The sequence below is a fragment of the Caulobacter sp. X genome, assembly GCF_002742635.1.
Taxonomy (GTDB): Bacteria; Pseudomonadota; Alphaproteobacteria; order Caulobacterales; family Caulobacteraceae; genus Caulobacter.
Genome location: NZ_PEGF01000002.1, coordinates 553855 through 781040, shown reverse-complemented (window position 1 = coordinate 781040; position 227186 = coordinate 553855). Strand labels below are relative to the sequence as shown.

Annotated in this window: 193 protein-coding genes, 2 tRNA genes and 11 pseudogenes (2 of these 206 only partly in view); 86 read left to right on the top strand and 120 right to left on the bottom strand. The window is 68.6% G+C overall.

All coding sequences use genetic code 11. From position 1 onward, the window contains the following. Positions 1–115: the final stretch of a hypothetical protein gene (locus tag CSW60_RS15940; RefSeq protein WP_143324200.1), read on the top strand. It extends 395 nt beyond the left edge of the window; the window shows 115 of its 510 coding nt (coding positions 396–510); its start codon lies beyond the left edge, outside the window; it ends in the stop codon at positions 113–115. Here CSW60_RS15940 and CSW60_RS15935 read toward each other — a convergent pair. Then, positions 112–1050, bottom strand: coding sequence for a DMT family transporter (locus tag CSW60_RS15935; protein WP_099538291.1), 939 nt, complete (start codon positions 1048–1050; stop codon positions 112–114). The genes CSW60_RS15940 and CSW60_RS15935 overlap by 4 nt on opposite strands. Positions 1051–1181: 131 nt before the next feature. Between CSW60_RS15935 and CSW60_RS15930 the strand changes: the two genes are divergently transcribed. Continuing rightward, positions 1182–1844 (top strand): HNH endonuclease, encoded by a 663-nt coding sequence (locus CSW60_RS15930; protein ID WP_099539157.1) that lies wholly within the window; start codon positions 1182–1184, stop codon positions 1842–1844. 1 nt (position 1845) lies between these two features. Here CSW60_RS15930 and CSW60_RS15925 read toward each other — a convergent pair whose 3' ends face one another. The 4 genes and pseudogenes from CSW60_RS15925 to CSW60_RS15910 all read right to left on the bottom strand — a co-directional run bounded on the left by CSW60_RS15925 (position 1846) and on the right by CSW60_RS15910 (position 4539). Further along, entirely contained in the window at positions 1846–2577 is a 732-nt protein-coding gene (locus CSW60_RS15925) for an AraC family transcriptional regulator (protein ID WP_099538290.1), read from the bottom strand. An 18-nt stretch (positions 2578–2595) separates the two neighbouring features. Beyond that, positions 2596–3060, bottom strand: coding sequence for a hypothetical protein (locus CSW60_RS15920; protein ID WP_099538289.1), 465 nt, complete (start codon positions 3058–3060; stop codon positions 2596–2598). A 60-nt stretch (positions 3061–3120) separates the two neighbouring features. Next, a pseudogene (locus CSW60_RS24405) lies at positions 3121–3282 on the bottom strand (hypothetical protein); the annotation flags it as partial. Between the two features lie 9 nt (positions 3283–3291). Continuing rightward, positions 3292–4539 carry an aspartate kinase gene (locus CSW60_RS15910; RefSeq protein ID WP_099538287.1) on the bottom strand — a complete coding sequence of 416 codons (1248 nt, stop codon included), beginning with the start codon at positions 4537–4539 and terminating at the stop codon, positions 3292–3294. A 169-nt stretch (positions 4540–4708) separates the two neighbouring features. Between CSW60_RS15910 and ubiG the strand changes: the two genes are divergently transcribed. The 5 genes from ubiG (at position 4709) to CSW60_RS15885 (ending at position 8087) form a co-directional block, all read left to right on the top strand. After that, positions 4709–5467, top strand: a complete 759-nt coding sequence (gene ubiG / locus CSW60_RS15905) for a bifunctional 2-polyprenyl-6-hydroxyphenol methylase/3-demethylubiquinol 3-O-methyltransferase UbiG (protein WP_099538286.1) — start codon at positions 4709–4711, stop codon at positions 5465–5467. Positions 5468–5504: 37 nt separating this feature from the next. After that, a complete protein-coding gene (locus CSW60_RS15900) occupies positions 5505–5891 on the top strand; it encodes a hypothetical protein (RefSeq protein ID WP_099538285.1) in 387 nt (128 codons plus the stop codon). Between the two features lie 119 nt (positions 5892–6010). Beyond that, a complete protein-coding gene (locus CSW60_RS15895) occupies positions 6011–7018 on the top strand; it encodes a glycine zipper domain-containing protein (RefSeq protein ID WP_099538284.1) in 1008 nt (335 codons plus the stop codon). A gap of 112 nt (positions 7019–7130) precedes the next feature. Next, the gene (locus tag CSW60_RS15890) at positions 7131–7448 is read left to right on the top strand and encodes a glycine zipper 2TM domain-containing protein (RefSeq protein ID WP_099538283.1); all 318 of its coding nucleotides are present in this window, start codon (positions 7131–7133) and stop codon (positions 7446–7448) included. A 153-nt stretch (positions 7449–7601) separates the two neighbouring features. Next, a complete protein-coding gene (locus CSW60_RS15885) occupies positions 7602–8087 on the top strand; it encodes a lipocalin family protein (RefSeq protein ID WP_099539156.1) in 486 nt (161 codons plus the stop codon). Positions 8088–8244: 157 nt separating this feature from the next. Here the strand turns inward: CSW60_RS15885 and CSW60_RS15880 are convergent, their stop codons facing one another. The 4 genes from CSW60_RS15880 to CSW60_RS15865 are packed head-to-tail and all read right to left on the bottom strand — an operon-like array spanning position 8245 to position 10607. Then, on the bottom strand, positions 8245–8679 hold the full coding sequence (locus tag CSW60_RS15880) for a DUF1178 family protein (protein ID WP_099538282.1): 435 nt from the start codon (positions 8677–8679) through the stop codon (positions 8245–8247). A gap of 19 nt (positions 8680–8698) precedes the next feature. Further along, entirely contained in the window at positions 8699–9517 is an 819-nt protein-coding gene (locus tag CSW60_RS15875) for a carbon-nitrogen hydrolase family protein (protein WP_099539155.1), read from the bottom strand. Between the two features lie 14 nt (positions 9518–9531). Then, the gene (gene grxC, locus CSW60_RS15870) at positions 9532–9786 is read right to left on the bottom strand and encodes a glutaredoxin 3 (RefSeq protein ID WP_099538281.1); all 255 of its coding nucleotides are present in this window, start codon (positions 9784–9786) and stop codon (positions 9532–9534) included. A 29-nt stretch (positions 9787–9815) separates the two neighbouring features. Further along, positions 9816–10607, bottom strand: a complete 792-nt coding sequence (locus tag CSW60_RS15865) for a ComF family protein (protein ID WP_099538280.1) — start codon at positions 10605–10607, stop codon at positions 9816–9818. Here CSW60_RS15865 and CSW60_RS15860 point away from each other — a divergent pair. Further along, positions 10606–11520, top strand: a complete 915-nt coding sequence (locus tag CSW60_RS15860) for a methyltransferase domain-containing protein (RefSeq protein WP_099538279.1) — start codon at positions 10606–10608, stop codon at positions 11518–11520. The two genes, CSW60_RS15865 and CSW60_RS15860, sit on opposite strands and share 2 nt — an antisense overlap. A gap of 21 nt (positions 11521–11541) precedes the next feature. On the opposite strand, the gene CSW60_RS15855 is transcribed toward CSW60_RS15860, so the two are convergent. The 3 genes from CSW60_RS15855 to mutT all read right to left on the bottom strand — a co-directional run bounded on the left by CSW60_RS15855 (position 11542) and on the right by mutT (position 13469). Then, a complete protein-coding gene (locus CSW60_RS15855) occupies positions 11542–12459 on the bottom strand; it encodes a S41 family peptidase (protein WP_099538278.1) in 918 nt (305 codons plus the stop codon). Continuing rightward, positions 12422–12943, bottom strand: coding sequence for a hypothetical protein (locus CSW60_RS15850; RefSeq protein WP_099538277.1), 522 nt, complete (start codon positions 12941–12943; stop codon positions 12422–12424). The genes CSW60_RS15855 and CSW60_RS15850 overlap by 38 nt, the downstream gene beginning before the upstream one ends. A 121-nt stretch (positions 12944–13064) precedes the next feature. After that, a complete protein-coding gene (gene mutT, locus CSW60_RS15845; RefSeq protein ID WP_013078054.1) occupies positions 13065–13469 on the bottom strand; it encodes an 8-oxo-dGTP diphosphatase MutT in 405 nt (134 codons plus the stop codon). Positions 13470–13866: 397 nt separating this feature from the next. Between mutT and CSW60_RS15840 the strand changes: the two genes are divergently transcribed. Together CSW60_RS15840 and CSW60_RS15835 are read left to right on the top strand one after the other, a co-directional pair. Continuing rightward, positions 13867–15294 carry a DEAD/DEAH box helicase gene (locus tag CSW60_RS15840; RefSeq protein WP_099538276.1) on the top strand — a complete coding sequence of 476 codons (1428 nt, stop codon included), beginning with the start codon at positions 13867–13869 and terminating at the stop codon, positions 15292–15294. 154 nt (positions 15295–15448) lie between these two features. Further along, positions 15449–17674 carry a sensor histidine kinase gene (locus tag CSW60_RS15835; RefSeq protein ID WP_236634299.1) on the top strand — a complete coding sequence of 742 codons (2226 nt, stop codon included), beginning with the start codon at positions 15449–15451 and terminating at the stop codon, positions 17672–17674. A 5-nt stretch (positions 17675–17679) separates the two neighbouring features. Here CSW60_RS15835 and CSW60_RS15830 read toward each other — a convergent pair whose 3' ends face one another. Continuing rightward, positions 17680–19230, bottom strand: coding sequence for a hypothetical protein (locus CSW60_RS15830; RefSeq protein WP_099538274.1), 1551 nt, complete (start codon positions 19228–19230; stop codon positions 17680–17682). Then, a complete protein-coding gene (locus CSW60_RS15825; protein WP_099538273.1) occupies positions 19230–19979 on the bottom strand; it encodes an ABC transporter ATP-binding protein in 750 nt (249 codons plus the stop codon). The genes CSW60_RS15830 and CSW60_RS15825 overlap by 1 nt, the downstream gene beginning before the upstream one ends. 132 nt (positions 19980–20111) lie before the next feature. Here CSW60_RS15825 and CSW60_RS15820 point away from each other — a divergent pair, with 132 nt between their 5' ends. Continuing rightward, complete coding sequence (locus tag CSW60_RS15820) at positions 20112–22700, top strand: glycosyl hydrolase 115 family protein (RefSeq protein WP_099538272.1); 2589 nt, start codon at positions 20112–20114, stop codon at positions 22698–22700. 5 nt (positions 22701–22705) lie between these two features. Here CSW60_RS15820 and CSW60_RS15815 read toward each other — a convergent pair whose 3' ends face one another. The 3 genes from CSW60_RS15815 to CSW60_RS15805 form a co-directional block, all read right to left on the bottom strand. Beyond that, on the bottom strand, positions 22706–23251 hold the full coding sequence (locus CSW60_RS15815; protein ID WP_099538271.1) for a hypothetical protein: 546 nt from the start codon (positions 23249–23251) through the stop codon (positions 22706–22708). Positions 23252–23351: 100 nt separating this feature from the next. Beyond that, positions 23352–23912 carry a hypothetical protein gene (locus tag CSW60_RS15810; RefSeq protein ID WP_099538270.1) on the bottom strand — a complete coding sequence of 187 codons (561 nt, stop codon included), beginning with the start codon at positions 23910–23912 and terminating at the stop codon, positions 23352–23354. Between the two features lie 84 nt (positions 23913–23996). After that, positions 23997–24479: a hypothetical protein gene (locus CSW60_RS15805; protein ID WP_099538269.1), complete on the bottom strand. Its 483-nt coding sequence runs from the start codon at positions 24477–24479 to the stop codon at positions 23997–23999. A 37-nt stretch (positions 24480–24516) separates the two neighbouring features. Here CSW60_RS15805 and CSW60_RS24400 point away from each other — a divergent pair. Continuing rightward, positions 24517–24600: pseudogene (locus tag CSW60_RS24400) on the top strand (hypothetical protein); the annotation flags it as partial. 57 nt (positions 24601–24657) lie between these two features. Here CSW60_RS24400 and argJ read toward each other — a convergent pair. After that, a complete protein-coding gene (argJ, locus tag CSW60_RS15800) occupies positions 24658–26121 on the bottom strand; it encodes a bifunctional glutamate N-acetyltransferase/amino-acid acetyltransferase ArgJ (protein WP_201723073.1) in 1464 nt (487 codons plus the stop codon). A gap of 12 nt (positions 26122–26133) precedes the next feature. After that, positions 26134–27123: a peptidylprolyl isomerase gene (locus CSW60_RS15795; protein WP_236634298.1), complete on the bottom strand. Its 990-nt coding sequence runs from the start codon at positions 27121–27123 to the stop codon at positions 26134–26136. 203 nt (positions 27124–27326) lie between these two features. Between CSW60_RS15795 and secA the strand changes: the two genes are divergently transcribed. Next, positions 27327–30095, top strand: a complete 2769-nt coding sequence (gene secA / locus CSW60_RS15790; protein WP_099538268.1) for a preprotein translocase subunit SecA — start codon at positions 27327–27329, stop codon at positions 30093–30095. A 105-nt stretch (positions 30096–30200) separates the two neighbouring features. On the opposite strand, the gene CSW60_RS15785 is transcribed toward secA, so the two are convergent. Then, entirely contained in the window at positions 30201–31094 is an 894-nt protein-coding gene (locus tag CSW60_RS15785) for an amidohydrolase family protein (protein WP_099538267.1), read from the bottom strand. Between the two features lie 111 nt (positions 31095–31205). After that, positions 31206–32261, bottom strand: a complete 1056-nt coding sequence (locus CSW60_RS15780) for a DUF2855 family protein (protein ID WP_099538266.1) — start codon at positions 32259–32261, stop codon at positions 31206–31208. Positions 32262–32420: 159 nt separating this feature from the next. Between CSW60_RS15780 and CSW60_RS15775 the strand changes: the two genes are divergently transcribed. The 4 genes from CSW60_RS15775 (at position 32421) to CSW60_RS15760 (ending at position 37012) form a co-directional block, all read left to right on the top strand. Next, positions 32421–33317 carry an EamA family transporter gene (locus tag CSW60_RS15775; RefSeq protein WP_099538265.1) on the top strand — a complete coding sequence of 299 codons (897 nt, stop codon included), beginning with the start codon at positions 32421–32423 and terminating at the stop codon, positions 33315–33317. 71 nt (positions 33318–33388) lie between these two features. Beyond that, on the top strand, positions 33389–34528 hold the full coding sequence (locus CSW60_RS15770; protein WP_099538264.1) for an epoxide hydrolase family protein: 1140 nt from the start codon (positions 33389–33391) through the stop codon (positions 34526–34528). Between the two features lie 104 nt (positions 34529–34632). Beyond that, positions 34633–35928 (top strand): O-acetylhomoserine aminocarboxypropyltransferase/cysteine synthase family protein, encoded by a 1296-nt coding sequence (locus CSW60_RS15765; RefSeq protein WP_099538263.1) that lies wholly within the window; start codon positions 34633–34635, stop codon positions 35926–35928. A gap of 58 nt (positions 35929–35986) precedes the next feature. Beyond that, on the top strand, positions 35987–37012 hold the full coding sequence (locus tag CSW60_RS15760) for a low specificity L-threonine aldolase (RefSeq protein WP_099538262.1): 1026 nt from the start codon (positions 35987–35989) through the stop codon (positions 37010–37012). 50 nt (positions 37013–37062) lie between these two features. Here CSW60_RS15760 and CSW60_RS15755 read toward each other — a convergent pair whose 3' ends face one another. The 4 genes from CSW60_RS15755 to CSW60_RS15740 all read right to left on the bottom strand — a co-directional run bounded on the left by CSW60_RS15755 (position 37063) and on the right by CSW60_RS15740 (position 41178). Next, on the bottom strand, positions 37063–39252 hold the full coding sequence (locus CSW60_RS15755; protein ID WP_099538261.1) for a bifunctional diguanylate cyclase/phosphodiesterase: 2190 nt from the start codon (positions 39250–39252) through the stop codon (positions 37063–37065). A gap of 337 nt (positions 39253–39589) precedes the next feature. Then, complete coding sequence (locus CSW60_RS15750; protein WP_099538260.1) at positions 39590–40225, bottom strand: carboxymuconolactone decarboxylase family protein; 636 nt, start codon at positions 40223–40225, stop codon at positions 39590–39592. Next, positions 40225–40749 (bottom strand): VOC family protein, encoded by a 525-nt coding sequence (locus CSW60_RS15745; protein ID WP_099538259.1) that lies wholly within the window; start codon positions 40747–40749, stop codon positions 40225–40227. Before CSW60_RS15745 ends, CSW60_RS15750 begins: the two co-directional genes overlap by 1 nt. Before the next feature lie 69 nt (positions 40750–40818). Beyond that, positions 40819–41178 (bottom strand): phage holin family protein, encoded by a 360-nt coding sequence (locus CSW60_RS15740; RefSeq protein ID WP_099538258.1) that lies wholly within the window; start codon positions 41176–41178, stop codon positions 40819–40821. 87 nt (positions 41179–41265) lie between these two features. Between CSW60_RS15740 and CSW60_RS23205 the strand changes: the two genes are divergently transcribed. The 4 genes from CSW60_RS23205 (at position 41266) to CSW60_RS15725 (ending at position 43507) form a co-directional block, all read left to right on the top strand. Further along, positions 41266–41370 carry a hypothetical protein gene (locus tag CSW60_RS23205; RefSeq protein ID WP_143324199.1) on the top strand — a complete coding sequence of 35 codons (105 nt, stop codon included), beginning with the start codon at positions 41266–41268 and terminating at the stop codon, positions 41368–41370. Further along, on the top strand, positions 41367–42263 hold the full coding sequence (rpoH, locus tag CSW60_RS15735) for an RNA polymerase sigma factor RpoH (protein ID WP_099538257.1): 897 nt from the start codon (positions 41367–41369) through the stop codon (positions 42261–42263). The genes CSW60_RS23205 and rpoH overlap by 4 nt, the downstream gene beginning before the upstream one ends. A 166-nt stretch (positions 42264–42429) precedes the next feature. Then, positions 42430–42708: a hypothetical protein gene (locus tag CSW60_RS15730; protein WP_099538256.1), complete on the top strand. Its 279-nt coding sequence runs from the start codon at positions 42430–42432 to the stop codon at positions 42706–42708. Positions 42709–42787: 79 nt separating this feature from the next. Further along, positions 42788–43507: an alpha/beta fold hydrolase gene (locus CSW60_RS15725; protein ID WP_099538255.1), complete on the top strand. Its 720-nt coding sequence runs from the start codon at positions 42788–42790 to the stop codon at positions 43505–43507. On the opposite strand, the gene CSW60_RS15720 is transcribed toward CSW60_RS15725, so the two are convergent. The 6 genes from CSW60_RS15720 to CSW60_RS15695 form a co-directional block, all read right to left on the bottom strand. Continuing rightward, on the bottom strand, positions 43504–46269 hold the full coding sequence (locus CSW60_RS15720; RefSeq protein WP_099538254.1) for a TonB-dependent receptor: 2766 nt from the start codon (positions 46267–46269) through the stop codon (positions 43504–43506). The two genes, CSW60_RS15725 and CSW60_RS15720, sit on opposite strands and share 4 nt — an antisense overlap. A gap of 137 nt (positions 46270–46406) precedes the next feature. Continuing rightward, positions 46407–47258, bottom strand: a complete 852-nt coding sequence (locus tag CSW60_RS15715; protein ID WP_099538253.1) for a response regulator — start codon at positions 47256–47258, stop codon at positions 46407–46409. A gap of 40 nt (positions 47259–47298) precedes the next feature. After that, a complete protein-coding gene (locus CSW60_RS15710; RefSeq protein WP_099538252.1) occupies positions 47299–48447 on the bottom strand; it encodes a hypothetical protein in 1149 nt (382 codons plus the stop codon). Between the two features lie 44 nt (positions 48448–48491). Further along, on the bottom strand, positions 48492–50195 hold the full coding sequence (locus CSW60_RS15705; protein ID WP_236634297.1) for an ATP-binding protein: 1704 nt from the start codon (positions 50193–50195) through the stop codon (positions 48492–48494). Between the two features lie 218 nt (positions 50196–50413). Continuing rightward, entirely contained in the window at positions 50414–51700 is a 1287-nt protein-coding gene (locus CSW60_RS15700; protein ID WP_099538250.1) for an adenylosuccinate synthase, read from the bottom strand. A 123-nt stretch (positions 51701–51823) separates the two neighbouring features. Next, on the bottom strand, positions 51824–52444 hold the full coding sequence (locus tag CSW60_RS15695; protein ID WP_099538249.1) for an acyloxyacyl hydrolase: 621 nt from the start codon (positions 52442–52444) through the stop codon (positions 51824–51826). A gap of 156 nt (positions 52445–52600) precedes the next feature. Here CSW60_RS15695 and CSW60_RS15690 point away from each other — a divergent pair, with 156 nt between their 5' ends. Further along, positions 52601–53578 (top strand): threonine/serine dehydratase, encoded by a 978-nt coding sequence (locus CSW60_RS15690; protein WP_099538248.1) that lies wholly within the window; start codon positions 52601–52603, stop codon positions 53576–53578. Between the two features lie 90 nt (positions 53579–53668). After that, positions 53669–54862 (top strand): DSD1 family PLP-dependent enzyme, encoded by a 1194-nt coding sequence (locus CSW60_RS15685; RefSeq protein ID WP_099538247.1) that lies wholly within the window; start codon positions 53669–53671, stop codon positions 54860–54862. 26 nt (positions 54863–54888) lie between these two features. Here CSW60_RS15685 and CSW60_RS24090 read toward each other — a convergent pair. Next, positions 54889–54988 (bottom strand): annotated as a pseudogene (locus CSW60_RS24090) (hypothetical protein); the annotation flags it as partial. A 90-nt stretch (positions 54989–55078) separates the two neighbouring features. Here CSW60_RS24090 and CSW60_RS15680 point away from each other — a divergent pair. Beyond that, complete coding sequence (locus CSW60_RS15680) at positions 55079–56755, top strand: M28 family metallopeptidase (protein WP_099538246.1); 1677 nt, start codon at positions 55079–55081, stop codon at positions 56753–56755. 159 nt (positions 56756–56914) lie between these two features. Beyond that, a complete protein-coding gene (locus CSW60_RS15675; protein ID WP_099538245.1) occupies positions 56915–58318 on the top strand; it encodes an L-serine ammonia-lyase in 1404 nt (467 codons plus the stop codon). Here the strand turns inward: CSW60_RS15675 and CSW60_RS24395 are convergent. Continuing rightward, positions 58319–58396: pseudogene (locus CSW60_RS24395) on the bottom strand (hypothetical protein); the annotation flags it as partial. A gap of 121 nt (positions 58397–58517) precedes the next feature. Here CSW60_RS24395 and CSW60_RS15670 point away from each other — a divergent pair. Then, the gene (locus CSW60_RS15670; protein WP_099538244.1) at positions 58518–59267 is read left to right on the top strand and encodes a DUF72 domain-containing protein; all 750 of its coding nucleotides are present in this window, start codon (positions 58518–58520) and stop codon (positions 59265–59267) included. 105 nt (positions 59268–59372) lie between these two features. Here the strand turns inward: CSW60_RS15670 and CSW60_RS15665 are convergent. Together CSW60_RS15665 and CSW60_RS15660 are read right to left on the bottom strand one after the other, a co-directional pair. After that, a pseudogene (locus CSW60_RS15665) lies at positions 59373–60333 on the bottom strand (DUF1295 domain-containing protein). A gap of 28 nt (positions 60334–60361) precedes the next feature. Beyond that, positions 60362–61585, bottom strand: a complete 1224-nt coding sequence (locus tag CSW60_RS15660; protein ID WP_099538243.1) for an acetyl-CoA acetyltransferase — start codon at positions 61583–61585, stop codon at positions 60362–60364. A gap of 99 nt (positions 61586–61684) precedes the next feature. Between CSW60_RS15660 and CSW60_RS15655 the strand changes: the two genes are divergently transcribed. Then, on the top strand, positions 61685–62638 hold the full coding sequence (locus CSW60_RS15655) for a helix-turn-helix domain-containing protein (RefSeq protein ID WP_099538242.1): 954 nt from the start codon (positions 61685–61687) through the stop codon (positions 62636–62638). Positions 62639–62649: 11 nt separating this feature from the next. Here CSW60_RS15655 and dgcA read toward each other — a convergent pair whose 3' ends face one another. Both dgcA and didA read right to left on the bottom strand, forming a co-directional pair. Continuing rightward, positions 62650–63654, bottom strand: coding sequence for an N-acetyl-D-Glu racemase DgcA (gene dgcA, locus CSW60_RS15650; protein ID WP_099538241.1), 1005 nt, complete (start codon positions 63652–63654; stop codon positions 62650–62652). A gap of 30 nt (positions 63655–63684) precedes the next feature. Further along, positions 63685–63891 carry a DNA damage-induced SOS-independent cell division inhibitor A gene (didA, locus tag CSW60_RS15645; protein ID WP_099539152.1) on the bottom strand — a complete coding sequence of 69 codons (207 nt, stop codon included), beginning with the start codon at positions 63889–63891 and terminating at the stop codon, positions 63685–63687. 130 nt (positions 63892–64021) lie between these two features. Between didA and CSW60_RS15640 the strand changes: the two genes are divergently transcribed. Continuing rightward, positions 64022–64330 carry a polyhydroxyalkanoic acid system family protein gene (locus CSW60_RS15640; protein WP_099538240.1) on the top strand — a complete coding sequence of 103 codons (309 nt, stop codon included), beginning with the start codon at positions 64022–64024 and terminating at the stop codon, positions 64328–64330. 3 nt (positions 64331–64333) lie between these two features. Here CSW60_RS15640 and CSW60_RS15635 read toward each other — a convergent pair whose 3' ends face one another. After that, positions 64334–65188, bottom strand: coding sequence for a sigma-70 family RNA polymerase sigma factor (locus tag CSW60_RS15635; RefSeq protein WP_099538239.1), 855 nt, complete (start codon positions 65186–65188; stop codon positions 64334–64336). A 94-nt stretch (positions 65189–65282) separates the two neighbouring features. Between CSW60_RS15635 and CSW60_RS15630 the strand changes: the two genes are divergently transcribed. Then, positions 65283–65741 (top strand): carboxymuconolactone decarboxylase family protein, encoded by a 459-nt coding sequence (locus CSW60_RS15630; protein ID WP_099538238.1) that lies wholly within the window; start codon positions 65283–65285, stop codon positions 65739–65741. A 142-nt stretch (positions 65742–65883) separates the two neighbouring features. Here CSW60_RS15630 and CSW60_RS15625 read toward each other — a convergent pair whose 3' ends face one another. Next, positions 65884–66294 carry a DUF983 domain-containing protein gene (locus CSW60_RS15625; protein ID WP_099538237.1) on the bottom strand — a complete coding sequence of 137 codons (411 nt, stop codon included), beginning with the start codon at positions 66292–66294 and terminating at the stop codon, positions 65884–65886. 50 nt (positions 66295–66344) lie between these two features. Here CSW60_RS15625 and CSW60_RS15620 point away from each other — a divergent pair, with 50 nt between their 5' ends. Continuing rightward, entirely contained in the window at positions 66345–67706 is a 1362-nt protein-coding gene (locus tag CSW60_RS15620; protein ID WP_201723072.1) for a PLP-dependent aminotransferase family protein, read from the top strand. Positions 67707–67708: 2 nt separating this feature from the next. On the opposite strand, the gene CSW60_RS15615 is transcribed toward CSW60_RS15620, so the two are convergent. Continuing rightward, on the bottom strand, positions 67709–67906 hold the full coding sequence (locus CSW60_RS15615; protein WP_099538235.1) for a hypothetical protein: 198 nt from the start codon (positions 67904–67906) through the stop codon (positions 67709–67711). A 260-nt stretch (positions 67907–68166) separates the two neighbouring features. Here CSW60_RS15615 and CSW60_RS15610 point away from each other — a divergent pair, with 260 nt between their 5' ends. The 3 genes from CSW60_RS15610 to CSW60_RS15600 all read left to right on the top strand — a co-directional run bounded on the left by CSW60_RS15610 (position 68167) and on the right by CSW60_RS15600 (position 71694). Beyond that, positions 68167–69810, top strand: a complete 1644-nt coding sequence (locus CSW60_RS15610) for an NAD(P)/FAD-dependent oxidoreductase (protein WP_099538234.1) — start codon at positions 68167–68169, stop codon at positions 69808–69810. Continuing rightward, a complete protein-coding gene (locus CSW60_RS15605; RefSeq protein ID WP_099538233.1) occupies positions 69807–70952 on the top strand; it encodes an aromatic ring-hydroxylating dioxygenase subunit alpha in 1146 nt (381 codons plus the stop codon). The genes CSW60_RS15610 and CSW60_RS15605 overlap by 4 nt, the downstream gene beginning before the upstream one ends. A gap of 121 nt (positions 70953–71073) precedes the next feature. Continuing rightward, positions 71074–71694, top strand: a complete 621-nt coding sequence (locus tag CSW60_RS15600; protein ID WP_099538232.1) for a TetR/AcrR family transcriptional regulator — start codon at positions 71074–71076, stop codon at positions 71692–71694. A 294-nt stretch (positions 71695–71988) separates the two neighbouring features. Here the strand turns inward: CSW60_RS15600 and CSW60_RS15595 are convergent, their stop codons facing one another. From CSW60_RS15595 to CSW60_RS15545, 11 genes are all read right to left on the bottom strand, one after another. Further along, entirely contained in the window at positions 71989–72225 is a 237-nt protein-coding gene (locus tag CSW60_RS15595; RefSeq protein ID WP_099538231.1) for a hypothetical protein, read from the bottom strand. A gap of 231 nt (positions 72226–72456) precedes the next feature. Beyond that, entirely contained in the window at positions 72457–74796 is a 2340-nt protein-coding gene (locus CSW60_RS15590) for a TonB-dependent receptor (RefSeq protein WP_099538230.1), read from the bottom strand. A gap of 193 nt (positions 74797–74989) precedes the next feature. Then, a complete protein-coding gene (locus CSW60_RS15585; RefSeq protein WP_099538229.1) occupies positions 74990–76276 on the bottom strand; it encodes an amidohydrolase family protein in 1287 nt (428 codons plus the stop codon). Continuing rightward, positions 76273–77559, bottom strand: coding sequence for an amino acid permease (locus CSW60_RS15580; RefSeq protein ID WP_099539151.1), 1287 nt, complete (start codon positions 77557–77559; stop codon positions 76273–76275). The genes CSW60_RS15585 and CSW60_RS15580 overlap by 4 nt, the downstream gene beginning before the upstream one ends. A gap of 126 nt (positions 77560–77685) precedes the next feature. After that, the gene (locus tag CSW60_RS15575) at positions 77686–80055 is read right to left on the bottom strand and encodes a TonB-dependent receptor (RefSeq protein WP_099538228.1); all 2370 of its coding nucleotides are present in this window, start codon (positions 80053–80055) and stop codon (positions 77686–77688) included. 131 nt (positions 80056–80186) lie between these two features. Then, positions 80187–82205: a tetratricopeptide repeat-containing sulfotransferase family protein gene (locus CSW60_RS15570; RefSeq protein WP_099538227.1), complete on the bottom strand. Its 2019-nt coding sequence runs from the start codon at positions 82203–82205 to the stop codon at positions 80187–80189. Between the two features lie 172 nt (positions 82206–82377). Next, on the bottom strand, positions 82378–83661 hold the full coding sequence (locus CSW60_RS15565) for an FAD-binding oxidoreductase (protein ID WP_099539150.1): 1284 nt from the start codon (positions 83659–83661) through the stop codon (positions 82378–82380). A gap of 87 nt (positions 83662–83748) precedes the next feature. Then, on the bottom strand, positions 83749–85146 hold the full coding sequence (locus CSW60_RS15560) for a glutamine synthetase family protein (protein WP_099538226.1): 1398 nt from the start codon (positions 85144–85146) through the stop codon (positions 83749–83751). After that, positions 85143–86546, bottom strand: coding sequence for an aspartate aminotransferase family protein (locus tag CSW60_RS15555; RefSeq protein ID WP_099538225.1), 1404 nt, complete (start codon positions 86544–86546; stop codon positions 85143–85145). The genes CSW60_RS15560 and CSW60_RS15555 overlap by 4 nt, the downstream gene beginning before the upstream one ends. Continuing rightward, positions 86543–87316 (bottom strand): gamma-glutamyl-gamma-aminobutyrate hydrolase family protein, encoded by a 774-nt coding sequence (locus CSW60_RS15550; protein ID WP_099538224.1) that lies wholly within the window; start codon positions 87314–87316, stop codon positions 86543–86545. The genes CSW60_RS15555 and CSW60_RS15550 overlap by 4 nt, the downstream gene beginning before the upstream one ends. A gap of 4 nt (positions 87317–87320) precedes the next feature. Then, positions 87321–88439 (bottom strand): ABC transporter ATP-binding protein, encoded by a 1119-nt coding sequence (locus CSW60_RS15545; RefSeq protein ID WP_099538223.1) that lies wholly within the window; start codon positions 88437–88439, stop codon positions 87321–87323. A 35-nt stretch (positions 88440–88474) separates the two neighbouring features. Here CSW60_RS15545 and CSW60_RS24085 point away from each other — a divergent pair. Further along, positions 88475–88592 (top strand): annotated as a pseudogene (locus CSW60_RS24085) (hypothetical protein); the annotation flags it as partial. A 26-nt stretch (positions 88593–88618) separates the two neighbouring features. Here CSW60_RS24085 and CSW60_RS15540 read toward each other — a convergent pair. The 8 genes from CSW60_RS15540 to CSW60_RS15500 form a co-directional block, all read right to left on the bottom strand. Next, complete coding sequence (locus CSW60_RS15540) at positions 88619–89476, bottom strand: ABC transporter permease (RefSeq protein WP_099538222.1); 858 nt, start codon at positions 89474–89476, stop codon at positions 88619–88621. Further along, positions 89473–90381, bottom strand: a complete 909-nt coding sequence (locus tag CSW60_RS15535; RefSeq protein WP_099538221.1) for an ABC transporter permease — start codon at positions 90379–90381, stop codon at positions 89473–89475. The genes CSW60_RS15540 and CSW60_RS15535 overlap by 4 nt, the downstream gene beginning before the upstream one ends. 157 nt (positions 90382–90538) lie before the next feature. After that, entirely contained in the window at positions 90539–91630 is a 1092-nt protein-coding gene (locus tag CSW60_RS15525; protein ID WP_099538220.1) for a PotD/PotF family extracellular solute-binding protein, read from the bottom strand. A gap of 104 nt (positions 91631–91734) precedes the next feature. Continuing rightward, the gene (locus CSW60_RS15520) at positions 91735–93114 is read right to left on the bottom strand and encodes a glutamine synthetase family protein (protein ID WP_099538219.1); all 1380 of its coding nucleotides are present in this window, start codon (positions 93112–93114) and stop codon (positions 91735–91737) included. 187 nt (positions 93115–93301) lie between these two features. Continuing rightward, positions 93302–94666, bottom strand: a complete 1365-nt coding sequence (locus tag CSW60_RS15515) for an aspartate aminotransferase family protein (protein WP_099538218.1) — start codon at positions 94664–94666, stop codon at positions 93302–93304. Beyond that, a complete protein-coding gene (locus tag CSW60_RS15510) occupies positions 94663–96120 on the bottom strand; it encodes an NAD-dependent succinate-semialdehyde dehydrogenase (RefSeq protein ID WP_201723071.1) in 1458 nt (485 codons plus the stop codon). The genes CSW60_RS15515 and CSW60_RS15510 overlap by 4 nt, the downstream gene beginning before the upstream one ends. Beyond that, positions 96117–97607, bottom strand: a complete 1491-nt coding sequence (locus CSW60_RS15505) for an aldehyde dehydrogenase (RefSeq protein ID WP_099538216.1) — start codon at positions 97605–97607, stop codon at positions 96117–96119. The genes CSW60_RS15510 and CSW60_RS15505 overlap by 4 nt, the downstream gene beginning before the upstream one ends. Before the next feature lie 64 nt (positions 97608–97671). After that, entirely contained in the window at positions 97672–98343 is a 672-nt protein-coding gene (locus CSW60_RS15500) for a GntR family transcriptional regulator (RefSeq protein ID WP_099538215.1), read from the bottom strand. A gap of 134 nt (positions 98344–98477) precedes the next feature. On the opposite strand from CSW60_RS15500, the gene CSW60_RS15495 reads away from it, so the two are divergent. Continuing rightward, on the top strand, positions 98478–99797 hold the full coding sequence (locus CSW60_RS15495) for an aspartate aminotransferase family protein (RefSeq protein ID WP_099538214.1): 1320 nt from the start codon (positions 98478–98480) through the stop codon (positions 99795–99797). Here the strand turns inward: CSW60_RS15495 and CSW60_RS23200 are convergent. Then, the gene (locus tag CSW60_RS23200) at positions 99794–100450 is read right to left on the bottom strand and encodes a hypothetical protein (protein WP_143324198.1); all 657 of its coding nucleotides are present in this window, start codon (positions 100448–100450) and stop codon (positions 99794–99796) included. The genes CSW60_RS15495 and CSW60_RS23200 overlap by 4 nt on opposite strands. A 180-nt stretch (positions 100451–100630) precedes the next feature. Here CSW60_RS23200 and CSW60_RS15490 point away from each other — a divergent pair, with 180 nt between their 5' ends. Then, positions 100631–101377, top strand: coding sequence for an EAL domain-containing protein (locus tag CSW60_RS15490; RefSeq protein ID WP_236634335.1), 747 nt, complete (start codon positions 100631–100633; stop codon positions 101375–101377). On the opposite strand, the gene CSW60_RS15485 is transcribed toward CSW60_RS15490, so the two are convergent. Then, a complete protein-coding gene (locus CSW60_RS15485) occupies positions 101310–102266 on the bottom strand; it encodes a bifunctional helix-turn-helix transcriptional regulator/GNAT family N-acetyltransferase (protein WP_099538212.1) in 957 nt (318 codons plus the stop codon). The two genes, CSW60_RS15490 and CSW60_RS15485, sit on opposite strands and share 68 nt — an antisense overlap. 64 nt (positions 102267–102330) lie before the next feature. After that, the gene (locus tag CSW60_RS15480; protein ID WP_143324197.1) at positions 102331–102813 is read right to left on the bottom strand and encodes a hypothetical protein; all 483 of its coding nucleotides are present in this window, start codon (positions 102811–102813) and stop codon (positions 102331–102333) included. Positions 102814–102954: 141 nt separating this feature from the next. Between CSW60_RS15480 and CSW60_RS15475 the strand changes: the two genes are divergently transcribed. The 6 genes from CSW60_RS15475 to CSW60_RS15450 all read left to right on the top strand — a co-directional run bounded on the left by CSW60_RS15475 (position 102955) and on the right by CSW60_RS15450 (position 108359). Further along, on the top strand, positions 102955–103329 hold the full coding sequence (locus CSW60_RS15475; protein ID WP_099538210.1) for a BlaI/MecI/CopY family transcriptional regulator: 375 nt from the start codon (positions 102955–102957) through the stop codon (positions 103327–103329). Next, on the top strand, positions 103326–104669 hold the full coding sequence (locus CSW60_RS15470; protein ID WP_099538209.1) for a M56 family metallopeptidase: 1344 nt from the start codon (positions 103326–103328) through the stop codon (positions 104667–104669). Before CSW60_RS15475 ends, CSW60_RS15470 begins: the two co-directional genes overlap by 4 nt. Positions 104670–104768: 99 nt before the next feature. Next, positions 104769–106130, top strand: a complete 1362-nt coding sequence (locus CSW60_RS15465; RefSeq protein WP_099538208.1) for a pectate lyase — start codon at positions 104769–104771, stop codon at positions 106128–106130. Positions 106131–106300: 170 nt separating this feature from the next. Then, positions 106301–107392: a chorismate synthase gene (gene aroC, locus CSW60_RS15460; RefSeq protein WP_099538207.1), complete on the top strand. Its 1092-nt coding sequence runs from the start codon at positions 106301–106303 to the stop codon at positions 107390–107392. 144 nt (positions 107393–107536) lie between these two features. Further along, a complete protein-coding gene (locus CSW60_RS15455; protein WP_099539149.1) occupies positions 107537–108073 on the top strand; it encodes a response regulator in 537 nt (178 codons plus the stop codon). 73 nt (positions 108074–108146) lie between these two features. Further along, positions 108147–108359, top strand: coding sequence for a hypothetical protein (locus tag CSW60_RS15450; RefSeq protein WP_099538206.1), 213 nt, complete (start codon positions 108147–108149; stop codon positions 108357–108359). Positions 108360–108504: 145 nt separating this feature from the next. On the opposite strand, the gene CSW60_RS15440 is transcribed toward CSW60_RS15450, so the two are convergent. The 3 genes from CSW60_RS15440 to queC all read right to left on the bottom strand — a co-directional run bounded on the left by CSW60_RS15440 (position 108505) and on the right by queC (position 110318). Next, positions 108505–108870: a 6-carboxytetrahydropterin synthase gene (locus tag CSW60_RS15440; RefSeq protein WP_099538205.1), complete on the bottom strand. Its 366-nt coding sequence runs from the start codon at positions 108868–108870 to the stop codon at positions 108505–108507. A 72-nt stretch (positions 108871–108942) separates the two neighbouring features. Beyond that, positions 108943–109575 carry a 7-carboxy-7-deazaguanine synthase gene (queE, locus tag CSW60_RS15435; protein ID WP_099538204.1) on the bottom strand — a complete coding sequence of 211 codons (633 nt, stop codon included), beginning with the start codon at positions 109573–109575 and terminating at the stop codon, positions 108943–108945. Beyond that, positions 109572–110318 (bottom strand): 7-cyano-7-deazaguanine synthase QueC, encoded by a 747-nt coding sequence (gene queC / locus CSW60_RS15430; RefSeq protein ID WP_099538203.1) that lies wholly within the window; start codon positions 110316–110318, stop codon positions 109572–109574. Before queC ends, queE begins: the two co-directional genes overlap by 4 nt. 476 nt (positions 110319–110794) lie before the next feature. Between queC and CSW60_RS15425 the strand changes: the two genes are divergently transcribed. The 4 genes and pseudogenes from CSW60_RS15425 to CSW60_RS15410 all read left to right on the top strand — a co-directional run bounded on the left by CSW60_RS15425 (position 110795) and on the right by CSW60_RS15410 (position 116228). Beyond that, a complete protein-coding gene (locus tag CSW60_RS15425) occupies positions 110795–113623 on the top strand; it encodes a TonB-dependent receptor (RefSeq protein WP_099538202.1) in 2829 nt (942 codons plus the stop codon). 171 nt (positions 113624–113794) lie between these two features. Further along, on the top strand, positions 113795–115327 hold the full coding sequence (locus CSW60_RS15420; RefSeq protein ID WP_099538201.1) for a response regulator: 1533 nt from the start codon (positions 113795–113797) through the stop codon (positions 115325–115327). 148 nt (positions 115328–115475) lie between these two features. Further along, a pseudogene (locus tag CSW60_RS24080) lies at positions 115476–115589 on the top strand (hypothetical protein); the annotation flags it as partial. Between the two features lie 204 nt (positions 115590–115793). Continuing rightward, positions 115794–116228 (top strand): helix-turn-helix domain-containing protein, encoded by a 435-nt coding sequence (locus CSW60_RS15410; RefSeq protein ID WP_099538199.1) that lies wholly within the window; start codon positions 115794–115796, stop codon positions 116226–116228. Between the two features lie 87 nt (positions 116229–116315). Here the strand turns inward: CSW60_RS15410 and CSW60_RS15405 are convergent, their stop codons facing one another. Then, positions 116316–116663, bottom strand: a complete 348-nt coding sequence (locus CSW60_RS15405) for a PilZ domain-containing protein (RefSeq protein ID WP_099538198.1) — start codon at positions 116661–116663, stop codon at positions 116316–116318. 70 nt (positions 116664–116733) lie between these two features. After that, a complete protein-coding gene (locus tag CSW60_RS15400) occupies positions 116734–117939 on the bottom strand; it encodes a methionine gamma-lyase (protein WP_099538197.1) in 1206 nt (401 codons plus the stop codon). Between the two features lie 107 nt (positions 117940–118046). Here CSW60_RS15400 and CSW60_RS15395 point away from each other — a divergent pair, with 107 nt between their 5' ends. From CSW60_RS15395 to CSW60_RS15380, 4 genes are all read left to right on the top strand, one after another. Next, positions 118047–118505 (top strand): Lrp/AsnC family transcriptional regulator, encoded by a 459-nt coding sequence (locus CSW60_RS15395; protein ID WP_099538196.1) that lies wholly within the window; start codon positions 118047–118049, stop codon positions 118503–118505. Positions 118506–118577: 72 nt separating this feature from the next. Then, positions 118578–119981, top strand: coding sequence for a sensor histidine kinase (locus tag CSW60_RS15390; RefSeq protein ID WP_099539148.1), 1404 nt, complete (start codon positions 118578–118580; stop codon positions 119979–119981). Between the two features lie 175 nt (positions 119982–120156). Then, entirely contained in the window at positions 120157–121545 is a 1389-nt protein-coding gene (locus tag CSW60_RS15385) for a glycoside hydrolase family 47 protein (RefSeq protein ID WP_099538195.1), read from the top strand. 153 nt (positions 121546–121698) lie between these two features. Continuing rightward, positions 121699–122667 carry a glycerophosphodiester phosphodiesterase family protein gene (locus CSW60_RS15380; protein ID WP_099539147.1) on the top strand — a complete coding sequence of 323 codons (969 nt, stop codon included), beginning with the start codon at positions 121699–121701 and terminating at the stop codon, positions 122665–122667. On the opposite strand, the gene CSW60_RS15375 is transcribed toward CSW60_RS15380, so the two are convergent. Continuing rightward, the gene (locus CSW60_RS15375; RefSeq protein WP_099538194.1) at positions 122633–123094 is read right to left on the bottom strand and encodes a hypothetical protein; all 462 of its coding nucleotides are present in this window, start codon (positions 123092–123094) and stop codon (positions 122633–122635) included. The genes CSW60_RS15380 and CSW60_RS15375 overlap by 35 nt on opposite strands. 145 nt (positions 123095–123239) lie before the next feature. On the opposite strand from CSW60_RS15375, the gene CSW60_RS15370 reads away from it, so the two are divergent. Then, a complete protein-coding gene (locus CSW60_RS15370; RefSeq protein WP_099538193.1) occupies positions 123240–123521 on the top strand; it encodes a BrnT family toxin in 282 nt (93 codons plus the stop codon). Beyond that, entirely contained in the window at positions 123505–123753 is a 249-nt protein-coding gene (locus CSW60_RS15365) for a BrnA antitoxin family protein (RefSeq protein WP_236634296.1), read from the top strand. Before CSW60_RS15370 ends, CSW60_RS15365 begins: the two co-directional genes overlap by 17 nt. Before the next feature lie 40 nt (positions 123754–123793). Here CSW60_RS15365 and CSW60_RS15360 read toward each other — a convergent pair. The 5 genes from CSW60_RS15360 to CSW60_RS15340 all read right to left on the bottom strand — a co-directional run bounded on the left by CSW60_RS15360 (position 123794) and on the right by CSW60_RS15340 (position 126755). Further along, positions 123794–123870, bottom strand: a tRNA-Met gene (locus tag CSW60_RS15360). 44 nt (positions 123871–123914) lie between these two features. Then, a complete protein-coding gene (locus CSW60_RS15355) occupies positions 123915–124964 on the bottom strand; it encodes a glycosyltransferase (protein ID WP_099538191.1) in 1050 nt (349 codons plus the stop codon). Positions 124965–125071: 107 nt separating this feature from the next. Next, positions 125072–126184 carry an NAD(P)/FAD-dependent oxidoreductase gene (locus tag CSW60_RS15350; RefSeq protein ID WP_099538190.1) on the bottom strand — a complete coding sequence of 371 codons (1113 nt, stop codon included), beginning with the start codon at positions 126182–126184 and terminating at the stop codon, positions 125072–125074. Continuing rightward, positions 126181–126456, bottom strand: coding sequence for a type II toxin-antitoxin system RelE/ParE family toxin (locus CSW60_RS15345; protein WP_099538189.1), 276 nt, complete (start codon positions 126454–126456; stop codon positions 126181–126183). Before CSW60_RS15345 ends, CSW60_RS15350 begins: the two co-directional genes overlap by 4 nt. Continuing rightward, the gene (locus tag CSW60_RS15340; RefSeq protein WP_099538188.1) at positions 126453–126755 is read right to left on the bottom strand and encodes a hypothetical protein; all 303 of its coding nucleotides are present in this window, start codon (positions 126753–126755) and stop codon (positions 126453–126455) included. The genes CSW60_RS15345 and CSW60_RS15340 overlap by 4 nt, the downstream gene beginning before the upstream one ends. A 148-nt stretch (positions 126756–126903) precedes the next feature. Here CSW60_RS15340 and CSW60_RS15335 point away from each other — a divergent pair, with 148 nt between their 5' ends. Together CSW60_RS15335 and CSW60_RS15330 are read left to right on the top strand one after the other, a co-directional pair. Continuing rightward, positions 126904–128076, top strand: a complete 1173-nt coding sequence (locus CSW60_RS15335; RefSeq protein WP_099538187.1) for a DUF418 domain-containing protein — start codon at positions 126904–126906, stop codon at positions 128074–128076. Beyond that, positions 128077–128295: a hypothetical protein gene (locus CSW60_RS15330; RefSeq protein WP_369801031.1), complete on the top strand. Its 219-nt coding sequence runs from the start codon at positions 128077–128079 to the stop codon at positions 128293–128295. It abuts the gene before it with no gap. Here CSW60_RS15330 and CSW60_RS15325 read toward each other — a convergent pair. After that, positions 128240–131683: an indolepyruvate ferredoxin oxidoreductase family protein gene (locus tag CSW60_RS15325; RefSeq protein WP_099538186.1), complete on the bottom strand. Its 3444-nt coding sequence runs from the start codon at positions 131681–131683 to the stop codon at positions 128240–128242. The two genes, CSW60_RS15330 and CSW60_RS15325, sit on opposite strands and share 56 nt — an antisense overlap. Positions 131684–131825: 142 nt before the next feature. Here CSW60_RS15325 and CSW60_RS15320 point away from each other — a divergent pair, with 142 nt between their 5' ends. The 4 genes from CSW60_RS15320 to CSW60_RS15300 all read left to right on the top strand — a co-directional run bounded on the left by CSW60_RS15320 (position 131826) and on the right by CSW60_RS15300 (position 135984). Continuing rightward, positions 131826–132323: an Lrp/AsnC family transcriptional regulator gene (locus CSW60_RS15320; protein ID WP_004620861.1), complete on the top strand. Its 498-nt coding sequence runs from the start codon at positions 131826–131828 to the stop codon at positions 132321–132323. Between the two features lie 203 nt (positions 132324–132526). Then, positions 132527–133804 carry an MFS transporter gene (locus CSW60_RS15310; RefSeq protein ID WP_099538185.1) on the top strand — a complete coding sequence of 426 codons (1278 nt, stop codon included), beginning with the start codon at positions 132527–132529 and terminating at the stop codon, positions 133802–133804. A 96-nt stretch (positions 133805–133900) separates the two neighbouring features. Continuing rightward, a complete protein-coding gene (locus tag CSW60_RS15305) occupies positions 133901–134797 on the top strand; it encodes a pirin family protein (protein WP_099538184.1) in 897 nt (298 codons plus the stop codon). A 167-nt stretch (positions 134798–134964) separates the two neighbouring features. After that, positions 134965–135984 carry an adenosine deaminase gene (locus tag CSW60_RS15300; RefSeq protein ID WP_099538183.1) on the top strand — a complete coding sequence of 340 codons (1020 nt, stop codon included), beginning with the start codon at positions 134965–134967 and terminating at the stop codon, positions 135982–135984. Positions 135985–136123: 139 nt separating this feature from the next. On the opposite strand, the gene CSW60_RS15295 is transcribed toward CSW60_RS15300, so the two are convergent. From CSW60_RS15295 to CSW60_RS15280, 4 genes are all read right to left on the bottom strand, one after another. Next, positions 136124–137107, bottom strand: a complete 984-nt coding sequence (locus CSW60_RS15295) for a DegT/DnrJ/EryC1/StrS family aminotransferase (protein WP_099538182.1) — start codon at positions 137105–137107, stop codon at positions 136124–136126. 121 nt (positions 137108–137228) lie between these two features. Further along, on the bottom strand, positions 137229–138776 hold the full coding sequence (locus CSW60_RS15290) for a class I adenylate-forming enzyme family protein (RefSeq protein WP_099538181.1): 1548 nt from the start codon (positions 138774–138776) through the stop codon (positions 137229–137231). Between the two features lie 144 nt (positions 138777–138920). Beyond that, entirely contained in the window at positions 138921–140999 is a 2079-nt protein-coding gene (locus CSW60_RS15285) for a 3-hydroxyacyl-CoA dehydrogenase NAD-binding domain-containing protein (protein ID WP_099538180.1), read from the bottom strand. Between the two features lie 527 nt (positions 141000–141526). After that, on the bottom strand, positions 141527–142753 hold the full coding sequence (locus CSW60_RS15280; RefSeq protein WP_099538179.1) for a serine hydrolase: 1227 nt from the start codon (positions 142751–142753) through the stop codon (positions 141527–141529). 120 nt (positions 142754–142873) lie between these two features. Here CSW60_RS15280 and CSW60_RS15275 point away from each other — a divergent pair, with 120 nt between their 5' ends. From CSW60_RS15275 to CSW60_RS15260, 4 genes are all read left to right on the top strand, one after another. Further along, complete coding sequence (locus CSW60_RS15275; protein WP_099538178.1) at positions 142874–144793, top strand: ATP-binding protein; 1920 nt, start codon at positions 142874–142876, stop codon at positions 144791–144793. A gap of 168 nt (positions 144794–144961) precedes the next feature. After that, positions 144962–145594, top strand: a complete 633-nt coding sequence (locus CSW60_RS15270) for a VOC family protein (protein ID WP_099538177.1) — start codon at positions 144962–144964, stop codon at positions 145592–145594. Positions 145595–145839: 245 nt separating this feature from the next. Then, positions 145840–147075, top strand: coding sequence for a TetR/AcrR family transcriptional regulator (locus CSW60_RS15265; protein WP_099538176.1), 1236 nt, complete (start codon positions 145840–145842; stop codon positions 147073–147075). A gap of 97 nt (positions 147076–147172) precedes the next feature. Then, positions 147173–148288 carry a hypothetical protein gene (locus CSW60_RS15260; RefSeq protein WP_099538175.1) on the top strand — a complete coding sequence of 372 codons (1116 nt, stop codon included), beginning with the start codon at positions 147173–147175 and terminating at the stop codon, positions 148286–148288. Between the two features lie 135 nt (positions 148289–148423). On the opposite strand, the gene CSW60_RS15255 is transcribed toward CSW60_RS15260, so the two are convergent. Continuing rightward, positions 148424–149104, bottom strand: a complete 681-nt coding sequence (locus CSW60_RS15255; RefSeq protein ID WP_099538174.1) for an FABP family protein — start codon at positions 149102–149104, stop codon at positions 148424–148426. A 237-nt stretch (positions 149105–149341) separates the two neighbouring features. On the opposite strand from CSW60_RS15255, the gene CSW60_RS15250 reads away from it, so the two are divergent. Genes CSW60_RS15250 through CSW60_RS15235 form a run of 4 tightly spaced genes read left to right on the top strand, consistent with a single transcriptional unit; the run spans position 149342 to position 155506 of the window. Then, the gene (locus CSW60_RS15250) at positions 149342–150841 is read left to right on the top strand and encodes an efflux transporter outer membrane subunit (protein ID WP_369801042.1); all 1500 of its coding nucleotides are present in this window, start codon (positions 149342–149344) and stop codon (positions 150839–150841) included. A gap of 11 nt (positions 150842–150852) precedes the next feature. Then, entirely contained in the window at positions 150853–151920 is a 1068-nt protein-coding gene (locus CSW60_RS15245) for an efflux RND transporter periplasmic adaptor subunit (protein WP_099538172.1), read from the top strand. Continuing rightward, the gene (locus CSW60_RS15240; RefSeq protein ID WP_099538171.1) at positions 151920–155033 is read left to right on the top strand and encodes an efflux RND transporter permease subunit; all 3114 of its coding nucleotides are present in this window, start codon (positions 151920–151922) and stop codon (positions 155031–155033) included. Before CSW60_RS15245 ends, CSW60_RS15240 begins: the two co-directional genes overlap by 1 nt. Beyond that, positions 155030–155506 carry a GNAT family N-acetyltransferase gene (locus CSW60_RS15235; protein ID WP_099538170.1) on the top strand — a complete coding sequence of 159 codons (477 nt, stop codon included), beginning with the start codon at positions 155030–155032 and terminating at the stop codon, positions 155504–155506. Before CSW60_RS15240 ends, CSW60_RS15235 begins: the two co-directional genes overlap by 4 nt. Before the next feature lie 6 nt (positions 155507–155512). Here the strand turns inward: CSW60_RS15235 and CSW60_RS15230 are convergent, their stop codons facing one another. Beyond that, positions 155513–156493, bottom strand: a complete 981-nt coding sequence (locus CSW60_RS15230) for a sensor histidine kinase (RefSeq protein ID WP_236634295.1) — start codon at positions 156491–156493, stop codon at positions 155513–155515. Positions 156494–156726: 233 nt separating this feature from the next. On the opposite strand from CSW60_RS15230, the gene CSW60_RS15225 reads away from it, so the two are divergent. Beyond that, positions 156727–158928 (top strand): catalase, encoded by a 2202-nt coding sequence (locus CSW60_RS15225; RefSeq protein ID WP_099538168.1) that lies wholly within the window; start codon positions 156727–156729, stop codon positions 158926–158928. Between the two features lie 92 nt (positions 158929–159020). Here CSW60_RS15225 and tuf read toward each other — a convergent pair whose 3' ends face one another. The 4 genes from tuf to rpsL all read right to left on the bottom strand — a co-directional run bounded on the left by tuf (position 159021) and on the right by rpsL (position 163385). Next, entirely contained in the window at positions 159021–160211 is a 1191-nt protein-coding gene (tuf, locus tag CSW60_RS15220; protein ID WP_066680301.1) for an elongation factor Tu, read from the bottom strand. 121 nt (positions 160212–160332) lie between these two features. Then, positions 160333–162411, bottom strand: coding sequence for an elongation factor G (fusA, locus tag CSW60_RS15215; protein WP_066683705.1), 2079 nt, complete (start codon positions 162409–162411; stop codon positions 160333–160335). A 116-nt stretch (positions 162412–162527) separates the two neighbouring features. Then, positions 162528–163001 (bottom strand): 30S ribosomal protein S7, encoded by a 474-nt coding sequence (rpsG, locus tag CSW60_RS15210; RefSeq protein WP_004624018.1) that lies wholly within the window; start codon positions 162999–163001, stop codon positions 162528–162530. Positions 163002–163013: 12 nt separating this feature from the next. After that, positions 163014–163385 (bottom strand): 30S ribosomal protein S12, encoded by a 372-nt coding sequence (rpsL, locus tag CSW60_RS15205; protein ID WP_004624021.1) that lies wholly within the window; start codon positions 163383–163385, stop codon positions 163014–163016. 23 nt (positions 163386–163408) lie between these two features. On the opposite strand from rpsL, the pseudogene CSW60_RS15200 reads away from it, so the two are divergent. From CSW60_RS15200 to CSW60_RS15190, 3 genes and pseudogenes are all read left to right on the top strand, one after another. Further along, positions 163409–163671 (top strand): annotated as a pseudogene (locus tag CSW60_RS15200) (hypothetical protein). 175 nt (positions 163672–163846) lie between these two features. Further along, positions 163847–164626 (top strand): hypothetical protein, encoded by a 780-nt coding sequence (locus CSW60_RS15195; protein WP_099539146.1) that lies wholly within the window; start codon positions 163847–163849, stop codon positions 164624–164626. 41 nt (positions 164627–164667) lie between these two features. Further along, the gene (locus CSW60_RS15190; RefSeq protein ID WP_099538167.1) at positions 164668–165732 is read left to right on the top strand and encodes an alpha/beta fold hydrolase; all 1065 of its coding nucleotides are present in this window, start codon (positions 164668–164670) and stop codon (positions 165730–165732) included. 49 nt (positions 165733–165781) lie between these two features. Here the strand turns inward: CSW60_RS15190 and CSW60_RS15185 are convergent, their stop codons facing one another. Then, the gene (locus CSW60_RS15185) at positions 165782–166039 is read right to left on the bottom strand and encodes a hypothetical protein (protein ID WP_236634294.1); all 258 of its coding nucleotides are present in this window, start codon (positions 166037–166039) and stop codon (positions 165782–165784) included. Positions 166040–166230: 191 nt separating this feature from the next. On the opposite strand from CSW60_RS15185, the gene CSW60_RS15180 reads away from it, so the two are divergent. Continuing rightward, on the top strand, positions 166231–167460 hold the full coding sequence (locus CSW60_RS15180) for a glycosyltransferase (RefSeq protein WP_099538166.1): 1230 nt from the start codon (positions 166231–166233) through the stop codon (positions 167458–167460). 58 nt (positions 167461–167518) lie between these two features. After that, positions 167519–169318, top strand: a complete 1800-nt coding sequence (locus CSW60_RS15175) for a methyl-accepting chemotaxis protein (protein ID WP_099538165.1) — start codon at positions 167519–167521, stop codon at positions 169316–169318. A 198-nt stretch (positions 169319–169516) separates the two neighbouring features. On the opposite strand, the gene CSW60_RS15170 is transcribed toward CSW60_RS15175, so the two are convergent. Next, positions 169517–170398: a LysR family transcriptional regulator gene (locus tag CSW60_RS15170; RefSeq protein WP_369801030.1), complete on the bottom strand. Its 882-nt coding sequence runs from the start codon at positions 170396–170398 to the stop codon at positions 169517–169519. Between the two features lie 94 nt (positions 170399–170492). Here CSW60_RS15170 and CSW60_RS15165 point away from each other — a divergent pair, with 94 nt between their 5' ends. Continuing rightward, a complete protein-coding gene (locus CSW60_RS15165) occupies positions 170493–171443 on the top strand; it encodes an NAD-dependent epimerase/dehydratase family protein (protein WP_099538163.1) in 951 nt (316 codons plus the stop codon). Between the two features lie 405 nt (positions 171444–171848). On the opposite strand, the gene rpoC is transcribed toward CSW60_RS15165, so the two are convergent. The 8 genes and pseudogenes from rpoC to rplJ form a co-directional block, all read right to left on the bottom strand. Further along, on the bottom strand, positions 171849–176039 hold the full coding sequence (rpoC, locus tag CSW60_RS15160) for a DNA-directed RNA polymerase subunit beta' (protein ID WP_099538162.1): 4191 nt from the start codon (positions 176037–176039) through the stop codon (positions 171849–171851). A 99-nt stretch (positions 176040–176138) separates the two neighbouring features. Then, entirely contained in the window at positions 176139–180209 is a 4071-nt protein-coding gene (gene rpoB / locus CSW60_RS15155) for a DNA-directed RNA polymerase subunit beta (protein WP_099538161.1), read from the bottom strand. A gap of 350 nt (positions 180210–180559) precedes the next feature. Next, entirely contained in the window at positions 180560–180718 is a 159-nt protein-coding gene (locus CSW60_RS15150; protein ID WP_099538160.1) for a hypothetical protein, read from the bottom strand. A 35-nt stretch (positions 180719–180753) separates the two neighbouring features. Continuing rightward, the gene (locus CSW60_RS15145) at positions 180754–181785 is read right to left on the bottom strand and encodes a YCF48-related protein (protein ID WP_099538159.1); all 1032 of its coding nucleotides are present in this window, start codon (positions 181783–181785) and stop codon (positions 180754–180756) included. 43 nt (positions 181786–181828) lie between these two features. Next, positions 181829–181906, bottom strand: a pseudogene (locus tag CSW60_RS24390) (hypothetical protein); the annotation flags it as partial. A 50-nt stretch (positions 181907–181956) separates the two neighbouring features. Next, positions 181957–182151 carry a DUF5808 domain-containing protein gene (locus CSW60_RS15135; protein WP_143324195.1) on the bottom strand — a complete coding sequence of 65 codons (195 nt, stop codon included), beginning with the start codon at positions 182149–182151 and terminating at the stop codon, positions 181957–181959. A gap of 151 nt (positions 182152–182302) precedes the next feature. Next, a complete protein-coding gene (gene rplL, locus CSW60_RS15130) occupies positions 182303–182686 on the bottom strand; it encodes a 50S ribosomal protein L7/L12 (RefSeq protein ID WP_066686474.1) in 384 nt (127 codons plus the stop codon). A gap of 44 nt (positions 182687–182730) precedes the next feature. Continuing rightward, positions 182731–183249, bottom strand: a complete 519-nt coding sequence (rplJ, locus tag CSW60_RS15125; protein WP_099538156.1) for a 50S ribosomal protein L10 — start codon at positions 183247–183249, stop codon at positions 182731–182733. A gap of 525 nt (positions 183250–183774) precedes the next feature. Between rplJ and CSW60_RS15120 the strand changes: the two genes are divergently transcribed. Continuing rightward, complete coding sequence (locus CSW60_RS15120; RefSeq protein WP_099538155.1) at positions 183775–185121, top strand: alpha/beta fold hydrolase; 1347 nt, start codon at positions 183775–183777, stop codon at positions 185119–185121. A gap of 31 nt (positions 185122–185152) precedes the next feature. Here CSW60_RS15120 and CSW60_RS15115 read toward each other — a convergent pair whose 3' ends face one another. The 4 genes from CSW60_RS15115 to CSW60_RS24070 form a co-directional block, all read right to left on the bottom strand. Next, entirely contained in the window at positions 185153–186376 is a 1224-nt protein-coding gene (locus CSW60_RS15115; protein ID WP_099538154.1) for a TIGR03862 family flavoprotein, read from the bottom strand. Between the two features lie 72 nt (positions 186377–186448). Further along, a complete protein-coding gene (rplA, locus tag CSW60_RS15110; protein ID WP_099538153.1) occupies positions 186449–187138 on the bottom strand; it encodes a 50S ribosomal protein L1 in 690 nt (229 codons plus the stop codon). 5 nt (positions 187139–187143) lie between these two features. Then, on the bottom strand, positions 187144–187575 hold the full coding sequence (gene rplK, locus CSW60_RS15105) for a 50S ribosomal protein L11 (protein ID WP_099538152.1): 432 nt from the start codon (positions 187573–187575) through the stop codon (positions 187144–187146). A gap of 421 nt (positions 187576–187996) precedes the next feature. Continuing rightward, the gene (locus tag CSW60_RS24070; protein ID WP_236634334.1) at positions 187997–188089 is read right to left on the bottom strand and encodes a hypothetical protein; all 93 of its coding nucleotides are present in this window, start codon (positions 188087–188089) and stop codon (positions 187997–187999) included. 344 nt (positions 188090–188433) lie between these two features. Between CSW60_RS24070 and CSW60_RS15100 the strand changes: the two genes are divergently transcribed. Then, a complete protein-coding gene (locus CSW60_RS15100) occupies positions 188434–188775 on the top strand; it encodes an endonuclease domain-containing protein (RefSeq protein ID WP_099538151.1) in 342 nt (113 codons plus the stop codon). 4 nt (positions 188776–188779) lie between these two features. On the opposite strand, the gene CSW60_RS15095 is transcribed toward CSW60_RS15100, so the two are convergent. The 7 genes from CSW60_RS15095 to CSW60_RS15065 form a co-directional block, all read right to left on the bottom strand. Next, entirely contained in the window at positions 188780–188989 is a 210-nt protein-coding gene (locus CSW60_RS15095) for a hypothetical protein (protein ID WP_099538150.1), read from the bottom strand. Between the two features lie 81 nt (positions 188990–189070). Beyond that, positions 189071–189463, bottom strand: a complete 393-nt coding sequence (locus tag CSW60_RS15090) for a hypothetical protein (RefSeq protein WP_099538149.1) — start codon at positions 189461–189463, stop codon at positions 189071–189073. A 163-nt stretch (positions 189464–189626) separates the two neighbouring features. Next, positions 189627–189812: a hypothetical protein gene (locus CSW60_RS15085; RefSeq protein WP_099538148.1), complete on the bottom strand. Its 186-nt coding sequence runs from the start codon at positions 189810–189812 to the stop codon at positions 189627–189629. A 44-nt stretch (positions 189813–189856) separates the two neighbouring features. After that, positions 189857–191458, bottom strand: coding sequence for an NAD(P)/FAD-dependent oxidoreductase (locus tag CSW60_RS15080; protein ID WP_099538147.1), 1602 nt, complete (start codon positions 191456–191458; stop codon positions 189857–189859). A 173-nt stretch (positions 191459–191631) separates the two neighbouring features. Then, positions 191632–192189, bottom strand: coding sequence for a transcription termination/antitermination protein NusG (nusG, locus tag CSW60_RS15075; protein WP_099538146.1), 558 nt, complete (start codon positions 192187–192189; stop codon positions 191632–191634). A 10-nt stretch (positions 192190–192199) separates the two neighbouring features. Further along, the gene (gene secE, locus CSW60_RS15070) at positions 192200–192517 is read right to left on the bottom strand and encodes a preprotein translocase subunit SecE (protein WP_143324194.1); all 318 of its coding nucleotides are present in this window, start codon (positions 192515–192517) and stop codon (positions 192200–192202) included. A 64-nt stretch (positions 192518–192581) separates the two neighbouring features. Continuing rightward, a tRNA-Trp gene (locus CSW60_RS15065) sits at positions 192582–192657 on the bottom strand. A gap of 464 nt (positions 192658–193121) precedes the next feature. Here CSW60_RS15065 and CSW60_RS15060 point away from each other — a divergent pair. After that, positions 193122–193310 carry a hypothetical protein gene (locus tag CSW60_RS15060; protein ID WP_099538144.1) on the top strand — a complete coding sequence of 63 codons (189 nt, stop codon included), beginning with the start codon at positions 193122–193124 and terminating at the stop codon, positions 193308–193310. A gap of 10 nt (positions 193311–193320) precedes the next feature. Here the strand turns inward: CSW60_RS15060 and CSW60_RS15055 are convergent, their stop codons facing one another. Beyond that, positions 193321–193740: a hypothetical protein gene (locus CSW60_RS15055; protein ID WP_099538143.1), complete on the bottom strand. Its 420-nt coding sequence runs from the start codon at positions 193738–193740 to the stop codon at positions 193321–193323. Positions 193741–194164: 424 nt separating this feature from the next. Here CSW60_RS15055 and CSW60_RS15050 point away from each other — a divergent pair, with 424 nt between their 5' ends. From CSW60_RS15050 to CSW60_RS15040, 3 genes are all read left to right on the top strand, one after another. Beyond that, on the top strand, positions 194165–194995 hold the full coding sequence (locus tag CSW60_RS15050) for a ferredoxin--NADP reductase (protein WP_201723069.1): 831 nt from the start codon (positions 194165–194167) through the stop codon (positions 194993–194995). A gap of 236 nt (positions 194996–195231) precedes the next feature. Next, positions 195232–196473 carry a gephyrin-like molybdotransferase Glp gene (gene glp, locus CSW60_RS15045; protein ID WP_099538142.1) on the top strand — a complete coding sequence of 414 codons (1242 nt, stop codon included), beginning with the start codon at positions 195232–195234 and terminating at the stop codon, positions 196471–196473. Positions 196474–196672: 199 nt separating this feature from the next. After that, complete coding sequence (locus tag CSW60_RS15040; RefSeq protein WP_099538141.1) at positions 196673–198562, top strand: nucleoside-diphosphate sugar epimerase/dehydratase; 1890 nt, start codon at positions 196673–196675, stop codon at positions 198560–198562. 1 nt (position 198563) lies between these two features. Here CSW60_RS15040 and CSW60_RS15035 read toward each other — a convergent pair whose 3' ends face one another. Then, positions 198564–199457 carry a LysR family transcriptional regulator gene (locus CSW60_RS15035; RefSeq protein WP_099538140.1) on the bottom strand — a complete coding sequence of 298 codons (894 nt, stop codon included), beginning with the start codon at positions 199455–199457 and terminating at the stop codon, positions 198564–198566. Between the two features lie 98 nt (positions 199458–199555). On the opposite strand from CSW60_RS15035, the gene ilvD reads away from it, so the two are divergent. Then, the gene (gene ilvD, locus CSW60_RS15030; protein WP_099539144.1) at positions 199556–201409 is read left to right on the top strand and encodes a dihydroxy-acid dehydratase; all 1854 of its coding nucleotides are present in this window, start codon (positions 199556–199558) and stop codon (positions 201407–201409) included. Positions 201410–201621: 212 nt separating this feature from the next. On the opposite strand, the gene CSW60_RS15025 is transcribed toward ilvD, so the two are convergent. Beyond that, positions 201622–202254, bottom strand: coding sequence for a TetR/AcrR family transcriptional regulator (locus CSW60_RS15025; RefSeq protein WP_099538139.1), 633 nt, complete (start codon positions 202252–202254; stop codon positions 201622–201624). 144 nt (positions 202255–202398) lie between these two features. On the opposite strand from CSW60_RS15025, the gene CSW60_RS15020 reads away from it, so the two are divergent. Both CSW60_RS15020 and CSW60_RS15015 read left to right on the top strand, forming a co-directional pair. After that, the gene (locus tag CSW60_RS15020; protein ID WP_099538138.1) at positions 202399–203898 is read left to right on the top strand and encodes a bifunctional aminoglycoside phosphotransferase/ATP-binding protein; all 1500 of its coding nucleotides are present in this window, start codon (positions 202399–202401) and stop codon (positions 203896–203898) included. An 87-nt stretch (positions 203899–203985) separates the two neighbouring features. Next, positions 203986–205425, top strand: a complete 1440-nt coding sequence (locus CSW60_RS15015) for a serine hydrolase (RefSeq protein WP_099538137.1) — start codon at positions 203986–203988, stop codon at positions 205423–205425. Between the two features lie 115 nt (positions 205426–205540). Here the strand turns inward: CSW60_RS15015 and CSW60_RS15010 are convergent, their stop codons facing one another. Further along, positions 205541–207304, bottom strand: coding sequence for an ATP-binding protein (locus CSW60_RS15010; protein ID WP_099538136.1), 1764 nt, complete (start codon positions 207302–207304; stop codon positions 205541–205543). 212 nt (positions 207305–207516) lie between these two features. Between CSW60_RS15010 and CSW60_RS15005 the strand changes: the two are divergent. Continuing rightward, positions 207517–209316, top strand: a pseudogene (locus CSW60_RS15005) (long-chain-fatty-acid--CoA ligase). A 1504-nt stretch (positions 209317–210820) separates the two neighbouring features. On the opposite strand, the gene CSW60_RS14995 reads toward CSW60_RS15005, so the two are convergent. From CSW60_RS14995 to CSW60_RS14955, 8 genes are all read right to left on the bottom strand, one after another. Continuing rightward, a complete protein-coding gene (locus CSW60_RS14995) occupies positions 210821–214069 on the bottom strand; it encodes an error-prone DNA polymerase (RefSeq protein ID WP_099538133.1) in 3249 nt (1082 codons plus the stop codon). Between the two features lie 40 nt (positions 214070–214109). Continuing rightward, positions 214110–215651, bottom strand: a complete 1542-nt coding sequence (locus tag CSW60_RS14990) for a DNA polymerase Y family protein (protein WP_236634293.1) — start codon at positions 215649–215651, stop codon at positions 214110–214112. Then, positions 215566–216363, bottom strand: a complete 798-nt coding sequence (locus tag CSW60_RS14985) for an ImuA family protein (protein WP_099538132.1) — start codon at positions 216361–216363, stop codon at positions 215566–215568. Before CSW60_RS14985 ends, CSW60_RS14990 begins: the two co-directional genes overlap by 86 nt. A gap of 65 nt (positions 216364–216428) precedes the next feature. After that, entirely contained in the window at positions 216429–216797 is a 369-nt protein-coding gene (locus CSW60_RS14980; RefSeq protein ID WP_099538131.1) for a VanZ family protein, read from the bottom strand. Between the two features lie 178 nt (positions 216798–216975). Beyond that, positions 216976–218556, bottom strand: coding sequence for a phosphoglycerate dehydrogenase (gene serA / locus CSW60_RS14970; protein ID WP_099538129.1), 1581 nt, complete (start codon positions 218554–218556; stop codon positions 216976–216978). A gap of 149 nt (positions 218557–218705) precedes the next feature. Next, a complete protein-coding gene (locus CSW60_RS14965) occupies positions 218706–219881 on the bottom strand; it encodes a phosphoserine transaminase (protein WP_099538128.1) in 1176 nt (391 codons plus the stop codon). A 135-nt stretch (positions 219882–220016) separates the two neighbouring features. Next, positions 220017–220439, bottom strand: coding sequence for a hypothetical protein (locus CSW60_RS14960; RefSeq protein ID WP_236634292.1), 423 nt, complete (start codon positions 220437–220439; stop codon positions 220017–220019). A 53-nt stretch (positions 220440–220492) separates the two neighbouring features. Next, complete coding sequence (locus tag CSW60_RS14955; RefSeq protein ID WP_369801029.1) at positions 220493–220948, bottom strand: hypothetical protein; 456 nt, start codon at positions 220946–220948, stop codon at positions 220493–220495. 30 nt (positions 220949–220978) lie between these two features. Between CSW60_RS14955 and CSW60_RS14950 the strand changes: the two are divergent. Together CSW60_RS14950 and CSW60_RS14945 are read left to right on the top strand one after the other, a co-directional pair. Continuing rightward, positions 220979–222923, top strand: a pseudogene (locus CSW60_RS14950) (ATP-binding protein). A 147-nt stretch (positions 222924–223070) separates the two neighbouring features. Beyond that, positions 223071–223421, top strand: coding sequence for a hypothetical protein (locus CSW60_RS14945; RefSeq protein WP_099538125.1), 351 nt, complete (start codon positions 223071–223073; stop codon positions 223419–223421). Positions 223422–223427: 6 nt separating this feature from the next. On the opposite strand, the gene CSW60_RS14940 is transcribed toward CSW60_RS14945, so the two are convergent. From CSW60_RS14940 to thiD, 3 genes are all read right to left on the bottom strand, one after another. After that, on the bottom strand, positions 223428–224255 hold the full coding sequence (locus tag CSW60_RS14940) for a PhzF family phenazine biosynthesis protein (RefSeq protein ID WP_099538124.1): 828 nt from the start codon (positions 224253–224255) through the stop codon (positions 223428–223430). A gap of 85 nt (positions 224256–224340) precedes the next feature. Beyond that, a complete protein-coding gene (locus tag CSW60_RS14935; RefSeq protein ID WP_099538123.1) occupies positions 224341–224925 on the bottom strand; it encodes a nucleotidyltransferase family protein in 585 nt (194 codons plus the stop codon). Then, positions 224922–225737 carry a bifunctional hydroxymethylpyrimidine kinase/phosphomethylpyrimidine kinase gene (thiD, locus tag CSW60_RS14930; protein ID WP_099538122.1) on the bottom strand — a complete coding sequence of 272 codons (816 nt, stop codon included), beginning with the start codon at positions 225735–225737 and terminating at the stop codon, positions 224922–224924. The genes CSW60_RS14935 and thiD overlap by 4 nt, the downstream gene beginning before the upstream one ends. A gap of 127 nt (positions 225738–225864) precedes the next feature. On the opposite strand from thiD, the gene CSW60_RS14925 reads away from it, so the two are divergent. Continuing rightward, positions 225865–227186, top strand: partial view of a beta-L-arabinofuranosidase domain-containing protein gene (locus CSW60_RS14925; RefSeq protein ID WP_099538121.1) — the 5' portion only. The gene runs 607 nt beyond the window's last position; 1322 of the gene's 1929 nt are visible here — the first part of the coding sequence; its start codon is at positions 225865–225867; the stop codon falls past the right edge of the window.

The following is a 227186-nucleotide window of genomic DNA, read 5'->3' as shown; positions in this document are numbered from 1 at the left end:
TGGCCCGCTCGGCAAGACACTCGGCACGGCCCTTTTACTGTTCTTCTCGATCGTCGGTCTGTGGTGGCTGCGCCAGCGCCTATTGCTCGTCGCCGCTCGAACGCCTCGGACCTAGGCCAGGTCCACCTCCGCCCGATGCCGGCGCGCCGACCACAGCACGCCGGCCAGCATCAGCACGATGGCCGCGCTCTCGAGGGGGCGCGGCCAGCGGCCGTCATGCAGGAAGCCGTAGAGCAGGGCGAACACCGTCTCGAACACGATCAGCTGGCCCGACAGCGAGAGCGGCAACAGGCGGCTGGCGGCGTTCCACAGGCCGTTGCCGATCACCGACGCCCCGATCGCCACCGCGAAGCTGACGCCCCAAAACAGGCCCCACGAGCCCGCCGCGTGCGCCTCGCCGCCCAGGGCGAAGGCCGGGACAACCAGCACCAGCGACAGCAGGCCCGTGGCGACGCCGGTCAGCAGCGACCATTCGTGGCTGTTGAACTTCGGCGTGGCGGCCAGCCGCCGGGCGTTCCACACGGCGTAGGCGGTCCAAACGGCGAGGGCCAGCAGCGCTCCGGCGAGGCCGACCAGCGTCCGCCCAGCGCCCGCCCGTCCAGCGGCGGCGAAGGCGTCGAGATTGATGCAGACCCCGCCGGCGACGATCAGGGCCAGCGGCGCGATCAGCCGGCGAAGCGGCGTCCCCTCCCCCGCTTTCGCGCCGACCAGGGTGATGGTGACGGGCAGCAGGCCGATGACCAGCGAGGCCAGGGCCACGCCCGCGCTCTGCACCGCGACCGCCAGACCGACATAGTAGATCAGGTTGCCCAGCAGGCTCAGCAGGACGAGATCGCGCCAGTCGTGGCCGTCCATCCGAGCCATGACGCTCTTCCAGCTCGGGATGAGCAGCGCGGCGGCCGCCAGCCCATAGGCCAGATACCGCCCCGCCGTCGCCTGCAGCGGCGTGAAGTCCGCCAGCAGCTTCGGCGCCAGGAACACTCCGCCCCAGAACGCCCCGGCGATCACGCCGCACAAGAGGCCGAGCAGGAGGTTGCGAGAGGGGGTCATGGACTTTCCGTAACAGACGGCGCGGGCGTTGACTTGGCGAAAGCTCGCGAGGATTTGGCGCGGACTACCGATCTGGCTAAGCTTGCTCACCGGGGAGCGACACCAAGGTCGGAAGAATGCTCGAATCCTTAATGGACGCCGATTTCCTGGCGCCTCGACGTTGCTTTCGCGAACCAATTCCCGAGATCTTCGAAGCAGCGCGGCTGCTCAGCGAAGCCGCCGATCAACACCTGTCCGGCAATTCTCGCGCCGCGGAAGTCGCGCTCGCGGCCGCCGACCTCCCGGCGGTGAGGGCATGGACGGAGTCGCTCTGGGGATCGGCGAAGGCCCATCCGGAACAGGCGCTCTACCTGCGCGTCCGCGTGGTGGCTAATCCCGCGCCGCATCTGCTGGTTCATGAGCGCGTGAAGGCCAGAATGCCCAACGCCGCCGAACGCGCGACATTGATCGCGCACTATGGTCACCAGTGCGTCTTCTGCCGCATGCCGCTGATAAGGCCCGAAGTGCGACGCTTCTTCACACGCGCATACCCGACGGCCGCCTACTGGGGGAACACCAACAAGACATGCCACGCGGCGTTCCAGTGCATGTGGCTGCAGTACGACCACGTTCTTCCGCACGCCCGAGGCGGCTCCAACGCATTGAGCAACTTGGTCCTCACCTGCGCTGGCTGCAACTATGGTCGCGTGTCGCGAACCCTTGAGGAAGTAGGCCTGCTGGACCCCCGGATGACGCCGCCAATGCGATCGCCTTGGGACGGATTGGAACGGATCCTCAGGCGCACGCTCGCCTGATCTATCGCCTCTTTCGCCAGGCGCCTGGCGTGACGCCCAGCGCCGCCTTCATCCGCTTGGTCAGAGCGCTCTGATCGCCGTGCCCCGTGCGCGCGGCGATCTCGGCGATCGACAGCGTGGCGTCCGAAAGCAGTCGTTGGGCCGCACGCAGACGGGCGTCCGACACAGCCGCATGCGGGGTCATGCCGTAGGCCTGAGCGAAACGCGCGAAGAAGCGGCTCTGGCTCATGCCAGCCTCGGCGGCCAGGTCGCGAACCGTGAGCGGCTGGTCGTAGCGCGCCTCGATCATCGCCATGGCGCGCGCTAGACGCGGGTCGATCGCAAGAGGCGCGGCCGAGAGCCCGCGAAGCAAGAGCGGCGTCCATAGACTGGCGACGCCGGTGTCGATCGCGCCGGGCGCCTCGCCCGCCAGGAAGTCGAGCAAGCCTCGCACCGCGCCGGTGACCGGGGCGAACGGCCGCTCGCGCAGGCGTTCGAAGGGCTTCATCAGGTCGCCGCCGATGTCGGCCACGACGAACAGGTTCTCGCCGGCGGCGGCGAAGGCGTGCCGCGCACCCGGCGGGACGACCGCCGCGCGGCCGGGATCGACCCGGCCGCCCTTGCCGTCGATCTCCATCTCCAGCACGCCCCGGCGCGGCAGCACGATCTGGTCAAAGGCGTGGGCGTGCGGCGGCGCATCCGCGCCATAGCGGCGGAACGAGAGCTCGGCGGGCGTCGTCAGGGCGTGGGCCATGACGCGACTATAGAAGGATCAGCCGTGCCCCGGCAGGGCCAGCGGCTGGTCGGCGTCAGCGACAAGGCGTCTTGCCTGTTCCAGCGCCGCGTCGATGTCGCTTTCGATGAACTCGACCTCGAGGTCCGTCAGGGGGTGGGGAGCCGCGATGGTGCCGCGCAGGTATTCGCGGCGCTCGGCCTCGCTCATCGACCACCAGCCGACGGTGTGGCCCTCCTCGATGACCGCGTCGCCCATGGCCAGGAGATCGTCGGTGTCGAAGATCGGCTGGCCGACCTTTTCCGGGAAGCGCAGCTCGGCGTCGTTGACCACGCGGTCCAGGCGCTTGAGCAGAGCCGCCAGCCACGGGCTGACCAGAAGCGGCTTCTCATAGCCGTCGCCGAACTTGGCCCGCAGCAAGAGGTCGAACAGCACCTTCAGCCCCTCGTCGCCGGAGAAGGTGACGGTCTTGGCCTCGGGGTCGAACTTGAAGATGTCGGACATGGGGACTTTCCGAGGGGCTCCGTGAGGATCGCGCCCTCATAACGTCCGAACGCGACGTTTTCATCTAAGTCGGCGGAGAGCGCCCCCTCCGTCACGATGCTTCGCATCGCGCCACCTCCCCCGTTTCACGGGTGAGGAGGAAGCCGCTCATCCTCCCTCGCGAAGCGGGGGAGGTGGATCGCCGCGAATACGCGGCGAGACGGAGGGGGCGCTCCCCCTCCGCGCCAAAAACTACAGCTGATCCAGCCCGTACACCGCGTGCAGCGCGCGCACCGCAAGCTCGGTGTAGGCCGCGTCGATCAGGACCGAGATCTTGATCTCCGAGGTCGAGATGACCTGGATGTTGATGTTCTTCTCGGCCAGGGCCGCGAACATCGATTGGGCGACGCCCGCGTGCGAACGCATGCCGACGCCGATCACCGAGACCTTGGCGACGTCCTCGTTGACCGCGACGTCCTCGAAGCCGATCTCGGCCTTGGCGGCCTGGACGATCTCGACGGCGCGGGCGGCGTCACGCTTGCCGACCGTGAATTCCATGTTCGCGGTCGCGTTGGTGCGCGCGCGCGACTGGACGATCATGTCGACATTGACGTTGGCGTCGGCGAGACGGCCGAAGATCTGCGAGGACACGCCCGGATGGTCGGGCAGGCCCAGCAGGGTGATCTTGGCTTCGTCGCGGCTGTAGGCGACGCCCGAGACGATGCGCTTTTCCATGATTTCTTCCTCGTCGCAGACGATCGTACCTTGTCCGGGAGCTTCCCCCGGCTCGACGAAACTGGACAGCACCCGCACCGGGACGCGATGGGCCATGGCCATCTCGACCGAGCGGGTCTGCAGAACCTTGGCCCCCAGCGAGGCCATTTCCAGCATCTCCTCGTAGGAGATCTTGGCCAGGCGCTTGGCCTTGCTCTCGATGCGCGGATCGGTCGTGTAGACCCCGTCCACGTCGGTGTAGATGTCGCAAGCGCCCTTCACGGCCGCCGCGATGGCCACGGCCGAGGTGTCCGAGCCGCCCCGGCCCAGGGTGGTGATGCGCTGCTTGGGGGTCACGCCCTGGAAGCCGGCGATCACGGCGATCTCGCCGCTGGCGAAGCAGGCTTCGAGGTTCTCGGGCGGAATCTCCTCGATCCGCGCGCGACCGTGGGCCTCGTCGGTGATGATCGGCACCTGCCAGCCCAAGAACGAGCGGGCCTTGTGGCCCATGTTGCGCAGGGTCATGGCCAGCAAGCCAGCCGTGACTTGCTCGCCCGAGGCGACGACGGCGTCGTACTCGTCGTCCGACTCCGGCAGGCCCTGCGCGGCGCGGCCGGCGCCGTCGGTCCAGGCGACCAGCTCATTGGTCTTGCCCGACATGGCCGAGACGACCACCGCGACCTGCTTCCCCGTGGCGACCTCGGCGGCGACCAGGCGCGCCACACGGCGGATGCGCTCCAGGTCGGCCACCGACGTGCCGCCGAACTTCATCACCAGACGTGACACGTCCTTGGTACCTCGACACTTGGTTATTTCTTGCGCCCGCGCGGCGGGAACGGTCCCTCGCGCGCAAGCAAAGCGCCTTCTAGCGGCGCGATGGCGCAACGGCAATGTCGCGGCGGTGTCTTTTTTGCGGGATCGTGGCGAGCGCCAGCGTCCGTGCTAGACAGGCCACATGACGCAAGCCGCCCCCGCCGCCCCCTCCTGGAGCATCGACCCGGCCGACGTGGCCCGCTTCTCGGCGATCGCCGCCGAATGGTGGGACCCCAAGGGCAAGTTCGCGCCGCTGCACGTGTTCAATCCCTGCCGCCTGGCCTTCATCCGCGAGCAGGCCCTGGCGCGGTTCGGCCGCGACGGCGACCAGCGCGCGCCGTTCGATGGCCTTTCCCTGCTGGACATCGGCTGCGGCGGCGGTCTGCTGAGCGAGCCGATGGCGCGGCTGGGCTTTTCCGTCACGGCGATCGACGCCTCCGAGCGCAACATCAAGACCGCGGCGACCCACGCCGCCGAGCAGGGCCTGGAGATCGGCTACCGCCCCGCCACCGCCGAGCAACTGCTGGCCGAGGGCGCGGGGCCGTTCGACGTCGTCCTGACCATGGAGGTCATCGAGCACGTCGCCGATCCGGGCGAGTTCCTGCGCACCTGCGCCAAGCTGCTCAAGCCCGGCGGGATCATGTTCGTCGCCACCCTGAACCGCACGTTGAAGGCTCTGGCTCTCGCCAAGATCGGCGCCGAGTACGTGTTGCGCTGGGTCCCGCCCGGCACCCACGACTGGAAGCAGTTCCTGAAGCCCGAGGAGCTGCGAGCCTTCCTCGCGGGTGAGCCCGTGGCGATGCAGGGTCCGTTCGGCGTCAGCTACAACCCGCTGACCGGCCGCTGGAGTCGCTCGGCCGACACCGACATCAACTACATGATGACGGTCACCAAGGATTGAGTCAGGCTGACCTCGTGACGTACGCGCGAGGTGTTTGATGTCCCTGTTCCTGGCCCTGCTTGTCTCGGCCATCCTGCCGGGCCCGATCAGCGGCGATTTCGACCACGACGGCAAGACCGACACCGCGCGGATCCATCGCGCGGGCGACGGCGGCTATGTCCTGGAGATCTCGCGAGGAGCGGCCCCTGGCGCGCCCGCCCGGATCGACCTGGGCCGCTCTGCGCCGAACTACATGGTTCCCGCCGAGAACGGCGGCGTGGTGGCGACCGTGTGCGGCAAGGGCCTCGGCGCCAAGACCGACCCATGCCCTCGCGCCTCCGTCCAGGTCACCCGGGGCGACCTCCTCCTTGGGGCCTCCGAAGCCAGCGAAGCCGTCCTCATCTGGGACGGCCAGACCTTCCGCCAGGACTGGCTCAGCGACTGACGACGGAACCTCCACCTTACCGGCGCTTTACGTCTCCGCAGGGACAAAGAGCCCCGGATTGGCGACCCGGTGTCGGGGGTCGGCCGTCGATCCGTTCGATAAGGAACGGAGACCCACACATGACGTCCAAGACTCTCACGGCGCTGCTGGCGACCACCCTGGCGTTCGGCGCGATCGCCCCCGCCGTGGCCCAGACCTCGGCCTACCAACAGAGCCTGCAGCGCTACGACGACCAGCGCGCCAACTATTACGAGCGCGTCGCCGAGTACCGCGACCGCCAGGCGGCCTATGAGCGCGACCGCGCCAACTACCTGCAGGCCCGCGACGACTACGACCGCCGCTATGGCCGCGGCGCCTATGACCGCCGCTACAGGGATCAGGCCGACCGCTATCGGGCGGCCGAGTATCGCCAAAGCGCCGCCTACTACGCCGAGCAGGCCCAGTTCGAGCGCGACCGCGCCAATTACGAGCGCGCCCGCTACAACTATGACCGCCGCTATGGCGAAGGCGCCTATGACCGCCGCAATCCCCGGCAGGCCGAGCGCTTCCGGACCAGCGGCTACGGCTACGCCTCGGGCTATGACGCCAGTCGCCAGCAGTGGGAGCGCGATCGCGACCGCTACTACGCCGCCCGCGACGAATACGACCGCCGCCACGGCTATGGCGCCTATGACCGCCGCCACCCGGGCGAGGCCAACCGCTATCTGGCGCCCTACGCCGGCGCGGTCGGCGTCGACACCAGCGCCAACGTCAACTACGGCGACAACTGCCGTCAGGACGCCAAGCGCAACGCCACCGTCGGCGGCGTGATCGGCGCCCTGGCCGGTGCGGCCCTCGGCTCGAACGTCGCCGCCCGCAACGCCAAGACCGAAGGCTCGGTGCTGGGCGCGCTGGTCGGCGCGGGCGTCGGCGCGGCGGTCGGCAACGCCTCGGCCAAGTGCGACACCCGCGGCAACTACTGGACCTACGAGCAGACCCAACCCTACCGCTACAGCGACGGCCGCTACGCCGCCGCCGGCGAGCGCTGCCGCCTGGCCCCGGCCCCGACCGACTACAACGGCCGCGTCGAGACCCGCTACGTCCGCGTCTGCCCGGACGCCGACGGCCGCTATCGCGTCGAAGGCTGATATGTATCCGCCCAGGCCGGACGGTCGGCTGCCCGACTTTCAGGGCAACCGGTCGCCAGCTTGGGCGTTTTGATCCCGAGGGATCGTAACAAGAAACACTGGAGAGCTCGCCATGCGCGCCCGCCTGAACGCACTCGTCCTGGCCACCGTCGTCGGCTTCACCGCCAGCAGCGTGGTCGTCACCGCCGCCGACGCCCAGTCGCGCGACCGCTATCGCGTCCTGGTCTGTGAAAAGTCCAAGTCCAAGGCCAAGAACGGCGCGATCATCGGCGGCCTGTCCGGCGCCCTGCTGGGCAACGCCGTCGCCGGCAACGGCGCCCGCACCGAAGGCACGCTGCTGGGCGGCGCGGTCGGCGCCGTCGCCGGCCACGAGATCGCCAAGGGCAAGAGCAAGAAGAAGTGCCACTACGAGTACCGCTACCGCCGGTAAAGGCTGAAACGTCGTTGCATGACGAGGGGCGGCGGATCACGGGATCCGCCGCCCTTTTTCATGGCCTGTCGCGTCCGTTCGCCCAGGCGGCGCGTACTCGTGGGCAAGGAGATCGCCATGCCCAAAGCAACGCTCGCCCTCGCCGCCTTCTTCATGCTGACGCTCGCCGCCGGCGGTCCCGCGAAGGCCCAGCCGCTGCCGCTCGACGCGGCCCAGCACTATTCGGGCGTCTGGCTGGAGGTCGGCCGCACGCCGATGGGCATCACCAAGGGCTGCGTCGCCGGCACGACGACCTATGAACGCGTCGACGCACGGCGGGTGAAGGTCGAGGACGACTGCCGCCAGGGCGGCGTCGACGGCAAACGCCGCGCCATCAAGGGCAAGGGCGTGATCGAGGACCCGGGTGTCAACCGCCGCCTGAAGGTTTCCTACCTGCCGTTCGTGACCTGGCGCTACGAGGTGCTGGACGCCGACCCGGCCGGCGCGTGGTTCATCTCGGCCTCGCCGGACCGCAAGAAGGTCTTCCTCTACGCCCGCCAGCCGCTGTCACAGGCCAAGCTGGACGACCTGGCGGCCCGGGCCCGCCGCGCGGGCTATGCCGGTGAGATCGAGTATCCGGCGACGAAGGACGCGCCCTAGATTCTTGTCCCCGTGTCGTCCCGGAAACCTCGCAGAGGTTATCCGGGACCCAGGAGCCAAGCGCACCGCGGTTTCTCCTGGGCCCCGGCTCTTCGCGCTTTGCGCTACGGCTGGGATGGCGCCGGAAAGGAAACACGAGAAGCGTGGGGGTGAGCCCTCAGTTGACCTCGGTCTTCTTCGGCGGTCCGGGCGGCAGCGGCGCGACGCGGACGCCGTCCTCGACCAGGGCCTTGACCTCGGTGGGCGAGGCCTCGCCATAGATGCCGCGTTCCTCGGACTTGCCCTCGTGGATGGCGCGGGCCTCCTTGGCGAAGGCGTCGCCGACATAGTCGAAGTTCTCCTCGACGTGCCGACGGACCTCGCCCATGGCGGCCATCATCATCTCGCGCATCTTGGGGTCCGGCGCGGGCGCCGCGCGCTGAGCCTTCGTGCCGGCGACGGCGGGGGCCATGATCTGCTTGGTGACGCCACGCGAGCCGCAGACCGGGCATTCGACGAGGCCGCGCGCGGCCTCGTCGTCATAGTCCGCCGACGAGCCGAACCAGCCCTCGAATTCGTGAGCCTGATCGCACTGAAGCGCGTACTTGATCATCGACTAAAGATGGGACCCTTTACGGCCCGGCAAAAGGCCGGGCGTTCTTGAGCACGGGGATCGCGGCGCGGGCCTTGTCGGCCGCGGCCAGATCGAGGTCCGCCATCAGCACGCCGGGCTCGTCGTGGTCAAGTTTTCCCAGCACCTCGCCCCAGGGTCCGATGGCGATCGAGCGGCCCCAGGTGCCGCGGCCGTCCTCGTGGAAGCCGCCCTGGGCGGCGGCGATCACGAACGAGCCGGTCTCGATGGCGCGGGCCCGCAGCAAGACGTCCCAGTGCGCCTCGCCCGTCGGACGGGTGAAGGCGGCGGGAGCGGTGATCACCGTGGCGCCCGCCAGGGCCAGGGCGCGGTGCAGGGCCGGAAAGCGCATGTCGTAGCAGATGGTCAGGCCGATCTTGGCCAGCGGCGTGTCGACCACCACCGCCCGCTCGCCCGGCGCATAGGCCTCCGACTCCCGAGCCGTCTCGCCGGTGGGAAGATCCACGTCGAACATGTGCAGCTTGTCGTAGGTCGCCACGATCGCGCCCGTCGGGTCGATGACCGCCTGGCGGTTGGCGGCCTTTCCGTCCTCGCGGCGGACCAGGGCCGAGCCGATGTCGATCCAGGTCCCGGTCTCGGCGGCGATCGCGCGCAGGCCGTTGACGACCGGATCGTCCTCGAGCGACGTCAGGGTCGGCAGCAGCTTGGCGCGGTCCTTCTGCAGGACGTTCGTGCACTCGGGCGTCAGGACGAACTGGGCGCCCAGCGCGATCGCCTCACGGACCAGCGGCGCGACGTGCTCGAGCGCCGCCGCGTGCGTGGCCGGCGTACGCGTCTGGACCAGGCCGACGCGAAGCATGCCGCCCTGCTCCGTCATGCGGCGAGAAGCGCGTCCAGCTTGCCCTGCTCTTCCAGGGCCATCATGTCGTCGCAGCCGCCGATGTGCTGGTCGCCGACGAAGATCTGCGGGAAGGTGTTGCGGCCCGAGCGCTGCATCATCTCCTGGCGCAGGGCCGGATCCATGCCCGCCTCGATCTCGGTGAAGGCCGCGCCCTTCTCGTTCAGCAGCGCCAGGGCGCGCGAGCAGTAGGGGCAAAACGGGCGGGTGTAGATGGTGACGTGGGCCATGCTCGTGACTCGTAGGTGTTCCGACGCCCTCATATAGGACGCGCTTGAGCTTCTGTAACGCGGGCGACGACAGATAGGCTCACGCTCTTCGCGCCGGCGGCCAGCAGGGCCCGCGCGCAGCCCTCGGCGGTGGCGCCGGTGGTCAGGACGTCGTCGACGAGGACGATGGTCTTGCCCTCGACCAGACGCCGCTTGCCGGGCGGGACGGCGAAGGCGGCGGCGACGTTGCGGCGGCGGCCCGAGGCCGACTTGCCACCCTGGCTGGCGGTGTCGCGCTTGCGGATCAGCGCGTCGGGCAGATAGGCGAGGCCCGCCGTCCGGGCCAGCGGCCGAGCAATCTCGGCGGCTTGATTGTAGCGGCGGCGCAGCAGCCGGCTCCGGTGGATCGGCACGGGGACCACCGCGTCGGCTTCAGCCAGCAGGTCCGCCGAAGCCCGCGAAAGCCATCGGGCGAAAAGGCCGGAGAGATCCGTGCGGTCGGCGTGCTTCAGCTTCAGGATCAGCTCGCGGGAGTGCTCGTCATAGACGCAGGCCGCCCGCGCCCGCTGGAACGCGCGGGGCTTGGCCTGGCAGGCCGGGCAGCGCGCCTCGGAGGCGTAGGCCTGCGCCAGGCCGCAGCCGTCGCAGACCGGATCATCGAGGAAGGTCACCTTGGAAAAGGCGTGGGCCGACAGTCCGCCGGTCAGGGCCGCCTCGCCGTCCAGGCTGGCCGGCGGCAGCAAGAGGTCCAGCACCCCGCGCCCCAGTTCGGCGAAAAAGGGACGCGCCTGGGCCGGCGCGGCTTTCCATGTCGATGCTAAATCGCCATGTTCCGCGCCCATGACCGCCTCGCCCCTCCTGTTCGACCGCGCCCTGCACCGGGCCCGCCTGGACCGCGCCGCGCCCGACTACGCCGCCGCCGATTTCCTGAAGGAGCGGGCGGCCGGCGACGTGGTCATGCGGCTGGAGACGATCCTGCGACGCTTTCCGGTCGCCGTCGACCTCGGCGCGAGAAACGGCCATTTTTTCAAAGCCTTGGGCGCCAGCGACGCCCGCGCCAACATCGACACCCTGATCGAGGCCGACCTGTCCGGGCGGATGCTGGGCGGCCGGAACACCTTGCGCGTCGTCGCCGACGAGGAGCGCCTGCCGTTCGGCGATATGACACTGGATCTCATCGTTTCCACCCTGTCGCTGCACTGGACCAATGATCTCGTGGGCGCCCTGATCCAGATCCGCCGGGCGCTGAAGCCCGACGGCCTGTTCGTCGGCGCGATCTTCGGCGGGGCCACCCTGACCGAGCTGCGCCAGTGCCTGCTGGCCGCCGAGTCCGAGCTGACTGACGGCGCCTCGATGCGCGTCTCGCCGTTCGCCGACGCCATCGACGCCGCGGGCCTGCTGCAACGCGCGGGTTTTGCTTTGCCCGTCGCCGACGTCGACCGGGTCAAGGTGCGGTATTCCCATCCGCTGAAGTTGCTCCAGGACCTGCGCGCCATGGGCGAGACCAGCGTGCTGCTGGACCGCTCGCGCAAGCCGCTGTCCCGCAAGGTGCTGTTCCGGGCGATGGAGCTCTATGTCGAACGCTTCGCCGAGCCCGACGGCAAGGTCCCCGCGACCTTCGAGATCGTCTCGGTGACCGGCTGGGCGCCCCACGAGAGCCAGCAGAAACCGCTGCGACCAGGCTCGGCCAAGATGCGGCTGGCGGATGCGCTGGGCGTGAAGGAACAGCCGGCGGGGGACAAGGCGGGGTCTTAGAGACCGTTCCCCGCTCGGCTCTCAGATCGTGCTCTTCCCACAGCCTTTCGTCGCCAGCCAGACTTTCGCCGCCATCTCGGCCTCATCCAGCGGGACGATCTCGTCCGGTGTGATCGCGCCGGTGTAACGCCGCCCCAGGCGATCCTGTTCGTAGGACCCGGTCAGCACCAGCCTCGCCCCGTCCGACAGCGGATAGGTGATGTTGCCAGTCGTGAAGCCCGCCGTCGGCTGCCCGAAGGTGCGGGTGTTGGGCCGGCCGATGAAGCCGATGGCGATCGCTTCGCCGGCGCTGGCGGTCCTCGGACCTAGGATGACCGCCACCGGCGCGTCCGGGCGGCGCACGGTGACCGCGGAGCGCTTGATGACGATGCTCCAGGGCGTCTTTCCGGCGCGGGAGACGAAGGCGCCCGGCGAGCCTTCGCCCAGCAGGGCGCTCAGGCCCTGGATCCCGGGATACATGTTACCGCCGGAATGGCCGGTAAGGTTGATGATCCAGCCGCAGACGTTCTGGGTGTCGCCCTTGCGAATGGCGGCCTCGACGGCCTGCTGATAGGGCGCCCCGCTGTCCTTCGGATCGTTGGGGTCCAGCATCAGCGTCATCAGGCGCACGACTCCGATGTCGCCGGTGATCTCCCCGGTGGGCAGGGGGTCCGTGGCGCGGCGCGCGGCGATCACCTTCTGGGCGGTCGGCGTCATGAGGAAGGTGTGGCGCTCGCCCAGCGCCCTGATCACCTCGCGGATCGCCGGATAGGTCTGCTCGGGCGTTGTGGCCGAAGCGGTGTCCGCATAGGCCTTGGCGCGCAGGGCGGGCCAGTCGGCAGTGGCTCCGTTGATGTGCTGCGACTGCAGCAGCCCGAGCGCGGACTCAAGGTAGAGGCGAACCTGGGCGGCGGGGGACGGGTCAAGCGGCCCGAGGTCGGTAAGCGTTGCCGCGTCCATGTCGGCCGCGCCGCCCGGGGGGCAGCACCAAGCCAACGGTCAGTCGCGTCGCCAACGCGTCCACGTCGGCCTCCACCGTGTAGACGGCCCAGTCATGCGAAGCGATCGGCGCGGGCCGGCTGTAGTTGGCGAAGGCCGGCTTTCCGTCAGGGCCGACGATCACCATGGAGAGCTCGGGTGGCCTGTCCCCCTCGACCAGGCGCACGGCGGCGCTGAACCGGACGCGATGCCCCCGCAGCGGCGCGACATCCAGCGCTTGGGCCAGCCGGCCCGGGGATTTGGCTTGAGCCGTCTTGTCCTGCCTCAGGCGAACCGCCAGGCGCCCCTCGTAAGGATGGACGTCGATCGTCTCGACCCGGTAGCCGGCATCCGGGACGCTGGCGTTGCGCCAGCCGTCCGGCGCCGCCTGCTCCTGTGCTTGCTCGAAGCCGCCGTTCCTCAGAGCCGGGACCGGCTGGATCGACGCCAGCGCGCCGCTGAGCATTATCGATATCGCCAGACCGCGCACCGCATCCCCCCAGGGTTACGCAGCCAGGGAAACGCCACCTTAGGGCGTCTTTGTGGCGGTGGTTCCGGCTTACGCTCGCCTGTCTGAGCCTAGCCCCTCACAGCACATCCCGCAGCCACGCCACCAGCGGCTCATCCGCCGGGGGCATCGGGTAGTCGGCCAGCTTGTCGGGCTTCACCCAGGCCAGGCCGGCGTGCTCCTTGCGGGTCACCTGCCCTTCCCAGCGACGCAGCAGATAGAGCGGCATCAAGAGGTGGAAGGTCTCGTAGGTGTGCGAGGCGAAGACGAAGGGCGCCAGGCAGGCCTGGGCGACCTTGATCCCCAGCTCCTCGTCCAGTTCGCGGATCAGGCACTGCTCGGGCGTCTCGCCGGCCTCGACCTTGCCGCCTGGAAACTCCCACAGGCCGGCCAGTTGCTTGCCTTCGGGGCGCTGGCAGATCAGCACCCGCCCGTCGACATCGATCAGGGCGGCGGCGGCGACGAGGACGATCGGCTTGCTCATGGCGGCGGTGTGGCGCGGGGCGGCGGCGTTGTCTAGATGCTCCCCCGCAATGCGGGGGAGCTGTCACGGGGTGACTGAGGGGGCGAGCTGGACCTATGCCGAGCTCGCCCCCTCCGGCCCGCTGGGCCACCTCCCCCGCGACGCGGGGGAGGATCTGAGGATTTTCCCAAAACTTGACTTTCCCGCTGGGATAACCGATACGCCTCCTCGCGCCACTCCGGCGCTATTGGCGCTCCAGCCGCGTGAGGGTCCGTTCTCGGGCCAGCCTGTCGAGCGCCTTGAGAGCTTTTCTCACCCGATCGCCCGTGCACGCGGGGCGCTCCCCGAACGATTAGCCATCAGGCCAGCCGTGCGAGGACGCATGCGCTCGCCTTGGCGCACGAAAGAACCAACACACGTGACTCAATTTTCCGACCTTGGCCTGGCCAAGCCGCTGCTGAAGGCCCTCGCCGAGAAGGGCTACAAGGAGCCGACGCCGATCCAGGCCCAGGCCATCCCGGTGGTGCTGCAAGGCCGCGACCTGCTGGGCATCGCCCAGACCGGCACCGGCAAGACCGCCGCCTTCGCCCTCCCGATCCTCCAGCGCCTTGCCGAAGACCGTAAGCCGGCGCCGCGCCGCGGCTTCCGCTGCCTGGTGCTGTCGCCGACGCGCGAACTGGCGACCCAGATCGCCGAGAACTTCAAGGCCTACGCCGTCCACATGGGCCTGTCGGTCCACACCATCTATGGCGGCGTGAAGTACGGCCCGCAGATGAAGGCCCTGGCCGGCGGCATCGACGTCCTGGTCGCCACCCCCGGCCGCCTGATGGACCACATGGCCGAGAAGTCGGCCATCGTCTCGGGCACCGAGATCTTCGTGCTCGACGAAGCCGACCAGATGCTGGACCTCGGCTTCGTGGTGCCGATCCGCAAGATCGCCGCCCAGCTGACCAAGAACCGCCAGAACCTGTTCTTCTCGGCCACCATGCCCAGCGAGATCGGCAAGCTGGCCGGCGAGCTGCTGAAGGACCCGGTGCAGGTCTCGGTCGCCCCGCAAGCGACCACGGTCGAGCGCATCGACCAGCGCGTCCTGTTCATCGAGGCCCAACGCAAGCGCCCGCTGCTGGCCGAGCTGTTCGCCGACTCGAGCTTCTCGCGCACCATCGTCTTCACGCGCACCAAGCGCGGCGCCGACCGGGTGGCCAAGTATCTGAACGCCGCCGGCGTCGAGGCCGCCTCGATCCACGGCGACAAGACCCAAGGCCAGCGCGAGCGCGCCCTGGCGGCCTTCAAGGCCGGCGAGATGCGGGCCCTGGTGGCGACCGACATCGCCGCGCGCGGCATCGACGTCAACGACGTCAGCCACGTGATCAACTACGAGCTGCCCAACGTGCCGGAGGCCTATGTCCACCGGATCGGCCGCACCGCCCGCAAGGGCAAGGACGGCATCGCCATCAGCTTCTGCTCGGACGACGAACGCAACCTGCTGAAGGACATCCAGAAGGCCACCCGCCAGACGATCCCGTCATTTGATCGCCGCAACGACAAGCAGCTGGCGGCGGCCGCGGCCGTGGCCGACAAGCTGGTCCCGGCCGAGAAGTACGTGGATCCGCGCCGCGCCGACCCGCGCAACGACGTGCCGTCCGAGCTGCGCCGCAAGCGCAACCGCAACGGCAATCGCAATGGCGGCGGCGGCGGCCAGAAGGGCCCGCAGGCTCAAGGCCAAGGACGCGGCCAGGGTCAGGGCAAACCCCAAGGCCAGAAGGCCGCCGGCGGCGGCAACAGCTTCCGCGGCCCCAAGCGCGCGCCGGCGCCGGCCGAGAAGCGCTGGTCGCCGATCGACTAAAACCTCTATGCGCGGGCCTGCGACCTTTTGTTGCAGGCCCGTCCCTAAGCAACCGCTATAGGGTTTGCCCCTCGCTTTAGGGCCGGCTGACGAGCCGGATGGGGGGCCAAACGGAATGGGCGGGAGCGAGCCCGACGTCGCGCCTGGATTGACCATGCTCGCCCGCGGCGAGATGGCCGAACGCGTCCGCGCGTTCGACTGGGCCGCCACGCCCCTGGGCGCGATCGACACCTGGTCGCCGAGCCTGCGCTTCGCCGTCGACATGGTGCTGACCACCCAGCTGCCCATGGCCCTGCGCTGGGGTCCGGAGCTGGTCCTCATCTACAACGACGCCTACGCCCCCGCCCTGGCCGAGCGCCACCCCAGCTATCTGGGCGTCCTGTTCAAGAACACCTCCGCCGATTTCCAGGCCTCGACCCGCGCGCTCTACGCCGACCTGCTCAGCGGCGTCAGCCGGGGCTTCGTGTTCGAGAAGCTGCCCTACAAGCTGATGCGGACCGACCGGCAGGAGACCGCCTGGTTCTCGGTCAGCTACAGCCCCGTGCCCGACTGCACCGCGCCGCACGGCGTCGGCGGCGTGCTGATCAGCGCCGTCGAGATCACCGAGACCGTCAGGGCCACGCAGGAGCTGCGCGGCGTCGAGGAGCGCTACGAACTGGCCCGCGAGGCGGCCGGCGTGGTCGGCGCCTGGGAATGGGACGTCAAGGCCAACAAGGTCTATGCCGACGCCCGCTACGCCGAGCTGCACGGCGTCGTGCCCGAACTGGCCGCCGCCGGCCTGCCCGTCGAGGCCTATATACCCGCCATCCATCCCGACGACACGGATCGGATCAGCGCCGTGGCGCAAGCTTCGCTGCGCGCCGGCGGGGATTTCTCCGAGGAGTACCGCCTGATCCAGAAGGACGGCTCGATCCGCTGGATCTATACGCGCGGCCGGGCCTATCTGGGGCCCGACGGCCGGCCCGCGCGCAACGCCGGCGTCATCGTCGACATCACCGAGCGCAAGCAGGTCGAGGCCGCCCTTGAGGCCGCCCGCATCGACATCGACCTGGCCGCCCAGGCCGCCGGCATGGGACGATGGGACCACAATCCCTCGAAGGGTCTGCGCTACTGGGATCACCGGGCGCGCGCCATCTTCGGCATTCCGCCGGACGCGCCGCCCTCGACCTCGCTGTTCGAGCGCGCGGTGCATCCCAACGACCTGCCCGCCGTACGGGCGGCGGTGGCGGCGGCCGTCGATCCGGATGGCTCGGGCCTGATGAACCTGGAGTACCGGATCGTCCGGCAGAACGGCGCGGTGCGCTGGGTGGAGGTGTTCGGCCGCGCCTTCTTCGAAGGCCGGGTCTGCGTGCGGTTCGTCGGGGTGGTGTCGGACGTCACCGAGCGACGCGAGGCGATCGACCGGCTGCTGCGCCAGGAGGAGACCCTGCGCCTGGCGGTCGACGCCGCCGAGGTGGGCACATGGGACTACAACATCGAGACCGGCGACCTGGTCTGGTCGGATCGACTGTACGGGATGTTCGGCGTCCGCAATCCCGACAAGCCCCTCGATATCGCCGCCTCCCTCAACCACGTGCACCCCGGCGACGAGCCCAGGGTCCGTGACGCCGCCGCGCGGGCCATGGACCCCGCGGTCCGCGCCGACTACGCCGCCGAGTTCCGAGTGATCGGCCGCGACGACCATGTCGAGCGCTGGCTAAGCGCCAAGGGCAAGGTCTTCTTCGGCGACAACGGCAAGCCTCTGCGGTTCGTCGGCGCCGCCGTCGACATCACCGACCGCAAGCGGGCCGAGCTGCACCTGCGCCTGCTGGTCAACGAGATGAACCACCGCGTGAAGAACAGCCTGGCCACCATCCAGGCCATCGCGGCCCAGAGCTTCACCGACACCCATTCCCTGCCCCAGGCCAAGGAGGCGTTCGCCGACCGCCTCGTCGCCCTGGCCGAAGCGCATGACCTGCTGACTCGCGAGAACTGGGAGGGCGCCGACCTGCATGCGGTGGCCGAGCGCCTGGCCGCCCTGCACGGCGGCGCCGAGCGCTTCGAGCTAAGCGGCCCGGCCGTGCGCCTGTCGCCCAAGACGGCGCTGTCGCTGTCGATGGCCCTGCATGAGCTGGCCACCAACGCGCTCAAGTACGGGGCGCTCCGTGCGCCGTCCGGACGGGTCCGGATCGCCTGGGAGCTGACGGACGGCCAGGGCGCCGAACGCCTGCGCCTGACCTGGACCGAGCGCGACGGACCGCCCGTGACCCCGCCCGCCCAGCGCGGCTTCGGCACGCGCCTGATCGAGCGCGGCTTGGCGGCGGAGCTGTCCGGCTCAGCCGCGATCGAGTTCCGCCCAGAAGGCGTCGTCTGCCAGATCGAGGCCTTGCTGGAGGCCTGAGGCTCCTAAGCCACCGCCGCCGCCCGCAAGGCCGCGGCGATCTGGTCTTCGGTGCGGCGCAGGGCCATCATCAGGGCCCCGGCGACGATCAGCGGCGGGGCGGCCCAGACCAGCCAGCCGGCGACGGCGCAGGCGGTCGCCACGCCGATCAGCATGGTCACCGCCAGCTCGCCCAGGGCGGCCAGGAACGAGCTGGCGCGCCGGCGGCGGAAGTCGGCGCGCTTGCCCGGCTTCTGACGCCAGACGCCGATCATGCCCGCCGCCCAGGCGGTGAGGCCCGAGCCGACCGCCGTCCAGAAGCCGGCCATCGGCTGGAACCAGGCCATGACCCCGACCGGGACCACCAGCAGCAGACCGACCGGGATCAGCGCCGCCGCCAGCTTGGCGCGGTTCAGCACCGAGACCGGGGTCGGCGCCAGGGCCAGCAGGTCGGGCGTATCCTCCGCCGAAACCGTGATCCAGATCAGGCTGCCCGCGACCTGACCGGCCAGGAAGGCGACGCCCGCCGCGCCGCCGGCCAGCATCCAGGCGGGCTGCTCGGCGGCGTTGCGGGCCAGCACCAGGGCCAGCGGCAGCATGTAGAGCACCCGCAGCAGCACCTGAGACAGCAGGGCCGCGTCGCGTCCCATCAGCCTCAGCTCCTTGCGCAGGGTGGCGCGGAAGGCGCCGGCGGCGAAGGCGCGGCCCGGCCCCTTGGCGGCCTTGCGGGTCTCGGCGCCTTGGGTGGCGGCGGCCGCGTCGGCGAAACGGCGGCCCAGGGTCCAGGCGGACAGCAGGAAGATCCCAGCGCCGATCGCGACGAGGCTCAGCAGCGGCAGGGGCTGGCCCAGCGCCGCCCGCAGCGGCAGGTCGGCCAGGGGCGGCGGCGTGATGCGCCCTTCCTTGGCGGCCAGGGCGATCTCGGCGAACAGGCTCTGGCTGGCCTTCTTGCCCAGCAGGTTCTGGTACTGGCTGGCCAGGAAGAAGGCCGCGCCGATCAGGGCGGCCATCACCTGAGCCACGGTGCGCGTGCGGCGCGGGCCGATCAGAGCGAACAGCGCCATGGCCAGCAGCAGCCCCACGCCCGCGGCCGCCAGGGCGGCGGCGATCAGCACCACGAACACCGACGCCCAGGCCGGATGGCCCATCACGATCGACGGCGCGAGCAGCAGAACCGCCGGGACCAGGAACCAGAGCAGGGCCGAGACCGCCAGGCCCAGCGCCCGGACGAACAGCACCTTGCGCGGCGACAGCGGCGAGGAGAACAGCAGGTCCAGGTCCCCGCGCACATAGAGCGCGTCGGCGGCGCCGGCCAGGGTGCTGGACAGCATCAGGGTCAGGATCACCGCCGTGGCGAGGGCCGCGATGGCGATCGACAGCGGCCCGACGGGAATCTCGTGGCCCTTCATGCCCAGGGCCAGGAACACCCCGCCGATCAGGGCCATCGCCCCCAGCACCGAGAAGGCGATGATGCTGCCCACGGCGCCGCGCTTGCGGCCGGCCATAGCGCCGCGCCAACCCAGGCGCAGTTCGTGGGCGAGCAGCCAGGGCGTGCTGGCCGGCTTGAACAGCGCCATCAGGCGGCCTCGGCCGTCAGTTGCAGGAAGACGTCCTCCAGCGTGCCGCCGCTCGCCTCGCCGGCCTGGCCGCGCAGCTGGTCCAGCGTGCCCTCGGCCAGCAGGCGACCGCCCGCGATGATGCCGATCCGGTCGGCCATGCGCTCGGCGACCTCGAGGATGTGGGTGGTCAGGATCACCGTGCCGCCGGCGTCCACGCGGGCCCGCAGCATGTCCTTGACCAGGCGCGCGGCGGCGGCGTCGAGGCCGGTCAGCGGCTCGTCCAGGATCAGCAGCTTGGGCTCGTGGATCAGGGCCCCGGCCAGGGCGACCTTCTGCTTCATGCCGCGCGAGAAGCCCTCGCACCGCCGCCGCGCCTCGTCGGTCAGGCCGAGGGTCGCGAGCAGCTGTTCGGCCCGCGTCTTGGCGGTCGTCGGGTCGATGTTCCAGAGGCCGGCGACGAACTCCAGATATTCCAGCGGCGTCAGCTTGTCGTAGATCATCGCCTCGTCCGGCGCCCAGGCCAGCAGGGCCTTGGCGGCCGCGGGCTCCTTGCGGGCGTCGACGCCGAAGATCGAGACCTCGCCCTTGTCCGGCTGGGTCAGGCCCGCCACCATCCGCAAGGTCGTCGTCTTGCCGGCCCCGTTCGGCCCGAGCAGCGCGTAGAGCTCCCCCGCATGGACCGTCAGATCCAGATCCGACACCGCGGGCTTGGCGAACGTCTTGCTCAGCCCCCGCACGATCAAAGCTTCCGTCAAACCCGCCCCCAAACACGATCACAGACCGGGAGTTGAACGCGATTACGCGAAGGACGGCAAGGGTGTGGAACGCCGGGCTTGCTGGTCTGACCTCGCCGCCTTATTGGTCAGATGATAACGGTAACAGCCGAACGGGGAGAAAGCGTGCGGGACTTCAGGTTCAAGTTGGGGGCGGCGTGCGGCCTGACCCTCGCCCTCTCGGCCTCGGCGGCCTTCGCCTGCGATACGCCGGTCAGCGTCTGCGCCACGGGCAAGGCGACGAGCCTGGCCCTGATCCAGAAGGGCCATCCGGCCGCCGTCTATGTCGACGCCAAGGCCAATCCGGCCGTGCGCCACGCCGCCGAAGCCTTGCGCGGCGACCTCGCCCGCGTCGCCGGCGGCGAGGCCCTCAAGCTGGACGACCTCTCCAAGGCCAAGGGTCCCGTCGTGATCCTGGGCGTCCTGGGCCAGAGCCCGGTCATCGACGGCCTCGTCAAGGCCGGCAAGCTGAAGATCGAGGATCTGCAAGGCCAATGGGAGGGCTTCCGCCAGGTGGTGGTCGAGCGCCCCGCCCCCAACATCCCGCGCGCCCTGGTCATCGTCGGCTCGGACCGGCGCGGGGCGGTGTTCGGCGCCTATGACCTCTCCGAGCGGATCGGCGTCTCGCCGTGGGTCTGGTGGGCCGACGTCCCGGTCACGCGCAAGAGCGACCTCTTCCTCACGGCCGGCGCCCGCGCCGACCATCCGCGCGTCAAGTATCGCGGCTTCTTCATCAACGACGAGAACCCGGCCTTCAGCGGCTGGACCAAGGCCAAGTTCGGCGGGGTCAATTCCAAGGCCTACGCTCACGTCTTCGAACTGATGCTGCGCCTGAAGGGCAACTATCTGTGGCCGGCCATGTGGGCGCCCAAGGCGTTCAACGACGACGATCCCCAGAGCAAGGTCATCGCCGACGAGATGGGCGTCGTCATGGGCAGCTCGCACCACGAGCCGATGACCCGCGCCCAGGACGAGTGGCACCGCAACACCGACAAGGGGGTGACCGGCGGCCGCTGGGACTACGCGACCAACGCCGAGAACCTGCGGACCTTCTGGCGCGGCGGCATAGAGCGGATGATGTCGAAGGGCGATGGCGCGCCGTACGAGAGCGTCGTGACCGTGGGCATGCGCGGCGACGGCGACGAGCCGATGGCCGAGGGCGCGGCGACCCAGCTGCTGGAGAAGGTCGTCGCCGACCAGCGCCAGATCATCGCCGACGTCACCGGCAAGCCGGCCGACCAGACCCCGCAGGTGTGGGCGCTCTACAAGGAGGTCCAGGACTACTACGACCACGGCATGCGGGTGCCGGACGACGTGACCCTGCTGTTCGCCGACGACAACTGGGGCCAGATCCGCCGCCTGCCGGTCGCCGGCAAGGACAAGCTGCCGCGCGCGGGCGGCTACGGCGTCTACTACCACTTCGACTATGTGGGCGGTCCGCGGAACTACAAGTGGATCAACACCAACCAGGTCGCCAAGGTCTGGCAGCAGATGGATCTCGCCTACCAGCGCGAGGCTCGGAACCTGTGGATCGTCAATGTCGGCGACATCAAGCCGATGGAATATCCGCTCAGCTTCTTCCTGCGCATGGCCTGGAATCCCGAGGCCATGACGCCCAAGGCCCTGGCGGACTTCCCGCGCGACTGGGCGTCCGAGACCTTCGGCCCGGCGTTGGGCGCGGAGATCGGCGAGGCGCTTTCGGAATACGAGACCCTGGCCTCGCGGCGGAAGCCGGAGCTGATCGATCAGGACACCTTCCCGCTGGGTCCGGACAACGGCGCCGGACCGCTGGACGGCGGAGAGTTCGGCGACATCGTCGACCGCTGGCGCGCGCTGGACGCCAAGGTCGCGGCGATCAAGACCAAGCTGCGGCCCGACCAGTTGGACGCCTACTACCAGCTGGTCGAGTACCCGGTGACGGCCTTCGCCAATCTCTACGAGATGTACTACGCCACGGCCTGGAACCGTCGCCTGTCGGCCCGCAACGACGCCCGCGCCAATGTCTTCGCCGACAAGGTCGAGGCCGCCTTCAAGCGCGACGCGGACCTGACCGCCCAGTACCACGCCCTGAACGGCGGCAAGTGGGACGGCATGATGAACCAGGTTCACATGAGCTATGTGATCTGGAACGACCCGACCCAGCAGACCATGCCCAGCGTCGCCCGCGTCTCGGCCGACACGCCGCCCGAGAAGCTGAAGGCCAAGATCGTCTTCGCGCGCTCGGCCGCGAGCGATCCCAACCTCGTCACGCGGGAGGCCGCCAGGTTCGACCGCGCGGTCGGCGGCAAGGGCCTGTCGTGGACCGTCGTGCCGCGCCTCGGCCATGGCGACGCGGTGCTGGCCCTGCCGCAGGGCCGCCCCTCGACCACCGCCGCCGACGGCGTGCGGCTGGAATACGGCGTCGACATCCCGCGCGCGGGTCCGGCCATCGTGCGCCTGGCCCTGGCCCCAACCCTGGACGCAACCGGCGGCGACGGGATCAAGATTGGGATCTCGATCGACGATGGTCCGATGCAGGTGGTGAAGTCCGACCTGATCCCGACGCCCGGCGCGGCCAGCCGTCCGGAACAGGCGCGGTGGATCGAGGCGGTCAAGAATCACGTCCACACGGTCGAGGCCCGCTTCCCCGCCCTCACGGCCGGCCGTCACGTGGTCAAGGTCTGGCGCCTCGACGACAACGCGGTGCTGGAAAAGGTGTCGCTGGATATGCGCTGAAGCGGTTAGCCCGGCCGGCAGAGGTTCGACGGCGTAGGCCGGGAATAGGCGCTGGACGACAGGGCCCGCGTCCGGCCATTGGCCTTGGGACCGGGAACCGTGATGCTGGCGACGATCCAGCGGCCCTTGCGCTCGGCGCAGTAGATGCTGCGCTCCACCCGCTCGCCATCATACAGGCCGGAAACCCCGGCGCGGAACCCTTCAGGCCGGGCCAGGATGGCGGCGCGAGCCATGGCGCTCAGCGCCGCCGGGTCGCCCCGATCGACGCTGGCGGTGCAGCCGCCGTCGGTCCAGGCCACGACATGGGCCGGCTGGATCCGCCCCACCTTCCAGGCCTTGTCGTTAAGCGTCGCGCCGACCGTAGTCGGCGTCACGGGCTCCATCGCAGCGGCCTGCGCCAGGTCCGCGACAGGGCGCCCCTCGGCGACGGCCTTGAGGCAGACTTCGCCGAAGGCGACACGCCCGGCCGCCGTGGCGTCGAAGGGCGGACTGCCGGCAGCTGACCCGGCCGCGTTCAACGCCAGCAGAACCGCGAGAGAAACAGGGAGCATCGGAACGCCAGCCTAGGATTGGTCCTGACGCAACCTTAAGGCGCACCTAGACACACAGCAACCTCGAGCGCACTGCGGAAAAACGTTCGATGCCCGATGCTCAGAACTTCGTCTTGCAGCCCTGCTTCAGGTGCACGCCGCGCAGGAAGCCGCGGCGGGCCAGGCCCGCATCGATCGCCGCGTTCATCTGGCGGTCGGCGGGGGCGGCGCCGGTCACCTCGCGCACCAGGCCGCGGAACGGGATGATGCTGTTGATGATCGTCTTGCCGCCCGCCTCGGCCAGCTTGCCGGCGCGGTTTTCCTTGTAGGCGTTGCCAACCACGTAGTCGGGACCCAGCACGCCGTTCAGGCTGGTGACCTCGGCCGACAGGGCCTTGCAAGTCTTCAGACCCTTCAGGCTGTAGGGGTCGTCATAGGCCTTCTGCAGGATCGGCGGCACCTCGCGCCGGGACATGCCGACGTCGCGGGCCGGCTGCGAGCCGATCTCGAGCGCCTTCTTGCGGGTGTCGTCCCAGCGCCCGGGCTCCTCCTGCGTCGTCTTGGAGGCGTCGGACTTGGCCTCCGACTTGGACTGATCCGGCTTGGCCTGCCCGGCCATCGCCGGCGAGGCCGCCAGAGCCAGGGCCATCGCCCCGAACAGAACCGATCGCTTCACGGACATCTCTCGCCCTCCACCCAGTAAACACCGATCAGGAACGGCGCTCGCGACGAGCGGTTCCGCTTTCGGTCGGGTTCAAGGCCAAGCTTAGTTCGGCAGGGTGGCCGCTTCCAGGTCGAACGCGCCGTCGAGGGCGTCCTCGCTGGGGATTTCGCCGAGCAGCGCCTGGGCGAACAGCGGCTCCAGCGCGTCCCAGACATAGGTCAGCTGCTCCAGCACCGCCGGGACGCCGGCGAGGTCGAAGCCGGGATAGAGGTCCTCGACCAGCCACAGGCCGCTCTCGCCGTCATAGGCGAAGCGGCAGCCGATCAGGCGGAACTGCACGCGGGCGATGGTCTCGAACAGCGCGGTCAGGTCGCGGGCCTGGTTCAGGTCTTCGGGATCCAGCACCAGACAGCGCGCCTGCACCCAGCCATGGTCGGGCAGCAGGTAGAAGGCGCCGTCCTCCTCGTCCTCGCCCGCGACCTCCAGCCCCCGGTCGATCGCCTCGACCACATAGCCGGCGGCGCGGCAGACCTCGGTCAGCTTGGCCAGTTGGGCGGCTTCCTGGTCGGGGGTGAGGGCGGTCATGGGGTGGCTCCGGGGGGTGTTTGGGTGTTTTAGCATAAGCGCCCCCTCCGTCTCGTCGCCTATCGGCGCCGATCCACCTCCCCCGCGCGCGGGGGAGGATGAAGGGTCCTCCTCACCCGTGTAACGGGGGAGGTGGCGCGCGGCGAAGCCGCGTGACGGAGGGGGCGCTCGCTAACCCCTAGCTCCGGTAATCCCCGTTGATCGCCACGTACTGCTTGGTCAGGTCGCAGGTCCACACCGTGGCCGAGCCCTTGCCAACGCCGACGTCCACCGAGACCTCGAACTCCTGGTTCTTGACGTAGGCGCTCATCTTGGCCTCGTCGTACTCGGGCGAGATCAGGCCGTCCCGGGCGGCGTAGAGGTCGCCGAACTTGACGCTGATGCGCTCGCGGACGACCGGCTCGTCGGCGCGGCCCACGGCCATGACGATGCGGCCCCAGTTGGCGTCCTCGCCGGCGAAGGCGGTCTTGACCAGCGGGCTCTCGGCGATGGTGCGGGCGATCTTGCGGGCCGAAGCTGGGCTCTCGGCGCCGTTGACGGTGATCTTGACGAACTTGGTCGCCCCTTCCCCGTCGCGGACCAGCTGCAAAGCCAGGTCCAGCAGCACGCCTTCCAGTTTTTCCCGGAAGTCGGCCAGGCGCTTGTCGCCCGGACGGCTGATCTTGGGCGCGCCCGACTGGCCGGTGGCGAACAGCAGCAAGGTGTCGTTGGTCGAGCGGTCGCCGTCCACCGTCACGCAGTTGAAGGTCGTGCGGGTATAGAGGCTGACCAGGGTCTGCAGGGCGGCCGGGGCGATGGCCGCGTCGGTGGCGACGAAGGCCAGCATGGTGGCCATGTCCGGCGCGATCATGCCCGAGCCCTTGGCGATCCCCGCGATCTTGACCTCATGGCCGTCGATCATGGCGGTCGCGTAGGCGCCCTTCGGGAAGGTGTCGGTGGTCATGATCGCCCGGCCGGCCTGGGCCCAGGCGTCGGCGGTCAGGCGCGCCTCGACCTCGGGCAGGCGGGCGGTGATCTTGCTGTCGTCCAGGATGACGCCGATGACGCCGGTCGAGGCCATCATCACGTCGCGCTGGCGGCAGTCAAAGCGCTTGCCGACGGCCGTGGCGACGCGGCGCACCGCGTCGGCGCCGGGCTTGCCGGTGAAGCTGTTGGCGCAGCCGGCGTTGACCACCAGGGCCCGCACGTCGGCGCCGCCCGAGGCGGCCAGCTGGCGCTTGCACCAGTCCACCGGAGCCGAGCCGACGCCGTGACGGGTGAAGACGCCCGCCGCCGAGGTGCCCTCGGCGAAGCGCATCAGGAGCAGGTCCTCGCGCTCGTGCTTGTAGAAGCCGGCGCGGCCGGTGGCGATCTCGACGCCGGCGATCGGCGGGATGTTCGGGAACGGCACGGCCAGGGGCGAGATCGCCAGCCCGGGCTTGCCCGCTCCGGTCGAGGCGGGCTTGGGCGAGGTCGGAGCGGCCGGGGCGGCGCTGGTCGTCTCGCCGGCCGACTTCTGGGCGCGGCGCAGGCCGGCGCGCTTCAGGGCCGAGGTCAGCGGATCGACGATCGCGTCGATGACGCCCCGTTCGGCGGGGGCGGACACGGGCTCGGCGGCCTTCGCGGCGGTCGTCTTGCCGGAGGCTTTGGGGGTCTTGGTCATCGGAACCGCGTCTTACTTCTTGGCGGGTTGAGCGGGAGGCGGCGCCGAAGCCGGCGGGCCGCCTGGAATGTCGGCGGGAGCCGAGGCCGGCTCCTGGGGCCCGTTGATCGGGGCGTCCTGGGGTTTGCCGATCAGCATCTCGACCTTGGCCGAGCCGCGCAGCTTCTCGAGGATGTCGCGGACTTGGTCATAGGTCAGGAAACGCACGATCTGCGGGCGGGCCGCCTCAAGGGTGATCGGCTCCTCGACGCGCTTGTCCTCGACCCGGACCAGCACCCAGCCGCCCTCGGCCGCGAACGGGCCGACCAGGGCGCCCTTCTGGGCGTCCTTCAGGGCCACGCCATAGGGCTCGGGCATCACATCCAGGGTGAAGTAGCCCAGGTCGCCGCCGTTGAAGCGGGTGGCCTGGTCGGTCGAGCGCTCCATGGCCAGGGCGTCGAACGACGCGCCGGAGGCCAGCAGCTTCTTGACGCTTTCGGCCTCGGCCTGGCTGCCGACGATGATCTGGCGGGCGCGAATCTCTTCCGAGCGCTTCGAAAGCTTCTGCTGCTCGGCGTAGAGCTTGCGGATGGCGTCGTCGGTGACGGCCTTTTCGACCACGCCCTCGACCAGCATGTCGCCCAGGATTCGCTCGCGCGCGGCGGCCAGGCGCCGTTGGGCCACCGGATCCTTGTCCAGCTTGCGCTTGATGGCCTCGGCGGCCAGCAGCTTCTGGTCGATGACCTCGTCGAGGCGCTGGCGGAACACCTCGCTGGAGATGTCCAGCGGCTCGCCCTCGCTGATCAGCCCTTGAGCGACGGCCTCGCGCTTGACGTCGCTGGCCCAGATCACCTGGCCGTTGACGCGGGCGACGGCCGTGTCGCCCGGCTCGGGCGGCTTCTCAGCGACCTTGTTCTGGCCGCAGGCGGCGACCAGAAGGGCCAAAGCGACCGCCAGACCGACGCCGCCGAGGGAGAAGAAACCGCCTTGCCCACCCGATGCCCGGCCTTGCGTGTTCGCCATGCGCGCTGCCCGTGTTACGTAAAATCCAAGGGGAACAGGAAAAACCCCGTCGCGTTGACAGGCCCTTGACCGGTGCTTAAGTCTCGCGCGCGTGCAAGTCGAGCGGTTTTTCCGTCGGTCAACACGCCCCGAAAAACACCGTAGTCGAGGCCGCCAAAGCCTTTGCGCCGGCTTCAATAATAATCGCTCCGGATTCCCTCTGCATGCTTGGTTTCGCCAAAAAGCTCTTCGGCTCTTCGAACGAACGCAAGGTCAAGGCCTTGTCGGCGCGGGTGGCGAAGATCAACGCCTATGAAGCCGAATACGCCGCGCTGTCCGACGAGGCCCTGAAGGGCAAGACCGCGGAGTTCAAGGCGCGCCTGGAAAAGGGCGAGTCTCTCGACGATCTCCTGAACGAAGCCTTCGCCACGGTGCGCGAAGCCTCCAAGCGCGTGCTGGGCATGCGCCACTTCGACGTCCAGATGGTCGGCGGCATGGTGCTGCACTTCTCGGGCATCTCGGAAATGCGCACCGGTGAAGGCAAGACGCTGGTCGCCACCCTGCCGACCTACCTGAACGCCCTGGAAGGCAAGGGCGTCCACGTCATCACCGTCAATGACTACCTGGCCCGCCGCGACGCCGACTGGATGGGTCAGGTCTACAACTTCCTGGGCCTGTCTTATGGCGTGATCGTCAACGGCCTTTCCCAAGGCGAGCGCCAGCGCGCCTATCGCAGCGACATCACCTACGGCACGAACAACGAGTTCGGCTTCGACTACCTGCGCGACAACCTCGTCTACGACGTCTCGGAGATGGTCCAGCGCGGCCACAACTTCGCGATCGTCGACGAAGTGGACTCGATCCTGATCGACGAGGCCCGCACCCCGCTGATCATCTCGGGCCCGACCGAGGACCGCAGCGAGTTCTACAAGACCATCGATCTGCTCGTGAAGGAGCTGATCAAGGACAAGACCACCTACGACCACGACGAAAAGCAGAAGCAGGTCATCCTGACCGAGGACGGCCAGGAAAAGATCGAAGAGATCCTGATGGCCGGCGGCCATCTGGCCGAGGATTCGGCCGGTCTCTACGACGCGGCCAACGTCTCGGTGGTGCACCACGTCAACCAGGCCCTGCGCGCCAACGTGCTGTACACGCGCGACAAGGACTACATCGTCAAGGGCGGCGAGGTTGTCCTGATCGACGAGTTCACCGGCCGCATGATGACCGGCCGCCGCCTGTCGGAAGGCCTGCACCAGGCCATCGAGGCCAAGGAAGGCGCCGACATTCAGCCCGAGAACCAGACCCTGGCCTCGGTGACGATCCAGAACTACTTCCGCCTCTACAAGAAGCTGTCGGGCATGACCGGCACGGCCTCGACCGAGGCGCAGGAGTTCGACGACATCTACAAGATGAGCGTGTCGGAAATCCCGACCAACCGTCCGATCCAGCGCATCGACGACGACGACGAGGTCTATCGCACCGAGCGCGAGAAGAACGAGGCCATCCTCAAGCAGATCGCCGACTGCCACGTGCGCGGCCAGCCGATCCTGGTCGGCACCGTCTCGATCGAGAAGTCGGAAGAGCTGTCGCGCCTGCTGTCGAACTTCAGCTTCGAGAAGGACGGCAAGAAGGTGAAGGGCATTCCGCACCAGGTGCTGAACGCCCGCTTCCACGAGCAGGAAGCCGTGATCGTCGCCGACGCGGGCGTGCCCGGCGCGGTGACCATCGCCACCAACATGGCCGGCCGCGGCACCGACATCCAGCTGGGCGGCAGCATCGACATGCGCCTGTTCAACTGGCGCCAGCAGCAGAAGGGCATGGGCCTCGAGATCACCCACGAGGACGAGGTCGAGGAGCGCGCCCGTCTCGAGGCCGAGATCGCCGACAAGAAGGCCCAGGCCCTGGCCGCCGGCGGCCTGTTCGTGCTGGGCACCGAGCGCCACGAAAGCCGCCGGATCGACAACCAGCTGCGCGGCCGCACCGGCCGTCAGGGCGACCCGGGTCGGTCGAAGTTCTTCCTGTCGTGCGAGGACGATCTGCTGCGCATCTTCGCCGGCGACCGCCTGGACGCGATCATGCGCACCTTCGGCGTCCAGGAAGGCGAGGCGATCACCCACAAGTGGCTGAACAACGCCATCGCCACCGCGCAAAAGCGCGTCGAGCAGCGCAACTACGAGATCCGCAAGAACCTCCTGAAGTACGACGACGTCGTCAACGACCAGCGCAAGGCCGTGTTCGAGCAGCGCCAGGAGTTCATGGAGTCCAGCGACCTCTCGGAAATCATCACCGAGATGCGTCACGACACGATCGACGACCTGGTCGCCCGTCACCTGCCGCCCAAGGCCTATGCCGAGCAGTGGGACATCGAGGGCCTGACCGAGCGCGTGAAGTCGATCCTGGGCCTCGATTTGCCGATCGCCGACTGGGCGGCCGAGGAAGGCATCGCCGACGAGGAGATCAAGGACCGCATCACCAAGGCGGCTGATGAGTACGCCGCCCAGCGCGAGGTGATCATCACGCCCGAGCAGATGCGCCAGGTCGAGAAGAACTTCCTGCTGCAGATGATCGATCTGCAGTGGCGCGAGCACCTGATGCACCTGGACCACCTGCGCAACGTCATCGGCCTGCGCGGCTATGGCCAGCGCGATCCGCTGAACGAGTACAAGACCGAGGCCTTCTCGCTGTTCGAGAAGCTGCTGGGCGACCTGCGCACCAACACCACCCGCTGGCTGATGACGGTCGAGATCGCCTATGCCGAGCCTGAGGTCCCGCACCAGTCGCTGGAAGGCCTGCAGGAGGTGCACCTCGACCCGCTGACCGGCGAGAACGCGGCCGTGGCCGGCGCCATCCCCGACGGCCTGTCGCCCGAACAACGCCAGGCCCTGCCGGTCTCGGCCCTGCCGGAAGGCTGGGAACGCACCAACCGCAACGCCCCCTGCCCCTGCGGCTCGGGCAAGAAGTTCAAGCAGTGCCACGGGTCGTTGGTCTGAGGCCGGGCTCCGGCGGTGGCCGGGGTTAGGATATGAGATCGAGAGGGCGCCGGACGGGTTCGTTCGGCGCCCTTTTTCGTGGTGCGCGGGAGGGGGGAGGACGGCTCAGCGGCCTTGGTCCAGCTTCAGCAGCTTGACCACGTTGTCGTGCAACACCAGCTTCTCCTCGGCGGCTGTCAGGCCCAGGGCGCGGACCGCCTTCAAGGCTTCGGCGGGGCTGTCCACCGGCCAGTCCGAACCGAACAGCACGTGGTCCATGCCGTGTCGGCGCAGGGTCCAGACCAGTTCCGGCGCCACCGGCGATCCCGCATAGGCCGAGGCGATGGCCGAGACGTCCAGCCAGACGTTACCGCCGCGGCCCAGCTTGCGCAGCGTCGCCAGGCTCTGGAACTCGCGGAATTCCGTGAAGCCCATGTGGGCGAAGATGAAATTCGTGCCCGGCTGCTGGAACGACAGCATCATCAGCTTGCCCGGCTGGTTGGTGTCCAGCGGGTTGTAGCTGTCGAACAGCACGGCCATGCCCAGTTGGCCGGCCTTCTCGGTCACGCGGGCCACGGCCGGGTCGGCGACATCCAGCTGCTGGCTGTTGGGATGCAGCTTGATCTCCCGGACGCCCAGCCGCGCCAGGCGCTCCAGCTCCGCCAGCGCCGCATCGCCGTCCGCCGGATGGACCGAGGCGATGGGATAGAAATGGTCAGGATCGGCAGCCACCGCCGCCAGGAGGGCGTCGTTGAGGGCGCGTGTGGCGGGCATGTCGCCCTTGTCGGCCATGACGATCAGGGCGCTGCGCTGGACGCCGGCGGCCGCGTCCAAGGCCCGCAGAGCCGCCGTGCCCATCGGATGGGCGTCGGTCAGGCCGTTGGCCTGGCTCGTCCGCAGGTGGGCGTGGGTGTCGATCACCGGCCCCGCGTAGCTGTCCGCCGCCAGGGTAGTCCCGCTTGAAAGGACCGTCGCGACAACGACGGCGGCCAAGGCGGTCAAGCCAAGAGCTTTGCGCATGTTTTCTCCCCCGGATGGCGGGGGAAGCTAGATCAAGCCGAACGCGACCGCCCGTTACCTTTGTGTCATCAAGCCCTTGGTTCATCCGGCGTCATCGCCTCGAAGCGCGCCCTAAGGCCTCAACACCACCCCGACATCCGCCGCCGTCCCGCCGTCGACCTGCGCTAGGTACGCCGCGCGGATCGCTTCCGGCCCCTGCCCTTCCTTCACCGTCAGCCAGCGCGGCGCGTCGGCGACGAAGGGCGTCCAGGCCGCGCCGTAGCGCTGCTCGAACTCGCCGCCGGCCCAGTCCTGGCGGCGCTTGGCGATGCGGTCGGGGGCGAAGAAGAAGGCCGGCGTCGGTCCAGGCAGATCGGCCTGGACGCGCGGGACCTCCCAGTGCGTGCCGCCGACCAGGATCGAAGCCGCCAGATCATCGCCGAACCGGCGGTGGACCGCGCCCAGCACCTGGCTGTCGCCGGCGAAGTCGACGAAGACGGCCGGCGTCGCGATCGGCGCGCTGGCGATGTCGTCGTAGAGCACCACTTGGTCGTAGAAGCCCAGTCCCTCGACGAAGGCCTTGTTGCGGGGCGAGGTCAGGCCGACCACCTTGACCGCGCCGCGCTGCTTCAGACACGCCGCCAGGGCGATGGCGGTCTTGGACGAGGCGCTGGACAGGATGACGCTCTTGGCGCCGTGGAAGCCGGCCTCGTCCAGCTGATCCTCGATCAGGAACGAGGTCATGAACAAGGGCTGCAGCAGGGCGCGATAGGCCTCCAGCGGCGCCTCGGCCCCGACCGCGGCGTATTGGTTGTAGATCACGGCCATCGGCTGGCGATGCGGCGCGGCGTCGAGGAAGCCCGACTTGCCCGCCCTCGCCTGGACGGTCAGATGCGTCGACATCGGCCAGTAGCCGTAGAAGCGCTGGCCCACGGCGATCTCGGGATGGGCGCTTTCCTCGACCCGCGCGTGGCCCCAGACCGGCACCCGGCCAAAGCCGTCCGGCGCGGGGAAGAAGTTCCAGTACTGCATCATCTCGCCGAACACGGCGTAGGTGATGTTGTTGGCGGTCAGGGCGAAGCTCTCGATCGCCAGCCGCACTTCGCCGTCGCCCAGCGGGCCAGGCGCGGTCTCGCGGATCTCGGCGCGACGCAGGTCGTCCTTGGCGACCAGCAGGTCCCAGCCCATGGCGGTCTCTCCCTCTGTTTGAGAGCGAAGCTAGGAGGAGGCGGCGGGAGCGTCAAACGCACGTTTGGGCGAGCTCCGGCATTGTCACCGGAACAATGTTTCCATTGCTCCGACGCACCCGACGTAGCAATCCAAGCCATCCCCGCCGACGGAGCGCCCATGTCCCACGCGTCCCTGCCCTTGCGCCACTTCCTGCTGGCCCTGGCCGTGGTGGCGGTGTGGGGCACGAACTTCGTGGTCATCCGCGTGGGGCTGGACCACCTGCCGCCGCTGCTGTTCGCGACCTTGCGCTTCACGCTGGTGCTGCTGCCGATGGCCTTCATCGTCAAACGTCCGCCGGTGTCGTGGAAGAACCTGGCGGCCTATGGCGTGCTGATCGGAGCGGGGCAGTTTGGCCTGCTGTTCGTGGCGATGAAGGGCCACATCTCGCCGGGCCTGGCCTCGCTGGTCGTGCAGACCCAGGTGTTCTTCACGATCGGCATGGCGATGCGGATCAACCGCGAACCGATCAAGCCCTTCCAGATAGCCGCCCTGCTGCTGGCGGCCTCCGGCATCGTGCTGATCGCCGCGCACGGCGGCGGGTCGGCCACCCCGCTGGGCGTCCTGCTGGTGCTGCTGGCGGCGGCCAGTTGGTCGGGCGGCAACATGGTCGCGCGTCAGGCGGGAACCGTGAACATGCTGGCCTATGTGGTCTGGGCGAGCCTGTTCTCGATCCCGCCGCTGTTTCTCATGTCGCTGTGGCTGGAGGGCTGGCCGGCCATCGTCAAGGGCGTGGCCCAGGCCGACGCCCTGACCTGGGCGGCCGTGGCCTGGCAGGCGGTGGGCAACACCATGTTCGGCTACGCCGCCTGGGGCTGGCTCTTGGCCCGCCACCCGGCCGCCACCATCACGCCCATGGCCCTGCTGGTCCCCGTCTTCGGCATGGGCGCCTCGGCCCTGCTGCTGCACGAGGCCCTGCCCGCCTGGAAGCTGATCGCCGCGGCCCTGGTGCTGACGGGCCTGGCGGTCAACATGCTGTGGCCGAAGGTGCGGGCGTGGCGAGCGGCGGCGGCTTGAGGTCCAACACAGTTTGATTTGACCTCCGTCGGGGAAATCAAACTCTCCTCCCGCAAAACAGGGAGGCCGCCATGGCGACGCCGTTCGAGGTGAACTGGACCCGCGACCAGATCGACAAGGTCCTGGCCCAAGTCCGCGCCTACGAATTTCCGCCGGCGCCAGAAGGCGGCGGTTGGGGCTATGGCTGCGACGCCGATTTCCTGAAGGACCTTTGCGCCTATTGGACCGACGGCTTCGACGTCGGCGCGATCCAGGCCAATCTGAATCGCTTCCCGCAGTTCACCGCGACCATCGAGGACCTCGACATCCACTTCGTCCACGTGGTCGGCGAGGCGAAGGGCAAGCGCCCGCTGCTGATCACCCACGGCTGGCCGGGGTCGCACTTCGAGTTCTGGGACGCCATCGAGCCCCTGGCCTTCCCCTCGCGCCGCGGCGGCGATCCGGCCGACGCCTTCGATCTGGTCATCCCGTCGCTGCCGGGCTTTGGCTTTTCGGGCAAGCCCAAGCGGCCGCTTGGCCAGCGGGCGACGGCGCGCCTCTTCAACAGCCTGATGACCCAGGAGCTCGGCTACGAGACCTATCTCGCCCAAGGCGGCGACTGGGGCGGGCTGGTCACCTCGTGGCTAGGCCTGGACCACGGCGCCCACGCAAAGGCCATCCACCTGAACATGATCGGCCTACGCCCCGCCGGTCCGCCCCAGACCCCGGAGGAGATCGCCTGGATCACCGGCTTCGGCGCCCAGATGGACCTGTGGGGCGCCTATTTCCGCCTGCAGGCCAGCAAGCCGCAGTCGGTGGCGTGGCTGGGCGCCAACAATCCGGTCGGCCAGGCCGCGTGGATCCTTGAGCGCTTCCACGACTGGGCGGACCTGTCGGAGAAGCCCTTCGAACAGGTCTTCAGCCGCGACCAGCTGCTGACCAACGTGATGATCTACGTGATGACCGGATCCTTCACGACCGGCGCCTGGTACTATCGCGCCATGCTGGAGGAAGGCGGGCCCGTGCTGGCCGAGGGCCAACGCTGCGAGACCCCGACCGCCTTCGCCAACTTCCCCGGCGAGAGCATCTACAAGCCCCCGCCGCGCTCATGGGCCGACCGCGCCTACAACATCGTCCGCTGGAGCGAGATGCCGCGCGGCGGCCACTTCGCGGCCATGGAGGAGCCGGGGCTGTTCGTCGAGGATGTGAGGGACTGGGCGCGGGCGACCTGAAGATTTTCTGGACCGGAGGCGAGAATAACGGACCTTCGCGCCCCAATCCCCAGCGTTAAGGTCGGCTTGTCGTCGCCAAGATTACAAGGACGAGGAAACGCCGCATGTCCGACCGCAAGCTTCATCCCGAGACCCTGGCCCTGCACGCCGGCTGGCGCGCCGATCCCGCGACGGGCGCGGTGGCGCCGCCGATCTATCAGACGACCTCGTACCAGTTCGAAAACGCCGAGCACGCGGCCGACCTGTTCGCTCTGCGCAAGCTCGGCAACATCTATACGCGCCTGGGCAACCCCACGACCGACATCCTGGAGCAGCGGCTGGCGGCTCTGGAAGGCGGCGCGGCGGCCCTGGCGGTGTCGTCGGGCCAGGCGGCCTCGGCCTTCGCGATCCAGAACCTGGCCCGCGCCGGCGACAACATCGTCAGCTCGACCGACCTCTATGGCGGCACCTGGAACCTGTTCGCCAACACCCTGCGCGACCAGGGGATCGAGGTCCGCTTCGTCGATCCCGAGGATCCCCAGGCCTTCGCCCGCGCCACGGACGAGCGCACCCGCGCCTACTACGCCGAGACCCTGCCGAACCCGAAGCTCAGCGTTTTCCCGATCGCCGAGGTGGCCGAGATCGGCCGCAAGCTGGGCGTGCCGCTGATCGTCGACAACACCGCCGCCCCGCTGCTGGCCCGGCCGCTGGAGAACGGCGCGGCGATCGTGGTCTATTCGACCACCAAGTACATCGGCGGCCACGGCACCTCGATCGGCGGCGTCATCATCGATGGCGGCAATTTCGACTGGACCGCCCACCCCGAGCGCAGCCCGACCCTAAACACGCCCGACGCCAGCTATCACGGCGCGGTGTGGTCCGAGGCCGCCAAGCCGCTGGGTCCGATCGCCTACATCCTACGCGCCCGCACCGTGCTGCTGCGCGACCTGGGCGCGGCCCTGTCGCCGTTCAACGCCTTCCAGATCCTGCAGGGCCTGGAGACCCTGCCGCTGCGCATCACGCGCCACGCCGAGAACGCCGCGGCGGTGGCCAAGGCGCTGACCCAAGCGCCGGGCGTGACCCGCGTGATCCATCCCATCGTCCAGACCGGCCTGCAACGCGAGCGCGCCGACCGCTACCTGTCGGGCGGCTATGGCGGCCTGGTGGGCTTCGAACTGGCGGGGGGGCGCGAGGCGGGCCGCAAGTTCATCGACGCGCTGAAGCTGTTCTACCACGTGGCCAATATCGGCGACGCCCGCAGCCTGGCGATCCATCCGGCCTCGACCACCCACTCCCAGCTCAGCGCCGAGGAGCAGGCGGCGACCGGCGTCTCGGACGGCTATGTGCGCCTGTCGATCGGCCTGGAGCATATCGACGACATCCTCGCCGACCTGACCCAAGCCCTGGCGGCCGCGAAGTAGCCGCCCGTCGCGCGGGTTCCGCTTGCCCGGAGCCCGCGCGCGCCCCTATCCAGGGGACATGACAGCTCCCCGTTTCGACTTCGCCTCTGACAATGTCGCCGGCGCCATGCCCGAGGTCATGGACGCCCTGGTCGCCGCCAATGCCGGCACGGCCTCGGGCTACGGAACCGACCACGTCAGCAAGGCCGCCGGCGACCGCATCCGCGCCCTGCTGGACGCCGACGCGCAGGTGCGGTTCACCGCCTCGGGCACGGCCGCCAACGCCTTCGCCCTGACCGTGCTGGCCCAGCCGCACGAGGCGGTGCTGGCCCATGAGCACGCCCACATCTGCACCGACGAGACCGGCGCCCCCGGCTTCTTCGGCCAGGGCGTCGGCCTGATTGGCCTGCCGGGCGCCTCGGGCAAGATCGAGGTCGCGGCGCTGGAAGCGGCCCTGGCCGAGCCCGACGTTTCCTACCGCCAGCCCGCCGCCGCCCTGTCCCTGACCACCGCCACCGAGTACGGCACGGTCTATTCGGAAGATCACCTGCGGGCCCTGGTCGCGCCGGTGAAGGCCAAGGGCTATGGCGTTCACCTGGACGGCGCGCGCCTGGCCAACGCCGTGGCCGCCGGCTTCGACCTGAGGAGCGTGGCGAAGATGGGCGTCGATATTCTGGTGATGGGCGGCACCAAGGCCGGCTCGACCCCGACCGAGGCCGTGGTGTTTCTCAATCCCGCCCACGCCCGCCGCCTGGACGCCCGGCTCAAGCACGCCGGGCAACTGGTGTCGAAGGGCCGGTTCCTGGCCGCGCCTTGGCTGGGCCTCTTGGGCGAGGACGGCGGGGCGGGTCCTTGGGCGGCCCGCGCGGCGCACGCCAACGCCATGGCCCAGAAGTTGGCCGGCCTGATGCCCTTCCCGATCAAGCACCCGGTCGAGGCCAACGGCCTGTTCGTCGAGATGGACGAGCCCGCCCTGCAACGCCTGCGCGGCGAGGGCTGGTTCGTCTACCGGTTCCTGGATGGCACGGTGCGTTTCATGTGCTCGTGGGCGACGACGCCGGAGATGGTCGAGGAGCTGGGGGAAGCGCTGAAGCGCATCCAATAACCCTCTCCCGAGGGAGAGGGCGGGACCCGAAGCGATGGGAGGGTGAGGGCTTAAGCCCGCGACCGCTGCAGCCCCTCATCCTCCCACGCCTGCGGCGCGGGCCGCGCCTTCTCCCCAGGGGAGAAGGTTTCCCTCGTCGCCTCCACCCCCAGCATCTTCGCGATCTCGGCCGCCGGGGCCGGGCGGCTGATGAAGTAGCCCTGGATCTCGGCGCAGCCCTGGCCGCGCAGGGCGTCCAGTTGGGCCTGGGTCTCGACGCCCTCGGCGGTCGTGACCACGCCCATCGAGGCGCCCAGGTCCAGGACCGCCTTGATGATCGCCAGAGCGTCGCTGTCGTGCAGGATGTCGCGCACGAAGGTCTGGTCGATCTTGATCTTGTCGAACGGGAAGCTGCGCAGATAGCTCAGCGAGCTGTAGCCGGTGCCGAAGTCGTCCATCGAGATCCGCACGCCCAGGGCCTTCAGGTCGTGCAGCATGGTCATGTTGGCGGCGCTGTCCTGCAGCAGGACCGACTCGGTGATCTCCAGCTCCAGGCGATGAGCGGGCAGCCCCGACCCCGCCAAGGCCGAGACCACGGTGGCCACCAGGCCCCGGTCGCGGAACTGGGCGGGCGACAGGTTCACCGCCAGCCGCACGTGGTCGGGCCAGCGGGCGGCCTCGGCGCAGGCGTTGCGCAGCACCCAGTCGCCCAGCGGCACGATCAGGCCGATCTCCTCGGCCAGCGGGATGAAGTCGGCGGGCGAGACCATGCCGCGCTCCGGATGGCGCCAGCGCAGCAGCGCCTCGCAGCCGGTCACCCGCTCGTCGCCGAGGTGATAGAGCGGCTGATAGAACAGCTCGAACTCGCCGTCCTGCAGCGCGCGACGCAGATCAAGCTCCAGCGCCCGTCGGGCCTGAAGCTGCTCGTCCATCGCCCGCTCGAAGAAGTGGAAGGCGCCGCGACCGTCGCCCTTGGCGCGGTAAAGGGCCATGTCGGCCTTCTTCAGCAGTTCGTCGGCGTCCTCGCCGTCCGAGGGCGCGGCGGCCACGCCGACGCTGGCGCCGATCACCACCTGGTGGCCGGCCAGGTCGAAGGGCGCGGCCATGGTCGCGACGATGCGCGCCGCCAGGCGCGTGGCGCCGGACATGTCGTTCAGCCCGGTCTGGACCACCGCGAACTCGTCGCCGCCCAGGCGGGCCACGGTGTCGCCCTCGCGCACGCAGCGCCGCAGCCGCTCGGCCGCCTCGCGCAGCAAGGCATCGCCCAGCGGGTGGCCCAGGGTGTCGTTCACGGTCTTGAAGCGGTCGAGGTCGATGAAGTGCACCGCCAGTTGGTCGCCCTTGCGCGCCCGGCGGGCCAGGGCGTCGGTCAGCGACTTCTGGAACAGCACGCGGTTGGGCAGGTCGGTCAGCGGGTCGTAGTGGGCCAGCCGCGCGATCTGGGCTTCGGCGCGCTTGCGCTCGGCGATGTCCTCCGAGACGCCCAGCAGATATTCGGCCTGGCCGTCGGCGTTGCGGATCGCGATCTTCTTGGTCCGCAGGATCGCCACGCCGCCGTCCTTGCGCGGCACGTGATCCTCCTCGATCACCCGCACCTCGCCCGACTCCAGCACCTCGCGGTCGCGCTCGACATAGAGGGCGGCCAGATCCGCGGGATGGAACTCGGCGTCGGTCTTGCCGATCACCTCGGCCCGCGACATGCCCAGGATCTTCTCCCCGGCCCGGTTGAGCAGGACATAGCGGTGGTCTTCCGCGTGCTTGACGAACACCATCGAGGGCATGGCCTCGACGATCGCGGTCATGAAGGTCTGGGCGCGCTCGACGTCGGCCTTGGCGGCGGCCAGCGCGTTGACGCCCTGGCGGTTGGTCTCGTTGCTGGCCTGCAGCAGGCCCAGCACGGTGCCGACGCCCAGATACCGCCCGCCCTCGGTGACGATGAAGCCGCGCAGCAGGTCCGAGGCCCGGTAGGACAGGCTGTCGGTGGTGAATTCGGCCAGCTCGGTGTCGGCGTCGACGATCAGCGGCTCGCGGTCCATCAGGGTGGAGATCGGCCGGTTGGCGTAGAGGGCCCGGCCATACTCGGCGGCCATGCGCAGGAAGAAGGCGTTGCGCTCGACGATGCCGATCGGCCGGTCCTCGCCGTCCACGACGGGAACGATCAGGGTGTCGGGCTCCTCGCGGAAACGCTCATAGAGCGACTTGCCCAGATCGTCCTGGCGCGCCGGCGCCAGAGAAGAAACCGTGTCCCGCAAAGTGAACATGCGTACGCCTCCACTACAGATGGCGAGGGACCATTTCTCGGCTAACGGCCTGCTAATGAGACGGCGGCGGCGGGATCATTTCGCGAAAACTTCATGGCGTCGTCACAGTGCTTGCGGGCGCGTTTACCGTGATGCGGCTCTACTCTCCAATTTTTCACGTCATGAAAATATTCACCTTCCTCGCTCCTGTGGCGAGGCCCCCATGGTTCGGTTGGCGCGGCGATGGCCGGAGAGGGCTTCAACGCAAGCAATACTCATCAGCTCGGAGACGGCGGAACGCTGGACCCCAGGCGCAAGGCCTGGGGAGGCGCGTCTCCTGATCCGATAGAAGAGCCCCCTACCGACCCGTGTCCATGAAGTCTCGCGCGGCGAAGGCCTCCGGCGCGGCGACCTCGACCACCGGCTCGTCACGGTCGTCGAACTCGGTCCGCAGGGCCCGGCTCATCACGGCGTGCATCTCGTAGAGGCAGGTGATGTAGGTCAGCTCCAGGATCTGTTCGTCCGAGAGAAAGCCCTTCAGCGCCGCGAACACGCCGTCGGCGACGCGCCCGCCGTCCAGGACGAGGCCGTCGGCATAGGCCAGCACCGCCCGCTCATGCGCGTCGAATACGTCGCTGACCGCCCAGTGCGGCACGGCGGCGATCTTCTCTTCCGGGACGCGCAGGCCGCGCAGCGACTTGCAATGCTGCGAGAAGACGAACTGGCTGCCCCGCGCCCAGCCGGCGCGGGTCTGGGCCAGCTCGCGCAGCACCGGGTCGATCTTGCGGGACGGGTCGCGGTAGAGGGCGAAGCCCTGGGCGGCGTGGCGCAGCACGTCGGGGCTATTGGCGAAAACGGTCCACCAGTCGCCCCGCGTGCCGGTGGCGGTGCCCGGCTCGCTGACCGGGTCGCGATCGCCGAACAACAGGTCGTACAGCTTCAGCGTCCCCTTGTCCGCGACCTCGGCGCGCGGAACTTGGCGTAGGCGCGGCATCAGGCGTCCACCGTCGCGCGGGCGGGCGCGTGGCGGACGTCCTCGGGGCCGAAATCGCGGGTGAAGGCCGCCAGCTCCATCATGATCCCGTTGGGATCGGTGAAGTAGACCGAGCGGACGAAGACGCCCGGATGCGGCTTGCGGGCCACGCCCGTCTCGCTGTCGTCGTGATTGACCACCATCGGGAAGGCCGGGACGCCGGCCACCCGCAGGCGCTCCAGGCAGGCCTCGAGATCGGCCTCGTCGACGGTGAAGGCCACGTGGTTCATCGAGCCGACGGCGGTCTTTGAGTCGGCCGGGAACTGGCGCACCGAGGCGACGCCTGGCGCGGCCGGCGGCGTGTCGGGCCACCAGAAGAAGGCCAGGCACGCGCCGCCGCCGCAGTCGAAGAAGAAGTGCTGGCCGCCGTCCGGCAGGGCCACGGTCTTCACCAGCGGCATCTGCAGGATTTCGGTGTAGAACTTCACCGTCTCGGCCATGTCGCGACAGACCAGGGCCAGGTGATTGACGCCGGTGATCTTCATCTCGGCTTCCTCCCGAAGACCAAGGTTACGCCAAATGGGGACGCGCGCCAGCTTGCCCCTGCGTCGGGGCTATTCCCGCTCGGTCTCCAGCCCGCCCAGGAACGCCTGGCCGATCCAGCTGACGACGCCGGTGACCACCGCGACCTGGACGCCCGCCCACCAGCCGGGGACGCGCAGGCCGTCCAGCAGCCAGTCGACGATCCCGATCATCGCCGCGTTCACCAGCAGCAGGAACAGCCCCAGGGTGACGAGGGTCAGGGGCAAGGTCAGGACCGTGACCACCGGCCGCACCACGGCGTTGACGACGCCCAGCAAAAAGCCGGCGATGATCAGGGTCTTCCAGCCGTCGGCGGTGACGCCCGGCACGATGCGCGCGGCCAGCCACAGACCGCAGGCGGCGATCAGGACGCGGAGAACGAAACGGATCATCTGAGCTCTATTTCCCTTACGAAACCCGTGCGTCCAAAATGGCGCCGCATTCGTACAATACCCAAGCAGGCAACTCGGACATTACAAATGCGTTACCGCCCTTCCACCCGCCGCTTCGTGAACTATCTATCCCCTCGTGTGGGGGATGATCGCGCGCGATTGGCGAGCGGATCCGCACGCAAGGGGATATAAGTACGATGGCCGTGAATTCTCTATCGGTGATGTCGCCGGACGGTGGTCTGTCCCGCTACCTGACCGAGATCCGCAAGTTCCCGATGCTGAGCAAGGACGAAGAGTTCATGCTCGCCCAGCGCTGGAAAGAGCATCAGGACCCGCAAGCCGCCCACAAGATGGTGACATCCCACCTGCGCCTCGTGGCCAAGATCGCCATGGGCTATCGCGGCTACGGCCTGCCGATCGGCGAAGTCATCTCGGAGGGCAATGTCGGCCTGATGCAGGCCGTCAAGAAGTTCGAGCCCGACAAGGGGTTCCGCCTGGCCACCTACGCCATGTGGTGGATCCGCGCCTCGATCCAGGAATACATCCTGCGCTCGTGGTCGCTGGTGAAGATGGGCACGACCGCCGCGCAGAAGAAGCTGTTCTTCAACCTGCGCAAGGCCAAGAGCCAGATCGCCGCCTTCCAGGAAGGCGACCTGCGTCCCGAGCAGGTCAGCGAGATCGCCACCAAGCTGGGCGTGCTGGACAGCGAGGTCATCTCGATGAACCGCCGCCTGTCGGGCCCCGACGCCTCGCTGAACGCGCCGCTGCGTTCGGACAGCGAGAGCGAGTGGCAGGACTGGCTGGCCGACGAGGAGCAGGTCTCCCAGGAGACCCGCGTCGCCGAGGACGAGGAGAAGGCCCTGCGGATGTCGCTTCTGGAAGAGGCGATGGTCGAACTGACCGACCGCGAGCGCCACATCCTGACCGAGCGCCGCCTGAAGGACGAGCCGACCACTCTCGAGGAACTGGCCGCCCAATACGGCGTCAGCCGCGAACGGGTCCGCCAGATCGAGGTCCGCGCGTTCGAGAAGCTGCAGAAGACCATGCGCGAGGCGGCGATCGCCAAGAACATGGTCGAGGCGTAAGGGCCTCAACTCACCGCGGTGAGACGGAAGGGCGCTCTTCGGAGCGCCCTTTTTGCTTGCAGGTCAGGCGATCCGCAAAAGAGATTACCGCTTAGGTTGATTAATCGAGATATCCGATGGAAGGTTGAGCTGCGCCCTTCCGGCGCGCTGCCACATGGAGTGTCCGATGACGATCCGCATCAAGACCGTTCTCGCCCTGGCGACCGCCCTCGCCGCGCTGGGCGCGCCCGCGGCCATGGCCGAGGACGACCTGACCGCCTACAGCTACGTCTACTACGCGGACGCCGCGAAGACCCAGTATCTGGGCGAGGTGTCGGACCAGGGCTGCGGCCGCGTGGGCGACTTCGTGTACGTCGTGCGTGCAAATGTTCCCTCGCCCTATTACGACGCCACGCCGATCTATGTGTGTTCGCGTGGTGGCCCGACGCTCCCTGGCGACTGGTGAGAAATCGGCGCGCCTGACCTTCGGCCGGGCGCGCCCTTCCCTAGCGTCCTAGGGTCCTGACGATGCTAAGAGGAGTGGGATGACCGTCTCCCCCCTCCCCCAGCTGATCCTCCTCCCCGGGCTGCTGAACGACGCTGAGCTGTGGCGCGACCAGATCAACGGCCTGGCCGACGTGGCGCGGATCTGGGTTCCGGACCTGACGCCCTACGCCACGATCCGCGAAATGGCCGAGCATGTGCTGGCGGGTGCGGAACCGACCTTCGCCGTTGCCGGCTTCTCGATGGGCGGCTACGTGGCCCAGGAGATCGCCCGGCTCGCGCCGGAGCGGATCGAGCGCCTGGCCCTGCTGGACACCTCGATCCATGTCGACACGCCCCAGCGCGCCGCCCAGCGCCAGGCGCTGAACAAGGCCGCCGCCAAGGGCGGGACCTTCCTGGGAATCGGCCAGGCGATCCTGAAGAGCTATGTCGACGCCTCGCGCCTGGACGACGCCGAGCTCACCACCCGCATCGTCGACATGACCCAGCGCCTGGGCCGCGAGGTCTTCCTGCGCCAGAACAGCCTGGCGCGCGAGGATGGCGAGGCGGCGCTGAGGGCGCTGAAGGTCCCGCTGGTGATCATCGTCGGCGAGAACGACCAGATCACCCCGGCCGAAGGCCACCGCGCCATGGCCGCCGCCATCGGCTGCACCCACCTGGTGGTGATCCCCCGAACCGGCCACATGGCCCCGATGGAGGCGCCCGGCGCGGTCAACGGGGCGCTGCGCCACTGGCTGCAGCGCCCCGCTGGGAAACGCTAGAAGCTCAGTTGCACGCCCGTCCGGAAGGTGCGGCCGTAGCGTTCGTTCTCGCCCAGGCGGTTCTTCTGGCCGACGAAGGTGCGCCACGGCTCGTTGTTCAGGTTGGAGCCTTCCAGGAAGATCGTCGCGCTGCGGGCCTTGTTGCCGATCGCATAGGCGATGCGGGCGTCGACCTGGCCGTGCTTGTCCCAATAGATGTCGGAGCCGGCGTCCGCGCCGATCGTGTAGAGGAACTTGCTGCGGTACGAGTAGGCCACGCGAGCGGTCAGGCCATGCTTCTCGTAGAACAGCTGCGCCGTGCCGACGGTCTTGGACTGCTGGACCAGTTGCAGGCTCTCGAGGCGCCCCGGGACGCCCTTGATCGACGAGTCGATCAACGTCAGGTTCACGCCCGCGCCGAAGCCGTCCAGAACGCCCGGCAGGAAGCTGAGCTGCGACTGGGCGTTCAGCTCAAGGCCCGACACCGTCGCCTTGCGAGCGTTCAGCGGGGTGGTGACCGTCGCGCCGCTCAGCGCCACGCCGCCGAAGGTTCCGGCCTGGTTCAGCAGGGCGCGGCTGAAGATCGGGTCCTGGATGTCCTTGAAGAACAGCGAGGCCGACAGCACCCCCTGGGTGGGCAGATAGTATTCAAAGCCCGCGTCCAGGTTGGTCGAGGTCAGCGGCTTCAGGTCCGGATTGCCGGTGGTCACCGTGTTGGCCGTGGCGTCGACCGTGATCGCCGGCGCCAGCTGGTTGTAGTCCGGACGGCCGATCGCCGTGGTCGCCGCCGCGCGCAACACCAGGCGCTCGTTGACGTCCATCTTGGCGTTCAGGCCGGGGAACCAGTTGGTGTACTTGTTCGAGCCCGTGGCGTCGGGACCACGGGTCGAAGTCGTGTTGTTGAAGGTCTTGGCGCTGTAGTCGCCGTCGGTGGTCTCGACGCGCAGGCCGGGGACCAGGGTGACCCGGCCCAGCTTCAGCGTGGCCATGGCGTAGCCGGCCCAGATCTTCTCCGAGACCGCATAGTCGCTGAGCAGGTCGGTGCTGAGCGACTTGGCCGCGTTCAGCTTCAGCGTCGTCGGGTTGGCGGTCACATAGGCCTGGGCGGCCGTATAGTCGACCTTGGGCCCGAAGGCGTAGCGGCCGTCATAGGTCGAAGCCAGGCTGGCCGGGTTCAACGCGGCCAGGGTGAAGGCCAGGCTGCCCGGGTCATAGGTCGTGTACGTCCGGTCGTTGGTCTTGTCGCGGTCGGTCAGCTTGACGCCGAACTTCAGCGACGAGCCCTCGCCCATCGCGTCCAGCGGCAGCTGGTAGTCGGCGCGCGCCTGCTTCAGGGTCTCGACCGCCTCGCGGCGATCGTAGTTGACGCTCTTGAACGTGTACTGGGCGGGATCGAAGGCGCTGGCGCCCGGCGTGATCTGGAACAGCACGTCCGAGACGTCGTAGGACCCGGTCATGGTCTTGCCGGTGGCGAACTGGAACTCGCTGCGCAGCGGGTCGGTCTTCTCCGCGCGGCTCCAGGCGGCGTCGACCGACAGCTTGCCGGTCCCGACATTGAACTTGCCGCCGGCCGAGACGGTCTTGGTGTTGTCGTCCTCGTCGCGGCGACGGACGTAGCGCGTGCCCGTGGCCTTGGCGAAGGCGCCCGTGGTCGCGCTGGCCGGGGTGATGGTCCCGGAGATCGGCAGGCGGAAGCGGTCGCGCGTCTCGTGGTCGGTGAACTTCGAGTATTGGGTCCGCAGGTACAGCTGGACGTCGTCGTTGGGACGATAGTCGAAATTGCCGACGAAGCCGGTGCGCTCGCGCGTCAGGTTGTAGTCGCGCAGGTCGTAATCGGCCGGGATCGGGTTGCCGCCGGCCGTGGTCCACGACGCGCCGGCGACGTTCTGCGACTCGACCGGACGCTTGGAATAGTTGGCCGACAGCACCGCGCCGAACTGCTTGTCGGCGCCGAAGGTCCCGCCCAGGGTCAGGTCGCCCTCGTAGGGGTGCTTGTCGTTCTGGTCGAACTGGCCGTAGGCGGCCCGGGCGCTGCCGAAGGTCCCGTGACGGTCGAAGGCGCTCAGCGTCACGATGTCGACCTGGCCGGCGATGGCGGCGGCGTCGAGGTCGGGCGTCAGGCTCTTGATCACCGACACCTGGCCGATCAGCGACGAGGGGATGTCGTCCAGCTTGACCTGGCGGTTGTCGGGCTCGGGCGCGGCCGCCGTCTGGCCGTTGACCGTGACATTGGCGTAGCGCGGATCGACACCGCGGATGATGACGTAGCGGCCCTCGCCCTGGTCATTGGCGACCGTGATCCCCGGCAGGCGATGGACGGCCTCGGCGACGTTCTGGTCTGGCAGCTTGCCCACGTCGTTGGCGTACAGCGCCTCGACGAAGTTGTTGGCGACCTTCTTGACCTGCAGGGCGCGGCGCTCGGCGGCGCGCTGGCCGGTGACCACGATCTCGGAGACCTGCTCCGGCGGGGTCAGGGTGACGGTCACGTCCGTCGCCTGGCTGTCGGACAGGCTGACCGACGTGGTCGAGGCGCCGTAGCCGACATAGGTGATCCGCACCTCGGCGGCGCCGGCGGGCAGGCCCGTGACGACGAAGCGGCCATCGGGGCCGGCCGAGACCGCGCGGCCGCCCACGGCGACGGAGGCGCCCGGCAGCGGGGCGCCGGCGGCGTCCACCACGCGACCGCGGAGGTCGGCGGCGACCGCGGGCGCGGCCACGGCCAGAGACATCAGCGCCAACGCGCTGACGCGGCGCAGCAGCGCCGCTTGGTTGCGAATGAGCATGATGATCCCCTGTCACCGTCGCGACTGCGCGCGACTCCCGTGCCAAGGGCAGGCTGTTAGACGCGGCGTGTTGCTGGTCCGCGACGATCACGTGACGCAGGGACGTAGCTTTTATGTCACCAAGGTGACGCTTGGCCTTAGGCCGCCCGGCCCTTGTCCTCGGGGGCCATGAAGCCCATCAGGGCGTCGATGCGCTTGACGAGGTCGGCGCGGACGTCCGAGCCGCTCAGATCGGCCTGGGTGCAAGCGCCCAGGGCTTCAGCCGCCTGCAGCAGCCGGTTGTCCTTGACCGCCTCGCCCACCAGACGCAGCTCCTGGGCCTGGGCGGCCAGGGCCCGGCGAGCCTGGGCGGGATCGGTGTCCAGCGCCGCGGCGGCGGACTTGACGATGCGCAGCGCCTGCGAGAGGCGGGCGGCGGGGGTCGCGGCGGCGGCGTCGGCCTTGCGCTTGCGAGGCCCGCGATAGTCGGCGGAGTTGAACCGGCGGCGGTCGGGGCCGACATAGCCGACGCCCTCGACCCAGTCGCGCGGCTTCAGCGTCACGGCCTCGAGGCGGCGCTCCAGGTCCTTGATGTTGAACGGCTTGCGCATGAACTCGTGCACGCCGGCGTCGCGGGCGTCGAAGATCACGTCGGCGGTCGCGTCCGTGGCGCACATGATGATCGGCGCCTCGCGGCAGACCAGATCGCTGCGGCGGATCTTGCGGGTGAAGGCCACGCCGTCGACGCCGGACTGGGCGTGCTCCACGAAGATCAGCTGCGGATCGGTGGTCCGCGCCAGGGCGTAGCCCTTCTCGGCCGTCGGGGCGGCGAACATCTCGACCGCGCCCAGCGGACGCATATGCTCGGCCAGCAGGCGCGCCATGGCGGGGTTCGGATCGACGACCAGAACCCGCTGCACCTTGGCGGCGACACGTTGGATAGTGCGGACGTTGCCGTCGAACACGAGAACCCGAGGCTCCTGCGAATAGGCTCGGAATGGTAGAGTCAGAACGTTAAGATTCCGCTCGCCAAGCCGGGACCCGGCCCGCTTAAGGGTTGAGCGGGATGGCTAGGCTGGTCTCGAAGTCCTGCAGAAGGTCCACCGCCTCCTCGGCGTCGGCCGTCAGAGGCTGCCCCTCGGCGAAGCGGTAGCGCCAGTAGCTGGCGATGTGGGCGATGGCCCCGACCCGCTCGCCAAGGTTCAGGAACAGCTCCGGGGCGCTCAGCAGGAACTCGCGGAACGCCTGCGGCCGCCGGTTGCGGACCAGCTGCTCGAAGGCGTCGTCATAGATCTTCAGCGTCCGCAGGATGGCTTGCCGCTCGATGGGCAGCGCGGCCTGCAGGCGTCGCCGCGCCAGGGCCACATAGCGCTCGTCGGTCTCGTCGCGGAAGCCGGTCACGACCAGGCGGTCCAGCTCCTCGCAGATACGGGTCAGCAGCGGCCACAGCCGGGTCAGCATCCATTTGTAGTAAAGCAGCCCCTTCCAGGCGAAGACCCCGTCCTTGAAGCTGTGGCCCTCCATGCCCAGCGTCAGGCGCAGGGGCGACAGGCGCTCGTCGAAGTCGGCCGCCAGCAGCGCCTCGACCATGCGTCCGGCCTGCGAGCGGCGCGCGCCGCCCTGGTCGCCATAGGCCAGCTCGATCAGGTGGCCGATCTCCATGCCGACGAAACCCTGCATCTGGTCGAGGTCGGCCGGCGACAGGGCGAAGTAGCAGTGGGCCACCGTCAGCTCGTGCTGGCGCAGGTGTTCGCGCAACAGGAACGGATCCAGCGACGGCAGGGCGTCGATGGCGTGCAGCACCGTCAGGTCGCGGGTCAGGCGGCCAGAAGCGTTGCAGGCGTCGGCCAGCATCTCGATCCAACCCCGCTGGCCGACGAACACCGACCGGCCGCCCAGGCCCAGGTCCGTCCGGTCGAACGGGATGATGATCTTGGTCGCCAGCGGCCGCGCCTCGTCGAACAGATAGACGTCGTCGTTGCGCACGCGGTGCTTGAGGATCAGGGCGCTGTTGAGGACGCGGTTCTTGAACAGCGGATGCTCGGCGTATTCGGGACGCTGGCCGCTCTTGGCCTCGATCTCCACCAGGTTCAGCACCCGGCTGGTCGAGCCGGTGTGGGCCAGGGCCCGCAGGCTTCGCGCCAGGCGGTCGGCCGCGTTGACGGGCCTGGTTTTGCGACGGCGCGCGAGGACGGACACGAATTCCCTCTGGAGACCTAAGCCGTCGTCTTATCCGGCGCGCGCTAACAAAAACTGACCGAACGCCGTTCCAAAGGAACGCCCTGATCAGCATTCCACGCGGGTTTCGCCGCCGAGGAGAGCCGCGCCACCGTCGCCAGCAGACGGGCGGGCGCGATCGGCTTGGGGTGAGCGTCGTCAAAACCCTTGGCCAGCAGTCGCTCGGCGTCGCCGACCATGGCGTCGGCGGTCAGGGCCACGACCGGAATGTCGACCCGGCCGCCCTCACCCGCCCGGATGCGGCGCACGGCCTCGACGCCGTCCATCACCGGCATGTGGACGTCCATCAGCACCATGTCGAACCGCTCGGCGCCCAGCCGCGCCAGGGCGGCCTGGCCGTCGCCGACGGCCGTGACCTCGATGCCCGCCGCCTCGAGAACGGCGCAGGCGACCACCTGATTGACGGTGTTGTCGTCGACGATCAGCACCCGCAGCCCGGTCAGGCTGGGCAGGGCGCAAGTCTCGCTTTGGTCTGGCGAAGGGCCGTCCACGGGGCGCAAGGTCAGCCTTAAGGTGAAGGTCGACCCCTCGCCCGGCGCGCTGCGCACGGCGATGGATCCTCCCATCAGCGCGGCCAGATCGCGGCAGATCGCCAGGCCCAAGCCCGTGCCGCCGAAGCGGCGGGCGGTCGAGCGGTCCCCCTGCACGAATGGCGCGAACAGCCGCGCCTGCTGCTCGGCGCTGATGCCGATGCCGGTGTCGGAGACCGACAGCAGGATCTCGTCCGCCTCGCCGGGCGAGATCCGGATCAGCACTCGCCCGGCCTCGGTGAATTTCAGCGCGTTGGACACCAGGTTCAGCAGGATCTGGCGAACGCGAGCGGCGTCGCCAGCCACCCAGGCGGGCGTGGCCGGATCGACCTCCAGCGCCAGATCGATGCCCTTGGCCTGGGCCGTCTCGCTCCATAGCAGGCGGATCTGGGCGGCCAGGGCGGGGAGGTCGAACGGCGCGACGTCCAGCTCCAGCTTGCCGGCCTCGATCTTGGAAAGGTCGAGGATGTCGTTGAGGATCGTCATCAGGCCCTGGCCCGAGGTCTCGATCATCTCCAGATAGCGGGCATGCCGGCCCTCCAGGCGCACGCCGCGCAGGGCGTGGGCAAGACCCAGCACGCCGTTCATCGGCGTGCGCAGTTCGTGGCTCATCATCGCCAGGAAGGCGGACTTGGCCTCGCTGGCCTCGAGCGCGGCGGCCTGGGCCTGCTCCAGCGCCTTCCTGTTGGCCCGGAGCTGCTGGGCGGTGTCGATCATGTAGAACAGCAAGCCGCCCACGGCGACCAGGATCACGAACCATTCCCAGCCCCGCGCCTCCCCATCTATCAAGGGCGTGACGACCAACGTGATGAAGGGCGGCGGGGCGACGACCATCATCGTCCCTCGACTGATCGATCCGTAACGGATCGTCTCGACGATCAGGCCGAACAGGACGGTCAGCGCGGCGAATTTCATCGCCGCCCCGCCGTTTACCCACAGGTAGCCGGCCATGGCCGACCAGATGATGCTAAGCGAGATCGGCGTGCCGAGGCGAACCCGGAGGCCCCAGCTTGCCTCGTCGCGGGGCTTTGGATGTCGCCACAAATAGGTGACCCACCCCTCGATCAAAACGTTGACGGCGAACCAGACCAGCGCCGCCCGCCAGCCGAACTCGCCCATCAGCAGGCCCGTCACGACAACCGCCAAGGCGATGCGTGCGTATCGGCTACGCTTGCTCATCGCCAGCGCAACGCCTTGTCGTATGTCTTCTAGAAGTTCACGCAGCCCCAAATGCGTCCCCCAACGCAGACTTTCGCGTGAATTCTAAGCCCTATAAAGGTTCACCAAGCTTTACCGCGGGAAGTATTCCCGCGGCGTTTGCTAGCCGGACTATACTCTACATTGATAGCTTTGACTGCTGCACGTTCCGGCAGGCGTTTCACCTGCTGTAAAACGTTCTATCCCTGAAAGGGATCACGCATCAGAATGGTGTCGTCGCGTTCAGGGCTGGTCGACAATAGAGCAACCGGGGCGCCGATCAGCTCCTCGACGCGGCGGACATACTTGATGGCCTTGGCGTTGAGGTCCTTGAACGAGCGGGCGCCGGCGGTGCTCTCGCTCCAACCTTCCAGCTCCTCGTAGACCGGCGTGGCGGCGGCCTGGTCGCGGAGACCGGCGGGCAGATAGTCGAGAACCTTGTCGCCGATCTTGTAGCCGACGCAGATCTTCAGGGTTTCCAGGCCGTCCAGCACGTCCAGCTTGGTCAGGGCCACGCCGTGGATGCCGTTGATGGCCACCGACTGGCGCACCAGCACCGAGTCGAACCAGCCGCAGCGGCGCGCGCGGCCGGTGTTGACGCCGACCTCGCGGCCAACGGTCGACAGGTGCTTGCCGACCTCGTCGAACAGCTCGGCCGGGAACGGGCCCTCGCCCACGCGGGTGGTGTAGGCCTTGACGATGCCCAGCACGTAACCGGTCGCGGACGGGCCCATGCCCGAGCCGGCCGAGGCCTGGCCGGCGGCAGTGTTGGACGAGGTCACGAACGGATAGGTGCCGTGGTCGACGTCCAGCAGCGAGCCTTGCGCGCCCTCGAACAGGATCTTGCGGCCGGCCTTGTAGGCCTGGTCCAGCACGCGCCAGGCCGGCTGGGCGTAGGCCAGGATGCGCGGCGCCAGCTCCATCAGGGCGTCGAACAGCTCTTGAGCATTGGCCTCCGGCAGGCCCAGACCGCGACGCAGGGCGCCGTGGTGGGCCAGCAGACGGTCGATCTTGGGCTTCAGGGCTTCGGGATCGGCCAGGTCGGCGACGCGGATGGCGCGACGGCCGACCTTGTCCTCATAGGCCGGGCCGATGCCGCGGCCGGTCGTGCCGATCTTCTGGGTCGAGGCGGCCTCGCGCGCCTGGTCCAGGTCGCGGTGCAGCGGCAGGATCAGGCAAGCGTTGTCGGCCAGGATCAACAGGTCCGGCGTGATCTCCACGCCCTGGTCGGCGATCTTGTCGATCTCGGTCAAGAGGTGCCAGGGATCGACGACGACGCCGTTGCCGATGACGGAGAGCTTTCCCTGCACCACGCCCGACGGCAGCAGGGCCAGCTTGTAGACCTTGCCGTCCACCACCAGCGTGTGGCCGGCGTTGTGACCGCCCTGGAAGCGCACCACGACATCGGCGCGGTTGCTGAGCCAGTCGACGATCTTGCCCTTGCCCTCGTCGCCCCACTGGGCGCCGACAACGGTCACATTGGCCATGGTAGAGATATGCCTTGTCGCCTGCCGGGTGACGCCGCGGGGTCCTTCGACAGGACTCGACCCCGGACGTTCAATCAGTTTTGGGCGGCGCAGCGAGAGCCGTCAAATCGGCCCCGCGCGAAGTCAGAAGGCGTAAACCAGCCGGACCCCCGCGTCGTCAAGCCCCTGGTTCTTGCCCTGGTGGAAGATCTGACCGTTCGACAGGTGGGTGTAGGAAAGCTCCACCGACACCTTGTCGTCGACCTGGTAGCCCAGGGCCAGCTCCGGCTCGAACAGCACCTTCGAGCCGAAATCGATGCGGTGATAGTAGAGATAGGTGCGGCGCGCGCGCTCTTCCGGCGTCAGGCCCGGCGCGTTGGCGGGCGGCAGGCCGGTCTTGCCGTCGGTATAGGCCAGGCCCAGGCCCGGCCGGAAATAGAAGCCGCCCGGCTGGCCCAGCTCGATCTTCCAATCGAAGCCGGCGGCGACGAAGTTGGAGGTGTTGTTGGTGTTGATCGACACCATCGTGTGGACCTGCGGCTTGCCCAGCCAGCGCAGGCTCTCGATGCGGTTCGTGCGATAGCCCAGATGGATGTCCGCGCCGCCCTCGCGCCCGGCCGCGCCCAACCCGACCGCGTTGCCGATGAAGGTGACGTCGTGCTTGTAGACGCCGACGAAAGCTTCTCCGGCGACGGCCGGCGCGGCGAAAGCCAGCGCGGCGCCAAGCGAAAGCGAGGCCGCGGAGGCCAAGAAGGCGGTCTTCATCGAGTCGTCCTGATTTGAGCCCCCGTCGGCTCTTATGTCGTGAACGGCGAAGCTCGGAAAGGGTTTCGCCCTCTCGCCGCGCAACAACGCCGGAAGATCGCTCAAATGGGGCGCACGGCTTCAAAAGCCAGCACCGCCCCCTTAGAACTTCGCCTCATGACCATTTCCCTCGCCGACATCCAAGCCGCCGCCCAACGCCTGAAGGGCTTGGCCGTTGAAACGCCGTTGATCGAAAGCCCTGCCCTGAACGAGCGCCTGGGCGGCCGCGTCTTCCTCAAGCCCGAGACGCTGCAGCGGGCGGGGGCCTTCAAGTTCCGGGGCGCCTATAACCGGCTGTCCCAGCTGACCGACGAGGAGAAGTCGCGCGGGGTCGTGGCCTTCTCGTCCGGCAACCACGCCCAGGGCGTGGCGCTGGCGGCCAAGCTGGTCGGCTGCCCGGCCCTGATCGTGATGCCCAGCGACTCGCCGGCGGTGAAGGTCGAGGGGACGCGCGGCTTCGGCGCTGAGATCCGCTTCTACGACCGCTTCACCGAGGACCGGATCGCGATCGCCGACCAGATCGCGGCCGAGCGCGGCTGCGTCGTGGTGCCGTCCTATGACGACCCGCACATCATCGCCGGCCAGGGCACGTTGGGGATCGAGATCGTCGAGCAGGCCGCCGCGCGCGGCGCGAGCCTCGACACCCTGGTCTGCTGCGTCGGCGGCGGCGGGCTGATCGCCGGAACCTCGACGGCGGTGAAGGCCCTCTCCCCCACGACCGAGATCTGGGGCGTCGAGCCGGCCGGCTTCGACGAGACCCGCCGCTCGCTGGAAAGCGGCCAGCGCGAGACGATCGACAAGGACGCCCGCTCGTTCTGCGACGCCCTCTTGACCCCGATCCCCGGCGAACTGACCTGGCCGATCAACCAGCGCAATCTCGCCGGCGGCGTGGCCGTGACCGACCCCGAGGTCGCCGAGGCCATGCGCTACGCCTTCTCGGTGCTGAAGCTGGTCGTCGAGCCGGGCGGCTGCGTGGCCCTGGCGGCGGCGCTGACGGGCAAGGTGGATCTCAAGGGCAAGACGGCGGCGATCGTGCTGTCGGGCGGCAATGTCGATCCGGACTTGTTCGCCAGCGTGCTTAAGGGGGAGATCTAAGCGCCCCCTCCACCGCTTCGCGGGGGAGGGGGCGCGCGGCGTAGCCGCGTGACGGAGGGGGCGCTAGGGTCGCGGAAAAGAGGAAACACCATGAACCTGCCGCCCGCGACCGCCCTCCCCCAGACGCCCCTCCTCGTCGTCGACCGCGCCGCCCTCGAGCGCAACATCGACCGCATGCAGGCCCTGTGCGACGCCGCCGGCGTGCGGCTGCGGGCGCACGGCAAGACCCACAAGTCCTCCGCCCTGGGCCGGCTAATCGTCGAGCGCGGCGCCTTCGGCCTGTGCTGCCAGACCGTTGGCGAGGCCGAGGCCTATGTCGCCGGCGGGATCCAGGACGTGCTGGTCACCGCCCCCGTCCCCGCCTGGGGTCCGCCGCGCCTGGCCGCCCTCGCCAAGCCTGGGGTCACCGTCGGCGCGGTCGTCGATGACGAGGGCCAGGTCGACCGGCTGTCCGACGCCGCCGTCGCGGCGGGCGTGACGCTGGACGTCGTCGTCGACCTTGACCTCGGCACCCACCGCGCGGGCGTCTATCCGCACGAGGCCCTGGCCCTGGCCCGCGCCATCGACGCCGCGCCCGGCCTGCGCTTCGCCGGCGTCCAGGCCTATCTCGGCCACCTGCAGCACCTGGACGACGGCGCGTTGCGCAAGAGCGCCGACGAGGCCGCCTTCGCCACGCTGAAGGCCCTGGTCGCCGAGCTGACCGCCGCGGGATTGCCCCCGCCGGTGGTGACGGGCGGCGGGACGGGCACCCACGCCTTCGACCTCGCCTCGGGCGTCTTCACCGAGCTGCAGGCGGGGTCCTACGCGGTCATGGACGTCGAGTACGACGCTTGCGGCGCGCCGGGCGGCGGCGACTGGCCGTTCGAGCCGGCGATGATGGTGGCCTCGACCGTCGTCTCGGCCCGCCACAAGAGCCACGTCGTCTGCGACGCCGGCTTCAAGGCGATGTCGATGGACGGCCCGCCGGCCCGGGTCGTGGCCGGCGCCGCGCCGGGCTCGCTGTGGCGGCCGATGGGCGACGAGCATGGCATGATCGCCCATCCCGCCACGCTCGACGTGCTCAAGGCCTCGGGTGGGACGCCGCTGGGCTTCGACGAGGCCGTCGCCGCCGCCGACGCCGACCCCGCCCGCGCCTGGCCGGCCGGCGCGCCCAAGGTCGGCGAGGTCGTCTGGCTGCAACCGGGCCACTGCGACCCGACCATCAACCTCTATGACGCCTTGCATGTTTGGGATGGCCAGCGGCTGGAGCGGTGGGCCGTGGATGGGAGACGGGTGACACTTTAGCGCCCCCTCCACCGCTTCGCGGTCCCCCTCCCCCGTTGCACGGGGGAGGATGGTAACGGTCCCTCCTCACCCGCACCGCGGGGGAGGTGGCGCGGCGCGAATACGCGCCGTGACGGAGGGGGCGCTTAGCCCGCCCTGACGCCCCCTAGCCACGCCAGCAAACCCCCTCTACGTTCCCGCGCTCAACGACAAGATTTGCTCCCGAATGGAGTTGAGATGAAACGCCTGCTGCTCGCCACCGCCCTTCTGGCCGCGCCCATGCTGGCGCCTCCTTCTTTTGCTAGAAATTTGGCCGCCGACGCGCCGAAGATCGACCCCGCCAAGCTGTCCGCCCACATCAAGGTCCTCTCGTCGGACGAATTCGAGGGCCGCGGCCCCGCCACCGAGGGCGAGAAGAAGACCGTCGCCTATATCGTCGACCAGATGAAGGCGATCGGCCTCTCCCCCGCCGGCGACGTGCAAAAGGACGGCAAGCGCGCCTGGACCCAGGACGTGCCGCTGGGCAAGTTCCAGATCGAAGGCCCGGTGAGCGCCAGCGTCACCGTCGGCGGCAAGACCCAGGCCCTGACACAAGGCGAGCAGGTCGCCATCCGCGCGGCCATGACCAATGTCGACGCCGTCTCGATCAAGGACGCCCCGCTGGTCTTCGTCGGCTATGGCGTCAAGGCGCCCGAGCGCGACTGGGACGACTTCAAGGGCATGGACCTGAAGGGCAAGATCCTGGTCGTGCTGATCAACGATCCGGACTTCGAGACCGGAACCGGCGACTTCGGCGGCAAGGCCATGACCTATTACGGCCGCTGGACCTACAAGTACGAGGAAGCCGCTCGCCAGGGCGCCGCCGGCGTGCTGATCGTCCACGAGACCGCTCCGGCCTCGTACGGCTGGAACACGGTCAAGAATTCCAACACCAACGTGATGTTCGACATCGTCCGCCAAGAGCCGGCCAAGTCGCACCCGTCGATGGAGGCCTGGATCCAGCGCGACGTCGCCGTGGACCTCTTCAAGCAGGCCGGCCTCGACTTCGAGGCGCTGAAGACTCAAGCCCAGACCCGCGACTTCAAGCCCGTCACCCTGAACGGCGTGACCTTCTCGGCCGACTACAAGGTCAAGCACGAGGTGATCGTCTCCAAGAACATCGCCGGCCGGATCGTCGGGACGAAGTATCCGGACGAGACGATCATCTACAGCGGCCACTGGGACCACCTGGGCGTCGGCGCGCCCGACGCGCGCGGCGACAAGATCTACAACGGCGCGGTCGACAACGCCGACGGCGTCGCCGCCCTGCTCGAGCTGGCCCGCGCCTTCAAGAGCCAGCCCGCCCCGCAGCGCTCGATCCTGTTCCTGGCCGTGACCGCCGAGGAAAAGGGCTTGCTGGGCTCGGAATACTACGGCGCCAATCCGCTGTTCCCGCTGGCCAAGACGGTGGGCGACATCAACATCGACGCCCTGTCGGCCGCCGGTCCGGCCAAGGACGTCACCACCTCGGGCGACGGCAAGGTCGACCTGCAGGACATGCTGGTCGCCAAGGCCAAGGCCAAGGGTCGCTACTTCTCGCCCGACCCCGCGCCGCAGGCCGGCCACTTCTACCGCTCGGACCACTTCCCGTTCGCCAAGCGCGGCGTGCCGGCCATCTCGATCGGTTCGGGCACGGACCTGGTCAACGGCGGCAAGGAAGCCGGCGAGAAGGCCGAGAACGACTATGTCGAGAAGCGCTACCACCAGCCCGCCGACGAGTGGTCGGCCGACTGGGATCTCTCGGGCCAGGCCGCCGACCTTGGCCTCGTCTACGAGATCGGCGCGGACCTGGCCAACAGCCGCGTCTGGCCGCAATGGCAGGCGGGCTCGGAGTTCAAGGCCCTGCGCGACGCCACGGCGGCGCAGCGGAAGTAGGGTTCGACCCCAAGCGCTCCTTCCCGTGTCATCCCGGCCGGAGCGCAGCGTAGAGCCGGGACCCAGGGGGGTGACAAAGCGCCACGCGCGCGGCCCCTGGGTCCCGGATAGCCTCTAGCGAGGCTTCCGGGATGACATCTTGAGTTTGCGAAATCCCCCATGACCGCCTCCGTCTTCGACCTCTTCAAACTCGGCGTCGGCCCGTCGAGCAGTCACACCATGGGGCCGATGACGGCCGCGGGGCTGTTCGTCGCGCGCCTGCGCGCGGCGGGCCAACTGGAGCAGGTCGCGCGGATCGAGACGCGGCTCTACGCCTCGCTGGCCCTGACCGGTCGCGGCCACGCCACCGATCGGGCCGTGATCCTGGGGCTGATGGGCTTCGTCCCCGCCGATCTCGATCCCGACGCCGGCGACGCGGCCCTGCTGGAGGTCCAGGCGACCCAATCGCTGAAGCTGGGCGGCGCCCAAGGGGGAGAGGGCGTCGACATCGCCTTCGACGAGGCCAAGGACATCGTCTGGCTGGGCCACGAGCGCCTGCCGCAGCATCCCAACGGCCTGACCTTCGTCGCCTATGACAAGGCCGGCGCGCCGCTCGGCGAGCGGACCTATTTCTCGGTCGGCGGCGGCTTCGTCCGCGACGAAAGCGAGATGGGCCGCAACACCCCGCCCGAGGACGGCCCGCCGGTCCCCTACCCGTTCGAGAGCTCGGCCGACCTGCTGGAGCGCGCCGAGGACGCCAAGCTGACCATCGCCCAGGTGATGGCCGCCAACGAGCAGGCGCGGATAAGCCAGGGCGAGATGAACGCCGGCCTCGACCGCATCTTCGGCGCCATGGAGGCTTGCATCGATCGCGGCATGCGCCAGGACGGCGTGTTGCCCGGCGGCCTGACCGTCAAGCGGCGGGCCCGCCAGATCCACCAGACCATCCAGGGCCGCATGGAGCGCCAGATCAGCGACCCGCTGGCGGCCATGGACTTCGTCAACCTGTGGGCCATGGCGGTCAACGAGGAGAACGCCGCTGGCGGTCGCGTCGTCACCGCCCCGACCAATGGCGCGGCGGGGCTGATCCCGGCGGTGCTGCGCTTCTTCGTCCGCTTCCACAACGGCTCGCCCGAACAGGTCCGGGTCTTCCTGCTGACGGCCGCGGCGATCGGCGCGCTCTACAAGATGAACGCCTCGATCAGCGGCGCCGAGGTCGGCTGCCAGGGCGAGGTGGGCGTGGCCTGCTCGATGGCGGCGGCTGGGCTGGCGGCGGCGCTGGGCGGGACCAACGCCCAGATCGAGAACGCGGCCGAGATCGGCATGGAGCACAATCTCGGCCTCACCTGCGACCCGATCGGCGGCCTGGTGCAAATCCCCTGCATCGAACGCAACGCCATGGGCGCCATCAAGGCCATCGACGCCGCCCGCCTGGCCCTGCTGGGCGACGGTCAGCACAGCGTGTCCCTCGACAAGGTCATCGCCACGATGAAGCGCACCGGCGAGGACATGAACGAGATCTACAAGGAGACTTCGATGGGGGGTCTGGCGGTGGGGCTGTCGGTGAACCGGGTGGAGTGTTGAGGGCGGCGTAAGCGCCCCCTCCACCGCTTCGCGGTCCCCCTCCCCCGTTACACGGGGGAGGATGAAGCTCCTCCTCACCCGCACAGCGGGGGAGGTGGCGCGATGCGTCAGCATCGTGACGGAGGGGGCGCTATTGCCTCTCGACGCCCCGCGAAACCTCGCCTAGTTTCCGCGGAGAACATCCAGGGAACACGCACGCATGGGCAAGATCCGAACCGGCATTGGCGGCTGGACGTTCGAGCCGTGGCGCGGGACGTTCTATCCGGACGATCTCAAGCAGAAGGACGAGCTGAAATACGCGTCGTCCAAGCTGACCAGCATCGAGATCAACGGCACCTACTATTCGACCTTCAAGCCCAACAGCTGGCAGAAGTGGCGCGACGAGACCCCGGACGACTTCGTGTTCGCGGTCAAGGCCAGCCGGTTCTGCACCAACCGTCGCGTGCTGTCGGAGAACAACGATTCCCTCGAGAAATTCCTGTCCCAGGGCCTGGAGGAGCTGGGTCCGAAGCTCGGCCCCATCAACTGGCAGTTCATGGGGACGAAGAAGTTCGATCCGGCGGATTTCGAGGGTTTCCTAAAATTGCTGCCGAAGGAGCTGAAGGGCTTGCGCCTGCGCCACGCGCTGGAGGTCCGCAACCCGACCTTCGCCTGCCAGGAGTTCTACGACTTGGCCGCCCAGTACGGCGCGGCCATCGTCTACGCCGTCGACGACGAGGAGCCGACCTGGCCCTGCATCGACCAGCCGACCGCCGACTTCACCTACGCCCGGCTGATGTCGAGCAAGGAGGACGAGCCGACGGGGATGAGTTCGGAGGAGCTGGACGGGGTGGTGAAGCAGGCGCGCGAGTGGGCCAAGCGCGGGGATGTGTTCGCCTACTTCATCGCCGGCGCGAAGGTGCGCAATCCGGCGGCGGCGATGGCGCTGATCGAGAAGCTGGGAGGCTGAGAAACCCTCTCCCCCGGGGAGAGGGAGGGACCCGCGCGCAGCGCGGGAGGGTGAGGGGTTAAAGCCCTCAACCGCCCCCCCCCCCCTTTCACCCTCCCACCGCCTTCAGCGGCGCGCCCCGCCCTCTCCCTCTGGGAGAGGGTTATTCCGGGGAAACCACGGCACGAACCCGCTGGTCCGCGCGACGTACTCCGCATAGCCGGGCTTGGACTTCTTCATCTTGCCCTCGGTGGTCGGCACGCCGCTCCACTTGGTCAGCAGGAAGGTGATCAGCACCGGCCCCGGCAGGGCCCAGGCGCCCAGGCCCGTCTCGGCGGCGATCAAATAGAGACCCCACCAGACGCAGGCGTCGCCGAAATAGTTCGGGTGGCGGGTGTAGCGCCACAGGCCCTTGTCCATGACCTTGCCGGCGTTGTCCGGATTGGCCTTGAAGGCGGTCAGTTGCGCGTCGCCGATGGTCTCGAACAGAATGCCGACGATCGCCAGCGCCGCGCCGGCATAGGCGAGGGCTCCCAGCGGGCCGGGCCCCTGGCCCAGCTGCACCGGCAGGGCGACGAAGAAGCTCAACACCGCCTGCAAGCCGAAGACGATGATCAGCGAGGTGGTGGCGAAGTTCCACCGCTTGGTCTTCTCGTAGTGGGCGAAGATCGCGACATAGCGCCGGTCCGCGCCGTGCTTGCGCCAGCGCCACAGCAGGTAGATCCCCAGCCGCGCCGCCCACAGGGTGCAGAGGCCCGTGAGCAGCAGGCCATGCGGCGTGCGCGGTCCCTGCAGCAGGGTGCTCCAGGCCAGCAGCGCCATGCTCGGGCCCCACCAGGCGTCGATGAAGCTGACGTCCCGCGTCCGCAGGCTGACGGCCCACAGGGCGAGGAACGCGACCGCCGAGACGACGGCGTTGACGGCGAGAGTGGTGAGGATGGGCATGGGCGGCTCGGATGAGTGGGTGCGGGTGATACGAGGCGACGCGGGAAATGGATCCTCCCCTAGCGGGGGAGGTGTCGGCGCAGCCGACGGAGGGGGAAGAGGCAAGGTCAGCAGAACTTCCCCCTCCGGCGCTTCGCGCCACCTCCCCCGCGAGGGGGAGGATTTTGACCCTACGTCCCCACGACGAAACTCACCGTCGTCGTGGTCGAGCCGCCAATGTTCAGGGTCTGCACCGTCTTGGCGCCCTCGACCTGGTAGTCCCCAGCCCGGCCGGACGTCTGCTTCCAGGCGTCCAGCAGCATCCGCACGCCGGTCGCGCCGACCGGATGGCCGGTCCCGATCAAACCGCCCGAGGGATTGATCGGCAGCTTGCCGCCCATGGCGATGTCGCCCGCCTCGATCGCCTTCCAGCTTTCGCCGGGGGCGGTCAGGCCCAGATGGTCGATGGCCATGTATTCGGTTGCGGTGAAGCAGTCGTGGGTCTCGACCGCGTCGATCCCCGAGACGTCCGGCGCGATCCCGGCCCGGGCGCGAGCGTCCAGGATCGCCCGGCGCACCTGCGGGAAGACGTAAGGCGCCTCCCGGCTGGCCTCGACCTTGCGGGCGTAGCTGAGCGGCGCCGAGCGATGGCCCCAGCCCTTGATGCGCGGAATGCTCTCCAGCGGGATTCCGCGTCGGAAGGCGTAGGCCTTGGCGCGCCGCTCGGACGCCAGGAACACCACGGCCGTCCCGTCGGTGACCTGGCCGCAGTCCTGCTTGCGCGTGCGGCCCTCGACCACCGGATTGGCGGCGTCGTCGGCGGTGAAGGCGTCGGGGCCGAAGTCCCAGCTCCGCGTCTGGGCGTTGGGGTTGCGCCGGCCGTTGGCGAAGTTGACCTCGGCGATGCCCATCAGGTGCTCGTATCTCAGCCCGTAGCGGCGGTCGTACTCGTCGGCGAGGTCGGAGAAGGCGCGGGGCCACAGGAAGCGGGCGTCCTGGAATTCGTGGCCGGCCCAGGCGGCGCTGCCCAGGTTCTCGGCCGCCTTCTGGCCGGGGACGTTGCGCATCTGCTCGATCCCGACGACGCAGGCCAGGTCGTAGCGCCCGGCCTCGATCTCGGCCGCGGCGGCCAGGATGGCGACGCTGCCCGAGGCGCAGGCCGCCTCGTGCCGCGCGGTCGGGAGGCCGTCGAAAGTCGGGTGAACCAGGCCGAACATGCCGCCCAACAGGCCCTGGCCCGCGAACAGCTCGGCGGCGAAGTTGCCGACATGGCCGGTCTCGACATCGGCCGGCTCCAGGTCGACGGCCGCCAGCCCCTGCCCCACCGCCTCGGCGAAGGCGTCGGCCAGCTCCTTGCCCTCGCGAGCCCAGTTGGCGGCGAAATCGCTCTGCCAACCGCCCAGCACATAGACCATGCCGGCTCCTCCCGTTTTTCTAGTTAGTTCGATTATACAAGCGACCTCTCAGGAGTCCACGGCGTTGACACGCCGCGCCGAAGCGTCCCACCAAGCTTCATGGTCCCGCAGAAGGCCCCCGCCGCTTCCCCGGCCCTGGTCCGCCGCAGTTCAGCCGCCCGCGCGCTGAACCTGATCGGCGACCGCTGGACCCTGCTGATCCTGTACGCGGCCTTCATGGGGGTGAGGCGGTTCGACGGCTTCGCGGCCATGACCGGCGTGGCGCGCTCGCTGCTGACCGATCGCCTCAAGCGCCTGGAGGCCGCCGGCCTGCTGGCGCGGGTCCTCTATCAATCGCGGCCGCCCCGCTACGAGTACCGGCTGACGGCGATGGGCCGCGATCTCTACGACTCGGCGCTGATGCTGCTGGGCTGGGAGATGCGCTGGCGCTTTGATCCGGATTGCCCCTCGCACCAGATCGTCCACCAGACCTGCGGCCAGCCGCTGCGGCCCGTGCTGGTCTGCAAGGCCTGCGGCGAGGCGGTGAAGGTGCGCGACATCACGCTGTCGCCCGGCCCTGGCGCGGGGCTGGAGCCCGCCCCCCCCGCCCGCCATTCGCGCCGGGCCCGCGGCGACGACGTCGGGGGTCCGTCACTACACCCCATGCTGGAGCGCGGCGTCGAGGTGCTCGGCGACCGCTGGACCGCCCACGTGCTGGCGGCGGCCTTCTACGGCAAGCGCCGGTTCACCGACTTCCAGGACGAGCTGAAAGTCGCCAGCAACATCCTGACCGACCGCCTGGGGCGTCTCGTCGAGCGGGGAATGTTGGAGCGGGTCCGCTACCAAAAGCGGCCGGAGCGCTGGGAATATCGGCTGACCAAGGAAGGCCGCGACTTCTTCCCGCTGATCGTCGCGCTGATGGCCTGGGGCGATCGGTGGTTGGCTGGAAGCGAGGGAAGCCCGGAAATCCTGACACATCGGTGCGGCGCGCGGCTGGAGCCGGTGGTGCGGTGCGGGGCGTGCGAGGGCGCGGTGGATCTGGGGAATACGCGGATCAAATCCTCCCCCCGCTAGGGGGAGGATTTCTATTTAAGCCACAGCCCCTCGACCTCTTCCCCATCCCCCCAGAACCCGGCCTTCGGCGGCGTGATACGGCCGCGCTCGACCCGCAGTCCGCCGGGGTGATCAGCGGCCAGCCACCACGGCCCATCGAGGTCGGCGAAGTCACTCGCCCCGCCCAGGTGCAGCGCCGGCGCGACGCCCAGGGACGAGGCGACCATGCAGCCGGTCATCACCTGGAAGTCCAGCGCCCGCGCGGCCTTCAGCAGGGCCAGCGCCTCGGTCAGGCCGCCGGTCTTGTCGAGCTTGAGATTGACCGCCTGGTAGCGGCCGCGCAGGGCGGCGAGGTCGCCGCCGACATGGACGCTTTCGTCGGCGCAGACGGTGAACGGCGGGTCCCAGCCCTCCAGCGCCTGGTCCTCGCCGGCCGGCAGGGGCTGCTCGACCAGGGCGATCGGCAGGTCGGCCAGCAGGGGCGCAAGGTCGCTCAGGATGTCGAAGGTCCAGCCCTCGTTCGGATCGACGATGAAGCGCGCGTCCGGCGCGGCGGCCGCCACGGCGCGCAGGCGGGCGGCGGGATCCTGCGCCGACAGCTTGATCTTGATCAGCGGCGCGTCGGCGACGGCGCGGGCGGCGGCGGCCATAGCCTCCGGCTCATCGAGACTGACCGTGACGGCGGTGACGAGGTCTTGCGGAATGGGAAGGCCGGTGGCCTCCGCGACGCTGACGCCGGTGCGTCGGGCGCGCAGGTCCCAGAGCGCCAGGTCGAGAGCGTTGCGGGCCGCGCCCGGCGGCAAGGCGGCGCAGGCGACTTCCGGATCAATGGCGGACAGGGCCGGCGTCAGCTGGGCCAACACGCTGTCGACGCTTTCGCCGTAGCGGGCGTAGGGCACGCTCTCGCCGCGCCCGACATGGCCGTCAGCGGCCGCGATCACCTCGATCACCTCGGCGGCGGTCTTGACCCCGCGCGAGATGCGGAACGGGGCCTTCAGCGGATGCGAGACCGGGCGGGCGGAAACGGCGATCGACATGCCCGCAGGCATGGCGCCGTTCGGCTTAGATCACCAGCCCCAGCGACGGGAGATCGGCGAGTCCGCGCGGCGCTCGGCCATCACCTTCAGCGCCAGGGGGCGGTCGACGACGAACAGCGCCGCCCAGACGAGCAGCACGCCGACGTAGTGGATCGCGCCCAAGAGACCGCCGGGACGCCCCGGACGGACAAAGCGGCGCGGCGCGGCGAACGGCGGGGTGATGGCGAAGTCGGTCATGTCGTCGCTCTGCTGGTCGAGGGGCTTCATCTGATGACGAGCACCTTGGCCTTCGCCTGCGCCAGAAACGGACGTATAGAACTCCAAGCGCCCGCTTCGCGTTTTGACGGGTAAGCTTCAGAGGATCGCCATGGCCAAGACCGTCAGCATCAACATCCCCCATCAGCTGGGCGCGGCCGAGGCCAAGCGCCGCCTGGAAGAGGGCCTGTCGCAGATGGCCGGCCAGATCCCCGGCGGCGATCCCAGCCGCTTCACCCAGAGCTGGGCCGGCGACACCCTGAACTTCTCGGCCGCCGCCATGGGCCAGACGATCAACGGCGTCGTGCAGGTGCTGGACGACCACGCCCGCCTCGACGTCAGCCTGCCGGGCCTGCTGGGCATGGCCGCTGGCAAGATCAAGGACGAGCTGAGCCGACGCGGCCAGCTGCTGCTGAAGTAGCGGCTAGACCAGCGACACCTCCACAGACGCCAGCCGCTCCGGGTCGCCGGCGACGAAGATCTCGACGATCCGGCCGTTCTCGACGCGGAAGTCGAGCACGCGGGTCATCTGGCCCAGCGGGGCCACGACCGCGCCTATCTCGCCGTCGACCAAGGCCGTGCGCGCGGTCTGGGCCAGGCCGTTGTAGAAGTTGGCGACCTTCGCCGCGCCGCGCAGCTCGCGCACCTGGCCGCCGCCGCCCAGCACGTCGGAGCGGACCACGACGTCCGGCGCCAGCACCGCCATCAGCCCGGCCAGGTCGCCGGTGCGCGAGGCCAGCAGGAAGGCGTCGACGACGCTCTTCTGCGCCGTCTGGGTGGCGTCCAGCGCCTCGCCGCCCCGCACCCGGCGGCGGGCGCGGCTGGCCAGCTGGCGGGCGGCTTCCGGCGTGCGCTCGACGATCGGCGCGATCTCGTCGAACGGCAGGTCGAACAGGTCGTGCAGCACGAAGGCGATCCGCTCGGCCGGCGACAGGGCGCGCAGCACCACCAGCAGGGCCAAGCCCACGGAGTCGGCCAGGATCGTCTCGCGCTCGATGGCGTCCTCGCCGCTGACCGAGGGCTCCGGACCGCCGTCCAGCGCGTCCTCGCGCCGCGCCTTGCGGCCGCGCAGCATGTCCAGGCACACGCGCGAGGTCACGGTCGTGAGCCAGGACGACAGGTTGTCGACGCCGTCCGCGCCGTTGCGCGACAGCCGCAGCCAGGCCTCCTGCACCGCGTCCTCGGCCTCGGGCAGCGAGCCCAGCATCCGGTAGGCGACGCCGCGTAGGCGGGCGCGATCGGCCTCGAAACGCTCGGCGAGAAAATTCTGTTCGGGCATCGGTCACATCGCTCCGTCGGGCTTCGTCACCTCATCGACGAAACGAAATCGCCGGACGTGACCGGCGGCGTCAGCAAAACCGAAGGAGATCGCGATGCAAGCCCGCATGACCCAACCCGCCCACCTGCTGCCCGACGCCATGAAGGCGATGATGGCCCTGTCGAAGTCCGCGCACGTCGAGGGCGTGCCCGAGACTCTGCACGAACTGCTGCACCTGCGCGTCAGTCAGATCAACGGCTGCGGCGTCTGCCTGGAGATGCACGCCCGCGGCGCGCTGAAGTCCGGGCAGAGCCCCGAGCGCGTGGCCACCGTGGCCGGTTGGCGCGACACGCCCTATTTCACCGACGCCGAACGCGCCGCCCTGGCGCTGGCCGAGGCCGTCACCCGCGTCGCCGACAAGGCCGATCCGGTCTCGGACGAGGTCTGGGAAGAAGCCGCCCGGCACTATGATGAGAAGGCGCTGGCCGGCCTGCTGATCAGCATCTCGGCGATCAACGTCTGGAACCGCCTGAACGCGGCGACGCGCCAGGTGGCGGGGACGCTGGGGGTGTGAGGCGATTTCCTTCTCCCCTTGCGGGAGAAGGTGTCGGCGCAGCCGACGGATGAGGGGTCGAAAGGCGTTTCCGGATAGCGGAGCGCAACTCCTCACCCGGCCCTACGGGCCGCCCTCTCCCGCAAGGGGAGAGGGAACCGACCTACAGCCGCCGCTCGTCGAAGTCGTGGCGGCCCAGGCTTTCGAAGCGGCCTTCCTCGGCCTTGTTGATGTATTGCGAGGCCACCAGCCAGGCCTTCACCGGCCGTAGCGTGGCGAGACATCCCAGGATCAGGGCCGGGAAGGTCGTGACCAGGTGCACCCAGATCGGCGGCTGCCAGACCACCTCGGCCCAGGCGAAGAAGGCGGTGACGACGATGCCGACGCCGCTCATCACGAAGAAGGCCGGGCCGTCGGCCGGGTCGGCGAAGCCGTAGTCCAGGCCGCACTGGTCGCACTTGGGCGCCAGCTTCAGAAAGCCCTGGAACAGCTTGCCCTGGCCGCAGCGCGGGCAGCAGCACTTCAAGCCGGCCTCGATCGGGATCGGAGAGTCGTAGAACACGTCGTCGGTCATCGAAGACCCCTTCCTACAATCGCAGGATTGATCCATACATTTTGAAGATAATGTATGGATCTTCACTCATGGACGCAACTAAGGGCTCTCCGAATCCGGCCGCCGCCTGGCTGCGCCGGACCGAGGCCTTGTCGGGCCCCGCCTATCGCCGCATCGCCCAGGCCCTGGAAAACGCGGTGGCGGAAGGAGAGCTGCAGCCCGGCGACCAGATTCCAGCCCAGCGCGAGGTCGCCCGGCGGCTGGGGATCGACTTCACCACCGTCACCCGCGCCTACGCCCTGGCGCGCGAGCGCGGGCTGATCGAGGGGACCGCCGGGCGCGGCACCTTCATCCGTTTACGGACGGAAGAGGGCGAGGCCGGCCTCGTCGACCTTTCGATGAACCTGCCGCCGCCGCCCGCCGGCCTGAACCTGGCGGCGCTGCTGCGCGAGACGACCGGCGCGATCCTGGCGCGCACCGATCCGGCGACGCTGATGGCCTATCACTCCGGCGCGGGCTCGCTGGCCCAGAGAGCGGCCGGCGCGGCCTGGCTGGCCCCGAACCTGGGCGAGGTCGATCCGGCCCGCGTCGTCGTCGCCAGCGGCGCCCAGACGGCGCTGTCGGCGATGCTGGACCACCTGACCCGGCCCGGCGACGTGATCCTGGCCGAGGCCTTCGCCTATCCGGGCCTTTTAGCGACCGCGGCGCGGCGCGGCCTGACGGTGATCGGCTGTCCGCTGGATGACCAGGGGCTGGAGCCCGAAGGCCTGGCGCGCCTCATCGCGGAGCATCGTCCGCGCCTGATCTGCTGCACCCCGACCTTCCAGAACCCGACGGCGGCGACCATGAGCCTGGCCCGGCGCGAGGCGGTCGTGGCGGTCGCCCGCGCGGCCGGCGTCACGATCATCGAGGACGACGCCTACGGCCTGCTGCCCGCCAGCCCCCTGCCCGCGCTCGCCAGCCTGTGGCCCGAGGGCGTGTTCCATGTCGCCACCACCGCCAAGACGCTCTCGCCGGGCCTGCGCGTGGCCTATGTCGTCGCGCCGCCGGGACGGGCCGAGGGCTTCGCCACCGCCCTCCACGCCATCGCCCAGATGCCGCCGCCGCTGATGGCCGCCGTGGCGACCAGCTGGATCCGCGAGGGCGTGGCGGGGCGCGTGTTGGCGGGGGTCCGGGAGGAGGCGATCGCTCGGCGAGCCCTGGCGGACGAGCTGCTGCCCGGCGCGGTCGGCGGGCCCGAGAGCCTGCACGTCTGGCTGCCGGACGCCCGCGCCGACTGGGCGGCCACGGCGCACGGCCTAGCGCTGGTGGGCGCTGAGACCTTCAGGGCGCCCGGCGTCACGGGCGAAGGCCTGCGGATCTCGCTGGGCGCGGCCGGCAAGCGCCCGACCCTGGCGCGGGGCCTGCGGGCGCTGGCCAACCTGTACGGCTGACCTCAGTACTCGCCGTCGTCCTCGTCCTCGCCGACTTCCTCGCCGCCCATCGCGTTCTCGAGGCTGTCGATGATGTCGTCCATCTGGTCGGGCGTGATCGAGACGTAGAGCGACTCCCCGCCGATCGCCGAGACCAGCAGGCGATAGCCGTCCTCGGTCTCCTGCAGGCTGAATGATTGGAGCGGCAGGAGCTTGGCCATGGGGAGGGTCCTTCCCGGAAAGATGAGGCGCTGATCTAGAGGGGCCGGGGTTCAAGTTCAACGCGGATCGCCCGGAAATCCTCCCCCTGGCGGGGAAGGTGTCGGCTCGAAGAGACGACGGAGGGGGGAAGAGGCAAGCGCTCAAGCACTTCCCCCTCCGGCGCTTCGCGCCACCTCCCCCGCTGGGGGGAGGATTGGCCCTCTTGCCTATTGTACGATCGTACAGCAACACTTCCTCACACACTCGGGGGAGAACGACCATGGCCGCGACCGAAACCCGCGACGCCGTCATTATCGGCGGGGGCCACAACGGCCTCGTCTGCGCCTTCTACCTGGCCAAGGCGGGCTTGAAGGTCACGGTCTGCGAGGCGCGGGGCGTGGTTGGCGGGGCGGCGGTGACCGAGGAGTTCCACCCGGGCTTCCGCAACTCGGTGGCCAGCTACACGGTCAGCCTGCTGAACCCGCGCGTGATCGCCGACATGGGCCTGCGCGACCATGGCCTGACGTTTCTAGAGAGGCCGATCTCGAACTTCCTGCCGCTCAGTGACGACAAGTACATCAAGCTGGGCGGGGGCCTGGAGCGCACCCAGGAAGAATTCCGCAAGTACAGCCGCCGCGACGCCGAGGTGCTGCCGGCCTATTACGCCATGCTGGACGAGATCGGCGACGTGCTGCGCGCCTTCGCCCAGGAGACGCCGCCGAACCTGGGCGACGGCCTGCCGGGCTTCCTGCGGGCCCTGCGTCAGGGCGGGCGCCTGGCGATGCTGCCGCGCGAGCGCAAGCGCGACCTGCTGGACCTCTTCACCAAGAGCGCGCGCGACGTGCTGGACGGCTGGTTCGAGAGCGACCCGGTCAAGGCCGCCTTCGGCTTCGACGCCGTGGTCGGCAACTTCGCCAGCCCCGACACGCCCGGCTCGGCCTATGTCCTGCTGCACCACACCTTCGGCGAGGTGAACGGCAAGAAGGGCGCCTGGGGCCACGCGGTCGGCGGCATGGGCGCGATCACCCAGGCGATGGCGAAAGCCTGCCAGGCGTCCGGGGTCGAGATCCTGCTCGACGCGCCGGTCGAGGCCGTGCACGTCGAAAGCGCCCCTGGGGGCAAGAAGGCCGCGGGCGTCCAGCTGGTCGACGGCCGCCAGATCATGGCCCCGATCGTCAGCGCCAACGTCAATCCGGCCCTGCTCTACAAGAAACTGGTCCCGCCCTCGGCCCTGGCGCCCGACTTCCGCAAGACCGTGGACGGCTACAAGAACGGCTCGGGCACCTTCCGGATGAACGTGGCGCTGTCGGAGCTGCCCAGCTTCACCTGCCTGCCGGGCAAGGACGTCGCCGAGCACCACCAGTCGGGGATCGTGATCGCCCCCAGCCTCGACTACATGGACGCGGCCTATCGCGACGCCAAGGCGGGCGGGATCAGCAAGGCGCCGATCGTCGAGATCCTCATCCCCTCGACCATCGACCCGTCCCTGGCCCCGCCGGGACAGCACGTGGCCAGCCTGTTCTGCCAGCAGTTCGCCCCGACCCTCCCGGACGGCCGGTCTTGGGACGATGAGCGCGAGGCGGCCGCCGACCTGATCATCGACACGGTCGAGCGCTGGGCCCCGGGCTTCAAGGCCTCGGTCCTGGGACGGATGATCCTGTCGCCGCTGGATCTGGAGCGAAAGTTCGGCCTGATCGGCGGCGACATCATGCACGGCCACATGTCGCTGGATCAGCTGTGGGCCACCCGGCCGTTCCTGGGCCACGCCAGCCACCGCGCCCCGATCGCCGGGCTCTACATGTGCGGCGCGGGCACGCATCCCGGCGGCGGGGTCTCGGGCAATCCGGGCCGCAACGCCGCGCGCGAGATCCTGCGCGACAAGGACTTCGCTCTGGCGGTGAAGCTGTCGGTGGAAGGCCGATGACCCAGATCCCCAACGACGACCCGCTCTCCGACTGGGGCCTGCCCGGCTGGATCTATCACTCCGAGCGGTTCTTCCGCGAAGAGCAGGAGAAGATCTTCCGGCCCTCGTGGCAGATCGTCTGTCATCTGAACGACATCCCCAAGGCCGGCGACTTCCACACCTTCGACTTCATCGGCGAGAGCCTGGTCGTGGTCCGGAGCAAGGACGGCGGCGTCAAGGCCTTCGCCAATGTCTGCCGCCACCGGGGCGCGCGGCTGCTGGACGGGCCGGTGGGCCATTGCGGCCGGGGCCGGATCGTCTGCCCCTACCACGCCTGGACCTACGACTTGGAAGGCCGGCTGATCGGCGTGCCGATGCGCGAGGACTATCCGGCCCTCGACATGGCGAAAGAAGGCCTGGCGCGGATCGAGGTCGAGGTCTGGCGCGGCTTCGTCTTCGTGCGGCTGGGCGGAGACGGTCCCAGCGTCGCGACGATGATGGCGCCCTACGAGCACGAGGTCGCCCACTACCGCTTCGAGGACCTGCAGCCGTTCGGCCGCGTGACGCTGCGGCCGCGCGCGGTGAACTGGAAGAACATCAGCGACAACTATTCCGACGGCCTGCACATTCCCGTCGCCCACCCAGGCCTGACGCGGCTGTTCGGCAAGGGCTACGGCGTCGAGGCCCACGCGTTCGTCGACAAGATGTGGGGCCAGCTGATCGACGAGCCGTCGCGCAATCCGTCCGAGCGGCTGTACCAGGATATCCTGCCCGACGTCCCGCACCTGCCCGAGGACCGCAAGCGGCTGTGGACCTATTTCAAGCTCTGGCCGAACTTCGCCTTCGACATTTATCCGGACCAGGTGGACTTCATGCAGTTCATCCCGATCTCGGCCACGGAGACCATGATCCGCGAAATCGCCTACGCCCTGCCCGACGATCGCCGCGAGATGAAGGCCGCCCGCTATCTGAACTGGCGCATCAACCGCCAGGTCAACGCCGAGGACACCGAACTGGTGGCCCGGGTGCAGCAGGGCATGGCCTCGCGAACGTTCACCGCCGGACCGCTGGCGACCAGCGAGGTGTCGTTGAGGAGCTTTGGGCGGAAGATCCGGGCGCTTGTGCCGGAAGCGCGGATGGCGACGCCGCCGGAGGGGTGGTGAGGCTGCTTGAGCGCCCCCTCCGTCTCGATGCGTATTCGCATCGATCCACCTCCCCCGTTTCACGGGTGAGGATGACGCGGTTCCTCCTCCCTCGCGCAGCGGGGGAGGAGGCGCGGCGCGGATACGCGCCGTGACGGAGGGGGCGCAAAGACGCGCCGCCTTTAGTAGAGCCGCCCCCGACGTGCGCCGCCAGGCGCTGATCACCGCCGCCGAGACCGTGCTGGCGCGCGAGGGCGTCGGGGGGACATCCGTGCGGGCGATCTGCGCCGAGGCGGGCGTGTCGCCGGGCCTGCTGGGGCACTATTTCGAGGGCGTCGACGAGCTGATCGCCTGCGCCTACGAGGCGGTCGGCCAGCGGATCGACGCGGCGCTGGAGGCGGCTCTCGCCGCCGCCCCGCCGACGCCGCGCGCGCGGCTGCTGGCCTATCTGACCGCCAGCTTCGCGCCGCCGGTGCTGGACCCGAACCTGCTGGCCGCCTGGATCGGCTTCTGGAGCCTGGTCAAGACCAAGCCGCGCATGGCCGCCATCCACGCGGCGTCCTATGCTGACTTCCGAGCGAGGCTGGAGCACCTGCTGGCCGACGCCGGCGCGCGGGATACGCGCCAGGCGGCGATCGCCCTGACCGCGACCGTGGACGGATTATGGCTGGAGCTGTGCCTCGACCCGGCGACCTTCGGCCCGGACGAGGCCGCGCGGATCATCGCCCGCGCGCTGGAAGCCTGGCTTCCGAAAGAAGCTTAGAGTTTCCGATCTTCCCAGCGAAAGCCGGGCATAGAAGTCGCCGGGGCTCGCTGTCGTTGCAGCGCCAATCCCACCACCCCTGCGCTTCGGTTTCGGCTTTCGCCGGGAAGACCGGGCGCCCCCTTGTCGTGGAACGTACCGTCTGTACTGAGCCTTTTTCGAGGCGACGATCCGTTCGATCTCTTCAGCCCATGTCCGCCGGAACTGTTACGCGACTTGATGGCGGACACACTCTGCACGCTTGCTCGGGAGCGTTCTGCACGTCTTGCACGATGTCATGCAAGCGCAAACGCTTTAGGCGGCCGCCCGATGGGCGGCGCGGTTACGTCCCCAGGCGGGAACGCGGGCTTCCGGCTCGAACACATGGACCTGGGCCTTGCGGCCCTGCTCGCGCATGTGGCGCGCCAGCAGCTGGGCCAGGGCCTCGGCTTCGTGCTGCGAGGAATAGCAGCCGATCATCTCGGCCGAGTCGTTCCAAGTCACGTGCCAGACGCCGGAAACCGGGCGGACGTAATAGTGATTCTCGGTCATCGGAGACCTCCTGGAGACGACTTAACGTGGCACTAACCACGTCCACATGACAGTTGTTTCGCGATCGCACAATCAAATTGCGCTGCGATGCACAATGCATGATCCGGGCCAACGCCGGATGTGCGGTTTTTCACCCGCACGGGTGAGATCTCTGTTTTCTCCTTATCGCCGCACGGGCCAAGCGATCCGGGGACGGACGTCGCGCGACGCTCGTCCCCGGCCGCCTCTCGACTAGAAGCCCGCCGAGAGGGTGAACTGCGCCGTCCGGTGCGGACCAGAGCGGTAGTTGGCCGCGCCGGTCACGACGGTCGAGATCGTGCCCAGATAGTCCTTGTCGAAGATGTTATCGACATTGATCCGGGCCTTGATGTCCTTGAGCGGGCCGTAGTTGAAGCCCTCGCCCAGGTCGACATAGAGGTTCCAAAGCGTATAGCCCTTGGTCTTCTCGCTGTTGTCGAAGTTGCTGTAGCGATCGCTGATGTGGCGGGTCGACAGGTTGATGACGGCCCAATCCACCGGCTCGAACGTCACCCCGCCTTGCAGGGCGAATTCCGGGAAGTCCGGAACGCTCTTGCCCTTCAAGGCGTAGGAAACCAGAGCGCCAGAGCTGTTTCGCGCCGAGAAGCCGTCCTCGAACACCGAGTGGTTATACGAGGCGTTGGTGTTGAAATAGATCTTGCCGCCCAGCGCCTCGGGCTTCCACTGGCCGCTGAACTCCAGGCCGTAGGCGTGCACGCCGCCGACGTTCTGATAGTAGGTTTCCAGGGACGTGGTGCCCGGCAGGTATTCGCTGAACGACTGCAGGCGGTTCTGGAAGCTGGTGTAGTAGGTCACCACCGACGCGTTGAAGGTCGGGTGGTTGGCGCGATAGCCCAGCTCGATGTTCTTCGAGGTCTCGGCCTTGGGCGCGGGCACATTGACGGTCGCCGGCGTGTAGTAGACGGCGTCGGCGCCGCGCGGCAGCGACATGTTCTCCGAGTACGACGTGAACACCTGACCGCGGCCGATCGTGTAGACCGCGCCGACCTGCGGCAGGAACAGATCCTCCCAGGTGGTCCGCAGATTGGCGGTCTGGCTGTAGCGGAAGTCCTCGCGGTTGCGCTTGCCCAGCATCTGGTAGTCGACGCTCAGCATGCGGAAGCCCGCATCCACCTTCAGCTTGCCGTCCGCCAGGACGACGGTGTCCTTCAGGAAGCCTTCCCAGGTGTCGCGCTTGGAGGTGTAGTTGCGCGTCCGATAGACGGGCTGGCTGAAGTTTGGCGCGCCTTCGGGCGAGCCGTCGGCGACGTTGAAGGTGTTCGACAACTGGTGATAGTCGTCGTCCTCGTACCAGGCGCCGCCCTCGATCCTGTGGTCGCCGAGATTCCAGGTGACCTTGCCGGTCGCGCCCTTGCGGACGCCGTCGATCTGGGAAATGCCGAACTGCAGGCCCAGCGGGGCGTTCAGGCCCGGAACCACGGCCTTCTGCTGGTTGTAGTAGGTCAGCGCGGTGTCATAGCCGACGCCGCTGGAGCCCCAGCCGTCCTTCTTCTCGTAATAGACCGTGCCGGTGAAGCGCAGGTTCTCGGCCAGGTCCTTGTGCAGGGTCGCGCCATAGAGGTGGTCGCTGCGGGCGTTCAGGCCGAACTTGTAATACTGGGCGTAGTTGGCGTTGGAGTACTTCAGGCCGCTCGACGTCGGCGCCAGGTTGGCGATGTAGCCGACGTAACCGAAGTCACGACCCTTGCGGCCATAGATGTCGCCCGCCGTCCCCTTGTACTGGGCGATCGTGAACGACGGGGAGTCGTAGTCGAAATAGTCGTTGTGGACCGTCTGGAACGACAGGTCGCCACCCTCGAAATCCCAGCGGATCTTGCCCTCGTAGTGCTCGCGGTCGATCGTGCCCGGGCCGCGCCACTGGTCGCTGTTAATCACCGAGCCGCTGGCGTAGGCCGAGAAGCCCTTGTGCTCGCCGGTCTCCAGACGCAGGAACGTGCGGGTCAGGTTGTCCTCGCCCAAGGTCTGGCTGACCTTGCCGCCGGCGGTCTCGCTGGGCTTCTGGGTGAAGTAGTCGACGATCGGACCCAGCGAGGCATAGCTGGGCAAGGAGACGTCGCCGGCGCCCGACGAGGCGGTCACGCGCAGCAGGTTCTCGTTGTCGACATAGCGATAGATCGGGCTGCCGCCGAACTGGTCGCTGCGGCCCATGGGGATGTCGTCGAGCAGGAAGCCGACCTGCTGGAAGTTGAAGGCGCGCACGGTGACCGAGTTGCCGAACTCGTACATGCCCAGCGCGTCGTTGGCCTGGACGTTGAAGCCCGGCAGGGACTCCAGCATCTTCAGGCCGGTGATGCCGGCCGGCGCCGAGAGGAGCGCCTCGCGGGTGATCGACACCGTGGCGGTGGCCTGGTCGGTGCCGACGGCGATCGCGGCTTCCGACACCCGCTTGCCCGTCACCACGACCGAGTCGACTTCGTTCTTGGTCTCCTGAGCCTGAGCGACGCCCGCCAGACCAAGGACAGACGCCAAAATAATAGGCGTGACCAGGTTTAGCTTGCCAACATTTCTATCAGGTAACGCACCGGAACTCATTATATATCCCCAAGGTATGTTTGGACACCTCGGACATCATCCTCCGAAGACTCGGAATAACGAGAACGGCTTATAGATCTATATAAGAGTTTGCTTTGTTTATGACCGTTTTTTAACCGACCGCGCTGCCACGCTGAGCGCGCCAAAGCAGTGACCATGCATCCGGCGCACGAGCCACGCCCGCGCTTCCCGCCTAGCGTTCATCCTTCACCACGACCCCGCCCTTCATCACCTTGGGCACGGTCAGCAGGACGGAAACGTCCGACAGCGGATCGCCCGCCACCGCGATCAGGTCGGCGAAGCAGCCCGGCGCGTCGCACCCCACTCGCCCGGTCTTCCCCATCAGCTCGGCCGCCACCGTGGTCGCCGACTGGATCGCCTGCATCGGCGTCATGCCGTACCTGACCATGTAGGGCATCTGGCGGGCGTTCCAGCCGTGCGGATAGACGCCGGCGTCGGTGCCGTAGGCGATCTTGACCCCGGCCTTCACCGCCTTGCGAAAGCCCTCCCGCTGGGCGTCGGTCGTCTCGCGGTTCTTGCGGATCATGCCGTCGGGCCAGTGGTGCTCGCGACCATAGGTGTCGATGAAGTCGCCGTTGTAGATGTCGGCAACCAGGAAGGCGCCCTTGGCCTTCATCAGGGCGATGCCCTCGTCGTCGATCAGCGAGCCGTGCTCGATCGAACGCACGCCCGCGCGGACGGCGGTCTTGATCCCCTCGGCGCCGTGCGCGTGGGCGGTGGCGTAGGTCCCGCGCTTGGCGGCCTCCTCGACCGCGGCGCGGATCTCGTCCTCGGAGAGCTCCAGCTGCCCGGGCTCGGTGCCCTCGGTCAGCACCGCGCCGGTGGCGATCAGCTTGATGAAGTCGGCGCCGTGGACCAGGAGGTCGCGGACCTTGCGATGGACGTCGGCGGCGTCCTCGACCACGCCGCGCCGCATCTCGGCCGGGATCGTGACGTCGGGCGCGAGGCCGGTGATCTCACCGCCGCCGCCAGGCGCGGTGACATAGGCCCCGGCCACCGACATGCGCGGCCCGGGCACATCGCCAGCCTCGATCGCGTCGCGCAGGGCGACATCGCTGAACGCTCGCCAACTGCCGACGTCGCGCACGCTGGTGAAGCCAGCCATCAGGGTGGCGCGGGCGTGGGCCGCGCCGACATAGGCCTGCCGCGAGGCGCTGCTCATCAGAGGCTGGGCGATGTTCTCGCTCTGCTCGTCGTCGACCAGATGGGTGTGCATGTCGATCAGGCCGGGCAGGACCGTCAGCTTGCTCCAGTCCGTGACAGGGCCGTCCTTGGGCGGCGCGCTCCAGGCGGCGACGGCGGTGATCTTGCCGCCCTCGATGCGGATCAGGCGGCCGGTCTCGACCTTGCCCGACTGCGGGTCGATCAGCCGTCCGGCCCGGACATAGGAGACCTCGCCCGCCGTCGCGGCCGTGGCCAGAGACGCCGCCAGGGCGGCCAGGACGAAACGCGCGATCATTCTCCGACCTCCGACGCGCGGCGGGCCACGCGCCGCATCCAGACATAGAGCGGCGCGCCGGCCGCCAGCAGCACCAGACCCCACAAGGTCACCGACCAGCCCGCGCCATAGAAGGTCCAGGCCGAATAGATCGCCGCGAGGCCCGCGACGACGGCCAGCCCCCACGACATCGGCATCTTCCCCGCGCGCCCCAGCTTCAACACGGCGAGCGAGCAGAAGAGATAGGCGAACAGGCTCGAGGCCGTGGACAGCAGGGCCATGAAGGTGAAGGCGTCGGCTAGGGACTTGGCGTAGTTCGTCAGCACCAGGATCGTCACCAGGCCGCTGGACAGCAGGTGCGCGCGCACCGGAGTTCCGGCGGCGTTGGCCTTGCCCATCCAGGCGGGGAACACGCCTTCGCGCGCCATCGCCGCCGGCATCTCGCCCTGCAGCAGCACCCAGCCGTTCAGGGCGCCCAGGGCGCTGATCGCGGCGAACGCCGCCAGAACCAGGCGCAGGTCGCCGCCGCCGTGATAGGCGACGAAATCCACCAGCGGCGCGTTCGAGCCCTTCAGCACGGCGACCGGCGTCAGCAGCAGGACGCCCCCCGAGACCACCAGGTAGATGACTCCGGTGAAGGCCGTGCCGAACAGGGTCGAGCGCGGGATGTTGCGGGCGGGCTGATCGACCTGTTCGGCCGGAATGGTCGCCGACTCCACGCCCAGCATGGCCCACAGGGTCAGGGCCCCGGCGGCGGTGATCCCGCTCGCCGAAAGGGCGGACGGCTCGAACGGCATGACCGCCCCCTCCCCCTTCCGCAACAGGACCAGCCCGGCCAGGCCCGCCACGGCGACCAGCGGGAACAGCTTGAGGATCGTGGTCAGAAGCTGGGTCCAGCCCGCCGAGCGCGCGCCCGCGCAATTGATGGCCGTGGCGATCCAGACCACGCCCACCGTGACGGCCGCGGCCAGGGCCGGCGTCTTTGCCAGCGCCGGGAAGAAGACGCTCATATAGCTGACGGCGGCGATCGCCAGGGCGGCGTTGGAGACCCAGACCGAGATCCAGTACGACCAGGCGACCAGGAACCCCGCCGGGCGGCCGAAGGCCTCCTCGGTATAGGCGAAAGGACCGCCGGCGCGGGGAAAGGCCTGGGCCAGCCGGGCGAACACCAGGGCCAGGCACAGGGCGCCGGCGATGGTGATCAGCCAGGCGAAGACCGCGTTCCAGCCGTAGGGCGCCAGCGAGGCGGGCAGCATGAACACGCCCGAGCCGATCATGTTGCCCACGACCAGGGCCACGCACATCCAGAGGCCCAGCGGCTTGGAACCGGAGGTCTTCACATCAAATCCATTCTCCCCGGTCACGCGGGGAAGAGACGAAACGAAAAGGGGCGGCCCTCAGGACCGCCCCTTCGTCTTCTTCAGCTTGAACTAGAACGTCTTGCCCAACTTGATCCCCAGCGTGCGGGGCTGGTTGGGCACGATGTAGTACTGCGTCCCGCAGACGCTCTCGGCGCATTCGGCGTAGCGGTTCAGGCTGGCGCGCTTGTCGAACACGTTCTTCAGGTAGAGCGAAAGCGACAGGCCGTCCTTGTCCATGCCGGTCGAGAGATCGAGCGTCGTGTAGCCCTTCTGCTGGCCGATGATCGCGCGCTCCTTCAGGCGCAGGTCGGTCCAGTTGCTGGTCTGCCCGACAAAGGAGCCCTGCACGAAAGCGTCCCAGTCCTTCAGGCTGAAGACGTAGCGCGCGGTCAGGTTGGCCTTGAACTTCGGGGTCACCGGCAAGACCGTCCCGTCCGGCGCCTGCGGGGTCGCGCAGGTCGTGATCGGGTTGCCGGCGCTGTCGGTGAAGCCGCAGTAGTTCGCGCTCAGCTTGGCGTCGGTATAGGCGGCCGAGGCGTTGATCGTCAGGCCCTGGACCGGAACCCAGGTGATGTCGCTTTCCACGCCCTTGATGCGCGCCTGGTTGGCGTTCTTGATCTCGGTGAGGCCGTTGGCGCCCAGGATCGAGAACTGGAAGTTGGTCCAGTCCTCCAGATAGACCGCGCCGTTCCAGCGGAAGCTGTTGTCGAACCAGGTGGTCTTCCAGCCCGCTTCGTAGTTCTTCAGATAGTCGGCCTGATACGGCGGCAGGGTCGAGCGCCGGTTGATGCCCCCGGGCCGGAAGCCCTTCGAATAGGTGGCGTAGACCAGCTTGTCGCCGTCGATCTTGTAGGTCAGCGTCACCTTGGGAACGTTGCCGCTTTCCTTGACGCCCTTGTCCAGGTTCGTACACGGCGAGCCGGGCACCACGGCGGCCTTGAAGCAGGCCTTCTCGCCGGTCGAGCCGTAGCCTTTCCCGTAGCCGTAGAAGCCGACCAGCGTGTTGTGCGCCTTGAAGAAGCGGATGCCGGCGGTCAGCATCAGCTTGTCGGTGATATCGTACTCGACCTGGCCGAACACCGCCTTGTCGCGGTCGACGCGGTTCTGCTTGGTCAGCCAGATCGTGCCCGTATAGCCCGGCACCGACAGGTCGCTGCCCAGGCCGTCGATCCTGTAGTTCTGGAAGATGTTGTGCTTCTGCTTCTGGTAGAAGCCGCCGGCGACGAACCGCAGCTTCTGGTCCTGCGGCGAGGCGATCCGGATTTCGTGGCTTTCCTTGCGGTAGCGGTCCTTGCCCTGGATGTACTGCGAGGGATTGACCAGATTGCCGGCGTTGTCGGTCCAGTAGAAGCCGTAGCCGACCTGGTCATAGAAGTACGAGTAGTCGGTGTAGTCCGAATTGGTGACGTCGTTGCGCTTCAGGTACGAGCCCGAATAGGTCACGTCCAGATTGGCGACCTGGCCCTCGATGGTCATGGCCGCCTGGACCCACTTGTCCTTGCTGCTCTCCGGATAGAAGTGGGTGACCTTCAGGTCGCCGACCTTGGGATCATAGGCGAACAGGCCGCCGACCTTCTGCACCTGGCCCATGACCTGGGGCGTGACCACCCAGTTGTCGTTCAGCTCGATGCGCAGGGCCGCGCGGCCGCCCTGGGTGTAGACGGTGTTGTAGTCGTCCTTGACCCGGTTCTTGTTGAAGATGGTGACGTCGTTGGACTTGTCGTCGTCGCCGCGGGTGTAGGTGCGCGAGCCGGCGACGTTGTCGATATAGCCCGCGTCGCGCACGTCCCAGCCCACTAGGCGGACGGCGATCTTGTCCGACAGCGGCATGTTGACGAAGCCTTCCAGCGTGTGGCCGGTCCCGCCGTGATCCACCTGGTTCAGCTCCAGATCGACGCCGGCCTTGAAGCCGGTCGAGGTGGGCTTGTTGGTGATGATCCGCAGCGTGCCGGCCTGGGAGCTGGCGCCGTACAGCGTGCCCTGCGGGCCGGCCAGGGCCTCGACCCGGGCGATGTCGTAGACGTGGACGTCCAGCGCGCCCTGGATCGTGGTGACCGGCTGTTCGTCCAGATAGACGCCGACGCTGGGCAGCGAGCCCGAGTGGTTGCCGTCGCCGCCGCTGGCGACGCCGCGCATATAGACCTGGCCAAAGCCGGGACCGCTGGTCGTGAACGACACGCTGGGCAGGTACTTCACATAGTCGACGAAGGCGCCGACCTGCAGCTGCTCAAGCTTCTCGCCGCCCATCGCCTGGATGCTAACCGGCACGTCCTGCAGGTTCTCGGAGCGCTTCTGAGCGGTGACCACGACCTCCTCGAGGGCGGTCGAGCTCTGCGCGGCCTGGCTCTGGGCGTGGGCCAGACCCGTCATCATGGTCGAGGCCAACAGCGCCGCCGAATAGGCGCCAACCTTCCTCGAACGAACCCATCCCGACGCCATATTTCGTTCCCCTCACCCCATTTGAGGGAACGATGTTCGACCCGCGCCCAAGAGTCCGGCAAGATTGGAAATCGAGGTCCGGCGTCAATTCCGGCGACTGTTGCAGAAATGGCAAGAACCGCGACAGATGGTCAAATAACGGGCGCATCCGGATAGGCGTCGAGCACCGGCCCCAGCGCCTGCTTGAGAGGACCCAAGTGGGATTCGAATTTCTGCCAATGCTCGACCGCGTCCTTGAAGATCGGTCGCCGGACCTGTTCTGAACTGGCCGTGCGGACGGCGCGCTCGGTCTTGTGCGGCGTCAGGCAGGCTTCCTCGAACGGCAGGCCGCAATGGTCCAGCAGGGCGCGGATCTCGGCTTCCGGATCGGCGATCATCGCCTCGTAGATCACCCGGTGGACGCGGCCCGGCAGCACGGCGTCGAAATGGGCCATCAGCTCGACATAGTCGGCGTAGTAGCGGCCGATGTCGGTCAGGTCGTAGCTGAAGGCCTGGCCGCGGGCGAAGTGCTGCTTGAAGCCCGAGAAGCAGCAGCCCAGCGGGTGGCGGCGGGCGTCGATGATCTTCGCGTTGGGCAGGATCAGGTGGATGAAGCCCGCGTGCGCGAAGTTGTTGGGCATCTTGTCGATGAAGAACGGCTTGTCGGTCTTGCGCTGGATGCGGGTGCGCTCGATGAACTCCTCGCCCAGCGCCCGCAGCTGGTCGGGCGACAGCTCGGCCAACACCTCGGGATAGCTCGACTCCGCGCGGTGGGCGGTCTTGCCGCCGATACGGCGGGCCATGACGATCAGGTCGGGCAGTTCCATGGTGCCCTCGACCATCGAGTGGCTGGCCAGGATCTGCTCGACCAGGGTCGAGCCGGCGCGCGGCAGGCCGACGATGAAGATCGGATCAGGCGCGGCGCTGCCCTGCCCCGCCCGCGCCGCCAGGAACTGTGGCGTGAACACCGCCTTGGTCCGCGCCGTCTCGGCGGCGTTCTCCTCGGGATCGTAGTCCAGTTGCTGGCGCCGGATCGCCGCGCCGGCGGCGTAGTGGGCGAACGACTCGTCCCAGGCTTCCGCGTCCTCGCGCGCCTTGCCCAGGGCGTAGTGGAGATGCAGGCGGTCGTCGTCCGACAGCCCCGGGGCGTCGAGCGCGGCGGTCATGGCCGCGACGTCCTCGGCGGTGAACTTGACGGTCTTGAGGTTGGCGAGACTCCACCAGGCCTCGCCCAGGGTCGGCGCCTGGTCCAGCGCCTGGCGATAGGCGGCGATCGAGTCGGCTTGTCGGCCCACGGTCTTCAGCGCGTGGCCATAGCTCATCCAGCCCTTCGGCTGGTTCGGATAGTCGGCCAGCATCCGCTCGCACACCGCGATGGCCTGTTCGTATTCCCCCAGCCGCGCCAGGATCGCCGCCCGCAGATTGGCGTAGCCGGGATGGCGCGGATCCTTGTCGGTCAGGCGCTGGATTTCGGCCAGGGCCTCGCGGTTCTTGTTCTGGCGATAGAGCATGGTCGCCAGGTTGTGCCGGGCGGCGGCGAAGCTCGGGGCCAGCTCCAGGCAGCGGGTCAAGAGGCCCTCGGCGTCGGCGTAGCGGCCCAGGCGCGCGCCGGTCTCGGCCAGCATGCGGATGGCGGCGACGTCGGCGGGATCGGCCTTCAGCCGCTCGCGGAGCAGCCGCTCGGCCTCGCCCAGCCGGTCCTCGCCCAGCGCCGTGGCGGCCTCGATCAGCAGCGGGTCCCGCGTCGAGGCGCGCAGCTGCCGCGCCAGGGCCCGCTCGGCGCCGGCCTCGTCGCCCAGCAGGGACAGGCTCTCGGAAAGGCCCCGCCAGGCTTCGGACAGGCGCGGCTCCAGGGCGCTGGCGCGGTCGAAAGCCTGGGCGGCCTCGGCGGTGCGCCCGAGGCGCTCGAGGCACAGGCCAAGCTCAAGCTGGGCCAGCGGCAGGTTCGGCAAGGCCTTGGCCAGCGGCGCGACGGTCTCGAACGCCGCCTCGGTCTCGCCCGACAGGCGCAGGGCGGTCGCCAGCAGGCGGGTGGTGTCGGCGTGGCGCGGCACGACCTCCAGGATCGCCCGCGCCTGCTCGGCGGCGAGACGCGGATCGGTCTCCAGCAGCCGCTCGGCGTTGGCGAACGCATCGGCGAGACTGGCGGCTGGAGCGGTCGTCGTGGTCATGGCGCGAGGAGAGCGGGCGGAGGGCGGGGGTGTCAATCGCGGCTTCGCCAAATCCTCCCCCTAGCGGGGGAGGTGTCGTCCGAAGGGCGACGGAGGGGGAAGAGACAAGATCCGCAAGCACTTCCCCCTCCGGTCGCTTCGCGACCACCTCCCCCGCTAGGGGGAGGAAGGCTCACAGCCGGTCCCGCAGCGCGTACCAACTCAGCCCCGCCACGGTCAGCGGCCAGCGCAGCCAGCGGCCGCCCGGGAACGGCGGGGTCGGGACGCGCGACAACAGGGCGATCGGCTCGCGATCGCCCTCGGCCAGCAGCTTGCCGATATAGGGCGCCAGCATCACCCCCTGCCCCGAATAGCCGGACGCCACGCGCACGCCCGGCGCGATCTCACCCACGAACGGCATGCGGCTCATGGTGATGCCCAGGGTCCCGCCCCAAGCGTGGGTGATCTCGACGTCGGCGAGGCGCGGATAGACCTTGGCGAGGTTCTTGCGGACCATGCCGGCGATGTCGCGCGGGAAGCCGGGGCGATAGTTCTCGCCGCCGCCGAACAGCAGCCGGCCGTCCGGCGTCTTGCGGAAGTAGTTCACGACGAAGCGGCTGTCGGAGACGGCCGCGTTCGAGCGGATGATCTCGTCGGCCAACGGCCCCAGCGGCGCGGTGACGGCGATGAAGTTGTTGATCGGCATGACCCGCGCCCGCGCCGCCCCGGCCATGGCGTTGAGGGAGCCGTCGCCGGTGAGGATCAGCCGCTCGCAGGTCACGCGACCGCGCGCGGTCTCGACAATGATCTTGCCGCCCTCCCGCCGCCAGGTCTCGGCGCGGGTGTGTTCGTGGATGATCGCTCCGGCCGCCATCGCCTGGCGCGCCATGCCTTGGGCCAGCTTCAGCGGATGCACGTGGCCGCCGCCGCGATCGATCAGGCCGCCATGATAGACGTCGGTCCCAAGCTCGTGGGCGAGGTCCGCCGCGTCGATCAGCTCCAACTCCTCGTAGCCGTACTGGATCGCCATCAGCGCCACATAGGCGGCGTCCTCGATCTCGCCGTGGGGCTTGTGACGGGCGTGGATCATGCCCGGCCGCCAGTCGCAGGGAACCGCGTCGGTCAGGGTCCTGAAGTGCGCGCGGGCGTCCTCGGCCAGGCGCCACAACGCCAGGGCGTCGTCGCGGCCGACGGCTTTCTCCAGCCAGGCCTGGTCGCGCCGCTGGCCGGTATGGACCTGGCCGCCGTTGCGCCCCGTGGCGGCGGCGCCGACGTGGGAGGCTTCAAGGACGATGGCGCGACTCCCCAGCGCCAGGGCGGCGCCCAGGCCTGTGAAGCCGGCGCCGACGATGCAGACTTCGGCGGCGGCGTCGCCGTCCAGCGGCGGGAGGTTGGGGAAGTCGGGCGCGGTGTCCGCATACCAATTCCCTCTCCCATAGGGAGAGGGCGGGACCCGCCGCGAAGCGGTGGGGGGGATTTCTACCGTCACCGCTGTAGCCCCTCATCCGCCCCCGCCTGCGGCGCGGGTCCCCCCTTCTCCCGCTGGGAGAAGGTGACTAGACCCCTACACATTCAGCAGCAGGAACTCCCGCTCCCACGGGCTGATCGTGCGCATGAAGGTCTCGTACTCGGCCTGCTTCACGCGGTCGTAGGCGGCGCAGAAGGTCGGCCCCAGGATGTCGACCAGGGGCTGGCAAGCCTCGAACAGCTTCAGGGATTCCGACAGGCTGCGCGGCAGCTCGACGCCGCGGACGCTGGCGTCGGTGGCGACGGGCTCGGCGGGCTTGAGGCCCTGGACCATGCCCAGATACCCGGCCGCCAGCGAGGCCGCGATCGCCAGGTACGGATTGGCGTCCGATGAGGGTATGCGGTTCTCCAGGCGGCGGTTGGCCGGGTCCGACGGCGGCACCCGCAGGCCGCAGGTGCGGTTGTCGTAGCCCCACTGGGTGTTGACCGGCGCGCCTGAGTCCCGCGCGATCCGGCGGTAGGAGTTCACGTACGGCGCCAGGATCGCCATGATCGCCGGCAGGAAGGTCTGCTGGCCGGCGATGAAGCCGTGGAAGAGGTCGGTCTCCTCGCCCTTCTCGTCGGAGAACAGATTGCGGCCCTTCTTGTCGACGATCGACTGGTGGATGTGCATGGCGCTGCCGGGCTCGGACGCCATCGGCTTGGCCATGAAGGTCGCGTAGATCTCGTGCTCCAGCGCCACCTCGCGGATGGTGCGCTTCATCATGAAGACCTGGTCGGCCAGCTCCAGCGGATGGCCGTGGCGCAGGTTGATCTCCATCTGCGCCACGCCGCTTTCGTGGATCAGGGTGTCGATCTCCAGGCCCTGGCGCTCGGAGTACTCGTACATGTCCTCGAACAGGGCGTCGAACTCGTTCACCGCGCTGATCGAATAGCCCTGGCGGCCGGTCTCGGGACGGCCCGAGCGGCCGATCGGGGGCTTGAGCGGATAGTCCGGGTCGGTGTTGCGGTCGACCAGATAGAACTCGATCTCCGGCGCGACGATCGGGCTCCAGCCCTTTTCGTCATAGAGGGCCAGCACCCGCCGCAGCACCTGCCTCGGCGCCTCCTCGACGGGGCGGCCGTCGGGGTGGAAGGCGTCGTGGATCACCTGGGCCGTCGGGTCCTGGGCCCACGGCACGGCGGCCAGGGTCGCGAAGTCGGGGGTCAGGAAGATGTCGGTGTCGGACTGCACCGCGTTCACCGCCCCCTCGAACTCGGGGAAGTCGCCGGTGATGGTCTGGTAGAAGACCGCCAGCGGCAGGTTCATCGAGGGGGTGCCGAGGAACTTGCGCACCGGCATGATCTTGCCGCGCGCCACGCCCGCGAGATCGGGCACCACGCACTCGATCTCCTCGATGCTCTGGCGCGCGAACCAGGCGCCCGCCTCCTCCAGCGTCGAGACGCCCCGGTCCAGGGTGTGCTCGCGCTTGGCCTTGTTATGCTTGGGCTTCATGACACCGCCTCCGGTTTCAGCGCGCGGAGGATGGGCTCGGCCTCGGTCAGGGACTTTTCGATGATCCCGACCAGCTCGTCGATCTCGGCGTGGGTGATGATCAGCGGCGGGCAGCAGACGATGCTGTCGCGGATGGCGCGGACCATCAGGCCGTTCTTGATGCAGATGTCGCGGACGATCGGCCCCGCCTCGCCTTCCTTGTCGAGGAAGCGATGGTTGGTCCCCTTCTCGCGCACGATCTCGACCGCGCCGATCAGGCCGAGCGACCGGGTCTCGCCGACCAGCGGATGGCCGTTCAGCCGCGCCAGGGCCTTGGCGAGATAGGGGCCGGCGTCCTCGCGGGCCCGCTCGACCAGGCCCTCGCGCTCGATGATCTCGATGTTCTTCAGCGCCACGGCCGCGCAGGTCGGGTGGCCCGAATAGGTAAAGCCGTGGATGAAGTCGCCGCCCTTCTCGCGCAGCTCGGCGACGATGTGGTCGGCCACGCCCACGGCCGAGATCGGCAGGTAGCCGGACGACAGCCCCTTGGCCATGGCGATCAGGTCCGGCTTGATGCCGTAGTGCTGGTGGCCGAACCACTGGCCCAGGCGCCCAAAGCCGCAGATCACCTCGTCGCAGACCAGGAGGATCCCGTACTTGCGGCACAGCGCTTCCACCGCCGGCCAGTAACCGTCCGGCGGGATGATCACCCCGCCCGCGCCTTGCACTGGCTCGCCGATGAAGGCCGCGACGTTCTCGGGGCCGATTTCGAGGATCTTGTCCTCGATCTCTTTCACCGCGCGGTCGCGGAAGGCGGCCGGATCCTCGCCGAAGCCCTCGCCGAAGGGATAGGGCTGCATCACGTGGTGGACGCCCGGGATCGGCAGGTCGCCCTGCACATGCATGTGCTTCATGCCGCCCAGCGACACGCCCGCCACGGTCGAGCCGTGATAGGCGTTCCAGCGGCTGATGAAGGCGGTGCGGCTGGGCTGGCCCTTCAGCTTCCAATAGTGGCGGACCAGGCGGAAGACCGTGTCGTTGGCTTCCGAGCCCGACGAGTTGAAGAACACGTGGGTCAGGTGGCCGCCCATCTTCTCGGCGATCTTGGCCGCCAGCTTCACGGTTGGCGGCGTCGTCGTCTTGAAGAAGGTGTTGTAGTACGGCAGCTCCAGCATCTGGTCGTAGGCGGCTTCCGCCAGCTCGGTGCGGCCATAGCCGACATTGACGCACCACAGACCGGCCATGCCGTCGAGGATGCGGTGGCCGTCGCCGTCGGTGATGTAGCAGCCCTCGGCCCGGGTCACGACCCGGCTGCCGCCCAGCTCGAAAATGACCTTGTGGTCGGCCTGGGCCGGCAGGTGGTGGGCGAGGTCGAGACGCTTGAGCTCGGCGACGTCGTGGTTGCGGATGGGGACGGTCATCTTGAAGCTCCTGGGGTATCGACGACGAGCGGCGCGCCTCTGAGGGCGCGTCCGAAGATTTCGAAGAAGGTTTGCGATTGCCGGTTCTGGGCCGGCTTCCATTCGGGGTGCCACTGCACGGCCAGCACCGGCGCGCCGTTGACGGTGGCGGAAAAGCCCTCGACCACGCCGTCCGGCGCCCGGGCCTCGACGGCGAGGCCTTCGCCCAGCCGGTCGACGCCCTGATAGTGGACCGAATTGACCACCGCAGTCTCGACGCCGAACGCTCGCGCCAGCACGCCGCCGGCGGTCAGGGCGACGTCGTGCATGTGGTCGAACATCCCGTTGAAGTCGACGTCGTCGGGGGCGTGGTGGGCGATCAGGTCGGGGTTGGCCGCCATGTCCCGCCGCAGCGTGCCGCCGAACGCGACATTGATCTCCTGGAAGCCCCGGCAAATGCCGAACACCGGCTTGCCCAGGTCCAGCATGGCCTTGATCAGGTCGGCGGTCATGCCGTCGCGCGCCGCGTCGAACGGGCCCGGCGCGTCGCCGATCTCCTCGCCATAGAGGGCCGGATCGAGGTTCGAGGGGCTGCCGGTCAGCATCAGTCCGTCCAGCCGCCCGGCCACCTCGGCCGCCCGCATCCGCCCCGGCAACGACGGGACCAGCAGGGCGGCCACGTCGCCATGGGCCATCGTCGCCTCGACATAGCGGCTCATCACCGCCTGGGCCGGCTCGACGCCGACGGTGCGCGTGCAGCAGATGATCCCGGCGACGGGGCGAGCGGTCATGGCGTCAACTCAACAGCACCGCCGGCGAGCAGGCGTGCCAGCACAGCCACACCGTCTCGCCCAGCTTGAAATCTTCCTGGTCCCAGCGGGTCAGGTTCGAGCGCTGGACCTTCACGCGACGTCCTCCCGCGATCTCGACCTCGTAGGTCGAGGAGCCGCCCAGATAGGCCTCGTGCTTGATGACGCCCGCCACCGCGTTGAAGCCTTTTGGGCAGTCGCCCAGGTTCGGCGGCTCGTCGCCTTCCTTCTTGTGCAGCTCGATCTTCTCGGGGCGGATCGCCGCCCAGGCCGTGCCGCCGCGCGGGCCGGTGACGCCGTGGTCCAGGAAGATGTCGACCGGCAGGTCCGGCGACTTGATCACCGCGTGGCTGGGCTCGTCGACGGCCAGCACGCCCTCGAACAGGTTCACCTGGCCGATGAAGTCGGCGACGAAGCGGCTGTTGGGGAATTCGTAGAGGTCGCTGGGCGTGGCCACCTGCTGCAGCACGCCCTTGCTCATCACCGCGCAGCGGCTGGCCAGGGCCAGGGCTTCGTCCTGGTCGTGGGTGACCATGATGAAGGTGATCCCGACCTTCTCCTGCAGGGTGCAGAGCTCGGTGCGCATCTGCTCGCGCAGCTTGGCGTCCAGGGCCGACAGCGGCTCGTCCAGCAGCAGCACGCGGGGGCGCTTGACCAGGGCCCGGGCCAGGGCGACGCGCTGGCGCTGACCGCCGGACAGCTGGTCGGGCTTGCGCTCGCCGAGCCCCCCCAGCTGCACCAGCTCCAGAGCCTCGGCCACGCGGGCGTCGCGCTCGGCCTTGGGCACGCGGTCGACCTTCAGGCCGTAGGCGACGTTGTCGGCCACGGTCATGTGCGGGAAGACGGCGTAGGACTGGAACACCATGTTCACCGGCCGCTTGTTGGGCGGCACGTTCACGATGTCCTGGCCGTCGATCAGGATGCGCCCCTCGGTCGGCGTCTCGAAGCCGGCCAGCATCCGCAAGAGGGTGGTCTTGCCGCAGCCGGACGGGCCCAGCAGCGCGAAGAACTCGCCCTCGTTGACGGTCAGCGAGACGTTGTCGACGGCGGCCAGCTTGCCGAACCGTTTGGTGACGTTCTCGAAGGTGATGATGGGTTTGGTCATTTAGCGTCCCCCGACACACAAAATCCCGACCAGGAAAGCGCCCCCTCCGTCACGATGCGTATCCGCATCGCGCCACCTCCCCCGTTTTACGGGTGAGGAGGACGGCTTCATCCTGCCCCGCTTGCGGGGGAGGTGGATCGACGCGGAGCGGCGAGACGGAGGGGGCGCTGCGAACACGCTCATTTGCCGTCCCCCGCCCCATGACCCGCCGTCGCGGCGGGGTCGCCCTGCAGTTTCAGCGCCGCCGCGGTCAGCAGCACGGTCAGCACGATCAGCACCGTCGAGGCCGCGTTGACCTCGGGCGTCACCGAGAAGCGGACCATCGAATAGACCTTCACCGGGAAGGTCACCGTGTCGGGCCCGGCGGTGAAGAAGGTGATGACGAAGTCGTCCAGGCTCAGCGTGAAGGCCAGCAGCGCCCCGGCCACCAGCGACGGGGCCATGTGCGGCAGGATCACGTCCTTGATGGTGCGGAATTCGCCGGCGCCCAGGTCGCGGGCCGCCTCCTCCATCTCGCGGTTGAAGCTGGCCATGCGGGCGCGCACGACCACCGCCACGAAGGGGAACGAGAACGAGACGTGGGCGATGATGATCGCCCCCAGGTTCAGCGGCCACGGCAGTCCTTGCGGCCACGGCATGACCTTGGCGAAGAACACCAGCATGGCCACGCCCATGCAGATCTCGGGCACCACGATCGGCAGGGCCAGGGCGCCGTCCAGCGCCGTCTTGCCCGGGAAGCGGAAGCGCCAAAGGACCAGCGCCGCCAGGGCGCCGATGACCAGGCTGATCACGGTCGAGACCGCCGCGATCGTCAGGCTGTTGGCGAAGGCCTCCAGCAGGGCGGAGTCATGGAACAGCTTCTCGTAATATTTGAGCGTGAAGCCCTTCCAGACGATGTTGCGCCGGCTGTCGTTGAAGCTGAACACCATCAGGGCGATCAGCGGCGCGTAGAGGAACACGCCGACGACGGCCAGCCACAGGCGCATGGGCCAGCGGCGCAGGTATTCCAGCGGACCGGGGGGGGCGCGTTTGGTCATCCCTTGGCCTCCGGCGTCTTCTTAGCCAGCACCGCCTGGATCGCGATGGCGATGAAGGTCAGGTACATCAGCAGGAACGACATCGCCGCGCCGAACGGCCAGTCGTTGGCGCGCTTGAACTGGCGCTCGATGACGTTGGCGATCATCTGGCTGTCGGGCCCGCCTAGCAGGTCGGGCGTCAGGTAGGCACCCAGGGCCGGGATGAAGGTGATCAGAACGCCCGAGGCGATGCCCGGCAGGGCCAGCGGCACGACCACCTTGAAGATGGTCCGCAGGTGCCCGGCGCCGAGGTCGAGGCTGGCCTCCAGCAGCGACTTGTCCAGCCGGTCCAGCGCCGAATAGAGCGGCAGCACCATGAACGGCAGGTGGACGTAGACGAGACCCAGGATCACCGCGAAATTGTTGTGCAGCAGGCCCAGCGGCTGGAAGTCGCCCAGCGGCTGCAAGCCGACCAGCGCGGCGAGACCACTCCCGCCCTTCCACAGCCACTCCAGGCCCTGGTTCACATAGCCCTCGGTGCGCAGCACGGCGATCAGGGCGTAGGTGCGGATCAGGAGGTTCGTCCAGAACGGCAGCATGATCAGCAAGAGCAGCCACGCCTTGGCCTTGTCCGAGGCGAAGGTGATCGCCAGGGCCACCGGGAAGCCGGCCACCAGGCACAGGGCCGTGGTCAGGGCCGCGACCCAGGCCGACTTCAGGAAGATCTTCAGGTACAGCGGCTCGATCGCCCGGGCGTAGTTGTGGAACGTGCCGGTGATCTCGATCTGCGTCAGGCCGGCATTGTGGCCGAAGCTGTAGGCCCAGACGATCGCCATGGGCGCGAGGAAGAACAGCACCAGCCACACCAGCGGCGGTCCCAGCGCCGCGGCGAAGACGGCTTTGGCCTGTTTCCAGGATTGTTCCATTCCATTCCCCGCTATCAAAGATGCTCCCCCGCGATGCGGGGGAGCTGTCGCGGAGCGACTGAGGGGGCGAGCTGGAAGTCGGCCGAGCTGGCCCCCTCCGGCCCTCTGGGCCACCTCCCCCGCATCGCGGGGGAGGAACGCACCCTCGCCGCTCCCCCTACGCCGCCCGCACCCGGGTGATCAGTTCCTCGTACTGGCTGGCCTTTTCCGCCCCCTCGAAGGCGCCGTACTCGCACTTGGCCATGACGTCGGCGGGCGGGAAGATGACCTTGTTGTTCTTGTAGTCGTCCGGCATCAGCGCCTTGGCCGCCGCGTTTGGCGTCGGGTACAGGATCGTCTTGCTGATCTCGGCCCCGGCCTGCGCGTCCAGCAGGTAGTTGATGAAGGCGTGGGCGTTGTTCGGCCGCGGCGCGCCCTTCGGGATGCACAGGGTGTCGGAGTTGATCAAGCTGCCTTCCTTCGGCACCACGAAGTCCAGGTCCGGGTCGTCCTTCATCACCTGGGCGATGTCGCCGTTGTACTCCAGCACCAGGTCCACCTCGCCCGAGGCCAAGAGGTCCTGGCCGTTGTCGTCGTGGAAGGCCTTCACGAACGGCTTCTGCTTGATCAGCATCTGCTCGATCTTCGGCAGCATGTCCTCGGGGATGTTGTTGACCGAGTGGCCCAGGTACTTGGCGGCCAGGCGCACCAGGTCGGCGCTTTCCGACAGCAGGGCGATGCGGCCCTTGTACTGATCGCTGTCAAACAGCCACTTCCAGCTGTCGGGCACGCCCTTCACCTTGCTCTTGCGATAGCCGATGCCCAGCAGCAGCCAGGTGTAGGGCATCGAGTACTTGCGGCCCGGGTCGAAGTCCGGATTGAGGAACGACGGGTCGATGTTCTTGATGTTCGGGATCTTGGCGTGGTCCAGCGGCTCGAGCATGCCGGCCTGGCTCATGCGGGTCACGAACTCGTTCGACGGCACCACCACGTCGAAGCCGGGATTGCCGGCCTTCAGCTTGGCGAACAGCTCGTCGTTGGTCGCGAACAGGCTCATGTTCACGTCGACGCCGGTGGCCTTCTTGAAGTCGCCCAGCGTGGTTTCGCCGATATAGGTGTCCCAGTTGTAGAAGTTCAGCTTGGGCTCTTCGCCGTTCGTCGGCGCCTTGGGCTTCTGGCCGCAGGCGGTGAAGGTCAGGCCGATCGCGGCGGCGCCGGTGGCCGTCAGCAGCGAGCGGCGGTTCAGGCCTCTCCGCGTGATGGTGCTCATGGTCCCCTATCTCCCTCTAGATCGTCCGACGACGGACATGACGTTCTCGGCACAAGCTCGGTCCCTCCCCTTGGATGGAGAGGGGAAACCCTCCTCACGCAACCTCACGCGTTGCGCAGGTACCAGTCGAAATCCAACTCCGTGACCACCTCGAAGAAGCGCGCCTGTTCCGTGCGCTTGACCGACACGAACATGTCCACGAAGCGGTCGCCGAGGTAGTCGCGCAGCACCGTCGACTGCTCGAAGAGGTCGACGGCCGCGAACCAGTTGTTGGGCAGCCGGATGTTCTCCTTGGCCGCCGCCGCGTAGCCGTCGCCGACCACGGCCGGGCCGGGATCGAGCTTCTGGGTGATCCCGTGGTGGGCGCTGGCCAGCAGCACGGCCAGCACCAGGTACGGGTTGGCGTCGGCCCCGGCGACGCGGTGCTCGACGTGGCGGGTCTTGGGCGGGCCTGCCGGCACGCGGAGGCTGACGGTGCGGTTGTTGACGCCCCAGGTCGGCGCGACCGGCGCGTAGCTGTTGGCCTTGAAGCGGCGATAGCTGTTGGCGTTCGGCGCCAGGATCGCCATGCCCTCGCCCAGCAGCGCCTTCATGCCGCCGATCGCGTGCTTGAGCAGGTCCGAGCCCTCGAGGTCCTCGCTGGCGCAGAGGTTGTTCCCGGCCGCGTCGTTGACGCTGAGATGGACGTGGAAGCCGTTGCCGGCCCGGTCGCTCCAGGGCTTGGCCATGAAGGTCGCCTCGCAACCGTGGCGCAGGGCGACGCCCTTGGCGGCGCGCTTGTAGAGCACCGCGTCGTCGGCCGCGCGCAGGGCGTCGGGCTTGTGCGTCAGGGTCAGCTCGACCTGGCCCGGCGCGAACTCCGAGATCGCGCCCTCCAATGGAACGCCGATGGTGTCGGCCACGTCCCACAGCTCGCGCAGGAACGGGGCGTGGGCCTCCAGCTCGGGCAAGCCGTAGACCTGGATGCCGGTCGGCGCCTGGCCGGTCAGGGCCGACTTGGCGGGCAAGAGCTCGCCGCGCGGACCGCGTTGCAGGTCGACCAGGTAGTATTCCAGCTCGCAAGCCGCGACCGGCGTCAGGCCATCGGCGGCGTAGCGGTCCAGCACCCGTTGCAGCACGTGGCGCGGGTCGAGGTCGTTGGGCGTCCCGTCCAGCTCGTACAGCGACAGCATCACCTGGGCGACGTCGGGGCCAAGCCAGGGCGCGAGCGTCAGGGTCCCGGGCACGGGCCGCGCGCGGCGGTCGGCGTCGCCGTCCTCCCAGACGAGCCCGGTGTCCTCGCAGTCGGCGCCGGTGGTGTCGACCACCAGGATCGAGCCCGGCAGGAAGCGGCCGTAATTGTAGATCGCCTCCAGCTCATGCACCCGCAGCCGCTTGCCGCGCGGCACGCCGGTCATGCTGGTGAAGAACACCTCCACAAACCGCACCTGAGGGTTGGCGGCCAGGAAGTCCCGGCATTCTTGTGGGTCGGCGACCATCACCATGACCCCTCTCCCCTGGGGAGAGGGCGGGACCCGCGTCCGCAGGACGTGGGGGGGTGAGGGGTTTGAGCGTTTCCGGAAAAGTCAGGGCGCAGAGCCGGTCGAGGTTGGAACCCCTCACCCTCCCAAGGCTTCGCCTTGGGCCCCGCCCTCTCCCTCCGGGAGAGGGTTTCCGCCATTGCGCCGCTCATTAGTTCATCTCCCCGATCTCGACCGCGAACCCATCGACGGCCGCGACCAGCCGGTCGATCGCCGCGTCGTCGGTGACGGGCGAGACCAGCATCATGTTGTGGAAGGGCGCGATCAGCACCCCTCGGTTGATCAGCCACAAATGCAGCGCTTCCACCGCCTCGTGGTCCAGCACTTTCCGCATCTGGGCGGCGTTCTTGGGCGGCGGATCGGCGAAGACCAGCTCCACCCGCGCGCCGACATGGACGACGGACCAGGGCAGCTTGCGCGCCGCGATGACGCTCTTCAGCCCCGCCACCAGCCGCTCGGCGCCGGCCAGCATCTTCGCATAGGCGGCGTCGGTCATCACCTCGGTCAGCATGGCGCGCATGGCGGCCATGGCGAGCGCATTGCCCGAGAGCGTGGTGCCGATGCCCGACTGGCCCGGACCGATCCGCGCCTGGGCTTCGTCCATCCGCGCCGAGAGCTCGGCGGTCACGCCCCACACGGCCGCCGGCACGCCGCCGGCGATGGCCTTGCCCAGCACGAAGACGTCCGGCTCCAGCCCATGGGCGCGGGTGTAGCCGCCGGGACCAGTCGAGATCGTGTGGGTCTCGTCGATGATCAGCAGGGTCCCCGCGTCGCGGGTCAGCCGGCGCAGGGCCGCGTGGAAGCCAGGCTCGGGCAGGATCATCCCGCAGTTGGTCATCACCGGCTCGGCCAGGACGGCGGCGACCTGGTCCGAGGCCAGGGCGTTTTCCAGCGCGGCGAGGTCGTTGAACGGCACGACCCAGGTGGTGGCGGTCAGGTCGTGGACCTGGCCCAGCAGGCCCGGCTTCATGACGCGCTGCCCGTCCTTCAGCACCACAAAGGCGTCGTCGACCATGCCGTGGTAGCAGCCGTCGAACACCAGGATGACCGGCCGGCCGGTGACCGCCCGCGCCCAGCGGATCGCCGCGCGGTTGGCGTCGCTGGCCGTGGTCGCCGTCTGCCACAGCGGCAGGCCAAAGCGCTCGGCCAAGAGCTTGCCGACGATGGCGGCCGACGCCGTCGGCAGCATGAAGCCTGCCCCGCGCTTGATCTGGTCGGACACTGCCGCCGCCACCGACGGATCGCCGTGCCCGAACATCGACGGCGTGTCGCCCAGGCAGAAGTCGTCATAGAGCTTGCCATCGACGTCGGTGATCTGGGCCCCGACGCCCTGGGCGGCGAAGATCGGCGAGGGGCTCGCCCAATCGTTCATCCAGTGCATCGGCGCCCCGCCGCGCCAGTGCGCCGACGTCGCCTTGGCCATGGCGGCCGAGCGCGGATGCTCGGCCGTGAACCGCGCGCGTTCGGCGGTCAGCAGGTCGGAGAGCGGGCGGGCGGCGACGGCGGCTTGGCTCATCCAGCCACCCCGCCAAAGCACAGGTACTTGGTCTCCAGATACTCCTCGAGCCCCTCGGAGCTGCCCTCACGGCCAAGGCCGCTTTCCTTGACGCCGCCGAACGGCGCGACCTCGGTGGAGATCAGGCCTTCGTTGATCCCGACCATGCCGGCCTCGATCTTCTCGGCCACGCGCCAGCAGCGGGCGACGTCGCGGCTGTAGAAGTAGGACGCCAGGCCGAAGGGCGTGGCGTTGGCGAGATCGATCGCTTCCTGCTCGGTGTCGAACTTCACGACCGGCGCGACCGGGCCGAAGATCTCCTCGTTGAACAGGCGCATGTCCGGAGTCGCGCCCGACAGCACGGTCGGCTGGTAGAAGAGGCCGCCCAGGCTGTGACGGTCGCCGCCGACCACCGCCTTGGCGCCGCCCGCCACGGCCTCGCGCACCAGGGCCTCGACCTTCTGGATGGCCTTGTCGTTGATCAGCGGACCGATCTGGACGCCCTCGCCCGTGCCCGGTCCGACCTTCATGGCCGCGACCTTTTCAGCGAGGCGCGCGACGAAGGCGTCGTGGATGCCCGACTGCACGATCAGCCGGTTGGCGCAGACGCAGGTCTGGCCGGTGTTGCGGTACTTGCTGGCGATGGCGCCGTCGACGGCGGCCTCGAGGTCGGCGTCGTCGAAGACGATGAAGGGCGCGTTGCCGCCCAGCTCCAGCGAGAGCTTCTTCATCGTGCCGGCGCACTGCTCGTACAGCACCTTGCCGATCGGGGTGGAGCCGGTGAACGACAGCTTCCGCACCCGGCCGTCCTCGCACAGCGTCTTGCCGACCGCGCTGGAGTTGGTGGTCGTCACGACGTTCAGCACGCCCGCCGGCACGCCCGCCTCGATCGCCAGGCGGGCGATAGCGAGCGCGCACAGCGGCGTCTCGGCTGCCGGCTTGACCACCACGGTGCAGCCCGAGGCCAGGGCCGGGCCGACCTTGCGGGTGATCATGGCGATCGGGAAGTTCCACGGCGCGATGGCCGCGCACACGCCCACGGGCTGCTTGATCGAGACCAGGCGCTTGCCCGGCATCGGCGTCGGGATGGTTTGGCCGTAGGCGCGCTTGGCCTCGTCGGCGAACCAGTCGATGAACGCCGCCCCGTAGGCGACCTCGCCCTTGGCTTCCGCGAGAGGCTTGCCCTGCTCGGCGGTCATCAGGCGGGCCAGGTCGTCGGCGTGGGCGAGCATCAGGTCGCTCCACCGGCGCAGGATCGCCCCCCGCTCCTTGGCGGTCCGCGCGGCCCAGGCGGGGAAGGCCCGGTGCGCGGCGTCGATGGCCAGCGTCGTCTCGGCCGCGCCCAGGTCGGCGACCTGGGCGATCACCGTCCCGTCGGCGGGATTGAGCACGTCGAACGTCTGGTCGCCCTGGACCCAGAGGCCGTCGATGAAGGCTTCGGTTTCAACGAGATTCAGATGGGGCATGGAAGTCACCTCAGCGTCACGGACACCGACTTCAGGTCGGCGTACTTGTGCAACGCATGAAGGCTGCGGTCACGGCCAAAGCCGGACTGCTTGAAGCCCCCGAACGGCATGGTGATGTCGCAGGCGTCCCAGCCATTGACCCAGACGAGTCCGGCCTTCAGCCGCCGCGCGCCGCGCAGGGCGCGGTTGACGTCCGAGGTCCACAGGCCCGCGGCCAGGCCATAGACGGTGTCGTTGGCGAGCGCGATCGCCTCGTCCTCGGTGGTGAAGCTCATCACCCCCAGGACCGGCCCGAACACCTCCTCGCGGGCCAGGGCGTGGCTGGGCTGCAGGCGGTCGAAAATGGTCGGCTCGACATAGAAGCCGCCGGTCTCCTTCAGCACCTGGCCGCCGCCCAGCACCCGCCGCGCGCCCTGCGTGCCGGCGATGGCGATGTAGCCGAGCGCGGTGTTCATCTGCCGCTCGCTGACCATGGCCCCGAACTGGGTGGAGGGGTCCAGCGGGTCGCCGACCTTCATGCCCTTGGCCACCTCGGCGACCCGCTCGACGAAGGCCTCCTTGATCGAGGCCTCAACCAGCAGGCGCGAGGCGGCGGTGCAGACCTCGCCCTGGTTATAGAACACGCCCCAGGCGGCGGCCTGGGCGGCGGCCTCCAGGTCGGGGCAGTCGGCGAAGACGATCTGGGGCGACTTGCCGCCCAGCTCCAGGCTGATCCGCTTCAGGTTCGAGCGGGCCGAATACTCCATCAGCTTGCGGCCGACCGGACCCGAGCCGGTGAAGGCGATCATGTCGACGTCCATCGACAGGGCCAGCGCCTCGCCGGTGACCGCGCCCGGACCGGGGACGACGTTCAAGACCCCTGCCGGGAGCCCCGCTTCCAGGGCGAGCGCGCCCAGCTTCAGGGCCGTCAGCGGCGACTCCTCGGCCGGTTTCAGCACCACCGAATTGCCCATGGCGAGCGCCGGGGCGACCTTCCACATCGCCATGTGCAGCGGGAAGTTCCACGGCACGATCGCCCCGATCACGCCCAGCGGCTCGTGGACCGCGTAGCTCAGGCGATCCACGGGAGAAGCTCCGACCTCGCCATAGACCTTGTCCAGCGCCTCGGCGTACCAGCGGCAGGTGTTGATCGCGAGCGGGATGTCGACATTGCGCGCGTCGCTGATCGGCTTGCCGACGTCGAGGCTCTCCAGCAGGGCCAGCTCGTCGGCGTCGCGCTCCATCAGCTCGGCCAGGCGGAACAGCGTCGCCTTCTTGGCGCGCGGCCCCTGGTCGCGCCAGCGGCCGTCCTCGAAGGCCGTGCGGGCGGCGAAGACCGCCAGGGCCACGTCCTCCTTCTGGCAGGCGGCGACGGTGTTCAGCAGCTTGCCGTCGCGCGGCGAGACATTGTCGAAGGTCTGACCCGACATCGCGTCGGCGTGCGCGCCGTCGATAACCGCCTGGCTCGGAAGAGCAAGGCGCGCCAGGCGCTCGGCGATATCGGCGGGCAGGGTCAAGGGTGTAGATCCCTAATATTGTGATCACAGTTCGCGCGGACTTGAGCGCTGTCAAGCCGGCCGCTCACGCGCTGGCCTCCACGGCCGCGCGCATCTTGTCCATGCCCTCGGAAAGGTCAGCGGCGATGGCGCGACGGGCGCCGTCGGGATCCTTGGCCTTGAGCGCGGCGATCGCCTCGGCGTGGCGGTCGGCGACCAGGCCGTCGGCCCCCACCCGGCCGAACACCACCCGCATGAACGGCCCAACCTGCAGCCAGAGACCGCCGGCCATGGCCTCCAGCACCTCGGCCCCGGCCCGCTCGTAGATCGCGAAGTGGAAGGCGTGGTTGGCGGTCATGTAGCGGTCGACATCGCCCAGCCGCAGGGCCTCGTCGACGTCGGCGTCGATGGCTTGCAGCTGACGCACCAAGCTGGCGTCGGCGTTCAGCGCCGCCCGCGCCGCCAGCTCCGGCTCGACCCACAGGCGGGCCAGGGACAGCTGCTCCAGCCGGTCGGCGGTCAGCGAAGGCACCGACAGGCGCTTGTTGGCCGGATTGATCGCCAGGGCCCGCTCGGCCGCCAGCCGCCGGACCGCGTCGCGCACCGGCATCGGCGAGACACCCAGCTCGGCGGCCAGGCTGCGTAGGGACACGCCCTTGCCCGGCGCGATGCGCCCGGTGATCAGCGCCTGCCGGATCGCCTCGTACACCTGGTCGTGCACGGCTGTCTGATCGGCGAGCGGCTTGCGGGTCTTCATCCCGGACTTTCCGTGAAGGGCTTGCAAGTTGACGCGTAATTGCGATCACAATGCAAGCGCTCACTCTTTAGTGGCGCGCGTCCGGGCGGCGAACCGCACACACTTCGCCTGACGCGCTTGGAGGAAGACCCGCCATGCCCGACTTCGGCGCCAACGACCTCGACGCCTTCTGGATGCCGTTCACGCCGAACCGGCGGTTCAAGGCCCATCCGCGCATGCTCTCCTCGGCCAGCGGCATGTGGTACCGCACGCCCGAGGGCCGCGAGGTGCTGGACGCGACCTCGGGCCTCTGGTGCGTCAACGCCGGCCACGACCGCCCGAAGATCCGCGAGGCGATCCAGAAGCAGGCCGCCGAGATGGACTACGCGCCCTGCTTCAACATGGGCCACCCGCTGGCCTTCCAGTTCGCCTCGCGCCTGGCGCAGATCACGCCAAAGGGCCTCGACCGCATCTTCTTCACCAACAGCGGCTCGGAGTCGGTCGACACGGCGCTGAAGATCGCGCTGGCCTACCACCGCGCCCGGGGCAAGGGGACCAAGACCCGGCTGATCGGGCGCGAGCGCGGCTATCACGGCGTCGGCTTCGGCGGCATTTCGGTGGGCGGCATCCCGAAGAACCGCATGTACTTCGGCTCGCTTCTGACCGGCGTCGACCACCTGCCCCACACCCACGGCCTGCCTGGCAACGCCTTCGCCAAGGGCCAGCCCGAGCACGGCGCGCAGCTGGCCGACGAGCTGGAGAAGATCGTCGCCCTGCACGACGCCTCCAACATCGCCGCCGTGATCGTCGAGCCTGTGGCCGGCTCCACCGGCGTGCTGATCCCACCCAAGGGCTATCTCGAGCGCCTGCGGGCGATCTGCGACAAGCACGACATCCTGCTGATCTTCGACGAGGTGATCACCGGTTTCGGCCGCGTCGGCGCCCCCTTCGCCGCCGACCGCTTCGGCGTCACGCCGGACCTCATCTGCATGGCCAAGGGCCTGACCAACGCCGCCGTCCCCTGCGGGGCCGTCGCGGCATCGGGCCAGATCTACGATGCGATGATGGAGGGCGCGGACGCCCCCATCGAGCTCTTCCACGGCTACACCTATTCGGCCCATCCGCTGGCCTGCGCGGCGGGCCTGGCGACTCTGGAGACCTACCAGGAGGACGACCTCTTCGCCCGCGCCGCCGGCCTCGAAGGCTATTGGCAGGACGCCATGCACAGCCTGGCCGACGCTCGCCACGTCATCGACGTCCGCAACCTCGGCCTCGTCGCCGGCATCGAGCTCTCCCCCCGCCCCGGCGCCCCGACCGCCCGAGCCATGGAGGTCTTCGAGACCTGCTTCGACGAAGGCCTGCTGATCCGCGTCACCGGCGACATCATCGCCCTATCCCCGCCGCTGATCCTGGAGAAGGCGCACATCGACCGGATGGTCGAGACGATCCGGGCGGTGCTGGGAAGAGTGGATTAGGGCTTGGGAAGATGAGCCTTCCCAGCACTTGATGTTACCGCGCTAGACGCAGCGGCCGCGCCTTGAGGCTGAAAGCCACTATACCCTGCGTGAAAGAGAAAAATCGTCGCCAAGAAGGACGCACATACCGAGAAAGTCAGCCATCTGTTTGCGCCAACCTTTCCCTTGTAAACCTTTGCATTTGAAGAAGAAATATCAGAAATTACTTCTTCGACCTGCTTATCCCGCTTCTCATGCGCGTTCTTTTCAGAGAGCAGCTTGGCGAGAACGAAGCGTCTAAATTCCTCTTCTGCTTTCTCGCCATAAATGAGCTTCGCCCCGCTGAGATCTACAGGCGCGAAGGGGTCGGTAAGCGGAGTTGCTGCCTCAGCGAGGAGACGACTCATCCTCGCCTCCGCCACGTCGACATGAAGCTGATACGAGAGTGCTAGGGAGAAGGTCTGGAGAGCAGTAACCGCTGAGATCAAACCTAGACCGTAGAGAGCAAGCGCAGGAGCCAAAGCTCTGAATGCAAAGTTTGGATCATCTACGTTTCCTATAATGCCGCCGATGGTGATCAGAGCGGCACCGTTGGCAAGCGCGACGGCAGTGTAGTGCGCGCCAGTCATGTCGTGCAGACGCGCACGTGATGCGTGAAATTTCTCCAGCATCATCCCCTCCGCTAAGCGTCAGAGATGCAAATAGGCGACTTCCCCGCCACCTTGTCCAGCTTGCCCCCTCTAAACCCCACCTCAACCCTTCCGCCCTATCCTGTCCGATCGCAGCGGAGATCGGACGTGGCTCAAGGGTGCGGCGGCTGTCGGGACGGCCAGGATTTCGAGACGCCGTTTTCGATGGCGTTCCAGCCGATCGTCGACGTCTCGACGGGCGAGGTGTTCGCCCATGAAGCGCTAGTGCGCGGGATCGGCGGCGAGGGCGCCGGGTCGGTGCTCTCGACGGTGTCCGACCATAACCGCTACGTCTTCGACCAGCAGTGCCGGGTGAAGGCGATCGAGCTGGCGACCGGCCTTGGCCTGGCCCAGACCGGCGCGCGCCTGTCGATCAACTTCATGCCCAACGCCGTCTACGAGCCCCGCGCCTGCATCCGCCTGACCCTGGCGACGGCGATGCGGACCGGCTTTCCGCTGGATCGGCTGATCTTCGAGTTCACCGAGAACGAGACGCTCGACACCCAGCACGTGCTGGACATCCTGCGCACCTATCGCGCCATGGGCTTCAAGACGGCGATCGACGACTTCGGCGCGGGCTTCGCGGGGCTGAACCTGCTGGCCAAGTACCAGCCGGATATCGTCAAGCTGGACATGGAGCTGATCCGCGACATCGACCGCGACCGGGCCAAGCGGACGATCGTCTCGCACCTGCTTTCCATGCTGAAGGACCTCGACATCACCGCGGTCTGCGAGGGCGTCGAGACCCACGCGGAGCTGACCGTCCTGCGCGACCTGGGCGTTGATCTGGTCCAGGGCTACGCGATCGCCCGGCCGCTGTTCGAGGGCCTGGCCGTTCCCGCCCCTATCCCCTCGGCCGATACGCCATCGCCACGTCGCAGCGCTCATAGCGCGCGCCGAAAGTCCGCATGATCGTAGCGTCGTGGACGAAGCCCAGCTTCTCGTAGAGGTGGATGGCCGCGGCGCACTTCTTGTTGGTCAGCAGATAGACCTTGTCCATGCCGAGACTCGCGGCCCGCTCCAGGGTCTTGGCCAGCAAGAATTCGCCGACCTTCAGCCCCCGGGCGCTCTTCAGGACGCCCATCTTGGTCAGCTCGACCCAGCCGTCCTTGGAGACCATCAGGGCGCAGGTCCCGACCACGCCGAGCTCTGGCGTCTCCGCGAACAGCACCACCCCGCCCTTGTCGAGGATCAGCTCGCGTGGCCGGGTCAGCAGGGCGACGTCGTTCTCCTCCAGGGTGAACATGTCCTGGATCCACTCGGCGTTGATCCGGTGGAAGGCCTCGGCGAGGTCGTCGGAGAAGTCGCGCGCCCACATGGTCGGCGGGCCGGCGGCTTCGATCCGTGTCAGCAGAGAGGCCTGCGCCAGACGCTGCTCCACCTTGGCCAGGCCCTGCATGAAATCGCCCTCGAGGCCCTCGACCAACTCCGCCGCCGCCGGCTCGATGCGTGGCAGCAGCTCGGTCTGGATGCGGACCAGCAGCGCCTCGCCCTTCGCCGTCAGCGCCAGCCGCCGCGTGCGGCCGTCGCCCGGCGCGCGGCGGGTCTCGACGAAACCATCGTCCTCCAGGCTCTTCAGCGCGCGGGTCACGGTCGGCTGGGCCAGTTGCAGGCGCTCGGCCAGTTCGCCCACCGCGATCGGGCCGTGCAGGCGGATCGTCAGCAGCAGCGACATCTGGGCCGGCTGCACCGGCAGGTCCAGCGAGCGCGCGACCTCGGCCGCGTCGGCCTGCATCCGCTCGGCCAGGCGCTTTAGCCGACTGCCCAGAAAGCCCACGCCGTACCCCGCTAGAAGATCCATGCCGCCCTCCATTCATAGCGCGCTATATAGCTAGCTATGAATAGGCCGACAGAGCAAGCGCCAATCACATTCTGAAGGCAGGGATGACGACGCACCGCACCTCGTTCCTGATGACCGTGACGGCCGCCGAGCGCGTTCCCCCCAGGTCGTAGAACCATTCGCGCCCGCCCTGGGCCACGGCCAGATAGTTCGGCGCGTTGAACTTGCAGACCTGGTAGCGAACCTTCGCGCCGCCGATCCGGTCGACCAGGTGCGTACAGGTCATCGCCCCGCCCGCGCGCCGGTACAGCGTCTCGTCATAGGGCGTGACCTGGGGATAGTGGCCGAGGCTTCGGAAGACCTTCGGATCCAGCGACGCGCAGGGCGGACCGCTGACGCGCCAGAACGCGTCCCGCCGCGCCTGCTCCGCGCGATCGCGGCGCGCGGTGACCTCGGCGCCGAGCCCCACCAGCGCCGCCAGGCCAAGGCCCATCGCCGCCCAACGCCAACGACGGGACGAGAGCCCCTCAAGCGGCGGCCCGCCGCCACGAACTTGATCGGTCGCCATGTAAAACTCACATTCGTAATTTTGATCTACAGGCGTAAATCAGAATGGCGCGCCTGTCATCCCATCGAACAACGATCGCGACGCTTGACGCCGATGCGTTACATTTGTAGCGTACTCACGACACATGGAGATCGCCCGGCGATGACCGAACCCTCCGACCTCGAACTTGAAGTCCTGAAGGCCTTCTGGCGCGGCGGCGCGATGAGCGCCCGTGAGGCCCAAGGTCTGATCGAACCCGAACTGGGCTGGAGCGCCTCGACCACCCGCACCGTGCTGGAGCGGATGGTCGCCAAGGGCCTGCTAACCCGCCGCTCGGTGCACGGCCTGGCGGTCTACGAGGCCCAGAAGGCCAAGGTCGACGTGATCGGCGGCGTTCTGAACCGCCTGCGCGGCCTGCTCGAGATCGACGGCCGCCTGCCCGCCTCGGCCTTCGCCGGCAGCCAGATCCTGTCCGAGGCGGAGATCCAGGAACTGGAAACCCTGCTCAACACGACCCAGGCGGAGGACAAGGCATGAGCCCGCTGCTGACCTCGACCGCGCTTGGCCTGGTCGCCGCCTTGCCCGCTTCTGGCCTGGGGTGGCTGATCGGCGCGACCGCCGATCGCCTGACCGGCCATCCCGGGACGCGGACCGCGGCGTGGAGCGGGGCGGTCGCCTTGCCGCCGACGATGCTGGCCCTGGTGGTGGGCGTCGCGGCCCTGCCCAAGGCCGCCACCGCGACCGTCTATGAAGTCGCCCAGGCTTCGCCCGTGATCGCGGCCGCGGGCGCGGCGATGAACGCCGCCTCGACGCGAGCCCTGTCCGGCTTCGACGGCTTCGAGGTCATGAGCGCGGCCCTGGCGGCCGGCGCGCTGGGCGGCCTGGCAATGGCGGTCGCGCGCCAGGCCGTCGGTCGCGCCAAGCTTAGAGGCGTCGTGGCTCGAGCACGACCCGCCTCGCGGGACCTTGCCCTGGCCGTCGCCGCCGCCGCCCGCCGCATGGACACCGCCTGGCCGGAGGTCAGGATCAGCGACGATATCGACCAACCTCTCTTGGCCGGCCTGTCCGAGCCCGTGATCCTTCTGCCCAGCGACCTGGCCGAGCAACTGGACGCCGACCAACTGGCCCCCATCTGCGCCCACGAACTGGCGCATCTGAAGCGCGGCGACAACTGGCGGCTGCTGTTCGAACACCTGGTCGGCGGCGCCCTCTGGATGATCCCGCCTTACGCCGTGCTGCGCGCCCGCGCCGCCGCCGCGCGCGAGGAATTGGCCGACGCCCTGGCCCTGGAGGATGCGCCGCCCGCGCTTCGCCAGCGGTACGCGGAAACCCTGATCGACGTGCTCCGCGCCCGCGCCGCGACCACCCTGCACCCCGCCTTCACCGGAAAGGGACGGAGATCCATCGCCATGCGCCTGAAAGCGATCATCAATCCCAGCGCCCCGGCCAGCTTGGCCCGCCGCGCCGTCCTGGCGCTGGTCGCCATGCTGGCCGTGACGACCGCCGCCACCGCTTCGATCGCCCTCGCCCACCAGGGCGACGGCGGGAGAAAGCCCAGCAGCCGCAGCGTGATCTCCGACGAGAAGGGTCTTTATGTCGACATCCGCTCGGACTTCGTGCGCGTGACCAACGCCGAACTCATCGGCGGCGAGCTGAAGCCGGAGGATGGGCAGGTCTGGGTCTATCACGGCGATGTCGAGGTGCGCGGGCGACTGAACTCGCCCCAGATCCGTATGCTGCTGAACGGCGGAGCGCCGCCGCCAGGCTTCGACCCTGTCGCCTTGCCCAAGGGCGCGGTCCAGGAATTACAGGTGACCCACTACAACCGCGACGCCACGCCCACCATGGTGCTGAACTTCATCACCAAGACGCCCTGAGGACAGCGGTGACACCGGTGGACAGAACCTAGGTCCGGCGGCATTTTCCTCCGCGACGGCGAGCGCCGAGGCGCCACGCCGCTCTGGGGGGATGACACCATGATCGCTCGCTTGAGCGGCGCCGTTTGCGCCTTGACCTTGGCCTTCTCCGTCGGAGCGGCCGCAACGGCCTCGGCGGAGGGCGTGCTCGCTTTCCCCGGCGCCGAGGGCGCGGGGCGCTTCGCGGTCGGCGGGCGCGGCGGGGCCGTGCTGCGGGTGACGAACCTGGAGGACTCCGGCCCAGGCTCCTTGCGCGCGGCGATCGAGGCCAAGGGGCCGCGCACGGTGGTGTTCGACGTCGCCGGCACGATCGCGCTGAAGAGCGAGCTGAAGATCCGCGAAGGCCGGATCACCATCGCCGGCCAGACCGCGCCCGGCGGCGGGATCACCCTGCGCGACCAGACCCTGGTGGTCTCGGCCGACGACGTGGTGATCCGCTTCATCCGCTCGCGCCTGGGCGCCGAGAGCAAGGTCGAGGGCGACGCGATCTGGATCAGCGGCGGCCGGCGGATCATCCTGGACCACGTCTCGGCCAGCTGGTCGGTCGACGAGACCCTGTCGGCCTCGGCGCGCTACGACCGGCCGGACCAGGGTTTCTACGACCTGACCGTCCAGTGGTCGATCATCGCCGAGAGCCTGGCCCATTCGATCCACGTCAAGGGCGACCATGGCTATGGCAGCCTGATCCGGGGCGGGAACGGGTCGAAGATCAGCTTCCACCACAATCTGTGGGCCAACCACATGGCCCGCATGCCCCGGCCCGGCAATTACGAGGGGCCGGACAAGGATCCGGTCGGCGCGCTGTTCGATTTCCGCTCGAACGTCTTCTACAACTGGGGTCACGACCGGGCGGGCTACAACGCCGACAAGGCGACGCTGTCGGCCTACAACTTCGTCGACAACGCCTATGTCCCGGGCCCCAATTCCGAGAAGCGCTTCGCCTTCAAGGAGAGCGACACGCTGGCGAAAGCCTATTTCGCCGGCAACAGCATGGACGGCGTGGTTCCGGCCGATCCGTGGAGTCTCGTGACCTTCACCATCCCCGAGCCCGCCGGCTATCGCCTGGCCGCGCCAGTGGACGTGGCGCCTGTCACGCCGGAGCCGGCCGCCAAGGCCTATGCGCGCGTGCTGGCCGACGCCGGGGCCTCGGTGTGGCGCGATCCGGTCGATCGCCGGATCGTCGAGGGCGTGCGGACGCGGACCGGCAAGGTCATCGACACCCAGGCGGACGTCGGCGGCTGGCCCGACCTGCCCGCCGGCAAACCAGCCAAGGACTCGGACGGCGATGGCATGCCCGACGCCTGGGAAGCGGCGCACGGGCTGGATCCCCGAAAGCCCGACGGCGCGACGCCCGCCAAGGACGGCTCGGGCTGGACGAACCTGGAGCTTTATCTGGCGGACGCGGCGAAGGTTCGGGGGTGAACCCAAATCCTCCCCCTAGCGGGGGAGGTGTCGGCTCGAAGAGACGACGGAGGGGGAAGTTCTGCCGACCTTGCGCCTTCCCCCACCGGCGCTTCGCGCCACCTCCCCCGCTGGGGGGAGGATCTTTGCGGCTTTTGCCCCCTCGCCCGGTTTCCGCTAGAAGCCGCGCCATGTCGCACAACACCTTCGGTCACCTGTTCCGCGTCACCACCTGGGGCGAGAGCCACGGCCCCGCGCTGGGCTGCGTGGTCGACGGGTGCCCGCCCGGGATCGCCCTGACGGCCGAGATGATCCAGGGCTTCCTGGACAAGCGCCGTCCGGGCAGCGGCAAGTTCGTGACCCAGCGCCAGGAGCCGGACGCCGTGCGCATCCTGTCGGGCGTGTTCGAGGACGAGCGCAGCGACGGCCAGCGCACGACCGGAACCCCGATCAGCCTGATGATCGAGAACACCGACCAGCGCTCGAAGGACTATTCCGAGATCGCCCAGGCCTTCCGCCCGGGTCACGCCGACTACGCCTATTTCGCCAAGTACGGGATCCGCGACTATCGCGGCGGCGGCCGCAGCTCGGCCCGCGAGACCGCCGCGCGGGTGGCGGCCGGCGCGATCGCGCGCCTGGTCATCCCCGGCGTCACGGTCCGCGCGGCCCTGACCCAGATCGGCCCTTACGCGATCAACCGCGACAACTGGGACTGGGATCAGGTCGAGCAGAACCCCTACTGGTCCCCCGACGCGGCCATCGTCCCGGTGTGGGAAGAGCACCTCGAGAAGATCCGCAAGGCCGGCTCGTCGACCGGCGCGATCGTCGAGGTCGAGGCGACCGGCGTCCCGGCCGGCTGGGGCGCGCCGCTCTACGGCAAGCTGGACGCCGAGCTGGCCGCCGCCCTGATGTCGATCAACGCCGCCAAGGGCGTCGAGATCGGCGAAGGCTTCGCCAGCGCCGCCCTGACCGGCGAGGACAACGCCGACGCCATGCGCCGGGGTCCGGACGGCCAGCCGATGTTCCTGTCCAACCACGCGGGCGGAATCCTGGGCGGCATCTCGACCGGCCAGCCGGTGGTGGCGCGGGTGGCCTTCAAACCGACATCTTCGATCCTGATACCTAGGCAGACGCTCAACGAGGCGGGCGAGGAGATCGACCTGCGCACCAAGGGCCGCCACGATCCGTGCGTCGGCATCCGCGGCGTTCCGGTGGTAGAGGCCATGACCGCCTGCGTGCTCGCCGACGCCTTCCTGAGGCACCGGGCTCAAACCGGAGGTTGAACTTCACGCATGACGTGTGAGTGCAATTCAACCTAACATCGGTTTGTCGAGAAAAATCGTCATTTTCCTTGTAATACAAAAGCTTTTTGATTGACCGACGTTATTACAAGCCGGTAACACTCGCCCAATAGGGGAGTGGACCTCGTGCGGTTCGAGCTGCTGAAAGTCCTGCTGGTCGACGACAACCAGCACATGCGCATCCTGCTGATGGAGATCCTTCGGGCCGTCGGCGTCCGCCACGTTTTCGAGGCCACCGACGGCGTCGAGGCGCTGGCCGTGATGCGTCAGACCGCCATCGACGTGGTGATCACCGACCTGTCCATGGGCCCGCTGGACGGCCTGCACTTCGTTCAGCTGCTGCGCCGCGCGCCCGAGAGCCCCAATCCCTACACCCCGGTGATCATGATCACCGGCCACTCGACCGAGCGGCGCGTCAACGAGGCCCGCGACGTCGGGGTCAACGAGTTCCTTGCCAAGCCGGTCACCGCCCGGGCCGTGATAGACCGCCTGACCCAGCTGATCGAGAACCCGCGCCCCTTCGTGCGCAGCGGCAACTATTTCGGCCCCGACCGCCGCCGCCGCGACAGCCCTCGGCATCCCGGCCCGTGGCGGCGCGGCGACGAGAGCCGCTCGACCTATGTGGACGCGCCGGCGGAACCGAAGTTCACGCCTCGCGCCTGACGCCATCCGATAGGCGCAATCTTAGGGAATGAAGGCTCATAAAGGGACGCCCCACGTCCTCGTGAGACCACCCATGCCTTCTCCGCGCCAGACCCTCATCGCCGCCGCCCTGCTGGCGACCGCTGCCTCCCAGAGCGGCTGCGTCGCCGCCGCGGTGGCGGGCACGGCGATCGGCGTCACCGGCGCCGTCGTCGGCGGCGCGGCCAAGGTCGGCGGCAAGGCGGTGGGCGCGGCGGGCCGGGCCGTGATCCCCGGCGACAGCCGCAAGGACAAGGACGAGCGGTAGGGGCGTAATTTAGATGCTCCCCCGCGATGCGGGGGAGCTGTCGCGGAGCGACTGAGGGGGCTAATGCGGCCCAAGCCCAGCTTGCCCCCTCCGGCCCTCTGGGCCACCTCCCCCGCATCGCGGGGGAGGATCTTCGCCCCAATCCCTACAGCGCCAGCACGCAGCGCTCGCCGATGGTCGGGCGCGACAGCTCCACGCGCGACAGGCCCGGGAACTGGACCTTCAGGCGCTCGGCGAAATAGAGGCACAGGCGCTCGAGGGTCGGCGTCTCCAGGCCCGGCTTGTCGTTCAGCAGGCCGTGGTCCAGCTCGGCGGCGACGGCCTTCAGGGCGGCGTCCAGGGTGTCGAGGTCGGCGACCCAGCCGGCCGGCGCCATCTCGCCCTTCACGCTGGCCTCCACCTTGAACGAGTGGCCGTGCAGCTTGCGATAGCGATGGTCCGCGGGACCTTGCTCGATGTAGTGGGCCGCGTCGAAATACGCGGCCTTCGTGATCTCGAAGACGGGCTTCATATGTCGCTTCTTTGACTAGGCCTGGGAGGCTCTAGCGCGACGACCCTGTCACCAAGTCGAGCGCCTTATCCGTCAGGGCAGGCCGAGATATTTGTGTGTCTGGACGCTTAAACGCCATTGTGGGTGCGAAAGGCAATAGGCGACGGCCAATTGCGTGTTCCTGTCGCGGTCCGGACCGTCCATCGGCTGCAGGTAGAACCGCTCGAAATCGAGGTCCGCGAACCGCTCGGGCATGGCCTTGTCCTGCGGGAAGACGAGCTTCAATTCTTGTCCCGAGGTCTGGACCACCGGCGCGTCGGCCTTGGGGCTGACGCAGATCCAGTCGATCCCGGGCGGGGCGGGAAGCGTGCCGTTGCTCTCGACCGCGATTTGGAAGCCGCGCGCGTGCAGCGCCGCGATGGCGGCCTCGTCCAGTTGCAGGAAGGGCTCGCCGCCGGTGCAGACCACCAGGCGATCGTCCGGCCCGCCGGTCCACTGGGCCTCGACCGCCGCCGCCAGGTCCTCGGCCGTGGCGAACTTGCCGCCGTTCTCGCCGTCGGTCCCGACGAAGTCGGTGTCGCAGAAGGTGCAGACGGCCTTGGCGCGGTCCTGCTCGCGGCCGCTCCACAGGTTGCAGCCGGAGAAGCGGCAGAACACCGCCGCCTTGCCCGCCTGGCCGCCCTCGCCCTGCAGGGTCAGGAAGATCTCCTTGACGGAGTAGGTCATTGGGCGAGCGGCTCCTGGGCCAGAACTTGGCGCCCCGCCGCGTCCCACTCGGCGTAGCCCTTCTCGCGCAGCTCGCAGGCTGGGCACACGCCGCATCCATGCCCCCAGGCGTGCAGCACGCCGCGTTCGCCCTGGTAGCAGGTGTGGCTTTCCTCGACGATCAGACGGACCAGGTCCTCGCCGCCCAGGGTCTTGGCGAGGGCCCACGTCTGGGCCTTGGTCAGCCACATCAGCGGGGTCTCGACGCGGAAGTTGCGGTCCATGCCAAGGTTCAGGGCGCTCTGCATGGCGTCCAGCGTGTCGCGGCGACAGTCGGGATAGCCCGAGAAGTCGGTCTCGCACATGCCGCCGACCAGGGCGTCGATCCCGCGCCGGTCGGCCAGGGCCGCGGCGTAGATCAGGAACACCAGGTTGCGCCCCGGCACGAAGGTCGAGGGCAGGCCGCGCTCGGTCATCTCGATGGCGCGGTCGGCGGTCAGGGCCGACTGGGCCACCGCGCCGAAGCTCCTGATGTCGAGGACATGGTCCTCGCCCAGGCGGTCGGCCCACTGGGGAAAGCGCGCGGCGATCTCGCGGCGCACGGCCTGGCGGGCCTCCATCTCGACGGCGTGGCGCTGGCCGTAGTCGAAGCCGACTGTCTCGACGCGCCCATAACGCTCCAGCGCCCAGGCCAGGCAGACGCTGCTGTCCTGGCCGCCGGAGAACAGGACGAGGGCGGCCTGGGTTTGCGCTGGCGGGCTCATGCGCGGCGCTCGCTTTTCAGGAAGGGAACCATGCGCCCTCCTCTACACGAGCCGAGCCCCAGCCGGAACCGGCGCGCCGCCCGCCAGCGGGCCCCGTCCACCCAGCTTCAATACTCCGACCACGAAGTGAGTCGAATTCTTACGGCGACATTTCCGCTTCTGCTCATGAATAGCGGGATCAGAGCGCATTCCGCGCCGGGAATTTACGTTACGGAAGTCGCAAACCCAATCTTCTAATCCAACCTTCACTTGCATGAAGCCGGACAACGAAGTCGGATTTTAAGTGAAAAGGCGTAACCTATCGACGATCACTTAGCTCTGGCCCAGTTGACAGTCAGAGAACGCAAGTATGCAATCTTGCAATGCTGCGATGGGTTCGCCGTACGCCCGCGTGGTGAAAAACAGTACGGCGCCGAGGAAACATCGACGCACCCAGGCCCACCCATAAGGCGCCGCTTGCGTCAGGGAGGGATTCAATGTCGCAAACTCTGCGTATGCGGAGCCTATTGACCATGGGCGCTTCGGCGGCCGTGCTGTCGGCTCTCGCCGTGCCCGCTTTCGCTCAACAACAGACCGCGCAGCAGGGCGGAACGGTCATCGAGGAACTGGTCGTCACCGCCCAGAAGAGGGAAGAGGCGCTTCAGGACGTGCCGATCGCGGTGTCGGCCTTCAGCCAGGACTCGCTGGAAGCGCAGAAGATCGACGGGGGTCCCAACCTGCAGCAGGCGATCCCGAACGTCAGCTTCGCCCGCAGCAACTTCACCAACAGCTTCAACTTCCAGATCCGCGGCATCGGGGCCAAGGCTGTCGGGGCCTCGGCCGACCAGGGCGTCGGCGTCCACATGAACAACGCCCCGATGCAGTCGGGCAATCTGTTCGAATCCGAGTTCTACGACGTCGAGCGGGTGGAAGTGCTGCGCGGCCCGCAAGGCACGCTCTACGGCCGCAACGCCACCGGCGGCGTGGTCAATGTGATCACCGCCAAGCCCACCGATCATTTCGAGGCCAACGCCCGCGCCGAATACGGCAACTACAACGCCATCCGCCTGCGCGGCATGGTCAACGTGCCGATCTTCGGCGACAAGCTAGCCGTGCGCCTGTCCGGCGCGACGCTGAAGCGCGACGGCTTCGTCACCAACACCTTCAACAACCACGTCGTCGACGACCGGGACCTCTATTCGACCCGCGTCCAGGTGATGTTCAATCCGACCGAGAAGCTGCGCACCAACTTCCTGTGGGAACGCTTCCACGAGAATGACAGCCGGGCCCGCACCGGCAAGCAGCTCTGCACCAAGGACAACGGCCCGGCCACGGTCGGCGGCGTGCCCACCGGGGCGGCCCGCGGCTTCCTGACCCAGGGCTGTCTGCCGGCCTCGATCTACGGGGCCAGCGCCTATGGCACGGTCAACACCTCGGGCACGCTGACCGGCCTGCTGGGCAATATCTTCGGCTTCACCTCAGGCGACACCAATCTGGGCGACACCACCTCGACCAACCTGCGCGAGATCGAGACCGCGCTGGACCCGATCTATCGCTCGGGCTCGAACGTCTACCAGTTCACCCTGAACTACGACCTGTCCGACACCCTGACCTTCACCTCGATGACCGCCTACAGCAAGGGCAGCGTCTATACGAAGCAGGACTATAACCGGAACGTCTCGCCGGTGCCGTTCAACAGCACCCCGTTCACGCCCGGCGGCTTCTTCAACGACCCGCAGGTGGGCAACACCAACAAGTTCACCACCATCGACGTCTCGTCCGGGCGCTCGGAACAGTTCAGCCAGGAGCTGCGGCTGCAATCGGCCTTCGACGGTCCGATCAACTTCAACGTCGGCGGCATCCACTTCACCTATCGGACGCTGACCGACTACTACGTGATCGGCAACTCGCTGACCCTGTCGTCGCTGGCCCTGAACTATTCGAAGACCGGCAATCCGAACTGCAACCCGGCGAACACCGCCAATTGCATCGGCATCGACACGGCGGCCGACCCCACGGGCGACGGCCACAACTACTATGACAACCGCACGCCCTACACCCTGGTGTCCGACGCCCTGTTCGGCGAGGTCTACTACCAGGTCAACGACGACCTGAAGTTCACGCTCGGCCTGCGCCAGACCCGCGACAAGAAGGCGGTGAAGAACTTCTCGACCGTGCTGCTGGCCGCCGGCTACGGCCTGACCCTGAACCCGACCAACCCCGACCAGCGCGCCCGCTTCAACGAGACGACCGGACGCTTCGGCGTCGACTACAAGGCCCACCTCCCCTTCACCGACGACACCCTGCTCTACGCCTTCTACTCCAAGGGCTATAAGGGCGGGGGCATCAATCCGGGCGTGCCGGCCAACTCGGTCGGCATCCGCCAGACCTTCGACCCCGAATTCGTCAACGCCTTCGAGCTGGGCACCAAGAACACCCTGCTGGGCGGCAGCCTGCTCTTCAACGCGACGGGCTTCTCGTACGACTACAAGGGCTACCAGATCTCGAAGATCGTGAACCGGACCTCGGTCAACGAGAACGTCGACGCCAAGGTCTACGGCCTGGAGCTGGAGACCATCTGGTCGCCGGTCCGCAACCTGAAGCTCAACGCAAACCTCGGCTATCTGCACACCAAGATCGGCAGCGGCGTCACCTCGATCGACACGATGAACCGGACCCAGTCCAACCCGGCCTATACGGTCGTGAAGGTGGGGCCGAACTCGTCGGCGGTCGGCGCCAACTGCGTGCTGGCCACCGCCGGCGACGCCACGATCCTGGGCGCCGGCGCGGGCGGCACCCTGCCCTGGGCCTGCTCGGGCGCGGCGGCCTATCAGGCGTTCCTGTCCGCCCCGGCCGCGGCCGGCGGCGCGGGCCTGCCGGCGGCCACCGCCGCCTTCCTGGCCAACGCCACCGGGCTCTACACCTACGGCTCGGGCTATTCGATCGAAGGGACGGCGGCGGACCTGTCGGGCAACGAACTGCCCAACTCGCCGCACTGGACCACCTCGATCGGGGCCCAGTACACCTTCGAGCTGTCGGACGGCTGGTCGGCGACGGTCCGCGGCGACTACTACCGCCAGAGCCAGCAGTTCGCCCGGGTCTACAACACCGAGTACGACCGCCTGAAGGCCTGGGACAACGGCAACCTGACCCTGAAGGTCGAGAAGCCCGAGTGGGGCCTGTCGATCGACGCCTATGTCAAGAACATCGGCAACAAGCTGCCCATCGTCGACGCCTACACCACCGACGACAGCTCGGGCCTGTTCACCAACGTGATCACCGGCGAGCCGCGGCTCTACGGGATCGCGATCACCAAGTCCTGGTAGCGAGCAGTCTGTAACCCCGGAACTGACGAGGCGGCGCTTACCGGCGCCGCCTTCTTTTTACTTGGGACAAGGCCCTCAAGACATGCGCGACACCGCGCGCGGGCCAGACTTAACGACTCCGCAAGGCCGCGGAGGGCAAGTTGCTTGCCTAGAGTCCTTGCGAAGTCCCGAATGGAAACGCTTTCACGTCTGATCGAGAAGCGCGAGCCCGTCGCGCCCGACGCGCCTTGCGCCGAGGTCGCCGCGATGTTCGACGCCGATCCGACGGCGGCCGCCATCGCCGTGATCCAGGACGAGCGCCCGGTCGGCGTGGTCTATCGCGACGTCCTGCAGGGCATGCTGCGCGTGGCCGGCGAGGCCCTGGCCGCCGCGCCCATCGCCGAGGTCATGGATTCCACCCCGCGAATCGTCCCGGCCGAAAGCGACGCCAACGCTTTCGTCGATTCACTGCGCGATAGCGCCCAACCCGTGTTCCGCACCGCCTATATCGCGATCGACGAGGCCGGCCGCTATGTCGGCGTCGGCGGCCTGACCTCGCTGCTCAGCGTCCACCAGCGCCGCCGGAACGAGGCTCGCGACGCCCGCGCGCTGATCGAGCGCATGGCCATGGACATCGGCGACCACCTGGACGGCGTGCTGGCCATCACCGCGCGCCTCGAGCAACAGCGCCTGACCCCCGACGCGGCCGCCTTCGTCCGCGCGATCAGCGACACCAGCCGCGACATGAGCGAGACGGTCGGCCGCGCGATCGACCTGCACCGCTCGGCCCAGGGCCACCTGACCTTCAAGCCCGAACCGACCCGTCTGCGCGACCTGGCCGACGCCGTGGAGGCTCGCTGGGCCCACCGCGCCCAGGACAGCGGCTCCACCCTGCTGGTCTCCTATGACGGCGATCCCGAGTGCGGGGTCGAGCTCGACGGCGAGCGCCTGATGCAGGTCTTCGACATCCTGGTCGAGAACGCCCTGGCCGGCGGCCGCGGCATGATCGAGGTCCGCCTGGCCGCGCGGCCCGAGGGCGACCTGGTGCGCCTGGACGGCCAGGTGCGCGACAACACCGCCGGTCACGACGCCGAGGAGCGCCTGGCGCGCCTGGCCGGTCCCATGGGCCAGCCCAGCCTGCAGGACCGCAGCGAGATCGCCCTCAGCGTCGGCCTGGCCCTGGCGCGGCGCATCATGCGGGCCATGGGCGCGCCGCTGCACGCCGAGGCCAATCGCGGGGCCGGCGTCACCGTCGGCTTCTCGCTGATCGCCGGCGCCGCCGACACGATCGCCGCGCACGACAGCGAGCCGACCGTCTCCGCCCGCGCCGCCCACATCCTGATCGTCGACGACAACGCCACCAACCGGATGGTCGCCGAGGCGCTGTGCGACATGTTCGACTGCACCTCCGAGCAAGCCGTCGACGGCGTCGAAGCCGTCGAGATGGCGCGCGGCGGCCGTTTCGACCTGATCCTGATGGACATCAAGATGCCCCGCATGGACGGCGTCGCCGCCACCCGCGCCATCCGCGACATGGGCGGGCGGATCGGCCAGACTCCCGTGGTCGCCCTGACCGCCAACGCCGACCCGCTGGACGTCCAGACCTACATCGCCGCCGGCATGCAGGACGTCGTCGAAAAGCCGATCAAGCCCGAACGCCTGGCCGTGGTGCTCAGCGCCCTGCTGGGCGGCGAGGACGAAGCATCGGAGACCGAGGCGGCCTAGGGCGGGGCGCAACCCTTCCTGACGACCGAGATGGGTGGGGAGCGGCCATAGGGAATCCCTCTCTCTTAGAGAGAGGGCTTCGTGCTACGTCCGACTAGGGTCGTGAGCGGTCTCTCGCGTTCATTCAGAAGCCCGACCTTCCCCGCGAATGCCGGGACCCAGATCGAACCCACGAGCACTCATCCGGTCAGCGCCGCGCGATGGCGGGTCATCCCTCGCCGCCCCAGATGAATCTGGGCCCCGGCATTCGCCGGGGAGGTCGGGATTTTAAGTGTCCAACGTAGACAGGGAACGGTCTCTAGCGACCCGATCCCGCACCTCAGACCCAGCCCCTACGGGCGATTTGCGGACGTTTCGCAACAAGCTTCGCCATCGCGACGTAACGCCGCGCCTGGGCCACGCTCGCTTCCACCGACGTCACGGTCGTGTCATTTTGCGCGAACAACCGTTGGAGGCGGATTCACAGATGAGCGAAGATACCGAAGGCCGACGCCCCAACCCCGTCGACCTGCATGTGGGCGGCCGGGTGCGGATGCGCCGTAAGCTGATGGGCGTGAGCCAGGAGCAGCTTGCGGACTCCTTGGGGCTGACCTTCCAGCAGGTCCAGAAATACGAGCGCGGCGCCAATCGCGTCAGCGCCAGCAAGCTGTACGACATCGCCAAGACCCTGCAGGTCCCGGTCTCGTTCTTCTTCGAAGGTCTGGCCGATCCGATGAGCGGCGCCGAGATCGACGCCACCACCCAGCACGCCGAAAAGGTCGTGCAGGAGTTCCTGACCACGCCGGAAGGCCTGGAACTGGCCGAGGTGTTCCCGCGCATCGGTCGCGGTCGCGTTCGCCGCCAGGTGCTCGACCTGGTCCGCGCCATGGCCGACGAAGCCCAGCGCACCGAAGTCGCCTAGAGCGCGCCAACGGCTCAGGCTTTCACGATTGACGAGGCCTCGGTCAGCTCAACCGAGGCCTTTGTCATGTCTGGGAGGAGGCTTGGGTCAGCCCGTCGGCGCTTCGGCGCGGAAGGCCTGCCAGATGCGCTTGGCCGCGCCCACGGCGGCTGGGGAAAGGCCGCGCAGGTCGTAGGTCCGCACGATCCGCATCCCCACCTCGCGCTCCTTCTGCCAGGCGACCATCACGTCGTGGGCCTGACCCGCGACCAGGTCGACCAGCTGGGCCTGGCTGGGCGGCGCGGCGCTGGCCAGCATCTGGACCTTGGCGCCCTGGGGCGAGAGATCGCGGATCACGCAGTCCCAGGCGAAGGCCCCGCACAGGACCTTGCCCGAGCGGTTCGTGGGCAGCCGCGGACCGGTTCTCCGATCGGGATCAACAGCAGGTTTCGCCATGCCTTGGATAAGCGCACGACGCGGTTAATCGGCTGTTCAAAATAAAGGTTTCCGGTGTCCGATCGCGCCCTTACGCGAGCGCGCCCACGCGCTCGGGCGCCAGCGCCCGCTCCAGATCCCCAAGAATGTCCGCAACGTCCTCCAGCCCCACCGACAGCCGCACCAGCCCCTCGCCAATCCCCGCCTCGGCCCGCTCCTCGGGGGTGTAGGTCGAGTGGGTCATGCTGGCCGGGTGCTGGATCAGGGTCTCGGCGTCGCCCAGCGAGACGGCGCGGCGGATCAGGGTCAGGCGGTTCATCATCGCCACGCCCGCCGCATGGCCGCCCTTCAGCTCGAACGCCATCATGCCGCCGCCGTGCGCCATCTGCCGCGCCGCCAGCATGTGCTGGGGAAAGCCGGCCAGACCCGGATAGAAGACGGCCGCGACCGCCGGATGGGTCTCCAGCCAGCGCGCGACGGCCTGGGCGCTCTCGCCATGGCGGGCCATGCGCAGCGACAGAGTCTTGAGGCCCCGCAGCACCAGGAAGGCGGTGAACGGCGACATCACCGCGCCGGTCATGTCCTTGACGCCCACGAGGCGCACGCGGCGCATGTCCTCGACGCCGCCGACGGCGATCCCGCCGACCAGATCGCCGTGCCCGCCCAGATACTTGGTCGCCGAGTGGACGACGACGTCGGCGCCCAAGCTCAGCGGACGGGTGATCACCGGCGTGGCGTAGGTGTTGTCGACCACCACCTTGGCGCCGGCGGCGCGGGCGATCGCGCTGATCGCGGCGATGTCGACGAGGCGCATGTTCGGATTGGCCGGGGTCTCGAAATAGACGATCCGGGTCCTGTCCGAGATCGCCGCGGCCAGGGCGGCCGGATCGGTCATGTCCACCTGGCGCACGGTGACGCCGAAGCGGGTCAGGCCGTCGCGCATGAAGGCGAAGGTGCAGCCGTAGAGGGTCTGGTCGGTGATCACCTCGTCCCCGGCCTGCAGGAAGCTCCATAGCACCGCCGTGATCGCCCCCATGCCCGAGGCCGTCGCCACCGCCGCCTCGCCGCCCTCCAGGCTGGCCAAGCGGCGCTCCAGGAGATCGGTCGTCGGGTTGGAGATGCGCGAATAGAAGTGCCCTTCCCGCGTCCCGGCGAACATTTCGCCGCCGGCCTCGGCGCTCTCGAAGGCGAAGGTCGAGGTCAGGTGCACCGGCGGGGTCAGCGCCCCGTGCTCCTGCGCCGGATCATAGCCCGCATGGATGGCCCGGGTGGAAAAGCCGCCGTGATCGCCGCGCATGGATCGCTCCCTTTTGGAGACACTGTGATCCTGGATGCGGCGCGATGGATTGCGAAGTCTGCCACGATGGGGTCCAATTTTGGCAGATTCTGCTCAGGAGGCCGCTGATGGACGCCAAGGATCGCCAGATCATCCGCGAACTGCAGAAGGACGGCCGCCTGACCAACCAGGAGCTGGCCGAACGCGTGAACCTCTCGCCTTCGCCCTGCCTGCGCCGCGTGCGCAACCTGGAGGCCGAGGGGGTGATCACGGGCTACACCGCCCTGGTGGACCAGAAGGCCTATGGCCTGCCGATCACCGTCTTCGTCCGGGTGCGGCTGGACCGCCACGGCCAGGACCTGATCCAGGGCTTCGAGGCGGCGGTGGCGCGGATCGACCAGATCCTGGACTGCTTCCTGCTGGCCGGCGGCGACGACTATCTGCTGCGGGTGATCGTCGACAGCCTGGAGGCCTATGAGGATTTCATGCGCCGCAAGCTGCACGCCATCCCGGGCATCGCCTCGATCGACACCAGCTTCGCCTATGGCGTCGTCAAACAGACTCGCGTGTTTCCGGTAACGGGATGACGCGAACCGCGTTACTGATGACTCACGGTAAAGTCGGTCAAAGGGAGCGCTGACGCCGATACGATGGCCGAGATGATCGAAGACGCTCCGCCGCTTTCCGCGTCCCCCAGCGTGACCACCGCGCTGAAGCACGCGCCCCTGGGCATCGCCATCTTCGACAGCCAGATGCGCTACCTGGCCGCCTCGCGGCAGTACCTGACCGACCAGAACCTGCCGGCCGACATGCCCCTGATCGGCCGCCGGCACTACGACGCCTTCCCCGAGATTCCCCAGAAGTGGCGCGACCTGCACGCCCGCGTCCTGGCCGAGGGCGTCGAGCTGCATCACGAAGGCGACCCCTATGTCGATCGCGACGGCCGCACCGAATGGATCCGCTGGTCGATGGCCCCCTGGCGCACCGACAACGGCGAGATCGGCGGCCTGGTGCTCTACACCGAGGTGGTCACCGCCAACATCCAGGCCCGCCTGAAGCTGGAGGCGGCCGAGGCCCGCTACCGCGCGGTCTTCGACCAGGCGGCCATGGGCGTGGCGCGGCTGACGCCGACCGGCGCGGTGCTGGAGGCCAACGACGCCTTCTGCGCCCTGCTGCGCCGCGACCGCGAGGTCCTGCTGGGCGCGACCTTGCAGAACCTGATGCATCCCGACTCGCTGGACGCGACGATGGAAAGCGCGGCCAAGCTGCTGGCGGGCGAGGCCGAGACCTGCTCGGCCGAGCGTCGGGTGCTGATCCCGGGCGGCGATCTCTGGATCCACCTGACCGCCTCGATGGTCCGGGTCGACGGCCAGCCGGCCTATATCCTGGCGATCATCTCCGACATCAGCGCCCGCAAGCAGGCCGAGGACGCCCAGGGCCGCTACCAGGCCCAGCTGCGCCTGCTGATCAACGAGCTGAACCACCGCGTGAAGAACACCCTGGCCACCGTCCAGTCGATGGCCTCCCAGACCCTGCGCAACGAGCCCGACCCGATCGTCGCCTTCGAGAAGTTCGAGGCGCGGCTGCTGGGCCTCTCGCGCGTGCACGACATCCTGACCCGCGAGAGCTGGCACGGCGCCGAGCTGCGCGAGGTGGCCGAGCGCGCCCTGCAGCCCTTCGACGAGGCGGGCGCGCGGGTCAGCATCGAGGGGCCTTCGGTCTGGATGCAGCCCGGCGGCGCCCTGACCATGGCCCTGACCTTCCACGAGCTGGCGACCAACGCGCTGAAGTACGGGGCCCTGTCCAACGCCGGCGGCCACGTGCGGCTGGCCTGGACCTACGATCCGGAAGCCCGCGCGCTGGAGGTGACCTGGGACGAAGCCGACGGTCCGCCGGTCTCGCCGCCAACCCGCAAGGGTTTCGGCTCGCGCCTGATCGAGCGCAGCCTGCGCGGCGAGCTGAAGGGCGAAGCGGTGATGGACTATCGCCCCGAAGGTCTCCAGTGCCGCCTGAACGCCCGCCTGCCCGAGGTCCACGAAGGCGGGGTGATGGGTCAGGGCTGAGCGGCGGTTCCGCCCGCCATAAATTGAGCCCGCCCATGGCGGCCTCCGACCAGCCGCGTCGTCATATCCTCCAAGAGCTCGCTGGCGTCCCCACCCGCCAGCCGCCTTACCGGCCGGGGTGTCGTGACCCCGGCCGGGCGCTTTTCCCCGCCCGCGCGGGTCGATAAGCTTTCGCATGACCCTTGCTCGACTCACGCGCCGTTCCGCCCTGGCCTCGCTGGGCGCGACGCTGCTGTCCGCCCCGGCCCTGGCCGCCGCCTCGACGGAGGACTGGAAGGCGCTGGCCGCCGACGTCCGCTCGGAATTCCAGTGGGCCTGGCGCGGCTATGTCGCCAAGGCGTGGGGCAAGGACGAGATCAATCCGGTCAGCGGGACCTCGCGCTCGTTCTTCATCGAGGGCCACGACCTGGGCCTGTCGCTGGTCGAAGCGCTGGACACCCTGTGGATCATGGGGCTGGACGAGGAGTTCCAGGCCGGCGTCGACTGGGTGAAGACCTCGCTCGATTTCGACGTCGACGGCGAGGCCCAGGTCTTCGAGACCAATATCCGCCTGGTCGGCGGCCTGATCTCGGCGCACCTGGCTTGCGGTGATCCCGTCCTGCTAGCCAAGGCCAAGGACCTGGCCGATCGCCTGATGAAGGCTTTCGACGCCTCGCCGCACGGCCTGCCCTGGCGCTATGTGAACCTCCGGACCGGCGCCGTGCGCGATCCCGAGACCAACCTGGCCGAGATCGGCACCTACATCACCGAGTTCGGGGTGCTGGGCCAGCTGACCGGCGACAAGCGCTACTTCGACACCGCCAAGCGCGCGATGAAGCATGCGCTGGATCGCCGCTCGAAGATTGGCCTGATGGCCGCCAATATCGACGCCCGCACCGGCGAATATATCAGCCGGTCAGCCAGCATCGACGTCTATGCCGACAGCTTCTACGAGTACCTGTGGGACGCCTGGGAGCTGTTCGGCGACCAGGACTGCAAGCGCTGGGCGCGCGAATGCGTGGACGCGCAGCTGGCCCACCAGGCCCAGCGCTATGACGGGCGGCTGTGGTTCCCGATGGTCGACTACGAGACCGGCGCGGTGCTGAACACCACTCAGAGCGAACTGGCCGCCTACTATGCCGGCCTGCTGGGCCAGGTCGGCCACAAGAAGGAGGGCGACGACTATCTGGCCTCCTTCACCGAGATGCAGGCGACCTTCGGCGTGATCCCGGAATCGATCGACGTCGCCACCCGCCAGCCGCGCCGCAAGCATACCGGCCTGCGCCCCGAATATCCCGACGCCTGCCTGAACCTGTGGCTGCTCGACCGCGACGAGCGCTATCGCCAGCTGGCGGCGATCCACTATCGCCAGATGAAGGCGACCAGCCGCGCGGCCTTCGGCTACACGGCGCTGAAGGACATCACGACCCGGCCGATGACCCAGGGCGACAACTGCCCCGGCTACTGGTGGTCCGAGCAGATGAAGTACTACTACCTGCTGTTCTCGGACACGCCGCGCATCGACTACGCCCAGCTGCAGCTCAGCACCGAGGCCAATGTGCTGCGGGGTTTTCGCAAGGCCTAAGCCGCCCGGCTGAACAAAGCTTCATTGGACAACAAATCGCGCGGTCCCCACTTGAGGGGTGACCGCGCTGGCGCCGTCACATCCCTGAGCCCGGATCGCCGCACGCCTGTCGCGTGACTCGGCCATGGGTTTGAAGGCTGGGGGGCCTTGAGCGTGCGACTGCTGTCCGTTCCGATCGTTCTGGCGCTGTGCGTCGCGGCCGCGCCCGTTTCCGCGGCGGGTCTGCGCGATCGCCTCTACGATCCCGGCGACGGCGTCCTGGTGGTCGCCCACCGCGCCTGCCATCGCGCCGCGCCCAGCCGCGGCTTCGAGCGCGCGGTTCCTGAAAACTCCCTGGCCGCCCTGGAGCGCTGCGTGGCGCTGGGCGTGGACCTCGTCGAGATCGACGTACGCCGCACAAGCGACGGCCAGCTCATCATAATGCATGACGCCAAGGTCGATCGGACCACCGACGGCAAGGGCCGCGTCGCCGACCAGACCCTCGCCCAGATCCAGGCCCTGCGCCTGAAGGACGGCGAGGACGAAGCGCCGCCCACCCTGGAGGCGTTCCTGGCCGCCGCGCGCGGACGGATCCTGGTCAATATCGACCTGAAGGGCCCCTACGCCGCCGAGGCGGCCGCCATCGCCCGCCGCGTCGGGGCGACGGAGTGGGTGCTGTTCAAGGCCAAGGCGCGCTTCGGCGCCCCGCCCCTGGCCGACCAGGCGCTCTACCGGGACCTGGCCTTCATGCCGATGGTCGAGGCCAAGGCCGCGAGGACGCCCGGCGACCTCGCCGACATCGCCCAGCGCCAGGCCTCCGGCGCGCGCCAGATCCCCGCCATCGAGACGGTGGCCTTGCGGGGCCCCGGCTTCGCCGCCGTGCGCGACGCCGCTCGCGCCGCCCGCATCCGCGTCTGGACCAACACCCTGGCCGCCAAGGGCTGGCGCGGGGTGCTGGACCAGTCGGGCGACCGCCAGGCCCTGCGCGATCCCGATCGCGCCTGGGGCCGCCTGATCGCCCAGGGCGCCAGCATCGTCCAGACCGACCATCCGGCGGCGCTTCTCGACTATCTGGAGCGTCGCGGCCTGCGCGGCCATGCGCCGTCCGCTATCGCGACCGCAGGCCTTCCACCGTCTTCGTGAGCTTGGCGCGGCGGGCGGTCCACGACCGCTCAAGCGTCAGGGCTTCCTCTTCCAGGGCGCGACGTCGCTGCTCCAGATCGGCCTCGGCGTCGCGCTGCTCGGTCTCGGCCGCCTCGAGGGCCGCTTCGGCCTCAGCGAGCGCCTGCTTGCGCTTGGCCTCCGCCGCGACATCGGTCTTCTTCGGCTTGGGCTTGGGCAGCTTGTCGACGGCGGCCGTCAGTCCGCCCTCGGCCCGGCGGATCACCGCTCCCGGCGCGGCCAGAGCGGCCTTGGCGTCGGGCGAGTCGGGCGCTTCGGCGGCTACGCCTTCCTTGAAGAGATCGCGATCGGTCTCCCAGGCCGCCAGCGCCTTGGCCCGCGACGTCGCGGCCACGGTGTAGCGGTGAAAGCCGTCCGACCACGTGAAGACCTTGGGAGCGCGCGCCATGACGCGACAACGGGCGGCGCGCGGCGACGTTGCGCGAGCGCCGTCTTTGAGGTATTTTTGTAGCTACAATAATTGCTCATCTAAAAGATGAGCGTATTGAAATTTACAATTTTTGATTATTCGTGGCGGGAGCTGGAGCCCCACCATGAAGATCGAGTTCGATGACGAAAAGCGCCGAAGGACGCTTGAGGATCGCGGACTGGACTTCGGGGATGCGGCTATCGTGTTCGACGGCCCGAAGTACACGATCGTCGACGATCGAGAGGACTATGGCGAGGAGCGGTTCTTGACCGTCGGATATCTGGACGACCGTCTCGTCGCGATCATATGGACGCCTCGCGGGACGGCTCGCCGCATCATCTCCATGAGAAAGTGCAATGACCGGGAACAAAGGAAATTCAGGCGTTTCGTTGAGCGATCCGGATGATGCTCCGGAGTGGACCGACGAGATGTTCGAACGCGCCGAGTTCAGCATCGGCGACCGCGTCATCCGTCCCGCCAACGGCACGCTGACCAAGCCCGGCCGGCCCAAGTCCGAACGTCCCAAGCGACAGGTCACGCTGCGCCTGGATCAGGACGTACTCGACAAGCTGCGTGAAGGCGGTCCCGGCTGGCAGAGTCGCGCCAACGAGATCCTCAAGAAGGCGGTCGGCGTATAGCGCCCGATCATCTTGAATTTTAAGGGAAGTCAGTCCGTCCTGGTGGCGGGGGGCGGGATCGAACCGCCGACCTGTGGGTTATGAATCCACCGCTCTAACCATCTGAGCTACCCAGCCATAGCCAGGACGGACGGGGGTCATACGCCCAAGCGCGCTTCGCATCAAGCCCGCGCTAACATTCCATCCAGCACCGCTTCCAACCGTCGCGCCAGTTGTTCGGGGCCGTACTCTTCCAGCACCAGCGTCCGGGCCGCCTGGCCCATCCGGCGCGCGCCGTCGCGGTCGCCGATCAGCTCGCCCAGCGCCTCGGCCAGGCGGTCGGGGTCGTCCTCCGGGACCAGCCGACCGTTGACGCCTTCCTTGATCATCTCGATCGGCCCCTCGATCTCGGAGGCCACGACAGGCAGGCCCACCGCCATCGCCTCCAGCAGGGTCAGGGGGAAACCCTCCTGGTGCGAGGGGAAGGCGAAGAGGTCGCCGGTCGCCAGGAAGCCGGCCACGTCCTGGCGCCAGCCGACCAGTTTGACGCAGGGATCAAGATCGAGCTCGCGGATCAGGGCTTCCAGCGCGCCGCGCTCGCCGCCCTCGCCGGCGATGTCGCAGACCACCTCCAGGTCCCAGGCGCGCAGCTTGCCGACCGCGCGGATCAGCACGTCGAAGCCTTTCTTGGGATGCAGCCGCCCGGCCGCGACGATGCGGATGGGCCCCTCGGCCCGCGCGAAGGGCTCGGCGCGCGCGGTCGGCGGCGTCACGGCGTTGGGGATGACATGGACATGGTCCGCCGGCGCGCCGCGCTCGATCGCCAGCCGCGCCAGATGCTGGCCGACGCACAGGTAGTGGACGCCCGGCCGGATGTCGAAGGCCGGCTTGTGCACGCAGACGGCCTGCACCGCGTTCGGCGGCGCGGCCTTGGCGAACACGCGGGCCGGGCGTTGGCCGTGGCTGAGGATCAGGTCGGGCCGCGTCGTCCGGACCAGGGCCTTGGCGGCGCCGACCGTCAGCGGGTCCCAGTCGGTGAGGGCCGGCATGGTCGAGAGCGGCGGCGCCCGATCGGCCTGGGCCGCCGCGACCTTGCCGCCGCGACGCACGACGCCGACGCAGCGCCCGCCATGGCGCGCGGCCCACGCCTCCAGGATCGGCTGATAGTCGAGGAAGACCTGCTCAAGGCCGCCCAGCCCCTTGCCCAGCATGGCGTGCAGGATGTTGCTCAAGACGGGCTCCGGGAGCGGCTTTTCGGGCCGGGACCATCGTGGCGCCCGGCGACGGTGTCAACGCGGGAGCGGGAGGGGCGATCCTCTCCCACGGGGGGGGGAGGATTTTAAAGACCCAACCGCGCCGCGACCTCTTCGCCGATCGCCAGCGAACTGGTCAGGCCGGGGCTTTCGATGCCGAACAGCGCCATCAGCCCCTCGACCCCGTGATCCTCGGCGCCGCGCAGCTGGAAGTCGGGCTGCGGTTCGTCCGGCCCGTGCAGCTTGGGCCGCACCCCGGCGTAGTCGGGGGTCAGGGCGCCGTCGGGCAGGCCCGGCCAGAACTTGCGGATATAGGCGGCGAAGGCCTCGGCGCGCGCCGGATCGACCGAGTAGTCGGGCGCCGGAACATATTCGAGGTCCGGGCCGAACACCGCCTGGCCGCCCAGGTCGTTGCGGTAGTGGGTGCCCAGCGCCCCGTGGATCGGCGGCGGATAGATCAGCCGCTGGAACGGCGCCTTGCCGGTCAGCCGGAAATAGACGCCCTTGCCATAGTGGGCCTTGGGGATGCGATCGGCGGGGAAGCCCTCGATCCGGCTCGCCACCTCTTGCGACGAGAGGCCCGGCGCGGTGACCAGCAGCCGGCAGGTCAGGCTGGTCGGATCGGCGCCGCCCGCCCGCACCTTGAAGCCGCCGCCCTTAAAGGGCTCGGCGCCCTCGAACGGCGTTCCCAGCACCACCGCCCCGCCGGAGGCCTCGATCTCGCCCTGCAGGGCCAGCATGTAGTCGTGGCTGGCGAAGACGCCGCTCTCCGGCGACAGCAGCGCCGCATGGGCGTTGAGGCCGGGCTCCAGCGCCCGCGCCGCCTCGCCGGTCAGGCGTTCCATGCCCTCGACATCGTTGGCCAGCGCCTGGTCCCAGATGGCGTCGAGGCGCGGGATCTCGTCGTCGCTGGTGGCCACCACCAGCTTGCCGCAGCGCTTGTAGGCGATCCCGTGCGTATCCAGGAAGGCGTACAGCAGCCGCCGCCCCTGGACGCACAGCCGCGCCTTCAGCGAGCCGGTCGGATAGTAGAGCCCGCCGTGGATCACCTCGGAATTGCGCGACGAGACGCCCTGGCCGATGTGGCCTTCCGCCTCCAGCACCACGACCATCAGGCCGCGACGGGCCAGGGCGTAGCCGCAGGCCAGGCCCACGGCCCCGGCCCCCACCACGACGGCGTCGAAATCGTATTTGGTCATTTGAGGGTCGCCGAATGCTCGATGGAGCGAATGACGACCGCCTGTTCGCTCACTTGATAGAAGATGACGTAGGCGCCGTAGGGAAGTCGGCGGAAGCTGGGATTTCGCGCGACGGCCTGGGCCATGAAGGGAAAGGCGGCGATCTGGTCGAACTCCTCGATGAGGCCTTCGATGAAAAGCACCGCGGCTCTGGGGCTATCCTTGGCGATATAGGCCCCGATGCGGTTCAGATCGCGCTGAGCCCGCTTCGTCAGGACATAACCGGGGCTCACTCGCCAGCGGCCCTGGCCTGAGCTTTCAGATCCGCCAGCATCTCGGACAGGAACGCCCGCCCGTCGACGCACTCGCCCGGGTCGATGGTCTCGGCCTCAAGCTCATCCAGCAGCGCCTCGAGCTTCTCCGAGCCGCCGACGATCTCGGCGGCCCGGCGATAGTTGAGCTCGGCCAGTTCGGCGGCCAGGCCCTCGTCGAGCGACGCGAACTCGCCGCGATCCACGCGCGCCTGCAGGTCCGCGGCGTCCTCGGCGCTGAGCCGCACCGTCACCTGGCTTTGATCGACCGGCCTGTTCATGGACGAAGCCTAGCACGAACCCGCCCCCGCGCCAGCCGACGGTCGCGGCAATCGATTGACAGCGCCGTCGGATCGGACAAGGTCGCGCTTCGCCAAGGGCGCCAAGACGCTCCGGGAACGTCCTTTAGGGACCACAGGTGGGGAAACCATGACCAACGCCATGACGGCCGCGCCGGCGCGCAATCTGCTGATCGACACCCTGCGCGCCTTCGCCCTGATCGGCGTCTACATGGTCCACATGTTCGAGCAGTACGAGATCTATTGGGCCGCGCCGCAGCAGAACCTGACCCACGTGATCTTCACCACCTTCTTCATGGGCAAGGCGTTCAGCCTGCTGACCCTGTGCTTTGGCCTCAGCTTCTTCCTGTTGATGGACAAGGCCGACAAGCGCGGGGTCGATTTCTCGGGCCGCTTCGCCTGGCGGATGGCGGTGCTGGCCCTGATCGGCCTGGCCCACAGCCTGGTCTATCGCGGCGACATCCTGATGGTGCTGGCGCCGCTGGGCCTGATCCTGATCCCCTATCACCGCGCCAGCAACCAGATGCTTCTGGGCGTCGCCGCCGTGCTGCTGGCCCAGCCGGGCCTGCTGTTCCAGCTGTGGGGCGCGATCGGCGGCGAGGCCTGGGCCAACCAGCCGCCGCATCACTATGCAGACACCGGCCCGGCCTTCTACCGCACAGCCCCGCTGGGCCAGATGCTGCTGTGGAACGTCGGCCAGGGCCAGACCTTCAAGTGGTGGTTCTTCATCGAGACCGGGCGGCTGTTCCAGATCCTGGCCCTGTTCCTGGTGGGGCTGCGCCTGGGCCGCGAAGGCTTCTTCGAGGCTCCGGACCGCTTCAAGGCCGAGCGCCGCGCCGCCCTGACCGCCCTGGCGGCGATCGCCATCGCCTGCCACCTGGGCGCCGCCCCCCTGCAGGCCCTCGCCCCGGACGCCAACGCCGCGCCCATGGCCCGCAAGCTGATCGGCACGCTGCTGGGCGGCTGGTTCGACGTCTCGCTGATGGGCGTCTACGTGCTGCTGATCGTCGAGCTCTACACGGGTCCGCTGCGCAAGGCGCTTGAGCGTCTCGCCCCCATGGGCCGCATGACCCTGACCTTCTATGTGCTGCAGTCGCTGATCTGGGTGCCGATCTTCTACGGCTTTGGCCTGGGCGCCTGGAAATGGCTGCCGCAGGCGACGGCCCTGTGGCTGGGCGTGGGCTTCCTGGTGGTCCAGGGCGTCGTCGCGACGTTGTGGTTCAAGCGCTTCCACTACGGCCCGCTGGAATGGGTCTGGCGCGCGGCGACCTACATGACGACCAAGGTGCCGTTCGTGCGGTGAATGTGGGTTTGCTCCCTCTCCCATAGGGAGAGGGTCGGGGTGAGGGGTTACGGCGTTCAACGGAGCGCCGGCGCGCCGTCAATCCTCGAAACCCCTCACCCTCCCACCGCTTCGCGGCGGGCCCCGCCCTCTCCCTCTGGGAGAGGGATTCTTTCGGCCGCCCCTAGCTCGCCCCCCACTGCGCCCACAGCGTTTCTTCCGCCGCCTTGGCGGTCTTGACCGAGGCGTCCTTGACGTGGCCGAAGCCTCGGATCTGCTGCGGAATTTCGGCGATCTTCAGGGCCAGCGGCAGGCTCTCGGTGCAGAGGCCCGCGACCAGGCGGTCGAGGGCGACCTCGTAGCTGGCGATCAGGCCGCGTTCCATCCGGCGCTCCTCGGTGTGGCCGAAGAGGTCGAGCGCGCCGCCGCGCAGGCCCTTCATCTTGGCCATGACCGGGAAGGCCAGGTCCAGCATCCAGCCGCCGAAGGCGATCTTCTTGGGCTTGCCGTCGGCGCCCTTGGGGGCCAGCAGCGGCGGGGAGAGCCAGACCTTGGCCTTGCCGCCCTTGAACGTCCCGGCCAGCTCGGCCGCGAAGCGTCCGTCGGTGTAGAGGCGCGCGACCTCGTACTCGTCCTTGTAGGCCATCAGCTTGTAGAGGTTGGTCGCCGCCGCGCGGGTCAGCGGCAGCGCCGAGTCCGCGCCGGAAACGGCGGCTTCGGCGCTACGGACCTTGGCGATCTTGTCCGCGTAGCGCTGGGCGTAGGCCGCGTTCTGGTAAGCCGTCAGCTCGCGGATCCGGTGGGCGATCAGGTCGTCTAGCGGCATGGTCTCGGGCGTGGCGACCTTGTCTTCCTTGACCGCGATCGAGGTCGGGTCATGCGCCACCCGGCGGCCCAGTTCGAAGGCCTGCAGGTTGGCTTCGGCGTCCACCCCGTTCAGCTTGATCGCGCGGTATAGGGCGCGGCTGGAGACCGGGATCACCCCGCGCTGCCAGGCGAAGCCCACCATGATCATGTTGGCGTAGATGGCGTCGCCGAACTGGCTCTCGGCCAGGTGCTGGGCCGGGCAGGCGTCGAAGGTCTTGCTCGCGGTCTTGACCCGCCGGGCCATGGCCCCGCTGTCGAAGCGGATGTCGCGACTGGTGACGAAGTCGGCCGTCGGGGCGAAGTCGCTGTTGCCGAACGCGCGCGTGCGGTCCTTGGCGTACAGCGACAGGCCTTCGGGCGAGGCGGCGACCAGCAGGTCGCAGGCGATCAGCACATCGGCGCTGGCCGCGGGCACGCGACCGCCGACCACCGTCTCCTCGGTCTCGCCGATCTTGACGTGGCTGAACACCGAGCCGCCCTTTTGGGCCAGGCCCGTCATGTCGACCACGCTGCCGGCGCGGCCGTCGATGTGGGCGGCCATGGCCAGGATCGAGGCGACGGTCGTCACGCCCGTGCCGCCGACGCCCGTGAACAGGATCTTGCGCACGCCGGTCAGCGGCTCGAACTCGGGCAGCGGCGTCGACTCGGCGGTCAGGGCCGCCGGGGTCTTCTTGCCTTGCGCGCTCTCGGCCCCTTCCAGGGTGATGAACGACGGGCAGAAGCCCTGGACGCAGGAATAGTCCTGATTGCACGAGGACTGGTTGATCTTGCGCTTGCGGCCGAACTCGGTGGCCAGGGGCTCGACCGAGACGCAGTTGGACTTCACCGAGCAGTCGCCGCAGCCTTCGCAGACCAGCGGATTGATGAAGACGCGCTGGGTGGCCTTGGGCATGGAGCCGCGCTTGCGGCGGCGGCGCTTTTCGGTGGCGCAGGTCTGGTCGTACAGCAGCACCGTGGTCCCGGGCGTCTCGCGCAGCATCTCCTGCACGCGGATCAGCTCCGAGCGCGGGAAGATCTCGACGCCCGGCGCCAGGCCCGTAACGCCCTCGTAGCGCTTGAGGTCGTCGACGACGATGACGGTCTTCTTCACGCCCTCGGCCGCCAGCTGGCGGGTGATCTGGGCGGGGGTGAAGCCGCTCTCGGCCCGCTGGCCGCCGGTCATGGCCACGGCGTCGTTGTAGAGCAGCTTGTAGGTGATGTTGGTCCCGGCCGCGACCGCGCCCCGGATCGCCAGCGAGCCCGAGTGGTTGTAGGTGCCATCGCCCAGGTTCTGGAAGACGTGCTTTTCGCTGGTGAACGGCGAGGCGCCGACCCAGGTCAGGCCCTCGCCGCCCATGTGGGTGTTGAGGTCCGTCGACGGGTCGTTGAAGCTCGCCATGTAGTGGCAGCCGATGCCGGCGAGAGCGCGGCTGCCCTCGGGCAGCTTGGTCGAGGTGTTGTGCGGGCAGCCCGAGCAGAAGAACGGCTTGCGGGCCTGGTCGGCGGCCAGGCTGACGGCGGCGACGCCGGCGGCGCTGACGCGGTTCAGATAGGCCTGGGCCCACTCCATGTGCGGCCCCTCGGGCAGGCGGTCGTAGATGGCGAGCGCGATTTCCGCCACCGACAGCGAGCCGAGCTCGGACAGCAGCGGCCCGCCCTTCTCGTCGGTCTTGCCGATCACGCGCGGGCGCGCCTGGGCGGGCAGGTCATAGAGGGCCGCCCGAGCCTGGGGCTCGATCAGCGCGCGCTTGTGCTCGATGACCATCAGGGTCTCGAGGCCGGCGGCGAAGGCGCGCAGGCCCAGCGGCTCCAGCGGCCAGGGCATGCCGACCTTATAGATCGAGACGCCCAGGTCGGCGGCCTCCTGCAGGCTCATGCCCATGGCCGTGAAGGCCTCCAGCACATCCTTGTAGGCTTGGCCCTGGCAGACGATGCCAAGACGCGCCTTGCCGACCCGCACGTGCGAGGCGCCCAGCACCACGCGGTCGATACCGTTGGCGCGGGCGAAGGCCAGGGCGGCGGGGATCTTGTGGAGCCGCATCCGCCGCTCCTTCTCCATCGGCTGGTCCTTCAGCCGAATGCCAAGACCGCCGGGCGGGAACGGGAAGTCGGGCGTGACCAGCTTGTGGCGGTCCAGCGAGACGTCGATCGTGACGCCGCTGTCCATGGTGTCGGCCAGGGCGATCATGCCCGCCCACAGGCCCGAGAACCGCGACAGCGACAGGCCCAGGATCCCGTAGTCGAGAACCTCCTGCACGTCGGCCGGGGCCAGCACCGGCATCTCGAAGTCCTGGAAGGCGAACTCGGACTGCGACGGCAGGGTCGAGCTCTTGCAGTTGTGGTCGTCGCCGGCCACCGCCAGCACGCCGCCGGTCGGGAAGACGCCGGCGAAATTGGCGTGCTTGAAGACGTCGCCGGTGCGGTCGACGCCGGGCGCCTTGCCGTACCACATGCCGAACACGCCGTCGTAGAGGGCGCCGGGGAACAGATTCGCCTGCTGGCTGCCCCACACGGCGGTGGCGGCCAGGTCCTCGTTGACGCCTTCCTTGAAGACGACGTCGTGGGCGGTCAGCAGCTTGTTGATGCGCGCGGCCTGCTGGTCGAGACCGCCGAGGGGGGAGCCTCTATAGCCGGACAAAAAGCCCGCCGTATTCAACCCCGCCTTGCGGTCGAGGCGCTTGCGATCGAGCAAAACGCGCAACAGCGCCTGCACGCCAGTGATGAAAGCTCGACCATCTTCGAGCACATATTTGTCGTCGAGCGTGACTTCCGAGTGCCGCATGGCAAAAATTTTCCTCCCGGGTCTTCCCGCCCGTAACGCAATATCTTATAGAAGCGCGGAAATTGTTTGCCCAAGGCGTGCCCGACTCGTGGCCGTTTTGCGCACGAAGTGAGCGTCAACGCCCGCTGGGGGGAGGAATTTCTTGTCCGAACAACTCGACGCCGTGGATGCCAAGATCCTCGATCTCATCCAACACGACGCCGGACTGTCCGTCGCCGAGATCGCCGAACGAGTCGGCCTGTCGTCCAGCCCGTGCTGGCGCCGGATCAAGCGGCTGGAAGACGCCGGCGTCATCCAGCGCCGCGTGACCATTCTGGACCGCGAAAAGCTGGGCCTGGGCTTCGAGGTCTATTGCACCGTCAAGCTGTCCCTTCCGACCAAGGAAAATCTGGACACGTTCGAACAGGCGGTCGCCAAGTGGGCCGAGGTCGTCCAGTGCGCCACCGTGACCGGCGCGGCCGACTACGAGATGCGCATCGTCACCCGCGACATGCGCGCCTTCGACGAATTCCTGCGCGACAAGCTGCTGTCGCTGGGCCTGGTGTCGAACATCGAGAGCCGCATCGTGATCCGCGGCGTCAAGAACTCGACCGCCGTGCCTCTGGGCCTGATCAGCCCTTATGTGAGCCCGCTGGGCTAGGGGCGAGGGGAACCCGTTTCCCCTTCCTCCGTCATTCCCGCCCTTGTGGCGGGAACCCCTGGTTCAGCTGACACGTGAGACGCCAGCGGATCGCTAGCGATCCGCCCCTCCCGCACCTGCGGCGGATAGAGGGGTTCCCGCCACAAGGGCGGGAATGACGGAATAGGGTTGGCGCAAACAAGACTACCGAAGGAGAGGCCGCCATGGCCGGATCGAGCACCGGGAGTGCGTCGACGCGACGCGTGCTGGCCGCCAGCCTGATCGGCACGGCGGTCGAGTTCTACGACTTCTATATCTACGCCACGGCCGCCTCGCTGGTGTTTGGGCCGCTGTTCTTCCCGGCCAGCTCGCCGGCCATGCAGCTTTTGGCCTCCTACGCCAGCCTGAGCGTGGCCTTCATCGCCCGCCCCCTGGGCTCGATCGTGTTCGGCCATTTCGGCGATCGCATCGGGCGAAAGTCGACGCTGGTGGCGTCGCTGCTGATCATGGGCGGCTCGACCCTGCTGGTCGCCTTCCTGCCGACCTACCACCACATCGGCTGGGTCGCGCCGTTCCTGCTGTGCCTGCTGCGTTTTGGCCAGGGCTTCGGCCTGGGTGGCGAATGGGGCGGCGCGGCGCTGCTGGCGGTCGAGAACGCCCCGCCCGGCTTCCGCGCGCGCTTTGGCATGTTCCCGCAGCTGGGCGCGCCGGTCGGCTTCATCGCCGCCAACGGCCTCTTCCTGATCCTGGGCGCCCTGCTGACGCCCGAGCAGTTCCAGGCCTGGGGCTGGCGCGTGCCGTTCCTGGGCAGCATCCTGCTAGTCGGGGTCGGCCTGTGGATCCGCCTGAAGCTGACCGAGACCCCCGCCTTCCAGGCCGCCGCGCACGAAGCCCCGCCGCCGCACGTGCCGGTCGCCGAGCTGATGAGGACCCACGCGCGCGAGACGATCGGCGGCACCTTCGCCGTGGTCGCCTGCTTCGCCCTCTTCTACCTGACCACCGCCTTCTCGCTGGGCTATGGGGTCACGACCCTGGGCTATGGCCGCCAGCTGTTCCTGGGCGTGCTGCTGGTCGCTATCCTGTTCATGGCCGGCGGCATCGTCTGGGCTGGCTACTGGGCGGACAAGTCGAGCCCCCGCCGCGTGCTGATGGCCGGCTCGCTGCTGACCATCGTCGCCGGCGCGGCCTTGGCCCCGATGATGGGCTCGGGCTCGCTGGGGCTGATCGGCGTCTTTCTGTCGCTGGCCCTGGTGGTCATGGGCCTGGTCTACGGCCCCCTGGGCGCCTGGCTGCCCAGCCTGTTTCCGGCCCGGGTGCGCTACACCGGCGCGTCGATCGCCTTCAATGTCGGCGGCGTGATCGGCGGCGGCATGACCCCGGCCATCGCCCAGGCCCTGGCGACCCACGGCGGCCTGAAGCTGGTCGGCCTGTATCTGGCCGCGGCCGGCGCGATCAGCCTCCTGGCGCTGTGGCCGCTGAAGAAGACGCCGGACGCGCTGTAGGCAAGGCTCGGAAAGGCGGGTTTCGGCCACCCTTTTGGACAAGACGGGCCCCGCCCCCGCCCGCTAAGCTCCGGCCGATACACCGCTGGAGTTCCCATGATCGATCTCGTCATCGAAGCCCGCCGCAAAAACCTCGGCAATTTCGAGGTCGGGCGGGTGCTGCCGTTCCACGCCCACCGGATGGTCGGGCCGTTCACCTTCCTCGACCACATGGGCCCGGCGACCTTTCAGCCCGGCTTCGCCAAGGACGCCGACGTGCGCCCGCACCCGCATATCGGCCTGTCGACCCTCAGCTACCTGTTCCAGGGCGAGATCACCCACCGCGACAGCGTCGGCTCACTGGCGGTGATCAAGCCGGGCGAGGTCAACTGGATGACCGCCGGCAGCGGCATCACCCACTCCGAACGCTTCGAGGGCCTGCGCGAACACGGCGGCCATATGGACGGCATGCAGGCCTGGATCGCCCTGCCTAAGGAGTTCGAGGAGATCGACCCCAGCTTCACCCACCACGAAGGTTCGGGCGACCTGCCCTACTATGAGGAGGGCGGACTGAAGGCGCGGCTGATCGCCGGCGAGGCCTTTGGCGCGAAGTCGAACGTGCCGGTCTATTCGCCGCTGTTCTACGTCCACTGGGAGCTGGAGCCGGGGACCACCGCCGCCCTGCCCGCCGAATATTCCGAGCGCGCCGCCTATGTCGCCGAGGGCCGGGTCGAGGTCGACGGTCGCGAGCTGACCACCGCCCAGATGGCCGTCTTCGCGCCGGGCGACACCGTGGTCTTCAAGGCCCTCGAGCGCTCGACCGTCATGCTGATGGGCGGTGAGCCGATTGGCCCGCGCTTCATCGAATGGAACTTCGTCTCCTCGTCCAAGGACCGCATCGAGCAGGCCAAGGCCGACTGGAAGGCCGGCCGCATGAAGCTGCCCGACCTCGACCACGACGAGTTCATCCCCCTGCCCGAAGGCCCGCCGCCGCCCGCGCCGCCGATGTCGTGAGTCTCTTCCCTCTCCCTTTCGGGAGAGGGTGGCCCGCCAGGGCCGGGTGAGGGGTTGCGCTGAGGTCGCCCAGAAACCCCTCATCCGTCAGCTCCGCTGACACCTTCTCCCGCAAGGGGAGAAGGAGACGGTTGAAAGGGCTTGGCTAGGAAGCCCATAACTCCCCCATGACCGACACAGCTTTCGCCACCTTCGTTCGCGGCCTGCCCAAGGCCGAGCTGCACATGCACATCGAGGGCAGCCTCGAACCCGAACTGATGTTCGCCCTGGCGCAACGCAACGGGATCACTCTGCCCTACAAGTCGGTCGACGAGATCCGGGCGGCCTATCAGTTCTCGAACCTGCAGGACTTCCTGGACATCTATTACCAGGGCGCGGGCGTGCTGATCACGGAGGCCGACTTCAAGGACCTGGCCCTGGCCTACTTCCAGCGCCTGGCGGCCGATGGCGGCACGCACGCCGAGATCTTCTTCGATCCCCAGACCCACACCGACCGCGGCGTCGCGTTCGACACGGTGATCAAGGGCCTGCTGGCCGGCATGGCCGAGGCCGAGAAGACGCTGGGCGTCACCTCCAAGCTGATCCTGTGCTTCCTGCGGCATCTCTCCGAAGAGTCCGCCTTCGAGACGCTGGAGCAGGCCAAGCCGTGGCTAGCCTCCCTGGCCGGCGTCGGCCTGGACAGCTCAGAGGTCGGCCATCCGCCGGCCAAGTTCGCCCGCGTCATGCAGGCGGCCCGAGACCTCGGCCTCAAGGTCGTGGCCCACGCCGGCGAGGAAGGCCCGCCGGAATATGTCTGGGAAGCCATTGACCTCGTGAAGGTCGACCGCATCGACCACGGCAACCGCGCCCTCGAGGACGAGGCCCTGACCGCGCGCCTGGTCAAGGACGGCGTGACCCTGACCGTCTGCCCGCTGTCGAACCTGAAGCTGTGCGGCGTGCCCAGCCTCGACGTCCATCCGCTGAAGAAGATGCTCAGCCTGGGCCTGAAGGCCACGGTCAATTCCGACGACCCGGCCTATTTTGGCGGTTATCTCTTGGAGAACTACCTCGCCACCGCCGACGCCGTGGGCCTGACGCGCGACGAGATCGTCACCCTGGCCAAGAACAGCTTCGAAGGCTCGTTCCTGTCGGACGCCGAGAAGGCCGAGCGGGTGGCGAAGGTCGAGGCCTACGCGGCGGCGCACTAAGAACCCTCTCCCACTTTCAAGACCCCTCTCCCTCTGGGAGAGGAGGGACCCGCCGCGTAGCGGTGGGAGGTGAGGGATTACGACGGGCTGACGGTTTAGCCCCTCTCCCCTACCCCTCTCCCAAGGGAGAGGAGGCCTTCTAAGCCAGCGCTTCCCGCAGCGCGTCGCACAGCCGGTCCAGGCCTTCGATATCCAGCCCTGGATCGAGCTCAATCATCACGGTGGACGCCGCGATGTGGTCGGCGGTCGGGGTGTCGTCGGCCTTCACGGTCAGGTCGCGGACCGCGCAGCTGGCCGGCACGCCCGCCTGGCGCAGCTTCCAGGCCACGGTCCCGGCGTCGTCGCCAGGCAGAGTCAGGGCGCAGGTCGGGGAAATCCAGCTCATGCCCCAGCCCGGCTGGAAACTGACGCCGCTGTCCAGCAGCAGCACCCGCAGCTGCTGGGCCGTGGCGCACAGGCGGTGGCGCAGGCGGGCCCAGGCGGCCACGCCGTCGTCGCCGACGAAGGGGCGGGCCTCGATGGCGTTGACCGGCGTGGCGTCCTCGCAGGCGACGAACACGCCCTCGCCGCTGGGCAGGCCGATCAGCACCGGCACGGGGGCCTCGATCATCACGTCGAAGGCGCCGAAGGCGTCGACCAGCACCGGCAGGCCGGTCTCGTCGCGGAAGGCGGCCCAGGCGCGCATGTCGGGCGCGCGGCCGTGGGCGGCGGCGGGGACGATGGCTTCCAGCGGGCCCGGCGCGTGGGGCAGGCGCTCGCGCAGGTGGCGGGTGTCGAACATGGCGCTGAACGGATCGACGTCGACCAGCCAGGCCGTCAGGCCGGCCGCGGCCACGCCGGCCAGGGTCTCCAGATCGGCCAGCGCCGAAACCACGCAGACGCCGCCGGGCCGCACGCCCAGGGCCTTCAGCGCCGCCGCGACGGTCGTCGTCCGGTCGGTGAAGGCGCGGGCGCGGACGGGACGCGCGAAACGGCTGGCCAGGCGCTGTTCAAGATCGGAGGCGTAGCCGCGCGCGCCCAAGGCCTTGGCGACCGCGTCGAAATCCACCGGCTCAAGACCCACCGAAGCGTGGTCCAGAACGGGCGAGGACAGGGTCGAGGCGGCGAAGGGCTTGGGCAGCATGGCGTGAACTTGGATCCGCTAAGAACCAGGCGACCCATGGGGCCGCGCCTTATGGTTAAGCAAAGGTATCCAGCGATTCCGCCGCCCCTAATGCGGCGCGCCGTCGCGGCAAATTTGTCTATCAGCTAGGCGATTTCTGCCAGGTTTCGCGCAGTTCGCGCTTCAGGACCTTGCCGATATGGCTACGCGGCAGGGCGTCGACGAAACGAACCTCCGCCAGCCTTTGGGTCTTGCCGACCTTGTCGTTGACGAAGGTCCGGATGGCCTCCGGCTCGACGTCTCCACGCACCGCGACGAAGGCCACGGGCGTCTCGCCCCAGGCGTCGGAGGGCACGCCGACCACGGCGGCCTCGACCACCGCCGGATGGGTGGCCAGCACCGCCTCCAGGTCGGACGGATAGATGTTGAAGCCGCCGCTGATGATCATGTCCTTCTTGCGATCCATCAGCGTCAGGAAGCCGTCCTCGTCGAACCGGCCGACGTCGCCGGTGCGGATGAAGGTCCAGCCCTCGGGCGAGATCCAGGTCGCCTCGGCCGTCTTGTCGGCGCGGCCATGATAGCCGTTCATCATCGAGGCCGAGCGGCCGACGATCTCGCCGACCACGCCGGGGCCGACCTGGACGCCATCCTCGTCGATCAGGCGGATGTCGTGGCCGGGCGCGGGACGGCCGACCGTGTGCAGCTTGTCCGGATGCTCGTGGGCCATCAGGATGCAGGTCCCGCCGCCCTCGGTCATGCCGAAGTACTCGACCAGGCCGCCGCGCCAGCGTTGCAGCACTTGCGCCTTCAGCTCGGCCGAGAACGGCGCGCTGGTGCAGAACTTCATCCGCGTGGACGAGAGATCGTAACGGTCGAAGTCCGGGTGCTCCATCAGCCGGCGGTATTGCACCGGCACCAGCATGGTGTGGGTGACGCGGTGCTGTTGGGCCAGCTCCAGATAGCGGACGACGTCGAACTTTTTCATCAGCACGACGGTCCCGCCGCCGGCCAGGGTCGGGAAGAAGCAGACCAGCGTCGTGTTCGAATAGAGCGGCGTCGACAGCAGGCTGACCGGCGCGTGAGCGTAGCCGATCGTGTCGCCGACGAAGATGTGCTTCCAGCGCATGCCGTGCGACTGGACGATGCCCTTGGGCGTGCCGGTCGTGCCGCTGGAATAGATGATGTTGAACGGGTGCTTGGGCTCGATCACGACAGGCTCGGGCGCCGCGCCCTCCGGCGCCAGCCAGGCGTCGAAGGCCTCGCCGGCGGAAGATCCGTCCAGGGCGATCTGGCGGACTGGGACGGGCGCGGGCTTCTGGGCCTGGGCCACGCCCGCGTCGAGGAAGAACAGCTTGGCCCCGCAGTCGGCGACCATGCCGGCGATGGCCTCGGGCGTTGAGGACGGCGCGATCGGCGCGACCGCCACGCCGGCCCGCAGCGCGCCGAGGAACAGGGCGGCATAGGGGATCGACGACAGGGCGCAGACGGCGACGGCCTCGCCGGGCTGGACGCCATCGCGCTGCAGGGCGGCGGCGACCCGGTCGGCCAGGGCGTCGAACTGGGCGTAGGTGACGGCCTCGCCGGTCTCCATCACCACCGCCAGGCGGTCGGGATTCTCCTGGGCGCGGATCCGCAGGATCTCGCCGATGGTCCCGTAGTCGGCGGCGATCATGGCGGCGAGGGTGGACATGGGAAACGCCTCTACAAAACCCCCTTCCCTCTTGGATGGGGGAAGGGTTGGGGATGGGGGTGACACCGTCGGATGTGGGGGCGCGGCTTCAACCGCCGCATCACCCCACCCCTACCCCTCCCCATCAGGGGGAGGGGAGACGAGTTACGCGTCCTTGAACCCCTTGCCCTCGGCGACCAGCCGCTCCAGCAGGGCCGACGGCTTGAAGTCGTCGCCCAGCTCGGCGTGGAATTCCTTCATCTTGGCCAGGATCTTGTCGAGGCCCACCAGCTCGCCCCAGAACATCGGGCCGCCGCGATAGACCGGCCAGCCGTAGCCGTTGATCCAGACGATATCGATGTCCGAGGCGCGGATGGCCTTGCCTTCCTCGAGGATCTTCGCGCCCTCGTTGACCATCGGATAGAGGCAGCGCTCCAGGATCTCCTGGTCGGTGATCGTCCGGCGCTGGATCTGGCGCTTCTCGGCGAAGTCGCGGATCACCTGCTCGACCACCGGCGAGGGGCTGGCGTTGCGGTTCTCGTCGTAGTCGTAGAAGCCCTTGCCGTTCTTCTGGCCGCGGCGGTCCATCTCGCACAGCACCTCGCGCACGGTCGAGGAGCTGGTCTTGGCCGGGTCCCAGCCGATGTCGAGGCCGGCGAGATCACTCATCGCGAACGGCCCCATCGGCAGGCCGAAGTCATAGAGCACCCGATCGACGTCCCAGGGCATGGCGCCTTCCAGGATCAGCTTCTGGGCCTCGCGCTGGCGCTGGGCGAGCATGCGGTTGCCGACAAAGCCGTAGCAGACGCCCACCAGGACCGGGACCTTGCCGATGGCCTTGGACAGCTTCATGCAGGTGGCGATGACTTCCTTGGAGGTCTTGTCGCCCCGCACCAGTTCCAACAGGCGCATGACATTGGCCGGCGAGAAGAAGTGCGTGCCGATCACGCTCTCCGGACGGCTGGTCACGGCCGCGATCTCGTTGACGTCGAGATACGAGGTGTTGGTGGCCAGGATCGCGCCGGGCTTGGCGATCTTGTCCAGCTTGGCGAAGACCTCCTTCTTGATCTCCATCAGCTCGAACACGGCCTCGATGATCATGTCGCAGTCGGCCAGGGCCTCCATCTCCATGGAGGGCGTGAGCAAGCCCATGCGCTTTTCGACGTCGTCCTGGGTCAGGCGACCCTTCTTGGCGGTGTTCTCGTAGTTCTTGCGGATGATCCCGACGCCGCGCTCGAGGTTCTCCTGCTTGGCCTCGATGATCGTCACCGGGATGCCGGCGTTCAGGAAGTTCATGGCGATGCCGCCGCCCATGGTGCCGGCGCCGATCACCCCGACCTTCTTGACCGGGATCGTCGGGGTGTCGTCCGGCACGTCCGGGATCTTGGCGGCCTGGCGCTCGGCGAAGAACACATAGCGCTGGGCGGCCGACTGCGTGCCGGTCATCAGCTCCATGAACAGGCGGCGCTCTTCCTTGAGCCCCTCGTCGAAGGGCAGGTTCACCGCCGCCTCGACGCACTTGATGTTGTTCTCGGGGGCCATGAAGCCGCGGAACTTCTTGGCGTTGGCCTTGCGGAAGCTCGCGAAGATCTCGGGCTTGCCGCGCGCGGCCTCGACCTTGTCGTTCAGCTCGCGGACCTTCTTCAGCGGACGGTTCTCGGCCACGACCTTGCGGGCGAAGGCGATCGCGCCGTCGCGGAGGTTGCCTTCCTCGACCAGCTCGTCGAACAGGCCCATGGCGTGGGCGGCCTTGGCCGGGACGTGCTGGCCGCTGGTCACCATCTCCAGCGCCTTCTCGACGCCGACGATGCGCGGCAGGCGCTGGGTGCCGCCGGCCCCGGGCAGCAGGCCGATGTTCACTTCCGGCAAGCCCGCCTTGGCCGAGGGGACGGCGACGCGGTAGTGCGCGACCAGGGCGACTTCCAAGCCGCCGCCGAGCGCCGTGCCGTGGATCGCGGCGACCACCGGCTTGGGCGAATTCTCGATGGTGTTCTGAACGTCCTGCAGCGACGGGCCGGTCATGGCCTTGCCGAACTCGGTGATGTCGGCGCCGGCGATGAAGGTCTTGCCGTCGCAGATCAGCACGATCGCCTTGACCGCCGGATCGGCGATGGCGGCCTCGAAGGCGCCTTTCAGCCCCTCGCGAACCACGGCCGACAGGGCATTGACCGGCGGCGAGTTCAGCGTGACGACGCCGATGTCGCCTTCCACGGAGAAATCAGTGACGGCGTTGATCGCGGCCATGCGGCTTCCACCCTTGCTCTTAAGTTGATTTCGGCTTGAACAACCGTTTGAGAAACCCTGCACGCCCCAGCGAAGATGTCCAGAGCGCCGTAACGGCGCCCAATTCGGAGGCGCCCGCCGTTGACGGACAGCATCTCCATACTGCAAATTCGAACAATAGTTTCAGTCGTGATCGCGCGGGCCGTCAGAGCGCCGGCGGCGGGCGGAATAGTGTCCTTATTTCCGCAGGAAGGATCGCGACTGTCCGGTGCGTTCGCGGTGAGACACGGGCTTTGGACGCGCCTTGCACGCGTCCCGACGTTTCGAAGTCCGTGCTTGGCGAGCGCGGCGCGCCTCCCCCCGGCGCGACCGACTTCGGTGTGCCCCTCGGCGCGGGAGCCCCCCCTCCCGCGCCGGATTTTTAGGGAGCAATCCTCCCCCTAGCGGGGGAGGTGTCGGCTCGAAGAGACGACGGAGGGGGAAGAGGCAGGGTCAGCAGGACTTCCCCCTCCGGCGCTTCGCGCCACCTCCCCCGCTAGGGGGAGGATTTAGGCCGCCGCCTCGGTCAGGCTGGAATACACCAGCGTCCGCAGCTCACGCCGGATCGGGTAAGAACTGGACGGCATCAGCTGGGTCATGAACACCACCGCCAGATCCTCGACCGGGTCGATCCAGAAGGCGGTCGAGGCCATGCCGCCCCAGAAGTACTCGCCCAGCGAGCCCAGGTTCTTGGTCCGCGCCTGATCCACCGTCATGGCGAAGCCGAGGCCAAAGCCCAGCCCTTCGAACACGGCCTCGCTGAACAGCGACTTGGAGAGCTGGGTCAGCTCCTGGCCTCCGGGCAGGTGGTTCATGGTCATCAGCTTGATGGTCTTGGGGCTGAGCAGCCGCGCGCCGTCCAGCTCGCCGCCGTTCAGCAGCATGCGGCAGAAACGCATGTAGTCGTCGGCCGTCGAGACCAGGCCGCCGCCGCCCGACTTCAACGACGGATCGCTGAGGAAGCGGCTCTTTTCCGGGTCGTCCTGCAGCACCACCTTGCCCGACGGCGTCAGGGCGTAGCAGGCGGTGAAGCGCGACCGCTGGCCTTCGGGCACGAAGAAGCCGGTGTCGACCATCTTCAGCGGATCGAAGATGCGGGTCTTCAGGAAGACGTCGAACGGCTGGCCCGAGATCGTCTCGACCAGATAGCCCAGCACATCGGTGGCGACCGAATAGTTCCAGGACTCGCCGGGCGAGAACTCCAGCGGCACGGTCCCCAGGGCGTCGACGAAGGCCTGGAGGCCGCCCTCGCTGTCCACCCCGTCCAGCTTCAGCTTGCGATAGGCCGCGTCGACATTGGTGCGCTGCTGGAAGCCGTAGGTCAGGCCCGCCGTGTGCCGCAGCAGGTCGATCATCCGCATCGGCTCGACGGTCGGCTTGGTCAGAAAGGCGCCCTGCACGCCGCCGTTGAAGACGCCCAGGGTCCGCCAGGCCGGGATGAAGCGATGCACCGGATCGTCCAGCGCCACCAGGCCATCCTCGACCAGCATCATGAAGGCGACGCTGGTGATCGGCTTGGTCATCGAATAGATGCGGAACAGACTGTCGGCCTTCAGCGGCTTTCCGCGCTCGACATCCGCCTGTCCCAGCACCGATGTGTAGGCTAGCTGGCCGCGCCGCCAGACTTGGGTCAGGGCGCAGGGCAATTTTCCACTGTCGATATATTTGGACTGAATGAAGCCATCGATGCGCTTCAAGCGCTCGGACGACATTCCCACGGCTTCAGGCGTACTCAAGATTTCACTCCCCTTGTGCGTTGTCTTCTTGGCGTCGCCCGAAAAAGCGAGCGCGACGTTCCGTCGCAACCCAAACTTTACCCGGATGGGCGCATCCTAATTGAAGACGAGGGAATCAGGATGGGCAAGCACTTGGACGCGGGGGCTGCCTCAAGGATCGAAGCGGCGGCCGCTGACTGGTTCTTCCAGAACAGCCTCGACATGTTCGTCGTGCTGCACGACCGCACCATCGCCCGCGTCAATCCCGCCTGGACCCAGGCCACCGGCTGGAGCCCCGAGGACTCGCTGGGCCGGCACATGCACGACTTCTTCCATCTGCACGACACGCCGATCATCCAGGACATCGGCCGCATCCTGGAGGCGCGCGGCCAGGCCACCGCCGAGCATCGCCTGGCCCGCAAGGGCGGCGGCTGGCTGTGGGTGCGCTCGCAGTCCAAGGTGCTGGAAGGCGGCGACCTCTTGATCGTTTTCCAGGATCGCACCGAGGAACGCGCCCGCAACATCGCCCGCCAGCAGGCCGAGCGCTCCAACGAGCTCTTGCGCACCGCGACCGGCGTCTATGTCTGGCGCTTCAACGCCCGCAAGGGGATCTACGTCTTCGAGCAGGACATCCCGACCCCCAGCCATCCGGAGGGCGGCGTGCGGACCATGTCGGTCTCGGAGATGACGGAGTCGATCCACCCCGACGACCGCGATCGCGCCTGGGAGGCCCTGTCGCGCACCCTGCGCGGCGGCGAGCATGTCGAGATCGACTACCGCTACCTGGACCCGCCGACCGGCCGCTGGGCTCACATCCACTCGTCCTGGCGCGGCGTGCGCGGCGCCAGTCCCGAGACCTGGGACGTGATCGGCATCAGCCAGGACGTCACCGAACTGGTCGAGGCCCGCGACGCGGCCCTGGCCGCCGCCGACGCCAAGAGCCAGTTCCTGGCCAATATGAGCCACGAGATACGCACCCCGATGAACGGCGTGCTGGGCGTGCTGCACCTGCTGAAGAAGGAGCGGCTGTCGGCCGACGGCCGCCGCCTGCTGAACGAGGCGCTGGACTGCGGCGAGATGCTGTCCCAGCTGCTGAACGACATCATCGATGTCTCGCGGATCGAGGCCGGCAAGCTGGAGCTGGCCGACGAGCCGACCGAGCCGGCCGAGCTCTTGCGCGGCGTCGCCGAGATGCTGCGCCCGCAGGCCGAGGCCAAGGGGCTCTACCTGCGGGTGGAGACGGCTGGAGACCTCGGCTGGGTCAACACCGACCCGCTGCGCCTGCGCCAGGCCCTGTTCAACCTGCTGGGCAACGCGGTGAAGTTCACCCTGGAGGGCGGCGTCGTGGCGCGGCTGACGGGCCGACGCGAGGGCGACCACGTTCGTCTGCGCTACGAGATCGAGGACACCGGCGTCGGCATCGCGCCCGAGGCCGCCGCCAAGCTGTTCGAACGCTTCAAGCAGGGCGACGGCTCGACGACCCGGCGCTTTGGCGGCTCGGGCCTGGGCCTGGTGATCTGCCGGCGCCTGGCCGAGCTGATGGGCGGCGACGTCGGCTTCGACAGCGCGCCGGGCCAGGGCTCGACCTTCTGGATCGAGATCGAGGCCGAGGTCGGAGAAGCGCCGGTCGAGACCCACGACGACGACGACGAGGCCCCGCTGTTCGCCGGCCTGCGCGTGCTGCTGGTCGAGGACAACGCCACCAACCGCTTGATCGCCGGCCGCATGCTGGAGGCGCTGGGCGCCCAGGTCAGCCTGGCCGAGGACGGCGTCCAGGGCGTGGCCATGGCGCGCGAGGGCTTCGACCTGATCCTGATGGACATCCAGATGCCGGGCATGGACGGCGTCGAGGCCACCCAGCGCATCCGCGCCCTGCCCGCCCCGATCGGAACCGCGCCGATCCTGGCCATGACCGCCAACGCCATGGCCCACCAGCAGGCCGGCTACGTGGCCGCCGGCATGGACGGCGCGATCGCCAAGCCCCTCTCCCCCGCCGCCCTGGCGCGCGCCATCATCCAGGTGCTGACGGCGGACCGGAGCGGAACGCTGAAGGCGTCTTAGGGCGGTCCGAAGGTCCGGTTGTGATCGGGATCCTGGAGACCTACGCCCCATTGCGGACGTTGACCTGCGAAAGCCGCATCCGTAAGGTTCCCGGGTTGCTGTAGGGCGCATCGGTTCTGACACCGGAAGGGCTAAGCCCGCCTACGACACCTCAATCGTAACGCGCCCATGCTGAATCTCGAAAATCTGCGCAAGCAGGCCAAGCTCCATCTCCGTTGGCATCGCGAACGGTATTTGCCCGTCGCGAACCAGATCAGGTCGCTGCTGCCGCGTTATAGCGGCCTCACGGACCAGGAGATCCTGGCCTCGCCCTTCAAGCTTAGCGACGCTCAGGAACTCGTCGCGAGGAAGGCGGGATTCGAGACCTGGTTGGCGCTAACCAAGGGCCTTTCATCCATGCCAGTTGCAAACCCGTCGTCCTCCTCGGCCATTATCGCCGCCGAACCGCAGCTCTTCGTGTCTGACATGGCGGTCTCTCTTGCGTTTTATGAGGAGAAGCTCGGCTTCCGCCGTGTGTTCACCTCCGGTGAGCCCGCCTTCTATGCTCAGGTCGCGCGCGACGGCGCGAAACTAAACCTGCGTCGCGTCGACGGGCCCGTATTTTCCGAACATTTTCGCGCTCACGAGCCTGACGCCCTGTCCGCGACCCTGACACTCGACGACGCCAAGCCTTTATTCCTAGAGCTTCAAGCCGCCGGAGTGACCTTCCACCAGACCCTGCGCAGCGAGCCCTGGGGCGCACGCACCTTCATCGTCCGCGACCCGGATGGAAACCTGATACTTTTCGCGGGCGCGAGTTAGGACCGCTAGCCACCTGAACGGCCCTCGGCACTCCGTCTCCCGGCGTCGCCGACAGGCCTTTACGAAACGACCCAAGGACGAGCGGCGCCCAGGTAGCGCTACCCCCTGAAACATTCCTGACAAACCCTGAGGCTAGGGGAGGCGATTATCCCTCTACGGAAGGGATGGTCTTTCGGGCCGCGCCTCGGACGCCTAGATAGGCGGAACGTCCGATCGCGCCGGCTCCTGGCCCGCGCGTTTTTGGGGTGAGTTCGATGGACGATGGTCGGATCGGCGGGGCGGCGACGGCGCGCTACGCCCGCAAGAAGGAGACGATCCTGGCCGCGGCCACGGCGATCCTGAACCGCCAGGGCGTGCGCGGCATGACCCTGGCCGACGTCGCCGCCCAGGTGGGCCTCAACACCACCAGCGTCACCTACTACTACCGCAAGAAGGACGACCTGGCCGCCGCCTGCTTCATGCGCGGCCTGGAGCGCCTGGAAGCCATGGTCGATGAGGCCGCCGCCCAAGGCTCGCCCGCCGACCGCATCGTCAAGTTCCTCGACCTCTATCTGGACCTGCATCGCGGGGTGCGCCTGGGCGAGGCCACGCCCCTGACCAGCTTCGCCGAGGTCAAGGCGCTGAAGGAGCCCGTGCGCGGCTCGGTGGTCGAGGCGTTCAACAACCTGTTCCGCCGCGTGCGCGGCTTCTTCGACGACCCGTCCCTGGCGCATCTGGACAAGCGCCAGCGCAACGCCCGCGCCCACCTCCTGATGGAGCAGGTGTTCTGGTCGGGCCGCTGGCTGCGTCGCTACGACGTCGAGGACTATGGCCGGGTGCGCGACCGGATGGGCGACATCCTGCTGAACGGCCTGCCGGCGGACGGCCGCGCCTGGGCGCCGCGCCCCCTGCCCGACCCGACGCCGCTGTCGGAGGACGGCCTGGAGTGGCGCGAGACCTTCCTGGTGGCCGCCACCCGCCTGATCAACCAGCGCGGCTATCGCGGCGCCTCGGTCGAGGAGATCTCGGCGGCCCTGAACGTGACCAAGGGCTCGTTCTACCACCACCACGACGACAAGGACGCCCTGGTCGCCGAGTGCTTCGAGCGCACCTTCACGGTCACCCGCCGCTCGCAGCTGGACGCCCGGGCCCTCGGGGCCGACAGCTGGACCCAGCTGGCCTCGACCGCCGCCGGCCTGACCAGCTACCAGCTGTCCGAGCACGGGCCGCTGTTGCGCGCCTCGTCGCTGGGCGCCCTGCCCGAGCCCCTGCGCGGCGACATGGCCGACGGCTATATGCGCGGCTGGCAGCGCTTCGCCTCGATCATCTCCGACGGGATCGCCGACGGTTCGATCCGCCCGATCGACCCCAGCATCGCCGCCCACATGATCAACTCGATGCTGAACGCGGCGGCCTCGCTGCCGACCTGGGTGCCCGGCCTGGACGGCGAGGAAGCCGCCGAGCTGTTCGCCCGGCCGCTGCTGACGGGCGTGCTGGGGTAGTCGCCGCCCAAAGTGTTGCGACACATTAACCATAAACTAGGTGGCGTCGCCCTCGCCTGATACCCTCAAGGCACTGATTCGCCTTGAGTCTCGCCGCATGACGACGATCAATCCGTATTCGTCGACCTACGCGCCTGGCCTGACCGCCGGCCAGACGGCGACGCAGCGCGCCAACCAGGCGACCGGCTATGGCCAGACCCGCGACCAGAGCCCGACGATCAACACCCCGGCGGTCAACGTCACCCTCTCGCCCGCCGCCCAGGCCGCGTTGAGGGCCCAGACCGACTCCCGCACGACCGAGGGCGTGGTCGCCGAGGCCAAGGCCCAGATCGCCGCGCTGCTGAAGGCGGCCAAGACCACCACCGCGCTGAAGGACGGCGATCCGACGATCGACGTGTCGGGCCTGGACCGCCGCACGCTGTACGCCGTGGCCAGCAACCAGGGCGGCGGCTTTCCGATCGAGCAGCAGGTGGTCGCGTCCCTGGCGCTGAAGGCCCAGAACGACCAGACGCTGGCCGCCCCCGCCGCCCAGGCGCGGCTGACCGGCGACTACGCCACGCTCTACCAGACCGCCATCGACCAGATGGACGCCGCCGGCCCCGAGGAGAAGGCCTCGGCCGCCTGGAGCCGCGACCGGGCGGCCCTGGTCGAGGCGCGCGGCCAGGCCATATCCCGCCCGGGCCTGGCCCCCGTCGGCGTCCAGAACGACAGCGTCGCGGCCTATATGCACGAAGCGGGCGGCGTCGTGGCCGGCGCCAAGACCCGCGACTTCGGCAAGGTCGCGACCGACGTCCGCGCCGCCCTCGACAAGCAGTATTCGCTGGCGGTGCATCCCGACGCGGCCAAGAGCCCCGACAGCGGCGACATCGACTTCCGCCGCTTCGACGACCGCTCGCTGGCGGCGGTGGCCCTGAACCAGGACGATCAGTTCTCGGCTCACGAGGCCCGCATGGCCCAGATCGAGATCCGCTCGCGCGACAGCGCCGCCATCAAGGCCAGCTACCAGTCGACCAGCAGCGACGAGGGCGGCTTCGGCAAGGCGATGATCACCCGCTACGCCGGCATGACCGCCGAGGAGCGCCAGGCCGCCGGCTGGACGCCGCAGACCTACAGCAAGATGGTCGAGCTCCAGGCCTCGCGCGACAAGCTGGGCCAGATGTTCAACGCGGATGGGTCCATGGCGGGACCGCCGAGCTTGTTGGATTATTTGTAAGAGCGCCTCCCTCTCCCTTGGGAGAGGGGGGTAGGGGTGAGGGGCTGGGGTGTCTGATCGTCGAGGCGAGACTCCCCTCACCCTCCCACCGCTTCGCGGCGGCCCCGCCCTCTCCCCTTGGGAGAGGGTTTCCATTCACCCCAGCGTCAGAAACCCGTGCGCCTGGACGAGGCTCTCGCCAGCCGCGATGCGAGCGCTGGGATTGGGCTTGGGTTCGCCGACCTTGACCAGGGTGTTGCGGTCGACGTGCTTGAACGGCTCGTCGCGGCCGCGAACCTGCAGCATCGTCGTCGAAACGTAAGACCAGCCGCCGTCGGCCTCGAACCGGACGTCCAGCTGGTAGGAGTCGGTGCGGAACGCCCACTCCAGGAAGTCGGTCGAGCAGATACCGTAGCCCGGCCCGCCCCGCTCGGCGCGCACCGACAGGCCCGAGCCGTCGGCGTTGGCCTGGCCCTTGGCCAGCGCCACCTGGCCGCGCGGAATCGCCAGGGTCTGCATGATGAGCCCCGTGGCCGGCTCCCACAGCCAATAGCCGATCTGGTCGTGGAAGGTGGTGTCCTCGTCCGAGGCGACGATGTGGATGTGGTAGCGCAGGCCGTACAGCAGCTGCGGGCCGTTGGCCTGCGGGTCGATCGGGTGCAGTTCGATGCGCTCGAGGAACTCGCGGCGCTCCGGGCCCTCGGCCTTGGGGTTCAGGTCGACGCCCCTGCGGCCTTCCCAGACGCCGGCCAGCCGGGTCAGCGGCCCCAGATTGGCCAGGGTGTCCGGATCCACGTCTTCCGGTTCGGTGAAGATGTCGTCTGGGAACTCGTTCATGCGTCCTTGGGTCTATCACATCCCGCCTGAGGTCAAGCTTGGCGGGGTCGGTTTCGTCCGGCGGCGTCTCGACCGCGTATAGGAGGTGTTCATGACGGGATCGAAATCGTGGCGCCACAAGCTTCGCCGATACGTTCGACGAGGGGTTTCGCATTCGCCTTGGGACGCCTAATGGGGGACGCTTAAGTGGGACAACATCGGTCGCCGTCTCGCGTCCAGCCGCCGCAACTATCGGAACTGATTTTCATGCGTTTCGCCAAGACCGGCGCGGCCGGGCGTTCTGGCTCCCTCTCCCGCGCGCGCGGCGCCCTGCTGGCGGCGACGGCGGTCGCGCTGAGCGGCTGCGTCACCCCCGCTCCGAAGATCGACGCGCGCCTGCCCGCCGCCTATGAGGCGCCCGCCGGCAAGGCCCTGCCGACCGCGACGCTGGACCAGTGGTGGACCAGCTTCGACGATCCGGTTCTGAACGATCTGGTCGCCACGGCCCTGGCCCAGGCGCCGGACGCGCGCCTGGCCGCCGCGCGGCTGGAGGAAGCCCGCGCCACGCGCCAGGGCCAGATCCGCCAGCTCTACATCCCCTCCACGCCCCTGACGGGCTCGGCCAAGCGGACCGACACCGACATCATCGACCAGAGCGGCACGGGCGGCTTCACCCAGGGCGGCGTCAGCAAGACCTATTCGGCCAGTTTCGACGTCTCGTGGGAGCTCGATCTGATCGGCCGCCGCCGCGCCGCCCGCAAGGTGGTCGACAACGACCTGGCCGCCAGCCGCTTCGTCTACGAGGGCGCCCGCGCGGCCCTGGCCGCCAATGTCGCCCAGTCCTATTTCGAGGCCCGCGGCTACGCCGTGCAGCTGGACGACGCCCGCCAGAGCGCCCGCATCGCCCAGAGCCTGTACGACGTCGCCGCCGAGAAGGGCCGCCGCGGTCTCTCGGCCACCTCCGAGGGCGAGCGCGCCGCCGCCGACCTCGCCCAGGCGGAGGCGCAGGTCGCCCAGCTGGAGGCCCAGCTGCAGGCCGCCCGCCGCAGCCTGCTGATCCTGGTCGGCCGGGGGGTCGATCCGCTGGCGAGCCTGCCGGTCGAGCCGGTCCTGGCCAAGGTTCCCGCCACGCCCGCCACGGCCCCCGGCGACCTCCTGGCTCGCCGCCCCGACGTGCGCGAGGCCGCCGCGCGGCTGCTGTCGGCCTCGGCGACCCTGAACGTCAATGAGCTGGCCCTGTTTCCGACCGTGACCCTGGCCCCCAGCGCCGGCCTGACGAAGTCGATCAGCCCCAGCTTCCTGCAGCCGGGCGCGACCACCTCGACCACCAGCTCGGCCTGGACCCTGGGCGCGAACCTCTCGGTTCCGGTGCTCGACATCCCCAAGCTGATGTCCGACATCAAGGCCCAGGGCGCCCGCGTCGAGCAGGCGGCGATCACCTACGAACAGACCGTGCAGCAGGCGTTCGGCGAGGCCGAGAACGCGCTCGTGCAACTCGACGCCGACCAGCGGCGGGTGGCCCTGCTGGCCGCCGGCGAGCGCCGCGCCGCCATCGCCTATGAGGCCAGCCGCAAGGGTTACGCCGCCGGCCTGACCGACCTGACCACGGCCCTGCAGGCCGAGCAGTCCTGGCGCGGGGCCCGCACGGCCCTGACCGGGGCCCAGACCCAGGCGCTGCAACGCGCCGTCCAGACCTACAAGGCGCTCGGCGGCGGCTGGACGCCCGCCAGCGTTCCCCAGAAGCCTTCCGCGCAATGAGACCCGCTCCGATGACGACCCGCTCCCTGATCGCCACCGCCCTGGTCAGCGCCGCCCTCGTCGGCGTCGGCGGCGGCCTGTCCGCCTGCGGCAAGAAGGCCGAGACCGACACCGCCAAGCCCGCCGGCGCCCAGCAGGCCCGCACCGTCTCGGTGACCCGCGTCGAGACCCGCGCCCTGGGCGGCGGCTTCAAGGCCTCGGGCCAGCTGATCCCGCGCGAGGAGGCGGCTGTGGGCTCGGAGCTCTCGGGCTACCGCGTCGCCCAGGTCTTCGTCGAGGAAGGCGCCTGGGTGAAGGCCGGCCAGCCGCTGGCCCAGCTGGACAACACCCTGCTGCGCGCCCAGATCGCCCAGCAGGCCGCCGTCGCCGCCCAGGCCGAGGCCGAGGCCAAGCGCGTCACCGGCCTCGACGGCCAAGGGATCCTCAGCCAGGAGCAGATCGAGAGCCGCCGCTACACCGCCAAGGCCCAGGCCGCCGCGCTCGCCGAGCTCCAGACCCGCGATCGCCGCATGACCATCACCGCCCCGGTCTCGGGCCGGGTGCTGGAGCGCACGGTCCGTCCCGGCGACGTGGCCGGCGGCAGCACGCCCTGGTTCCGCATCGCCCGCGACGGCCTCGTGGAGCTGAACGCCGAGGTCAACGAGGCCGATCTGGCCAATGTCCGCGTCGGCCAGCCGGCGCAGGTGACCATTCCGGGCGGGACGACGGTGTCGGGCAAGGTTCGCATCATCAGCCCGCTGATCGACTCCACGACGCGTCTTGGCCGCGTGCGCGTGCAGCTGCCGCTGAACGACGCCTTGCGCGCGGGCGGGGTCGCCACCGCGGTGTTCGGCGCCTCGGGCGTCCAGGTCGCCGCCGTGCCCGAAGCCGCCCTGCGCCTCGACGCCGAAGGGGCCTCGCTGATGGCGGTCGACGACCAGAACCGCGCCCGCCAGATCCCCGTTAAGACCGGCGCCCGGTCCGGCGGCTGGGTTCAGTTGCTGGACGGCCCGGCGGTCGGCACGCGCGTCCTGCTGGGCGGCTCGGCCTTCACCCTGGACGGCGACAAGGTGAAGCCGGTCGAAAAGGCGGCCCGCTGATGTCGTCGCAACTTCGCGTCTCCGCCTGGGCGATCAAGAACCCGATCCCGATCGCGGTGCTGTTCATCGCCCTGATGCTGGGCGGGATCGCCAGCTACTTCATGCTGCCGATCAAGCAGTTCCCGAACATCTCGTTCCCGATGGTCGTCGTCACCGTCACCCAGAGCGGCGCGGCCGCCGGCGAGATGGAGACCCAGATCACCCGTCCGATCGAGGACGCGGTGGCCAGCCTCTCGAACGTCAAGAGCATCCGCTCGACCGTGGTCCAGGGCGCCTCGACCACGCAGATCGAGTTCGAGATGGGCATGGACCTGCAGAAGGCCGTCGACGACGTCCGCTCCAAGGTCGACCAGACCCGAACCGAGATGCCGCGCGAGATCGACGAGCCGATCGTCCAGCGCATCGAGCTCGACTCCCTGCCGATCAACACCTACGCGGTCTCGGCCCCGGACATGTCGATGACCGACCTGTCGTGGTTCGTCGACGACACCATCGCCCGCGCCCTGCAGGGCGAAAAGGGCGTGGCCCAGGTGGCTCGCGTGGGCGGCGTCGATCGCGAGATCAACATCATCGTCGACCCCGAGCGCATGGCCGCCGCGGGCGTCACCGCGCCGCAGCTCAGCAACGCCCTGGCCAGCTTCAGCCAGGACGTCCCCGGCGGCCGGGCCATCGTCGGCGCCCGCGAGCAGACCGTCCGCGTGCTGGCCGCGGCGCACACGGCCGAGGACCTGCGCGCCCTGACCATTCCCGTGGCCGGCGGCCGCTATGTGAAGCTGACCGACGTCGCCCAGATCGGCGACGGCGCGGCCGAGCCTCGGTCCTTCGCCCGGCTGGACGGCCGCCCGGTCGTGGCCTTCCAAGTCAGCAAGACCAAGGAGTCCAGCGACGTCCAGGTCGAGGACCGGGTCAACGCCGCGATCAAGAAGCTGGAGGCGGCCCATCCGGGCGTGACCTTCACCAAGATCTATTCGGTCGTCGACGACACCCGCGCCAGCTTCGACGCCACGGTCCGCACCCTGGTTGAGGGCATGATCCTGGCCGCGATCGTGGTGCTGCTGTTCCTACGCGAGTGGCGGGCCACCCTGATCACCGCCATCGCCATGCCGATGTCGCTGGTGCCGACCTTCATCTTCATGGCGATCATGGGCTTCTCGCTCAACGTCGTGACGCTGCTGGGCCTGACCCTGGTCATCGGCATTCTCGTCGACGACGCCATCGTCGAGATCGAGAACATCGAAAAGCGCGTGGCCGCCGGCCAGCGCCCCTACGAGGCGGCCATCATCGGCGCGGACTCGATCGGCCTGGCGGTCGTGGCCACCACCTTCACCATCGTGGCGGTGTTCGCGCCGGTGGCCTTCATGCCCGGCATCCCCGGCCAGTTCTTCCGCGAGTTCGGCCTGACGGTCGCCGTGGCGGTGCTGTTCTCGCTGGTCGTGGCCCGCCTGCTCACCCCGCTGCTGGCCGCCTATTTCCTCAAGCCCGTCGCCCACGCCAAGCCGCGCAAGCCGTTCGAGGGCCCCTATCGCAAGGCGCTGGGCTGGGCGCTGGACCACCGGATCGTCAGCTGCCTGATCGGCGTGGCGATCTTCATCGGCTCGGTCATGCTGTCGGCCGGCCTGCCCACCGGCTTCCAGCCGCCGGCCAACAACAACTACTACTACATGAAGGTCCAGGGCCCGCCGGGGGCCACGGCCGCCGACATGGACCGCGCGGTGACGCAGATCACCAAGCTGTTCGGCGCCCGCCCCGAGACCGCCCACGTCTTCGCCCAGATCGGCTCGCAGATCGCGGGCATGGGCCCGGGCGGCGGCGGCGGCGGCTCGGACCTGCGCGACGGCACCATCACCGTCGTGCTGCACGACAAGCGCGACCTGCGGGTGACCGAGATCCGCGCCCTGATGCGCGACAAGCTGCTGGACCTGCCCGACGTGCGCCTGACCCTGCTCAGCGACGACGGCGCCGCCGAGGTCCAGACCATCCTGACCAGCGACGACGGCGACGCCCTGGAGCGCGCGGCCCTGACGCTGGAGCGGCAGATGCGCGGCGTGGCCAGCATCGCCGACCCGCGTCCGGCCACCCCGCCCAGCGGCCCCGAGATCGTCATCCGACCGCTGCCGGACGAGGCCGCGCGCCTGGGCGTCTCCACCGCCGACATCGCCGCCGTGGCCCGCGTCGCCACCGTCGGCGACATCGACGCCAATGTCGCCAAGCTGACCGACGGCGAGCGCCGCCTGCCGATCCGCGTCCGCCTGGCCGACGACGCCCGCGGCGACCTCGAGCAGATCAAGGCCCTGCGCGTGCCGACGGCCTCCGGCGGCTTCACGCGACTGGACAGCGTGGCCGAGGTCGCCTTCCAGGCGGGTCCGGCCAAGATCGAGCGCTACGCCCGCAAGCGCCAGCTGACCGTCGAGGCCGACCTGGCCCCCGGCGTGGTGCTGGGCACGGCCACCAAGGACATCGACGCCCTGCCGGTGATGAAGAACCCGCCCAAGGGCGTGGCCAAGGCCACCGCCGGCACGGAGGAGGCCATGGGCGAGCTGTTCGGCGGCTTCGCCATCGCGCTGGGCTCGGCCGTCTTCCTGGTGTTCGGCGTCATGGCCCTGCTGTTCGGCAGCTTCTTCAAGCCGATCACCATCATGTCGGCCCTGCCGCTGGCGATCGGCGGCGCGTTCATCGGCCTCTTGGCCTTCGGCATGAGCCTGTCGATCCCGTCGATGATCGGCTTTTTGATGCTGATGGGCCTGGCGGCCAAGAACTCGATCCTGCTGGTCGAGTACGTGATCGAGGAGGAGCGCCAGGGCGTGCCTCAGCGCACGGCGATCCTGGACGCCTGCCGCGAGCGGGCCCGGCCGATCATCATGACCACCCTGGCGATGATGGCCGGCATGCTGCCCACGGCGCTGGGCATCGGCAAGGGCTCGGAATTCCGCCAGCCGATGGCCGTGGCGGTGATCGGCGGCCTGATCACCTCGACCGTGCTGTCGCTGGTTTTGGTGCCGGTGGTCTATGAGATCATCGACGACTTCGAGAAGTGGCTGAAGCCCAAGCTGACCCGGTTCGTGACGCCGAAAGAGGCCCCGAAGGACGCGGCCGGTTCGGAAGAGCGCGCATGATCGTCCGCCCCTATCGCCCCGGCGACGCCCAGGCCGTCATCGACGTGATCCTGCCGATCCAGCGCGAGGAGTTCGGCGTCGCCATCTCCGCGCAGGACCAGCCGGACCTGGCCGACATCCCCGGCTGGTACCAGACGGGCGCCGGGCAGTTCTGGCTGGCCGAGCTGGACGGCCGGGTGGTCGGGACCATCGCCCTGAAGGACATCGGCGGCGGCGCGGTCGCGCTGCGCAAGATGTTCGTCCGGCCCGAGGGTCGAGGCCCGGCTGGGGCGGCCAGCGCCCTGCTGGCGGCGGCGCTGGAGCACGCGCGGGCCCACGGCGTGCGCCAGATCTGGCTCGGCACCACCGACCGCTTCCTGGCCGCGCACCGGTTCTACGAGAAGAACGGCTTTGCCCGGGTCGAGGCCGACTACCTGCCCGCCGCCTTCCCGCGCATGGCCGTCGACACACGGTTCTATCGCCTGACGCTTTAGGCCCGCCTAGTCCCGACGCGGCGCGTAGCTGAGCCGGCACACGGTCCAGCCGTCCTCGCGCGCCATCTCGAAGCGGCCGCCCAGCTGCTGGGCCATGGCGCGGACGATGCGCAGGCCCAGGCTCTTTGACCGCATCGGATCGAACCCCGTCGGCGGCGCCGCGCCGTCGTTGCAGACGCTGAGCAGGTGGGTCAGGCCAGACTGGTCCAGCGACACGCGCACCCGCCCTTCCCCGCCCTCTCCGAAGCCGTGCTCCAAGGCGTTGTTGAAGCTCTCCAGCATGACCAGCGTCACCGGCGTGGCCTGATCGGGATGCAGGGGCTCTTCGCCGCCCTCCAGGGTCAGGGTCACGCGCGCTCCGGCGGCCGCGGCGGCGCTGGCCAGCAGGGCCTCGGCGAAGACGCGGAAGGGCGCGGGCTCGCCGACGGCGTTGTGCAACTCGCGCTGGATCTGGGCGATCACCTCGATGCGCGCGCCGGCCTGATCGAGCACATGGCGCGCGTCGACGTCCATCACGCCCTGCCCCTGCAGCCGCAGTAAGGCGCCGGCGACCTGCAGGTTGTTGCTCACCCGGTGATGCAGTTCGCGATACAGCAGGTCCCGGCTCTCGGCGAGGTTCCGGTAGCGCTCGCGCTCCTCGCGCAGCTGGTCCAGCGCCTGGCGCATGCCGTCGATGAAGAAGATGTCGACCGCCACGACGAAGACGTAGAAGCCCACCGTCAGCAGCACCGGAAAGCTCAGGTGGAAGCCGGGCGTGGGCGAGACGAAGAAGTACCACGCGGCCAGGCCGCACAACGTCGCGCACAGGATCGCCGGGCGCAGCCCCAGGAAATAGGCGCAGACCACGACGGCCGGGAAGAAGGTCAGATAGGGAAAACCGGGCGGGAAAAACCCATCCAGGCCCAGCCGAAGCAGAAAAGACAGGCCCGCGAGCGCCGCCGCCAAGGCATAGCGCGCGCCTGGACTGGCCTTGATCCTGCCTCTCACGTCCAAGCGCCGCCTCCGTTTAGAAAACGGTGCTCGCCTTTTCGGCGAAGGCCGTCAAGCGCCTACCCGACATTGCGGGGCGAAGCTCCGTCCCGAGCTGCGAAGAAGAGGCGGGCCGTGACCTCGCGCGGGCGACCCGCGAACACAGCCGCTCGTATGTCGGGTCGGCGACCGCAACCTTCGATCTCGCGGGGACGTTATCCCGCCAACTTCCCACAACCGAAAGACGCCCCATGGCCATCCCGGCGAAGACCAAGGCCAGCACGGCCCCGCGCGGCGGCGCGAAATCCGCGGCGCCGAACTCGACCAAGGCTCCCCAGCCCGCCGGTCCGTCGACCGAAGGCGAAACCTTGGTCGCCCCTGGAGGCGAGACGCACCAGCAGGCCGACGGTCCGGACACCCAGCTGACCACCAACCAGGGCGTGGCCATCGCCGACAACCAGAACTCGCTGAAGGCCGGCGCGCGCGGCCCCGTGCTGCTGCAGGACTTCATCCTGCGCGAGAAGATCATGCACTTCGACCATGAGCGCATCCCAGAGCGCGTGGTCCACGCCCGCGGCTCGGCCGCGCACGGCTTCTTCGAGTGCCTGGAGTCCTGCGCCGACGTCACCATCGCCGACTTCCTGCAGCGCCCAGGCGAGCGCGTCCCGGTGTTCACCCGCTTCTCGACCGTGGCCGGCAACAAGGGCTCGGCCGACCTTCCGCGCGACGTGCGCGGCTTCGCGGTCAAGTTCTACACCCAGGCGGGCAACTTCGATCTCGTCGGCAACAACATCCCGGTGTTCTTCATCCAGGACGCCATCAAGTTCCCCGACCTGATCCACGCGGCCAAGCAGGATCCCGACCGCGAATTCCCCCAGGCCCAGACCGCGCATGACACCTTCTGGGACTTCATCTCGCTGACGCCCGAAAGCATGCACATGATCATGTGGGCGATGAGCGACCGCGCCATCCCGCGCTCGCTGCGGATGATGGAAGGCTTTGGCGTCCACACCTTCCGCCTGATCAACGCCGAGGGGATGAGCACCTTCGTGAAGTTCCACTGGCGGCCCAAGCTCGGCTCGCAGTCGGTGGTCTGGGACGAGGCCTTGAAGATCAACGGCGCCGATCCCGACTTCCACCGCCGCGACCTCTGGGAGGCGATCGAGGGCGGCGACTTCCCCGAGTGGGAGTTCTGCCTGCAGACCTTCACCCAGGAGCAGGCCGACGGTTTCGACTTCGACGTGCTGGACGCCACCAAGCTGATCCCCGAGGAGATCATTCCCCTGCGCGTGGTCGGCCGCATGGTGCTGGACCGCAACCCGGACAACTTCTTCGCCGAGACCGAGCAGGTCGCCTACTGCGCGTCTCACGTCGTGCCGGGGATCGACTTCACCAACGACCCGCTGCTGCAGGGCCGCCTGTTCTCGTACCAGGACACCCAGCTCAAGCGCCTGGGCGGGCCCAACTTCCACCAGATCCCGATTAACCAGCCCAAGTGCCCGTTCCACAACCTGCAGCGCGACGGGCACATGCAGATGGGCGTACCGAAGGGCCAGGTGAACTACGAACCGTCGAGCCTGGGCGCCGACGTGGCGCGCGAGTCGCTGGAGCGGGGTTATCACACCTTCCCCAATCCCGAGGCGGGCGAGCAGCTGCGCCTGCGGCCCGAGACCTTCGCCGACCACTACACCCAGGCGCGCCTGTTCTTCGCCAGCCAGACCAAGCCCGAGCAGGACCACATCATCGCCGCCCTGGTCTTCGAGCTCAGCAAGTGCGTGACGCCGCGCGTGCGCGAGGCGGTGCTGTCGCGCCTCGTCCACATCGACGCGTTCCTGGCGCAATCGGTGGCCGAGGGCCTGGGCTTCACCGGCCAGATCGTCCCGGCGCCGGCGCCCATCCCGGCCAAGGATATGGATCCTTCGCCCATGCTGAGCATCCTGGCCAAGGCCGAGCCGACCCTGGAGGGCCGCAAGGTCGGGGTCATGGTCAGCGACGGCTGCGACGACAAGCTGGTGACCAAGCTGAAGGCGGCCGTCGAAGCCGCCGGCGCGCACCTGCAGGTCATCGCCCCGACCATCTACGGCGTGACGACGGCCGGCGGCCAGGTCCTGCCCGCCGATCACAAGATCGACGGCGGTCCCTCAGTGCTGTTCGACGCGGTGGCGATCCTGCCTTCGGAAGACGGCGGCGAGCAGCTGGCGATGGAGGCGGCGGCGGTCAACTTCCTGCGCGACGCCTATGGCCACCTGAAGGTCATCGCCTACCTGCCCTCGGCCGCGCCGTTGTTCGTCGCGGGCGGGATCACCGAGGTGGGGCCCGATGACGACGCGGGCCTGATCGCCCTGCCCCACGCCAGCCTCGACGACTTCATCGCCGCGGCGTCGGCCGGGCGCGTCTGGGCGCGCGAGCCCCTGGTGCGTCCGCCGCCCAAGCCGCTGGTGGTCGCGGCGTAGGCGCCCCTCCTTCGCCCGCCCCAAAAGCAAAAGGCCCCGGAGATTGCTCTCCGGGGCCTTCGCATTGTCTAGCTGTCGCTAAGACCGTTCGATTACTCGACGATCTTCGAGACGACGCCGGCGCCGACGGTGCGGCCGCCTTCGCGGATGGCGAAGCGCAGCTTTTCTTCCATGGCGATCGGGGTGATCAGCTCGACGTCCAGCTCGGCGTTGTCGCCCGGCATGATCATTTCCACGCCTTCGCGCAGCTTGATGATGCCCGTCACGTCCGTCGTGCGGAAGTAGAACTGCGGACGGTAGTTGGTGAAGAACGGGGTGTGACGGCCGCCTTCTTCCTTGGTCAGGATGTAGGCTTCGGCCACGAACTTGGTGTGCGGGGTGATCGAGCCCGGCTTGCACAGCACTTGGCCGCGCTCGACGTCTTCACGCTTGGTGCCGCGCAGCAGCACGCCCACGTTGTCGCCGGCTTGACCTTGGTCCAGCAGCTTGCGGAACATTTCGACGCCCGTGCAGGTGGTCTTTTGGACCGGACGGATGCCGACGATTTCGACTTCTTCGCCGACCTTCACGATGCCGCGCTCGACGCGACCGGTGACCACGGTGCCGCGGCCCGAGATCGAGAACACGTCTTCGACCGGCATCAGGAACGGCAGGTCCACGGGGCGTTCCGGCTGCGGGATGTAGGCGTCGACTTGCGTCATCAGCTCGAGGATGCGGTCTTCGCCGATGGCGGCGTCGCGGCCTTCGACGGCGGCCAGGGCCGAGCCCTTGACGATCGGAATGTCATCGCCCGGGAACTGGTAGCTCGACAGCAGTTCGCGAACTTCCATTTCGACGAGCTCGAGCAGCTCTTCGTCGTCGACCATGTCGACCTTGTTCATGAACACGACCAGGGCCGGCACGCCGACCTGACGGGCCAGCAGGATGTGCTCGCGGGTCTGCGGCATCGGGCCGTCAGCGGCCGACACGACCAGGATCGCGCCGTCCATCTGGGCGGCGCCGGTGATCATGTTCTTCACGTAGTCGGCGTGGCCGGGGCAGTCGACGTGAGCGTAGTGACGGTTTTGCGTCTCATACTCGACGTGCGCGGTGTTGATCGTGATGCCGCGGGCCTTTTCTTCCGGCGCGGCGTCGATGTCGGCGTAGTTCTTGGCGGTCGCGCCGCCCGTCTTCGCCAGCACGATCGTGATCGCGGCCGTCAGGGTCGTCTTGCCATGGTCAACGTGACCGATGGTGCCGATGTTGCAGTGCGGCTTAGTACGTTCGAACTTTTCCTTGGCCATCTTCTTAGCTCCAGGACCCCAGAGGGGCCTTCAGTTGATTGGACTACTTCTGGGGTGGGCTGGAGGGGTCTCCGAGGAGGCCCCTCCCATCCGCGTCTAGGCTTTTCCCGAAGGAAAAGGCTTAGGCGTACTTCTTGATCACTTCGTCGGCGACGTGCTGCGGCACTTGCTCGTAGTGATCGTATTGCATCGTGAACTGGGCGCGGCCTTGCGACATGCCACGCAGGGTGTTCACGTAGCCGAACATGTTGGCGAGCGGCACGAAGGCGTTCACCACCGTGGCGTTGCCACGCATGTCCTGGCCCTGGATCATGCCACGGCGGCTGTTCAGGTCGCCGATGACCGAGCCCAGGTATTCTTCCGGCGTCACGACTTCCACGGCCATGATCGGCTCGAGGAGCTTCGGGGCGCCCTTTTCACGCAGTTCCTTGAAGGCGGCGCGCGAGGCGATTTCGAAGGCCAGGACCGACGAGTCGACGTCGTGGAAGGCGCCGTCGATCAGGGTGGCCTTGAAGTCGATGACCGGGAAGCCGGCCAGCAGACCGTTGTCCTTCACCGATTCCAGGCCCTTCACGACGCCCGGGACGTATTCCTTCGGAACCGCGCCGCCGACGATGGCCGACTCGAACACGAAGCCCGAACCCGGCTCGCCCGGCTCGAACACCAGCTTGACACGGGCGAACTGGCCCGTACCGCCGGTCTGCTTCTTGTGGGTGTAGTCGATCTCGGCCTTCTTCGAGAGGCTCTCGCGGTAGGCCACCTGCGGCGCGCCGATGTTGGCTTCGACCTTGTAGGTGCGCTTCAGGATGTCGATCTTGATGTCGAGGTGCAGTTCGCCCATGCCCTTCAGGATCGTCTGGCCCGACTCGTGGTCGGTCGAGACGGTGAAGGAGGGGTCTTCAGCGGCCAGCTTCTGCAGGGCGACGCCCAGCTTTTCCTGGTCGGCCTTCGACTTGGGCTCGACGGCGATTTCGATAACCGGGGCCGGGAACTCCATGCGCTCCAGGATGACCGGCGACTTCAGCGGATCGCACAGGGTGTCGCCCGTGCGGGTTTCCTTCAGGCCGGCCAGGGCGACGATGTCGCCGGCGTAGGCTTCCTTGATGTCTTCGCGGTTGTTCGAGTGCATCAGCAGCATGCGGCCGACGCGCTCGCGCTTGTCGCGGGTCGAGTTCATCAGGGACATGCCGGTTTCCAGCTTGCCCGAGTAGATGCGGCAGAAGGTCAGCGAACCGACGAAGGGGTCGTCCATGATCTTGAACGCCAGGACCGACAGCGGTTCGTCGTCCGAGGCCTTACGCTCGACTTCGGCTTCGGTCTTGAAGTCGATGCCCTTGGTCGGCGGGATGTCCACCGGCGAGGGCAGGTAGTCGACGACGGCGTCGAGCAGGGGCTGGACGCCCTTGTTCTTGAAGGCCGAGCCGCAGAGGATCGGATAGAAGGCGCCGGTCAGAACGGCCTTACGGATGCACTTCTTGATCGTTTCTTCCGAGGGCTCTTCGCCGCCCAGATAGGCTTCCATGGCCTCGTCGTCGAGCTCGACGGCGTTCTCGATCAGGTAGTTGCGGGCCTCGAGGGCCTTGTCCATCAGGTCGGCCGGGATCTCTTCGTCCTTGTAGGACGCGCCCAGGCCGTCGTTGTCCCAGACCACGGCCTTCATGCGGACCAGGTCCACCAGGCCCTTCAGCGACGACTCGGCGCCGATCGGGAATTGGATCGGCACGGCCTTGGCGCCCAGACGGTCGCGGATCGACTCGACCGACTTGTCGAAGTCGGCGCCGATCTTGTCCATCTTGTTGACGAACACGATCCGCGGAACCTTGTACTTGTCGGCCTGACGCCAGACGGTCTCGGTCTGCGGCTCGACGCCGGCGTTGCCGTCCAGCACCGTCACGGCGCCGTCGAGAACGCGCAGCGAGCGTTCCACTTCGATGGTGAAGTCGACGTGCCCGGGGGTGTCGATGATGTTCAGGCGCTTGCCGTTCCAGAAGGCGGTCGTCGCGGCCGACGTGATCGTGATGCCGCGCTCTTGCTCCTGCTCCATCCAGTCCATGGTCGCGGCGCCGTCGTGGACTTCGCCGATCTTGTGCGACTTACCGGTGTAATACAGGATCCGCTCGGTCGTGGTCGTCTTACCGGCGTCGATGTGCGCCATGATGCCGAAGTTGCGGTAGTCTTCGATTTTATGCGTGCGGGGCATAGCGATCGCTCTGCGAAACGGGACGGCCCTGGACGGACACGACCGGGATTAAACGTGCGGCGCGGGCGGTTTATCTCAAACCGCCCGCGCCTGAAAGAGTGCTGGGAGCGAAAAGCTTACCAGCGATAGTGCGAGAACGCCCGGTTGGCTTCAGCCATCTTGTGGGTGTCTTCGCGCTTCTTCACGGCGGTGCCGCGGTTGTTCGAGGCGTCGAGCAGCTCACCGGCCAGCTTTTCGGTCATGGTGTTTTCGCCGCGCTTGCGAGCGGCGGTCACCAGCCAACGGATGGCCAGGGCGCGGCGACGGTCCGGACGGACTTCAACCGGCACTTGGTAGGTGGCGCCGCCAACGCGACGCGACCGGACTTCGATCGCCGGGGCGACGTTGTCCAGGGCGGAGTGGAAGGTTTCAAGCGGACCTTGGTCCTTGCGCTTGGCTTCCAGGATGTCGAAAGCGCCGTAGATGATGTTCTCGGCGACAGCTTTCTTACCTTCGTACATCACGTAGTTCATGAACTTTGTGACAACCAGGTCCCCGAACTTCGGATCCGGCAGGACTTGGCGTTTCTCGGCGCGACGGCGGCGGGACATTCTTCTTCTTCCTTACTTCGGACGCTTGGCGCCGTAGAGCGAACGACGCTGCTTACGATCCTTGACCCCTTGGGTGTCGAGGACGCCGCGCAGGATGTGATAACGGACGCCGGGCAAGTCCTTGACGCGGCCGCCGCGGATGAGCACCACCGAGTGCTCCTGCAGGTTGTGGCCTTCGCCCGGAATGTAGCACACGGCTTCGATGCCGGTGGTCAGACGGACCTTGGCGACCTTACGCAGAGCCGAGTTCGGCTTCTTCGGGGTCGTGGTGTAAACGCGGGTGCAAACGCCGCGACGCTGCGGGCAGCCCTTCAGGGCGGGCACCTTGTTCCGGACCGGCTTCGGGGAGCGCGGCTTACGGATGAGCTGGTTAATGGTAGGCATTAAGTCTCTGCTCTGATGGAAGCGTGTGCCTTTCGGCCGAGGCGCTTCAGGTCCTTGTCTTTGTTGTTCTTGGTTCAAGGCTCCGCAAGGAGACCCGATAAACACGAAACTCGCCGGGACGCGGGATGCATACCGGCGGGTCAAGCTCCTCTCGGACAAAAGCCCTGGAGGAACGTAGGCTCATCAGGACGGACGCGAACGACCGCCTCGAAAAAGAGCGCGGTATTTACTCGCGAAGGAGCCTTACGTCAATCGCCTGTTCCCGCGCCGGTTAACGCCCTCTTAACGCTGGCGCTACGGTCAAGATTTCGCCACTCCAGGCTGTGCAGCCTCGCCCTGAGCGAGAGCGGCTTGTTTCGGCCGACGCCCTATCCATGTGGGGGAGACGGGCGGGCTTGGAAAGGCCTTTGGGAAAGGCCTTTGGGAAAGGCTTTGGGGAAGGGCGTTTGGCGAGCGGCGTCATGATCAGGACAGCGGGCAGGCGCCGAGGGGACGGGCAAAAGGCGGCGATCCTGGCCGGCTCGCTGCTGCTGCACGTCCTGCTGCTGGCCTGGCTGGCCCTGCCGGTCCCGCCGCTGCTGGAGGCGCTGATCGCCGACGACCTGCCGACCGTGCAGGTCGACCTGATCCGCCCCGAACGGCAGGAGCAGCCCCGGCCCCGCCCCGCCGCCTCGCCCCAGGCGACGGCCGCCCCCTCCCCGGTCCTGCCGTTCCAGGTGCGCCAGCCCGCGCGGCCCGCGCCCGCCGGCGTCCCGACGCTGGAGGTCCCCGCCGCGGGAATCGCCAAGCCCGGCACCGCCATCCGTCCCGCGCCCTTGCCGGGCGACGGCGCCGGCGACCTGCGCACGGCCCTGCGCGGCAGCGCGACCGGCTGCGTCAGCGCCGACGCCGTCGGCCTCAATCGCCGCGAGCGGGAGAAATGCGAAGAGCGCTTCGGCGCCGCCAAGGCCAAGGGCGGTCCGCTGGACGGCATGGACGCGGCCAAGCGCCAGGCGCTCGAGACCCAGGGCGAGGCCCAGCGCCTGTACAACGACTATGTCAACGGCCCGATGGCGCCCGGCGTCGACCACCGCAGCAAGGACCAGCCGGGCACGATGAAGGAGATCCCCTTCGTCCTCGGCGCCGAGCAGGACGGCCTGGGCCGCGAACGGAAGGATGTGGTCAACCAGATCCGCAAGAAGCAGGACGTCGAGGACCGGGCCCGGAAGTACCTGGAGCTGAAGAAGAAGGCCGGGCAGTAGGCGCGGCTTGACCAAGCGCCGCCGTCGCCTACCGTCGGTCCATGATCAAAGCGCTGCTGGCCGCCCTGGCCCTGACCCTCGCCGTCGCTCCCGCGACCCAGGCCGCCGACTGGCCGATCAAGGAGGGCGACGTCACCTTCAAGGACGTAGCCTTCAAGTCCGGCGAGCGCCTGGCGGAGGCGCGGATGCACTATTCGACGCTGGGAACGCCCCATCGCGACGCCAAGGGCCAGATCGACAACGCGGTCATGCTGCTGCACGGCACCGGCGGCTCGGGGAAGAACTTCCTGTCGCCGCTGTTCGCCGACGAGCTGTTCGGGCCGGGCCAGCCGCTGGATCTGGCCAAGACCTACGTGATCATGCCCGACAACATCGGCCATGGCGGCTCGTCCAAGCCCAGCGACGGGCTGCGCATGGCCTTCCCGCGCTACGACTACGACGACATGGTCGCCCTGCAGCATCGCCGGCTGACCGAGGGCCTGGGCGTCACGCGGCTGAAGCTGATCCTCGGCACGTCGATGGGCTGCATGCACGCCTTCGTCTGGGGCGAGACCTATCCTGGCTTCGCCGAGCGCCTGGCCCCGTTCGCCTGCAACGCCGTGGCCCTGGCCGGCCGCAACCGCATGTGGCGCAAGATGGCCATCGACGCGATCCGCGCCGACCCGGCCTGGAACGGCGGAGACTACAAGACCCAGCCGGCGGCCGGCGCGCGAACCGCCACCGACCTGCTGATCCTGGCCGGCGGCAATCCGCTGGCCCTGCAGGCGCGCTACCCGACCCGCGAGGCCGCCGACAAGGCCGTCGAGCAGATGTTCAACGCCCGCATCGGCGCGTTCGAGGCCAATGACGCGCTCTACTACCTGGACGCCTCGCGCAACTATGATCCCTCGCCGGGCCTGGAGAAGATCACCGTCCCGGTGCTCTGGGTGAACTCGGCCGACGACTTCATCAATCCGCCGGAGCTGGGCCTGGCCGAACAGCTGGTCAAGCGCATGCCCAAGGCCCGCTTCGTCCTGATCCCCGCCTCGACCGAAACCCGCGGCCACGGCACCCATACGGCGGCGGCGTTCTGGAAGAAGGACCTGGCGGCGCTGCTGGCGCGCTAGGGCCGCCGCGCGAAAACCCTCTCCCAAGGGAGAGGGGACAGGCTCGCCCCTACCTCGGCAGGATCGTCACCACCACCCGCCGGCGCCGCGTCGGCGGGGGCGAGCCCTTGTCCGTCACGGCCACGACGAAGTGCGCCGTCTCGGGCTTGGTCACGGGCGGGGCTCGGAACGTGACGCGGTAGATGTTCTCGGCGCCCTTCGCCGGGATCGGGGTCTTCCAGCCGCCCGCCTCCGGATAGTTCAGCCACAGGTACGACAGGCTGTCGCCGTCCGGGTCGCGGCTGCCCCGGGCGCTGAGCGTGAACACCTCGCCCGCCCGGGCCGTCAGGTGGTCGGGGTGGTCCAGGGCGACGATCGGCGGGCGGCAAGGCCTCGCGCGCCTAGGCGGCCTGCCGCCGGGCGGCGGGCTTGGCCTTGGAAGACCCTTCGCGCGCGGGCGAAAGGTTCTGTTAACCGAACACCCGGAGCGTCCATCCCAGGTTGAGTGGAGCGTTGCCGATGCGTGCGGTGTTCATCCAGGGGCAATCCCAGTACGGCGCGACCCGGCTGTTCATCGACGAAATGGTCGCCGCGTTCCGGCGCCGGGGCTACGCGACCAAGGTCATCGACATCATGGCCGAGAGCGATCCGGGCGTCGCGATGGCGATCGCGGCGGGAACCGAAACGGATCTGGTCTACACCGTCGGCATCCTGGGCGAGTACCGCGACGCGCAGGGCCGCGGGATCGGCCAGATCTTCAACGCGCCGCACGTTATCCAGTATGTCGACTATCCGTTCAGCCATCTGGTCAGGCTGCAAGGGACGCCTCGCCAGGCGGCGCTCCTGGCCGTGGATCACTCCCACGTCGAGGCGGTGCGCGCGACGTTCGGCGGCGACCACTTCGCCTTCGTCGGCTTCTGCCCGCACGCGGCGGCGGGCGAGCCGGTCGAGCCCGATCCGGACCCCGAGAGCTTCGCCGCCGAGCGGCCGCTTCCGATCCTCTTCGCCGGATCGTTCTATGGGGTCGAGCCCCTGCCCTGGAAGGACGAGGGCGCCGGCATCCGCGGCGTGTTCGATCACGCGCTCGAGATCGCGATGAGCGCCGAGTTCATGCCGGCCCTCGAGGCGGTCGACCAGGTTCTGCGCGGCATGGGCCAGGACCCGCTCGACCCGCGCTACGTCCAGCTGCGCCGCTACTCGACGTGGGTGCACGAAGAGGTCCGGATGCGGCGGCGCCTGCGCTTGCTCGAGGCGGCCAGCAAGGCGGGGCTGCCCGTGTTCTGCGTGGGATCGGGCTACGAAGGCTGGATCGAGGCGCACAAGAGCTTCCGCCTGGCGTCGGCGATGAGCCTGACCGACACCGCCGCCCTGATGCGTCGCGCGCGCGTGGTCCTGAACGCCAACGCCAATTTCGGGCGCGGCTCGCACGAGCGGCCGCTGACGGCGATGCTGGCGGGCGCGGCGGTGGCTTCGGATCACTCGACCTGGTGGGCCGAGCAGTTTGTCGAGGACGAGGACATGCTGCTCTACCGCTGGCGCGATCTGGACGCCGGCCTCGCGCGCCTGGCCGCCCTGGCCGAGGATCCCGAGGCGGCCTGGCGCATGGGCCGCAAGGCGCAGGCCAAGGCGGCCGCCGCCCACCGTTTCGACAACCGCGTCGACACGGTGATCGCCGCCGCCGTCGCGGCGCGCGGCCACCTATGCGACCCGTCGCCGCAGCAGCCCCGAATAACAGCGTTTTCGCATTGATCTTAATCAGTTTTCAGCGCGCCAAGCCCACTCTGATCCGGAACTTAGGACCGGTATCATGCGCGCCAGCATCTCCGCGAAAGTCAGCCTCACCATCGCCTCGGCCTTCCTTGTCCTGACCCTCGCGGTCCTGGGCATCGTGGCCAAGAGTTCGCTGGACGTCGCCCGCCGCGAGGCGACGCAGAACCAGGAGGCCAGCATGCGGGTGGCCTGGGACGTGATCGGCGAGCGCGGCAAGGCGTTCCGCCGCGAGGGCGACACGCTGCTGGTCGGCGACCACGCCTTGAACGGCGATTTCGACGGCGTCGACCGGGTCAAGGCCCTGGTGGGCGGCACCGCCACCGTCTTCATGGGCGACAAGCGCATCACCACCAATGTCACCAAGCCGGACGGCTCGCGCGCCGTCGGCACGGCGCTCGCCAAGGGGCCCGTTTATGACGCGGTGCTGGGCAAGGGCGAGCCCTATCGCGGCGAGGCCAAGGTCCTGGGCCGGCCGTTCTTCGTCGCCTATGACCCGATCAAGGACGCCTCGGGCCAGGTGATCGGCGTGCTCTATGTGGGCGTGCCGCAGGCCGACTACTTCCAGCCGGTCTATCGCCAGCTGGGGCTGCTGGCCTTGGCCTGCGTGCTGCTGGGCGCGGCCGGCGCGGGGGCCTCGGTGGTCATGGCCCGCCGCCAGCTTTCTCCCCTCTCCGCCCTGCGCGACGCCATGGGCAAGCTGATGGGCGGCGACCTGCGGGTCGAGCTGCCCTTCGCCGGTCGTCCCGACGACATCGGCCTGATGGCCGACGCCGTGCATCGCTTCCGCGACGAGGCGCTGGAAAAGACCCGCCTGGCCGACGAGGCCGCCTCCGCCCGCGCCTCGGCCGAGGCCGAGCGCGAAGCCGCCGGGGCCGAGGGCGCGCGCCGCGCCGCCGACCAGGCCCAGGTCGTCCGCCGCCTGGCCGACAGCCTGCACCGCCTGTCGGACGGCGACCTGACCGTGCGCCTGACCGAACCCTTCGCCGAGGACTACGAGGGCCTGCGCGCCGACTTCAACCGCGCGGTCGAGGGGCTGGAGAGCGCCATGACCGCCGTGATCTCGGCCGTGTCGGGCCTGAACGCCGGAGCCGGCGGCATCGCCGACGCCGCCGACGACCTCTCGCGCCGCAGCGAGGCCCAGGCCGCCAGCCTGGAGGAGACCGCCGCCGCCCTCGACGAAATCACCGCCACCGTCCGCAAGACCGCCAGCGGCGCCCAGGAGGCCTACCAGGCCGTCAGCCAGGCCCAGAGCGAAGCCGGCCGCTCGCGCGAGGTCGTCGCCTCGGCCGTCGAGGCCATCGGCGGCATCGAGGCCTCGTCCCGCCAGGTCGCCCAGATCATCACCGTGATCGATGAGATCGCGTTCCAGACCAACCTCCTGGCCCTGAACGCCGGGGTCGAGGCCGCCCGCGCCGGCGAGGCGGGCCGAGGCTTCGCCGTCGTGGCCCAGGAAGTCCGCGCCCTGGCCCAACGCTCGGCCGAGGCCGCCAAGGAGATCAAGACCCACATCAGCGACTCCGAGCGCCAGGTGGAATCGGGCGTCTCGCTGGTCGGGGCGGCGGGCGAGACCCTACAGCGCATCGCCGGCCAGGTCAGCGCGATCAGCACGGTGATCACCGAGATCGCCGCCTCGGCTCAGGAGCAGGCCGCCGGCCTTAGCCAGGTCAACACGGCCGTCAACAGCATGGACCAGGGCACCCAGCACACCACGGCCATGGCCAGCCGTTCGGCCGCGTCCAGCCAGGCCCTGCTGGCCGAGGTGCGCGGCCTGGCCGACCTGGTCCAGCGGTTCCGGGTGGGCGAGGGCGGGAAGCAGGGCGTCCGGCGAGCGGCGTAGGGGGGTAGCGAAATCCCTCTCTCTTAGAGAGAGGGAGGGGCCCAAGCGAAGCTTGGGAGGGTGAGTGGCCTCCCCCTCGGCCGGCGCGCCGGCGCCCAGCGCCTAGCCCCACGAAATTGTCCACCGGTTCCGCCTATCCACTCACCCTCCCACGCCTGCGGCGCGGGCCCCTCCCTCTCTCCGAAGAGAGGGATTTCTCTAACCCCCCACCCGCCCCAGTCCCTCCGCCAGCGCGTCGAACACCGCGCGATAGCGGGCGCCGCCGCGCAGGTCCTCGTGCATGGCGATCCAGAGCGGGAACTCCAGGCTGAACAGGTCCGGCGCGACCCGGACCAGGTCCGGCTCGCGGCGGGCGATCTCGACCTGGCAGAAGCCGATGCCGTAACCGGCGCGGATCGCCGCCAGTTGGGCCAGGTCGCTGTCGACCCGCAGCGCGAACGCGTCCCGCGTCAGGCCCGGATACCGCTGCAGCACGGCGCGGATCGCCGGCGTCTCGGTGTCCATGCCGATCAGGTCGTGGGTCAGCAGCTCATCCATCGTCCGCGGCGTCCCGCGCGCGGCCAGATAGTCGCGACGGGCGTGGAAGCCCACCGTCACCGCTCCGACCTTGCGCGCCACGAGCGCCTGCTGAGCCGGCGCGACCATCCGCACGGCGATGTCGGCCTGACGCTGCAAAAGGTCGGTGACCGCGTTGGACGGCGCGAGTTCGATCGAGAGGCCCGGATGGGCGCGGCGCAGCTGGGCCAGGATGGGCGGCAGATGCTCGGCGGCGACCACCTCGCTGGCGGTGATCCGCACGGTTCCGGAGACGTCTTCGGTCCCCGACGCCGCGCGCATCAGCGCCGCCGAGGTGGCGACCAGGCTCTCGGCGTGGGGGCGCAAGGCCAGGCCCCGGTCGGTCGGCGACAGGCCGCGCTGCGAGCGCACGAACAGCTTGGCCCCGACCGCCGCCTCCAGGGCGTCGATGTGGCGGGCGACGCTGGGCTGGGTCATGCCCAGGGCCCGCGCCGCGCCCGACAGCGAGCCCTCGCGCAGCACGAAGGCGAAGGTGCGGAAGAGGTCCCAGCTCGGATCGGCCATGTTCATCTATTTTCGTATATCAGACCTAAGAAGTTCCGCAATTTATGAACGGATAGCGCTCCGCCATCTTGGCCTCACGCAAATGGAGGCGAACATGAACGGCAAGACGGCTTTGGTGCTCGGGGCGACGGGCGGGATCGGCGGGACGATGGCGCGGCGGCTGCTGGCCGGCGGCTGGACGGTGAGGGCGCTGAGCCGGAGCGTCGAGGCGGCCGGCCGGCTGCCGGGGATGGACTGCCACGTCGGCGACGCCATGGTGCGCGAGGACGTGGTCGAGGCCGCCCAGGGCGCCTGCGTGATCGTCCACGCGGTCAATCCGCCCGGCTACCGCAACTGGGGCCAGCTGGTGCTGCCGATGATCGACAACAGCCTGGCCGCCGCCCGCGCCCACGGCGCCCGCGTGGTGCTGCCGGGCACGGTCTACAACTACGGCCCCGACGCCCCGGCCCTGATCGGCGAGGACGCGCCGCAAAATCCCACGACCCGCAAGGGCGCGATCCGGGTCGAGCTTGAGCGTCGCCTGGAAGACGCCGCGCGGTCGGGAGAGGCGAGGACGCTGATCGTCCGGGCCGGCGACTACTTCGGCCCCCGCGCCGCCAACAACTGGTTCAGCCAGGGGATCGTCCAGCCGGGCGCGCGGCCCAAGGCGATCCAGGACCCGAACACCTCCGGCGTCGGCCACCAGTGGGCCTATCTGCCCGACGTGGCCGAGACCATGGTCCGACTGCTCGAACAGGACGACCTCGAGCCCTTCGCCCGCTTCCACATGGCCGGCCACTGGGACCCGGACGGGACGGCGATGATCGCGGCCGTCGTCCGGGCGCTGGGAGAGCCGGCCGTGCGGATCAAGCCGCTGCCGTGGGCGCTGCTGCGCCTCGTGGCGCTGTTCGCCGAGACCCCGAGGGAGATGATGGAGATGCGCTATCTCTGGAAGCGCCCGGTTCGGCTGGACGGGACCCGGCTGGCGGCGCGGCTGGGCAGCGAGCCGCACACGCCGCTGGACCTGGCGGTGCGCGAGACGCTTCGGGCGATGGGGTGTGTTTGAGGGGGTAAGAGCCGCGAAGGGAGGTCAGCGGGGCCCGCACCGTGGGCGTCTTTTCGCGGCGCGGTAGGCGGAAAAGGCGATCCACATCGTGGTCGCTCCTATAACGAACATGACGCCGAGCCCTTCAGCGAACTGCGCCAGGGCGAAGGCCCCTCCCCCAATCGCGAGTGCTACGGCGAGATACACCCACATCGGAAACATGTGCGGTCCTCCGGAACTCATACCAGCAACGCTACGCCTCAAGGTCGCCGGGAGCAACGTCCGCCTCCCAGCCCTGCTCCTCACCCTCCCATCGCTACGCGATGGGCCCAGCCCTCTCCCGTTGGGAGAGGGTTTCTAGCGCGCGCAACGAAAAAGGCCCGGGATCGCTCCCGGGCCTTTCCGTTAATCCATAAGCCAGAAGGCCTATTCGGCGTCCGCGGTGGCGATTTCGGCCGGCAGCGGCTCCATCGCTTCTTCGCGCTGCTGGGCCAGCTGTTCGTCGCGCTTGGCGGCGACGCGTTGCAGGCTGCGCAGGTAGGAGCCCGTGCCCGCCGGGATCAGGCGACCCACGATCACGTTTTCCTTCAGGCCTTCCAGGGTGTCGGTCTTGCCGTGCACCGAGGCTTCGGTCAGGACGCGCGTCGTTTCCTGGAACGAGGCGGCCGAGATGAAGCTCTTGGTCTGCAGCGAGGCCTTGGTGATGCCGAGCAGCACCGGCTGGGTCACAGCCGGACGGCCGCCGCGGGCGATCGCCTTCTCCTGCTCCTTGTCGAACTCCGGCTTATCAAGGTGGTCGCCCTTGATCAGGCCGGTGTCGCCGGGCTCGAGGATCTCGACCTTCTGCAGCATCTGACGAACGATCGTCTCGATGTGCTTGTCGTTGATCGGCACGCCCTGCAGACGATAGACCTCTTGGATCTCGTCGACGAGGAAGTTGGCCAGGGCTTCGACGCCCAGGATGCGCAGGATGTCGTGCGGATCCGGGTTGCCGTCGATGATGTACTCGCCCTTGGTGATGTAGTCGCCATCGTGGACGGCGATGTGCTTGCCCTTCGGGATCAGGAACTCGACCGCTTCGGGCTGGTTGCCGTCGGCGTCGACGTCCGGCGTGATCTTGATCCGGCGCTTGTTCTTGTAATCCTTGCCGAATTCGACACGGCCGTCCATTTCCGCGATGACCGCGCAGTCCTTCGGACGGCGGGCTTCGAAGAGTTCGGCGACGCGCGGCAGACCACCGGTGATGTCCCGGGTCTTGGCGCCTTCGGTCGGGATACGCGCGATCACTTCACCCGGCTTCACCTCGTCGCCGTCGGCGACGGAGAGAATGGCGCCGGCCGACAGGAGGTAGCGAGCCTCGCCGCCGTTGGACAGGCGCTTGTACGAGCCGTCCTCGGCCAGCACGCCCATGGCCGGACGCAGGTCCGAACCGCGGGCCGACACGCGCCAGTCGGCGACGACGCGCTGGGCGATGCCGGTGGCTTCGTCGACTTCCTCGCGGATCGACAGGCCGTCGACCAGGTCTTCGGCGCGGATCTTGCCGGCCACTTCGGTGATGATCGGGGTGGTGTAGGGGTCCCAATCGCCGAGGCGCTGGCCGCGCTTGACCGTGTCGCCGTCCTTGACCCGCAGGCGGGCGCCGTACGGCGGCTTGTAGGTTTCGCGCTCCTTGCCGTCCACGAGAACGCTGACGGTGGTGTTGCGGCTCATGATGACCAGAGCGCCGTCGGCGCCCACGACCGTCGGGCCGATCACGCGGACCGTACCGTCGTTGCTGGCCTCGAAGAACGACTGCTCGGCCACCTGGGCGGTGCCGCCGATGTGGAACGTCCGCATGGTCAGCTGCGTGCCGGGCTCACCGATCGACTGGGCGGCGATGACGCCGACCGCTTCGCCGATGTTCACCGGGGTGCCGCGGGCCAGGTCGCGGCCGTAGCAGGCGCCGCAGACGCCGATCTTGGCTTCGCAGGTCAGGACCGAGCGGACCTTCACCGACTGCACCACGGCCGCCTCGATGGCGTCGGCGATGTTCTCGTCGATATAGGTGTCGGCCGGAACGACCAGCTCGCCGGTCGCCGGATCCTTGACGTCCTCGGCCGTGAAGCGGCCCAGCACGCGGGTGCCCAGCGAGACCAGCACGTCGCCGCCTTCGACGACGGCGCGCAGGGTGATGCCCTTGGTGGTGCCGCAGTCTTCCTCGACGATGATGCAATCCTGCGCGACGTCGACCAGACGACGGGTCAGGTAACCCGAGTTGGCCGTCTTCAGCGCGGTGTCGGCCAGACCCTTACGGGCGCCGTGGGTGGAGTTGAAGTACTCCTGAACGGTCAGGCCTTCCTTGAAGTTCGAGACGATCGGGGTCTCGATGATCTCGCCGGAGGGCTTGGCCATCAGGCCGCGCATGCCGCCCAGCTGCTTCATCTGGGCTTGCGAGCCCCGGGCGCCGGAGTGGGCCATCATGTAGATGGCGTTGATTTCCTTTTCGCGACCGTTCTCGTCGCGATGCTTCATCTGAAGCTCGGCCATCATCTCGTCGGCGACGCGGTCGGTGGCCTTGGCCCACGCGTCAACGACCTTGTTGTACTTCTCGCCCTTGGTGATCAGGCCGTCGGCGTACTGTTGCTCGTACTCCTCGGCCAGCTTGCGGGTCTCTTCCACGATCTGCGTCTTGCGCGCCGGGATGATGATGTCGTCCTTGCCGAACGAGATGCCCGCCTTGGCGGCTTCCTTGAAGCCCAGGCCCATGACCTGGTCGGCGAAGATCACCGTCGCCTTCTGACCGCAGTGGCGGTAGACGACGTCGATCAGGTTGCCGATTTCCTTCTTGGTCAGCGCCTTTTCGATCAGGCGGTGGCCGATCTGCGGGTGACGCGGCAGCAGGGCGGCGATCTTCATGCGGCCCGGCGTGGTGTCGATCACGCGGCGACGGGCCACGCCATCGGCGTCCACTTCCGTGAAGCGCGACTTGATCTTGGCGTGCAGCGACACGACGCCGGCGTCGAGCGCGGCTTCGATTTCGCCCAGGTCGGCGAAGATCTTGCCTTCACCCGGCTCGCCGTCGCGGGCGACCGACAGGTAGTACAGACCCAGGACGATGTCCTGCGACGGCACGATGATCGGGCGACCGTTGGCGGGCGACAGGATGTTGTTGGTCGACATCATCAGGACGCGCGCTTCCAGCTGAGCTTCCAGGCTCAGCGGGACGTGCACGGCCATCTGGTCGCCGTCGAAGTCGGCGTTGAACGCGGCGCAGACCAGCGGGTGTAGCTGGATGGCCTTGCCCTCGATCAGCTTGGGCTCGAACGCCTGGATGCCCAGACGGTGAAGCGTCGGCGCGCGGTTCAGCAGCACCGGGTGCTCGCGGATCACCTCTTCGAGGATGTCCCACACCTGCGGCTGTTCGCGCTCGACCATGCGCTTGGACTGCTTGACGGTGCCCGACAGGCCCTTGGCGTCCAGGCGCGCGTAGATGAACGGCTTGAACAGCTCCAGCGCCATCTTCTTGGGCAGGCCGCACTCGTGCAGCTTCAGCTCGGGACCCACCACGATGACCGAACGGCCCGAGTAGTCGACGCGCTTGCCCAGCAGGTTCTGACGGAAGCGGCCTTGCTTGCCCTTCAGCATGTCGGCCAGCGACTTCAGCGGACGCTTGTTGGCGCCGGTGATGACGCGACCGCGACGGCCGTTGTCGAACAGGGCGTCGACCGACTCCTGCAGCATCCGCTTTTCGTTGCGGATGATGATGTCGGGCGCGCGCAGCTCGATCAGGCGCTTGAGGCGATTGTTACGGTTGATGACCCGGCGATACAGGTCGTTCAGGTCCGAGGTCGCGAAGCGGCCGCCGTCCAGCGGCACCAGCGGACGCAGTTCCGGCGGGATCACCGGCACCACGGTCATGATCATCCATTCCGGACGATTGCCGCTTTCCTGGAAGGCTTCCAGGATCTTCAGGCGCTTGGAGAACTTCTTCTGCTTCATGTCCGACGGGTTGCCCGCCAGCTCCTCGCGCAGCTTCTCGGCCTCTTTCTCGAGGTCGATCGCCTTCAGCAGGTTCTGGATGGCTTCCGCGCCGATCTCGGCGGTGAAGCTGTCGTCGCCGTACTCTTCCTGGGCGCGCATGTAGTCGTCTTCACTGAGCAGCTGGTGCTGCTTCAGCGGCGTCAGGCCCGGCTCGGTGACGATGTAGTATTCGAAGTACAGGACGCGCTCGATGTCCTTCAGCGGCATGTCGAGCATCATGGCGATGCGCGAGGGCAGCGACTTCAGGAACCAGATGTGGGCGACCGGCGAGGCCAGTTCGATGTGGCCCATGCGCTCGCGACGGACGCGGGCGAGGGTGACTTCAACACCGCACTTTTCGCAGATGATGCCCTTGTACTTCATGCGCTTGTACTTGCCGCACAGGCATTCGTAGTCCTTGGTCGGGCCAAAGATACGGGCGCAGAACAGGCCGTCACGCTCGGGCTTGAACGTGCGGTAGTTGATGGTCTCGGGCTTCTTGATCTCGCCGAACGACCACGAGCGGATCTTTTCGGGCGAGGCCAGCGAGATGCGGATCTGGTCGAAGGTCGGAGCGGCCTGGACCGGATTGAAGATGTTCAGGACTTCCTGGTTCATCTTGGTTCCTTCTGCGGGATTTCCCGCGAAAATTCGTAAGTCGGAGAGGGCTGAAAGGAGGCCCCTCCCCCGCCGTCAGGCGGGAGAGGGAGATCCGGATCAGCTATTCTCCAGCTCGACGTTCAGGCCGAGCGAGCGCATTTCCTTGACCAGCACGTTGAAGCTTTCCGGGATACCGGCTTCGAACGTGTCGTCGCCGCGGACGATCGACTCGTAGACCTTGGTCCGGCCGGCCACGTCGTCGGACTTCACCGTCAGCATTTCCTGCAGGGTGTAGGCCGCGCCGTAGGCTTCCAGAGCCCACACTTCCATTTCCCCGAAGCGCTGACCGCCGAACTGGGCCTTACCACCCAGCGGCTGTTGCGTGACGAGCGAGTACGGACCGATCGAACGGGCGTGGATCTTGTCGTCGACCAGGTGGTGCAGCTTCAGCATGTAGATGTAGCCGACCGTGACCGGACGCTTGAACTGCTCGCCGGTCAGACCGTCGTACAGGATCGACTGGCCCGACTTGTTGACGCCGGCCATTTCGAGGTGGTCCTCGATGTCGCTCATGCGCGCGCCGTCGAACACCGGGGTGGCGATCGGAACGCCCTTGCCCAGGTTCTTGGCCAGCTCGATCAGCTCTTCTTCGGTTTCCGGCAGCTCTTCGTCCGGGCCGTAGATGTCGCGCAGGCGATCGATGAGCGCCTGCTTCTGACCGCCGGCCTGCCAGTCTTCCATCAGGTTGGTGATCTGCTTGCCGAGATTGGCGCAGGCCCAGCCCAGGTGGGTTTCGAAGATCTGACCGACGTTCATGCGCGAAGGCACGCCCAGCGGGTTCAGAACGACGTCGACGTGCGTGCCGTCGGCGAGGAACGGCATGTCCTCGATCGGCAGGATGCGCGAGATGACGCCCTTGTTGCCGTGACGGCCGGCCATCTTGTCGCCCGGCTGCAGCTTGCGCTTCACCGCCACGAACACCTTGACCATCTTCATCACGCCCGGAGGCAGTTCGTCGCCGCGCTGCAGCTTGTCGACCTTGTCTTCGAAACGACGGTCGAGGCGCTTGCGGTTCTCGTCGAACAGGCGGCGCAGCGACTCAAGTTCGCCCATCGCCTTTTCGTCTTCGAGCGCGATCTGCCACCACAGGCCCGGCTGGATCTGCGACAGCGCGTCGGCGGTGATTTCGCCGCGCGACAGGCCCTTGGGGCCCGACAGCGCGACCTTGCCGACCAGCAGCTCCTTCAGGCGGCCCGAGATGTTGCGGTTCAGGATCGCGAACTCGTCGTCGCGGTCCTTGCCCAGGCGGTCGATCTCGGCGCGTTCGATGGCGAGCGCGCGCTCGTCCTTGTCGACGCCGTGACGGTTGAAGACGCGCACGTCGACGATCGTGCCGGCGACGCCCGGGGGCAGGCGCAGGCTGGTGTCGCGGACGTCGGAAGCCTTTTCACCGAAGATGGCGCGCAGCAGCTTTTCTTCCGGCGTCATGGGCGACTCGCCCTTCGGCGTGACCTTGCCGACCAGGATGTCGCCCGGCTGGACCTCGGCGCCGATCGCCACGATGCCGGCTTCGTCGAGGTTGCGCAGGGCTTCCTCGCCGACGTTCGGGATGTCGCGGGTGATTTCTTCCGGACCCAGCTTGGTGTCGCGGGCCATGACTTCGAATTCCTCGATGTGGATCGAGGTGAAGACGTCGTCACGGACGATGCGTTCGGAGATCAGGATCGAGTCTTCGAAGTTGTAGCCGTTCCAGGGCATGAACGCGACGAGCGCGTTGCGGCCCAGGGCCAGTTCGCCCAGCTCGGTCGACGGACCGTCGGCGATGATGTCGCCGGCGCGGATCTTGTCGCCCACCTTCACCAGCGGGCGCTGGTTGATGCAGGTCGACTGGTTCGAGCGCTGGAACTTCGACATCCGGTAGATGTCGACGCCCGAGCGGGCCGCGTCGGTCTCTTCGGTGGCGCGGATGACGATACGCGTACCGTCGATCTGCTCCACGACGCCGGTGCGCTTGGCGATCACGACGGCGCCCGAGTCACGGGCGACGACGGCTTCCATGCCGGTGCCGACCAGCGGGGCGTCCGACTGCACCAGCGGCACGGCCTGACGTTGCATGTTCGAGCCCATGAGGGCGCGGTTGGCGTCGTCGTTTTCCAGGAACGGGATCAGGGCGGCGGCCACCGACACGACTTGGCGCGGCGACACGTCCATCAGGTCCACCGTCTCCTTTTGCAGGAGGGTCGGTTCGCCGTTGATGCGGCCCGGAACCAGGTCTTCGACGATCTCGCCGCCTTCGACCTTGATGTTCGACTGGGCGATGACGTGCTTGGATTCCTCCATCGCCGACATGTAGACGACTTCGTCCTGCGGCTTGCCGTCCTTCACGCGACGGTACGGGCTCTCGATGAAGCCGTACTTGTTGACGCGGGCGTGGGTGGCCAGCGAGTTGATCAGACCGATGTTCGGGCCTTCCGGCGTTTCGATCGGGCAGATCCGGCCGTAGTGGGTCGGGTGAACGTCGCGGACTTCGAAGCCGGCGCGCTCGCGGGTCAGACCGCCCGGGCCGAGGGCCGAGAGACGACGCTTGTGGGTGATTTCCGACAGCGGGTTCGTCTGGTCCATGAACTGCGACAGCTGCGAGGAGCCGAAGAATTCACGCACCGCCGCCGCGGCCGGCTTGGCGTTGATCAGGTCGTGCGGCATGACCGTGTCGATATCGACCGAGCTCATGCGTTCCTTGATCGCGCGTTCCATGCGCAGCAGGCCGACGCGGTACTGGTTTTCCAGCAGCTCGCCCACCGAGCGGACGCGACGGTTGCCCAGGTTGTCGATGTCGTCGATTTCGCCGCGACCGTCGCGCAGGCCCACCAGGACCTTCAGCACGGCCAGGACGTCTTCCTTGCGCAGGATGCGGACCTCGTCCGACACCTCTTGCTCGAGGCGCATGTTCATCTTCACGCGGCCCACCGACGACAGGTCGTAGCGCTCGGCGTCGAAGAACAGCGACTTGAACATGGCCTCGGCGGCTTCCACCGTCGGCGGCTCGCCCGGACGCATGACGCGATAGATATCGAACAGCGCGTCCTCGCGGATGGCGTTCTTGTCCACGCGCAGGGTGTTGCGCATGTAGGCGCCGACCGTGACGTGGTCGATGTCCAGCACGTCGATGGTGCTGAAGCCTTGGTCGGCCAGGGCCTGGATCGTCGGGACGTCCAGCTCGTCGCCGGCTTCGGCGTAGATCTCGCCGGTGGCCATGTTGACCGCGTCGCGCGCCAGGTAGCGGCCCGTCAGGGCTTCCGGCGCCAGCAGCAGGGTCTTCAGGCCGCCGTCGGCGAACTTCTTGGCCTGGCGAGCGGTGATCTTGGTGCCGGCCGGAGCGACTTCCTCGCCGGTGTCGGCGTCGACCAGCGGGAACTCCGGCTTCACGCCGCGCCAGCGCTCGGGCTTGTACGGGGTGGCCCAGCCGCCAGAACGCTTCTCGAACGGAACGACGTCGTAGAAGGTCGTCAGGATTTCTTCGCCGTCCATGCCCAGGGCATAGAGGAAGGTCGTGGCCGGCAGCTTACGGCGGCGGTCGATGCGGACGTAGACGATGTCCTTGGCGTCGAACTCGAAGTCCAGCCACGAGCCGCGGTACGGGATCACGCGGGCGGCGAACAACAGCTTGCCCGAGGCGTGGGTCTTGCCCTTGTCGTGGTCGAAGAACACGCCCGGCGAGCGGTGCATCTGCGAGACGATGACGCGCTCGGTGCCGTTGACGATGAAGGTGCCCTTGTCCGTCATGAGCGGGATGTCGCCCATGTAGACGTCCTGCTCCTTGATGTCCTTGACCGAGCGGGCGCCGGTTTCTTCTTCCGTCTCGAACACGATCAGGCGCAGCTTGACCTTCAGCGGCGCGGCGAAGGTCATGTCGCGCTGGATGCATTCCTCGACGTCGTACTTGGGCTCTTCGAACTCGTACGAAACGTATTCCAGGACGGCGCGTTCGTTGAAGTCCTTGATCGGGAACACCGACTTGAAGACCGCCTCGACGCCCTCGTCGCGGCGTTGGCCCGGACGGACCTCGCGCTGAAGGAACTGCTCGTAGGAGGAGCGCTGAACCTCGATGAGGTTCGGCATCTGCACAGCCTCGGGAATGCGGCCGAACGACTTCCGGATCCGCTTCTTGCCGGTGAAGGATTGCGCCATGTGTTTTCCCTGGGCGCGGATGGAGTCCGCGCGTGAGTTCGAATTGCCTTGGCGTCCACCCTCGCTTCTCTCCTGCTCGGAGAGCCGCGGACGCTGGAATTCCCCTGCCGGGCGACCGGGACCGGAAGCCTGACGGGCGCCCCTTCGCGCTGGTCGGAGGGCGGCTGACCGCGCCTCGGGGCGTACATACGGACGCGACAAAGCGCTCCGCCGATGTAATCGTGAACGCGGGGATATAGGGGATGGAGGCGCGGAAGGAAAGGGGGATTCGTTAGCGGGCGTAAATGCGTTGGATCAACGCATCCCCAGCCAAGTTTCCGCCCCCGTCAGACCGGGGCGGCGGAAAGCGATCAGGCCTTCTTCATCGCCTTCATCACCAACGAGACCGCCAGGGCGATCAGGCAGACGAAGAACGCCGCCTTGGTGATGGCGCCGGCCACATTGACCACGAAACCAAGGATCCCGAACAGGATCATCAGAGCGAGCAGGATGCCGGCGAGCTTGAGCATGTGGAGTGAACGCGGGCGGTGGGGAGAGGTTCCCATCACCCCCGCCACAGCCCAATCGTCCCCTTCGGCCCGCACAGCACGCCCGTCTTCTTCGAGGTCAGGCGCACGCTGTTCATCGGCGCTTCCGACACCCGCTCGAACGTCCGGCCGTCGCGCGCGACGATGGTCCCCGCCAATCCCGTGGCCATCACCGTCTCGCCCTTGACCGAGATCCCCGACAGGTAGCCCGCCGGCGCGGCCACCGGCTGGAAGGCGATACTGCCCGGCGCCAGCCAGGCCAGGTTCACGCCCTGGCCGCGCGGGTTCTTGTAGTCGCCGCCGCAGACCCACAGCTCGCCGCGCTTGCCGAACGCCACGGCGAAGGCGCCCTTGGACGGCGCGTCGGCCGGGATCGGCGTGTCCAGCGCCACGAACACCCCGCCGCCGCCTTGCGAGAAATAGACCCGCGCCCTGCCCGCCCCGCCGGTGCAGAACGCCACCTGGCCGTGGCGGCCGATGGCGACGCAGCCGTTCGAGGCGGCGAAGGCCCCCTCCCCGTCGGCGGCCGGCGGCACGCCCTCGGGCGGCAGCCGCGCCCAGCTCTTCCCCCCGTCGGCGGTGTAGAGCACGGTGAAGCGGCCTTCGGTCGGGTCGCCCAGGATGAAGCCGCGCCGATCGTCGACGAAGGCGATCGAGTCCCAGAAGCCGTTCGGGTCCTGGTTCACCGCGACCTGCGCCCAATGCCTGCCGCCGTCGGTCGTGCGCCACAGCTGCGAGGCGTCGCCCGGCCCGGCGCTCATCGCCAGCACGTGGTCGTCGGAAAAGGCGTGCAGCCCCCGGAAGTCCAGCGCCTCGGCCCCGACGATCCGCATCGGATCCTGCCGCTCGTCCTCGCCTCGGATGATCCAGCCCTTGGAGCCCGAGGCCCAGTAGGTCTTGCCGCCGGTCGGCGAGAGGCCGCGCAACTCGCTGTCGGTGGCGGAGGCCGGGATGCGGATGCCGCCGAGCCCCGGCGCGGCGAAGGCGGGCGAGGCGGCGCCAGAGGCCAGGGCGGCGGCGCCGGTCAGGATGAGGTCTCTGCGGTTCATGCCCCTGGCTTCGGGCGAAATGGGACAGAGCGCAACTGCAAAACCCTCTCCCGGCGGGAGAGGGCGGGGCCCGCCGCGAAGCGGTGGGAGGGTGAGGGATTACAAGGCCCACCGCCGTACCCCCTCACCCTACCCTCTCCCCATGGGAGAGGGAGACATCGCCCCCGCCTCTCACCGCCCCGCCTGAAACAACACCTGAGCCAAAATCCCCAACCCGATCGCCCCGCAGGTCAGCAGCACCAGCAACGGCGCTTTCGGGTGGGAGACGTTGATCGTCCAGCCCATGATCGGAATGCGCTTGGGCACGATAAGTCGGGGATCGCGGGGCCCGTGGTAGAAGCCGAAATCGTCGTACCAGCCGTTCATCGGCGACGTCTCCAGAACGTCCGAAGCCTGCCAAAGCAAGCTACGCCTTTCCAGCGCGAGCCCCAAAAGAAAACGGCCCCGGAGGTTTCCCTCCGAGGCCGCTTCGGCAGGTCCAAAAGGAACCCGGTTCCCGGCGAGCGCCGGGACCGAATTACTTGATTTGGATCTTGGCGCCGGCTTCCGTGAGCTTCTTCGAGATCTCTTCGGCTTGTTGCTTCGAGACGTTCTCGACGACGTTCTGCGGAGCGCCTTCGACCAGGTCCTTGGCTTCCTTCAGGCCGAGGTCCGGACGGACGCCACGGACTTCCTTGATCACGTTGATCTTCTTGTCGCCGCCGTCGACCAGGACGACGGTGAACTCGGTTTGCTCTTCAGCAGCTTCGGCCGGGCCAGCGGCGGCCGGACCAGCAGCGGCGACGGCGACCGGAGCGGCGGCCGAGACGCCCCACTTTTCTTCCAGCAGCTTCGACAGTTCGGCGGCTTCCAGCACCGACAGGGTGGACAGTTCTTCAACCAGCTTTTCGAGCTTGGACATGTGTCAGTTCCTTAGAGAGATTGGGATAGATGCGGGGATGACCGTTACGCGGCGTCTTTGGTCGCGTAGGCGTTGAAAACGCGAGCCAGCTGGCCAGCCGGGGCCTGCAGGACGCCAGCGATCTTGGTCGCCGGAGCCTGGATGAGGCCGATGAGCTTGCCACGCAGTTCGTCCAGCGACGGCAGGGTCGCCAGAGCGCGCACGCCAGCTTCGTCCAGCACGTTGGTCTGATCGAGGACGCCACCGACGAGCTTGAACTTGTCGTTTTCCTTGGCGTACGCGACCGCGACCTTGGCGGCCGAGACAGCGTCCGGGCCGTAGGCGATGGCGACCGGGCCGGTGAAGAGCTTTTCGCCCTTGTCGCCGAGCTTGCCGTCCAGAGCCTTGAGGGCCAGGGTGTTCTTCACAACCTTGATCGCGGCGCCTTCCTTGCGGAGGCGAAGACGAAGGTCGGTCATTTCCGCAACGGTCAGACCCATGTAGTGGGTCACGACGACAGCGCCGGCGTCGTTGAACACGCTTTTCAGCGATTCAATCGACTCCTGCTTTTGAGCGCGGTCCATTGCGGTCTCCTACTCAGTTAGCAGCGGCCGGACCATTCCGGCAGCCAGATGCGAAACCCATGCGGAATTGCTCCCGCGTGCGAGTCGCATATGCCTGTTCCAAGGAAAGTCAGCCGCGCTCCGGTCTCGGGCTGAAGCCACGAGCAGGAGGACTTGGCGTCTCTATCCCTGTCTCCCGACGGCGAGGAAGGGCTCTTCCCCGGTTACGGCGTTGGTGACCCCACGCCCCGCAGTTCTCAAACAGGTTCTCCAGCGGAGCGGACTCCGTCGAAGAGGCGGGCCGTATAGACGAAGATTGGCGGGAATTCAACAGGGGCTTCGCGGCAGCGCCCCCTCCGTCACGCGGCTACGCCGCGCGCCACCTCCCCCGTTGCACGGGTGAGGAAGATCAACCTCCTCCTGCCCCGCTTGCGGGGGAGGTGGATCGGCGCGAAGCGACGAGACGGAGGGGGCGCTGCTGACAGGACGTGTCATCGCCGCCGCTTACAGCTTAAGCTCGCCCAAAACAGCCGGACCCTCGCCCCCATGAACCGCCTCACCGCCGCCCTGACCGCGCTTGTCCTGGCCTTCGCCGCGCCGGCCTTCGCCGAGCTGAAGGGGCCGCCGACGCCCAGGGCCGTGGTCGCCGATCCGCCCGCCGACAAGGCCCATCCGGCCAACCTCGCCGCGTTCCAGATCGACGTGCAGGGCGCCAAGATCAACGCGGTGATGTACGTCGCGTCCGGCGACAAACCGCATCCGACGATGCTGTTCCTGCACGGCTTTCCCGGCAACGAGACCAATGTCGACCTGATGCAGGCGGTCCGCCGGGCCGGCTGGAACGTGCTGCGGATCAACTATCGCGGATCGTGGGGCAGCCAGGGGGCGTTCAGCTTCGCCCATGCGCGGACCGACGCCGAAGCCGCCGTCGATTTTCTCACCGCCCCCGCCAACGTCGCCAAGTACCGGATCGACCCCAAGCGGATCGTCGTCGCCGGCCACAGCATGGGCGGGTTCATGGCCGCCAGCGCCTCGGCCGCGCGCCCGTCGGCCGTGGCCGGGACCATCCTGCTCGACGCCTGGGACATCGGCGGCGACCCGCGCTTCGTCCACCTCGCCCCCAAGGCCCTGGCCGAGGACATCCGCCCCGACACCGCGCCGCTGGCCGGGACCAGCCCCGAGGCCCTGATCGCCGAGGTCGGGCGCGACCGGGCCAAGCTGGATCTGGCCGCCCTGTCGCGGACCATCGCCGCCCGCCCCGTGCTGATGATCGGCGCCGAGCGCGGCATCGGCCAGATGACCGACGCCGTCGCCAAGGCGGCCCGCGAGGCCCATCCCGACACGGTCGTCGAGGCCCAGTACCCGACCGACCACAGCTTCTCGGACTCGCGCATCGCGCTCTCCAGCGAGATCCTGCGCTGGCTGGGCCGCTTCGACCCGAGCATCACGCCCGCCGGCGCCCGCATCCCGCTGGCCGCCGCCTATGACGAGAACAACCCCTTCGCCAAGATCATCCGGGGCGAGTTGCCGGCCTACAAGGTCTATGAGGACGCCGACGTCCTGGCCTTCATGGACCGCGCGCCGATGGAGGCCGGCCACGTGCTGGTGATCTCCAAGACCTCCAAGGCCCGCAACATCCTGGAGATGGACCCCGCCGACCTCGCCAAGGTGATGGCCGTCGTCCAGCGCGTCGGCCGCGCCGAGGTCGAGGCCCTGGGGCTGGAAGGCTTCATGATCATCCAGAACAACGGCGTCGGCCAAAGCGTGCCGCACCTGCACGTCCACGTGATCCCCCGCATCGCCGGCAAGCCCGCCTACCTGGCCGAGAACGCCCCGGCCGATCCGAAGGACCTGGAGGCGATGGCGGCGAGGATTAAGGCGGCGATGCGGTAGGAAACCCTCTCCCACCGGGAGAGGGTTTCTCTCATCCCAACCGTCCCAGCGCCGCCCGGCCCGCCGCCACGCCCGTGGCGAAGCAGGCCTGCAGCAGGTAGCCGCCGGTCGGGGCCTCCCAGTCCAGCATCTCGCCGGCCAGGATCACGTTCGGGCGGCCCTTCAGGAACAGGCCGTCCAGCCCCTCGAACCGCACCCCGCCGGCGGCCGAGATGGCGCGGTCCAGCGGCTGGACGCCGGTGACCGCCAGCGGCGCGGCCTTGATCGCCGCCGCCAGGGCCGCGGGGGACTGGGGCAGGTCGACGCCGTGGGCCTCGCGCAGCAGGTTGATCTCGACCGGCGACAGCTTCAGGGCCTTGCGCAGGAAGTTGGTCAGGGTCTGGCCGCCGCGCGGGGCGTGCAGGCGGCGCTCCAGGGTCTCGACCGGGATGTCGGGCCGCAGGTCGATCGTCAGGGTCGCCCCGCCCCCTAAGGCCGCGTCGCGCGCCGCCCCGCCCAGGGCGTAGACCGCCCCGCCCTCGAGGCCGTAGCGGGCCACCATCGCATCGCCCCGCGCCCGCGCCTCGCCCATCCGCAGCGCCACGTTCTTCAGCGGCTCGCCGGCGAAGCGCTCGGAAAAGAAGGCGCTCCAGCCGATGTCGAAGCCGCAGTTGGCCGGGCGGAACGGGGCGATGTCGGTCCCGCCGACCCGCAACAGCGGAACCCAGGCCGCGTCCGAGCCCAGCTTGGGCCAGCTGGCCCCGCCCAGGGCCAGGATGGTGGCGCGAGCCCGCACGACGTGGCGGCCGTCGGGGTCCTCGATCAGCAGATGGCCGACCGCGTCCCAGCCCTTCCAGGTCGCGCGCGGCTTCAAATCAACGCCCAGCCCCTCCAGCCGCGAAAGCCAGGCCCGCAGCAGCGGCGAGGCCTTCATCGCCTTGGGGAACACCCGCCCGCTGGCGCCGACGAAGGTCTCCTGCCCCAGCCCCTCGGCCCAGGCGACCAAGTCCTTGGGCGTGAACGCCTGCAGCATCGGCGAAAGCGTCGGCGAGCGCTCGCCATAGCGCCGCGCGAACCGTTCGAAGTCCTCCGAATGCGTCAGGTTCAGCCCGCCGCGCCCGGCCATCAGGAACTTGCGGCCGAAGGTCGGCATCTTCTCGAACACGGCCACGGACTTGCCGGCTTTCGCCACCGTCTCGGCCGCCATCAGCCCCGCCGGCCCGCCGCCGATCACGGCGACGTCGAGGATCCGTTCGTCAGGGCTCGCGGAAGTCATCGACCTTGCATCAAAGAAAAAGGGCGGAGCCGCAAGGCCCCGCCCTTCTCATTGTCTGGCTTCAGGCTGAAATCAGCCGTTGATCGACGCGATGTCGACCTTGAAGCCCGGGCCCATCGTCGAGGACAGGCCGACGCGCTTGATGAACACGCCCTTGGCGCCCGAGGGCTTGGAGCGGTTCAGGGCTTCGATCAGAGCCTTGACGTTGACCAGCAGGGCGTCCTCGGTGAACGAGGCCTTGCCGATGCCGGCGTGGACGATGCCGGCCTTTTCGACGCGGAACTCCACGGCGCCGCCCTTGGCGTCCTTGACGGCCTGGGCGACGTTCGGGGTCACGGTGCCGACCTTCGGGTTCGGCATCAGGCCGCGCGGGCCCAGCACCTTACCGAGGCGACCGACCAGGGCCATCATGTCCGGGGTCGCGATGACGCGATCGAAGTCCATGAAGCCGCCGTTGATCTTTTCGTACAGATCCTCGGCGCCGACGTGCTCGGCGCCCGCCGCGGTCGCTTCGGCCGCCTTGGCGTCCTTGGCGAAGACGGCGACGCGGACGTCACGGCCGGTGCCCGAGGGCAGGTTCACGACGCCGCGGACCTGTTGGTCGGCGTGACGCGGGTCGACGCCCAGGTTCACCGAGATCTCGATGGTCTCGTCGAACTTGGCCTTGGCGTTTTCCTTGACCAGCTTGATCGCCGATTCCAGCGAGTGAGCCGCGTCGCGGTCGCCGGTCCAGGCCTTGATGCGCTTGGGTTGCTTAGCCATGACTCTTAGGCCTCCACGATCTTCAGGCCCATGGCCTTGGCGGAGCCTTCGATGATGCGGGCCGCGGCCTCGATATCGTTGGCGTTCAGGTCCTTCATCTTCTTCTCGGCGATTTCACGCAGCTGCGTGCGCGAGATCGAGCCGACGGTCTCGCGACCGGTCAGCTTGGCGCCCGATTGGATCTTGGCGGCTTGCTTCAGGTAGAAGGTGGCCGGGGGCGTCTTGGTGACGAAGGTGAACGACTTGTCCTGATAGACCGTGATGACGGTCGGCAGGGGGGTGCCCTTTTCGACGTTCTCGGTGCGCGCGTTGAACTCCTTACAGAAGCCCATGATGTTGACGCCGCGCTGACCCAGAGCCGGGCCGATGGGGGGCGAAGGCGTGGCCGAGCCAGCCTTCACCTGGAGCTTGATGTAGCCCAGGATCTTCTTAGCCATAGTGTCCTCTCGTGAGAGCCGGAGCCCTCGCTGGTGAGCCGTGGTGCGGGCTTGGCGACCCTTCCACGGATTTGATCTCGTTGCGGAGGCGGGAGCCTAAACGACGAGCGCGCCCCAGGACGCGGGGTCCGGGAGCGAGGCGGGGCGTGTAGCAGGCGGGGGGACGGGAGTCTAGGGGTGTGGGGTGGAGCAAGCGCCGAGGCCGTCAGCGCGAAATCCCTCTCTCTGGAGAGATCTTCCGCAGCCAAGTCGTGCTGTCCGGGCCTACCACTCACCCTCCCACCGCTTCGCGGCGGGCCCCTCCCTCTCTCCAAAGAGAGGGATTTCGGTTGGCGTCTCCCGGGGTCATATCCCGACCTCCCAGGTCGGACCCAACCTTACATCTCTTGGAGGCTGGAGCGTGCGGGGCTGAGCGGGTTGGTCAAGGACCGGCCTCCGGCCGGCCGCGGCGCGGCGACGCGGAGCGTCGTCCTTGAGCAACCCGCTCAGCCCCGCGATCGTCTCGCCGTGAGATGTAAGGATGGCTCCGTCTGCGGGAGACGGGGCGCTGACGAAGGGGGTCCGGCAAGCGAAACCCTCTCTTTGGAGAGAGGGAGGGGCCCGCCGCCGGAGGCGGTGGGAGGGTGAGTGGTCCGCCGTCGGCCAGAGACCCCGCCCCTTCCGGTTGGACTCGATCGGTAGCCGCGCCCACCCTGGGCCCACAGGTAAGACGCCTTCGCCGAACCCTGAAGCCCTAACCACTCACCCTCCCGCCGCTTCGCGGCGGGCCCCTCCCTCTCTCCGAAGAGAGGGATTTTAAGCGCTGAAACACCGATTCCTTTGGTTGAGCTCCGTCGATGCGGTGGCCACGCTCTCGCCATGGACAGGACCGCCACCGCCAGACGTCTTCGCCAGACCCAGACCCTGGCCGAGAGGATCCTCTGGAAACTGGTCCGCGACCGCCGCCTGGGCGGCTTCAAGTTCACGCGACAGCGCCCGATCGATCGCTACTTCGCCGACTTCGTCTGCGAGGCCCGCAAGCTGATCGTCGAGCTGGACGGCGCGGCGCATGACGGACGCGAGGACTACGACCACCAGCGCACGGAAACGCTGAAGCGGTTGGGATACAGGGTCCTGCGATTCCCGAACGCCCGGGTCCTGGCCGATCCTGGCGGGACGGCGGACGACATCCTGGCGGCGCTGCGGGCGGTGAGGCCCTAGCCACTCACCCTCCCATCCCGACTGCCGTCGGGACGGGCCCCTCCCTCTCTCCGAAGAGAGGGGTTCCCCAGTCGCGGAACGCCGCGATCACGCCATCGACGAAGCCGACGCCGAACTCGCCGATGAGCCGGAAAGCCACGAACGCGGCGATCAGCGTCAGCGTCATCTTCAGCGGCTTCTTTTCGAAGCGCGACAGCAGGCTCACCAGGGACACGACCGGGCTCCTTCGGTTCGGAGCTCAACCCTAGAGCGCCTGGCGGGCGCTTTTCAAGCCCACGCCCCGGCGCGACAGCCCCTACCGCCGCTTCAGCTTCGCCAGCGCCGCCTGCATGGCCAGCGCCTGGGCGGCGCGGGGCTGGGGGTCGGGCGTTTCGACCTTCTCCGCCTCCGCCTCCACCGCCTTCGTCGACTTGTCCAGGCGGCGGACGAAGTCCTCGATCAGGTCCAGCGGATGCTCGGGCGCCGCCTTGGCGCGCTTTTCCGGCGGGGTCATGGCGGCGATCTTGCGGGCCGTGGCGGCCATCTGGCCGCACAGCTTGACCTTCTCGCGGGCGCGGGCCTGGACGGCGGGGTCGTCGCTGGTCTCGGCGATGCGCCAGGCCTCGTCGAGGGCGGCCATCAGCTTGGTCTGCATCTCATCGCACCACTGGCGCGGCGAGCGGGCGGCGGGGGTGTGGGTCTGGCTCATGAGGGTAAAGCATGAGGCCGGTGGAGGCGCCGGGGACGGACAGCGGGATTTTTTTGGTAAGTGTCTGTGAAGAAACGGAAACGTTCGTTTCTCACTGGGGAAAGGCGCGGGAATATCCCTTCCTCCCCCTAATGGGGAGGAAGAACAGCCGTGTGGATAACGTTCAGCGTCGCCGCCTGGCCGCCCAGACGATCGCGGCGGTCGACAGCAGGAGGCCGGTGATCAGCGCGCCGATCGCCAGGACGCCGGCCGGCGTCACGCTGACCTCGGCGCGAGCGCGAACCGGGCCGGCCTCGAATTCGGCGATGGCGGTCTGGCGCGGATCGTCCGGGATCATCGGATTGGACATGGAGCCTCCGCGCCGCCCCCCTGTGGATAACTTCGCGCGGCCCCTCAGCTCAGCGCGAAGCCAGCATAGCCCTCGGCGGCGACGCGGTCGCAGCGTTTCTTATAGTCCTCGCCGACATAGGGCATGAAGACGCGCGGCTTGCCCGGCACATTGGCGCCCATGTACCAGGAGGCCGCGCGCGGGAAGAGGGTCTTGTCGGCCTCTTCGTTGACGTGGGCGACCCAGGCTTCCTGAGCCTCGGGGGTGGCCTCCATGACCCCGGCGTTACCGGCCCGCACATGGGCGATGGCGTCGAAGATCCAGTCCACATGCTGCTCGCCGGCGGTCAGCACGTTGGTCAGCACCGAGGGGCTGCCCGGCCCGGTGACCGTGAAGAGGTTGGGAAAGCCCGCGACGGCGAGGCCGAGATAGGTCTTGGGCCCCTCGGCCCAGGCCTCGCGCAGCAGCCGCCCGCCCCTTCCGCGGATATCGATGCGGGTCAGGGCTCCGGTCATGGCGTCGAAGCCCAGGGCGAAGACGATGATGTCGACCGGGATCTCGCCGGCCGTGGTTCGCACGCCCTTGGCGGTGATCGTCTCGATCGGCGTCTCGCGCAGGTCGACCAGGGTGACGTTGTCGCGGTTGAAGCTGGCGTAGTAGTCGGTGTCGACGCAGGCCCGCTTGGCGGTGATCGGATAGCCGCGCGGCTGGAGCTTCTCGGCGGTCTTCCGGTCCTTGACGATCTCGGCGATCTTGCCGCGCACGAACTCCGAGGCCGCCGCGTTGATCCGCTCGTCGCGGATGATGTCGGGGATCATCACGGTCGAGACCAGGCCGCCGCCGTTCCACAGCTGTTGCACCAGCTCGGCCAGCTCGGCGTCGTTGGGCTTCCAGCCCTTGGGCGGCAGCGGAATGCCGGGCTCGCCGGCGCGGAGGGCCTCCAGATAGGTCGGGAAGAAGGCCTTGAACTCGGCGACCTCGGCGTCGGACAGCGGCGCGTTCAGGGCCGGCAGGCTGAAGTTGGGCGTGCGCTGGAAGACGAAGACCTGGGCGGCGTCCTGGGCGATCAGCGGCATCGACTGGATGCCCGAAGAGCCCGTGCCGATGATCGCCACCCGCTTGCCCTTGAAGTCGACCGGCCGGTGCGGCCAGCGACCGGTGACATAGGCCTCGCCCTCGAAGGCGTCGGCGCCGGGGATGTCGGGCTCGCGCGGGACCGACAGGCAGCCGGTGGCCATCACGCAGAACTGGGCGTCGAAGACGCGGCCGGTGTCGGTCTCGACGGTCCAGCGCCCGCGCGCCTCGTCGAAGGTCGCGGCGGTGACGCGGGTCTCGAACAGGAACGCGCGCCTAAGGTCGTAGCGGTCGGCGACGTGCTCGGCATAGGCCAGGATCTCGGGCTGGGTGGCGTACTTCTCGCTCCAGCGCCAATCCTCGCGCACCTCCGGCGACCAGGTGTAGGAGTAGAGGAGGCTGGGGATATCGCACCGCGCGCCGGGATAGCGGTTCCACCACCAGGTGCCGCCGACGTCGGAGGCGACCTCGATCCCCTGGACGCTCAGCCCCGCCTCGCGCAGCCGGTGAACCATGTAGAGGCCGGCGAAGCCCGCCCCCACGACCACCGCGTCCACCGTCTCCACGCCCTCGCGCGCCGCCGCCTGCGCCATGTCGCTCCTCCCGCTCGGCGACTGCGCGCCGTCGCCGAAATGCTCGGCCAAGGCGGGGAAGGATCAAGCTATCGGATCCGATAGGTTTTTGGGGCGTGGGGCCGGGCTGAAAAGCAAAAGCCCCGCGCCTTGCGGGCGCGGGGCTTTCGAAGCTTCGGGTCGTCTGAACGCCTTTAGGCGATCTTCTCGACCTGATTGTATTCCAGCTCGACCGGCGTGGCGCGGCCGAAGATCGAGACGGTGACGCGCAGGCGAGCCTTTTCCTCGTCCACGTACTCGACCGAGCCGTTGAAGCTGGCGAACGGGCCGTCGGTGACGCGGACGTTCTCGCCCACTTCGTACAGGACGACCGTCTTGGGCTTTTCGACGCCCTCTTCGATCGTGCCGATGATGCGCTGGACTTCCTTTTCGGAGACCGGCATCGGCTTGGAGCCGCTGCCCAGGAAGCCCGTGACCTTCGGGGTGTTCTTGATCAGGTGGTAGGCTTCGTCCGAGAGGTTCATCTTCACCAGGACATAGCCCGGGAAGAACTTGCGCTCGGCGTTGACCTTACGGCCGCGGCGGATCTCGACGACATCCTCGGTCGGCACCAGGATCTCGGAGAAGTTCTCCTCCAGGCCCTGGTTCTTGGCCTGCTCGCGGATGCTCTCGGCCACCTTCTTCTCGAAGTTCGAGTAGGCGTGGACGATGTACCACTTGTGGTTCGGGTTCGAGGCGGTTTCGGTGCTCATCGTCTCTATCTTATCTCGCGGTGGCCAGCTTCAGAAGCTGGTTCACGGCAAAGCCCAGGCCGCCATCGACCGCCAGGAAGAACAGCGACGCCATGACCACCATGATGAAGACCATCACCGAGGTGATCCAGGTCTCCTTGCGGGTGGTCCAGGTGATCTTGCGGGCCTCGGCGCGGACTTCGCGGAAGAACTGAACCGGGCTGGTGCGCTTCTTGGGGGCGGCGGGAGCGGCGGCGGCCGTCGCGGCGCCGGCGGGCGACATCGCCGCGGCCGTCTTGGCGGCGCGGTTCTTCATCGCGGACGGGCTGGATCCCGGTTTCCTGGCCATGCTCTTGAAGCTCACGACTTTCCTGGACGAGCGGGTCGGTAGGTGACCCGTCGGATACATATAGTGGCAGGAGTGGAGGGACTCGAACCCCCGGCCCTCGGTTTTGGAGACCGATGCTCTACCAGCTGAGCTACACTCCTGCGGACCGACCGCCCTTTCGGGCCGACGGACATCCAGAGACAGACAGCGCGCCGGAAGGCTTCAAAGCCTCGGCGCGCCATGTTCTGTCGCCAGAGCCGCGCCATTTAGCAGGGTCGCATGCGGCGGGCAAGCGGCGCGCGCGGGATTGCGTGATGGAAGGTGGTTTGGGCCTGTCCTGGGCTCGAATATCCAAGAGTTCCGCCTTCCTCGCCCTTGTGGCGAGGACCCATGCCGGCGAGCGGCGCGGCCTTGCAGGGAGCGCCCGGTCGAACGCTCCAGAATTTAGGCCCGGCTGGCGCGCGAGCTGAAAGATGGGTCCTGGGCGCAAGGCCCAGGAAGGCGGGATTCGTGAGCCGCGATCAGTCCATAAGCCCCCTCCACCGCCATTCGGCGGCCCCCCTCCCCATGAAGGGGGAGGAAGGGAGGATGGGGATCGAACCGCCCCGCCAGACGTTCCGCTCCCATGCCGACGTTCAACAGCCAGCCATCATCGCCTATCGACCGCCCGTCGAATCGGGAGGTCGAGCAGGAGAACCAGCGGACCGACTCGCCCGAGGGCCAGCCGCCGCGCCCCGCGACCGAGCCGCCGGGTTCGGCGGACAGCAGCCAGTCGCCGAAGACCGAGACGGACCCGGGCTCCGGCGAGGGCTAGCGGCGGAGATCTACCCCGCCTTCTCGGCCTTGCCCTTGGCGTCCTTGTCCGTGGCGGTCGAGGCCGTCGACGGCAGGGTCGCGCCGCATTGGATGCCGAGATAGGACCACTTCACGTCGGTCAGCTGGCGACCGCACTGGGTGTTCTTGCCCATGTCCTTGCCACGCAGCGAGATCGCGACGCCCTTGGACAGGTCCGGCGCCGGGCTGGCGGTGCTGATGTCGTAATAGCCGCCGCCGCGGCCCTTCACGACGAGGCAATTGGTGTTCTCGACCGGGCGGACGCAGCCCGACGCCGTCACCGGCGTGGCCTCGACGACCACCTGATTAGCCTGCGCGACCTTCGTCTTCGCGCCGCCTTCACTGCAACCAGCCAAACCAAACGCTACTAGACCGGCCGCCGCGGCGGCCCCTACGAACCAAACCCGCATACGTTCCTCCGTATCGTTGGCTCCGCGAACGAAGCAAAAGGAAGTCTGCGCCTCGTTTCGGGGACCGGCAATCACATTTTTGACACTTTCAGAAAAGCGGTGCGCGGTTTTCAACAAAGTCGAGAAAACCCTGCTTTCAGTCGTCGCCGCTGTTAATCTTGTCGTCGGGACGCGACGAGATGCGACGCGATCTCATTCACATCTTGAATGTCGGCTCGACGACTGAAGACAACCGGACATTCCGCATCTTGTCCGCGAACGGCGACCCGCGCCCCCAGAGCGGAGATTTTCGGGCGCCCGCATTAGACAACCGTCATTGACAGGACGTCGGCCTTGCTTCCATGAGACACGCGCCGCCATCCGCTATCTGGCGGTTTCCGCTCTCTTTTCCGCGCTTTTCGCGCGCCTATTCCGAAGAGTTCAGATGACGGCCGCCGCTCCCGCGCCCTCCGCGCCCGTGAAGGACGCCCCCTACTTCGTCGAGAAGGTGCTTTGGGTGAAGCACTGGACCGACCGCCTGTTCAGCTTCGCCATCACCCGCCCGGCCAGCTTCCGCTTCCGCTCGGGCGAGTTCGTGATGATCGGCCTGCCGCCGCGCGAAGAGCTGGGCGAGAAGAAGCCGATCCTGCGCGCCTATTCGATCGGCTCGCCGTCCTTCGCCGAGGAGCTCGAGTTCTTCTCGATCAAGGTGCCCGACGGCCCCCTGACCTCGCGTCTGCAGCAGATCCAGGAAGGCGACGAGATCCTGCTGGGCAAGAAGCCTACCGGGACGCTGGTGCTCGACGCCGTCCGCCCGGGCAAGCGCCTCTTCCTGTTCGGCACCGGCACGGGTCTCGCGCCCTGGCTGTCGGTGGCCCGCGACCCCGACGCCTATAGCCGCTTCGAGCGCGTGATCGTCTGCCACGGCGTGCGCGAGGTGAAGGAGCTGGCCTATCGCGAGCTGTTCACGGCCGACATCTTCGACGACCCGCTGGTCGGCGACGAGGCCCGCGCTCAGCTGACCTACTATCCGACCGTGACCCGCGAGCCGTTCGAGCGCCAGGGCCGCTTCACCGACCTGATCGCCAGCGGCAAGCTGTTCAGCGACCTCGGTATCGAAGGCGGCAAGTTCGATCCCGAGCACGACCGCGCCATGCTGTGCGGCTCGATGGCCATGATCAAGGACACCGCCGCCATGCTCGAAGCCCAGGGCCTGAAGGAAGGCTCCAACGCCGAGCCCGGCGACTTCGTCATCGAGCGGGCGTTCGTGGGGTAGACGATAGATCCCTCTCTCGTGGAGAGAGGGAGGGGCCCACGCCGCAGGCGTGGGAGGGTGAGTGGGTAAGCCCTCTCAGGACCAGACTCTGTCGAACGCCCCAGCGATCTCGGCGCTATCAGGCCCAGAATCTCCCGGCCAGCCGTGAAGCCACTCACCCTCCCACCGCTTCGCGGCGGGCCCCTCCCTCTCTCAAAGAGAGAGGGATTTCGGCGCGATTGCTTATGGTGAGATTCATGGCCGACTCCCTCCCCCTCAAAAACCTCACCGTTGAGGACGCCCGCGCCCGCATTCTCGCGGGCGCGAGCCGCCTCGGCGTCGAGACCGTGGCCGTGGAACACAGCCTCGGCCGCATCCTCGCCGCCCCCGTGACCGCGACCCGCGCCCAGCCGCCGTTCGACGCCTCGGCCATGGACGGCTGGGCGATCCGGCGGGCGGACTACCAGCCTGGAAAGCCGTTCGCGGTCGTCGGCGAGAGCGCGGCGGGCAAGGCTTTTCCGCGCGCGGTCCAGGCCGGCGAGGCCGTCCGCATCTTCACCGGCGCTCCCGTCCCCGCCGGCGCCGACCTCGTGGTCATCCAGGAAGAAGCCGTTCGCGACGGCGACACAGTCCGCTTCGAGGCGGGCGAAGCCCCCCGGTCGAACATCCGCCCGGCCGGCGGCGACTTCCAGGCCGGCGACGTCCTGCTGGCCGAGGGCGTCGTCATCGACCCGTGGCGGCTGTCGCTGGTCGCCTCGGCGGGACTGGCGGAGGTCCCCGTCGCCCGCCGCCCGCGCGTGGCGATCCTGGCGACAGGCGATGAGCTGGTCCCGCCCGGCCAGGCGCCTCGCCCCGACCAGATCTTCGAGAGCGGCTCATTCAGCCTGGCGGCGCTGGTCGAAGCCTGGGGCGGCGAGGCTTTCCGCCTCAGCGCCCAGGGCGACGACGCCGGCGCCATCGCCGCAGCCGTCTCTTCTTGCCTCTCCCAGGAGGGGCCGATCCAGGCCGACCTGATCGTCACCATCGGCGGCGCCTCGGTCGGCGACCACGACCTGGTCAAGCCGGCCCTGAAGACCCTTGGCCTCGACCTCGTCGTCGAGACCGTGGCCGTGCGCCCCGGCAAGCCGACCTGGTCCGGAACGCTCGCGGACGGCCGCCGCGTGCTGGGCCTGCCGGGCAATCCGGCCTCGGCCCTGGTCTGCGCCGAGCTGTTCCTGAAGCCCCTGCTGGCGGCCCTGAGCGGCGGCGATCCCGAGGTTCGCCTGAGCGCCGCTCGCCTGGTCGCTCCCTTGTCCGCCACAGGTCCGCGCGAACACTGGATGCGCGCGCGCCTCGCCATCGACGCCGAGGGCCGACTGACCGCCAGCGCCTTCCCGGACCAGGATTCATCCCTGATCGGCGTTTTCTCCCAGGCCGAGGCCCTGCTGCGCCGCAGGCCCGGCGCCCCGGCCGCCCTAGCCGGCGACACCGTCGAGGTTCTGCCCCTGCGCCGAGGCTGAAAAGGCGACGCCACGGAAATGCCGTGCTACTTGGACACGAATCTTCCCGGGCTTAGAGCCTGTCAGCTTCAAATGGAATCATTTGAAGCTGATAAACAGGCTCTAAATCCAACGTTTAGAGCGTGATAGCCGCCGAAACCGCTTACACTTTCGGCTATCACGCTCTAGCCCCGGTCGCGGCTACTCAAGAGGTTCGTTCATGGGACATGTCGGCAAGATCGCGACCAATGTCCTCCTGGCCTTCCTGGCCCTTCTGGTCGGTCGCTACCTCGTCATCGACATGCCCTTCACGGGCGACACCCTGTTGCAGGCGACCTACTACGCCCTGGGCGCGCTGATCGTGGAGCTGGTGTTCCGGGTCGAGCGCGCGCCCTGGCGCTTCGTTTCGGCCAGCGACCACCTGCGCCTGTTCCGCTCGGCCGTGCTGACGGCGGCGACCTTCATGGTCATCACCCGCCTGGTCCATCCCGGCATCGACGGCGGCCTGCGCACGGTGGCCGGCGCGGCCCTGATCCAGGGCACCTTCCTGTCGGCCCTGCGCGTGATCCGCCGCAGTCTGCATGAGCGCCAGCTGCTGGACTCGGTGCTGCGCCTGGGTCCCGCCTCGATGCACCCGGCCCTGCCCCGCCTGCTGATCGTCGGCTCGGCCGCCGAGGCCGAAGCCTTCCTGCGCTCGCCGGCGGGCCTGGGCGAGCGCTACACCCCGATCGGCGTCGTCTCGCCACAGGATCGCGAGACCGGCGACGAGCTGCGGGGCGTCTGCGTGCTGGGCGCGATCGCCGACTTCGACCGGGTGCTGGCCCGCCTGCGCGACAGCGGCCTGCCGCCCTCGGCCATCCTGTTCCTGACCGACAGCGCCATGAGCACCTTCGGCGCCGAGCGCCTGGGCCGGCTGAAGACCGAAGGGGTCCGCCTGCTGCGCCGCCACGGCGTGGTCGAGATGGGCGCGTCGGCCGACAGCGGTCCGATCCTGCGCGAGATCAGCCTGGAGGAACTGCTCAGCCGCCCCCCCGTGCGCCTGGATCCGGAACCGATCCGCGCCCTGGTCTGGGGGCGCCGCGTTCTGGTCACCGGGGCCGGCGGCAGCATCGGCTCGGAGCTGTGCCGCCAGATCGCCGCCAGCGGCTGCGCCCAGCTGACCATGGTCGACGCCTCGGAATACAACCTGTTCCACATCGACCGCGAGATCGCCGAGCGCCACCCGCTGCTCCCGCGCCGCGAAGTGCTGTGCGACGTCCGCGACGCCGCCCGCGTCCAGCGCGTCTTCGCCGAACAGAAGCCCGACATCATCTTCCACGCCGCGGCGCTGAAGCACGTGACCCTGGTCGAGAACCATCCGTGCGAGGGCGTGCGGACCAACGTCCTGGGCACCCGCAACGTCGCCGTGGCCGCCAAGGCCTGCGGCGCGGCGCACCTGGCCCTGATCTCGACCGACAAGGCCGTGGCCCCGACCAGCATCATGGGCGCGGCCAAGCGCGTGGCCGAGACCGTGGTCCGCCAGTATGGCGGCGGCGGCGACATGCGCGTCAGCATCGTCCGCTTCGGCAACGTGCTGGGCTCGGCGGGGTCGGTGGTGCCGATCTTCCAGAGCCAGATCGCGCGCGGCGGCCCGATCACCCTGACCGACGCCAATGTCGAACGCTACTTCATGACCATCCCCGAGGCCGTGCAGCTGGTGCTGCGGGCCGTGGCCCTGTCGATGATCGCCTCGGACGGCGACGAGGACGGCGTGCTGACCCTGGAGATGGGCGAGCCGGTCAAGATCATCGATCTCGCTAAGCGGATGATCGAGCTGCAGGGCCTGGTCCCCGGCCGCGACATCGAGATCAAGATCACCGGCCTGCGTCCCGGCGAGAAGCTGACCGAGACCCTCGTGGACGTGAACGAGGTGGCCCGCGCCAAGGCCCCCGGGATCATGGAAGCGGTGCGGATGTCGCCGGCGCCGACGATCGCCGACGCGCGGCTGGAGACCCTCGACGCCCTGGCCGAAGCCGGCGACGAAGCCGGCATCCGCGAGGCGCTGTTCGAGCTCGTGGAGAGCCTGCGGCAGACAGGTCCGTCGAAGGTCGTGAAGATCCGGGCGTCGTAGGCTACGCGCCCACCAGCCCCAGCAGTCCCCGCAGCGTCGGCGCCTCATCCTCCCGCCGCCACACCAGCCCCGTCTCCAGCACCGGCGGGGCGGCCACCTCCACATAGGCCACCCCCGCCCGCGCCAGGTTGCGCAAGGACGCCGGCACCAGCGCCAGGCCCAGACCCGCCGACACCAGGCTGATGATCGTCTGCATCTGGATCGCCTCCTGGACGATCCGCGCAGGACGGCCGCGGGCGCTGAAATAGCCGGTGAGCAGGTCGTGGAAGGCCGGGGCCACGGTGCGCGGGAACAGCACCAGCGGCGCGTCCAACAGGGCCTCGGGCGAGAGAACGCCGTCCTTCACCGGCAGCCGTCCATCCTCGACCCAGGCGGCGGGGACGGCGGCGACGAGGGGCTCGGAGACCAGGCGGTGATAGGCCAGCCCCTCGGGCAGGGCCCGCTCGGCCGGCGGTATGATGATGCCGGCGTGGCGCTCGCCCGCGACCACGGCCGGGATCTGCACGTCGCTGGTGGCCTCGACGAGGCGGATCTCGACGTCCGGATAGGCCTCGGCGTAGCGCCGCACGAGATCGGGCAGGACGCTGTAGTCGGCGGTGCTGACGAACGACAGGGTCAGATACCCCGTCTGGCCGTCGCGCAGTCGCCGCGCGGTCTCGGGCAGGGCGTCGACGGCGGCCAGGGCCTCCAGCACGTGCGGCAGCCATTGCTCTCCCAGAGGCGTCAGCTCGACGCTACGCTTGGTCCGCGCGAACAGCGGCGCGCCCAGTTCCTTCTCCAGCGCCAGGATCGACTGGCTGAGCGGCGGCTGGGTCATGCCCAGACGCTCGGCCGCCCGTCCGAAGTGCAGGCTCTCGGCCACGGCGGCGAAGTGACGGAACTGGCGGATGTCCATGACGATAGGTTTAGCGACCTAATCGACGCCGACTAATATATTTTTCGATCGAGCGCCGGCGCCGTAAAAGACCCCACGACCGACACTGGAATTTGATCATGCCTCCCTATCGCTCGCGCACCTCGACCCACGGCCGCAACATGGCCGGCGCCCGCGGCCTCTGGCGCGCCACCGGCATGAAGGACAGCGACTTCGGCAAGCCGATCATCGCCATCGCCAACAGCTTCACCCAGTTCGTGCCCGGCCACGTGCACCTGAAGGACCTGGGCCAGCTGGTCGCCCGCGAGATCGAGGCGGCTGGGGGCGTGGCCAAGGAGTTCAACACCATCGCCGTCGACGACGGCATCGCCATGGGCCACGGCGGGATGCTGTACTCCCTGCCCAGCCGCGACCTGATCGCCGACAGCGTCGAGTACATGGTCAACGCCCACTGCGCCGACGCGATCGTCTGCATCTCCAACTGCGACAAGATCACCCCCGGCATGTTGATGGCCGCCATGCGCCTGAACATCCCGGTCGTCTTCGTCTCGGGCGGGCCGATGGAGGCCGGCAAGGTCCAGGTGAAGGGCAAGATCCGCGCCCTCGACCTGGTCGACGCCATGGTCGTGGCCGCCGACGACAACTATTCCGACGAAGAGGTCTCGGCGATCGAGAAGGCCGCCTGCCCGACCTGCGGCTCGTGCTCGGGCATGTTCACCGCCAACTCGATGAACTGCCTGACCGAGGCGCTGGGCCTGTCCCTGCCCGGCAACGGCTCGGTCCTGGCCACCCACGCCGACCGCGAAGCCCTGTTCAAGGAAGCCGGCCGCCTGGTCGTCGATCTCTGCCAGCGCTGGTACGAGCAGGAGGACGCCACCGCCCTGCCGCGCGGCATCGCCACCCGGGCCGCGTTCGAGAACGCCATGAGCCTGGACATCGCCATGGGCGGCTCGACCAACACCGTGCTGCACCTGCTGGCCGCCGCCCACGAGGGCGGGATCGAGTTCAGCATGGCCGACATCGACCGCCTCTCGCGCCGCGTGCCGTGCCTGTCCAAGGTGGCGCCGGCCAAGAGCGACGTGCACATGGAGGACGTCCACCGCGCCGGCGGGGTCATGGCCATCCTCGGCGAGCTGGAGCGCGGCGGCCTGATCGACGCCAGCCAGCCGACCGTCCACGCCGCCACCCTGGGCGAGGCCCTGGCCCGCTGGGACATCGGCCGCACCAACAGCGCCACCGCCCACGAGTTCTTCAAGGCCGCGCCGGGCGGCAAGCCGACCCAGGTCGCCTTCAGCCAGGCCGCGCGCTGGGAGGAGCTGGACCTGGACCGCGAGAAGGGCGTCATCCGCTCGGTCGAGCACCCCTTCTCCAAGGACGGGGGCCTGGCGGTCCTGTTCGGCAACCTGGCCCCCGAGGGCTGCATCGTGAAGACCGCCGGGGTCGACGAGTCGATCCTGACCTTCCGGGGAACGGCGCGCGTCTTCGAAAGCCAGGAGGCGGCGGTCAGCGGCATCCTGGGCGGCCAGGTCGTGGCCGGCGAGGTCGTGGTGATCCGCTACGAAGGCCCCAAGGGCGGGCCGGGCATGCAGGAGATGCTGTACCCGACCACCTATCTGAAATCGAAGGGCCTGGGCGCGGCCTGCGCCCTGATCACCGACGGCCGCTTCTCGGGCGGCACCTCGGGTCTGTCGATCGGCCACGTCTCGCCCGAAGCCGGCGAGGGCGGGCTGATCGCCCTGGTCGAGACCGGCGACTCGATCCTGATCGACATCCCCAACCGCGGGATCACGCTCGAGGTCGCCGAGGACGTGCTGGCCGAGCGCCGCGCCGCCCAGCTGGCCCGGGGTCCCGACGCCTGGAAGCCGCTGGACCGCAAGCGCGAGGTCAGCCCCGCCCTGCGCGCCTACGCCGCCATGACCACCAACGCCGCCAAGGGCGCGGTGCGGGACGTCAGCCAGGTGGAGCGGCGGTAGGGGTTCTCTCCAAGCAGCCGATCGAGGTTCAGCCGAAACCTGACACCCACCGCCTTCCTGGGCCTTGCGCCCAGGACCCAGGGTTCCGGGACTGTTGCGTCAGACGTTCGGGCTGGGACTAACCGCCGCGATGATCCCGAAGGCAGAGCCTGCCTTCGAGCATGGATCCTGGGCACAAGGCCCAGGAAGGCGATTCTATTGCCTAGGGTGGGCTATCCCCCCTGCCCCCGCGCCCCATACCGCGCCAGGAACGTCTCGACCGCGTCCTCGGCGATCTCGCGCAAGGGCCGGCGGGGCTGGACCTCGTCACCCGCCGAGAGGCCCAGCACCAGGGTCACGTGGTCCAGCATGCCCATCAGCTGGCTGGCAGCCCACGAGGCCTTCTCGACCTTCAGCTCGCCGGTCTTGACCAGGTCGTTGATCACGGCGATCGCCGCCCCGCCCAGCTCGTCGCGGGCGCTCTGCAGCAGATATTCGGCCACGTCCTCGAAGCGGCGGCGCTCGGACGTCACCACCCGGAACAGGGCGCGGGAGTCGGGCTGGGAAAAGAAGTTGGCGTAGGCGCAGGCCAGCGCCGTCAGCCGGGTGCGCGCGTCGCCCTTGACCCGGACGGCCTCGCGAACCGGCGCGGCCACGCCGCTCACCGTCTCCATGACGATGGCCCGGAACAGGTCCGCCTTGCCCGGGAAGTAGGCGTAGAGGGTCGCCGTCGAGACTCCCGCCGCACGGGCCACCACCTCCATGCCCGCGTCGGCATAGCCTTCGCGGAGGAACAGCGACCTGGCGGAAGCGAGGATCTCCTCCCGCTTGTGACCCGAACGCTTCAGACCTGCGCCGACGAGCATGGGGTAACCCGCTGTTTCGATTGCCGATGCAATCTAGCCGCGAAAATGAAGGGTAAGCAAGGGTCGCGCGAGAGGACTTCGCCTCTTCTTTCGGTTATGCAGCGCCGACGCCCAGTTCACGGGCGACAGAATGGGATCGAAGGCGTGATCAAGGACGCGGAAGCCGCGCGCGAACAGGAAGTGGCCGCCTGGTTTGGCGAGCGCGCGGAAAACACGATCGAGACCTCGTGCGCCCGCGTGTTCCTGATCGGCGGCTCGGCCTTCAAGGTGAAGCGGCCGGTCGACTTCGGCTTTCTGGATTACTCGACGCTGGAGCTGCGCCGCTGGGCCCTGGAGCGCGAGCTGACCTTCAACCGCGCCGCGGCGCCGGACATCTATCGCGAGGTGCGCCGCCTGACCCGCGCCGCCGATGGCGGGGTCGAGCTGGACGGCGACGGCGAGATCGTCGAGTACCTCTTGGAAATGCGCCGCTTCGACCAGAACGGCGTCCTGGCCACCCAGCCCTGGGCGATCGACGACGCGCTGGAGGATTCGCTGGGCCGCACCGTCGCGCGCTTCCATGGCGGGGCCAGCTTGCGCCCGCAAGGCGGCGGGGTCTCGGCCCTGGGCTACACGATCCGATCCAACGCCAACCTGCTGCGAGGCCTGGCGCCGCGTCTGGGCAAGCAGGCCGTCGAGCGCCTGGTGCAGGAGACCGATCTCGCCCTGGAGCGCCTGGGCCCGCTGCTGGACGCCCGCGCCGCCGACGGTTTCGCGCGCCACTGCCATGGCGACCTGCACCTTGGGAACATCCTGATCGAGAACGGTCAGCCGATCCTGTTCGACTGCATCGAGTTCAACGACACCCTGTCGGACATCGACATCCAGTACGACCTGGCCTTCCTGCTGATGGACCTGGATTTCCGCCGCCGCCGCGACGCGGCCGGGCGAGTGCTGAACGCCTATCTCGACGAGGCCGCCCGGTCGTTCGGCGACGGCCTTTGGACCGGACTGGCCGCCCTGCCCCTGATGCTGAGCGTCCGCGCCGCCGTGCGCACCCACGTCTGGGCCTATACCGGCGACGACGAGGCCGCTCGCGCCTATCTGCAGACGGCGCTGGAGCACCTGGCCCCGCGCCCGGTCAGCCTGATCGCGGCCGGCGGCCTGTCGGGCTCGGGCAAGTCGACCTTCTCGCGCGTCTGCGCCCCTGGCCTGGGCGCCGCCCCGGGCGCCGTGGTCCTGCGCACCGACGAGATCCGCAAGCGCCTGTGGGGCGTGCCTTCGCTGCAACGCCTGCCGCGCGAGGCCTATACGCCCGAGATGAGCGCCAAGACCTACGACCAGCTCTTCCACGACGCGGCCCTGTGCCTGAAGGCCGGTCGCTCGGTGGTGCTGGACGCGGTGTTTCTGAAACCCGAGGAGCGCGCCCGCGCCGAGGCCCTGGCCACGAGCTGCGACGTCGCCTTCCAGGGCGTCTGGCTGGAGGCCCCGCCCGAGGTGCTGCGCGCCCGCGTCGCCGCCCGCGTCAACGACGCCTCGGACGCCGACGTGGCGGTGCTCGAGAACCAGCTGTCCCGCGACCCCGGCGAGATCGCCTGGCGCAAGGTCGACACCGTCAGCGCCTTCGAGGACGAGGCCCGGGCGCTGGCCGAGGCGATGGGCTAAACCGGCGCGAACCGCGAATTACAAAACCCTAAATTGACGGACCGCCCGTCGGACGTGGCTAATCCCTTTGTTCAAAAGGGATCCTAGATGAACCGACCGCTGATCCGTCTTTGCCTGGCCGCGACCTTGATGGCGTCCACCAGCGCCATGGCCGCGCCGGACGTTTCGAGTCGCATCGAGGCGGTGACCTCGGGCCTGCGGCCGGCGGTGACGATCAAGGGCGCTCCGACCAAGCGCGCCCTGGCCGACGAGATGGCGGCCCTGAAGGTTCCGGGCGTCAGCATCGCGGTCATCCACGACGGCAAGATCGACTGGGCGCGCGGCTTTGGGGTCACGCGGACGGGCGGCGCGCCGGTGACGGCCGAAACGCTGTTCCAGGCCGGCTCGGTCAGCAAGCCGGTCGCCGCCATGGCCGCGCTGCGTCTCGTTCAGGACGGCAAGCTGTCGCTGGACGGCGACGTCAACGCGACGCTGAAATCCTGGACCCTGCCGCCCAGCGCCTTCACCGCGACCAAGCCCGTGACCCTGCGGGCGCTGCTGTCTCACACGGCCGGGACGACGGTGCACGGCTTCGCCGGCTACGCCGCGGGCGAGGCGGTCCCCACCCTGCCCCAGGTGCTGAGTGGCGTCGCGCCCGCCAATTCCAAGCCGGTGATCGTCGACCAGCCGGTCGGCGAGGCCTACCGCTATTCGGGCGGCGGCTATTCGATCGCCCAGCAGATGATGGTCGACGCCACGGGCCAGTCCTTCCCCGCCCTGGTGCGCGAGCGCGTCTTCAAGCCGATCGGCATGGCCCACAGCACCGAGGACCAGCCGCTGGACGCCGCGCGCCTGGCCAAGGTCGCCTGGCCGCACGACGCCCAGGGCGCTCCCATCCCCGGCGGGCCGCACACCTATCCCGAGATGGCCGCCGCCGGACTTTGGACCACCGCCGAGGACCTCGCCCGGTTCGTGATCGACCTGCAGCATTCCGCCCAGGGACGCTCGGACGGCGTACTGTCGCCCGAGATGACCAAGACCATGCTGACCCCGGTCAAGAGCGGCTATGGCCTGGGCCTGAACATCGGCGGCGCGGGCGTCCAGAAGTACTTCGCCCACGACGGCTCCAACGCCGGCTACAAGGCCACCCTGGTCGGCTATCCCAGCGGCGACGGCGTGGTGGTGATGACCAACGGCGACCAGGGCTACCAGCTGGGCGAGGAGATCGTCCGCGCGGTGGCCGCCGAATACGGCTGGCCCGACTATCGCCCCGTGGAGCGCGAGGTCGCCAAGGTCCCGATCGGGGACCAGGCGCGCTACGCTGGAACCTTCACGATCAAGGGGCCGGGCGACTTCGAGATCCGACGCGACGGCGACCGCCTGGTGGCGGAAATCTGGAAAGGCGTGGTCGATCCGCTCTATCCGGCCTCGGCGAGCGAGTTCTTCATCCTGTCGCAGGACCTGCGGCTGGTGTTCAGCGACCCCGACCACGGCACGGTGACGCTGGGCGCCTTCAGCGCGCCGTTCGAGCGCAAGGCCAAGCCTTGAGTCAGAGCATTTTCCGATAAGTGTGAAACGGTTATCGGATCGAAAAATGCTCTAAACTTTTGAATGAGAGCCCTTTTTATCCGATCTGATTGATACGATCAGATCGGAAAGGGCTCTAGGCCGCGCCGCGCATCGTTCCAGCGCGCGGGGCGCGGTCCAGCGCCGAGGCGATGGCCATGACCAACTCGGCCGGACGGATCGGCTTGCCCAGGTGGTCGTCGAAGCCCAGGGCCAGGAAATGCTCGCGATCCCCGGCCATGGCCGAGGCGGTCAGGGCGATGATCGGCGGCGGCTTGGCGCCGACCCGTCCCGCGCGGATCGCCTCCAGCGCCGTGACGCCGTCCATCACCGGCATGTTGATGTCCATCAGCACGCAGTCGTAGCGCGCCTCGCCCAGAGCCTCGAGCGCGTCCTGGCCGTTGTCGACCACGGTGAGGACGACCCCGATCGGCTCGAGCATGGCGCGGACGACCAGCTGGTTGACCGCATTGTCCTCGGCCATCAGCACCCGCACCTCGTCGAGGGCCGGACCGTCCTCGAGGACGTCTGCCGGTTCGGCCTCCGTCGCGACCGCCTCCGCGGCCTCGAAGCGGAACACGAAGCGCGCGCCAGTCTCGCTGGGGGCCAGGGTGAGGTCCCCGCCCATCCGCCGCGCCAGCGCCCGGGCGATGCTGAGGCCAAGGCCCGCGCCGCCATAGTCGCGCGACACCGTCTCGTCGGCCTGGGTGAAGCTGTCGAACACCCGCTCGCGGGCGTGGTCGGGCACGCCGGGACCACTGTCGGCGACGGCGATCGAGACCATGCGGCGGCCATCGGGTCCAAGAACCGGCCGAGCGTCGAGCGTCACCCCACCCACGGCGGTGAACTTGATGGCGTTGGACACCAGGTTGGCCAGCACCTGGCGGATACGAAGGTCGTCGGCCAGGATCGTCGCCGGCAGGTCCGGCGCGATGTTGACGCTAAGGGTCAGCCCCTTGAACGCGGCGGCGTCGCGCCAGGCGTTGGCGACCTCGCCCACGACGGTGCGGGGGTTGATGTTGGCCGGGGCCAGCTCGATCCGGCCGGTCTCGATCCGCGACAGATCCAGCACGTCGTTGAGCAGGTGCATCAGGCTGTCGCCGGACCGGATCATCAGCTCGACCTGCTCGCGCTGGGCCGGCGACAGATCCGAGCGTTGCAGGGCGTGGGCCATGCCCAAGAGGCCGTTCATCGGCGTGCGCAGCTCATGGCTGGCCACGGCGATGAAGGTCGACTTGGCGCGGGCCGCCTCCAAGGCCTTCTCGCGCTCCTGGCGAAGGCCGCGGGTCAGATCGTCCATGCGCCGGGCGGCGGCGCGGTTCAGCAGCATGACATTGACCGAGGTGGCCACCAGCAGCAGCAGGCCCCAGCGCGCGGCGATGACCTCCGGTCCCGAGCCCTCAAGGAAGACGAAGGGGAAGACGATCAGGCAGACCATCGGCGACAGGCCGGTCAGCACCACCAGCGGTCCCGATTGATGGCGGAAGTTCTGGGTGTAGATCAGCTGGCCGCACCAGATGGCGACAGCGCCCAGACGCGTGTCGCCCGCCCCCTGCCACCACAACATCGCGCCCAGCCAGGCCCAGGTGGCGTTGATGGGCAACGACGCCCAGGCGAACAGGGCGCGCAGTCGGGGCGTCCCCGCGCGTCCGCTCTTGAAGCGACGGGTGATCAGCCAGGCCGCGCCCTCGCACGCCAGAAGGCATGACAGCCAGCCGACCGCCAACGACGCGCCCAGGCCAAAGCCCACGATCACCGCCGCCAGGGTCGCCGAGATCAGGCGCGTGGGCGTCAGCCGATAGGTGTCGGCCGCGACTTCGTCGAGTCGCGCATCGGACCATGTCTCGCTAAGCCAGCCCAAGCCTTAAGTCTCCGAACGACGAACCTCGTCGTCCCGGGCTCGATCAAAGCGTTAAAATCGCAGCAAGCGCCTAAAGACCCGATGCGACCGATGATCGCGGCCGGCGCCTGGGCGGGAAGCGCCTCGCCCTAAAGCAGCGCTGCGTTGCACAATGACCCGCGGCCCACTAGCTTCTAGTGAACAACGATAATTAACCGGGAGAGAAACAGCCGATGTATGGGCTGATGCAGCATGGGGCGCTGACCCTCGACAAGATCATGGACCACGCCGCGCGCTGGCACGCCGATCGCGAAGTGGTCAGCCGGTCCGTCGAGGGGCCGATCGTGCGCACCACCTACGGCCAGATGCGCGACCGCGCCAAGCGGGTGTCGAACGCCCTGCTGGCCTTGGGCATGAGGCCCGGCGACCGCATCGGGACCCTGGCCTGGAACACCGGCCGGCACATGGAGGCCTGGTACGGCATCATGGGCCTGGGCATGGTCTGCCACACCCTGAACCCGCGCCTCTTCCCCGAGCAGATCGCCTGGATCGCCGACCACGCCGGCGACCGGATGATCTTCACCGACCTGACCTTCCTGCCGATCCTCAAGCAGATCCTCCACCACATCCCCAGCGTCGAACACGTGGTGGTGTTCACCGACCGCGACCATATGCCCGCCGACTTCGCCCCGGCCGGCGACGCGCCCGGCTTCAAGGGCCTGCTCGCTTACGAGGACTTGGTCGAGCAGCACTCGGCCGACGTCGCCTGGGGCGGCTTCCCGGAGGATACGGCCGCGGGCCTCTGCTACACCTCGGGCACGACGGGCGATCCCAAGGGGGTGCTCTATTCGCACCGCTCGAACTTCCTGCACACCTTCATCACCCTGCAGCCCGACGTGATGGGCCTGTCGCAGAAGGACGTGGTGCTGCCCGTGGTGCCGATGTTCCACGCCAACGCCTGGGGCGTGTCATTCTCCGCCCCCGGGACCGGGGCCAAGATGGTGATGCCCGGCGCCAAGATGGACGGCGCCTCGATCCACGAACTCCTGGAGACCGAGGGCGTGACCTTCTCGGCCGCCGTGCCGACCGTCTGGCAGATGCTGCTGCATCACCTGGAAAGCACCAACGGCAAGATCACCACCCTGAAGAAGGTGGTGATCGGCGGGGCGGCCTGCCCCGAAAGCATCATCCGCGCCTTCCATGACAACTACGGCGTCGAGGTGGTCCACGCCTGGGGCATGACCGAGACCTCGCCCGTCGGCACCCTGTCGGTGATGACCGACAAGCTCGCCAAGCTCCCCTATGACGAGCAGATGCCCTGGCGACTGAAGCAGGGCCGTCCGCCGCTGGGCGTCGAGATCTGCCTGAAGGACGACGACGACAAGCCCCTGCCCCACGACGGCAAGGCCTTCGGCCACCTGAAGATCCGAGGACCCATCATCGCCGGCGAGTACTTCAAGGGCGCCGGCGGGAACATCCTGGACGCCGAGGGCTATTTCGACACCGGCGACGTCGCCACGATCGATCCCGAGGGCTTCATGCAGATCACCGACCGGGCCAAGGACGTGGTCAAGTCCGGCGGCGAGTGGATCAGCACGATCGAGATCGAGAACATCGCCGTCGGCCACCCCAAGGCCGCCCTCGCCGCAGTGGTCGGGGTGCCCCATCCCAAGTGGGACGAGCGCCCCGTGCTGCTGATCAAGCTGAAGCCCGGCGAGACGGCGACGCGGTTCGAGTTCCTCGACTTCCTGCAAGGCAAGATCGCCAAGTGGTGGACCCCCGACGACGTGCTGTTCGTCGACGACATCCCCCTGGGCGCGACGGGGAAGATCGACAAGAAGGTCATCCGCAAGCGGCTGGCGGAGGAGGGGTATCAGCTGCCGGGGTAGGGGGTGGAGCCCGATGCTAGCCCTTGGCGGCCGCCGTCAGGAGCTCCAGCCGCTTGCGCGCTTCGGCGGTCAGGGCCTGCTCGGCGCCAGGCCCCTGATGCGCGATCGCCTTCTCGTGAAGGACCTGGGCCACCGCCACGTTGATGTTGACGTGCGGCGACTCGGCCAGGGGCGCGATGAGGGCGACGGCGCTGTCGAACTCGCCCTTACGCATCAAGGCGATGACGGCGTCGATCCGGATCGGGTCGACCTGCGGCGCCAACAGGTGCGCCTGGACCAGGGCGTCTAGGGCGGGCTCGCTACCCTCCGGCAGGGTCCGCGCATAGCGATATAGGGCCGGGTAGAGATTCGGGTCCAGCTTGAGCGCCCGAGCCAGCGCCTTGCGGGCCTCGCCGGAGGCTTCCGCCAGCCTCGCCGGATCGCGCTTGGCCAGCGAGAGCCAGGCGACGCCGAGTAGATACTGGGCGTAAGGATCGGTCTTCAGCGCCTCGGCGCTCTTCAGGAGGTCGACCGCCACGGCGGGATCGCCGAACGCCTGCTGGGCGTGGGCCAGCGTGCGGATCGCGAACGGATCGTTCGGATATTTCGCGGCCTTGTCGGCGATGGATTTGACGATATCCGCGGCTTGCCGGTCGCTCTCGCCGCGACGGCCGCGGATCAGGCGCAGCGAGTCGATCAGCAGATCCCCGTACGCGGGCGATAGGGCGGTGACCGTGATGTTCTCGGCGCCCAGCGGTTTGACGGGAATGATGGTGATGGTCATGCCGGACTTGGCGTAGCTGGTCAGCGCGCGCTGCAGCGAGGCCTTGTCGGTCTTGAATGCGGCGACGAAGGCCTCCGGCTCGGGCCGTCCCGTGCGCAGGCCCGCGAAATACTCCTGGAGCTGCCGAGCCCGCTCGGGATCACGCAGCAGATAGTGGGTCAGCAGCCAGCCCTGGGCGTAGGCCATGCCGATCCCGGGTGATTCCATTCGCGCGTCGATCAGCGCGTCCATGGAAATCCAGGGCCGCCGCTCCAGCGCGGCAACCCGCATCGCGACCGGCCCGCCCAGTTGCAGGGCGTCACCCTTCTCGATGGTCGCCCCGAAATATTCGGCGAAGCCTTCGCGGAACCACAGCGGATAGGGCCAGGTGAAGTTCTGGGCCATGAAGTGGTGCGCGTACTCGTGCTGCAGCACCTGGCGGGCCTGTTCACGATCGCTGGCGTTCCAGGTCGCGAAGGCGGCGCGACCGCCCGGCCCGGCGCGATAGAAGCCCAGCACATCCTGGTCGGGCTCGATCTTCTTCAGGTCGTCGCGCTGGGCCACCAGATAGACGTCGAGACGCGCGGCCCCGGCCTTGTCGTCCACATGCATCACCTCGGCCAGCAGCCGATGATACCGCTCGAGATCGGAAGCCGCCTCGCGAAGCTCCGGCTCAGCGATCGCGCCGTAGACATTGAAGTGCGTGGTAGTCGCCTCAAGCCAGCGATCCGCCGCGACAGCCGATTGCGCCACCGCCAGAAGCAACAGGGCGACGAGTCCTCGCGAAAGCCACTTCATCTTCCCCCCACACACGGTCGGCTCGGCTGCGGAGAGCCCCGCGCGTCGCCTCCATTCAAGGTTGCAGGCGACGCCTCGCGGTTGGCAATCCCTTTTCGCGCGGCTTGTTCAGTGGAAATCCCGGCTCCGCAGAAGCCGTCCCGACACCTTCTGGCGCACGCGCGGCGCCGGAGCGCCAGGCTCGTCCCTGAGCGCCGACAGATGCGCCGACAGGTCCGTGAAACCCTCGGCGACCACGTGGATCACGCCCTCGGCGCGCTGCACCCGGCCGTGGACGACCAGAAACGAGGCGGTCATCACCAGGTTGCGGTCGGCCTCGAAGCGGTCCTTCCACACCACCGCGTTGGCGACGCCGGTCTCGTCCTCCAGGGTCACGAACACCACGCCCTTGGCCGTGCCCGGCCGCTGGCGGATCAGGACGAGGCCCGCCACCGACACCCGCGCGCCATCCTTCAGCGTGGTCAGACGCTCGGCCGTGATCACCCCGCGCCGCTGCAGCATCGGCCGGTAGAAGCCGATCGGGTGGGCCTTCAGGGACAGGCTGGTGGTGCGGTAGTCCTCGGCAACGTCCTGCGGCGCGGCCATGGCCGGCAGGGCGACCTTGTCCTCGAACAGCGGCAGGCCGGCCAGCAGCGGGGCCTGGACCGGCGCCTTGTGCTCGCCCTTCAGCCCCTTGACCGCCCACAGCGCCTCGCGCCGCGACATCCCCACCCCGGCGAAGGCGTCGGCCTCGGCCAAGAGCTCCAGCGCCCGCTGCGGTACGCCGCCTTGCGCGAACTCGCCCGGCGTGCGGGCGCCCTCCGCGCGGGCGTGAACCAGCACGGCGACGTCGGCCTTCTTCAAGCCCTTGATCTGGCGGAAGCCCAGGCGCACGGCCTTCCAGTTCTGGCGGTTCTTGTAGTCGGCGATCTTGTCGGCGCGGGGCCGGAAGCCCTCGTACGCGCGCCCCTTCTCCAGCGTGCAGTCCCAGTCGCTAGCCAGGATGTCCGGCGGCAGCACCTCGACCCCGTGCTCGCGGGCGTCGCGGACCAGCTGGGCCGGCTGGTAGAAGCCCATCGGCTGGGAGTTGATCAGGGCCGCGCAGAACACGTCCGGCCAGGCCCATTTGATCCAGGCCGAGACATAGACCAGCTTGGCGAAGCTGGCCGCGTGGCTTTCCGGAAAGCCGTAGTGGCCGAAGCCCTCGATCTGCTTGAAGCAGCGCTCGGCGAAGTCGCGCTGGTAGCCGCGCCGGACCATGCCCTCGACGAACTTGTCGCGGTACTCGGCGGGCGTGCCGAGGTTGCGGAAGGTGGCCATGGCCTTGCGCAGGCCGTCGGCCTCGTCGGGCGTGAACTTGGCCGCCTCGATGGCCAGACTCATGGCCTGCTCCTGGAACAGCGGCACGCCGAAGGTCTTGCCCAGGATGCCCTTCAGCTCGTCGGGCGGACCGTGCTCCGGCGAGGGCGCGGGCCATTCCACCGGCTCGATCCCGTTCTTCCGCTTCAGATAGGGATGCACCATGTCGCCCTGGATCGGCCCCGGGCGCACGATCGCCACCTCGATGACCAGGTCGTAGAATTCGCGCGGCTTCAGGCGCGGCAGCATCGACATCTGGGCCCGGCTCTCGACCTGGAACACCCCGACGCTGTCGGCCTTGCACAGCATGTCGTAGACGCCCGGGACCTCCTTGGGGATATCGGCCAGGTCCTTCAGCCAGACCTGGCCGTGGTCCTGCCGCAGCATGCCCATGGCCCGTTGGATGGCGCTGAGCATGCCTAGGGCCAGCACGTCGACCTTCATCAGGGACAGGCTGTCGATATCGTCCTTGTCCCACTCGATGAAGGTGCGGTCCTTCATGGCCGCGTTGCCGATCGGCACGGTCTCATCCAGCCGCCGCTTGGTCAGGACGAAGCCGCCGACGTGTTGGGACAGGTGGCGCGGGAACTTCAGAAGCTCGGTCGCCAGGGCCACGGCGCGGGCGATCTCGGGCGCCTGAGGGTCGAGACCGGCGTTGCGCAGGTGCTCTTCGGGCAGGCCGTCGCCCCAGCTGCCCCAGACCGTGCCGGCCAGGAGGCTGGTCACATCCTCGGTCAGGCCCAGGGCCTTGCCGACGTCGCGGATGGCGCTGCGCGGACGGTAGTGGATCACCGTGCCGCAGATGGCGGCGTATTCGCGGCCGTAGCGCTCATAGACGTACTGCATCACCTCCTCGCGCCGCTCGTGCTCGAAGTCGACGTCGATGTCCGGCGGCTCGCCGCGGTTCTCGGAGATGAAGCGGGTGAACAGCAGGCGGTGCTCGGTCGGGTCGATCGCCGTCACGCCCAGGCAGTAGCAGACCGAGGAATTGGCCGCCGAGCCGCGCCCCTGGCACAGGATGCCCATCTCCCGCGCCTTGCCGACGATGTCGTGCACGGTGATGAAGTAGTTGGGATAATCCATCTTGGCGATCAGCCGCAGCTCTTCCGCCAGCTGGGCCTTCACCTTGTCCGGCACGCCGTTCGGATAGCGCCAGGCCGCGCCCTGCCAGGTCAGGTCAGTCAGGTGCTGCATGGCCGACTTGCCCGGCGGCACCGGCTCGTCGGGGTACTGCTCCTTGATCTGGCCGAGGTCGAAGCCGATGCGCTCGACGATCTCGACCGTGCGCTCGACCGCGCGCGGCCAGCGCTCGAACAGGCGCGTCATCTCCTCCGCCGACTTCAGATGCCGTTCGGCGTTGGCCTCCAGCCGAAAGCCGGCCTCGTGGATCGCGCAGTGCTCGCGCACGCACGTGATGACGTCCTGCAACGGCCGCCGCTCGGGGCCGTGATAGAGCACGTCGTTGGTCGCCACGATCGGCGCCCCGGCCGCCCGGCCCAGGGCGTCGAGGCGCGAAAGACGCTTCAGGTCCTGGGCGGCGTAGGCGCGGCTGGCGGCCAGCCAGGACCGCCCGGAAAGATCGCCGGCCATGCGGGCCAGGTCCCGCTCGAACGCCTCGTCCAGCGTCCGGGGCGGGACGATCAGGCCGATCTGACCGTCCGAATGATCCAGGAAATCCGCCCAGCTCAGGTGGCACTGGCCCTTCTCGGCCCTACGCTGGCCCAGGGTGAGCAGGCGGGTCAGGCGGGCGAAGGCCTCGCGGTCGGTCGGGTAGCAGATCAGGCTGGGCGTCCCGTCCATGAAGTCCAGCCGGCAGCCGGTCAGCACCCGAACCTTGCGCGACTTGGCCGCCGTCCAGGCGCGGACGACCCCGGCCAGGCTGTTCCGATCGGCGATGCCGACGGCGGTCAACCCCAGCGCCTCGGCGGCGATGGCTAGTTCCTCCGCGTGCGAGGCGCCGCGCAGGAAGGAGAAGTTGCTGGTGGTCTGGAGCTCGGCGTAGGCGGGGGGGCGGGGCATCAGTTCCTCCCCCGCTTGCGGGGGAGGAACTAGTCGGCGCTTACCCAAACAGGCCATGGATCCACCACTTCGGCGCGTCTTCCCCGCCGAACAGCCCCTGCCGAAAGATCCAGTACCGCCCGCCGGCCTCGTCCTCGACGCGGTAATAGTCGCGGATCTTGCCGGGACCGGTCTCACCCTCGGCGACGCCGGCGCGCCACCATTCCTGGGCGATGCGTTCGGGCCCCTCGGCGCGGCGGACGCGGTGAGACCGGCCTCGCCAGGTGAAGGACACCGGCGGGTCGTCAGGCACCTTGGCGAGCGCGGTGATCGCCTCGGGCCGCTTTAAGAGGCGCACCGGGCGGGGAAGGTCGGGATCCCAAGCCGCCACGGGCGGCGGGTCCAGCGGGGCGGCGCGGACCACCGCGCGTTCGGGCACGTGGCTCTCGTAGGGATCGGCGCGCCAGACGCGGGCCTCGCCCAGACGGTTGACCAAGCGGTCGATCAGCGGCGCCAGGGTCTCATCGAGGCCGGCGCCCGCCGCCTTGTCCAGCCCGCTCTGGACGGCGGCCAGAGGCTCGACCCCGGCGGCGTGGACGGTGACGACCTCGATGCCGAAGCCCGGATCGACCTTGTCCAGCTTGGGAACGACCAGCTTGGTCAGTCGTACGGCGTCGCGACCGATCCGCGCCAGGCCCGCGCGCACCGGGAAGGCCTGGCCGTCCAGCCGGTGGAACACGACCTCGAACCGCTTGGCGCCGCGCCCTTCGGCTTCGAGACGGGCGCAGATCAAGGCGAGCGCGTCGGCGGAGACGCGGGCCAGGTCCTCGGGCGCGCTGATCGGCTCGAAAAAGGCCAGGCGGTCGAACCAGGGGCTGGCCGGCCGGCGGAAGGTCAGGGCCTCGGCCGCCGCCCCCAGGGCCTGGTCCAGGCGGGTGGTGAAGCCAAGGCCAAAGCGCTTGGCCAGCTGGGCGCGCGGCAGGCCATAGAGCTGGCCGACGCGGTGCAGGCCCAGGCGCGGCAGCTGGGCTTCGGCGGCCTCGTCCAGACGCAGGGCGGCGACGGGAAGATCGGCCAAAGCCTGGCGCTGGCCGCCGGGCGGGACGACGGCGAGGTCCTCGCCATAACGCGCCAGCCCCCAGGCCGCCCCGGCGGTGTCAGCGATCGCCGCCCGCGCGGGCACGCCCCAGCGCGCCAGCCGCGCGACGAGGTCGACCAGCATGGCGCCCTCCCCGCCCCACAGGTGGTCGGTCCCGGTGATGTCCAGCAGGAGGCCGTCGTCGCCGTCGATCGCCACGGCCGGCGAGAACCGGACGCACCAGTCGCAGAGCGCCTCCAGCGCCGCGCGGTCGGCGGCGGGGTCGTGGTCGAACGTCGCCAGGTCCGGGACCAGGGCCAGGGCGTCGGCGGCCTTCTGGCCAGGGAACAGGCCGAGAGCCCGGGCGCGCTCGTCCACGGCGGCGAGGCGGCGGGTTCCGCGTTCGGAGACCAGCAGGGCGAGGGGGGGGGAGGATCCCTCACCCGGCTTCGCGCCATCCGGGTTCCGCCGGCGCCACGTCGTGATCGGCCAGTTGGGACACCAGACGGAAAGGATGCGGGCCATGGCCGGCCTCCTGGGCTTCTAAAATCCAGCCGCCGGAACGTCCGCCCCGGCAGCGCTCGAGTTCGACCCGCCAGCGCGGGGGTCCGAGGCCAATGTCGTCGGGCGGCGGCCCGCTGGGCTGGGGCGCGATCCGCCAGCGACTGAACGAGGCCGAGCCGGACACCGTCCGTGGCCCCTCTCCCGCGCGGCCGCCATAGGGCCGGCGATGCAGCAGCAGCCCCAGGCCGCCGCGTTTCTCGCAAGCCAGCTGCAGCCGGCGACCGGCGGTCAGGTCCGGCGCCTCGGCCTCGCCAACCGCGGCGCTCACCCCTTGCGTCGAGAGCGCGTCCTCCAGCACCGACAGCACCTCGGCCTCGTCGCGGGCGCGGACCTGGATCAGCCGCTGGGCGGGAAAGCCCAGGCCGGCCAGGCCCGGCGCGAACAGGTCGCTCCGCCGCGCCACCCAGACCACGACGCCCGTCGCCGCCAGGGGCCGCAGCAAGAGTCCGATGAAAGCCGCCGGCGCCGCGCCGGTCTCGCCCTCCAGCCCCGCGCCGACCACCTCGTGCCAGGCGCCCAGCGGCAGACCGCCGGCCGAAAAGCAGCCGTCGATGGCGGGATCGCCGAACGGCAGGACGGGAGTCGGAGTCCGAGTCCCCGCTTCGATCGCGGCGATCCGGCCTCTCAGGGCCGCAAGACGCGCCTCGCGCGATCCGGCCATCTCACACTCCAAGTTCTCTTTTTGTTCTCGCGCCGACGGCGGCGGGAGTCAAGGGATGGAGTGTCGCGGGTGGGCGTTCAGACGTCGCGGTTCAGCCACTGGGTGGCGATGATCGGGCCGAAGAAGAAGCCGACGCCCAGGGTGTCGGCGACCACGTCGAAGATGTCGGCGTCGCGGCCGACAATCGGCAGGCCCTGCAGAATCTCGATGGCGATCCCGAAGCCCAGCAGGACGACCCCGATCCTCCAGTAGCGGCTCTTGGGCAGGGCCATCGTCGCCAGGAAGGTCAGGCCGTAGAAGACGATGAAGTGCTTGGCCTTGTCCCAGGGGATCAAGCCGGCCGTGTCGTCGCCGGGCGCCAGGGCCGCGTAGAGCGTGAAGGCGACAGCGGCCAGGAAGACGGTCAGGCCCAGCCGGTTGATCTTGCGGGGAACGAGCAGGGACATGCGGGGCCTTCGACAAGTTCCTCCCCCGCGATGCGGGGGAGGTGGCCCAGAGGGCCGGAGGGGGCGAACTGGGCTATGGCAGCACTAGCCCCCTCAGTCGCGGAGTTTATCCTCGGGCGCGCGCTTCGCGCGACCCGGGGGTGACAGCTCCCCCGCATGGCGGGGGAGCAACTTCACCTCAGAACGTCAGGGCGCGCGCTTCCTTGACGTGCGGCAGGGCCTGGATCTTGCCCAGCAGGGCCGCGTCCGGAGCCTGGTCGACGCCCACCAGGGCGATGGCGTCCTCGTCGGCGGCCACGCGGCCCAGGTTGAAGGTGGCGATATTGACGCCCGCTTCGCCCAAGAGGCCGCCCAGGGCGCCGATGAAGCCCGGCTTGTCCAGGTTGTTGATGTACAGCATGGCCGGCGAGAAGGCCGCGTCCAGCTCCATGCCCTTGACCTCGACGATGCGCGGCGCGCCGGCGATCACCGTGCCGGCGAAGGCGCGCTTGCCCTTCTCGGTGGTGATGGTCACGCGCATCAGGCTGTCATAGGTGGGGCTGACCTCCTGGCGGCTTTCCGAGACGGTGATGCCGCGCTCTTTCGCGACAGCCGGCGCCGAGACCATGTTGATCTCCGCCAGCATCGGCTTCAGCACGCCAGCCAGCGCCGCCGAGGTCATCGGCTTGACGTTCAGGTTCGAAACCTCGCCCTCGTAGGCGATGTCGATGGCCTTGATGCCGAAGTCGACCATCTGGCCCGCGAAGGCGCCGATCTTCTCGGCCAGGGCCACGAACGGCTTCAGCTTGGGGGCTTCCTCGGCCGTGATCGAGGGGCTGTTGAGGGCGTTGGTGACCGCGCCGGTCAGCAGGTAGTCCGAGACCTGTTCGGCGACCTGCAGGGCGACGTTCTCCTGAGCTTCCGAGGTGGAGGCGCCCAGGTGCGGGGTGGCGACCACCTTGTCCGAACCGAACAGCGGGTTTTCCTTGGCCGGCTCGACGGTGAACACGTCGAAGGCCGCGCCGCCGACATGGCCGTCGTCCAGCAGCTTGCGCAGGGCCGCCTCGTCAACCAGGCCGCCGCGGGCGCAGTTGACGATCAGCACGCCCTTCTTGGTCTTGGCCAGGGCCTCGGCCGACAGGATGTTGCGGGTCTTGTCGGTCAGCGGGGTGTGCAGGGTGATGACGTCGGCGCGGGCCAGCAGGTCTTCCAGCTCGACCTTCTCGACGCCCATCTCGACGGCGCGCTCAGGGCTCAGGAAGGGGTCGTAGGCCACGACCTTCATCTTCAGGCCCAAGGCGCGGTCGGCGACGATGCCGCCGATGTTGCCAGCGCCGATCAGGCCCAGGGTCTTGGCGTAGAGCTCCACGCCCATGAAGCGGTTCTTCTCCCACTTGCCGGCCTGGGTCGAGGCGTCGGCGGCGGGGATCTGGCGGGCCAGGGCGAACATCATGGCGATGGCGTGTTCGGCCGTGGTGATCGAGTTGCCGAAGGGCGTGTTCATCACCACGATGCCCTTGGCCGTGGCGGCCGGGATGTCGACGTTGTCGACGCCGATGCCGGCGCGGGCGATGACGCGCAGCTTGTTGGCGGCGGCGATCACGTCCTTGTCGAGCTTGGCGCCCGAGCGGATGGCGATGCCGTCATAGTCGCCGATCACGGCGATCAGTTCGTCCTTCGAGAGGCCGACCTTGATGTCGAAGGCGAGGCCGCGGTTCTTGAAGATGTCGACGGCGGCGGGGCTGAGCTTGTCGGCGATGAGGACGCGGGGAGCGGTCATTTTAGGAAACCTTCTCCCCTCCCCCTTGCGGGGAGGGGCTGGGGGTGGGGGTGTCAGCGCGGAAAGGGCGGAGGTTCACCCCCACCCCAACCCCTCCCCGCCCATTCTTTTTAGGAAATTGGGGGGAGGGGCTCGGCGCAGTGCGTTTTTTAAGCGGCGGCCAATTCGGCCGAGATGGTGGCGAAGGCCCAGTCGAGCCAGGGCGTCAGGGCCTCGAGGTCCGAAGCCTCGACGGTGGCGCCGCACCAGATGCGCAGGCCGGCCGGGGCGTCGCGATAGCCGCCGATGTCGAGGGCCGCGCCCTCCTTCTCGAGCAGGCTGGCCAGCTTCTTGGCGAAGTCGGCCTGGGCGTCTTCCGGCAAGGCGCAGATCTTGGGATCAACGACCTTCAGGCACACCGAGGTGTTGGAGCGGATCTCCGGCGTCGCCGCCAGGAAATCGACCCACGGGGTCTTGGCGACCCAGTCGGCCAGCACCTTCAGGTTCTGGTCGGCGCGGGCCTGCATGGCCTGCAGACCGCCGATCGAGGCGGCCCACTTCAGGGCGTCGAGAGCATCTTCCACGCACAGCATCGACGGGGTGTTGATCGTCGCGCCCTCGAAGATGTCGGCGGCGATCTTGCCGTTCTTGGTCATGCGGAATAGCTTCGGCATCGGCCAGGCCGGCGTGTAGCTTTCCAGGCGGGCCACGGCGCGCGGCGACAGGATCAGGATCCCGTGCGCGCCCTCGCCGCCCAGCGCCTTCTGCCAGGAGAAGGTCACGACATCGAGCTTGTCCCAGTCCAGCTCCTGGGCGAAGGCGGCCGAGGTGGCGTCGCAGATCACGATGCCTTCACGGTCGGCCGAGATGAAGTCGGCGTTGGGGACACGCACGCCCGAGGTCGTGCCGTTCCAGGTGAAGACCAGATCCTTGGCCGGATCGACCTTGGACGTATCGGGCAGCTGGCCGTACGGGGCGCTGAGCACCTCGACGTCGGGCAGTTTCAGTTGCTTGGTGACGTCCGTGACCCAGTCCTTGCCGAAGGACTCGAAGGCCAGCAGCTGCACGGGGCGAGCGCCCAGCATCGACCACATCGCCATTTCGACGGCGCCGGTGTCCGAGCCGGCGACGATGCCGATCAGGAAGTCGGCGGGGACCTCCAGCACTTCGCGCGTCTGGTCGATGGCGGCCTTCAGGCGCGCCTTGCCCAGCTTCGAGCGGTGCGACCGACCCAAAACGGCGTTTCTGAGATTTTCGGGGGTCCAGCCTGGGCGCTTGGCGCAGGGGCCGGAAGAGAACTCGGGACGAGCCGGGCGGATCGCCGGCTTGGCGAGGGTCGTGGTCATAGCGATGTCTCCCATCCTTACAGATGGACTGCGCCCCGTTGGGAGGGCGTGGCCCGCCGGCGAGAAACCGCGTTCGCGGGCAAAAGGCAAGGAGAGATTTGTCGCGGCGAGCGCTTTTAGCGCCGTACGAGGAAATTATTTTCCAGCGCCTCGCTTCCGCCAGGCGATGATGGAGCCGATCAGCATGCAGAGCAGCACGCCGCCGGAATCGAGATTGTTGAGCAAGGCGTAGGTGTTGTCGCGCTTGGCGCCCGTCACGAAATAATAGGCGTGAAGGCTGAACTGGAAGCCCTGCAGCATCATCGCGGCCCCGAGCCACGCGCTGGCGTAGCGCAAGGCCACGAGCAGGAAACCGCCGGCCACGAAGCCATCCATGGCGAGCAACAGGCCGCCTTGCAGGTCGCGAGGGACAGCGGAATGGATCAATTCGACGCCTAAGGTCCCGGCGGCGAAGATCAGGCCCGCGCGCCTTTCGGCCGGTCCGCCCTTCACGATGGCGAACAGGCAGACGGAAAAAATGACCGCCAACAGGGAAATCAAAAACGGCGACATCGGCATGAAAAAGGCCTCTAACCTGAATTAGAGGCCCTTCGCATTAAACTATTGCAACCTTAGACTGCTTGCCGAAGAGCCGCCTTGCCGGTGGCCGCCTCCTCCAGACGGAAGGTCTTATCTTCGGCGCCGGTCAGTTTCGTGCGGATGCCGAGACGCAGCTTGGTCTCGTTCAGTTCGCCGTGCGCTTCGACCATCGCCGACCGCGCTTCGCTGAGCGCGCTCATGGCCTCGGCCAGCTTGGCGGCGGCGCGATCGCCGACCACGGCCGAGATTCCGAGGTCCTTACGCGCCTTCAGCAGATCGGCCATCAGCTCGGCCGTTTCGACCATCGCCGCGTCCACGGCGTTCTCCGATGCGAACAGCTTGGTCGCAACTCGTTGAGCAACAAATACTTTTTCCACGCCCGCCTCCATTAACAAAACGCTAACGAAGAAGGTAAATAGAAAGTTAAGGTTAAGCAACGCGTAAATGCACGCAATCGTTGGCGTAACGGGGGCGTAACGCGCGGCCACCGCTGATTTGGAAGCGAAGCGTTAGGAACCTTGCGGCAAAGTGCCGCTACGATTGAGTCCCTGGGGGCTTATGAGCGACAGAAACACCCCGCGCGCGAGCCGCGAATCGACCCACGCGCCCCTCCAGGCGCGAATCGCCGGCGTGGCCTTGGCCACCACGGTGCTCGCGCTCGTAGCGGCGTGTCTGTGCTTCATGTTGCAGCAGTGGAGCGTGGCGCGGCAGGAGTCGCGCGCCAACCACGCGGTCCTGGCCCAGATGGCCGCCGCCGGCGCCGCGGGTCCCCTGGCCGACAACAACCTGGCCGGCGTCTATCGCGCGCTGAGCGCGGTGGCCAAGGCGCCGGGCGTCGCGGCCGTCCGCATGGTCGACACCGGAGGCCGGACGGTCGCCCAGATCGGCGATCCCGCGCCCGCCGACGTCGACACCCTGACCCGTCCCGTCGAAGTGAGCGGCCGCAAGATCGGCGCCGTCGTCCTGGTGGCCCGCCGCCCGGGCATCGGCCAGATCCTGGCTCGCGACCTGGCCCTGACCGGCGCCCTGTTCTTCGGCTCGGCCGGGCTGGCGATCCTGCTGGCCAACGGCCTGGCCCGGCGCATGGCCCGGCCGATGGAGCGGCTTTCCGAAGCCATGCACGAGACCGCCGTCGGCGGGCGCTTCATGCCGGTGGAACAAGCCGCCGACGACGACGTCTTCCAGAGCCTGATCGACAGCTTCAACCATCTGGTCGCGCGGTTGCGCGCCAACGATGACGACCTGCGCGGCGCCATGGCCGAGCTGGTCAAGGCGCGCGACGACGCCAACACGGCCAACGTCCTGAAGTCGCACTTCCTGGCCAATATGAGCCACGAGATCCGCACCCCGCTGAACGGGGTGCTGGCCATGGCCGAGGTCATGGCCATGGACGAGCTCAAGCCCGCCCAGCGCGAGCGCCTCTCGGTGATCCGCGAGTCCGGCGGCCTGCTGCTGGCTGTGCTGAACGACGTGCTGGACCTGTCCAAGATCGAGGCCGGCCGTCTCGAGATCCAGGACCGCCCCTTCGATATCGCCCAGCTGGCCCAGTCGATCCGTGAAACCTACGGCCATCAGGCGCGTGAGAAGGGCCTGGCCTTCGAGGTAGCCGTCGCCCCCGAGGCGCATGGCCTGTGGCGCGGCGACGCCGACCGCCTGCGCCAGATCCTGGGCAACCTGATCTCCAACGCGCTGAAGTTCACCCTGGAGGGGGCCGTCGCCGTTCGGTTCGCCTCGGCCGAGGATGGTTCGGGCCTGCGGATCGATGTCGCCGACACGGGCATCGGCGTCGCGCCCGAGATCCTGCCGCGCCTGTTCGACAAGTTCGTCCAGGCCGACAGCTCGACGACTCGCCGCTTCGGCGGTTCGGGGCTGGGCCTGGCCATCTGCCGCGAACTGGCGGCGCTGATGGGCGGCTCGATCAAGGTCCAGAGCCGCGAGGGCCGCGGCTCGACCTTCACGGTCCTGGTCGCCCTGCCGCGCGAGGAGACCCTGACCGAAGTCCACTATATCGACGACGACGAGGCCCACGCGATCGCGCGTCCCAAGGCCCGGGCCGCCGCCAAGGCGCCGCTGCGCGTGCTGGCGGCCGACGACAATCCGACCAATCAGAAGGTCATCGAGGCGGTGCTGGCGCCGCTGGGCGCCGAGGTGACCATGGTTCCGGACGGAGCGGCCTGCGTCGAGGCCTGGAAGGCCGCCAAGTTCGACATCATCCTGATGGACATCCACATGCCGGTGATGGACGGCATCGAGGCCGCCCGCGCCATCCGCGCCCTGGAGGCCCAGGAAGGTCGCACACGAACCCCGATCGTCGCCGTGACCGCCAACGCCCTGGCCCACCAGGTCGAGGACTACCTCGCCGCTGGCATGGAAGGCCACGTCGCCAAGCCGGTCGAGGTCAGCAAGCTCTATGGCGCGATCGAAGACGCGATCGCCGCCGCGCGGATGGCCAAGGCCGCCTGATTCCGACCTGAACCCCAAATCTTCCTGAACCTAGGACAACGAGCGGCTCAGAACCGCTTCAGCCGTCGCGTGTTTTTCTTGCCTCAACGTCGTCCTCCCACCTCCCCGGGGAGCGGTCGGCGGAGATGTTCAAGAGGAACCGAACCGATGAAGAAGATCCTGATCCCGATCGTTACGGTCTCGGCCCTGGCGGCCGCTGCCCTTCCCGCCGTCGCCTCGGCCCAGCCGATCAACCAGCGCCAGGACCAGCTGGAGCGCCGCATCGACATGGGCCTGCGCAACGGCTCGCTGACCCGCTCGGAAGCCTATCGCCTGCGCGCCGAACTGCGCGAGACCGAGCGCCTGGAGCACCGCTATCGCCGCAACGGCCTGAACGGCTGGGAGCGCGCCGACCTCGATCGTCGCTTCGACCGCATCAGCGCCCAGGTCCGCTACGAGCGCCATGACCGCGACTATGGCTACGGCTATGGCGACCACCGCGGCCCCGGCCGCTGGTAAGTCGGACTAGTTGAAGGCCGGCTCCACGCGGAGACGGCTCTCCACCACCGTGACGCCGCGGCCGCGCAGCAAGACGCGCGCGCCGCGGCGTTCGCATTCTAGGTCCCCGCCCCGGCCAGGATAGGCCTGGTGGAATTTCAGGATCTCCGCGCCCAGCTTGTCGCCGTAGAGCGGCATGAGGATGCAGTGGGCCGAGCCCGTGGTCGGATCCTCGGGAATGCCGAAGCCCGGCGCGAAAAAGCGGCTGATCACCGCGTAGGGCTGGCCCGGATCGGCCAGGGCGACAACGACCGTCTGGCCAGGCCCGCCGGTCGCCTCGCCGCCGATGGTCTTCAGGGCCGAAAGGTCGGGCTTGAGCGCCCTCACCGTCGCCTCGTCCTCTAGAACCGCGATCAGATAAGCCCCCGCCCAGACCTCGACCGGCGTCGCGCCCAGCGCGTCGGCCAAGCCATCGGGGACCGAGGTCCGGCGCGGCGGATCGGCCGGGAAGTCCATCTCCAAGCCCTCGCCCGTCTGCTTCACGGTCAGCGGCCCAGACAGGGTGTCGAAGGTCAGCAGAGGGACATCGACGCCCAGCTCGGCGAACAGCATATGCGCCGCCGCCAGAGTGGCGTGACCGCATAGCGGCGCTTCGAGCGTCGGCGTGAACCACCGCAGACCATAGCGCGCCGAATCATCGGTCTTCAGCAGGAAGGCCGTCTCGGCCTGGTTGTTCTCGGCCGCCAGGGCCTGCATCCAGGCGTCTGAAGGCCAAGCCGCGAACGGCTCGACCACGCAGGCCGGGTTGCCCTTGAACGGGGCGCTGGCGAAGGCGTCGATAGTCCACTGGCGCATGCGGGCGATCTCCCGGAAATCCGATGGACATCGCTGTTATGCGGGCGGAGATCGCCGCGCAAAGCCTTTATTGTCCCGGTGACAATCAGGGCTCGATCGAGATCTCCGACCAGCGGGCCTTGGCCGAGCCCGTGGTGCGCTCCCAGCCGCCGGCTCCCGAGGGCCGCAACGGGTTGGGCCGCAGGCGCAGGGCGAACAGGTCCTCCAGGCCAAACGGCGCATGCACCGTCAGGCTGTCGTCCGTTTCCAGCCGCACGCCGACGCAAAAGGCCGTGGCCACGAAGCGCTTCAGCGCCGCGGCGCTGGTCTCCAGCGGCGGATAGGGCTCGTCGGCCCCGAACTTGTCGGCGAACCACAGGTGGACCCGCGCCTGGTTGCGGACCTCGACCAGGTCCCGCAGCGGCGGCTCGAAGGCGGCGGCGACACGCTTGATGACCACGTCCTCGGCCTCGTAGCTGATGTCGCTGGCGTCGTGATAGGCCAGATCATAGTCCTTGATGCCGTAGTCCAGAGGCCGCCCGGTCAGGTGGTTCCAGACGGGCTGGTAGACCGCGCCGGAGAAGATCATCCAGTCGGGCAGATCCAGCTCCCGCGCGGTCCGGAGCACCGCCCAGGTGGTCGGGGTGGCCCGGACGATCTCGGCGAGGCGAGCTTCGAGCGCGTCGGTCATGCGCGCAACGTCCAGCCGTGGTCCAGCGGACCATGCCCGCCGCCAAAGCCCGGCGCGCGCAACATGGCCTCGTGGACATAGTTCCAGGCTCTCGCCACGGCCTGCTCCAGCGGCAGGCCCTGGGCCAGACCGGCGGCGCAGGCGCTAGCGAGGGTGCAGCCAGTGCCGTGGGTATGGCGGGTCTCGATGCGCTCGCCCTCGAAGGTGGTTTCGCCTTCGGTCGTCATCAGCACGTCGACGACGCGCTCTCCCGCCACATGGCCGCCCTTCATCAGCACCGCCTTGGCGCCCAACGCCAGCAGGGCCTCGCCCGCCCGGCGCAGGTCGTCGGTGGTCTCGACCGTCAGGCCCGTCAGGGCGGCCGCCTCTGGGGCGTTGGGGGTCAGCAGCGCGGCGCGCGGGATCATCAGCGCCTTGACCGCCCCGATCGCCGCCTCGGCCAGCAGGGGCGCGCCGCCCTTGGCGACCATGACGGGGTCGACGACCGCCGGAACCTGGCCCGCGTGGTCGATCGCGGCGGCGACGGTCTCGACCACGGCCGCGTCGCCCAGCATGCCGGTCTTGATCGCATCGGCCCCGATGTCGTCCAGCACCGCGCGGGCCTGGGCGGCGATGATGTCCAGAGGGATCGGATGGACGCCGGTGACGCCCAGGGTGTTCTGCACGGTCACCGCCGTGATCGCGGTCGCCGCATAGCCGCCTAGCGCGGTGATGGTCTTGATGTCGGCCTGGATCCCCGCTCCGCCTCCGGAGTCCGATCCGGCGATGACGAGAACGCGGCCTTGCGGCGCCTGGGCGGGAGCTTGCGACATGGCGGCAGATGTAGGCGGGAATCGGGGCGATGGGGAGACCTCGCCGAAGCGCTTTCCTAAGCGTCATCCAGCCCCTATTACTCCTACTAATAAGCGGCGCCGCCGCATCGCGTCAGGGAGTTCGCGCATGGACCATGGTGACTGCTGCTCGGGCGGCCCGCGTTGGCCCCGGCGCTACGTGCTGGCCGGCGCCGTGGGCGCCATGGCGTCCACCGCCTTGGCTGCAGCTCCCTCCCGTTCCACTTCGCGCCTCTCGCCCTTCGACATGCGCGACGTCGAACTGCTGGACAGCCCGTTCCTGCACGCCCAGCGCCAGACTGAGGCCTATCTGCTGTCGCTGGAGCCGGACCGCCTGCTCAGCGCCTTCCGCACCAACGCAGGCCTTAAGCCCAAGGCCCAGCCCTATGGCGGCTGGGAGTCCGAGGCGACGTGGGCTGACATCAACTGCCACGGCCACACCCTCGGCCACTACCAGTCGGCCTGCGCCCTGATGTACCGCTCGACCGGCGACGTCCGGTTCAAGCAGCGGGTGGACCACATCGCCGAGGAACTGGCCGCCTGCCAGGCCGCCTCCAACTCCGGCCTCGTCTGCGCTTTCCCGAAAGGCCCCGCCCTGGTCGAGGCGCACATTCGCGGCGAGAAGATCACCGGCGTGCCCTGGTACACCCTGCACAAGGTGTTCGCCGGACTGCGCGACGGCTGGCAGTTGGCCGACAGCCAGACCAGCCGCGTCGTGCTGTTGCGCCTGGCCGACTGGACGGTCCAGGCCACCGCGCCGCTCTCCGACGCCCAGTTCGAGGCCATGCTGGCGACCGAGCACGGCGGCATGAACGAGGTCTTCGCCGACCTCTTCGCCCTGACCGGCGACGTCCGCTACCGGACCGCCGCCGAGCGCTTCTCGCACAAGGCCCTGCTGACACCGTTGTCCCAGGGCCGCGACACGCTGGACGGCCTGCACGCCAACACCCAGATCCCCAAGGTCGTCGGCTTCCAGCGCGTCCATGAGACGACCGGCCAGGCGCCGTACGGCGACGCCGCCGCGTTCTTCTGGCGGACGGTGACCCGGACCCGCTCGTTCGCGACCGGCGGGAACGGCGACGGCGAGCACTTCTTCCCGAGGGCCGATTTCGAAAAGCACGTCTTCTCGGCCAAGGGCTCGGAGACCTGCTGCCAGCACAACATGCTGAAGCTGACCCGCGCCCTGTTCGCCCAGGACCCACGCGCCGAATACGCCGACTATTACGAGCGCACGCTGTACAACGGCATCCTGGCCTCGCAGGACCCCGACAGCGGCATGGTCACCTACTTCCAGGGCGCGCGGCCGGGCTACATGAAGCTCTACTGCACGCCCGTGGACTCGTTCTGGTGCTGCACCGGCACGGGCATGGAGAACCACGCCAAGTACCGGGACTCGATCTACTTCCACGACGACCGGTCGCTGTACGTGAA

Excerpts from the sequence above, each read along its gene's own strand:
- CSW60_RS15935 (WP_099538291.1), bottom strand. The coding sequence starts at position 1,050 with ATGACCCCCTCTCGCAACCTCCTGCTCGGCCTCTTGTGCGGCGTGATC.
- CSW60_RS15930 (WP_099539157.1), top strand. The coding sequence starts at position 1,182 with ATGGACGCCGATTTCCTGGCGCCTCGACGTTGCTTTCGCGAACCAATT.
- CSW60_RS15925 (WP_099538290.1), bottom strand. The coding sequence starts at position 2,577 with ATGGCCCACGCCCTGACGACGCCCGCCGAGCTCTCGTTCCGCCGCTAT.
- CSW60_RS15920 (WP_099538289.1), bottom strand. The coding sequence starts at position 3,060 with ATGTCCGACATCTTCAAGTTCGACCCCGAGGCCAAGACCGTCACCTTC.
- ubiG (WP_099538286.1), top strand. The coding sequence starts at position 4,709 with ATGACGCAAGCCGCCCCCGCCGCCCCCTCCTGGAGCATCGACCCGGCC.
- CSW60_RS15900 (WP_099538285.1), top strand. The coding sequence starts at position 5,505 with ATGTCCCTGTTCCTGGCCCTGCTTGTCTCGGCCATCCTGCCGGGCCCG.
- CSW60_RS15895 (WP_099538284.1), top strand. The coding sequence starts at position 6,011 with ATGACGTCCAAGACTCTCACGGCGCTGCTGGCGACCACCCTGGCGTTC.
- CSW60_RS15890 (WP_099538283.1), top strand. The coding sequence starts at position 7,131 with ATGCGCGCCCGCCTGAACGCACTCGTCCTGGCCACCGTCGTCGGCTTC.
- CSW60_RS15885 (WP_099539156.1), top strand. The coding sequence starts at position 7,602 with ATGCTGACGCTCGCCGCCGGCGGTCCCGCGAAGGCCCAGCCGCTGCCG.
- CSW60_RS15880 (WP_099538282.1), bottom strand. The coding sequence starts at position 8,679 with ATGATCAAGTACGCGCTTCAGTGCGATCAGGCTCACGAATTCGAGGGC.
- CSW60_RS15875 (WP_099539155.1), bottom strand. The coding sequence starts at position 9,517 with ATGCTTCGCGTCGGCCTGGTCCAGACGCGTACGCCGGCCACGCACGCG.
- grxC (WP_099538281.1), bottom strand. The coding sequence starts at position 9,786 with ATGGCCCACGTCACCATCTACACCCGCCCGTTTTGCCCCTACTGCTCG.
- CSW60_RS15860 (WP_099538279.1), top strand. The coding sequence starts at position 10,606 with ATGACCGCCTCGCCCCTCCTGTTCGACCGCGCCCTGCACCGGGCCCGC.
- CSW60_RS15865 (WP_099538280.1), bottom strand. The coding sequence starts at position 10,607 with ATGGGCGCGGAACATGGCGATTTAGCATCGACATGGAAAGCCGCGCCG.
- CSW60_RS15855 (WP_099538278.1), bottom strand. The coding sequence starts at position 12,459 with ATGGACGCGGCAACGCTTACCGACCTCGGGCCGCTTGACCCGTCCCCC.
- CSW60_RS15850 (WP_099538277.1), bottom strand. The coding sequence starts at position 12,943 with ATGCTCAGCGGCGCGCTGGCGTCGATCCAGCCGGTCCCGGCTCTGAGG.
- mutT (WP_013078054.1), bottom strand. The coding sequence starts at position 13,469 with ATGAGCAAGCCGATCGTCCTCGTCGCCGCCGCCGCCCTGATCGATGTC.
- CSW60_RS15835 (WP_236634299.1), top strand. The coding sequence starts at position 15,449 with ATGCTCGCCCGCGGCGAGATGGCCGAACGCGTCCGCGCGTTCGACTGG.
- CSW60_RS15830 (WP_099538274.1), bottom strand. The coding sequence starts at position 19,230 with ATGGCGCTGTTCAAGCCGGCCAGCACGCCCTGGCTGCTCGCCCACGAA.
- CSW60_RS15815 (WP_099538271.1), bottom strand. The coding sequence starts at position 23,251 with ATGCTCCCTGTTTCTCTCGCGGTTCTGCTGGCGTTGAACGCGGCCGGG.
- CSW60_RS15810 (WP_099538270.1), bottom strand. The coding sequence starts at position 23,912 with ATGTCCGTGAAGCGATCGGTTCTGTTCGGGGCGATGGCCCTGGCTCTG.
- CSW60_RS15805 (WP_099538269.1), bottom strand. The coding sequence starts at position 24,479 with ATGACCGCCCTCACCCCCGACCAGGAAGCCGCCCAACTGGCCAAGCTG.
- argJ (WP_201723073.1), bottom strand. The coding sequence starts at position 26,121 with ATGACCAAGACCCCCAAAGCCTCCGGCAAGACGACCGCCGCGAAGGCC.
- CSW60_RS15795 (WP_236634298.1), bottom strand. The coding sequence starts at position 27,123 with ATGGCGAACACGCAAGGCCGGGCATCGGGTGGGCAAGGCGGTTTCTTC.
- secA (WP_099538268.1), top strand. The coding sequence starts at position 27,327 with ATGCTTGGTTTCGCCAAAAAGCTCTTCGGCTCTTCGAACGAACGCAAG.
- CSW60_RS15785 (WP_099538267.1), bottom strand. The coding sequence starts at position 31,094 with ATGCGCAAAGCTCTTGGCTTGACCGCCTTGGCCGCCGTCGTTGTCGCG.
- CSW60_RS15780 (WP_099538266.1), bottom strand. The coding sequence starts at position 32,261 with ATGGGCTGGGACCTGCTGGTCGCCAAGGACGACCTGCGTCGCGCCGAG.
- CSW60_RS15775 (WP_099538265.1), top strand. The coding sequence starts at position 32,421 with ATGTCCCACGCGTCCCTGCCCTTGCGCCACTTCCTGCTGGCCCTGGCC.
- CSW60_RS15770 (WP_099538264.1), top strand. The coding sequence starts at position 33,389 with ATGGCGACGCCGTTCGAGGTGAACTGGACCCGCGACCAGATCGACAAG.
- CSW60_RS15765 (WP_099538263.1), top strand. The coding sequence starts at position 34,633 with ATGTCCGACCGCAAGCTTCATCCCGAGACCCTGGCCCTGCACGCCGGC.
- CSW60_RS15760 (WP_099538262.1), top strand. The coding sequence starts at position 35,987 with ATGACAGCTCCCCGTTTCGACTTCGCCTCTGACAATGTCGCCGGCGCC.
- CSW60_RS15755 (WP_099538261.1), bottom strand. The coding sequence starts at position 39,252 with ATGTTCACTTTGCGGGACACGGTTTCTTCTCTGGCGCCGGCGCGCCAG.
- CSW60_RS15750 (WP_099538260.1), bottom strand. The coding sequence starts at position 40,225 with ATGCCGCGCCTACGCCAAGTTCCGCGCGCCGAGGTCGCGGACAAGGGG.
- CSW60_RS15745 (WP_099538259.1), bottom strand. The coding sequence starts at position 40,749 with ATGAAGATCACCGGCGTCAATCACCTGGCCCTGGTCTGTCGCGACATG.
- CSW60_RS15740 (WP_099538258.1), bottom strand. The coding sequence starts at position 41,178 with ATGATCCGTTTCGTTCTCCGCGTCCTGATCGCCGCCTGCGGTCTGTGG.
- CSW60_RS23205 (WP_143324199.1), top strand. The coding sequence starts at position 41,266 with ATGCGTTACCGCCCTTCCACCCGCCGCTTCGTGAACTATCTATCCCCT.
- CSW60_RS15730 (WP_099538256.1), top strand. The coding sequence starts at position 42,430 with ATGACGATCCGCATCAAGACCGTTCTCGCCCTGGCGACCGCCCTCGCC.
- CSW60_RS15725 (WP_099538255.1), top strand. The coding sequence starts at position 42,788 with ATGACCGTCTCCCCCCTCCCCCAGCTGATCCTCCTCCCCGGGCTGCTG.
- CSW60_RS15720 (WP_099538254.1), bottom strand. The coding sequence starts at position 46,269 with ATGCTCATTCGCAACCAAGCGGCGCTGCTGCGCCGCGTCAGCGCGTTG.
- CSW60_RS15705 (WP_236634297.1), bottom strand. The coding sequence starts at position 50,195 with ATGAGCAAGCGTAGCCGATACGCACGCATCGCCTTGGCGGTTGTCGTG.
- CSW60_RS15700 (WP_099538250.1), bottom strand. The coding sequence starts at position 51,700 with ATGGCCAATGTGACCGTTGTCGGCGCCCAGTGGGGCGACGAGGGCAAG.
- CSW60_RS15695 (WP_099538249.1), bottom strand. The coding sequence starts at position 52,444 with ATGAAGACCGCCTTCTTGGCCTCCGCGGCCTCGCTTTCGCTTGGCGCC.
- CSW60_RS15690 (WP_099538248.1), top strand. The coding sequence starts at position 52,601 with ATGACCATTTCCCTCGCCGACATCCAAGCCGCCGCCCAACGCCTGAAG.
- CSW60_RS15685 (WP_099538247.1), top strand. The coding sequence starts at position 53,669 with ATGAACCTGCCGCCCGCGACCGCCCTCCCCCAGACGCCCCTCCTCGTC.
- CSW60_RS15680 (WP_099538246.1), top strand. The coding sequence starts at position 55,079 with ATGAAACGCCTGCTGCTCGCCACCGCCCTTCTGGCCGCGCCCATGCTG.
- CSW60_RS15675 (WP_099538245.1), top strand. The coding sequence starts at position 56,915 with ATGACCGCCTCCGTCTTCGACCTCTTCAAACTCGGCGTCGGCCCGTCG.
- CSW60_RS15670 (WP_099538244.1), top strand. The coding sequence starts at position 58,518 with ATGGGCAAGATCCGAACCGGCATTGGCGGCTGGACGTTCGAGCCGTGG.
- CSW60_RS15660 (WP_099538243.1), bottom strand. The coding sequence starts at position 61,585 with ATGGTCTATGTGCTGGGCGGTTGGCAGAGCGATTTCGCCGCCAACTGG.
- CSW60_RS15655 (WP_099538242.1), top strand. The coding sequence starts at position 61,685 with ATGGTCCCGCAGAAGGCCCCCGCCGCTTCCCCGGCCCTGGTCCGCCGC.
- dgcA (WP_099538241.1), bottom strand. The coding sequence starts at position 63,654 with ATGTCGATCGCCGTTTCCGCCCGCCCGGTCTCGCATCCGCTGAAGGCC.
- didA (WP_099539152.1), bottom strand. The coding sequence starts at position 63,891 with ATGACCGACTTCGCCATCACCCCGCCGTTCGCCGCGCCGCGCCGCTTT.
- CSW60_RS15640 (WP_099538240.1), top strand. The coding sequence starts at position 64,022 with ATGGCCAAGACCGTCAGCATCAACATCCCCCATCAGCTGGGCGCGGCC.
- CSW60_RS15635 (WP_099538239.1), bottom strand. The coding sequence starts at position 65,188 with ATGCCCGAACAGAATTTTCTCGCCGAGCGTTTCGAGGCCGATCGCGCC.
- CSW60_RS15630 (WP_099538238.1), top strand. The coding sequence starts at position 65,283 with ATGCAAGCCCGCATGACCCAACCCGCCCACCTGCTGCCCGACGCCATG.
- CSW60_RS15625 (WP_099538237.1), bottom strand. The coding sequence starts at position 66,294 with ATGACCGACGACGTGTTCTACGACTCTCCGATCCCGATCGAGGCCGGC.
- CSW60_RS15620 (WP_201723072.1), top strand. The coding sequence starts at position 66,345 with ATGTATGGATCTTCACTCATGGACGCAACTAAGGGCTCTCCGAATCCG.
- CSW60_RS15615 (WP_099538235.1), bottom strand. The coding sequence starts at position 67,906 with ATGGCCAAGCTCCTGCCGCTCCAATCATTCAGCCTGCAGGAGACCGAG.
- CSW60_RS15610 (WP_099538234.1), top strand. The coding sequence starts at position 68,167 with ATGGCCGCGACCGAAACCCGCGACGCCGTCATTATCGGCGGGGGCCAC.
- CSW60_RS15605 (WP_099538233.1), top strand. The coding sequence starts at position 69,807 with ATGACCCAGATCCCCAACGACGACCCGCTCTCCGACTGGGGCCTGCCC.
- CSW60_RS15595 (WP_099538231.1), bottom strand. The coding sequence starts at position 72,225 with ATGACCGAGAATCACTATTACGTCCGCCCGGTTTCCGGCGTCTGGCAC.
- CSW60_RS15590 (WP_099538230.1), bottom strand. The coding sequence starts at position 74,796 with ATGAGTTCCGGTGCGTTACCTGATAGAAATGTTGGCAAGCTAAACCTG.
- CSW60_RS15585 (WP_099538229.1), bottom strand. The coding sequence starts at position 76,276 with ATGATCGCGCGTTTCGTCCTGGCCGCCCTGGCGGCGTCTCTGGCCACG.
- CSW60_RS15580 (WP_099539151.1), bottom strand. The coding sequence starts at position 77,559 with ATGTGCGTGGCCCTGGTCGTGGGCAACATGATCGGCTCGGGCGTGTTC.
- CSW60_RS15575 (WP_099538228.1), bottom strand. The coding sequence starts at position 80,055 with ATGGCGTCGGGATGGGTTCGTTCGAGGAAGGTTGGCGCCTATTCGGCG.
- CSW60_RS15570 (WP_099538227.1), bottom strand. The coding sequence starts at position 82,205 with ATGACCACGACGACCGCTCCAGCCGCCAGTCTCGCCGATGCGTTCGCC.
- CSW60_RS15560 (WP_099538226.1), bottom strand. The coding sequence starts at position 85,146 with ATGAAGCCCAAGCATAACAAGGCCAAGCGCGAGCACACCCTGGACCGG.
- CSW60_RS15555 (WP_099538225.1), bottom strand. The coding sequence starts at position 86,546 with ATGACCGTCCCCATCCGCAACCACGACGTCGCCGAGCTCAAGCGTCTC.
- CSW60_RS15550 (WP_099538224.1), bottom strand. The coding sequence starts at position 87,316 with ATGACCGCTCGCCCCGTCGCCGGGATCATCTGCTGCACGCGCACCGTC.
- CSW60_RS15545 (WP_099538223.1), bottom strand. The coding sequence starts at position 88,439 with ATGACCAAACCCATCATCACCTTCGAGAACGTCACCAAACGGTTCGGC.
- CSW60_RS15540 (WP_099538222.1), bottom strand. The coding sequence starts at position 89,476 with ATGACCAAACGCGCCCCCCCCGGTCCGCTGGAATACCTGCGCCGCTGG.
- CSW60_RS15535 (WP_099538221.1), bottom strand. The coding sequence starts at position 90,381 with ATGGAACAATCCTGGAAACAGGCCAAAGCCGTCTTCGCCGCGGCGCTG.
- CSW60_RS15525 (WP_099538220.1), bottom strand. The coding sequence starts at position 91,630 with ATGAGCACCATCACGCGGAGAGGCCTGAACCGCCGCTCGCTGCTGACG.
- CSW60_RS15520 (WP_099538219.1), bottom strand. The coding sequence starts at position 93,114 with ATGGTGATGGTCGCCGACCCACAAGAATGCCGGGACTTCCTGGCCGCC.
- CSW60_RS15515 (WP_099538218.1), bottom strand. The coding sequence starts at position 94,666 with ATGAGCCAAGCCGCCGTCGCCGCCCGCCCGCTCTCCGACCTGCTGACC.
- CSW60_RS15500 (WP_099538215.1), bottom strand. The coding sequence starts at position 98,343 with ATGAAGACCCGCAAGCCGCTCGCCGATCAGACAGCCGTGCACGACCAG.
- CSW60_RS15495 (WP_099538214.1), top strand. The coding sequence starts at position 98,478 with ATGCCCGACTTCGGCGCCAACGACCTCGACGCCTTCTGGATGCCGTTC.
- CSW60_RS23200 (WP_143324198.1), bottom strand. The coding sequence starts at position 100,450 with ATGATGCTGGAGAAATTTCACGCATCACGTGCGCGTCTGCACGACATG.
- CSW60_RS15490 (WP_236634335.1), top strand. The coding sequence starts at position 100,631 with ATGGCGTTCCAGCCGATCGTCGACGTCTCGACGGGCGAGGTGTTCGCC.
- CSW60_RS15485 (WP_099538212.1), bottom strand. The coding sequence starts at position 102,266 with ATGGATCTTCTAGCGGGGTACGGCGTGGGCTTTCTGGGCAGTCGGCTA.
- CSW60_RS15480 (WP_143324197.1), bottom strand. The coding sequence starts at position 102,813 with ATGGCGACCGATCAAGTTCGTGGCGGCGGGCCGCCGCTTGAGGGGCTC.
- CSW60_RS15475 (WP_099538210.1), top strand. The coding sequence starts at position 102,955 with ATGACCGAACCCTCCGACCTCGAACTTGAAGTCCTGAAGGCCTTCTGG.
- CSW60_RS15470 (WP_099538209.1), top strand. The coding sequence starts at position 103,326 with ATGAGCCCGCTGCTGACCTCGACCGCGCTTGGCCTGGTCGCCGCCTTG.
- CSW60_RS15465 (WP_099538208.1), top strand. The coding sequence starts at position 104,769 with ATGATCGCTCGCTTGAGCGGCGCCGTTTGCGCCTTGACCTTGGCCTTC.
- aroC (WP_099538207.1), top strand. The coding sequence starts at position 106,301 with ATGTCGCACAACACCTTCGGTCACCTGTTCCGCGTCACCACCTGGGGC.
- CSW60_RS15450 (WP_099538206.1), top strand. The coding sequence starts at position 108,147 with ATGCCTTCTCCGCGCCAGACCCTCATCGCCGCCGCCCTGCTGGCGACC.
- CSW60_RS15440 (WP_099538205.1), bottom strand. The coding sequence starts at position 108,870 with ATGAAGCCCGTCTTCGAGATCACGAAGGCCGCGTATTTCGACGCGGCC.
- queE (WP_099538204.1), bottom strand. The coding sequence starts at position 109,575 with ATGACCTACTCCGTCAAGGAGATCTTCCTGACCCTGCAGGGCGAGGGC.
- queC (WP_099538203.1), bottom strand. The coding sequence starts at position 110,318 with ATGAGCCCGCCAGCGCAAACCCAGGCCGCCCTCGTCCTGTTCTCCGGC.
- CSW60_RS15425 (WP_099538202.1), top strand. The coding sequence starts at position 110,795 with ATGTCGCAAACTCTGCGTATGCGGAGCCTATTGACCATGGGCGCTTCG.
- CSW60_RS15420 (WP_099538201.1), top strand. The coding sequence starts at position 113,795 with ATGGAAACGCTTTCACGTCTGATCGAGAAGCGCGAGCCCGTCGCGCCC.
- CSW60_RS15410 (WP_099538199.1), top strand. The coding sequence starts at position 115,794 with ATGAGCGAAGATACCGAAGGCCGACGCCCCAACCCCGTCGACCTGCAT.
- CSW60_RS15405 (WP_099538198.1), bottom strand. The coding sequence starts at position 116,663 with ATGGCGAAACCTGCTGTTGATCCCGATCGGAGAACCGGTCCGCGGCTG.
- CSW60_RS15400 (WP_099538197.1), bottom strand. The coding sequence starts at position 117,939 with ATGCGCGGCGATCACGGCGGCTTTTCCACCCGGGCCATCCATGCGGGC.
- CSW60_RS15395 (WP_099538196.1), top strand. The coding sequence starts at position 118,047 with ATGGACGCCAAGGATCGCCAGATCATCCGCGAACTGCAGAAGGACGGC.
- CSW60_RS15390 (WP_099539148.1), top strand. The coding sequence starts at position 118,578 with ATGATCGAAGACGCTCCGCCGCTTTCCGCGTCCCCCAGCGTGACCACC.
- CSW60_RS15385 (WP_099538195.1), top strand. The coding sequence starts at position 120,157 with ATGACCCTTGCTCGACTCACGCGCCGTTCCGCCCTGGCCTCGCTGGGC.
- CSW60_RS15375 (WP_099538194.1), bottom strand. The coding sequence starts at position 123,094 with ATGGCGCGCGCTCCCAAGGTCTTCACGTGGTCGGACGGCTTTCACCGC.
- CSW60_RS15370 (WP_099538193.1), top strand. The coding sequence starts at position 123,240 with ATGAAGATCGAGTTCGATGACGAAAAGCGCCGAAGGACGCTTGAGGAT.
- CSW60_RS15350 (WP_099538190.1), bottom strand. The coding sequence starts at position 126,184 with ATGACCAAATACGATTTCGACGCCGTCGTGGTGGGGGCCGGGGCCGTG.
- CSW60_RS15340 (WP_099538188.1), bottom strand. The coding sequence starts at position 126,755 with ATGAACAGGCCGGTCGATCAAAGCCAGGTGACGGTGCGGCTCAGCGCC.
- CSW60_RS15335 (WP_099538187.1), top strand. The coding sequence starts at position 126,904 with ATGACCAACGCCATGACGGCCGCGCCGGCGCGCAATCTGCTGATCGAC.
- CSW60_RS15330 (WP_369801031.1), top strand. The coding sequence starts at position 128,077 with ATGTGGGTTTGCTCCCTCTCCCATAGGGAGAGGGTCGGGGTGAGGGGT.
- CSW60_RS15325 (WP_099538186.1), bottom strand. The coding sequence starts at position 131,683 with ATGCGGCACTCGGAAGTCACGCTCGACGACAAATATGTGCTCGAAGAT.
- CSW60_RS15310 (WP_099538185.1), top strand. The coding sequence starts at position 132,527 with ATGGCCGGATCGAGCACCGGGAGTGCGTCGACGCGACGCGTGCTGGCC.
- CSW60_RS15305 (WP_099538184.1), top strand. The coding sequence starts at position 133,901 with ATGATCGATCTCGTCATCGAAGCCCGCCGCAAAAACCTCGGCAATTTC.
- CSW60_RS15300 (WP_099538183.1), top strand. The coding sequence starts at position 134,965 with ATGACCGACACAGCTTTCGCCACCTTCGTTCGCGGCCTGCCCAAGGCC.
- CSW60_RS15295 (WP_099538182.1), bottom strand. The coding sequence starts at position 137,107 with ATGCTGCCCAAGCCCTTCGCCGCCTCGACCCTGTCCTCGCCCGTTCTG.
- CSW60_RS15290 (WP_099538181.1), bottom strand. The coding sequence starts at position 138,776 with ATGTCCACCCTCGCCGCCATGATCGCCGCCGACTACGGGACCATCGGC.
- CSW60_RS15285 (WP_099538180.1), bottom strand. The coding sequence starts at position 140,999 with ATGGCCGCGATCAACGCCGTCACTGATTTCTCCGTGGAAGGCGACATC.
- CSW60_RS15275 (WP_099538178.1), top strand. The coding sequence starts at position 142,874 with ATGGGCAAGCACTTGGACGCGGGGGCTGCCTCAAGGATCGAAGCGGCG.
- CSW60_RS15270 (WP_099538177.1), top strand. The coding sequence starts at position 144,962 with ATGCTGAATCTCGAAAATCTGCGCAAGCAGGCCAAGCTCCATCTCCGT.
- CSW60_RS15260 (WP_099538175.1), top strand. The coding sequence starts at position 147,173 with ATGACGACGATCAATCCGTATTCGTCGACCTACGCGCCTGGCCTGACC.
- CSW60_RS15255 (WP_099538174.1), bottom strand. The coding sequence starts at position 149,104 with ATGAACGAGTTCCCAGACGACATCTTCACCGAACCGGAAGACGTGGAT.
- CSW60_RS15245 (WP_099538172.1), top strand. The coding sequence starts at position 150,853 with ATGACGACCCGCTCCCTGATCGCCACCGCCCTGGTCAGCGCCGCCCTC.
- CSW60_RS15240 (WP_099538171.1), top strand. The coding sequence starts at position 151,920 with ATGTCGTCGCAACTTCGCGTCTCCGCCTGGGCGATCAAGAACCCGATC.
- CSW60_RS15235 (WP_099538170.1), top strand. The coding sequence starts at position 155,030 with ATGATCGTCCGCCCCTATCGCCCCGGCGACGCCCAGGCCGTCATCGAC.
- CSW60_RS15225 (WP_099538168.1), top strand. The coding sequence starts at position 156,727 with ATGGCCATCCCGGCGAAGACCAAGGCCAGCACGGCCCCGCGCGGCGGC.
- tuf (WP_066680301.1), bottom strand. The coding sequence starts at position 160,211 with ATGGCCAAGGAAAAGTTCGAACGTACTAAGCCGCACTGCAACATCGGC.
- fusA (WP_066683705.1), bottom strand. The coding sequence starts at position 162,411 with ATGCCCCGCACGCATAAAATCGAAGACTACCGCAACTTCGGCATCATG.
- rpsG (WP_004624018.1), bottom strand. The coding sequence starts at position 163,001 with ATGTCCCGCCGCCGTCGCGCCGAGAAACGCCAAGTCCTGCCGGATCCG.
- rpsL (WP_004624021.1), bottom strand. The coding sequence starts at position 163,385 with ATGCCTACCATTAACCAGCTCATCCGTAAGCCGCGCTCCCCGAAGCCG.
- CSW60_RS15195 (WP_099539146.1), top strand. The coding sequence starts at position 163,847 with ATGATCAGGACAGCGGGCAGGCGCCGAGGGGACGGGCAAAAGGCGGCG.
- CSW60_RS15190 (WP_099538167.1), top strand. The coding sequence starts at position 164,668 with ATGATCAAAGCGCTGCTGGCCGCCCTGGCCCTGACCCTCGCCGTCGCT.
- CSW60_RS15180 (WP_099538166.1), top strand. The coding sequence starts at position 166,231 with ATGCGTGCGGTGTTCATCCAGGGGCAATCCCAGTACGGCGCGACCCGG.
- CSW60_RS15175 (WP_099538165.1), top strand. The coding sequence starts at position 167,519 with ATGCGCGCCAGCATCTCCGCGAAAGTCAGCCTCACCATCGCCTCGGCC.
- CSW60_RS15170 (WP_369801030.1), bottom strand. The coding sequence starts at position 170,398 with ATGGCCGATCCGAGCTGGGACCTCTTCCGCACCTTCGCCTTCGTGCTG.
- CSW60_RS15165 (WP_099538163.1), top strand. The coding sequence starts at position 170,493 with ATGAACGGCAAGACGGCTTTGGTGCTCGGGGCGACGGGCGGGATCGGC.
- rpoC (WP_099538162.1), bottom strand. The coding sequence starts at position 176,039 with ATGAACCAGGAAGTCCTGAACATCTTCAATCCGGTCCAGGCCGCTCCG.
- rpoB (WP_099538161.1), bottom strand. The coding sequence starts at position 180,209 with ATGGCGCAATCCTTCACCGGCAAGAAGCGGATCCGGAAGTCGTTCGGC.
- CSW60_RS15150 (WP_099538160.1), bottom strand. The coding sequence starts at position 180,718 with ATGCTCAAGCTCGCCGGCATCCTGCTCGCTCTGATGATCCTGTTCGGG.
- CSW60_RS15145 (WP_099538159.1), bottom strand. The coding sequence starts at position 181,785 with ATGAACCGCAGAGACCTCATCCTGACCGGCGCCGCCGCCCTGGCCTCT.
- CSW60_RS15135 (WP_143324195.1), bottom strand. The coding sequence starts at position 182,151 with ATGAACGGCTGGTACGACGATTTCGGCTTCTACCACGGGCCCCGCGAT.
- rplL (WP_066686474.1), bottom strand. The coding sequence starts at position 182,686 with ATGTCCAAGCTCGAAAAGCTGGTTGAAGAACTGTCCACCCTGTCGGTG.
- rplJ (WP_099538156.1), bottom strand. The coding sequence starts at position 183,249 with ATGGACCGCGCTCAAAAGCAGGAGTCGATTGAATCGCTGAAAAGCGTG.
- CSW60_RS15120 (WP_099538155.1), top strand. The coding sequence starts at position 183,775 with ATGAACCGCCTCACCGCCGCCCTGACCGCGCTTGTCCTGGCCTTCGCC.
- CSW60_RS15115 (WP_099538154.1), bottom strand. The coding sequence starts at position 186,376 with ATGACTTCCGCGAGCCCTGACGAACGGATCCTCGACGTCGCCGTGATC.
- rplA (WP_099538153.1), bottom strand. The coding sequence starts at position 187,138 with ATGGCTAAGCAACCCAAGCGCATCAAGGCCTGGACCGGCGACCGCGAC.
- rplK (WP_099538152.1), bottom strand. The coding sequence starts at position 187,575 with ATGGCTAAGAAGATCCTGGGCTACATCAAGCTCCAGGTGAAGGCTGGC.
- CSW60_RS15100 (WP_099538151.1), top strand. The coding sequence starts at position 188,434 with ATGGACAGGACCGCCACCGCCAGACGTCTTCGCCAGACCCAGACCCTG.
- CSW60_RS15090 (WP_099538149.1), bottom strand. The coding sequence starts at position 189,463 with ATGAGCCAGACCCACACCCCCGCCGCCCGCTCGCCGCGCCAGTGGTGC.
- CSW60_RS15085 (WP_099538148.1), bottom strand. The coding sequence starts at position 189,812 with ATGTCCAATCCGATGATCCCGGACGATCCGCGCCAGACCGCCATCGCC.
- CSW60_RS15080 (WP_099538147.1), bottom strand. The coding sequence starts at position 191,458 with ATGGCGCAGGCGGCGGCGCGCGAGGGCGTGGAGACGGTGGACGCGGTG.
- nusG (WP_099538146.1), bottom strand. The coding sequence starts at position 192,189 with ATGAGCACCGAAACCGCCTCGAACCCGAACCACAAGTGGTACATCGTC.
- secE (WP_143324194.1), bottom strand. The coding sequence starts at position 192,517 with ATGGCCAGGAAACCGGGATCCAGCCCGTCCGCGATGAAGAACCGCGCC.
- CSW60_RS15060 (WP_099538144.1), top strand. The coding sequence starts at position 193,122 with ATGCCGACGTTCAACAGCCAGCCATCATCGCCTATCGACCGCCCGTCG.
- CSW60_RS15055 (WP_099538143.1), bottom strand. The coding sequence starts at position 193,740 with ATGCGGGTTTGGTTCGTAGGGGCCGCCGCGGCGGCCGGTCTAGTAGCG.
- CSW60_RS15050 (WP_201723069.1), top strand. The coding sequence starts at position 194,165 with ATGACGGCCGCCGCTCCCGCGCCCTCCGCGCCCGTGAAGGACGCCCCC.
- glp (WP_099538142.1), top strand. The coding sequence starts at position 195,232 with ATGGCCGACTCCCTCCCCCTCAAAAACCTCACCGTTGAGGACGCCCGC.
- CSW60_RS15040 (WP_099538141.1), top strand. The coding sequence starts at position 196,673 with ATGGGACATGTCGGCAAGATCGCGACCAATGTCCTCCTGGCCTTCCTG.
- CSW60_RS15035 (WP_099538140.1), bottom strand. The coding sequence starts at position 199,457 with ATGGACATCCGCCAGTTCCGTCACTTCGCCGCCGTGGCCGAGAGCCTG.
- ilvD (WP_099539144.1), top strand. The coding sequence starts at position 199,556 with ATGCCTCCCTATCGCTCGCGCACCTCGACCCACGGCCGCAACATGGCC.
- CSW60_RS15025 (WP_099538139.1), bottom strand. The coding sequence starts at position 202,254 with ATGCTCGTCGGCGCAGGTCTGAAGCGTTCGGGTCACAAGCGGGAGGAG.
- CSW60_RS15015 (WP_099538137.1), top strand. The coding sequence starts at position 203,986 with ATGAACCGACCGCTGATCCGTCTTTGCCTGGCCGCGACCTTGATGGCG.
- CSW60_RS14995 (WP_099538133.1), bottom strand. The coding sequence starts at position 214,069 with ATGCCCCGCCCCCCCGCCTACGCCGAGCTCCAGACCACCAGCAACTTC.
- CSW60_RS14990 (WP_236634293.1), bottom strand. The coding sequence starts at position 215,651 with ATGGCCCGCATCCTTTCCGTCTGGTGTCCCAACTGGCCGATCACGACG.
- CSW60_RS14980 (WP_099538131.1), bottom strand. The coding sequence starts at position 216,797 with ATGTCCCTGCTCGTTCCCCGCAAGATCAACCGGCTGGGCCTGACCGTC.
- serA (WP_099538129.1), bottom strand. The coding sequence starts at position 218,556 with ATGACCGCTCCCCGCGTCCTCATCGCCGACAAGCTCAGCCCCGCCGCC.
- CSW60_RS14965 (WP_099538128.1), bottom strand. The coding sequence starts at position 219,881 with ATGACCACGACCCTCGCCAAGCCGGCGATCCGCCCGGCTCGTCCCGAG.
- CSW60_RS14960 (WP_236634292.1), bottom strand. The coding sequence starts at position 220,439 with ATGCCGATGTCGCCGTTTTTGATTTCCCTGTTGGCGGTCATTTTTTCC.
- CSW60_RS14945 (WP_099538125.1), top strand. The coding sequence starts at position 223,071 with ATGAAGAAGATCCTGATCCCGATCGTTACGGTCTCGGCCCTGGCGGCC.
- CSW60_RS14940 (WP_099538124.1), bottom strand. The coding sequence starts at position 224,255 with ATGCGCCAGTGGACTATCGACGCCTTCGCCAGCGCCCCGTTCAAGGGC.
- CSW60_RS14935 (WP_099538123.1), bottom strand. The coding sequence starts at position 224,925 with ATGACCGACGCGCTCGAAGCTCGCCTCGCCGAGATCGTCCGGGCCACC.
- thiD (WP_099538122.1), bottom strand. The coding sequence starts at position 225,737 with ATGTCGCAAGCTCCCGCCCAGGCGCCGCAAGGCCGCGTTCTCGTCATC.